The following is a 221,006-nucleotide window of genomic DNA, read 5'->3' on the forward strand; positions in this document are numbered from 1 at the left end:
GCGAAGATCGCTTGTTGACCGGACCCGAGGCCGGGATCACACGCGATGCAATCAGCCTGCGGATCGACTGGGCCGACCCCGAGGGTGAAAGCACGCCGATGCGGATCTTCGATACGGCGGGGATGCGCAAAAAAGCCAAGGTACAGGAAAAACTTGAGAAGCTTTCTGTATCGGATGGTTTGCGTGCAGTAAAATTTGCCGAGGTTGTGGTGGTGTTGCTGGATGCGGCGATTCCGTTTGAACAGCAGGATCTGCGCATCGCGGATCTGGCCGAACGCGAGGGCCGAGCCGTCGTTGTCGCCATTAACAAATGGGATATCGAAGAGGACAAGCAGGAAAAACTGCGCGATCTGAAAGAATCGTTCGAACGTCTTCTGCCGCAGTTGCGCGGCGCTCCACTGGTCACGGTTTCCGCCAAAACAGGGCGGGGGCTTGAGCGCCTGCGTGCTGCTATCCTACGCGCCCATGATATCTGGAACCGGCGTGTGCCGACTGCTGCTTTGAACCGTTGGTTGATCGCAATGCTGGAACAGCACCCGCCGCCAGCGCCGCAGGGTCGCCGGATCAAGCTGCGGTATATGACACAGGCCAAAACCCGCCCCCCTGGATTCGTGGTTATGTGTTCGCACCCCGACAAGATGCCTGAAAGCTATAACCGTTATCTGGTCAACGGCCTGCGTGAGAGTTTCGATATGCCCGGGACCCCCATCCGACTGACCTTGCGCGGACAGGGAGACAAGAACCCTTATAAGGGACGGCGTAAGAAAAACGCAGGTGCCTTGGCCAAACATTTGAAGGGACGCGCGTAACTGCGCCAATCTGTTGCATTTTTCATCTCGGGGCGTGACAGCCCTTTGATGGCGCGCTAGCATTCGTTGGCGCGCTTTCGTTTCCAAGCGTGTTGCTTGTTTGCGGGAAGACCGCACTCATTTTTAGAATCACATTGCAACGGGCCATTGTGGGGAGCCGACGGAATGGATTTGAGAGAATACACACGTCAATACGCGGTTCAGGACAATGGATTGGCCGCGATCAGCTACTTTGGGACTTTCGCGGTTTATTTCTCATCGTTGGCGTTAGCCATCATCTATGTGGACCGCTGGTACGTCATGATGCCTGCCGGGGTGGTTTTCGCGTTTTCCGCTGTTCGCCTTTACGTGCTGCAGCACGATTGCGGGCATCATTCGCTATTTGTAACGCGTGCACAGAATGAATGGGCAGGGCATGGGCTTTCCCCGTTCACTTTCGCTCCATTCGAAGTGATGAAGCAAAACCACAACCTGCATCATTCCGGCATCGGCAATCTGGAACATCGTGAGACCGGCGAAATTCATACCATGACCGTGCGGGAATGGAATGCGGCGAACTGGTGGTCGCGGCTGTATTATCGCCTATACCGCAACCCGTTTGTGCTGGTACCGGTCGGAGCACTGTTTACTTATTTCATTCGCTACCGCTGGCCCAAGAATACGGTGCGGTTCGGCGTCAAAGGCGTGCTGCTGCACAACCTGTCGATCCTGATATTCCTGGGCCTGCTGTATCTGATCGCCGGTGCGACCGGTATTTTGGTTTGGGTGGCCTTTTCCTTCCTTGGCGGGATGCTGGGAGTTTTCCTAGTCTATCTTCAGCATAATTTCGAAGACACATACTGGGACCGTCGCCCAGATCTGGATCCGAAATTGGCTGCGCTGCAGGGGTCGTCGGCGCTGGATTTCGGCTGGTGGTTTGACAATGCGGTGGCCTGCATCACATTGCACGATATACACCACTTCAACGCGCGCATCCCCTCTTACCGGCTGCGGGAATGCCACTATAACCTCCCGTCCGAGTATACGCCGCGCCGGATCAAATTCCCCGAGGCGGTAGCGGCTTTGAATCTGAAACTTTGGGATGAGGACAACAAACGGCTTGTACCTTTCCCTCCTAAGGATCAATCCCGGGGGCTGGCCCGTAGCAGCTAGCCGGTATTCCGGCCCGATGTGAGAAGGAAAGGAACTCTGATGACCGCAGTGACCGATGTAAAGGGTGTAGGCGAGGCGCTTGGGCAAGCGTTGATTGCCAATGGCTTCAAGACCGCAGAAGACCTTGCGAGCGCGAAACCCGCAGAGCTCGTCAAAGTTCCCCGCATTGGTGTGGCACGGGCACCGGTTCTTATTGCGGCGGCGAAAGCAGCCGTTTTAGCCAAAACCACGACTGCGCGCGCAGCAACCAAGCGCCCAGCTGCTCGGAAGGGCGTTACTGCTGCCTCCCGGAAGCGGGCTGAGGAAACCGCCCAGAAGGCTGCTGAAGAGAAAGCCGCTGCTGAAGCCAAAGCGCGAAAAAAGGCCAAGGCAAAAGCCAAGGCTGAGAAAGCTGCCAAAAAGCTGCTGGAAATGGAGGCCGCATTCTCAAAGGCAAAGGACAAGGTGAAAGCCAAAGCCAAAAAGGATAAAAAGTCCAAAAAGGACGACAAGAAAAAAGATCAAAAAAAACAGGACGCCAAAGAGAAAGTCGGCAAGAAGAAGAGTAAGAAAAAAGATAAGAAAAAGGCGAAGAAGTAGACCTCCTCCACCTTTTGATTTTCTCAGGACCGGCGCAGTTGGTTAGCGCCGGTTTTCTTATGCCAGCGTGCCGTCCCGCTGCAAGGTCAGTTTACCGCCAAGATAGGGGGCCAGAACCTTGGGCAAGGTCACAGTACCATCGGCGTTCTGACCATTTTCCAGCACGGCGATCAAGCAACGACCGACAGCCAGGCCGGAGCCGTTCAGTGTATGGACGTATTCCGGTTTGCCACCCGCTTCGGGGCGGAACCGCGCGTTCATGCGGCGGGCCTGAAAATCACCACAAGTCGAGACCGAGCTGATCTCGCGATAGGTATCCTGTCCGGGCAACCATGCCTCGATGTCATAGGTACGGCGCGCGCCAAAGCCCATGTCGCCCGTACACAGGATCACGGTGCGATAGGGTATGCCCAATTTTTCTAGAATACCTTCGGCGCAGCGTAACATGCGCTTTTGTTCCTTATCCGATTTGTCCGGATGGGTGATTGAGACCATCTCGACCTTTTCGAACTGGTGCTGGCGCAGCATCCCACGGGTGTCTCTGCCAGCGCTGCCAGCCTCGGACCGGAAGCACAGGGAATGCGCGGTATAGCGGCGAGGCAGATAGCTTTCGTCGATCAGCGTTTCATTGACGATATTGGTCAGCGACACTTCGGAGGTCGGGATCAGCCACCAGCCTTCACGGGTCTGATAGCTGTCCTCGCCAAACTTCGGCAGTTGCCCGGTGCCCTGCATCATTTCGGACAGAACCAGAACCGGGCCGTTGACCTCGGTTAGTTCGTTTTCGTTGATATGTGTGTCCAGCATGAACTGCGCCAATGCGCGGTGAATGCGGGCTACGCCACCGGACAGCAGCACAAAACGCGAGCCGGACAGTTTCGCGGCAGTCTCAAAATCCATACCGGTCTGGACGGCTTCGATCTCAAAATGCTCTTTGGGCGCAAAATCCAGCGTGGGCGGAGTGCCCCAGCGGTTGACTTCGACATTGTCGTTTTCATCCGCGCCTTCGGGCACATCTTCGGCGGGCAGGTTGGCGATGCGGATCAGTTGATCGGTCAGAAGGGCGTCCAGATCCTTGGCCTCGGTCTGCATCTGGGCAATCTCGGCCTTTTTCTCGGCGACCAGCGCGCGCAAGCGCTCGAACTCGACCTCATCGCCACGCCCCTTGGCCGCGCCCACCTCTTTAGAGGCTTTGTTCTGCTCGGCCTGAGCGGTTTCGGCGGCCAGAATCTTGGCACGGCGGCTTTCGTCCAGGCGCAACAGGTCCGACGACACCGGCGCGTCCCCACGGCGCGCAAGGGCGGCGTCGAAAGCGGCTGGGTTTTCGCGTATGGCGCGGATGTCGTGCATGGTTCAGGTCCTTAAATGCGTGAATCACTGAACCTGCTTATGCACCATATGAAAGGCAGGGTGTAGCACCGGTTACGACTTATCCGTTCCCTCGTGTGCTTCATGTGCCAGATGGCCATCCCAGCCTTCAGTGGGGATTTTCGGCTCGGGTGGATCGGCGATGTAAGACGGGGTCATAATCTGCACATTGTTCTCATTGAACACAGCCACAATATTGCGATGCAGGTCTGACCGAATTTTCGGGATGATGCTGCCCCGCGTAGTATAGCCGTTGATCTGATAATTGATCGCATAGTCGGCCAGAGCGGTCCACAAAACGAATGGTTCTGGCTTTGCCTTGATTGCCTTTGTTCGGCGCGCGGCTTCGATCAGCATCGCTTCGACCTTCTCCGTGGGCTCCTCATAGCCGATACCAACAGTCGTATGCAGCAACAGCCCGCTACCATCTGTTTTCTTTGAAAAATTGATCACATCCGAATTCATCAACTGCGCATTTGGGATCGAGATCAACTCGTTCTTGATAGACTTCAGGTGGGTCTCCATCAGCTTGATCCGTACAACGTCGCCGATGTGGTCGCCAATCTGGATGCGATCGCCGATCGAGGTTGAGCGGCGGTAGATCACAAACAGCCCAGCCAGCATGTTGGAGACCACCGAATTCGCGCCAAGCGATAGCATCGCACCCACCAGAATAGTCAGCCCCTGAAACGCGGCCGAGTCCGACCCCGGAATGTAGGGCACTGCAAACACCAGAGCGATCAGGATAACAACCACGCGGGCGATATTGAACGTTGGGTTCACCCAGTGCTTTTCGAAATCGCCAAGGTCAAAAGTTCCGGCCTCAACCGCGTCAAAGAACACACGCATACCCTTGATAATATACATTGTAACCCATGTGATCAGGCCCAGCATGATCAGGTTCGGGAAATAGCTGATGATTCCCTTAAAGATCAGAAGAACGGGTTCTGTCAGATAGGTTAGCAGCAGTTGCGCGAAATATCGGGTTTCAGCAAAGGAAAGTAGGACAAAGGACAGGTAGTAGTAAAAGCCCAGAAAGAAGATGATCAGCAGTATGAAGTTCAGGCCGTAACGGACCAGTGCCGCAATCGCTTCGGCCTGTACGCTTTTGGCTGTAGCGGTCTCAACATCTTTCAGGTGGCGCTTAACAAACTTCAAGGTCCGCCGTCGGATACTGCGATGCAACCACAAGATAACCACGACGAACACAACGAAACCAAGGGTCCAGCCCGCCGCTTCTATGGCGCCGGATACGCGGGCCTGATCGGTTCGGTTGGCTCGGTAGGCGATGATCGCCTCTTCGATGGCCTGGCCATGCAAATAGCTGAGAACATCCAGCTTTATTTGATCCAGCGCGGCGTCAGCCTCTGTGACGATGGTGACCTGTACGCCGTCGGCCCGAATGCTGGTCCCCAGCTCTGTGTCTTCAAAAGTAATCGAGACCTCTGTGCTTGTTGAGGCTTCGGCAACTTCGACGATGACCTCCTGCACCCGCTCGACACGTTCCGACGCCGGTAGCGCGCTGGACCCACGCAAGAAAAACAGCATCTCACCGTCGACAATAACCGGTGCTTTGAAGGTCTCGGACTGTTCATCATCCTCGCGGATGTCTTCCACGATATCCTGAGCTGATGCCGCGATTGGCAGGGCCAGTAGCAAGGCCGTCACGATCAGCCGGACAAACATGCCAAAGGATTGAATAAAATGCGTCATCGGACCTCCCTCATTACAACTATATCCGAGCGGGAGCATCTTCATAGAGGGTAACTGACCCGGCGCCCTTAATCCTTGGAAATGCAGAAAGACCGGCAAAGTTATCCATGTTTTTTAAAGAATAAATTCCAAGCGCCTCCTGTCCTTGCAAACAGGCATTTCAAAGAATAGGTTCTCGCCAAATTTGCGGAGCATTTTCGCAGTACCAAACCAAAAGGAATATCCCATGGAAGGTGGCGCAATCGCCCAGTTTCTCCCGCTGATCCTGATTTTTGCGATCATGTATTTCCTGCTGATCCGTCCACAGCAGAAGAAAATGAAGGAACATCAAGCCATGGTCGAGGCCGTGCGCCGGGGCGATCAGGTCGTTACCCAGGGTGGGCTGATTGGTAAAGTGGCCAAGGTCAAAGAAGGCGACAACGAGATCGAAGTCGAAATCGCCGAGGGAGTCAAAGTCCGCGTGGTTAAATCGACCATTTCGCAGGTTCTGAACAAGACTGAGCCGGCGAAGTAACTTCGCGATACAATCCCTTGAAAAGGCAGGGTAATGCTGCAAATTGATACCTGGAAGCGGGTTCTGATCTGGCTGGTCTGCGTGACTGGCTTGCTGATGGCCCTGCCGAATGCGTTTTATACGCGCGTTGAACAATCCAATGACGCCAAGGCGGCGATCGAGCTTGGCGTCGACACCCCTGAAATGCAGGCAGAGGCGGCGCAATGGCCGAACTGGCTGCCGTCGTCGCTGGTCAATCTAGGGCTGGATTTGCGTGGTGGCGCGCATCTTTTGGCCGAAGTTCGGGTGGGTGACGTCTACGAATCCCGCATGGATGCGATGTGGCCGGAAATCCGGGATGCGCTGCGGGATGAACGTGCCACTGTGGGCACCATCCGTCGCCAGGAAGCGGCGCCTGATGAGATTCGCCTTCGCATCAGTCAGCCCGAGGGCATGTCCCGCGCGCTGGAGGTTGTCCGCGGTCTGGCCCGTCAGGTGCAGACCCTCAGCGGTGTAGGGGCCACGGATATCGAGGCCCGCGCCGAAGGTGATACGATCATTGTACAACTTTCTGAGGCCGAGAAGCTGGCCTCAGACGACCGCACCGTGCGTCAATCGCTGGAAATCATTCGCCGCCGGATTGACGAGGTGGGCACCCGCGAGCCGACCATCCAAAGGCAAGGCACCGACCGTATTCTGATCCAGGTGCCAGGTATCGGCAGCGCAGGAGAGTTGAAAGAGATCATCGGCACGACCGCGCAACTGACCTTTAACCCCGTCGTTGGGCGCGGAACCGACCCCGATGCGATAGCGGGCGTTGGCGAAGAGGTGGTGCCGTCGATTGACGAAAATGGCGTCTATTACACGTTGGATGCCGCGCCGGTTGTAACGGGCGAGGAACTGGTCGATGCGCAGCCCGCGTTTGACCAGAATGGCCGCCCGGCGGTGAGTTTCCGCTTTAACACCTCTGGCGCGCGTAAATTTGGTGATTACACGCTGGAAAACATCGGGGCACCCTTCGCCATCGTCCTGGATGACGAGGTGATCTCGGCCCCGGTGATCCAAAGTCATATCCCCGGCGGGTCTGGTATCATCACCGGTAATTTCACCGTCGAGGAAAGTACAAATCTGGCTGTCCTGTTGCGCGCAGGGGCACTGCCCGCCGGGCTGGAGTTTCTGGAAGAAAGAACCATCGGCCCCGAGCTGGGCCAGGACAGTATCGACGCGGGTAAGGTGGCTACCATCGTGGCCTTTGTCGCGGTGCTGACATTCATGGCGCTCAGCTATGGCCTGTTTGGTTTCTTCGCCAATATTGCGCTGATCATCAACGTTGGCCTGTTGTTTGGTCTGCTTTCCCTGATTGGGGCGACGTTGACCCTGCCTGGGATCGCGGGGATCGTTCTGACGGTAGGTATGGCGGTGGATGCCAACGTACTGATCTTCGAGCGTATCCGAGAGGAACTGAAATCTGCCAAAGGTCCTGCCCGCGCGATTGAGCTGGGTTATGAAAAAGCGCTGTCGGCCATTCTGGACGCCAACGTGACCACCTTCATTACCGCTGTAATCCTGTTTGCCATGGGCAGCGGGCCAGTGCGCGGGTTCGCAATCACTTTGGGTCTGGGTATTCTGACCTCGGTCTTCACCGCGATCTTCGTGACGCGCCTGATGATCGTGATTTGGTTCGAACGCCGCCGTCCGAAAACGATCGAGGTTTGACATGAGACTGAAACTCGTACCCCAGAATACCTCGTTCGATTTCTTCAGTCGCTGGAAGATCTGGCTGGGTATCTCGGCCTTGATGATGATTGTCGCGTTTACGTCTTTTATGCTGCAGGGCCTGAATTTCGGCATTGATTTCCGTGGAGGGACCACCATTCGGACCCAAAGCGCGCAGGAAATCGATGTCGGCACATATCGTGACGCTATTGCGCCGCTTGGACTTGGCGACGTGACGATCACCGAGATTTTCGATCCGAGCTTCGGGCCAGATCAACATGTCGCGATGATCCGCATTCAGGCGCAGGATGATGCTGAGGCTGTCAATGCGGCCACGATTGAACAAATTGGCGAAGCTCTTGCCGCAGCGGACCCCGGCTTGAAACTGCCCTTCGAAAGCGTCGAATCTGTAGGACCCAAAGTCTCGGGAGAGCTTATCCAGACCGCCGTAATCGCGGTGGTGCTCGCCATTGGGGCGGTGCTTGTCTACATCTGGCTGCGGTTTGAATGGCAGTTTGCGCTGGGGGCTGTCGCTGCGCTGGTGCATGACGTCATCCTGACTATCGGCATCTTTTCCGAACTGCAGATCCGCTTTGATCTGGCGATCATCGCTGCGCTGCTGACCATCGTGGGCTATTCGTTGAATGATACGGTGGTCGTGTTCGACCGGGTGCGCGAGAACTTGCGGAAATACAAGAAAAAGGACCTAAAGGAGGTTCTGAACATTTCGATCAACGAAACGCTCAGCCGAACAGTCATGACCTCTGTCACCACCTTGCTGGCGTTGATTTCGCTCTATGTTCTGGGCGGGGATGTGATCCGCGGGTTTGTCTTTGCTATGATTTGGGGTGTGATCGTAGGTACCTATTCGTCCGTCTTTGTGGCCTCAACCATCCTGTTGTGGCTGGGCGTCAAGCGCGACTGGTCCAAGCCATCAAACACTTCTGGCAACCAGTTTGCCAACATCGATGCCTGAGTATTTTGGCCAGTCCCCCACAGGGCTGGCCATCATAGTTTTTGCTGCCTTTCTTGGCGGTGTAGTGCGCGGCTTTTCCGGATTTGGGACCGCCCTGATATTCCTGCCAATCGCAACCCCATTCCTTGATCCTTTCAAGGCGCTGACCTGCCTGACAATCATGGATATACTGGGCCCGCTGCCCAACCTTCGCCGGGCCTGGCGCGAGGTCGACAGGGGTGATCTGGTCCGTCTGGTGGGAGGGTGCGCACTCGCTCTGCCATTGGGGCTGTGGTTGCTGACCACGGTCGATCCACATGTATTTCGCTATACAGTTAGCCTGTTGGCGTTTCTTATGCTGGCTATTCTGGTGTTCGGTCTGCGCTATCACGGTCATGTCAGTCGCAAAATGGTTTTGGGAATAGGAGGCGCTGGTGGGTTTTTGGGCGGTGTCGCGGGCCTGCCTGGACCGGCCGTTATCTTGTTCTATATGTCTCGACCTCTGCCCGTGGCCGTGATCCGTGCGACGATCCTGTTATACCTGTTCGCCTTTGATTTTCTGCTGCTCGGGTACCTGACTGGCATGGACCGTATCACGCTGCCTGCTGTGATATTGGGTCTGGTTCTGGCGGTCCCCAACCTGGCTGGTAATTGGCTGGGTGGTTGGATGTTCCGGCCCGAGCGGGAAAAGCTGTATCGTGCCGCTGCGTATCTGGCGATAGCGCTTGCAGCCTTGTCAGGCTTACCGCTTTGGGGCTAGATGCCTCCTATGCGTATGAATGAAATCTCTTATGACAATGCGGCCCCTGTTGACGGATATGGTCCTGGGTTTTTCCGCATCGGTGGTCAGGTCTATGACGGGTCGGTACTGACCGGCCCGGCAGGATCAGCGAAATGGGGCGGGTACGACGACAGTGATGGTCTGTTGAAATTGGCGGGTCAGGTCGATGTGCTGTTTATTGGAACCGGCGCTGAGCTGGCCCATATTCCTTCTGATCTGCGCGCCGCCTTGGAAGATTCGGGGATCGGGGTTGAGATCATGAACTCTCCGTCCGCGTGCCGCACATACAATATCCTGTTATCCGAAGGGCGCCGTATTGCGCTGGCGCTGCTACCGGTCTGATCGGATTCTTTTCCTCTGTCCTTGCGCTTAGATGCCACCCAAATACGTTGCTGTCGGTATGCTGCGGCAAATCCCGCCTTTTGCCTCTGACGGCAATAGGATAAGCGGGATTCATGACATTGACCGTGACCGACCTGTCGATCGCCCGAGGGGGCGTTCCTGTGCTGGAAAATCTCAGCTTTTCGCTGGAGCCCGGAAAGGCGCTTATCCTACGCGGGCCGAACGGGATCGGTAAAACAACGCTGCTGCGAACGCTGGCAGGCCTGCAGCCTCCGCTTGAGGGGCAGATCGACGGGGCTGAGGACCGGATCGCCTATGCCTCACATTCCGACGGACTCAAGCCGACTCTGACCGTGGTGGAAAACCTGTCGTTCTGGGCGCAGGTCTTCGGCAGTCACAGCATTCAACCGGCCTTGGACGCGTTTGCTTTGACTGAGCTGTCGGATCGCCATGCCGGCAATCTGTCGGCAGGCCAGAAACGTCGATTGGGGTTGGCGCGGATGTTGGTCACCGAACGACCCATCTGGATGTTGGATGAGCCCACTGTGTCGCTGGATAAGAATGCAGTGCAGATGTTTGCTGACGCGGTGCGCGCGCATCTGGGGCAGGGTGGGTCTGCCTTGATTGCCACCCATATCGACCTTGGTCTGGACGGAGAGGTCCTGGATGTGGGGCCCTACAAGGCTAAACCGAAACCTGTCGATGATCTCGACGGAGGTTTCCTGTGATCGCCCTGCTTTTACGTGATTTGAAACTGGCCTTCCGTGCGGGCGGAGGGTTTGGCCTTGGCCTGGCGTTTTTTCTTATCGTCACCGTGCTGGTGCCTTTTTCAGTTGGCCCGCAATCCGCGTTGTTGTCCACGATTGCACCTGGCGTGCTATGGCTGGGGGCACTTTTGGCCTGCCTTCTGTCACTTGACCGGCTGCTTGCGCTGGATTGGGAGGACGGCTCGCTCGACCTATTGGCGACGGCGCCCCTGCCGTTAGAAGCGGTCGTAACGATCAAGTCTTTGGCGCATTGGCTGACCACGGGCTTGCCACTGGTTCTGGCCGCGCCTTTCCTGGGCGTTCTGCTTAATCTGCCTTTGCCCGGCTTTTTCTGGCTTGTCGTCTCACTTTTGATTGGCACGCCCGCGATGAGCGTCATCGGAACCTTTGGCGCCGCTCTTACGGTCGGCTTGAAACGCGGCGGATTGCTGCTGTCGCTTCTTGTGCTGCCTCTTTATGTACCGACGTTGATCTTCGGGGCCGAGGTCGCGCGCCGCGGCGCAACAGGAATGGAAACGCAGACACCCTTGTTGATGCTGGCTGGGATCACTGCGGCGACGATTGCCCTGTTACCTTTTGCCAGCGCCGCCGTGTTGCGCATTAACCTACGGTGACACAGTGTAACTTTGACGGATGTCAATTGAGAATGAACCCGACTCGGACTAGATAAGGCCCATGTCTATCGCAGCCAAAGCCAATACCCTCTGGGAATATGCCAATCCGCGCAAGTTTCTTGCCACCAGTGAACGGGTGATGCCGTTCTTCTGGGGCGCGGCTTTGGTTTGCATCGTCATTGGTCTGGTGTGGGGATTTTTCTTCACACCCGATGATTACAAGCAGGGATCGACCGTCAAGATCATTTACCTGCATGTGCCCGCCGCACTGATGGCGATTAACTGCTGGCTTATGATGCTGGCGACCTCTCTGGTTTGGCTGGTTCGCCGTCATCATGTCAGTGCGCTGGCTGCGCGCGCGGCCGCACCTGTGGGCATCGTGATGACATTGATTGCGTTGGCAACCGGGGCGATTTGGGGGCAGCCCATGTGGGGCACCTGGTGGGCCTGGGATCCACGTCTGACCTCATTCCTGATCCTGTTCCTCTTCTATTTGGGCTATGTCGCCTTGTGGGAGGCGATCGAAGACCCTGATACGGCTGCCGATCTGACCTCGATCCTGTGTCTGGTGGGGTCGGTCTTTGCTATCCTCAGCCGTTATGCGGTGAATTTCTGGAATCAGGGGCTGCATCAGGGCGCTTCTGTCCTGCGGGCTGGTGCCGTGACTGGAGCGGATACCGAAGAGAAGGTCAGCAATATCTATTTCTATCCTCTGCTGCTGTGCATTGTCGGGTTCGTGTTGTTGTTCATCGCCTTGGTACTTTACCGCACGGGTACTGAAATTCGCACGCGTCGGACCAAGACTCTGCTGGCGCGGGAAAGGGCAAACGGATGATCCCTGATCTTGGAAAATATGCCGATACGGTGCTCTGGTCCTATGTGGTTTCCATCGGGCTTTTGCTGGCGCTGGTTCTGGTCAGCGTGATGCGGGGCCGCAAGAGCCAGGCTGAATTGGAAAAAGTTGAACAGAGGATAAAGCGCAATGGCTAAGATCTCGCCCCTGATGATTGCGCCTCCGTTGATATTTGGTGCCTTTGCTGTACTTGCCGGTATTGGCATGTTCCGTGATGATCCAAACGCTTTGCCCTCGGCCCGTGAGGGCCAAACCGCGCCACCGGTTGTATTAACAGATTTTGCAGGCAAGCCACAATTTGACGACGCAACGCTGCGCGATGGACAGATCAAGCTTGTGAATTACTGGGCCAGTTGGTGCGCGCCCTGCCGGGTAGAGCACCCGAACCTGCAGGCCCTGTCGGATGAAGGCATTCCTGTCTACGGTATCAATTATAAGGACAAGCTGGAAAATGCCGAGGCATTCCTGAACGAACTTGGTGATCCCTATACGGGTATCGGCCGGGATGAACAGGGACGCATGGCGCTGGACTGGGGCGTTTACGGCGTACCGGAAACCTATGTGGTCGACGGCGACGGAACCATTATCCTGCGCTTTGCTGGGCCGATTACCCAGCGCGTCATCGAAGGAACTATTCGGCCCGCTTTGGAAAAGGCTAAGGCCGATTAACGCGGCAGGGTGAGGGAAGAAACACCAGTCTTCTGAATGATCTGGTCACAATCATCCATCTTGGTGCTGTCACCGTAGCCCCTCTGGTTGGGCAGAACCAAGTGGGAGGTCGGTGAAAAAGCCAGGCACAGCATCCTGGCGCAAATGGAACGTAAAAAGGGCGCCCGACCGGGCGCCCTTTTTAGTTTGCTCAGAGATCTTAGTCGGCCTTGGCCAGGTTCCGCAGCACGTAATGCAGCACGCCACCGTTTTCGATGTATTCGATTTCGGGCGCGGTATCGATGCGGCACTTAAGGGTTATGGTTTTCTCAGAACCGTCACCGTAGGCGATGGTGCAGGGCACCTCTTGCAGCGGCTGGATCGTATCCAGACCGTGGATCGAGACGGTTTCATCACCCTTCAAGCCCAGCGTTTTGCGCGAGTCGCCACCGGTGAATTCGAACGGTACAACTCCCATGCCAACCAGGTTCGAGCGGTGGATACGCTCAAAGCTTTCGGCGATCACCGCTTTGACACCCAGCAGAGCTGTGCCTTTGGCCGCCCAGTCGCGCGACGATCCGGCGCCGTATTGCTCGCCACCGAATACAACCAGCGGCGTGCCCTGTTCCTGATAGGCCATCGACGCGTCATAGATTGAAGTCTGCTCGCCATCGGGGCCTTTGGTGTAACCACCTTCGACGCTGTCCAGCATCTCGTTCTTGATGCGGATATTGGCAAAGGTGCCGCGCATCATGACCTCGTGGTTGCCACGGCGCGACCCGTAAGAGTTGAACTCGCGCGGTTGCACCTGACGGTCGGTCAGATACTTGCCAGCCGGTGTTGTCGTGGCAAACGAGCCTGCAGGCGAGATATGGTCAGTGGTGACCATATCGCCCAGAATGGCCAGAACCTTGGCGTCTTCGATGTTCGAAATTGTGCCCGGCTCGGTCCCCATGCCCTGGAAGTAGGGCGGGTTCTGGATATAGGTCGAGGCCGGTGGCCAGTCATAGGTTTCGGCATCGGTGGTATCGACCGCTTGCCATTTCTCGTCGCCTTTGAAGACGTCTGCATATTTCGACAGGAACGCCTCACGGGTGACCGTCTGTTCGACCAATTCCGCCACTTCTTGCTGGGTTGGCCAGATGTCTTTCATAAAGACATCATTGCCGTCCTTGTCCTGACCGATCGGTTCTGAGGTCAGGTCGATATCCATCGTACCGGCCAGCGCATAGACCACGACCAGTGGCGGTGAGGCCAGGTAGTTGGCGCGAACATCCGGACTGATACGGCCCTCGAAGTTGCGGTTGCCCGACAGGACAGACGTGGCGACCAGATCGCCTTCGGCAATCGCCTCAGACAGCTCTTTCTGGATCGGACCCGAGTTGCCGATACAGGTCGTGCAGCCATACCCAACAAGGTTAAACCCGATCTTATCCAGATCTTCCTGCAGGCCAGCGGCCTCAAGATAGGCAGATACAACCTGCGATCCCGGTGCCAGCGAGGTCTTGACCCAGGGCTGACGGTTCAGGCCCAAGGCCGCGGCTTTGCGGGCCACCAGACCAGCGCCGATCATCACATATGGGTTCGAGGTGTTGGTGCAGGAGGTGATCGATGCGATCACAACTTTACCGGATTCTAGGGTATAGTCTTCGCCTTTGACGGCGACTTCCTTGCCCATGGGTCGCTTGAACGTCTCGGACATTTCCCTGGTGAACGCCGCCTTGGCACCGGTCAGAGCAACATAATCCTGGGGGCGCTTCGGGCCCGAGATCGCGGGAACGATGGTGCGCATGTCCAGCGACAGGGTGTCGGTGTAGATCGGCGCGTAATCTGCGTCGCGCCAGAAGCCGTTTTCCTTGGCATAGGCTTCGACCAGCGCGATGCGATCTTCGTCACGGCCGGTGTTACGCAGATAGCGCAGCGTTTCACCGTCAATCGGGAAGAAACCACACGTCGCGCCATATTCCGGGGCCATGTTGGCGATGGTTGCCCGGTCGGCCAGCGGCAGACGGTCCAGACCTTCGCCGAAAAATTCGACGAATTTGCCCACAACACCCTTTGCGCGCAGCATTTCGACGACCTTCAGAACCAGATCGGTGCCGGTGGTGCCTTCAACCAGATCTCCGGTCAGCTCAAAGCCGACAACCTCGGGGATCAGCATCGAGATCGGCTGACCCAGCATAGCGGCTTCGGCCTCGATCCCGCCGACGCCCCAGCCCAGAACGGCCATACCGTTGACCATGGTGGTGTGACTGTCGGTGCCGACCAGCGTGTCGGGATAGGCAACCTCGTTGCCATCCTGATCCGTGTCGGTCCAAACGGTCTGCGCCAGATATTCCAGGTTCACCTGGTGACAGATCCCGGTTCCGGGGGGCACAACGCGGAAGTTGTTGAAGGCACCCTGACCCCATTTCAGGAACTGATACCGTTCCATGTTGCGTTCGTATTCGCGGTCAACGTTCATCTGGAACGCGCGCGGGTTGCCGAATTCGTCAATCATGACCGAGTGGTCGATGACCAGATCAACGGGGTTCAACGGGTTGATCTTCTGCGCGTCGCCGCCCAGAGCCTTGATACCATCGCGCATGGCGGCCAGATCGACCACTGCCGGAACACCGGTGAAATCCTGCATCAACACGCGGGCAGGGCGATAGGCGATCTCGCGGGGGTTCTTGCCACCTTTGGCGCCCCATTCGGCAAACGCCTTGATGTCGTCGACCGAGACGGAAAATCCGTCATCTTCGAACCGCAACATGTTTTCCAACACCACCTTCAGGGCGGCGGGCAGTTTCGAGAAATCACCCAGGCCGGCCTCTTGCGCGGCGGGGATCGAGTAAAACGAGATGGACTTGCCATTCACGCTCAGGCTGCGGCGTGTCTTGGCGGTATCCTGTCCGACTTTGATGGGCATCTGTGGCCTCCCTCTCAAATGACGTGGAATATGGGATTCGCTGAGGGCTATCTGCATCACCCAAGCGCGCGGTTCAAGGTCCAACAGACCGGGTGCGGCAATTTTTGTATACCATTGCACACATTTTTGCGAAAACCTTGTGTCACCGGTCTCAAGAAACCTTGATTGGTGCTTGATCAGCGTTCCGTCTAAACCAGTAATGCACCCCATGAAACCCGAGAGCAAACATGTTCAAATCTGCAACCGCAACCGCGTTGGCATCCCTGTTCCTGGCTACTTCGGCCATTGCAGAAAGCGGACCCGTAGTGGTGGAGCTGTTCACCTCGCAGGGATGTTCGTCCTGCCCCCCGGCTGACCGGATCATGCACGATCTGGCCAATCGGGATGACGTCATCGGGTTGGCGTTGCATGTAGATTATTGGGACTATATCGGATGGGAGGATGAATATGCCGACCCCACCCATACTGAGCGTCAGCGCAGCTATGCCGGAAATTCCGGGCGTACGGTGATCTATACGCCTCAGATGGTAGTTAATGGTCAGCAGGATATTGTAGGGGCAGATACGGCAAAGCTGGATTACCTGATCGGCGACCATTCCAAGGCCGCTCCGCTGGCGTCGGTTTCGGCCTCGCGTACAGGAGATAACGTAACTGTCGACGTTTCCTCGATCAGTTTGCCACCGGATCAGGTCTATGACATCCGGGTGGTGCAATACACGCCAATGCGCCATGCTTCGATCCGGCGCGGAGAGTTGGCCGGACAAGAACTGGATTATGCCAATGTGGTCGAGGCCTGGACAGTAGCCGGGCAATGGGACGGGACAGCGCCTAAGACCTATAAGGTATCTTTGACGTCAGGTTTGCCGGCCGTTGTGTTGGTGCAAGGGGTTGGCCATGGGCCGATTATTGCGGCAGCACGCGTTCGCTGATCAGGGCATGTCTTTGGCTTGGACGCCTAGCCCGTTCCAGGTTTTCCAGCGACGATGAATCCAGAACCACTGACCCATATGCTGTCGGACAATCGCCTCGAGGTCATCATTGGTGAACTGGGTCATCGTCTTTGGATCCGTATGTGGGACCGGTTCGTGCAGGATGATTTCGAAATCAACCCCATTGGGCTGACGCACCGCATAGCACGGAATCAGGACGGCTTTGTATTTCATTGCCAGTTCAGCATTCAAAACCGACGTCACGGCCGGTTTGCCGAAAAAAGTCAGCTCTTCCCCGCCATGTGCGTGCAGGTCTGACACAATAGCGATGATCCCGCCTTTTTTGAGTGTCCGCACCATTTCGACCATCCCGCGACGGCCTTGTTCGAACATCGGGGCGCCGGTTTTGTAGAACGCATCGACATACATGTCGTTGAAGTAGGGGTTCGCCATTCGACGGTAGAGGCAGCCAATAGGCTGACCGCTGCGTTCTTGAAGGGCTATACGCGCGGCCAGGTAATGGCCGAAATGCGCAGTGATCATCATCACAGGTCGCCCCTCTGCCAAGGCGGAATCAAAGGCAGCAAGGCCCGTACCCGTGACTTTGGCAAAGCGTTGGCGTTCTGTGAAATCCTCGGGCGAGAAGTGCTCCATGATCGCGCGTCCGGCGTTGTCAGGAACGGCCTTGCAGATGCGTTTCACTTCGGATTCAGTCAGGTCCGGGCAGGTGAGTTTCAGATTGCTGCGTACTCTTTTCGAGAACCCGACCAACGGTGCAAGGTTTCTCGCTATGGCGCCCATTGTGGCAATGCGTGCCTCATAGGGCAGCAACCGTAACGCTTTGATAACGCCTTTCAGGAACATGCCGGATACATAGTATTTGCCAAGCTCGGACCTGTTTAGTTCAGACTTTTCAACGGGCATCAGAAGGTCTCGGCGTCTGTTGTGAATTGCCGGGTCAGACATACAAGCCGATCGCGGTAACCACAAGCTTTCTGCTCGGCCAGAAATTTTGGCGCGCTTTCTCTCTTTATTCGTCGCCGTCATCATCCCGGAGCGTGATGGTTCCCTCATCGACAAGTGTCCGGATGGCGCCAATGATCTGGGTCATCGCCTCCTCTGCAGCGGGTTGTTTGATTTTTCCGACCTCATCCATTTCTTCGCGCAGGTTTTCGGCCATACGCGACGACATGTTGGACAACAGGTAGTCAACCGATGCCCTGTCTCCTTCCGTTTCTGCACCGGCGAGCGCTGTAACCAGGACGGGTTGTTCCACACCGCGTAGAATGGCCGGTACATCACGGGGCAGAATGCGGGACGGGATATGGGCGAAGGTGAAAATGGATTGGCGAACTATGGTGGCAAAATCGGCGTCCTCTTCTTCTAATGCACTCAGCAGGCCGTCCCGGGTCGAAGCAGCGGACTGATTCAGTATCGCGCCAACGCGGGCACCCGGTCCGTCGGCAAACGCTGTGGCCGGGCGCTGATCCATCTGAGCCGCCAGCGACCACCCGATCCGCTCGACGGACTCTGGGCTGACATTTGCAGTTTTCGAAACCGCATAGGTAATACGCCGAGCAACTGGGCCGGGAAGGTGCCCTAGCAGTTGCGCAGCTTTGGCGGTTTCAAGTTTCGATAGCATCACGGCCGCAATCTCGGTGCTTTCGGCCTGCGCCATTTCGGCCAGATCTTCTGTAGGGATCTCTCGCAATCGCTGCCAAGGATCGCCGATCTGGCGTATGCCGGCCACTTTACGCAAACGCGCCGCAGTGGCCGGGGCGATTTTGCCGTTCACCACATCCAAAGCGCCCGCCAGACCATGTGGAAAGGACAGGCCAACACTGTCCAGCGCATCTGCAAATTCACCGGCAACTGCGTCCAAGGTAACCCGGTCGACAAGGCCCATTTTGCCCAGTTGGTGGGTTAGCTTTTCCTGTAAATCGTCGGGGAGCTCTTCCAGCGGAATGTCCGCCCCATCATTCAGCAAGAGACGCACAACCACCGCCGCCTTTTGTCGGCTGCTGAGGCTGCGGGCCACCAAGCGAAGGTCGTCATCGTTTTCTTTGGCCAGCTGGGCAGAAGCCCCCGGGGCCACCTGTACCAATGTATTTGTGTTCTGCATCTGCCTGCGGTGCCAAAGTTCCTGTTCCACAGGCAGATTACAGAGAGTCGGGTAAAGAAAAGCTGAAGTTTAGTAGTTGTAGGTCAGTCCGGTGCGGATCGCCTCGCGCAGGGAAACTTCTGCCCAGGTTCCTTCGCCGCCACGTGCTTTGATTTCACGCCACTGCGCAATCGCCAGATCAGTTTTGCCCTCGGCGACAAAGCCTTGCGCCATATAGGAACGTGCCAGAATATTGTCGGGATTTGCGTTAATTGCACCTTCATAGAACAGGTTCGCCAGTTCCAGCTTGCCCATCTTCCGATAGGTAAAGCCCCAATAGGTCATGACGCGATCGTCATTCTGGTCCATCACGCGCAGCACGCCTTGGGCGTTTTTGAACTGCCCGTCATAGGCCAGTTCACGCACGGCGTGGTACAGTTGATCCTGAGTGAAATTGGTGTTGCTGGGCTTTACGCATTTGCCCGCGGCCTCATCATAGACCCGTCCGAACAGACATTTCTTGGTGGTGTTTGTTGTTTTTGGCGGCGTCGATCCCCCGCCGCCACCTGCGGCATGAACCATGGGGGCAAATGTAAGGGCCTGAATTGCAATAACCGAAGCTAGGATGAGGCGCATAATTGGTCTCCGTTCGTAGGGCTGCTCAGAATAAGCATAGCGCGTTCTATACAAAAGCTAACAACTGATCGCGCGAATTTATTCACAAGTTAGAAAGCGGGAATGATCCTGCCGTGATCAAGCAAAGAAAAACCCGCACAAAGATTTTGAGCGGGTCAGTATTGCAGAGTCTTTACGAAATTTTACTCGCCAAACACCCGGGCAAAGATCGTATCGACATGTTTGGTGTGATAGCCGAGGTCGAATTTCTCTTCGATCTCCTCCTTGCTCAACGCGGCGGTCACGTCAGTATCCGCCAGAAGTTCTTCTTTGAAGTCTGTGCGGTGTTCCCAGACCTTCAACGCGTTGCGTTGAACCATGGCATAAGCCTCTTCACGGCTGACCCCTGCCTGCGTCAGCGCCAGCAGAACCCGCTGGCTCATCACTAGACCGGGGAACTTGTTCATGTTCTCCATCATGTTCTCGGGGAAGATCAGCATTTTGTCGATCACGCCCGTCAGTCGAGCCAGAGCAAAATCCAGTGTGATCGTGGCGTCCGGCCCAATCATGCGTTCCACCGAGGAGTGTGAGATGTCGCGTTCGTGCCAGAGCGCCACATTCTCCATCGCCGGGATCACCGCCGCGCGCACCATGCGCGCCAGCCCGGTCAGGTTCTCGGTTAGTACAGGGTTCTTCTTGTGCGGCATCGCCGAAGACCCTTTCTGCCCCATCGAGAAGAACTCGGCCCCCTCAAGAACCTCGGTCCGCTGCATGTGACGAATTTCAATGGCAACGTTTTCGATGCTGCTGGCGATCACGCCCAACGTGGCAAAGAACGCGGCATGGCGGTCGCGGGGGATGACCTGCGTGCTGATCGGTTCGGGCACCAGTCCCAGCTTGTCGCAGACATGCTCTTCGACCTGAGGGTCGATATTGGCAAAGGTGCCGACCGCGCCGCTGATCGCACCTGTTGCAATCTCGGCCCGTGCGTCGCGCATGCGGGACAGGTTGCGATCCATCTCGGCATAGAAGCGCGCGAATGTCAGGCCCATTGTGGTGGGCTCGGCGTGGATGCCGTGGCTGCGGCCGATGCGGACAGTGTCCTTATGTTCGATCGCGCGGCGTTTCAGAGCGGCCAGCAAACTTTCGAGGTCGGCGATCAGGATGTCGGCAGCGCGGGTCAGTTGAACGTTGAAACAGGTATCCAGCACGTCCGAGCTGGTCATGCCCTGATGCACGAAACGCGCCTCATCACTTCCGACATGCTCGGCCAAGTGGGTCAGAAAAGCGATGACATCGTGTTTGGTGACGGCCTCAATCTCATCAATGCGGGCCACATCGAATTCCACATTCTTGGCCTTCCACACGGCCTCGGCGTTTTCACGCGGGATCACGCCCAGATCGGCCATGGCGTCACAGGCATGGGCCTCGATCTCGTACCAGATGCGGAACTTCGTCTCGGGCGACCAGATGGCGACCATGTCGGGGCGGGAATAACGTGGAATCATTGGCAGCGGCACCTTTTTATGATTTGGCAGAGGTCGTTGCGGCGCGGTTTAAACCCAGCCGCCCTACGGAACAAGGCGCGAGTGCGGTGATGAGACGGTTTGCCCTGATTTTGTCCCTTTGGCCTGGTGTTGCGGCAGCGACAGAGTTCTGCCCGCTGACGGGTGATGAAATTGCCGAAGCCTTGTCGGGCAAAAAACTAACTTATGGCGACGGCATCTGGCAAACATTCGACCAAAGCGGGGTGACCCATTATTTTTCGGGTCGTCCCAGCACCGGAAAGTGGGCCGTGCAGGGCGATCAGTATTGCTCGGTTTGGCCGCCTTCGGGTATCTGGGCGTGTTATGATGTTCTGCAAAGCGGTGTCATCATTCGATTTATTGACGACGCAGGCGAGATCACAGACGGGTATTATCCCGAATGACCTTTCCAAACGAACTGACCGACTTCGAAGGGGACTGGAGCCTGTCACGCACCATTCGGGATGCGTGGGCCGGGCAGGTGGTTTTGGCCGATGGCTCTGCGCGATTCACCAGGTCCAAAGACGGTCTGATCTATGACGAGACGGTAACTCTGCGCATTCCGGGCCAGCCCGAGATGATGGGAACGCGCCGATACCTGTGGCACGACAAGGGCGAAAGCGTTGCGGTGCATTTTGATGACGGGCGTTATTTCCACGCTCTCAAGCTGGGCCAGGCGCAGGCTGCGGATCACCATAATTGCCCGCCGGACAGCTATGACGCAGTCTATGATTTCTCGGGCTGGCCCTGCTGGAGGGTCCGTTGGACCGTGTCCGGCCCCCGGAAATCATACGAAATGAATACGGAATACATGCTGCGGTAGCGTAATCATCTTGCAGATGCGGCGCTGACAGGGCATTCCTGTTGCAGAATCTCGGTCCGTTTAGGGAGAAACAACATGAATGCGAACGTATTGGCCAATGCATTTGGCCCACGTGAAGGGACGGCGCTGCGCGTCAAACAGGTGGTTTTGGTTGCTTTGGGCATCGTTGCCTTGGCAGTCGCCGCCAAGATTAAAGTGCCGATGTGGCCAGTTCCAATCACCATGGGTACATTTGCGGTTCTGACCATCGGCACCGCCTATGGCGCACGGCTGGGTCTGGTAACCATGATGGGCTATCTGCTGATCGGCGCGCTGGGCTTTGACGTATTCGCGGGCTCTTCGGCTGAAAAATTCGGCCTTACTTACATGATGGGTGGCACAGGCGGCTACCTAGCCGGATATGTGCTGGCAACCCTGATGCTGGGTACGCTGGCCGCGCGCGGCTGGGACCGTTCGGTCGTGAAAATGGCGCTGGCGCTGGTACTGGCCAACGTTCTGATCTATGTCCCCGGCCTGCTGTGGCTGGGCCAGCTCTATGGCTGGGACCAGCCGATCCTGGCATGGGGCCTGACACCATTCCTGGTGGGTGATGCGATCAAGCTCGCGCTGGCCGCGCTGCTGATCCCCGGCCTGTGGAAGCTGGTGGGCGACGCCCGCACCTAAACCACAGTCAACCTGGTTGACATGAACCGCGCCCGGAGCGATCCCGGCGCGGTTTTTTGTTGCGCCAACAAGAGGCTGGACAAAACCGGTCGACACAGTTCAAGCTGTAGCAATAGAAACAACAGGTTATTCAGATATGCCTAATCTATTGAGGGCTGTAACCCTTTCCTGCGCGGTTGTTTGCGCCGGGGCAGGGAGTGCAAAAGCCGAAACACCGATCACCTATACTGATGAAGGGCGCGCCTTGTTCAGCTTTGCGGTACCAGATTTTTGGTCGGTTCGTACTGGCGGCCCGCGTGAGGTCGATGACACCGAGCTGAACGATCCCCGCGCGGTTGCCCGAGTCATGGGGATCAAACCGGTAACGGATGACAACGTATGGATTGGATTTGTCTCGCCATCTGGTGTGTCATCCATCGACGGTGGCCTGCGATACCTTCAGGATATCGACAAGTTTCTAGTCAAAGATCCGATCGTTTCGGAAACAGTCGCAACCCAGATCGGAGGTCTGCCAGCGCGGGTTATCCGCGGTACCGGCACCCGTGATCGGCGGGGGATAAATTTTACGGCCACAGTGATTGACTTGCCGCGTGATCGCGTGGCTGTCGCAGTGGCCGTATTAAGAGACGGCGCCGATCCTGGCTATGTGGACGACCTGAATGCCGTATTCGCGTCATTCCGGTCGCTTCAGTGAGGAGGTTTGGATGACTCGAAAGCTGATGAAACGGTCGATCGCCGCGCTGGTATTCGGTTTGACCAGTATCACCTTGTCTGCCTGCGACGGCGTGACGGTTGGTGTGGGATACGGATATGATCCGTTCTATGACTCGATGCTTTGGAACGACTACTATCACGACGTTGATGTGGACATTGATGTAAATCGTCCACCGCAGGGTAAGCCTCCGGTCAAACCCAAACCTCCGGTCACCAAGCCCCCGGCGCGCCCACGCCCCCCTGTCGCCAAGCCCCCCGCACGTCCACCGGTTGCCCGGCCACCAGTTGCCCGGCCGCCTATTCACCGCCCGTCACCGCGGCGGCGCTGATGCGGATCAGGACAGCAATTCCGTCGTGATTTTCGCTGTTCCTTCAAGTGTCCTGTGAACAGGGCACTTGTCGGCGATTTCAAGCAGACGTGCGCGCTGATCCTGATCCAAGGGGCCCTCGAGCCGGATTTTGCGGCGGAACAGATCGACCTTGTTGTCAGTGATCAGACCCGCATCCTGTGCGTGGACCTTGTTATGGCAAACATCGACAGTGATGCCTGTTAGTGGCCAGCCCTTGCGCCGCGCATACATCCGGATTGTCATCGAAGTACAGGCTCCCAGACCCGATGACACAAAGCCATAGGGCGACATACCGCGGTCGGTGCCTCCATATGAGGCCGGTTCGTCCGCAACAGCATGATGCTTGGGGCCGGACTGAATGTCTTGCTGGAATCCGTTGGGATCGGCCTCTGTCACCCGCACTACGCCTTCGGGCGCACCCGGTGGTGGGGCAGGCGGGCGCAGCACCACATAGCGCGTAACCCAAGCCGCTATTACATCTGCAGCATATTCCGCATCTGCCGCGCGTGTAATCAGGTGATCAGCGTCGTCCAGCGTCACAAAGCTTTTGGGATGTTTGGCTGCCAGAAAGATCGCGCTTGCATTGTCAATACTAACCGTTTCGTCGCGTGGCGCATGAAGTATCAGCAGCGCGGCCTTCAGATCCGCAATCGCAGGGGTTAGCGCGGATTGGGCGATATCTTCGACGAACGCTTTGCCAATACGGAACGGGCGACCACCCAAAGTGACCTCGGCCGATCCCTCTTGTTGGATTTCCGACAGTGCGGCGTCGAAATGGTGCGAGACATGCCCTGGATCGGCAGGCGCGCCCAGCGTCACAACGGCCTTAACACTCGAAATACCAGCTCGGGCGCGCAGAACCGCTGCCCCTCCGAGAGAATGCCCGATCAGCAGAGACGGGGACATGTTCCGTCCAGCCAGATACCGTGAGGCGGCGATCAGATCCTCAACATTCGAGGTGAAGGTGGTGTTTGCAAATTCGCCGTCTGAATGACCCAAGCCTGTGAAATCAAACCGTAACACCGCGATACCCATCGCTGCCAGACGGGCTGCGATCCTGCGCGCGGCCGGGATATCTTTTGAACAGGTAAAGCAATGGGCAAACAATGCCGTAGCAAGGACAGGCCCGTCTGGCAGGTCGAGGCGCGCAGCCAGTTGGTGGCCGTCGTGACCGGCAAAGGTGATGCGTTCGGTGGGCATGGCAGTTCCTTACGTCATGAGGTGCCTCAATATTGTGGCCGCCAGCGAGGGGTCTCAACCCCTATGTAAGAAGCGTCACGGGAAGGTGAGACTGGGTCAGGGGCCGGCGGAGTTCTGGTGCGATAGATTTCATCAACTTTTGTGATGCATTACCAGTCAAACATTCACTTTAATAAAGCGAACGCCACCCTCATCTTGAGCCTGTCGAACACAATCAGCCACGGAGGCAACAATGGTACATCTCACTTCTCAGCCACATGGCACAAATCTTCGCGTAGATTTACTGATCGTTATCGCCGTAACTGCGGTCATCAGTTTTGCCGCGGGTCAGAACTGGACACAGCCGACATCTTTTGCCAGCACCGAAATCGAGGACTGGCATGGGAACGTCAAACGGTCAAACTGGCCGAACTGAGGGGTCAGGCCAGCCCCATAAGCTGTGGGTCAAAGGGATAGGTGGACAGGTTTTCATACCCATCCTCAGTGATCAGAACCTGATCTTCGAGTTTGATTGAGAAATCTCCACCTACCTCGCCAACCGCAGCTTCGACGCATAGAACCATGCCCGGTTCCAGCGGATAATCATAAGCGCCGGCGACGGCCTTGTCCGGATAGGCGACCAGAGGCCACTCGTCACACAGGCCAACGCCGTGCATCAGGCAGCCGTATTTCTGGTCCTGAAACTTGCTATCCAACCTATGGCTGTTGGCGGTCAGTTCAGGGATCATAACGCCGGGTTTCAGCATCTCCATATTTGTCATGATATGCTCATGCGCGTGCTGCATGGCATAGACCATATCCGGGCGGGGTTTCTCGTCCCCGATCCACCAAGTGCGCGAGATATCGATGCAGATGCCGTAAGACCCGATCAAATCGGTATCGAAGGCGATGATTTCATTCTTTTGCGTGATCCGGGGACCACATTCCTGAAACCAAGGGTTGGTGCGCGGGCCTGACGCCAGCAGGCGGGTTTCGATCCACTCACCCCCTCGCCGGATGTTTTCGGCATGCAGAATGGCCCAAATGTCGTCTTCCGAGGTTCTTCCGTCTCCGACATTGGCGCGGGCAAATGCCTCCATCTCGGCCACCGCGGTCTCGCAGGCGTGATTGGCACAACGCATCGCCAGAATTTCGTCCGGGCCTTTCACGGCGCGGGACTTTTCAGTGACTTCCTCGCCTTCCATGATCTCGAACCCCTGGGCCTCAAGGGCGCGCAAACCGTGCAGCATGATCTTGTCCACGGCCAGCCGCTTGTTGCCGCCGCCATGCGCATCAATCAGCGCCCGCACTTCGTTCGAGAGCACATCCGCCGCAACATCGACCTTGTCGCCGCGATCGAAATAGAACAGGTCGGCGCCCGAACGTTGTTCCTTAACTAACGGGTTGAATTTGCTTAGAAAAGGTGAGTTTTTATAATCCCAGATCACCATATACCCGTCGGCACATAACAGCACCGCGCGGAAGGGGTTATGCGTGTTCCAGAGCTGCATGTTGGTGCTGTCTGTGGCGTATCGAATGTTCAGAGGATCAAACATCAACAAGCCACCATAGCCACGATCTACGATGGCCTTGGTCAGACGTTTCCACCTAAACTCACGCATCCTCTCAAGGTTCGGCAAGGACAGCCCGGCGGCTTCCCATTCGGCGAAGGCCAGCTGTGTGGGGCCGATCTCGATCCGGTCCAAATCATTGGGCGTGCCGTCCCCAAGCGCTGTGCCTTTGGTGGGGTCGATCTTGCGGATATCTCTATGGTGACGGTTCATAGTAGCCCTCCCTGCCTGTTTATCGAGCGTGAAGAAGCATTCTTTCAGCGTCTTGATAATTTGCGACCGCCATCCGTCGCTTTTTGACCGACAAGTCGAAGTGCCGATGTTAGGTCGGGCTCATGGCGACCATTTTGCAGACCTCTACACCCTATGATCCTTTGAAACCCCGCCCGCTGCCGGGTGTTCAGCCCGCCAGTATGGAAACTTGGTTGCATCAGGACGAAGCATTCGCGGCCCAGATGCAATATCGGGAAGCGTTGCTGAAAGAGCGTCGCGCCGATGTTCTTGCGCTGGCGCCCGAAGCCGAACCAGCCGCACAAGAAGTCTTGGACCTGGTGTTGCAATATGCGTACCCCGGATGCTCAGACCTCGTCACGAGAGCCGATGGGCAGAAGGTCCAGATTGATCGGCAGGTCCCAATGGAAACCCTTTGCAGACTGGTGCAGGAGGATATCTGTATCTTGCAAAAGCAAGGGGACGAACATGTTTTGACTGGCGCGGTTTTGTGTTTTCCAGCCAGTTGGCGACTGTCAGAAAAATTCATGCGTCCCCTGATCGACATCCATGTACCGGTCAACAGCTACGACGAAAGCATCGCGCGCCGTGTCCAGCGGTTGTTTGATGGGATTCAGCCCGATAAGCCGCTCTGGCGGTTTAATGCGCTGTGGTATGAGGATGCCGATCTGCATCAGCCTCGAAGCGCTACAGAACCGCGCCAGGTCAGTTCACCCGGAGCCGCACGCTATTTACGCAGCGAGAGGCAAACATTGTTGCGGCTGCCGAAAACGCGGGCTGTAGTTTTTTCGATCCACACCTATGTTCTTGAGGCTGGAAGCCTGCGCCAAAAAGAAAACCCCACCTGACGGCGGGGCTTCCTAGGAGGGTCTTATTGGAATTGGTCTACATGCCTAAAGCAGTAGCCACACCCGCAAAGGCACCGCTGGTGCTGAGCGCTGATATTGCAACCGAATAGGCAAGTACCTGAGTATTCAGGCGGAAATCTTCACCTCGGATCAGGTTGACGGCAGCCATCGAGGCCGCGATCGGGACCGACACGCTGGCCACGGCACCCGTAAGTCCCCAACTGGTAAGTCGCAGGATATCATTGGGTTTCTCGTGGTCGAGGGGGGGAGTGTCGGTCCGATCATCCGGTTTCTGCTCGATCGGTTCTGTCCGAAAAGCAATGCTAAGCAACTGCTCGTCTGACAGCTGGATTGGCCGCGCATGTGAGGTCTGCGTTTTGTTTCTTGGCTCATCCAGATCTTCTGTCTCCGTTAATTCAAGACCTGCAAACGGCCCGGAAACGGATTCGAAAATTTGTTTTCTGTCCCGCTGTTTAACGGGCGCCAGAGTGTCAAAAGCACTCATGAATTGTTCCATGGTCAGGACTGTATTCGGAGACAGCCATTCCACGCGCTGAGTCGCACAGATATCAACCATGCGATACAGGATCACAACAAGCATAAGCTCCGAGATCTCGCTGTCGTCCAGCAAGGCGGAAACAGGGGTAATTGTGACCGTCAACCGGTTTTCGGGCAGGGTCACCCGGGGTTTCGAGACGGTTCTCAAACCGGCCGCACGGTCCCGCCGTTCAAACCGGTCTTCTGTTTCAGCCAGTTGGGTATCCAGCGTAAGGCGCACGAGGTACTGACTTGAGACGATGCTCGCCTCGGTCGTGTTCAAGATCGTTTTGCGCTCAACAAGATGGCCGTAATCTTCCAGGGTTGCCGCCACGATGGCACCAAACCGCTCGATCGCGCCATTGGTCTTGCCTGTGAACTGCAGGCCGCCGTGATAGCTGTGCTTCGGAGTCACTGCGCATTCCTTTGTGCATTCCGTCAGATGACTCAAATTATCAACAGATAAGGGAAAGAATTGGGCGGAAATGGAAAAAAATGAGAAATCGGCAAGATTGATTACGCATTGGAAACCTAGGCATTTTAAGGGCTATTTAGCGTCTGTGGCGACAATGTGTCTGAATTGCGGTCGCCCTACATGACAGACCGACACAATCATCCGTCGATTCGAGCAGCCATGATTGCGATGGATTCTTGGTACACCGTCGCGGCATTCCACTGTTGAATGACCGCAAAATTCGGTTGGCCCGGTTGATATCCGCGTCCGGGCTTCCAGCCCTTTTTACGCAGGAAATTAGCGGTCGAGGCCAGCGCATCGGTCATGTTGTAGAAATCGACCTGACCGTCACCAGTGGCATCAACACCGTATTCCAAGGCATTGCCTGGCAGAAACTGTGTATGTCCCAGTTCACCGTGTTTGGCACCAACGGTGTTGGTCGTAATGCTGCCTTGATCAACCAGTTTCAGTGCTCCAATGGCGTGAGGGACAAAGAACTCGGATCGGCGACAATCGTAAGCCAAAGTAGTTATTGCTGACACAACCTGACTGTCGCCCATGAAATTCCCAAATCCTGTTTCCATTCCGTGGATAGCGATCAGGATGCCTGCTGGTACCCCATACTGACGCTCAAGCGTCGCATAGAACTGGGGGTTTCTGGCTTTGCGTTTGCGGCCTTGTGCAACGATGGTATCCGCGCCGCGGATCTGCATGAATTTATCCAGCGAATACCTAAAGCTCTTTTGGTTTCGGTCCGCGGCAATGGTTCTGGTGGCGTATTGGCTTTGGCTCAGCGCTTGCAGACCTTTCTTTTTCACACCAGCGCGCCGGGCCTGTTTGGCGAAATCCTGTTTCCAAGCCTCAAATCCGTTCCCGGTGTTGCCGCAGGGGGCCGCCGCCGCAAAACCCGGGAGAGAAAATGCCAGAATAAGAGCAAACCGAAACATCGTGTAATCCGATCCAATGAAATGACATAAGCAGCCTAGGCAGGTAAGCCGCGCCCGAAAAGGGGTTAATACAAGTCGAGTTCCCCGGTGCCCTTCAAGCTTTCGAACCACTCATCCGGCGTTTTGTCGATTTTAGCATGCTTGACCATCATAGCATTCATATTGGGGAGATCAGACGAATCCGGCCAGTTTTCAGGGTTCCACAGATCCGAGCGTATGACGCATTTGGGGCAATGTGCGAAAGCGGTCTCGACATGAATCAGAAGGGCCAGCTTAGGGGCGTGATCCTTCACCGCCAGACTGTTCAGCAGATCGGGGTCAGTACATATGCGTGCGGTTCCCCGGATGCGCAAAGTCTCCATCTTGCCGGGCACAAAGAAGATCACGCTGACGCGCGGGTCCAGGAGAATATTGTGAAACGTATCGGTCCGCTTGTTTCCGGGTCGGTCGGGAATGGCGATCAGATTATCCGAGACCACCCGGACAAACCCTTCGGGATCCCCCCGAGGAGAGATATCCAGATAGCCGCCGGGGTTGGCAGAGGCGATCAAGCAGAAGGTCGACTTGGCGATAAAGTCACGGCATATGCCGTCCAGCGCGGTCTGTTCCTTGGCGATGATCTGGGGAAGGGGCGCGCCAGTGATGCGTTCCAGCTCCTCTGTCGACGTGATGAAATCCGAAAATGGGGCGAATGCGGTTTCGGCTGACATGCGATCTCTCCTAACCGGGGTAACGGCAACTGTGAAAGATCGTGCCAAACGAAACAAGGGGCGCCCGGTGGACGCCCCTTTAGAATTTTCGACGAAAATTCTGGATCAGCAGCTGTAATACATGCCGTACTCAACCGGGTGCGGCGTGTGTTCGTAGGTTTCGACTTCGTCCATCTTCAGCGCGATGTAGCCGTCGATCTGGTCTTTGGTGAACACGTCGCCCTGCAGCAGGAAGTCGTGATCCGATGCCAGAGCTTCCAGAGCCTCACGCAGCGAGCCGCAAACGGTCGGGATGTCGGCCAGTTCTTCGGCAGGCAGATCGTAGAGGTTCTTGTCCATGGCTTCGCCCGGATCGATCTTGTTCTTGATGCCGTCCAGACCGGCCATCAGCAGAGCGGCAAACGCCAGATAGGGGTTCGCTGCCGGATCGGGGAAGCGGGCCTCGACGCGCTTGGCTTTCGGGCTTTCAGTCCACGGAATACGGACACAACCCGAACGGTTACGAGCCGAGTAAGCACGCAGGACGGGGGCTTCAAATCCGGGGATCAGTCGCTTGTAGCTGTTGGTCGCCGGGTTGGTGAAGGCATTCAATGTCTTGGCGTGCTTCAGGATACCACCGATGAAGAACAGTGCCTCGTCCGACAGATCAGCATACTTGTCGCCAGCAAACAGAGGCTTGCCGTCCTTCCAGATCGACATGTTCACATGCATGCCGGTACCGTTGTCGCCTGCGATTGGCTTCGGCATGAAGGTCGCCGATTTGCCGTATGCATGCGCCACGTTGTGGATGATGTATTTGAACTTCTGCAGCTCATCTGCCTGTTTGGTCAGGCTGTCAAAGATCAGGCCAAGCTCGTGCTGGCACGACGCAACCTCGTGGTGATGCTTGTCGACCTTCATGCCCAGACGCTTCATGGTCGACAGCATTTCCGAACGCAGATCCTGGGCTTCGTCGATCGGGTTGACCGGGAAGTAACCGCCCTTAACCCCCGGGCGGTGGCCCATGTTGCCCATCTCGTATTCGGTGTCGGTGTTCCAGGATGCATCAGTTGCATCAACTTCGTAGGATACTTTGTTGATGCTGTTGGAAAAACGCACATCGTCGAACAGGAAGAATTCTGCCTCTGGGCCCATATAGGCCACGTCGCCGATACCGGTTGCCTTCAAGTAGGCTTCGGCTTTCTGGGCGGTGCCGCGCGGGTCACGCTCATAAGCTTCGCCGGTGTCGGGCTCAACAACTGAGCAATGCACGCAGATGGTTTTCTCTGCGTAGAACGGATCGACATAGGCGCTGTTGGTATCGACCATCAGTTTCATGTCCGAGGCTTCGATGGACTTCCAGCCAGCGATGGAAGAGCCATCGAACATGAAGCCTTCTTCAAGGAAGTCTTCATCTACCTGATCGGCCACCAGGGTGACGTGCTGCAGTTTGCCGCGCGGGTCAGTGAAGCGGACGTCGACATACTCGGCGCCTTCGTCCTTGATTAGCTGAAGAACTGCGTCCTTGCTCATTCTCTTGATTCCTCTGAATTGAAGATTTGGTCTTGTTACAGTGCGTCCGAACCGGTTTCGCCGGTACGGATGCGAATTGCTTGTTCGACGGGTGAGACAAAGATCTTGCCGTCGCCGATCTTGTCGGTTTTGGCGGCGGAAACGATGGCTTCGATGGCGGCATCGACCAGATCGTCGTCCAGCACAACCTCGACCTTCACCTTGGGCAGAAAGTCGACCACATATTCCGCGCCGCGGTAAAGTTCAGTGTGACCTTTCTGACGGCCAAACCCCTTGACCTCGATCACGCTGAGGCCCTGGACTCCGACGTCCTGCAGCGCCTCTTTCACTTCGTCCAGTTTGAACGGCTTGATGATCGCTTCGATCTTCTTCATACCGGGCTCCCTTTAACTCTTGTCAGGATGGCACTGACCACGTCTAAGATCGGGCGGCAATGTGAATGAGAAAATGGCGATGCCGGGTTGCATGGAAATTGGATGGCCGGTGAAATTTTGAACAGATTGCACAAAAAATAGTCAAAATTGAATCGCACGAGGGTTCAGCATGACAGACTTACTGACTGCAGCACAGATGCGGGCGATCGAACAAGCGGCCATTGAGTCCGGTGAGGTGACCGGTCTTGAGCTGATGGAACGGGCTGGGCGGGGTGTTGTCGAGGCGATTTTCGAGGAGTGGCCAGAGTTGGACAAGCGAGGGGCCAGCCCCTCGCGTTCCCTGACGTATCCGCGGCCAGATGAAGAGGATCCGTTGCGGGCAGTTGTCTTGTGTGGGCCAGGAAACAACGGTGGGGACGGGTTCGTCGTGGCCAGGCTTTTGCGGGAGCAAGGGTGGGAAGTCGCGGTGTTTCTGTATGGCGACCTAGAGAAGCTGCCGCCGGATGCGCGGGTGAATTATGAGCGGTGGCTGGAGCTGGGTGAAGTTTCTAAGCTTACCCTGCCGACACCGACCAAACGTGAAGTTTCCAAGTTGGAGAAACACGCAGCCCGACCGTCAAGTTCGCAAGGCCCTGATTTGATATTGGATGCTTTGTTTGGAACAGGGCTAATACGTCCGATTGGTGGATTGAAACCTGCTCTTGCCAAGCTTCAGATAGGTTCAGAGGCGGATGCCGATCCGTGGTGGCCGCGCGTCGTTTCGGTCGACATTCCGTCTGGTCTTTGCGCTGATAGCGGTAGGATTCTGGGGGACGAAGGTGTAATTGTTGGCGCCCACCTAACAGTGACGTTTCATAGCAAAAAGCGTGGACATCTTCTGGACGTAGGGGCCCAGTTCTGTGGAAAGACAGTCATAGTTGACATTGGGCTGTCTTCACCAAGCGATCTCGGTTCGATCTCGCGCAAGTCTTTGGCTGATCTGCATAGCGAGCAACGTTTGAGGAGAGTGCTGTCTCGATTGGTAGATGAAAGTGGATTGCCACAGAATCTCAGCAAGGCTTCGTTTGAGCACAAATACTCGCACGGCCACGCCCTGATCATGACCGGAGGCCCCGGCAAAACCGGTGCTGCGCGGCTAGCAGCACGGGGGGCGCTGCGGACTGGGGTGGGGCTGGTGACTCTGGGCGTGCCTCCTGCGGCTCAGATGGAGGTTTCGGTGCAAGTGACGGCGGTCATGTTGCAGCGGGTCGAGAGCGCGGATGGTCTGTCGAAAATCCTAGAGGATGAGCGGCTGAATGCTCTGTGTCTCGGCCCCGGTCTAGGGCTGGACCGTGCGCGCGATCTGGTGCCGGTTGCGTTGGCTGCGGAGCGCGCAACGGTTCTGGATGCTGACGCACTGACGGCTTTCGCGGATGATCCTGCAGCCCTGTTTGGGATGCTGCATGAAAACTGTGTTCTCACCCCGCATGGCGGCGAGTTTGCGCTGTTGTTCCCGGACATTGCGGAAAAACTGAAGGCGGTTCCCATCAAGGGTCCGGCCTATTCCAAAGTGGACGCCACCCGAGAGGCTGCCGGGCGGGCAGGGTGCGTGGTTTTGTTCAAGGGACCCGATACCGTGATTGCGGATCCGAACGGGCAATGCTCAGTGAATTCGGCCGTTTATGAACGTGCGGCGCCCTGGTTGGCGACAGCCGGGGCCGGGGACGTGTTGGCGGGGTTTATCACCGGGTTGCTGGCGCGGCGGTTCTCGCCTTTGCAGGCCGCGGAAACTGCGGCATGGCTGCATGTGGAATGTGCGCGATCTTTCGGGCCGGGGTTGATCGCTGAAGATTTGCCCGAACAGTTGCCACGGGTTTTGCGGGAAGTGGGTTCTTAATCGCCTCGGCGAAAATCCGCCGCTGCAGTATTCGATGTCCCAAAATGAGCGTATGATGAAATTCAGGTCAGGCGTCAGTATTGCGGCAAGCGGTCTGGGTGACTTGGATGACATATATTCTATCGTTTTGAAGTAGATCAAATTAACACCCTTCAGCTGCGGTTATATTCGCACAAGATGCGCGAGCTGAATGGGCCCGAGACAGGGGATCATAGAGAAATCGCGCACAAGCGAGCAGTGCCCGTAAATGGATCCATTATGGTGAATGACTATGACCCAGAAAGTATCAATAAGCACGATTGCGACCTGCCTGACCGCTGCATCGGCCATCCCAGCAGCGGCAGAGCTTAGATATAACAATAACAGCGGCGGTTATGTTGAGCTATATGGCCAGTTTAACCCCGTCATTGTCTCGGTTGACGACGGCGATGAAACGGAAACCCGTTTGCTGGACAATGATCTGTCCAACAGCCGTGTAGGGCTGTTTTTGATGCAACCCTACGGTAGCAATGAGTTTACCTTCCGTTTCGAATCCGGTCTGGGCCTGCCGAGCACGGGGAGCGCCAACCAGGATGGGACAAATGCCGATGGTTGGAACCGTGAAGATATTCGGCACGTCGATTTTGCGTTGAAGGGCGGCTATGGTAAGTTTTCTGCCGGGCAGGGCAGCATGGCCTCGGATGGAGCGGCCGAATCCGATCTATCCTATGTTGGCACGGCGCTCTATTCGTTCACCAATGATGAGAATGGCGCCTTCTTTTATCGTGAGTCTGATGGAATGCTAAGCGGCATTACCGTTGGTGACACATCTGATAACTTCGATGGTTCAAGGCGCGGGCGCATTCGCTATGACACGCCGGATTTCAATGGGTTTTCAGCAGCCATAGCCTATGGTCAAAACATCCTGTCCAGCAGCGATGACGATGATTACTACGATGTGTCGGTGTCCTATGGAAATACCTTATCCAACGGGGTGGAGATTGCTGCATCCCTCGCCTACGCCGTGCGCGATTACGATAGCGGATCCGGGGAGAGAAAAGACACAATCGGGTCCGCCTCGGTTCTGCTGCCCAGTGGTTTCAGCGTAACCGCAGCTTTGGGTACAAGAGATGACACTTCCAGCGGTGCCAGTGACCCGAATTATTGGTATGCGAAGCTTGCGTATGAAGACGATTGGGTGTCATGGGGTAAGACTGGTATCGGCATCGACTATTTCGACGGATCTGATTTCTCGATCGACGGCTCAAGTACGAAGGCCTGGGGTATTGCTGTCGTACAGCGCATCGACAGTATCAATACCGATGCCTATTTGAAATACCGTAACCATGATTTCGATGACACCACGAGTTTCGATGACAACGAGGCTTGGGTGCTGGGTGCGCGCTGGAAGTTCTGATCCCGCGAACAATTCCTCAAGAACGCTCCGGTCAGGTCCGGGGCGTTTTTTTGGTCAAATCGGCGGCAAAACAAGGCTGATCCGGGCTTTGCCCCTTGCACGCGGGCGGCTGGGCAAATAGAAGGCCTCAAATTTGCCCGGCGCGCCGTTTTGCGCGCCCCGAATCCTATGGGGACTACCATAATGCAGGTTACCGAGACGCTGAACGAAGGTCTGAAACGCGGCTATAACATTGTCGTATCCGCAGCTGAGCTGGACGACAAAGTTAACGAGAAACTGGTCGAAGCACAGCCTGAAGTCGAGATGAAGGGCTTCCGCAAAGGCAAGGTACCGATGGCACTGTTGAAAAAGCAGTTCGGTCAGCGTCTGCTTGGCGAGGCGATGCAAGAAAGCATCGACGGTGCAATGAACCAGCATTTCGAAGACAGCGGTGAGCGTCCGGCACTTCAGCCTCAGGTGAAGATGACCAATGAGGATTGGAAAGAAGGCGACGACGTACATGTCGAGATGTCTTATGAGGCCCTGCCTGCCATCCCTGAGGTCGACCTGAAATCGGTTGAATTGGAAAAGCTGGTTGTCAAAGCCGATGACGCGGCCGTTGAAGAAGCGCTGGGCAACCTGGCCGAAACTGCGCAGGATTTCAAATCCCGCCGCAAAGGCTCGAAAGCCAAGGACGGCGACCAGATTGTGTTCGATTTTGTCGGCAAGGTTGATGGCGAAGAGTTCGAGGGCGGATCCGCTGAAGACTATCCGCTGGTTCTGGGTTCCAACAGCTTCATCCCCGGTTTTGAAGAGCAGCTGGTTGGCGTAAAGGCCGAGGAAGAAAAAGACGTAAACGTCACCTTCCCCGAAGAGTACGGTGCCGAGCATCTGGCCGGCAAAGACGCTGTGTTTACCTGCACCGTCAAGGATGTGAAAGAACCCGTCGCCGCCGAGATCAACGACGAGCTGGCCACCAAATTTGGTGCAGAAGACTTGGAAGCGCTGAAAGGCCAGATTTCAGAACGTCTGGAAGCGGAATATAGCGGTGCTTCGCGGGCGGTGATGAAGCGTGCTCTGTTGGACGCATTGGACGTGAAGGTTTCGTTTGATCTGCCACCGTCGCTGGTAGATGCCGAGGCCAAGCAGATCGCACACCAGCTGTGGCACGAAGAAAACCCGGAAGTGGAAGGCCACGACCACGATGAGATCGAGCCGACCGACGAGCACAACAAGCTGGCCGAACGCCGCGTGCGTCTTGGCCTGTTGCTGGCCGAGCTGGGCCAGAAGGCAGAAGTTGAAGTCACCGATGCCGAGATGACCCAAGCGATCATGAACCAAGCGCGCCAATACCCTGGTCAGGAACGCCAGTTCTTTGAGTTCGTGCAGCAGAACGCTCAGATGCAGCAGCAACTGCGCGCGCCGATCTTCGAAGACAAAGTCATCGACTATATCGTCGAGCTGGCCCAGGTTGCGGATAAAGAAGTCAGCAAAGACGACCTGCAGAAAGCCGTAGAGGCATTGGAAGAGGAGTAATCCTCTTCTGCCCATAGAATTCTTATGGGCACAAAAAACGGAGCCGTCTGAAAAAGACGGCTCCGTGTGGGTGGCTTTATGCTATGAGGTGAGGGGGTCAGGCCTCATGAGCAAAAGCACGGGGGGTCCTTAGTAGAGCAGTTTTCTGCTCTGGGGTGAACCGATCCGAAACTGCTTCGATCAGGTTCAATACAGCTTCGGCTTCGGCTTTTGTGGTTGCCGAATTCATCTGTTCGACAAAGTATTTTTCCATCTGGCTTAGTGGTTGGTGGTCGTAATTCGCCACACCTGTATCTGCCGGTGTTTTGTTTCTGGCATACAGATCTATTGCCTGCTCGTCCGTCAGGAATACATCGTGAGCGATGTTCGCATATTCCCGAATTCCGGAAATTCTCTCATCTGAGCAGTCCATCAAAGCGGCCATGGCTACGACTTTACCCATGGGCTTAGCACTGCCGAGGTAGTCATAAGGCGCGTTACCGGACCTTTGCAGAACGCGGTTCATAACTGGATCAATCACCGCGATCGAGTCAAGAACGCCAGCCGCTTTGGCATATTCGAAAGAGCCAATCATAACTTCGCTGGTCACATAGGATACAGAATTTTCACCGCGCCCTCGGCCCAGTTTTTTAGTATCGACACAGAACCGGGTGGCTTCCCAGACTTGCGCGCTCCGAATTGGAGGTTCTCCATCCAGGATCGAATGGAAAACATCGGACAGCATATGCGGTCCTTTGGTTTGCAGTAGTCTCATGCACCCGACAACGTCCCCCTCGTCGTCGATGCTGACTACATGTGCTGGATGCAGATCATCGAAGTGGTCGCGCTCGCGCCCATCCTCAATATTGACCTCCCAACCAAGGCGATCGCCGAAAACACGAGCGCGCAGTTTGAACATGTCATCCAAGACATCTTTGAACTTATGTTGATTAATACCATCAATAACGATGATCATTTCCATCCCCCTACAGTCTGGTTACCGTAGGGATTAGGTTAACCAAGAAATAAGCGCAGACTATTAGGGATTTCCCGTAGAAGTGCTTTTTTTTTGATTAACCAGGGGCAATTAGGCCCAGGCCGATCGCACGACCAATAGCCTGTGAGGTGGTCAGTGCGCCCAACTTTTCACGCCCGGACCGCATATGAACTTCGACGGTACGGTGTGAAATAGACAAAATATCACCGATATCTTGTTGCGACTTTCCGTCAGCTACCCATTGGAGGATTTCCTGTTCGCGTGTGGACAGCGTGGGCAGGTAAAGAGCTTTGGCCAGCAAGCCGGATTGCATAACAGTATCGTGGGCTTGAACGGCAGCAAGTTGCAGATCACCCATGACATGTTTCTTTAGCTTATCCCATTCGGAATCCGAACAGTCCCGGGTAACGTTTAACAGTCCGCATTCACCATAAGGTCCACGAACAGGAACTGTTAACCCTCTGGAACTAATGCCAAAATCATGGGCGTCACGGAACACCGCGTTGAACTTCTCGTCCTGATCAAAGCGTCCCCAATCAACGGGTGCAATGCTTAGGACAGATTGATAAAGCGTCGGATCGAAGTGATGAAAGCCCTGGCTGCCATAGTGGATTTTCCACTCATCAGGATAGTTTGCATAGCCCTGCACATCACCTTTCACAGGGTTAAAGGTGGCATAAGACGCATAGTCGAAGCCAAGCTCTTCGCAGACGGCGTTTATAACGTCAGCGGCCGACTTCTCTGTGTGGTCGACCGCGGCCAAATCTATAAGTTTCACCTGTCCAACCCTTGTGGCGGCATATCTCTCCCCCAAGACATGCCAGACTTGTCCTTAGGGGTATACGTTGCGTCAACCACAGGGCATTGTGCAAGCAAATTGTTCGCCTTGTGTAGTCATATTGCGATGTAATGGCAACAGAATGGTCCGAAACAGCATGTCTCAGATGATTCGTTTCGGGGTAAATCCGGTTATTCCGGACGTAGCCCTGTTTCGACCAGCATCCCACGTGCCTTGGCTTCGGGATAGAACCCTTTTGCGTAAAGGAATACGGCGCGTTGCTGGTCGCCGTCGGACAATAGCCAAGCGCCCCGCAGATATTTCCCGGCAAATTCGAGATTTGTGTCTGCATCCAAAAGGCCTTTGGCGTTTCCAGTATATCCCATTGAACGAGCTGTGGCTGGCAGGATTTGCAGCAAGCCATAATAGGGCCGATTCACAGCCCAAGGTCGGTGGGTGCTTTCGCGAATTGCTAGCTTGTGCACCAGTTCGCGCGGCACTTCGTAGTGGTCGGCCCATTTGTTTATGGAGGCCCGCAGTTCCGGTGTTTCGTTGGGATAGAGCGGAGGATCAAACGTGTTCTGGGTTGGGGTATCGGGCCCTCCGCACGCCGCAAAGGGTGCAATTAACAATAATGCCAATACACTGCGGCGCAGAAGAAATGTCATTGATCGTCTCCGAATAGTTATTATGCGATGATAGGAAACCTATTGATGACCGCAAGCAAAGGCCGGGGCCCAAGCTGGATTTCGCCGGGCGGAGGCATAAAAAAGGCCGCACAGATCGTGCGGCCTTTCTTGTTCAATTCGAAACCCGAGGATCAGGCTTTAGCTTCGTCTTCTTCGGCCGAAGCATCCTGAGCAACCAGATCGTCGTCGTCGGAAGCGGCGGACCCGATATCGTCGAACAGCTCGGCGATTTCGAATTCTGCGGCGGCTTCTTCTTCGGCGGCCAGTTCCTGAATCGATTTGCCAGATGCCTGTAGTTCGGCTTCTTCTTGCGAACGAGCAACGTTCATTTCGATTTTCACTTCAACCTCGGGGTGCAGTTTAACTGCGACTGTGTGCAGACCCAGGTCCTTGATCGGTGCGATCAAGGCAATCTGCTTCTTGTCGACAGTGAAACCTGCTTCGGTAGCGGCGTCTGCGGCGTCACGCGGGGTGACCGATCCGTACAGTGCGCCGGCATCCGAGGCCGAGCGAATCACGATGAATTGCTGTCCGTCCAGCTTTTCAGCCAGCGCTTCAGATTCTTTCTTGGATTCCAGGTTGCGGGCTTCAAGCTGCGCTTTCTGGGCTTCGAACGACGCGATGTTGGCGTCCGATGCGCTCAGCGCTTTGCCCTGAGGCAACAGGAAGTTGCGGGCATAACCGGACTTGACGTCAACGACGTCGCCCATCTGACCCAGTTTCGCAACGCGTTCCAGCAGGATAACTTGCATGTCAGTATCTCCTTACTTAACGGCGTAGGGCAGCAGGGCGAGGAAGCGGGCGCGCTTGATAGCACGGGCCAGTTCACGCTGCTTTTTCGCCGAAACGGCGGTGATGCGCGAAGGTACAATCTTGCCACGCTCAGAGATGTAACGCTGCAGCAGACGAGTGTCTTTATAGTCGATCTTCGGCGCGTTCTCACCCGAGAACGGGCAGACCTTGCGGCGGCGGAAAAATGGTTTTGCGGCCATGGTTTAGTGTCCTTTCTTCAGGCGTTAATCAACGGCGCTCGCGGCGGCCTTCGCGCTCGTCGCGCTTCTGCATCTGGACCGAAGGGCCCTCGTTGTGCTCGTCGACCTTGATGGTCAGAACGCGCATAACGTCGTCATGCAGGCGCATCAGGCGTTCCATTTCCTGAACGGCGCCAGCGGGAGCGTCGGTCTTGAGGAAGGAATAGTGACCCTTGCGGTTCTTGTTGATCTTGTAGGCCATCGTCTTGACGCCCCAGTACTCGCTGTCGATGACGTTGCCGCCATTGTCAGCCAGAACGGTGCCGAAATGTTCGACGAGGCTTTCTGCCTGCGCGTTGGACAAATCCTGACGCGCGATCATTACATGCTCATATAGTGGCATGTGCACTCCTGTTTCTATCAAGGCGCATTTCATAGGCGGGGCCGTTTCGTCCTTCGCGACCCTGCCACGAGAGGCTGCGCGATTCATATCGTTTGCGAAGGATGGCCCGATATACACGTTTGTACGCTGGGGGCAAGGCCTGCCACAGATGCCTTTGTGAAGTCGCGCTATTTCCTCTGCGCTGCCCAATTCCTGACGCTTTTCGGCTCAAAGTTGTTTTGTATACCGGAAATTAACCGGACTGACAAAAGTTGGAACGGCAACCTGAGAAACAGGGTACTGAAAATGACCGCGATTAACACAAATACCTTCGAGAAATCCGCCACAGGCGTAAGTTTTGAAAAGTCAGTGCCGGTGCTCATTAGCTTTGCACCAAATTGGAAAGCTCGGATGGTTCTGGCCCGTGTGGCTGGTGCGCTACTGATAGTTTCTGCCTTTTCCATGTGGTTGATGCCCAGCACGGCAATGGCCGCTGAAGTCTGGCCGATCAAATTGGCGGCTTCTCTGATGTTCCTTCTGGTAGGTGTCAGCCTTCTGACCATCGAAGTTCTGGACGCGCGTCCTGATGCGTATTTTGACCCGATCCGCCGCGAGGTCCGGGTATTGCAAAAGAATGAAAATGGCCGCCCGCAGACAGTTTTGCGCCGGAGCTATGACAGCCTGGGTGGTGCCCGTTTCATTGAAGACCAGATCGAGTTGTTCGATGTGGACGGCAGCTTGTTGATGAAATTGCCGCTTGAATCGGCGGATGTCAGCCGAGCGCTCAAAGGTCAACTTAGCGGAAGTGTAACAATTTTCGCCTGAGTTTTATTCTGTTCAATTAAGAACAGATATTGTGAAATAATATTACTTGTGTGCTGCCCTAGGGCAGCACATTTTCGTTGTCGAGCAACCCAAGAGGTTTGCATCTACAAAATTGCGGAGATTATCATGAAATCCACCCTTCTTGCAGCAGCGCTCGCGGTTTCGGCCACAACGGCATTTGCCGGCGCCGAAAAATACGTTCTGGACTCAAGCCACAGCCAGGTTCTTTTCAGCTATAACCACCTTGGCTTCTCGACCACCCATGGCATGTTCTCGGGGTTTGAAGGCGAGATCATGTTCGATCAGGAAAACCCGGCTGCATCCAGTGTTACAGTATCCATGCCAGTGGTTGAGATGATTACCGGTTGGAAGCCACGTGAAGACCACTTTATGTCCGAGGATTTCTTTGGTGTGACCGAAGGAGAAATGGTGACCTTTACCTCTACTAGTATCGAAGTCACGGGCGAAAACACTGCCAACATCACTGGCGATCTGACTATGAACGGCGTGACCAAATCGGTTGTTCTGGATGCCAAGCTGAACCAAGTGGGTGAACATCCTATGGCAGGAAAGCCCTGGGCCGGTTTCGACGCCACCACCACCTTGGTGCGTAGTGAGTTCGACCTTGGTCAGTTCGCGCCATTCGTAAGTGACGAAGTCGAACTTCAGATTTCAGTCGAAGCCCAGAAGGCCGACTAATACCATTGCAACGAGTTGAAACGAGGCCGCCGGAGTAACCCTTCGGCGGCCCATTTTTTTAGTTGCCACGTTTTGCTGTAAGATCAACTGATACTGTAACAGCAAAACCCAGCGAATCCTCGGTCGACTGCGAAGTGCCGATGTCGAAATCCAGCCGGTTCAGTTCAAGCTGTCCTGAAATAGCTGCGCTGTCATCCTGAAGGTCGAGAGTAAATGGCAACACTACGTCCACACTCTTGTCGCGAATGGTCAACGCGCCGCGCGCTTCGTACCCGTCCTCAGTTTTGAAGAGATCAGCTTTGAATTGAGCGGTTGGAAATTGCGCACTGTCGAAGAAATCAGCACCCATTGCCTGATCTGTGACTGTCCCGAGCTTGAGCGACGTTATCGCGATTGTGACATCTGCTGATCCTGCTAGGCCCGGCGTGGGCGGATCTTCGAAAGCGATTGCAGCGGTCCAATCGGAAAAGCTGCCGGTTACCGGGCTGCCCAGCTGGGTGATGGTAATGCTTAGATTGCCTTCCTGGACGTTCCAGTCGGACTGTACCTGGGTCAGTTCTGCGACCTCTGTGCTAGCTGTAGATTGGTGGTCAAACGCGCCGATTGACCATCCTCCGACCAGAACGGCACCCCAAATGGCCAAAGAGGCCAATGCGGGCGTCATTGAATGGCTTTGCTCTGGCGGTTCCGGTGCATCCGAGGCGCCCGGCATCATTCGACGCAGCGTGCTGTCTTTGTCGATAATGTGGTGTTTTAGCGCCCCGGCGACGTGCAGCGCGACTGACCCGGCCAGTGTCCAGACGAACAGCCAATGCAGGCTTCCGGTCAGCTCTGCCAGAAACTCGGATTTTGGTATAAGGGGTAGGTCCTGTCCGAAGGGCCACAAAATCGGAGCGAAACCTTCGGCGGCAGCGTGATGGGTCCAACCGGTCAGTGGGGCCAGAACCAAAGATGCGTAAAGCAGCCAATGCACGGTTTCAGCTGCAAAGGCCTCGGGCTTGTTCTCGGCGTTCAATAGGCCGGGTTTGGTCTGCGTTATCGCCCACAAGATACGCGCGAGCGCGACGAAGAAAACAGTGACCCCGACGGTTTTATGGAGAGAAAAGAGGCTGGCGGCGCGTGCAATGTCATCTTCGGTTGTGGCTATAGCAGGATCATAAATCGCATGAGCCAATCCGTTGGCGACCCACCCCAGAGGGAATGCGGTGAAGATAAGTAACGCGGTCAGCCAGTGAAAAGTTTTGGTTACGCTTCCATAGCTTGAGAAGGTGTTTGACGAAGGCATCTGAGGCTCCGGAAGGTGGATCGTATGCAACAACCTACCGCTACAAGCCTAGGACACAATAGCAAGGGATGCACAGAGCCGGTGCCAAAGTGCAGAGATCAGGCAAAGCTTGTGCCGCGCGGTCTGTCGGTTTACACCCCGCGGCAACCTAACGTCATCCAAGAGGTTGCAATGACACGAGCATTTGTTTTCCCGGGGCAAGGTGCCCAGACTATCGGTATGGGTAAGGCTCTGGCCGAGGCCTATCCGGCTGCACAGGCTGTATTCGACGAGGTGGACGAGGCGCTCGGGGAAAAGCTGAGCGATCTGATCTGGGAAGGTGATATTGCGGACCTGACCCTAACCCAGAACGCGCAGCCAGCGCTAATGGCGACCTCGATGGCTGCGATGCGAGCCCTGGAGGCCAATGGGATTTCGATTGCGGATGCTGGTTTTGTCGCTGGGCATTCGCTGGGGGAATACTCCGCGCTCGCTGCGGCAGGGGCATTGTCGGTCGCTGATACGGCGCGCCTTTTGCGCACCCGCGGGCAAGCGATGCAGAGTGCGGTTCCCGTTGGAGAGGGCGCAATGGCCGCTATTCTTGGATTGGATCTTGATGCTGTGCGCGCTGTTGCAGACCAAGCTGCCCAGGGTCAAGTTTGTCAGGCTGCCAATGACAATGATCCCACACAAGTCGTGGTATCAGGCGCAAAGGCTGCTGTGGAACGCGCCGCCGAAATCGCCAAAGAAAAAGGCGCCAAGCGCGCGGTCATGTTGCCCGTCAGCGCACCTTTCCACTGTGCATTGATGCAACCTGCAGCTGATGTCATGGCCGAAGCCCTGGCAAATGTCGAAATCAAAGCTCCTGCCGTGCCACTGGTTGCCAATGTGCGGGCCGAGGCTGTCACAGATCCCGATCTGATCCGTGGGTTGCTGATCGAGCAGGTCACAGGTTCGGTTCGCTGGCGCGAAAGCGTACTGTACATGGTTGCGCAAGGCGTGAGTGAAACTTGGGAAATCGGGGCGGGCAAAGCTCTGTCCGGTATGATTCGCAAAATTGACCGTGCGATCGTTGGTAAAGCTGTCGGTACGCCTGATGACGTGCAGAATGTGACTCAGGCCGAATCGTAAGACACCGAGCATCAAGAGGAAGACCGAATGTTTGATTTGACAGGTAAGAATGCACTGATCACCGGTGCATCGGGCGGGATCGGTGGCGAAATTGCGCGAAGTTTGCATGCAGCCGGTGCAACTGTGGCTTTGTCTGGAACGCGAGTTGAGCCGCTACAGGCTCTGGCCGAAGAATTGGGTGAACGCGCCCATGTTCTGCCCTGCAACCTGAGTGATGCCGAGGCGGTGACAGCCCTTCCGAAGCAGGCTGCTGAGGCAATGGGATCGGTTGATATTCTGGTGAATAATGCCGGGATCACGCGAGACAATCTGTTCATGCGCATGTCCGATGAGGAATGGCAGAGCGTGATCGACGTCAACCTGACATCTACTGCCCGGCTGTGCAAAGGCGTTTTGAGGGGCATGATGAAAGCGCGCTGGGGCCGGATCATTAATATCTCATCGGTGGTGGGTGCGACAGGGAACCCGGGACAGGCCAACTATGCTGCATCCAAAGCAGGCATGGTGGGCATGACCAAATCGTTGGCCTATGAGGTTGCCAGCCGTGGAATCACCGCCAATGCGGTGGCACCCGGTTTCATTACGACTGCGATGACCGACAAACTGACCGAGGATCAGAAATCTGGGATTTTGACGCAGGTTCCTGCCGGTCGTATGGGTGACCCCTCGGAAATTGCTGCGGCTGTGCTGTATCTTGCAAGTGCCGAAGCCGGATATGTTACCGGAACCACCTTGCATGTGAACGGCGGTATGGCCATGTTGTGAGCGCGGATCGAGGTGGGCGCGAAAGCGTTTGCCTCGGGCGTTGTCTGTGTTATAGGCGGCGCACATATGCAGGGGCTGGCCGGATGGTCAACCTTCTACTTACCCGGTAATCGGGGACCTAAACCGCCCAGAACGGGCACATCAAGGCCAGCCTGAGCGGGCAAGGGCAGAACCGGGCACTATGCCCTGAAATGAAATGAGGAATAGACATGAGCGACGTCGCAGATCGCGTTAAAAAGATCGTTGTTGAGCACTTGGGTGTTGAAGAAGATAAAGTGACCGAAAACGCGTCCTTCATCGACGATCTGGGTGCAGACAGCCTGGACACTGTTGAACTGGTTATGGCCTTCGAAGAAGAGTTCGGCATCGAGATTCCTGATGACGCAGCCGAAACCATCCAAACGTTTGGCGACGCCGTCAAATTCATCTCTGAAGCGTCTTAAGACCTTCTTTATCCGCTAAAACGGCGCTTCCGGGCAACGGAGGCGCCGTTTTTTTTGCCCAGCCGGAATTCGCGCTTGCCAGATAGCTATTGACCCGCAACCATTTACGCGAGGCAGGAAATTCTGAGCGGGCAGGGCATGCTACGATCCACCCCGATGATAAATACGGCACGTCTGATGCTTTGCGCTATGCGTCCCGACGACTTTAGTCGTTACGCTGAGATTTGGCGGAACCCTTGTGTTGTGCGCCATCTTGGCCGGGAACCGTTATCGCGGGGCGAAGCGTGGGAATCCTTTCTGAGGAATGCCGGCCACTGGCAGATGGCCGGTTTTGGCCAATGGGCCGTCTTTCGACAGTCGAATCGTCAGATGATAGGTCAAGCAGGCTTTTTCTATCGTAACCGAGGGTTAGGCGACGACTTCGACAGCTTTCCCGAGGCCGGATGGCTATTGGCACCAGAAGCCCAGGGGCAGGGATTTGGTCTTGAAGCGGCTCAGGCCGCACATGACTGGTTTGACAGAATAATGCCTGGACCACTGGTTTCCCTGATTGATGCTGAAAACCACGCGTCGCAGAATCTGGCGGCAAAGCTTGGTTATGAGCTCATGGCCGAGCGCGACTATATGGGAAGTCAGGTGAACCTGCTGAAAAGAAACGGGCCGCCCAAACTGGCTTAACCTTTCTCTTTGATCGTGCCGCAAATTGCCTTTGGTTTGCCGAAACTGGAAATTCTCGCCGATAGGGTTGAGGGTATGGTATCCTTTATTGACGTTGCGATTGAGCGGAGGAGCAAGCTCATGAGGATTTACCCTACGATGGAACTGCAGAACGGCCGCTGTGTCACACTGGACAAGGGTCGTCTGGATGAGGCCATGATTTGGCACGTGAATCCCGCAGAAACGGCACGCAGTTGGGCCGATGCTGGAGCCGAGTGGATGCACTTGACCGATTTTGACGCGATTGAAGGGCGCGATACCAATTCGGAGTTGGTTGAAGAGATCATCCGTTCTGCCGAAATCCCTGTGCAGTTGGCAGGTGGTATGAGATCGCGCGAGCAAGTCGAGCATTGGATCGACAAGGGCGCAGGCCGGATTGTTATCGGCACTATGGCTGCGTGGGATCCAAATCTGGTGAAAGAACTGGCCAAACTCTACCCGGACCAAATCGTTCTGGCCGTGGACGTATGGCAAGGCTCAGTGATGACCGACGGTTGGCGTAGTCAAAGTGCGTTTACACCAGAGGCCTTTATCGAAGCGTTTTCAGAAACGCCGTTTGCGGCAATTCTGGTCACTGATATCGATAGCGACATGGAAGACGTTGAGGCACAGCTGGGCCTGATCTCGGGGCTGGCAGAGACATCTCGCACACCGATCATCGCAAGCGGTGTGGTCCGCACGACAGATGATATCTCGCGGTTGGCTTATATCCCGAATATTTCGGGCGCCTTGGTTGGCCGCGCGCTGTTCAGAAAGACGCTCGAGCTTTCAGATGCGCTGAATGTTGCCAGCACAGCGCACGAACCGGTTGCGGCGTTTCAGTAAGATTTCTTCCAAAACAACAGGTTCCGCCCTTTCATGTCCAGTGAAAGGGCGGGCTTTCATCTGGCCAGGAGCCGCATTGCAAGAGTGTATACTGTAGATGTTCCGCTCAATCTGCTTGTGTGATGATTGCGCCTTGCTCTTGCCCCCGCACCCCGGCCCGGGGTATGAGCGTTTCTCAAACAGGAAGCAGGCAAGAGGCATTTTATGCGCAGAGTCGTTGTAACCGGTCTTGGGTTGGTCACTCCATTGGCCAGCGGGGTCGAGGAAACATGGTCGCGGTTGCTGGATGGGGAATCCGGTGCAGGCCCGATCACGCAATTTGATGCTGAGGCAAGTGGGGTCACCACAACGTATGCCTGCGAAGTTCCGCGAGGCGACGGCACCGACGGGACATTCAATCCTGACGACTGGATGCCGCCGAAAGAGCAGCGCAAGATCGAAGACTTCATTCTGTACTCGATTGCAGCAGCTGAAATGGCCTGCAAGGATTCCGACTGGCTGCCCGAGGATGAAGAGGCGCGCTTGCGCACTGGCGTTCTTATCGGTTCAGGTATCGGTGGGCTGGGCTCCATTGCAGCAACGGCTAACCTGATCCGCGACAAGGGCCCTCGACGGGTGTCGCCTTTCTTTATTCCAGGCGCGCTGATTAACCTGGCCTCGGGTCAGGTGTCGATCCGCCATGGATTCAAAGGCCCGAACCATTCGGTTGTGACTGCATGTTCGACCGGTGCTCACGCTATTGGGGACGCAAGCCGCATTATCCGTGCCGGTGACGCTGACGTAATGGTTGCCGGTGGTGGCGAAGGGTGCATTTGCGAAATAGGTATCGCTGGATTCAACGCTTGCAAGGCGCTGTCGACCAAATACGCGGATAACCCCAAAGCAGCCAGCCGCCCCTATGACGTCGACCGAGACGGTTTTGTCATGGGTGAAGGTTCGGGCATCGTTGTTCTGGAAGAGTACGAGCACGCAAAAGCGCGTGGCGCGAAAATCTATGCCGAAGTTCTGGGCTATGGCATGTCCGGTGATGCCTATCATATCACCGCACCCAGTGAGGACGGCGATGGCGCAGAGCGTTCTATGAACGCAGCGCTACGCAGCGCGGGGCTGGAGCCGAAGGACCTAGACTATATTAACGCGCATGGCACATCGACCATGGCCGATACCATTGAATTGGGTGCGGTCGAGCGTCTCCTGGGCGAGCATTCGGCGAATGTAACCATGAGTTCGACCAAATCGGCCACGGGCCATCTGTTGGGCGCTGCAGGCGCGATCGAAGCCATTTTCTCGATCCTCGCAATCCGCGATCAGGTTGCGCCACCGACGATCAATTTGGACAACCCAGCGGTCGAGACACCGATTGATCTGGCTCCGAATGCCAAGCGCGAGCGCAAGATTGATGTGGCGTTGTCAAACTCGTTTGGATTTGGCGGCACCAATGCAAGTGTGATCTTCGGAAAGGTCAGCTAAATGTGGCGCGCGATGGCCTCCAACATGCTGACCATCCTGGTGGTCGGCCTGTTTCTTGCCGGTGGACTGATTTTATGGGGGCAGGCGCGATACAAGAATGCGGGCCCTCTGGAAACTGCGATGTGTTTGCAGGTCGAACGTGGCTCGAACATGACGCAGGTCAGCCGACAGCTGGAGGATCAGGGCGCGATCAGCAGCGCTACTATATTCCGTATGGCGGCGGATTATACCGACAAGGCACCTCAGCTGAAGGCAGGCAGCTTTCTGGTCCGCGAGGGTGCTTCGATGGAGCAGATCATTGATGAGATTACGCGGAGCGGGGCCAGTACCTGCGGATCCGAGATTGAGTACCGGATCGGTGTAACCCGCATACAAACCCGTGTACGCGAATTGAACCCCGCAACATTGGACTTCGATGAAATCGCATCGTTCGATGTAGCGGAAGAAGAAATACCCGCGGCTTATACCCAAAAGCGCGAAGACTCAGACACACGGTACCGGGTCTCGATTGCTGAAGGTGTTACATCCTGGCAAGTGGTCGAGGGTCTTAAGCAGATCGACGCGTTGACGGGGGAAATCCCTGAAATACCGGCCGAAGGGGCGCTGGCACCGGACAGCTATGACATTGTGCGAGGTGCCGATCGGGCGGCAATCCTGCAGTCGATGCAGGATAAGCAGCAACTGCGCATTAACGCCGCCTGGGAAGGGCGGCAGGATGATTTGCCAATCAATACCCCCGAAGAGATGCTGATTTTGGCGTCAATCATCGAAAAGGAAACTGGTGTTCCGCATGAGCGTGGACAGGTCGCTAGCGTATTTGTAAACCGGCTTGAGCGAGGCATGAAGCTGCAGACGGACCCGACTGTAATCTATGGTGTCACCAAGGGGCAGGGCACGTTGGGCCGAGGCCTGCGCCGCAGCGAACTGCGCCGTGCAACGCCTTGGAACACTTATGTGATTGATGGGCTCCCGCCAACACCTATCGCAAATCCTGGTCTTGCAAGTCTTGAAGCCGCAGTTTCGCCCGAAGCGACTGATTTTGTTTTCTTTGTTGCAGATGGCACCGGCGGACATGCTTTTGCCGAGACACTGGATGAGCATAATCGAAACGTCGCCAAATGGCGTGAGATTGAGGCCGAGCGCCAAAGCACCGGAAACTAAAAAAGGCGCCGCGAATAGCGGCGCCTTTTAGATTTAGGCGGCGGAGGATCGACGCGGTCGCCGACGTTTTGGGCCTCCGGGATTGCCCGACTTGTTAGCTGCTTGCGGCTTTGGACCACGGCGACGGAACCCTCCGCCTTTCCGCGATTTTGCGGGTTCGGCGAACTCGGGCATTGTGCCGCTGGCGACCGGAACCTCAATTTTCATCAGTTTCTGAATCTGCTTCAGTTGATCCAGTTCATCCGGTGCACAGAAAGCGATCGCCTCGCCTTCGCGACCGGCACGGGCGGTTCGGCCAATGCGGTGGACGTAGTTATCCGGCACTTCGGGTAGGTCGTAGTTGATGACATAGGCAACGCCCGGGATGTCGATGCCGCGAGCGGCCACGTCTGTTGCCACCAAGACATTTATTTCGCCTGCGCGGAAAGCTTTGATCGCCCTGTCACGCTGTCCCTGACTTTTGTTGCCATGGATCGAGGCGGCGTTGAAGCCGTCGGCCACGAGACCCTTCATCAGCTTCTCGGCGCCATGTTTTGTACGCGAAAACACCAGCGTCAGAGCTTCTTTGTCCGCAGATAAAATCTCCCGCAGTTTGCTCGGTTTTTCCGCGCGGCTCAGGAAATGAACCGATTGGGTGATCTTGTCGGCGGCTTTACCCGGAGGGGACACTTGAATGCGTTGCGGGTTTGTCAGGTAGGCCTGGCTGAGTTCTTCCATCTGCTTGGGCATAGTGGCAGAGAACAGCATCGTTTGGCGGGGCGTGCCCAACTGCGGTGCAATCCGGCGCAGAGCATGAATAAAGCCCATGTCCAGCATCTGATCGGCTTCGTCCAGTACCAGATGACGTACCGAGCCGAGGTCGACTGCTCTGCGTTCCATCAGGTCGATCAAACGACCAGGGGTGGCAACCAGAATGTCTGTGCCGCGTGCCAGAAACGAAATCTGCCTGCTGATGGACTGACCGCCAACAACTGTCGCCACGCGCAGCTTCGTATTCGTGGTCAAATTGCGCAGGCTATCTGCGATTTGGTTGACCAGTTCACGGGTCGGAGCAAGGATCAGAGCCTTGGCGGTTTTCGGCGCAGGCTTGCCGGTCTGAGCCAGCAGGTGATCGATCAGAGGTAGGCCAAAAGCCAGTGTCTTGCCGGTGCCGGTCTGGGCAAGGCCCAGAATATCGTGCCCCTGCAATGCCATGGGGATTGCCTGGTTCTGAATCGGAGTGGGTTGTGAAAAATTGGCGCGTTTCAATGCGTCATTCAGGGCCGGGGCCAGGCCCAGCATATCAAAGTCGAACAAATATCATTCCTTTTTTGCCCCTGGCGACTGGATCACCACGGGCGACATAAATCAGCAGCGCAATATGCGATGCCAACAGGGTTACGCTAAGACTCTGGATGCACAGGCGTTTCCTGCGGCATCCGGCCGTCGCATTCAGAACCCTGCGTGAAGGGGAACTATGGGGTGAATCGAGCGCTGTGGAGCAGGTCGGACCTGCCAATGCTCACGCGTCAGCGCTTTGTTAAGGCGCTCATGCAGGTTGCGGGGCGGAATGTCAAGCTGTGCGTTATAGATCACATCCGGCGAAAAGGATCGTTGTGGGCTGTCTGCAACCTTTAAGCAGTGAGATTGACCGCTTGGTTGATCGCAAAACCTGTTCTTACAGCTCGATATGTAGGGAAGGGCATCCGTGCGGCAGTTTCAATGTCCCGTCGGATCCAGTCGAGCGCCTCTAGCTGTTGAAGGGACGACGACAGCGCCCGATCCGTGATCGATACCAAATCCGATTTGATGGCGGAAAAGCGGTGCGGAGTGCCGGTGAGTGCCAGGATCGGGACGGTCCAGGATTTACGGACGAGCTTGAACTTGGTGTCATCCGGAACGGCGTTTACGATTGCGCTGGCCATACTGGCGGCTTCGATCCCCGGCAGGGTTAATCGGAATTCAGGGCGCAATGGGTGCCCGTGGCCCGGATTCCTTTCGATCAGGTCAAGGCGTATGAGATGGTCCAGACTTGCCGCGAAGGCAGTTCTTCCTGCGCTGGTGGCAGCAAGCAGAGCGGCCTGCCTGCCAGGAGTGCCGGAATGCATGAGTGCCAGAATATTCAGCGACCAAGCTCGGGAGGTCAGCTTGACAAGCAAATTAATGTCCATAAAGTATAGTTAATATAAATTAGCTCAAAAGGAAAGATTGATGCCCCTTGTTTCTTTGAAAAACACGATCACCCTTGCGATTTCGGTTCGGGACCGCCATGCAAGCGCCGAATGGTTCAGCGACAAATTGGGGTTTGAACTTTCCCATCACATAGATGAGGCGGGTTGGAGTGAGATGCGCACCAATGTGGATGGCGTCACATTGGGTTTAGGAGAGCAGGCCGAGCCCTCACCGGGAAATTGTGTTCCAGTGTTTGAGGTCGCCGATATCTCCACCGCGCGCAGTGCGTTAGAGGATGCAGGGGTGGCATTCGACGGTGCGACGGAAACGATCGAAGGAATGGTCAGCACGGCCACGTTTTATGATCCGGATATGAATGCGCTGATGCTGGCACAGGATTTGACTGGCAGCAGCTAAAGACGCGCGCGGGGAAGAAATTGTTAACCTGCACCGAAAGTTCCCTGTTGCGTGGTTGTTGCGCAATTCATTGACTTTTCGAACTTAATTTGGTATGAACTGTGTCATGCTAGAAGAAGTGAGCAACGGCCTCGGGGTAACATCCGGCGGCCGTTTTTCGTTTCTCTCGTGCGGAGAAAACTCACGCATGAGGTCAATACGCAAACATGACATTGATTACCCCGGAAGAGCGGATTTCCCAAACGGCTGACTTGTTGCAGTCACTTGAGACATCCATTCGCGGTCTGCGCAAAGCAGCGGAAGAACTGCGCAGGCAGATCAGTGCCGGGGAGGATGCAGATATTGCTGGTGCAGGTAAGCAACTGGGACAGCTTGAGGGGCTGATCCGAAGTTGCCAAAAAGTGGAGACAAGCCTTGTCGAACAACATCACAGACAAGCCGGAGTTGCCCAAGGGGGCTATGCGCTCGACCTTGATCGGGCACGATCTGAGATCGGGTGCAGGCTGGCTCGCCTCCGCGCCTGTTGCGGTGCAGGACAGATTTCTGAGTGAGATCGGGGAGGGGGGGCTGTGCGCCCTCCCTTTCCTGTTTGAGTTCTGGGCGCTGCCGCATCAATTGCCGCCAGAAGGTGACTGGCGGTCCTGGGTGATCATGGGCGGGCGCGGAGCCGGTAAGACCCGGGCCGGGGCTGAATGGGTGCGGTCTATGGTCGAGGGGTCTTTGCCGTTGGACACGGGTAAGGCGCGCCGGGTGGCTCTGCTTGGCGAGACGTTTGATCAGGTGCGCGACGTGATGATCTTTGGCGATAGTGGGATATTGCAATGCTCACCACCAGATCGTCGACCAATTTGGAAGGCGTCAGAGCGAAAACTAGTCTGGCCCAACGGGGCCGAGGCGCAGGCGTTCTCGGCCCATGATCCTGAGGGATTGCGCGGGCCGCAATTCGATGCGGCCTGGGTGGATGAGCTGGCTAAGTGGAAAAAGGCGGGCGAGACCTGGGACATGTTGCAATTTGCGCTGCGGTTGGGGGATCAGCCCCGGGTCTGTGTTACAACCACGCCGCGCAATGTGAAAGTTTTGAAGGATCTGCTGGCGTCGCCGTCCACGGTGCAGACCCATGCGCCGACCGAGGCGAACCGGGCCAATTTAGCGGGGTCGTTTCTAGCCGAGGTGCGCGCGCGCTATGCCGGTACACGGCTGGGGCGGCAGGAGCTGGACGGCGTTTTGCTGTCGGATGCTGAGGGCGCGCTGTGGACGGGTTCTATGCTAGAGGCAGCGCGTTGTGCCCAGGTGCCCGAGTTGGATCGCATCGTGGTGGCGCTGGACCCGGCGGTGACGGCGGGGGCGGATGCGGATGCCTGTGGGATCGTGATCGTGGGCGTGCGGTTGCAGGGGCCGCCCGAGGACTGGCGCGCCTATGTGCTGGCCGACCGGACGGTGCAGGGGGTTGGCCCGGCGGGCTGGGCGCAGGCGGCGATTGACGCGATGGATGAGTTCGGGGCCGAGCGGCTGGTGGCCGAGGTCAATCAGGGCGGTCAACTGGTGGAAGAGGTCGTGCGGCAGGTGGATCCTCTGGTCCCGTTTCGGGCTGTGCGGGCCTCACGTGGCAAGGTGGCACGGGCCGAGCCTGTGGCAGCGTTGTATGAGCAGGGGCGGGTGTCGCATGTGGCCGGGCTGGACGCGCTGGAGGAGCAGATGTGTCAGATGACCGCGCGGGGGTATCAAGGGCAGGGCTCGCCCGACCGGGTCGACGCGCTGGTCTGGGCGCTGCATGAGTTGGTTGTAGGGCCTGCGGGGGCGTATCGGCGGCCTAGGGTGCGGAGTTTGTGAGGATAAAAAAAGGCGGAGAGCGGCGATTGAAGGACTGATCGCGGTCCGAAGTGACGTAGCCAGCGATTTATGCTAGGAATACACCCTTTGCGACCACAGGGTCGGGGAGGGATTTCGTAGTGTCTACAAGTGACAAAAACTTCACCGGCTCAATTCCAGACATTTATGATGAATTTCTGGTTCCATTGATTTTCGAATCTTATGCCGCAGACTTGGCAAAGAGAGTCGCTGATACCAAACCCAAAGCTGTTTTGGAGACCGCCGCGGGTAGCGGAGTAGTAACACGTGCGTTGGCCCCGCTGCTGAGCGACGAAATTCGTTATGTGGTTACTGATTTAAATCAACCGATGTTGGACAGAGCGTCAACGCAGCAACCGAAAGCCAATCGAATAGAATGGAAGCAGGCGGATGCGTTGGCGTTGCCCTTTGAGACAAATACATTTGACGTTGTCTGTTGCCAGTTTGGGGTGATGTTTTTTCCTGACAAAGTAGCTGGTTACAAGGAAGCCCTTCGTGTTTTGAAGGATGGCGGGTGTTTTATCTTCAATGTTTGGGACAGTATCGAAGAGAACGAGTTTGCGCATTGCGTGACGAAGACGGCATCTCGGTTTTTCCCGGAAGATCCCCCAGTGTTTTTAGCAAGAACACCCCATGGGCACGGCAATATTGATTCAATTGTCGATGATCTTAAGGAAGCTGGTTTTACGGATATCGAAACACTGACCATTTCCGAGCAAAGCCGAGCGAGCAATCCGCAAGCTCCGGCAGTGGCTTACTGCCAGGGGACACCGCTTAGAAATGAGTTGGAAGAACGTGCTGCGGGCTCATTGACTGAAATTACAGACGCCGCCGCCGCCGACATCGAAAAGCTGTTTGGTAAAGGGCCGGTGTCCGGCAAAATTCAGGGGCATGTTTTTCTTGCGAGACCGTAAACGCCAAATTGATTTTTCTACCCACTCTATTCGCTTCTGCGTTGTGAATTAGTAAGAATTCCAACCCGTTGCCCTACCCCCGTACGTTCTATTCCCGAGGCATAAACTTCTCTGCGTCATAACTCCTTTCAACAAGCCGGACACAGCGGCGACAGAAAGGAGCATCTGGACATGGTATTCGATTTCTTGCGTCGTGGAGCGGCAGAGGAAGCGCCCGAAGCAAAGGCAAGTGCAGCCGGACCCGTGGTTGCATGGCAAACCGGTGGGCGCGTGGCGTGGAGCCCTCGGGACACGGTATCGCTGACGCGGACGGGGTTTTCGGGGAACCCGGTGGGGTTTCGCTCGGTCAAGCTGATTGCCGAGGCGGCGGCGGCGTTACCTTTGGTGCTGCAGGATCAGGCGCAGCGGTATGAGACGCATCCGATCCTGTCCCTGATGCGGCGTCCTAATGCGGCGCAGGGACGGGCAGAGTTGATGGAGGCCTTGTTCGGGCAGTTGCTGCTGTCGGGCAATGCCTATGTTGAGGCTGTGCAGGTCGAGGAAAGACTGCCGGTTGAGCTGCATGTGCTGCGATCCGATCGGATGAGCGTGGTGCCGGGAGCGGATGGCTGGCCCAAGGCGTATGATTACGCTGTGGGCGGCAAGAAACACCGGTTTGCGGCGGAAAATATCTGTCATATCAAGTCGTTCCACCCGCAAGATGATCATTACGGGTTCTCGCCGATGCAAGCGGCGGCGATGGCGATTGATGTGCATAACAGCGCGTCGCGTTGGTCAAAATCGCTGCTGGACAATGCGGCGCGGCCTTCGGGGGCGCTGGTCTGGAAGGGCGGTGATGGCCATGGAGTTATGGCCGAGGACCAGTTCCGGCGTCTGTCCGATGAGATTGAGCAGAACTATCGCGGGGCGCGGAATGCTGGTCGTCCGATGGTTCTGGAAGGGGGGTTGGATTGGAAGCCGATGGGCTTTTCGCCCTCGGACATGGAGTTTCAGAAGACCAAGGAAGCCGCCGCCCGCGAGATCGCGCTGGCCTTTGGGGTCCCGCCGATGCTGCTGGGGATACAAGGCGACGCGACCTATTCGAACTATCAGGAGGCCAACCGGGCGTTCTATCGCCTGACCGTGCTGCCCCTGGTGACGCGGGTGGCGGCGGCGGTGTCGGAGTGGCTGGCGGGTTTTTCCGGTGAGGAATTGGTGCTGAAGCCCGATCTGGATCAGGTGCCTGCGCTGTCGGCGGAACGGGACGCGCAATGGGCGCGGGTCAATGGGGCCGAATTCCTGAGCGATGCCGAAAAGCGCGCCTTGCTGGGGCTGCCGGAGCGTGCAGATGGCTGAAGGATATCCGCCATTCGATTGCGCGCCAGGCTTGCGGCTGGCCGCGCATGAGCGGGTGGCCGAGATCCAGCATGAACATCTGTGCAGGCGGCTGGATCAGATCGAAGAGATGATGGAGCGGCTGGAGAGGCGGTTGTGGCTGACGGTGTATGGCGTGGCAGCGGTGATCCTGGCGCAGGCGTTTCAGTCATTCCTTTCAGTAACACCATGAATTCAGCAGGTTACATGGAGAAGATTATGGATTTGGAGCATAAGTTCGCACGGTTCGGAGAGGGCCTTTCGGTGACCGAGGACGCGGTGATCGAAGGTTATGCCAGCCTGTTTGGACAGGTGGATCAGGGCAGTGACGTGGTGCAGAAAGGTGCGTATCGCGGTTCCCTTGAGGGGCTGGCTACAGCGGGCCAAAGGGTCAAGATGCTGTGGCAGCACGATCCGGCGCAACCCATCGGGGTTTGGGACGAGGTGCGCGAGGACGACCGGGGCCTGTGGGTCAAGGGCCGTCTGCTGAAAAGCACGCAAAAGGGCCGCGAGGCGGCCGAGTTGATCCGGGCGGGCGCAATGGATGGCCTGTCGATTGGCTATCGTACCAAGCGCGCCGTGAAGAATGACAAGGGCCAGCGGGTCCTGACCGAACTGGAGCTGTGGGAGGTGTCGCTGGTGACGTTCCCGATGCTGCCCAGTGCGCGGGTGGCGGCAAAGGGGGTGGACCCCGAGGCCGAGAACACCTGGCGCAGTATTGCCGAGGTGTTTGATCACGCCCGGCAGGAACTGGCGCGAACCTAGCGCGCCGAAACCTCACCCCCAAAAAGGAAGTGCTGATGAGCAAGACCGAAACCCCGGCCTTGACCGGAGAGGGTGTGCCCCTGGTTCAGGAGGTGAAGCAGGCGATGACTGGCTTCGTGAACGAATTCAAGGGCCTCAAGGCTGAAGTTAAGACAAAATTGCAACAGACAGAAGAGCGACTGACCATGCTGGATCGTAAATCAACCATCGCGGCACGCCCGCATCTTGCGGCCTCAATCGAGGAAGGCGCACCGCATCAGAAGGCCTTTGATGCCTATGTGCGTTCGGGTGAGGATGACGGCCTGCGTGGTCTTGAGATGGAGGTGAAATCCCTCTCGAGCGCTGTGAACAGTGACGGTGGGTACCTGATTGACCCGCAAACCGCCGAGATCATCAAATCGGTGCTGAAATCTACGGCCTCTATCCGCTCGATTGCTTCGATCGTAAATGTCGAGGCGAACTCGTTCGATGTTTTGATCGACCACACGGATGTCGGTGCGGGCTGGGCAGATGAAAATGCTGCGGCGAGCGAAACCAGCACCCCGTCGATTGACCGAATCTCGATCCCGCTGCACGAGTTGAGCGCACTGCCCAAAGCCTCGCAGCGACTGCTGGATGACAGCGCGTTCGATGTCGAGGGTTGGCTGGCCGGCCGTATCGCGGACAAGTTTGCACGCGCCGAGGCCTCGGCCTTTATCAACGGCGACGGTGCGGACAAACCCAAGGGTATTCTGAACCACGCCAAGGTCGACAACGATGTTTGGGATTGGGGTAACATTGGTTATGTCCCCACCGGCATCGATGGCGGTGTCGAGGCGGATGCCATTGTGGACGTGGTTTATGCGCTGGGTGCGCAGTACCGGGTCAACGGAACCTTCGTGATGAACTCGAAAACTGCTGGTCTGATCCGCAAGCTGAAAGACAGCGATGGCCGCTTCTTGTGGTCGGACGGTCTGGCGGCGGGTGAGCCGGCACGTCTGATGGGCTATCCGGTGCTGATCGCCGAAGATATGCCGGATGCGGGAACCGACAGTTTCTCGATTGCCTTCGGTGACTTCCAGGCGGGCTATACCATCGCCGAGCGCCCGGACCTGCGCGTATTGCGCGATCCCTTCAGCGCCAAACCGCATGTTCTGTTCTATGCGACCAAGCGCGTCGGCGGTGATGTCAGCGACTTTGCTGCGATCAAACTCGTGAAATTCGGCACCGCCTAAAGCGGGCTGAATCCCGGGGGGCCTTCGCCCCTCGGGGCGGCGGGCGCGGGTCGGGGCGAGATCCCTGCGTTGTCTAGCTGCTCCCCTCCGTCCGAGCAACGTGGGGCGGCGCGTGCCCGTCAATTCCTGAAGTTACGGCCCCGGAAGGGTCCGAGATTGCGGAGTGAATGGATGATGTTGATCGAAGAAACCGCCATCGCGGATGCGGCGCTGCCGGTGGATCAGTTCAAGGCGCATTTGAGGCTGGGAACAGGCTTTACTGGTGCCAGCGTGCAGGATGAAGTGCTCAAGGGCTTCTTAAGGGCGGCGATTGCTGCGATTGAGGCGCGTACCGGGAAGGTACTTATCACGCGTGAGTTTTCCTGGAGCCTTAACAGTTGGCGTGACCCTGCGGGCGAAGTGCTGCCTGTGGCGCCGGTCTCGACCATCAATACGGTCAGTTTGACGGATGCAGCGGGTACTGAAACCGCCGTTTCGTCTGACAGATACAGATTGGATCGCGATAGCCAGCGCCCGCGGATACGCCCTGCCGGGGCTGTCTTGCCCGCTATTTCGACCGGCGGATCCGTGAAGATCGCGTTTATCGCCGGTATTGCCGGGGAATGGTCAAGGTTGCCGGCAGATCTCGGGCAGGCGGTTCTGCTGTTGGCCGCGCATTACTATGAATACCGGGATGAGACCACGTTGGGTGCCGGCTGTATGCCCTTTGGCGTGACCAGCCTGATCCAACGCTATCGTGTGGTTCGTTTTGGTGCAGGGGTGGCCCAATGAAGGCGCCTCGGCTGAATAGAAAACTGTTGCTTGAATCCTCTGTGCGCACCGCTGATGGCGCCGGTGGGTATCTGGAAACATGGGTCGCCTTGGGCTCGGTTTGGGCCGAAGTCACTGCGCGCAGCGGGTCAGAGCGAAATGTTGCAGGGTTGCCGGTTTCGCGTGTCGGCTACCGGATTGTGGTTCGTGGCGCGCCCGAAGGATCGACCATGCGCCCCTCGCCGGATCAGCGGTTTGCGGAAGGCACACGCCGTTTCGTTATCCGCGCCGTCGCCGAGCGAGACCCGCGCGGCCAGTACCTGATCTGCTTTGCGGATGAGGAGGTGGCGGTATGAGCTATGGCGTTTCAGCCGCGTTGCAAGCGGCAATCTACCAGAAATTGTCGGAAGACACACAGATCAGCACTCTTTCAGGTGGAGCGATCTATGACGCCGTTCCAGCGGGTTCAGTTCCGCAAACCTATGTGACGCTGGGCCCGGAAGAGGTGCGCGATGCCTCGGACCGATCGGGGACCGGTGCCGTCCATCGTTTCACGGTGTCCGTCGTGTCCGAAGCTGCCGGGTTCGGTGCAGCAAAAACGCTGGCGGGGGCGATTTGTGACGCCTTGGACAGTGCAGGGCTGACCCTGGATCGAGGCCGATTGGTCGGGCTGTGGTTCGAACGTGCCTCGGCCCGTCGGACCGGAACGGGCGGCGCGATCCGCCAGATCGACCTGAGATTCCGCGCCCGCGTGGAAGACGATTAAGTAATCAACGGAGAGAGCAAATGGCTGCCCAGAACGGAAAAGACCTGTTGGTCAAAGTGGATATGAACGGCTCAGGCCTGTTCGAGACCATTGCGGGGCTGCGTGCCACGCGGGTCAGTTTCAATGCGGAAAGTGTCGATGTCACCAGCCTGGAAAGCCAGGGTGGCTGGCGCGAGCTATTGTCGGGCGCGGGGGTCAAGTCGGCCTCGATCTCGGGCTCGGGCGTATTCAAGGACGCGGGAACGGATGAGCGCGCGCGACAGCTGTTCTTTGACGGTGAGACACCTGGTTTTCAGATCATCATCCCGGATTTCGGGATTGTTGAAGGTGCGTTCCAGGTGACCGGCATCGAATATGCGGGCTCTCACAATGGCGAAGCGACCTATGAAATGAGCATGGCAAGCGCCGGTGCTCTGACCTTTACGGCGCTGTAACGATGGCCAATCCGTGGACGGGAGAGGTGGCACTGACCATCGATGGAGAGCAACGGGTTCTGAAGCTGACGTTGGGCGCTTTGGCGGAACTGGAACGGGAGTTGGGCACAGGGACACTGGTTGAACTGGTGCAACGGTTCGAAGGCGGCGCCTATTCCAGCGGTGATGTTCTGGCGCTTATCGTCGCCGGGCTGCGGGGGGGCGGGGCCAATGTCACCCGCGCCGATCTGCTGAGTGCCGAGATTGAGGGCGGGCCAATGCACGGCGCACGTGCTGCGGCCGAGTTGTTGGCAAGGGCCTTCATGGTGCCGGGGCAGGCATGAGCGGGTTCGACTGGCCCGCATTGATGCGGGTCGGATACCTCAGCCTACGCCTGACACCGGATCAATTCTGGAGCCTTACCCCGGCCGAGTTGCGGCTGATGCTGGGGCATGGCGCGGGCATGCCTTCGATGAACAGAATGGGTCTGGACGCGTTGCTGGCGGCCTATCCGGACAAGACAAAAGGAGAGCGTGATGACGGATCGTAACGGGTTGGAAGACCTGCAGGAGCGGGGCGAGGCGCTTGGCGACTCGTTGGGTGATGCGGCATCGATGGCTGCGGCATTTGATGGGCAGATGAAGCGCATCAAAGCAGCCTTTGAGGAAACGGGCAAGGATGTTGCAACGCTGGAGCGTGGCATGTCCGGTGGCCTGCGACGGGCGTTCGATGGTGTCGTGATGGACGGAATGAACTTGTCCGATGCGCTGGACGTGTTGAAGAACTCGATGATCCGCACCGCTTATTCTGCTGCGATCAAACCGGTCACGGATCATTTCGGCGGCCTTCTAGCCAATGGGATCGGAGGTTTTGTGAAGGGCATTCTTCCTTTTGCTGACGGCGGCAGCTTCAGCCAAGGACGGGTGATGCCCTTTGCCAACGGTGGAGTGATCAGCGGTCCAACCACGTTTCCAATGCGTGGGGGCACCGGGCTGATGGGCGAGGCTGGCCCCGAGGCCATCATGCCGCTGGCCCGCGGTACCGATGGGAAATTAGGTGTGCGCATGTCTGGCGGCGGCTCTGCGGTGAACGTGGTGATGAACATCACGACCCCGGACGTGCAGGGTTTTCGTCGAAGCCAAAGCCAGATCGCGGCCCAGATGAGCCGCGCGCTGGGCCGTGGCAATCGCAATAGGTAGATCAGGGAGCAGACCATGAATTTCCACGAAGTGAGATTTCCGGCCAGCCTGAGTTTTGGTTCGGTCGGTGGGCCCGAGAGGCGCACGGATATTGTGACGCTGGCAAACGGGTTCGAAGAGCGCAATACCCCTTGGGCGCATTCGCGGCGTCGCTATGATGCCGGTCTGGGTATGCGATCCTTGGATGACATCGAAACGTTGGTCTCGTTCTTCGAGGCGAGGCAGGGGCAGATGTTTGGATTTCGCTGGAAAGACTGGTCCGATTTCAAATCCGGTGCGGCTACGGGCGAAGTTGCCCAAGGCGACCAGATCATTGCGGAAGGTGATGGCGTAGCGACAGAATTCCAGCTGGTAAAGACCTATTCCTCGGGTGGATTCAGTTATGTAAGGCCGGTCGTCAAACCCGTATTGGGAACCGTCCGCGTAGGCGTCGAGCAGGATGAGATGCGTGAAGGTGTCGACTTCGAGGTGGATCTGAACTCGGGGTTGGTCACGTTCTATTCGCCTCCGCCTGAACGGGTTGATATCACCGCCGGCTTTGAATTCGATGTGCCAGTGAGGTTTGACACCGACAAGATCCAAACAAGTGTCGCGAGTTTTCAGGCAGGGGACGTTCCGAACGTGCCAGTGGTCGAGGTGCGTGTCTGATGGCTGGTGACAAACAGGCCCTGCAGGCCCATCTGCAGAGCGGTCTGACAACGACCTGTCGGTGTTGGGCGATTAGGCGCACAGACGGTGTTCAGCTTGGCTTTACCGACCATGACCTGAAGCTGAGCTTTGAAGGCCTGGACTTCAATGCAAGTTCGGGTCTGACGGCGGCCGCGATCGAGCAGGCAACGGGGCTGTCCATTGATAACTCGGAAGCAATGGGTGCGTTATCGGATGTCGCAGTAACCGAAGAGGATATCGAATCCGGTCGCTTCGACGGGGCCGAGGTGCGGGCATGGCTTGTGAACTGGGCCGATCCATCGCAGCGAATGTTGCAGTTCCGCGGATCAATTGGTGAATTGCGACGGGCAGGTGGGGCTTTTCATGCCGAACTGCGGGGCCTGACAGATAAGTTGAACCGACCTTTGGGCCGGATTTACCAAAAGCCCTGCACAGCCGTGCTGGGCGACAAGGCGTGCGGGTTCAACACCGATGCCCCGGGATATTCTGACGAAGCCGAAATCGTCGGTTTGACGGAGGGCAGTATTTTGCAGCTGCGAGGGGCGGAAACTCACCTTGAGGCATGGTTTGAACGTGGACGACTTGATGTGGTGACAGGCCGTGCGGCTGGGCTGTGGCGGGCGGTCAAGAAGGACCAAAAGACTGACGATGGCCGTTCGATCATACTGTGGTCCGCAATCAGCGGAGGATTGGCCGAAGGCGACAGGGTGAGGCTGACCGCAGGTTGCGACAAGCGCATGACGACCTGTCGCGTGAAGTTCAATAATATCACTAATTTCCAAGGTTTTCCTGACCTGCCTTCCGAAGATTGGGTGATGGCCGTTCCCAAGAACAACGGGGCGAACCGCGGAGGCAGCAGACGATGATCCCGATAAAGCAAAGCATTGTTGATGAGGCCCGAAGCTGGCTTGGTACCCCCTATGTTCATCAAGCTTCTGTCAAAGGGGTCGGAACAGACTGTCTGGGCCTGCTGCGCGGCGTATGGCGGGCGGTGCTTGGGCACGAACCTGAGGCCGTCCCGATCTATAGCATGGATTGGTCTGAACCACAGGGCGAAGAGCGTATGTGGGCCGCAGCACGCCGCCATCTTATCGAGAAAGACCCGGCATGGTTTTCTGTCGGAGACGTGTTGCTGTTTCGTATGCGGGAAAGTGGCGTTGCCAAGCATTTGGGGATTGTCAGCACCTGTCGAGACATCCCTCGGTTCATTCACGCTTATTCCGGACATGGCGTTGTTGAAAGCGCCCTGAGCGACCCGTGGCGACGGCGGGTTGTTTCTTGTTTTGAGTTCCCCACGGAGGATATCTAGATGGCGACGATATTACTGTCTGCGGCGGGTGCCGCAGTTGGCGGAGCCATTGGCGGCACGGTTGCAGGGCTGTCTACGGCAGTTATCGGCCGTGCCATTGGTGCCACTCTTGGGCGTGTCATCGACCAGCGTTTGATGAGCCAGTCGGTCATGGGCAGCGGCAGCGAAGTTGTAGAAACAGGCCGATTGGACCGTTTTCGCCTTACTCAGACGGGCGAGGGCGCCGCTGTCGCCAACATCTTTGGTCGAATGCGTATCGGGGGGCAGGTTATCTGGGCTTCGGATTTTTTGGAAACCCGCAGCACCAGCTCTACCACGCAATCGGTTGGGGGTGGCAAGGGATCCCCCAAGCAGCCCGAGGTTACAACGACCACCAACAGCTACAGCTATTCAGTTTCATTAGCGGTCGCGTTGGGCGCGGGGCAAATATCTGACGTGCCGCGTGTCTGGGCGGATGGCGAAGAGATTGAGCGCAGCAGTTTGAATATGCGCGTCTATCCTGGCACCGACGATCAGCTGCCCGATCCGTTGATCGAAGCAATCGAAGGTACTGGAAATGTCCCGGCCTATCGTGGCACCGCCTATATTGTGATCGAGGATTTGAAGCTGGGCGCTTTTGGAAACCGCGTCCCGCAGTTCTCGTTCGAGGTCGTACGGCAAGAGCAGCCTGGTTTGCCTGATACCGAAAATTCCCTGTCACGTATTGTACGAGGCGTGGCGCTAATGCCTGGGACCGGTGAATATGCACTGGCGTCCCAGCAGGTGAATTACACAAAAGGCCGCGGCCGCAGTTGGGCGGCCAATGTGAATTCGACCTCTGGTTTGCCTGATCTCGTGACGTCCACACAAGCCTTGAAAAGTGAACTTCCGGACTGTGAAGCCGCCTCTTTGGTTGTGTCCTGGTTCGGAAGTGATCTGCGATGCGGTCAATGCAAGATACAACCAAAGGTTCTGCAAAATGGTATCGAAGGCAAAAATATGCCCTGGGGTGTCGCGGGGCTGACAAGGGCAACCGCCCAGATCGTTCGTCAGGAAAATAACGAGCCCGTCTATGGCGCGACACCAGCGGACGCGTCGGTTATTCAAGCGATCCAACACCTTAAGCAAGAGGGGAAGCGGGTCATGTTCTACCCGTTTATCCTGATGGATCAGATCGGTGGAAACGGATTGCCCGACCCGTGGTCTGATGCCAGCGATCAGCCGCACCTTCCCTGGCGCGGTCGCATCACTCTGAGCGTTGCGCCTGGGCGAGACGGGTCTCCCGACCAGATGGCTGAGGCCAATGTTCAGGTGTCCGATTTCTTTGGTCAGGCGCGAGCGGATGATTTTGTTATCGGAAACGGCACTGTTTCCTACTCTGGCCCGCAGGAATGGGGGTTGTGCCGATTTATTCTTCACTACGCTGCCTTGTGTAAGGCGGCAGGTGGGGTGGACTCCTTCTGTATCAGTTCGGAAATGCGTGGTCTTACCCAGATTCGTGGCCTAAACGGATTTCCGGCCGTTGAGCAGCTGCGCGTTTTGGCAGGGCAAGTGCGTAGTATTCTGGGGCCAGACACAAAGATCGGTTATGCGGCGGACTGGAGCGAGTATTTCGGCTACCAGCCAAATGATGGCAGTGGGAATCGCTACTTTCACCTCGATCCGCTTTGGGCGGATGACAACATAGATTTCGTCGGTATCGACAACTACATGCCTCTGTCCGACTGGCGGGACGGTGAAGATCACGTGGATGCGGATGCCGGCGCAAAATCCATCTACGATCTTTCCTATCTGCGTGGGAACATCGAAGGTGGCGAAGGCTATGACTGGTATTATGCCTCGCCCGAAGAAGAGGCGGCACAAATCCGTACGCCGATCGGAGATGGTTCACATAACGAGCCGTGGATCTGGCGTTATAAGGACGTTCGCAACTGGTGGTCACAACCGCATCACGAGCGAATCAATGGTGTGCGTAGCGATAACCCGACTCTTTGGTTGCCAGAGTCCAAGCCCATCTGGTTCACTGAGCTCGGTTGTGCGGCAGTAGACAAAGGCACCAACCAGCCCAACAAGTTTCTAGACCCTAAATCTTCAGAATCCGGGTTGCCGAAATATTCAAACGGGCTTCGGGACGACTTTCTGCAGACGCAATACCTCAGGGCGGTTCTTGGCTATTGGTCGGACGCAGATATCAATCCAGTTTCATCCAGCTATGGCGGCCCGATGGTGGACGTGTACAATGCCTATGTCTGGGCGTGGGATGCGCGGCCCTATCCGACCTTTCCAAACCTGCGCAGCCAGTGGAGCGATGGGGCCAACTATGCCCGCGGCCATTGGCTTAATGGGCGTTCCGGCTCACGAACGCTGGCCTCTGTTGTGACCGAGCTTTGCCATGCTGCCGGTGTTACCGAGATTGATGTCTCGGGCCTTTACGGTTCCGTTCAGGGCTATGCGGTTGAACAGGTTTCGGATGCCCGTTCGGCATTGCAACCGCTCATGCTGCGGTATTGTTTCGATGCGCTTGAACGCGAAGGAAAACTGATCTTTCAGATGCGGGATGGCGCACGTGCCCTGACCCTGAATGAAGAGCAGTTGGCCATCACTTCGGACATTGACGGACACGTGGAATATCGCCGCGAGGCTGAGGCGGAAATGTCCGGCCGTGTCAGGCTGCGCTTTGTTCAGTCTGATGCTGACCATGAAATAGCCTCGGAAGAGGCTGTGTTGCCTGATGATGAAACCCATTCGGTATCGGTAAATGAGATGCCGTTGTCCATGACGCGGGCCGAGGGGCGTCAAACGGTGGAACGCTGGCTGAGTGAGGCGCGTGTCTCGCGCGAAACGGCCAGATTTGCATTGCCGCCATCGCTTTTGAATGTCGGGGCAGGGGATGTTGTGCAGCTGGTCAGCGGTGGGCAGGATGCGCGCTATCGTATCGACAGACTGGAACAGGCTGAAATGCAACTGGCCGAGGCGGTCCGGATTGAGCCCGGCGTTTACACGCCCCCGGATGCCCCCGCTGATGAGGTTTCTGCGAAGCCATTCATCGCTCCGGTGCCGGTGCTGCCGGTATTCTTGGACCTGCCTCTGATCACCGGTTCCGAAGTGCCGCATGCGCCATATCTTGCGGTTGCAGCAGACCCCTGGCCAGGAAGCGTTGCGGTGTACGCCGCATCAAGCGATGAGGATTACGCGTTGCAACAGGTGATTACAGGGCAGGCCATAATAGGCTTCACCGAAAGCCCGATGCGAAGGGCCAGTGCCGGACTTTGGGACGAGGGCGATGCCTTGCAGGTCAATCTGGTAGATGGCCTGTTGGAATCTCGTCCACGGTCTGCCTTGTTAAGCGGGGCAAATCTTGCGGCGATTGGCGACGGAACGCCGGACAACTGGGAGGTGTTCCAATTCGCGGATGCGGCTTTGCAATCCACGGGCGTCTACAGCCTGTCCGGGCGGTTGCGCGGTCAGCTGGGGACAGATGCGATTATGCCCGATCTCTGGCCCGAAGGATCAATGTTCGTGTTGTTGGACGAACGTGTCTTCCAGACAGGGTTGTTGCGGTCGGAACGTGGCCTGACCAAACATTACCGCATTGGCCCCGCAACCAGAGGGTACGAAGATCCCTCTTACGAGCATCTGGTCGAGGCCTTTGAAGGCAATGGTTTGCGGCCCTATGCCCCCTCTCATCTTCGCGTGCAGCAATCCAGCTCGAGGGACGTGTTCTCATGGGGGCGGCGGACACGTCTGGATGGCGATGACTGGTCCGGGCTGGATGTGCCGTTGAATGAAGAAACCGAAGCCTACCTTGTTCAGGTCCGGCAGAATGGTAGCCTGATCCGCGAAGAGGTCGTTGCCCAGCCGGATTGGAATTACACGTCGTCCATGAAGGCCGGTGACGCTGCAACTGGGTCTTATGAGGTGTCGGTTTCGCAGATATCTGCGGCTTACGGACCTGGATTGCCTGTCAGGCTGCAGGTCGGATAGGCGCGGTGCGGCCCGTATTGCACGGAGATGTCAGCGCGGCGGCGCGTGTTTTGTTGAACGCGCCGCCCGATCAGCGTGAACGCTTATGCCGACGTATGATTGCCGAAGCTGAAACGGCTGATGGCCATGTAAGTAAACAGGGCGGCTACACCCGTTGTTCGGCAACGGTTCGTTAATGGCTGCGGCGCGAAACCGGCGCCTTGCCGCCGAACCCGCATTCGATGATCTGCAGTATTGCCGGTGTTTTGAGACGGTGCTGCGTCATTTGATCCGGTTCCGCATCAACCAGAAGCACAGCTGACACATCTGGTTGCGGCGAGGTCCAATTCAAGTCGGCCATTTGGAATCGGCTCGCCGCAATCTTCGCAGAATCCGTATTCTTGACTTTCAATCCGCTTCAACGCGGCCAAAAGGCGTCGGTATTCAAGGTCCCGATTGACTTGGTGCGCCTTGGCCATGGCCTGGTTCTGTAGCGCATCCATCCGGCTCAGACGACCGATAGATTGTTGATCCAGTTCAACAACAGATTGCGCATCTTTCCCGGCCTGCGACTGGCGCGCCAATTCGTCCAGCCTGGCACGGATTTTCTCGTTGATCTGCTTCAGGTCAGCCTCATTCATTTTCGTTGCTTTGCCGATCACGGGTTTGCGTTTGGCGTTTTAGCCACTAAATGGCATTCTAGGCGCAGCAAAGGATCAAAAGCCATGTTGGAAAAGCGCAGTCATGTCACACCTGTAGATCCCGTTTGGGATCGCATCACGACCGAGGCTCAGGCCGCGGTCGAGAATGAACCACTGATGGGTGGATTGGTGCACGCCTGTATTCTGCATCATCGCAGCCTGACCAGAGCATTGTCCTATCGCGTTTCCGCAAAACTATGTTCGAACGAAATGTCGATGATGGTTCTGCGCGAGATCGTGGACGAAGCTTATGCTGACGATCCCCATTTGATTGAGGCCGCCCGCGCAGACCTGATGGCGGTCTACGAGAGGGACCCGGCCTGCCACCGTCTTCTGCAACCGATTCTGTATTTCAAGGGTTATCAAGCGATGCAGGCCTACCGCGTCGCCCATTGGCTATGGCTCAAGGGGCGATATGATCTGGCCTATTTCTTCCAGATGCGGTCCTCCGAAATCTTCGGCATCGACATTCACCCGGCTGCCAAAATCGGTAAGGGGATCATGATCGACCATGCTCATTCCATCGTGATCGGTGAAACGGCCATCGTTGGCGACAATGTTTCGATGTTGCATTCGGTCACGCTGGGCGGGACCGGAAAAGAAGAGGAGCAACGTCACCCCAAGATTGGTGATGGCGTTTTGATCGGCGCCGGCGCCAAAGTCTTGGGCAATATCAAAGTGGGCCATTGTAGCCGGATTGCCGCCGGTTCGGTGGTGCTGCAAGAGGTGCCACCATGCAAAACTGTTGCCGGTATTCCGGCCAAGATCGTCGGTGAAGCAGGATGTGACCAGCCCTCGATCTCGATGGATCATATGCTGGGCAAAGATCACTAGATCTGAAGGTTCTTAAAGAAAAAGGCCGCCCAGTAGAGGGCGGCCTTTTTTTAGCCAGATATCAGGCCAGCATGACCATCGGGTTTTCCAGATTGTCGACGATCGCCTGCAGCAGCTGCGCACCGAGGGCACCGTCGATGACCCGGTGATCGACCGACATCGTAACCGACATGACTGTTGCAACCGTCAGTTCGCCATCGTCACCAACAACTGGTTTCTTTGCGCCAGTGCCGACGGCCAGAATGCCCGCATGCGGTGGGTTCACGATAGCGTCGAAATTGTCGATGCCGAACATGCCCAGGTTCGAGACCGCAAATGTGCCGCCCTGATACTCATGCGGGGCCAGCTTGCGTTCGCGGGCACGGGCAGCCAGGTCCTTCATCTCGGTTGAAAGCGCTGACAGCGACTTGGTGTCAGCGTCTTGCAGGACCGGCGTGAACAGGCCACCTTCGATCGCGACGGCAACGGCCACGTCCGAGGGTTTCAGCTGCAGAACCCGATCTCCCGCCCAGACGGCGTTGCATTCGGGCACCTGTTGCAGCGCATTGGCCAGGGCCTTGATGATGAAGTCATTGACGCTGAGTTTGACGCCGCGGGCCTCAAGTTGCTTATTCAACTGACCGCGGAATTTCAGCAGTGCATCCAGCTTGATATCCCGGCGTAGATAGAAATGCGGGATTGTTTGTTTGGCCTCGGTCAAGCGCGCGGCGATGGTTTTGCGCATCCCGTCCAGCTTAACCTCTTCGTAATCGCGGGATTCGTACATCCGCATGACCATATCCGTCGAGGGGCCGGTTGGCGCGGCTATGGAGGCTGGTGCTAATGCGGCCTGTACAGGGGCAGCCGCCACAGCAGGGGCTGCGGTTGCGCTTTCGACATCCGCCTTGACGATACGCCCATGTGGGCCGGATCCACTGATTTGCGCTAGGTCGAGACCTTTTTGCGCAGCGATGCGACGAGCCAGGGGCGAGGCGAAGATACGACCGCCATCTGCCTTGACCGGCGCTGCCGGGGCGGGGACGGGCGCTTCGGACGCCGCTGGAGCGGAGGCCTCGTTGCCCGTGGCGGCTGGCGCCGCCGCCGGAGCCGCTGCAGGCGTTGCACTGATATCATCAGCGCTTTCGCCTTCTTCCAGCAAAACCGCGATGGCGGTGTTGACCTTGACCCCTTCGGTTCCTTCAGGGATCAGGATTTTGCCGATTGTGCCTTCGTCAACGGCCTCGAACTCCATCGTGGCCTTGTCGGTTTCGATTTCGGCGAGCAGATCTCCGGAGGAGACTGTGTCGCCCTCTTTGACCAGCCATTTGGCAAGCGTGCCTTCCTCCATGGTCGGCGACAGGGCGGGCATCAGAATTTCGGTGGGCATCTGTCTGTTGCTCCCTTACCGGTAGGTCACTTGTTTGACGGCTGCGATCACCTCGTCGGTGGTCACCAGCGCCAGTTTTTCGAGGTTCGCTGCATAGGGCATCGGAACATCCTTGCCGGTGCAGTTGATGACAGGCGCGTCGAGGTAATCAAACGCTTCCTGCATCACCACCGATGAAATGTAGCTGCCGACCGAGCCTTGCGGCCAGCCTTCTTCGACGGTCACAAGACGGTTGGTTTTCATCACCGAATTGATGATTGCGCCTGTGTCCATCGGGCGGATGGTGCGCAGGTCGATCACTTCGGCGCTGATGCCGTCCTCGGCCAGTTTATCGGCGGCTTCCAGTGCGAACTGCATGCCGATCCCAAAGCTGACGATGGTCACGTCTGTGCCCTCGCGCCAGATGCGGGCCTTGCCCAACGGAATGCTCAGGTCATCCACCTGCGGCACTTCGAATGAGCGGCCATAGAGGATTTCGTTTTCCAGGAAGATCACCGGGTTCGGGTCACGGATCGCGGATTTCAGCAAGCCTTTGGCGTCGGCCGCTGAATAGGGCATGACGACCTTGAGGCCGGGGATCTGCATATACCAGGCTGCATAGTCCTGGCTGTGCTGGGCTGCCACGCGGGCGGCGGCACCGTTCGGACCCCGGAACACGATGGGACAGCCCATCTGACCGCCGGACATATAGAGCGTTTTCGCGGCCGAGTTGATGATCTGGTCAATCGCCTGCATGGCGAAGTTGAAGGTCATGAACTCGACAATCGGTTTCAACCCGCCAAAGGCCGAACCAACTGCGATCCCGGCAAAACCATGTTCGGTGATCGGGGTGTCGATTACGCGCTTGGCGCCAAATTCATCCAGCAAACCTTGCGAGATTTTATAAGCGCCCTGATACTCCGCGACTTCTTCACCCATGAGGTAGACGTCACCGTCATTGCGCATTTCTTCGGCCATGGCGTCGCGCAGGGCTTCACGCACGGTTTCGGACTTCATCTCGGCATCAGCTGGCCAATCTGGGGACAGATCTACCTTAGGTGCGGCTGGGGCAGAGACAGGAGTAGGGGCCTCAACCGCAGCAGGGGCGGCTTCGGTCGTCGCTGCTGCTGCGGGTGCAGCCGCGGGCAGGGCGGAGGCGTCTTCGCCTTCTTCGACGAGGATGGCGATAGGGGTATTTACTTTGACCCCTTCGGTGCCTTCAGCGATCAGGATCTTGCCCATGATCCCTTCATCAACGGCTTCAAACTCCATCGTGGCCTTATCTGTTTCGATTTCGGCCATGATATCGCCGCTTGATACGGTGTCGCCTTCCTTGACCAGCCATTTGGCCAGGGTGCCCTCTTCCATCGTGGGGGAAAGGGCGGGCATGAGAATTTCGGTTGCCATGTCTTAATCGTCCTCTCAGGCGTAGATATCTGTCCAAAGCTCGTCCAGCGACGGCTCGGGGCTTTCTTTCGAGAATTCAGCGGCTTGATTGACGATCTCTTTGATCTCTTTGTCGATCGCCTTCAGGTCATCCTCGGTCGCGTGTTTGCCGGAAAGCAGCAGCTCGCGGACATGTTCGATCGGGTCGCTTTGTTCGCGCACCTTCTGAACCTCTTCGCGGGTGCGGTACTTGGCCGGGTCGGACATCGAGTGTCCGCGATAGCGATAGGTTTTGATTTCCAGAATGTACGGACCTTTGCCCGCGCGGCAATGAGCGACAGCCTTTTCGCTGGCCTCTTTGACCGCTAGCACATCCATGCCGTTGACGATCTCGCCAGGGATGCCGAACGCCTCGCCCCGGTGGTAGATATCCTTGGTCGAAGTCGACCGCGCCTGGGATGTCCCCATCGCGTATTGGTTATTCTCGATCACGAAGATCACCGGCAGTTCCCAGATGGCGGCCATGTTGAAAGTCTCATAGACCTGACCCTGGTTGGCGGCACCGTCCCCGAAATAGGTGAAGGTGACGCGGCCGTTTTCCTGATACTTGTCGGCAAAGGCCAGCCCGGCACCCAGAGGAACCTGCGCCCCGACGATGCCGTGACCGCCATAGAAATGCTTCTCTTTCGAGAACATATGCATCGAACCGCCTTTGCCCTTGGACAATCCGCCCTCGCGCCCGGTCAGTTCTGCCATTACGCCGCCCGGATCCATGCCGCAGGCCAGCATATGCCCATGATCGCGATAAGAGGTGATCCGCTTGTCACCTTCTTCGGCGGCTGCTTCCAGTCCCACAACAACTGCCTCTTGACCGATATACAGGTGGCAGAAACCACCGATCAGACCCATGCCGTATAGCTGGCCAGCCTTTTCTTCGAATCGGCGGATCAGCAACATTTCACGGTAATAGGTCTTGAGTTCTTCCGCAGAAACGTTTGGTTTCTTTGTGGTTTTTCGCGCAGCCATTGTGGCGATCTCCCCCTCTCGGCAAGATAGTTTAGCGTTAAACTATCTAATAGAACATTTGAGGCTTTCTGGCGAGTGGAAATATTGCGCTGTGGTTTGACACGCGGAAAACCGTTCAGGTAGGGACGTATGCGTTACCACAGCAGGGATTTCCGACGAAGAATTTTGGCCCCGCTCAGCGGATGACAATCTCATCCGAGCGGATCATACCAAGGATCGAGCGCGCCTGCTGATCCAGTAAATCGAGGTCAAGATAGGTGTCTGAAAGCCTGCGGGTCAGATTTTCCATTTCGGCGATTTCGGTGCTCAACGCTGCAAGGTCGCGCGACAGAGCATCCCGTTCCGCTGCAATCTCGACCCGTCGAAACAGGCCATAGTCACCTTGGACGGCAGCAAAGGTGAAATACACACCCAGCATGAAAGCCACCGAGAAAAAAGCAACTGAGCCCAAACCGGGCCGATGGGAACGGGACACTCTGTTTACCGCCGTATGAAGTCTGCCTCAATGTCGTGCCATTATGCTTGGCATCTGACTGCACTATGTCACAGGTGATTCGGCTTGTGAATCCCCCGATTCGCAAAATTACCCGTGCAGCTGAATTTATTGTTCCAGCGCGGCGACGCCGGGAAGGGTTTTTCCTTCCATCCATTCCAGGAATGCGCCGCCTGCTGTCGAGATATAGGTGAAATCCCGCGCCGCGCCGGACGCGTTCAGGGCGGCTACGGTATCACCACCGCCCGCGACCGAGACCAACTGGCCCGAACGGCTGAGCGCGGCAGCTTTCAGTGCGGCCGCATTCGTTGCTGCATCGAACGGTTCCAGTTCAAAGGCGCCCAAAGGGCCGTTCCAGATCAGGGTTCGGCTTTGGCTGATGACTTCAGTGATAGCGGCGACACTCTCGGGGCCTGCATCCAGGATCATGCCGTCTTCGGGGCATTGGTCTGCGGGCAAAACCTGATGCGGCGCATTGGCCTGGAAGGTTTTTGCAACAACCACGTCACACGGCAGAACGATCTGGCAACCAGAGTTTTCCGCCTTGGCAAGAATCTCTGCGGCAGTGTCTTTCATCGCGGTTTCCGCCAGCGATTTGCCGACTCTGATACCTTGTGCCACTAGGAAGGTGTTGGCCATGCCACCGCCGATGATCAGGTGATCCACCTTGTCGATCAGGTTGCCCAGCAGCTCCAGCTTGGTTGACACTTTTGCCCCACCGACCACTGCTGTTACCGGACGCTCGGGCGCGCCAAGAGCGCTTTCAAGTGCTTGCAGCTCGGCCTGCATCAGCCGACCAGCGCAGGCAGGCAGCAGGCGAGCGATAGCTTCGGTTGAGCTGTGGGCGCGGTGCGCAGCGGAAAAGGCGTCGTTGCAATAGACCTCGCCCAGTTTGGCCATGCCAGCAGCCAGATCAGGATCATTCTTGGTTTCAGCAGCATGAAAACGGGTGTTTTCCAACAGCAATACTTGCCCGGCTTGCAGAGTGTCTGCGACAAGCTCGGCCTCGGTTCCGACGCAATCGGCTGCGAACAGAACTTGCGCGCCAAAGGCGCTTTCCAGTGTGGGAATAAGTTGTTTCAGCGACAGGCTTTCGCGCCGCTCTCCGCCCGGGCGTCCGAAATGGGCTAGAAGGATAGGCTTGCCACCTGCGGCGAGAATATCGCGTACTGTGGGTACGATGCGCTGAATCCGGGTAGCGTCGGTCACGACCCCATCCACCACGGGCACATTGATATCCACGCGCACCAGCACGCGTTTACCGTTCAGGTCCATATCGTCCAGTGTTTTCCAGCCCATCGCGCGATCCTCGTGTTTGGCAACCGATCTAGGCGGTTCTTTTCCTGCATTTTGCCCTCAGGTCAATGCGTCACTTGGCTTTCGCGTGCGTGGCGCATAGGTATTTGCGCAAGACAAACGACAGGAGGGCCACATGGCCGAGATCAAGGATCCCGAAAACACAATCATCATCGAGCTGAAGGGCGGCAATGTCGTCATCGAGCTGCTGCCAGATGTGGCCCCGCAGCATAGCGCTCGGATGAAGGAACTGGCGCGCAGCGGTGAATATGACAACGTGGCATTTCACCGTGTGATCGACGGTTTCATGGCGCAAACCGGTGACGTGCAGCACGGCGATATGGAAGACGGATTCAACCTGCGCAGTGCAGGCACAGGCGGGTCATCGCTGCCGAATGTTCCGGCAGAGTTTTCGAAACTGCCGCATGATCGCGGCACGTTGGGCGCGGCTCGGTCGCAGAATCCGGACTCGGCCAATTCGCAGTTTTTCATCAACTTTAGCGACAACCACTTCCTGAACGGCCAATACACGGTCTATGGCCGTGTCATCGACGGGATGGAGCATGTGGACGCCATCGTTCGGGGCGAGCCGCCCGCAAGCCCGGATCGTATGATCAGCGTCAAGGTGGCTGCCGATGTATAAGCTGGCCGCCGCATTTGTCCTGCTGGCCGGTCCTGCACTGGCCACGGGCCTTGAGATCGAGATTGAGGGCGAGGGGGCCAATGGCACCGTAACCGTTGATCTGTTTGACGATATTGCCCCCAAGCATGTTGAACAAATTAGCGCCCTTGCCGCTGCTGGTCAGTATGATGGCGTGGTGTTTCACCGCGTGATCGACGGCTTCATGGCTCAGACCGGTGACGTTGAACACGGTCGGGTGGGTGGCGATATGCGTCGTGCCGGTACTGGTGGTTCGGATCGGCCGGATCTGCCAGCTGAGTTCTCGGACTATAACTTTGATCGTGGTGTTATTGGCATGGCGCGGGCGCAGGATCCCGACAGTGCCAACTCGCAATTCTTCATAATGTTTGAACCTGGGCCGTTCCTGAACGGTCAGTATACGGTTGTCGGTCAGGTCACTGACGGTATGGACGTTGTTGATGCGATCAAGCGAGGCGAAGGCCCGAACGGAGCCGTAATCGGCCAGCCGGATGCGATGAAAAAGGTCACCGTGACCGAATAGATAAAAGGACCCCGGTGCCTGGTCAGGTGCCGGGGTCTTTTTGTAAGCGTGCGCTTGGGTCAGTCGTCAGACATGGCCTTCCAGATCAGCGCACCAATCGCGCCACCAATCAGCGGGGCAACCCAGAACAACCATAGCTGAGCCAGCGCCGGCCCATCGGCAAACAGGGCAACACCGGTTGACCGTGCCGGGTTGACAGATGTGTTGGTCACCGGGATCGAGATCAGGTGGATCAGCGTCAGCGCCAGACCGATGGCAATCGGCGCGAACCCTGCCGGAGCACCGCTTGAGGTCGCGCCCAGAATGATCAGGATGAAAAATGCCGTCAGCACGATCTCGATCACCAAGGCGGACATCATCGAATAGCCCATGGGTGAAGCCTCGCCATAGCCATTGGACGCAAAGCCTCCGACCCCGGCGAAATCTGGTGCGCCGCTGACGATCAGATACAGAACAGCCGCTGCTGCAATGGCTCCGATAACCTGAGCAATCCAATAGGGCAGCAGATCCTTAGCCGGGAACCGTCCGCCGATCATTAAACCCAGACTGACTGCCGGATTGAAATGCCCGCCTGAAATGTGGCCAACGGCAAATGCCATAGTCAGCACTGTTAGGCCAAAGGCGAAAGATACGCCCAACCAGCCGATACCGACATCCGCGACGCCAGCCGCTAAAACAGCGCTGCCGCAACCGCCAAGCACCAACCAGAATGTACCGAAAAATTCAGCCATGAGTTTTGTTGACATGAAAAGTCCTCCGAAAACCAACGGGCTGTAGTGTAATCCAAAACACAGAAATATCGAAGCTACTCATCACACATAGAAATTCGGCGGAGAATGAAGGGGTATTTGAGCGCGCTTGCCACGTCAAAAGTGGGCAGATAGACCTATGGGTGTGGCATGGAAATATGGGTTCAGCCTACGATGACGTCAAAGACGAATAAGCCGGTTAAGGCCAAGTTATTGCCGGATGATCCGTTCTTCCCGCTCATTCAGGATGCTTATCGCGTTTTTAAACGTCCAAAGCCAAGCAATATCGAGGTCTGCGAAGGGTGCTGCATGGAACCGGATATCGAGGCTGATTTCTTTCACCCGCCCATTCAGGAACTGCCGTTGCACTATCTTCAGGACTGGTTTTTTGCAGCGAGTGATCCGGAAGGGATTGCCAAGAATACCTGGGCCTATCTTTTGCCGCGTGTGCTAGAGGTCTTGGCCTGTGGCGAAGAGGTAAGCTCTGTCGGGATCGAAGTCAGCCTGAGCCGGTATCCGACGGGACAGGCCCGGAACTGGTCGTCGGAGGAGTGGCGTGTCCTGGACGATTTCCAGAAACGTTTTCTTCTGAAGGCGATCGAAGGGGGCTCAGAAGAATGTCTGGACGATACGCTATGCATGTTTCGCCTCGGGGGTTGGCCAATGGATGGCCTTTTGGCGCAAGTAGCCGCAGTTAAAACGGCGACTTTGGCAGAACGGTTCTGGCAGGACTGGTGTTACGTGTATGCACCCTCGGTTTGGATCACGGCCTTCTGGGAAAGCCCGGACGGCACGGCTGCATTTGATTTTTACACGTCTGAAGTCATGTATCGAAGAATGCAGCAGCTTGCCTTTGATGATGGCACGCCACCAGAATTGTCCGAAAAGGCGCTGATGGTCGCAGAAGTGATCGAGGCCAATGCGACCTGGAACCAACCTGATCAGTGAAAGCCTTTCGGTCAGAATTGCAAAAGAAAACGCCGCAGGCTGTCCCGCGGCGTTTGTTTCCTGTCAGTCTGTCAGGATTACTGTTTGACGTCAGCAGCCGGGTTAGCGCCCGGTTTTCCGCTGCGGCCAGGGTTCAGAGGATCGTCCTGACGCTGAACGGAGCCTTCGAAATGCGCGCCGCTTTCGATGGCGATTGTCTTGTGAATGATGTCGCCTTCGACCCGTGCGGTCGAGGTCAGGCGCACTTTCAGGCCACGCACGCGGCCAACGATACGGCCGTTGATGACAACGTCATCTGCAGTGACTTCGCCCTTGATGGTCGCCGTTTCACCGATGGTCAGCAGATGCGCACGAATGTCACCTTCCACCGTACCTTCGACCTGAATGTCACCCGAGGTTTTCAGGTTTCCGGTGATGTGCAGATCCGAAGACAGGACCGATGCGGGTGGCTTGGGTTTGGGCGCGGTGCTGGCCTTGGTTTCCGTCGGTGCAGGGGTTGCCGGAGTGGCCGGAGCGGCAGGCTTGGCGGCCTCTGGGGCATTGGTTCCGGGCTCGTTGATTTTGCTCTTAGAAAACATTTCTTGCAGCCTTGATGTAAGTCATTGGGTTAACAGGTTTTCCGTTTACGCGGACCTCATAGTGCAGGTGCGTTCCGGTCGACCGTCCGGTGTTACCCATATCAGCAATATGATCCCCGCGCGAGACCCTTTGGCCAACCTTAACCCGTAACTTGGTGTTATGAGCGTAAAGTGTCTCAATTCCGAAGGCGTGCCGGATTTTGACCAGACGCCCGAAACCCGATTGCCAGCCCGCATGGGTGACAACGCCGTCGGCGGTCGCAAAGATATCAGTTCCAAGTGCACCGGCGAAATCGGAACCGTTATGCATGCGGCGACCGCCCGTTTTTGGGTCACGGCGCGTGCCGAAGCCACTGGTAAAGCGGACAGCCGCTTTCACCGGGCTGGCAAACGGGGCCTTTTCTGCTGCGATACGATAGAGGTTCAGCTGGTCCATCTGTTGCAACAGAGTGTTCGCGCGGATCTCGTCGGGGGTCAGGTCCTCACCGCGCGTGCTGAAGGAAATTGGGGTGAGGGGGCCACCCATGCCGCTATAGCCACGCCGTACTTCTTCAATGATACGGTCAGTTGGCATACCTGCCTGTCGGAACATCTTGTCGAGCGGTTCGACCGAGATGATCATTGCTTCTTCTAGCTGACGGAAAATTTCGTCGCTGCGTTCCTGCATCAGCCGGATCTCAAGCTCGAGATCGTCCCGCTGATCCAGTGCGTTCCGGGCGTCGGCTGCGATCTGATCACGCTCTTGCGCGGTGCGGGTCAGAGCAACGGTCATAAATTCCATCTGTTCGGGGCTGGCAGTGTTTGCCAACGTGAGCCCATCATCGGAATCTGATTGTTGCAGCGCCGCAAGCTCCTGACGGGCAAATTCCCGTTGTTTCATGGTGGTGCGCAGGGTGGACTGGATTACCTCGATCCCCGTTTCCAATTCACGGCGGCTGTTTTCGGACGCCAGCAGCTCGGATTGCATCGCAGAGATCTGTTCAAGCGCAGCGTTGAACCGGTCCTGAGCCATCAGAGCCTCATGAGCGCGCACGTCACGCTCTGCTGACAGGATATTCAGCCGCTCCTGATATGTCGCCTGATCGCGCTTGGCCTGTTCCCGGAAGTTGCCTGATCCGATGCTGTCCATCAACAGGATTGCCGTAGTGACCGCAGTCCAGCCAACAAACAGGGCAACACCAGCAACTGCAAAGATTTGTGTCTCTGAGCTGAGCCGGATGAACCGTGTGTCATTGTCAGATTTCAGAAAGACCCGGCGTTCCGGGAAGTGCTGCTCAAGCAGCGAATGTAGTTTGATTGCCAGACGTGTTCGCACGCGCCTTACCTCTCGATCCCCAAATTCGGGATCGGTTGTGAGTGGTCTCCGTCCCTTGGGGCAACTGAATAGAGGGGACGTCCGATTTGGGCAAGTTTGTTAACTAGTTCACACAACAAACAGGGTTAATCCCGCCAATTCTCGGCGAGAAATTGCCGATTACATCAACTGGAGGATGTTTCAAAGACCGCTATGACCGTGCATGCCGACCTAGCAGGCAGAGCCGGGCGGCGGCAGGCCTTCGGTCAGCGGCCAATAGAAATCCGGCGGTAATCCGGCTTCGGCCCGCTTTTCTTCGTTGAAGGGCGGTTTAAGAACGCCATGAAAATAGCGCCGGACCAGATCGTGAAAGATACCCTTTGGGTCAGCGTTCTCGCGTCCGCAAAGGAAATGGAACCACTTGGACCCGTAAGCAACATGCCCGACTTCTTCGGCGTAGATCACCTCGAGCGCTGCAATGGCCTGTTCAGCCTTTGCCTTGCGGAAGATGTCAATCATGCCGGGGGTCACATCCAGACCCCGCGCCTCAAGCACCATTGGCACTACGGCCAAACGGCCCATCAAATCTTCTGCTGTATCTTCGGCCGCGCGCCACATACCCGCATGGGCGGGCAGGGCGCCGTAATGACTGCCCATCTGTTCCAGGCAATCGCAGACCATTTCGAAGTGGCGCGATTCCTCTTCGGCGCATTTGACCCAGTCGTCGTAGAAACCGATAGGCATAGGGACATGGCCAAATCGGGCGATTATATCCCAATGCAGATCAACTGCGTTCAGTTCGATATGGGCGACCGCGTGTAGCAGGGCAATGCGCCCAGCCTCGGAGCCGGGGCCGCGCCTTGGGACATCCCGGGGGGACAGCAAATCTGGTTTGTCCGGTCGGGCGGGATTCAACGGCGGTGTTGCGGTGCCCACTTCAATCGCAGGAGCGTCCCCTGATCGCGCCGCAAACCAAGCTGCGGCATGGCGCTTGGACAGGGCGGTCTTTTCGCGCCCGTCTGCTGTGGTCAGAACTTCGGTCGCCATTTGGGTCAGTGTTTTCGACACCGGGATATCTCCGCTTTCAAGATTTGTGCGGGTCATAATCCGGATGACGACCGCGGTGAAGGGGTTACAGCGCGCGCACGGCTTCCAGTACCTCTTCCACATGGCCGGGCACTTTGACCTTTCGCCAGATGCGAGCGATCTTACCGTCGGCGTCAATCAGAAAGGTCGAACGCTCGATCCCCATCGACTTGCGCCCGTACATGTTCTTCTCGACCCACACACCGTAATCCTCGCAAACGGTCGAGCCTTCGTCGGACAAAAGTGGCGTCGTAAGACCGTGTTTGGCGACGAATTTGTCATGCTTAGCCACCGTGTCGCGCGAGATGCCGAAAACCTGGGCGCCGGCATCAGCAAAGGCTTGAAGTTGTTCCGAGAAACCGATGGATTCCTTGGTGCAGCCCGGCGTATCATCACGGGGATAGAAAAACAAAACGACGGCGCTGCCTTGCAGGTCTGACAGCGTAACCTCACCACCGCCGTCGCGGGGCAAAGTGAAACCGGGGGCGATGTCTGTAACGTCGGGCATTGGAAACTCCGCTAAAGGTTTTTAAGTGCTGCCTGACATCATGGTTTGGTGCAAGCAGGTAATAGGGCGTGGGTCGGAATTTGGCGCGGCAAGAAGATACACAAGAAGGCCCGGACGGGAAGCCCCGCCGCCGTCGGTCACGCCGCCGCATCGCTGCGTGGGGGATCGTCGGAACCTTCCTGTTGCTTTGCCTGCTGGCCTTTGGCGGCTGGTTCTTTCTGATTGGCAAACAGCTGCACGCACCCGACTGGATGCGGGCCCAGGCCGAAAAACGGCTGGATCAAAGCCTTGGGGGGATCAAGATCCGCTTTGGCGATGCTAGCTTTATCGTCAACGAAAACTGGTTGCCACGTTTGCGACTGACGGATGTGACCATAAGCGACGCGGCGGGACAACAGATCGCGCAAGTGGCGGATATGCGCACACGGTTGTCGATGCGGTGGCTGCTACGGGGGAAAATCCGGCCGCGCACGATTACCCTGCGCGATGCCCAAATCGCATTGACCCGCGGATTGGACGGGGCGCTTTCGTTGACAGTCGGTTCTGGCAGTGCACCGGTTCAGCGGGCGCGGACATTGATCGAGTTGATCGAGGAATCTGACGATGTCTTTTTGTCACCGCTGCTGTCGGGCCTGCGGTCGGTCGAGCTTGAGTCGTTGACGCTGGACTATCAGGATTTGCGCCTGTCGCGCGCCTGGGTTTTCGACGGCGGACATATTTCGATCATCCGTACCGGTGACGAAATGCGCATGTCCACCGGGTTCTCTGTTCTGACAGGGCGCGATTATGCCAGTTCGATTGAGGTAAATTATACCAGCGTACTTGGAACGCCCCAGGCAAGCTTTGGCTTTGCCATAACCGACCTGCCTGCCGAGGATATTGCAAGTCAAAGCCTTGCCTTGTCATGGTTACAGGTCCTTGACGCTCCGATCTCGGGCGCGGTGCGCGGCAGTGTTGATGGCAACGCGGCGCTGGGGCCGTTATTTGCGACCCTGAACCTTGCGGCAGGCGCGGTGCAAGCCAACCAAGAGACAAAACCGATCCCGTTTGAATCCGCCAGGGCTTATTTCAGCTATGACCCAAGGCGGCAGGAGCTGGATTTCGACGAGGTTTCTGTAGTCTCCGCCTGGGGGTCCGTTCAGGCCGAGGGAAGGGCCTTTTTGAGAGGTATCGAGAATGGACTGCTGGAAAGCCTGACCTCTCAACTCCGTCTCAGCAGCATCGACATCAACCCGGCTGGGCTGTTTCCGGAACCCCTCAAGTTGGCGCGTGCCGACCTTGATCTGAAGATGAAGCTGGCCCCGTTCGAGTTGCGCCTCGGACAGATGACGGTTGAAGACGAAAACCTAACGCTGCGTGCTAGGGGTAATCTGAATGGTGAAGCTGAAGGTTGGTCGGGGTACCTCGAGGCTCATCTGGACGAGTTGGAGTCAGGCCAGTTGCTGAGATACTGGCCCCAATTACTTGCCGAGAAGCCGCGTAAATGGGTGTCCGACAATTTATTTGAAGGCCGGCTCTCGGATGTCGATTTTGCATTACGGTTGAAGCCGGACACCAAGCCGGACATTTACTTGGACTTCGGGTTCGACGACGCCAAAGTCCGCTTTGCCAAAACTTTACCTCCGGTCCAGGACGCTCAGGGGCAGGCCAGCCTGATCAACCAACGGTTTACCGTGACAGCCGAGAAAGCGGTTGTCATTGCCGATCAGGGCGGCCCGATAGACGGGTCAGGAACATCCTTCATTATTCCGGATACGTCGATCAAAAAGCTTTCGCCGGCGATTGTGCGCGTCAAGGCCAAGGGCTCGGCAACGGCCGCCTTGTCTTTGATGGATCGTCCCCCTCTGCAGCTGATGACAAAGGCAAATTTGCCCGTGGATGTGGCCTCTGGCGATGTGGAACTGTCAGGCACCTTATCTCTGCCGATGAAGAAGGGGCTGAAGTTCGATGAAACCCAGTTTCACTTTACTGGTAAGATTGGTGATGTGCACAGTGCTCGCTTGGTCAAAGGTTTTGTCGTCAGCGCGCCTCAGTTGACTATTTCAGGTGACCAATCCGCTGTCGAAGTCGGCGGCGACGGATATTTCGGCGACGTGCCCCTGCAGGCAACCTGGCGCCAGCCTATTGGGGGTCGAGAACCGAAACCCAGTGAACTGAAAGGGCAGATCGAGATTTCGCCCCGGCTGGTGACCGAGCTGCGTGCCGGGTTACCAAAGGGTATGCTGACCGGAAAAGGCGTGGCCGACATAACCTTGGGCATCGGTGCTGGCCGCCCCCCGAAACTGACGGCGACATCGAATCTGGAAGGCGTTGTGCTGTCCATCCCCGAGCTCGGGTGGCGCAAAGGCGCTGGTACCAAGGGGTCGATGGATGTCGAGGCAACGCTGGGCGATCAGATGCGCGTGGATACACTTCGGCTGGATGCGGGGGGGTTGCGAAGCCTGGCCTCCATTAATTTCAAAAATGGTGCTTTCGATCGTGTTGAGTTCAGCTCATTCGAACTGGGGAACTGGCTTGCGGTTCCGGCGGAGCTGATATCACGGGGGTCAGCCTTGCCCGATATCAGGGTTCTGGGGGGCGTGATGAATCTGGGGGGCGCGACCTTTGGATCCTCCGAAGGTGGTGGCGGTGGTTCCGGGCAGGGGCCCGAGCTGGATGTAGTGTTGGATCGCCTCCAGATTACAGAGACGATCGCCCTGACCGGGTTCAAAGGAAAATTTGCGACAACTAGCGGTGTCAGCGGCGCGTTCACGGCGAATGTAAACGGCGGTGCTGCTGTGCGCGGACAGGTGACCCCGCGCGGAGGGCGCAGTGCAGTCAATCTAATCTCTGGTGATGCAGGCGACGTTCTGAGATCGGCCAAAATGATAACCCAGGCGCGCGGTGGCAAACTGGACCTGCAACTGGAACCGGTCGGCGGGGCCGGGAACTTCGATGTCATCATGAAGATCGTGAACACCCGAATTCATGACGCCCCGGCCATGGCTGCCTTGCTGAACGCAATCAGCCTTGTTGGACTTGTGGATGAAATGGCTGGGCAAGGCATCTTTTTCTCGAGCATCGAAAGCCGAATGCGGATTACTCCGACCGAAATCAAGGTTCTCAGCGGCAGCGCCGTCGGTCCTTCGATGGGATTGTCCTTCGACGGGACAATCGACACGGTTAGCGAAATGCTGAACTTGCGTGGCGCGATTTCCCCAATCTATCTGGTGAATGCGATTGGAAGTGTCTTCACCAAAAAAGGTGAGGGTGTGATCGCGTTCAATTATACTCTGACCGGCCCTTTGAAATCACCCTCTGTCTCGGTCAACCCTCTGTCAGGGCTTGCGCCATTGTTCTTGCGCAACCTTCTAAGGGAGCCCGCGCCGAAGGTTCAGGATGGGCCAAATGCACAGAAAGCCAAGCCGGATGAGCCCAAGCGCACCTTTGGATCGCCGCCAAAAGACAACTGAACAGGGATATAGCCGAATCTGATACGACCCTGTAAGGCGCGCCCATGAAACTCAGCGATTTCGATTTCCACTTGCCCGAAAATTTGATTGCCACCCGGCCTGCCAACCCGCGGTCTTCCGCGCGTTTGCTTGTGGCCGAGGGCGATGCAATCTCGGATGCGCACGTCTTTGACCTGCCAGACTGGCTGCGACCCGGTGACCGGCTGGTGTTGAATGATACGCGGGTCATCCCGGCACGCCTCAGCGGGCGGCGTCATCGCGACAGTGCGCAAGGGCCGGTGTCTGCGTCGATCGAAGCGACGTTGCTTGATCCGCAGGCAGACGGCACCTGGGCCGCGTTGATCAAACCGCTCAAGAAGGTCAAGACAGGTGAGGTTATCCGGTTTTCGGATCAACTGAGCGCTGAGTTGGATAGGGTGGCGGACGGGCAGGCCTTTCTGCGGTTTAACCTTACGGGGCAGGATTTCGATGCTGCGCTGGAACAGGCCGGCGCGATGCCGCTGCCGCCTTATATTGCCGCCAAGCGTCCTGCCGATGCGCAGGACAAGACGGATTACCAGACGATCTGGGCGCGCAACTCCGGGGCCGTGGCCGCGCCCACCGCGTCGCTGCATTTTGACGAAGCGCTGATGGAGGCGCTTACCGCGCGCGGCGTTTCTGTTTCCTACGTTACGCTTCATGTCGGTGCCGGAACGTTTCTGCCAGTCAAGGTCGAGGATGTGACGACCCATAAGATGCATGCAGAATGGGGCAGGGTCAGTGCGGAAGCCGTCAGTGAAATTCGTGAAACCAAAGCCATAGGTGGCCGTGTCATTCCGGTGGGCACAACCGCGCTGCGATTGATCGAAAGCGCCGCCCGCAGTGGGCAGATCGTACCCTGGGAGGGCGATACCGACATCTTCATCTATCCGGGCTTTCAGTTTTACGTCACGGATGCGCTGATCACCAATTTCCATCTGCCGAAATCCACGCTGCTGATGTTGGTTTCAGCTTTGATGGGGCAGGATCGGATGCAAGAGGTTTATGAGCACGCGATTGCGCAGAACTATCGGTTCTTTTCATATGGGGATGGGTCGCTTTTGATCCCTTGAGCGGCGTGTTGTCGGGATCGTTGCGTTTCGATGTCGTAGACAAGCTGGTTCAAAGCCGTTTTTGATATAAAAACGAATCTCTAGTTCAGGTTAGCAATCTCGGAGGCCTCTATGCTTCAGGTCATTACCAGCGCGTGGTCACTTCTTCTTGGCATGGGCCTGCTTATGATTGGCAATGGTCTACAGGGCACAATCCTGGGCGTCCGAGGCGAGATCGAAGGGTTTTCGACCCTTCAGATGTCTGTTGTGATGTCAGCTTATTTCGTAGGTTTCCTCGGAGGTTCTCGCCTTGCACCGGAGATGATACGGCGGGTTGGACATGTGCGGGTCTTTGCTGCGCTCGCTTCTTTTATTTCGGCCGTGATGATCATGTATCCGATGTTGACCGAGCCAGTCGCGTGGGCTTTGGGGCGTGTCGTGATCGGGTTTTGTTTCTCGGGAGTGTATGTCACCGCCGAAAGCTGGCTGAACAACGCGGCCAATAACGAGAACCGGGGCCAGGCGCTTTCGCTTTATATGATCGTACAGATGACTGGGATCATCACCGCTCAGGGGCTTATGCTGGTTGGCGATCCTGCTGGTTACGAAACCTTTGTGATCGCATCCATTCTGGTTTCGGTTTCCTTTGCTCCGATTCTGCTGTCGATTTCACCGACACCGGCATTTGACACGACCAAGCCCATGACATTGCGTGAACTGATGGGGAAGTCGCCGTTGGGCTGCGTGGGCATGTTCCTGCTGGGCGGAGTGTTCTCGGCCCAGTTTGGTATGTCGGCGGTCTATGGCGCGCGCGCTGGGCTGACACTGGTTGAGATTTCGACCTTCGTGGCGGCTTTCTATGTCGGGGCAATACTGCTGCAATATCCGCTGGGTTGGTTCTCGGACCGGATGGATCGCCGGTTCCTGATCATGCTGGCGGGCATCATTGGTGCTTGCGGGGCGGCCACTGCGATGATGTTCGGGTCGACTTCATTTCCGTTCCTTCTGGCCTCGGCCTTTGTGATTGGCGGCATGTCTAACCCGCTGTATTCGCTGCTGATTGCGCATACGAATGACTTTCTGGAGCATGAGGATATGGCGGCGGCCTCTGGCGGTCTGGTCTTCATCAATGGACTGGGCGCCATTGCTGGCCCGCTGATTACCGGTTGGTTGATGGGCGATGACGTGTTCGGACCGTCGGGCTTTTTCCTGATCATCTTTGCACTGCTTGCAGCCACTGCTGTCTATGCGATGTATCGCATGACACAGCGTGCGGCGATTCCTGTGGATGAGACGGGCACCATGTCTCCGCTTTACCCAACGGCCTCGCCGGTGGCGTTCGAATTGGCGCAAGAGGTGGCTATCGAAGCCGCCGAAGCCGATCAGGAAACGCAAGATGTAGCCTAGGACACGAAATTATGTCGCAAGTGTTGCAAATTTTTACTGTCACAAATCTGTAAATCTGCCTTAAATGACGTTACGTCCCTGGGGAGGGCAAAACGACGGAGCAAGGCAATGGTAGGGCCTGAAGAAGTATTGAGTTTTTGGCTGGATCAAGTGGGTCCAGATGGTTGGTATATTGAGGATGAAGCGCTAGACGCAGAGATCCGCGAAAAATTTCTTTCCACATGGGAAATTGCTAATGAGGGAAAGTTCTCTCTCTGGCTGACATACCCCAGCGGGGCACTCGCCTATATTATTCTTATGGATCAATTCCCTAGGAACATGTTCCGCGGCAGCGGCAAGGCGTTCGCCACTGACAGGGCAGCCTTGTCTGCAGCGAAATGCGCCATCGACAAGGGTTGGGATATGAAGATTGACGAGCCCGCGCGGCAGTTCTTTTATCTTCCACTGATGCACTCAGAAAATCTGTGTGACCAAGAGCGTTGTGTACGCCTGATGTGCCAGAATATCGACGGAGCCAAGTCAACCAACCTGCTGCATGCAAGGGCGCATAGGGAGGTGATCCGAAAGTTCGGCCGTTTCCCCTATCGTAACGAAGCATTGTCGCGGCCCATGACCGAACATGAGGCCGCCTATGTAAACATGGGCGGGTACGGGTCCACCGTCCGAGAGCTTCAGGCCGCAGGTTAGCCTTCGACCGAACATCCTTTGATTGTGATAATACGGTCGGCCACAGTGTCGGCCGTTTTTTCTATTGCAGTGCTGATAAAGGCGTCAGGCGTTTCGGCAACCGCAACGATACGAGACTGCGCCACCTGTAGCGTATCTTCGATTTGGCTCAGGCGGTCGAGCGTTTGCGAGACCCGTTGGGCGGTGGCGGTGTCGGCAAGCCCGCCATTGACTTGTATAGTTGCGAGTTCAGTGCGAAGTGCTGCCAATTCACTGCGCACGCCTTGAACCTCTTCGCGCAAAGGGGCGACGATCTGAACCTTCTGTGAAAAATCAGACATCAGGGATTGCGCTGTTGTGGTCAGCTTCCAGCCCAAAAACAAACACAAGGCCACCAGGATAAGCGTGGCGTTGATTAGGGCGAGGACCAGATCTTTCAGCGTTTTAGCCATGTTATGCCTTTCGCGTAAATGGATTTAGAATGGAGCAACTGGGATACTTAGCTATCTTCTAGCGTTTTGAACGGGTGCGGTATAGGCTCGAACCTCTGCAATCCGTATGGGTTTACCCTGCGTAGCTTTTGTCGCGGGGACTAAGTGTTGAAGGGTGGCTGATATTAGTTTAATGGTAAACTAATTTGGAAATGACCTGCTCCGAGAGGGAAACATGGCAGCACAATCTTTTGATCTGATCGTAATCGGCGCTGGTCCTGGCGGGTATGTCGCAGCCATTCGCGCAGCACAGCTTGGTTTGAAAACCGCCGTGGTCGAGCGCGAACATCTCGGGGGGATATGTCTTAACTGGGGCTGCATCCCAACAAAGGCGCTGCTGCGGTCTTCAGAAGTGTTTCACCTGATGGAGCGCGCAAAGGATTTTGGGCTGAAGGCCGAGAAGATCGGATATGATCTGGATGCTGTGGTCAAGCGATCGCGCGGTGTCGCCGGGCAACTTTCGGGCGGTATCGGTCACCTGCTGAAAAAGAACAAAGTGACGGTTGTCATGGGCGAGGCGACGATCCCGGCCAAGGGCAAGGTCTCCGTCAAGACCGACAAGGGCAGCGAAGAGTTGACAGCCAAGAACATCGTTCTGGCAACCGGCGCGCGCGCCCGCGAGCTTCCCGGGCTGGAAGCGGATGGTGATCTGGTTTGGACTTACAAACACGCCCTGCAGCCGCCGCGGATGCCAAAGAAATTGCTGGTCATCGGGTCGGGTGCAATCGGGATCGAGTTCGCTAGCTTCTACAATACGCTCGGTGCAGATACGACGGTGGTTGAAGTCATGGACCGGGTTCTGCCCGTCGAGGATGCCGAGATCAGCGCCTTCGCCAAGAAAGCCTTTATCAAACAGGGCATGAAGATCATGGAAAAGGCGATGGTCAAGCAGTTGGACCGCGCTAAGGGTAAAGTCACCGCGCATATCGAGGTGAAGGGAAAGGTTGAAAAGCACGACTTTGACACTGTGATTTCTGCCGTGGGCATCGTCGGCAATATCGAAAATCTGGGGCTTGAGGCTTTGGGTGTCAAAATCGACCGGACCCATGTTGTGACTGACGAATTCTGTCGCACCGGTGTCGATGGCCTATACGCCATCGGTGACATTGCCGGAGCGCCATGGCTGGCGCATAAAGCAAGCCATGAGGGTGTCATGGTGGCCGATCTGATCGCCGGGAAACATGCCCATCCGGTCAAACCCGAAAGCATCGCGGGCTGCACCTATTGCCATCCGCAAGTTGCGTCTGTCGGCTATTCCGAGGCAAAGGCGAAGGAGCTGGGCTATGACGTCAAAGTCGGCCGCTTTCCATTTATCGGCAACGGCAAGGCAATCGCACTAGGAGAGCCCGAAGGTCTGGTTAAAACCGTCTTTGATGCCAAAACCGGAGAGCTGTTGGGCGCCCATATGATCGGTGCGGAAGTCACTGAATTGATTCAGGGATATGTGGTCGGGCGTCAGCTTGAAACCACCGAAGAGGATCTGATGAACACCGTGTTCCCGCATCCGACTTTGTCCGAGATGATGCATGAAAGCGTTTTGGACGCTTACGGGCGCGTGATCCATATGTAACTCAGGGCAGGGGGTGCCCCTGCCGATCTGCGGGACGTTACCAAAAGTATCTTTGGCCAGATGAAGCAGCGAGCCAAGCTTCATCTGGCCTTTTGATTCCCGGATTTGCTTATCGGGTCAGCGCGTCGAGAATGCGTGCCCAGGACCGGATGCCCTTGTGAAAGCTTTTGACGTCATATTTCTCATTCGGTGAGTGAATGGCGTCGTCATCATTGGCAAAGCCCACCAGCATGGAATCCATGCCCAGCTCCGTGTTGAAATAGCCGACCACAGGGATCGATCCGCCCATTCCGGTAAAGACAGCCTCGCGCCCCCATTCATCGGACAATGCGCCTCGGGCGGCTTCGAATTCGGGGCGGTTGATATTCATGACGGATGCGGGCGAGCCTTCAAGATCGTTGTCCCACTGTACTTTCGCGTCGGGTGACAGGCGGTCTTCTACATGCTTGCGAATCTGGTCGCGCAAGGCGTCAGGGTTCATGTCACCCACCAGACGGCAGGTGATCTTGCAATGCGCCTGTGAGGGAATGACCGTCTTCGAACCGGCGCCGTTATAACCGCCCCAAAGCCCGTTTACCTCAAGCGTCGGGCGCGCCCATTGTTGCTGCAATGTCGAATATCCTTTTTCGCCATGTGGCTGAGAATACCCCACCGAGTTCAGATAATCCGCCTCATCGAACCCGCAGTTTTCCCATTGGCGCAACTGTTCGGCCGGGACGTCATGAACCCCGTCATAAAAGCCTTCGACAGCGACGCGACCGGTTTCGTCGTCATAGAACGAGGCGACAATCTTGGAGAGCTCTCGCAGCGGGTTTAGCCCCGGTCCGCCGTAATGGCCCGAGTGCAGGTCGATCCGCGGACCGATGATGGTGAATTCGTCCTTGAGCATCCCGCGCAGCTGAGACGCGATTGAAGGCACCCCACGCGACACCATCGAAGTGTCGCATACCAATGCCAGATCCGCTTTCAACTCGGCCACGTTTTCACGCAGGAACGGGACCAGCGACGGCGAACCGGATTCTTCTTCGCCTTCGAAGAAGAAGGTGATGCGGCAGGGCAGGGTGCCATGGACGGCCTTCCATGCGCGGCACGCTTCGACGAAGGTCATCAACTGTCCCTTATCGTCCGAAGAGCCCCGACCCCGGATAACTGGCCCATTTTCGGTTTCTTCAATGGCCGGATCGAACGGATCCCGGTTCCACTGGTTCAGCGGGTCAACGGGTTGCACGTCATAATGGCCATAGAACAGAACATGGGGCGCGCTGTTGTCCTCACCTATATGCCCGACCACCATGGGATGTCCGGTGGTTTCACGTTTTTCAGCCTGAATTCCTATGTTTTTCAGGTCAGATACCAGCCAGTCAGCTGCCTGGTTGACCTGTTGGTCAAAGGCCGGATCGGTGGAAATTGACGGAATGCGGAGCAATTCCATCAGGCGGTCGATTGAGGTTGGCAAATCGGCGTCGATGCGGTTCAGAACAGCGTCCAGCGACATAAGAGGGCTCCTGCTTGATTTGGATTTTCCGGAACCCTATCAGCGCCACTTTTGCCGTCTAGCCCGCAAGGACAGGAATCTGGTATAATATCGGAAACCCGGATGAGATAATGTGCTGTGCCTGCGTCGTTTCCTCGCGTCCAGGGGGCGTAACTTTACTTGTCGGTCAGGGTCAGAGCGGATATTTGATGCAAATCAAATAAGCGTTCACTGTGCTTGCGGTATCAAGCAGGCAGTGGGAAATGCTCTGGTGCAGATTCGTATCCTGCGCAGAAGAAGACGTTCGGTCGCCGTAATATCGGTCGGGCAACTAAGGAGAAACCGGTGGATTATACTGCTCAGCTTGATTCAGCGATCGCAAGGCTGCATGACGAAGGACGGTACCGGACCTTCATTGATATCGAACGTCGCAATGGTCATTTCCCGCATGCGGTGCGCACGCGCCTCGATGGATCGCAGCAAGATATCACCGTCTGGTGCGGCAACGACTATCTTGGCATGGGGCAACACCCTGTGGTGCTGGAGGCGATGCACGAGGCCGTGGATGCCGCAGGCGCCGGATCAGGTGGAACCCGCAACATTTCGGGCACCACGGTTTACCACAAACGGCTTGAGGCCGAGCTGGCCGATCTGCACGGCAAAGAAGCTGCGTTGCTGTTCACCAGCGCCTATATCGCAAATGACGCGACACTCAGCACTTTGCCGAAACTGTTTCCTGGTCTGATCATTTATTCTGACGCATTGAACCATGCTTCGATGATCGAAGGGGTGCGCCGCAACGGCGGGTCCAAGCGCATCTTCCGCCACAATGACGTCGCCCATCTGCGCGAACTGCTTGAAGCGGATGATCCCGCAACGCCCAAACTGATCGCTTTTGAGTCGGTGTATTCGATGGACGGCGATTTTGGCCCTATTGAAGAGATATGTGATCTGGCCGATGAATTCGGTGCGCTGACCTATATTGATGAGGTCCACGCCGTTGGCATGTACGGACCGCGCGGCGGTGGCGTGACCGAGCGTGATCGTCTTGCCCATCGGATTGACATCATCAACGGCACATTGGCCAAAGCCTATGGCGTCATGGGGGGCTATATCGCGGCCAGCACTAAAATGTGCGACGCTGTGCGGTCTTATGCTCCGGGCTTCATCTTTACGACGTCCCTGCCACCTGCCGTTGCTGCGGGTGCCGCAGCTTCGGTTGCCTACCTCAAAACTGCGTCCGAATTGCGAGAGCAGCATCAGACGCAAGCAAAGATCCTCAAGCTTCGACTCAAGGGGATGGGCCTGCCACTGATTGATCACGGCAGCCACATTGTGCCCGTGATTGTCGGCAACCCCGTGCACACGAAGAAACTCAGCGATATGCTGCTGGATGACCATGGAATCTACGTTCAGCCCATCAATTTCCCCACTGTTCCGCGTGGAACAGAACGCCTGCGTTTCACACCGTCCCCGGTTCATGGACCTGACGAAATGAACCGTTTGATCCAGGCGATGGACGAACTTTGGTCACATTGTGCGCTAAATCGCGCCGAACTTGCCGGTTAACCTAACGCTAAAGTGTGCAATTCGTATGCCGCGTGCTAAAATTACGCTAACAAAACTACGGCGCGAATCATTCTTTTAATGATTCGACCACGGCGTGAAACACGCACAGGCAGAATGGGGCAGCAGGGATGATTGGGCGCAGATCACAGCGCGGATCCGAAGGCGACACTGACGTCAGGCCCAAGGGCTTTGACGACTATGAGGTGCGGCTGGGTGACATGATGCGTGGTGAACGCGCAACAATGGGCAAATCCCTACTGGATGTGCAGCGCGAACTGCGGATCAAAGCCAACTACATTGCAGCCATAGAAGATGCCGACCCGGACGCCTTCGATACGCCCGGATTTATCGCTGGGTATGTGCGCTCTTACGCCCGCTATCTGGGGATGAACCCCGACGAAACTTTCTTTGCGTTTTGTAAGGAAAGCGGGTTTGAGGTCGCGCATGGCATGTCGGCCGAGGCGTCAGTGGTTCGAAAGACCTCGGGCAGCTTGCCGGCTCGCGGTCCGATGGGGCGCGATCCGTTTATCTCGCCAAACACTCCCTATATTCCCGGACGGGAATCGTTGGTCAGCCAGATCGAGCCGCGTGCCATCGGGTCGTCTCTGGTTCTGTTGGCTGTGATCGGCGGTATTGGGTATGGCGGATGGTCCGTCCTGAACCGGATTCAGCAAGTGCAGGTAAGCCCGGTTGAACAGGCTCCGGTTGTCTTGTCTGATTTGGACCCGCTTGAGGCGGCGCGTGGCACCACCGAAGATCAAGTCGCGCTGATCGACACCCCCTCGGCTGAGGCTCTGGATAGGCTGTATCGCCCACAGGCCCTGGATTTGCCGGTGCTCGTTGCCCGTGATGCACCAATTTCTACACTGGACCCGCGTACCGTTGGCACCTTCCAGCCGCCTGAGCCGCCCAAGGTTGAGGTTGCCGAAGTCCATACGGTTCTTCGCCCGGCATTGCCGCAGGTGGTTGAACAGATTGATACGACCCTGAAAATCGTCGCCGTTGATCCGGCGTGGATGCGGGTCACCGCTGCGGATGGAAGTATCATCTTCGAGGGTACGCTTGGAACCGTCGAACAGGGCAGTACATTCGAGGTACCGCTGACAGAAGAACCGCCTAACCTACGTGCAGGTGCCGCCGGATCTGTCTATTTCTCGATGAATGGTGACCATTTCGGCCCGGTCGGAGCACCAGGAACTGTCGCCAAAGGTGTCGTTCTGTCCAAGGATGCGGTTTCCGAACGCTATACGGTAGCTGATCTTGAGGCCGAGCAAAACGTCGCCCTCAAGCAACTGGTGGCGGAACTTCAGGCGCAAAGCTCTGCCGCACCGACAGAATGATCTGACCATTGCAGTGGCCAGTTAGGCTGACTATTTAAAGATCAACTCAGACAGTCTTGGACCCGTCCACATGTCCCTTAATCACGTGCGCCCATGGCGCAATATCTACCGCCGCAAATCTCGTCAGATCATGGTTGGAAACGTCCCCGTCGGAGGTGACGCTCCGATTGCGGTGCAGACGATGACCAACACGCTGACGACGGATGTTGCGGCGACTGTGGCTCAGGTGCAGGCTGCCGCAGAGGCGGGTGCGGATATCGTGCGCGTTTCGGTCCCGGATGAGGCCTCGTCCAAGGCGCTGAAAGAGATCGTGCGCGAAAGTCCGGTACCTATCGTGGCGGATATCCACTTTCACTATCGCCGTGGGATCGAGGCCGCCGAGGCAGGCGCAGCATGCTTGCGGATCAACCCTGGCAACATTGGCAATGAAAGTCGGGTGAAAGAGGTCATTCAGGCTGCGCGTGACCATAATTGCTCGATCCGGATCGGGGTGAATGCGGGAAGCTTGGAAAAGCATCTGCTCGAGAAATACGGCGAGCCTTGCCCCGAAGCGATGGTTGAAAGCGGGCTAGAGCATATCCGTATTCTTCAGGACAACGATTTCCACGAATTCAAGATCAGCGTGAAAGCCAGCGATGTCTTCCTGTCGGCAGCTGCCTATCAGGGCATCGCCGAGGCCACGGACGCCCCCATCCATCTGGGTATTACCGAGGCCGGAGGACTGGTTTCGGGCACCATTAAATCGGCGATTGGTCTGGGCAATCTGCTGTGGATGGGCATTGGCGACACGATCCGCGTCAGCCTGTCCGCGGATCCTGTCGAAGAGGTCAAGGTAGGGTTCGAGATCCTGAAATCTCTGGGCCTGCGCCATCGCGGGGTTAATATCATCTCATGCCCCTCTTGTGCGCGGCAGGGGTTCGATGTGATCAAAACGGTCGAGGCGTTGGAACAGCGTCTTGAACATATCAAAACACCAATGAGCCTTTCGATCATCGGCTGTGTCGTGAACGGCCCGGGCGAAGCGCTGATGACCGATGTCGGCTTTACCGGCGGCGGTGCCGGATCGGGTATGGTGTATCTGGCGGGCAAGGCCAGCCACAAGATGTCCAACGATCAGATGGTCGACCACATTGTTGAAGAGGTCGAGAAGAAGGCCGCTGAATTGGACGCTGCGCAAGAAGCCGCTGAGTAATTTTCCAGCTTGATTGGCCGTTGAATGACCAGATCGGCGGGCATGCAGGGTCAATTCATAGGGCCTGCATGTTATTGGCCGCGTGTATCTGGTGGACCCCAATCCCAGACACCTCATTGAAAACGCGACGATGTTGGTCCACATTATTGTGAGGAATGAGATTTTCATTCCCGCTTAGATTTGTTGTTTTTGTTTCATGGGTTTCTTAGTCGTATGCCAGTAAGCGATCGTTTGAAGATTAGATTGTCTCCTGCCTCTTCGGCCCTCGGTCTTTGCGGTCCGGACTCTAACAGGGGGCTTATGCAATGCGCCGTAACTTGAAAGCCTTCGGCCTGGGTGCAGTGATCGCCGGGTGTTCGGGTTTCATGGTGGCAGATAGCGTAGTGGCCGATCAGCCCGCATTTCCCGGTGCGGTGGGATATGGGCAGAACGCTACGGGTTGGCGTGGCGGCGAAGTGTTTCATATCACAACCCTGGACGATACCGGCCCGGGCAGCCTGCGTGAGTGCGTCGAAAATGACGGCTCCGGACGGGTTTGCGTTTTCGATATTTCAGGGACGATCACTGTAGACACCCAGATGAAAGTGGCTTCGAACACCTATATCTCCGGACAGACCGCGCCGGGACAGGGGGTGCAGATCAAACTTGGCAAGGTTCTGGATTCACCCCTGATGATTTTTGAGGCGCAGGACGTTTTGCTGCGGAACCTCAAATTTCGGCCTGGACCCAGTTACAAGCCCTCGTCGAACGTGGACGGGCTTTCCATAGAGAGCAGTTCGAATATCTACGTTGACCGTGTCTCGATCCAATTTGCCACGGATGAGAATCTGGGCGTTGGAACGGAAAACCTGCCAAGCGAAGATATCACGATAGCCCGCAGCATCTCAGCCCTGGCTCTGGATAAGTCCACCCATACAAAGGGAAAGCATTCAAAAGGTGCTCTGCTGTGTTCCGATGATGGAACGGCAAGGCAATGTGGGCGGGTCACCCTGTATCAAAACCTGTTTGCCCATAACCGCGACAGAAATCCAGACATCCAGTCGTCACCATCTGGGCAAGTCGACATTATTAACAACGTGTTCTACGACGCGACCTCGCAATTCGGTGAGTTCTGGAACCATTACGGCGACACATGGATCGCCTATGTGGGAAACGTGGTCCTGCCGGGCCCCAGTACACGGAACAGGCCGCCCCCCGCCGCATTCGAGGTGTTCCCTTATGGCGCGGACAAAGGGTTCAGCATCTCGGTTTTCGAACAAGATAACCTGCATCTGGACAGCCGTATTGAGCTGCTATGCGACAGATCAGTGAAGGGCAAGATTGCGGATGATGCGGCGGTCGAATTCCTTGTGGCTGAACCTCACCAGCCGCTGTCGGTTGAACCTGCCGAGGTGAGCACGACATACGAAACCGTTCTTGGAACCGTGGGGGCCCGGCACGGGGATGACCAAGCTTTGGACAGTCTGGATGCGATGGTGATCGAAAACGTCCGTGGCTGTGATGGACATCGGATAAACGATCCGGGCGAGGTGGGCGGTTGGCCGGATTTGCCCATTGTTCACGCGGCAGTTGATACTGACCGGGACGGAATGTCTGATACTTGGGAAACAGGGCGGACTGGCCTGGACCCGAATGATCCCTCTGATGTCTGGGCGGACCGGGACGGCGATGGCTGGTCTAATCTAGAGGAATATCTAAGCCACCTTGCTGGCGACCCGATGCCCTGACGGAATGGCCGGCTCCTGTTGCGGAACCGGCCTGCCAAATCAGCCTTGCTCGGCGCGAACGGCATTCGCAATTTGCTGCATCTGATCTGCTTTCAGGTACCCGCGCAGCATTTCGGTGCCCAGCACAAACGAAGGCGTGCCCGAAATCTGCATCCGCTGCGCCAATTCACGGGTCTTTTGGATTTCCTCGGTGACCTGTTCGCTGTCCATTGCCGCCAGAATCGCGTCACTGTCTAAACCCAGCCCGTCCGAGATACGGCGCAAAGTAACCGGCGACGGTTCCCCGGTGAATTCGAGCAGGGCATCGTGAACATGTTTATAGGCATCGTCCCCGGCAACATGTTTGGCGGCAACGGCAAAGCGGGATGAGATCATCGACGCGTCTCCGAGGATCGGAAACTCTTTGATCACAAGCCGAATATTGCCATCTTCGGCCAGCAGGCTGGCCACTTCGGGAACCGCACGGCGGCAATATCCGCAGCGATAGTCCATGAATTCGACCAGAGTAATATCTCCGTCCGGATTGCCGCCCACCCAGCTGTACCCGTCGTTGAAAAGCTCATCAGCATTGCTGGCGACAAGCTCTTTATCCGCCTGCGCTTCTTCCACGGCGTTGCGTTGTTCCAGAATGTTGATCGCTTCGATGATGACTTCGGGGTTTTCCAGAAGGTATTCGCGTACCTGCTCTCCGAATTGTTGTTTTTCGGCGTCGGTCAGCTGGCTCAGGTCCAGGGCCTGCGCCGATCCTGCGATCAGGGAAAGCCCCAGAAGGGCTGGTGCAGCGTGTCTGAGGGTCATTTCCGTTTCCTTTTCGAATTACTCTTGTTTGCTTGTTCAAACGCAATCAACACATCTTGGGCCCGTTGCCAACCCGGTGATCCGACCGGCAACTGCGCAACCGCGCGTTTCGCGTGAATACCGGCGTCATCCAAACGGCCCTGCAGGGCATATCTTTCGGCAGTAACCGCCGATGCCATACCAGTATTGCCTGTTTTGGCATAAGCTGCACCCAGGTCTTGCATCAATCTTGCGTTACGAAAATCTCTGGCCCGTGCTTTTTCAAGAATGGGCAAGGCTTCCACTGTCTTACCTTGAACCAACAGGGACCGCCCGTATCCGGCCAGGATAAGTGGGTTATTCGGCGCCAATTCAACGGCTTTGCCATATGCTGCTACCGCATCAGCCACTTGACGGTTTTCAAGCATGATCTGGCCTTTGAGGTCATAGTAATAGGGGTCATTGGGCCGGATTGCCAAAGCACCATCAATCGCAGCGCGCGCTTTGGTTAGATCACGGTTTTGATGGTGGGCTGCTGCCTCGCGCATCAGTCGTATGTCCTGGGCGGTTTCTTCTTTGGCGCGCCGCATCGTCCATGTGGGCGAGCGGATGAAGGCCGATAGTTTACCTTTCGCCCTTGCGAACCAGTAATCGGCATTCTGGCTGGGTTTGGCTTTGTCGCCGAACTCTTCCAGAAACGCCTCGGCGGCGCGCAACCTCTCGCGGCTGGTGGGGTGTGATCGCATGTATGGGTCCTGGTTGCCCGTGTTTAACAGCTCTTGCCCCGCGAATTTACGGTGCAGAGACACCATGCCACTGGGCGAGATACCGGCCCAACGTAAATAGCTTGCTGCGCTGCGATCCGCCGAGGACTCTTCAGCGCGGGTGTGGCCAAGAAAGCTGCGCAGAGCTGCCGAATTAGTACCGGCCGCAATTCCGAAAGCGGCCTCGCCGCCGCCAGCAGCTGCAGCAATCAGTGCCAAAGCCGTCCCGAGCCCGGCTTTTTGCCGTGCGGCATTCAGGTTTTCGTAGCGGCGCGATAGATGCCCGTTGGCGATATGGGCCGCCTCATGTGCGATAACCGCCTGCAACATCTCGGGGCTTTCGACTGAAAGGATTAACCCATAGTTCAGATAGATCGCATTGTAATCCAGAACGAAGGCATTGAACGTGCTGTCATTGACCACCAGTATCTGGACCCGGTTGGTATTCAGACCGGCGGCGCGCAGAACGGGAAAGGCCAGCTCTCGCAGACCGTGTTCAATATCTGGATCACGGATCAGGCTTTGGGCCTGAACAGCGCCTACGAGCCAAGTCACTGCAAACAGCAACAGGGCTGGGATTGACGCCAGCCTGGATACGCGTTCAAAAGCCATGATTGCAACATGGGAGATGGCCATGCGAAACTCAACCCGGTCCGGGGTCGATCCGTTCATCGTGATGGACGTGATGGAGGCTGCCCGCAAAGCTGAAGAAGCCGGCCGTCACATCATCCACATGGAGGTCGGCCAGCCTGGAACCGGCGCACCCAAAGGGGCGACCGAGGCATTGGCTAAGGCAATGGAGCAAGGCCCGCTGGGATATACCGTTGCATTGGGTCTGCCAGCACTGCGCCGCCGGATCGCGCAGATGTATGGCGAGTGGTATAATGTCGATCTCAATCCCGAACGGGTGGTGGTAACCCCCGGTTCGTCAGGCGGATTTCTGCTGGCGTTCACCGCGCTGTTCGACAGCGGGGATCGCGTGGGTATTGGGGCCCCCGGCTATCCGTCATATCGGCAGATATTGCGGGCCCTGGGGCTGGTCGCGGTTGATCTGCCCACCGCTCCGGAACACCGCCTGCAGCCGGTGCCAGCCGATTTCGCAGGGCTAAATTTGCAGGGGCTGATGGTGGCCTCGCCCGCCAACCCGACAGGCACCATGCTGGATCGCTCCGCAATGGGGACGCTGATCGAGGCCGCTCAGGGCCAGGGTGCGTCTTTCATCAGTGATGAGATTTACCACGGTCTGGAATACGAAGCCAAAGCCGTCACCGCGCTGGAGCTGACAGATGAGTGCTATGTGATCAACTCATTCTCCAAGTATTTCTCTATGACAGGTTGGCGCGTTGGCTGGATGGTTGTGCCTGAGGATCATGTGCGCGTCGTCGAGCGGATTGCGCAGAACATGTTTATCTGCGCGCCTCACGCCAGCCAGGTGGCAGCGCTGGCGGCGATGGATTGTGATGAGGAATTGCAGGCCAATCTTAATGTCTATCGGCGGAACCGGGCGCTGATGCTGGACGGTCTGCCCAAAGCCGGTTTCACCAATATCGCGCCACCTGATGGGGCATTCTATGTCTACGCCGATGTGTCTGACCTGACCGACGACAGCCGTGCCTTTGCGGCTGAGATTTTGGATAAGGTCGGCGTGGCGGTCACTCCGGGGCTGGATTTCGATCCTCAGCGCGGGCACGGCACCATCCGTTTTTCCTATGCACGTTCGACTGGGGATATCGAAGAGGGGCTGCGGCGGCTTCAGCGTTTCATGGCTGATCGGGGCTTGATTTCTGCCCAAGCCTAAAGCGTTCACATCCAAGTGCGGGTCGGGTAGGCTGCGCTTCAACCGATCTCGGGAAAACTTGAGGCCATGAGCAGAATTATCTACGCCATCGCGCTGATCTGGGCGCTAGGCAGTACCGCCGTTGCGCAGGATTTCAGCGCACTCGCCCGTGTTTTGCCAGACCAAAGTTCGATTGTTGATGACGGGCGGTCCGGTGTAAGCATCCAGCTTGGGCTTAGCCAGGGGGTGCCTTATCGCGTTTTTACCCTGCGCGACCCGTATCGGATGATCCTGGATTTCCAGGAGGTAGACTGGACCGGTCTTGATCGTGACCGCTTTCTACAGACTGGCCGTATCAGCGGTGTGCAGTTCGGCTCTTATGTACCGGGCTGGTCCCGCATGGTACTCGAACTGGGCGCGCCTCTGGCGGTTGAGACGGCGGATATGCGAGTGGACTCTGCGACTGGGGCCGCGCATTTGACGCTTGGGCTGCAAGGGACAGATTTCGACAGTTTCGCAGCCAGCGCCGGAACGCCCCGGCAAACCGGCTGGGATTTGCCCGAACCAGCAGAGACATCGGTCGCTCCGGTGGGGCAGGGCAACGGAACTTTGCGTGTCATGTTGGACCCCGGGCATGGAGGAATTGATCCCGGCGCCGAAGTTGACGGTGATGATGAGAAAACGCTGATGCTGACCTTTGCCCGAGAGCTGCGCGAGATGCTATTGCGCACGGGCGGATACGAGGTTGAGATGACGCGGACCGATGATCAGTTCGTTTCTCTTGAACGTCGTATTGCATTGGCACACCGTGCAGGTGCAGATGTGTTCATCTCTTTACATGCCGACATTCTGACAGAAGGGCGGGCTCATGGCGCGGCCGTTTATACGCTGTCTCAAGATGCCTCGGATGTGGCAAGCCACAAACTGGCTGAGCGGCACGACCGCAGTGATTTGATTTCGGGCGTCGATCTGAGCGGTGCGGATGATCAGGTTGCAGATGTTCTGCTGGACCTTGCGCGTCAGGAAACCAGGCCGCGTACGGATGCGTTGGCACAAATGCTGGCGAATGGAATGACGCAACAGGGTGGTCCGATGAACAACAAGCCAATTCGCACAGCCTCATTTTCGGTTCTGAAGGCAGCGGATATTCCTTCCGTTCTGATTGAGCTTGGCTTCCTTTCCAGCCCTAGAGATTTGAAAAACATACGAAATCAGGAATGGCGCATGGGAATGGCGCGCGGTATTCGGGATGGGCTAGAGAAATGGCGCCAGGACGATATGGTAAAACGATCCCTGATTGGACAGTGACCCCGTGGCGCAAACCGGCTATTATTGGCCATGGTGTTTTGACCCTGCACAGGTGCGACACTATATAGGCGGCACCGCGAGCAAAAGGCAGTAACGTGATCCGTTTCATTCTTTCGATTTTCGGGGCGATATTCAGCCTCGTGACCTTGGGTATTTTTATGGCTGCGCTGGTTATCGGCGCGGTGTTCTGGATGTATGGGCGCGACCTGCCCAGTCACGAATCCCTGGCGCAGTACAAACCGCCCACGATCAGCCGGATTTATTCTGGCGAGGGTCAGCTGATCGACGAATTTGCGCAGGAACGCCGTCTGTTCACCCCGTCAGAAGAAATCCCCGAACTGGTTAAGCAGGCCTTTATTTCGGCCGAAGACAAGAATTTCTATAACCATAAGGGCTATGATCCGCGCGGGATTATTGCCGCTGGTGTCGAGGCAGTGAAATCCAAGGGCGAGAATGTACGGGGTGCATCGACGATCACACAGCAGGTAATGAAGAACTTCCTGTTGTCGGGGGACCGTCGGGCCGAGCGCAAGATCAAAGAGATCATCCTGGCCACACGGCTTGAGAATACGCTGGATAAGGAACAGATCCTAGAACTGTACATGAACGAGATTTTTCTGGGCCAGAACTCGTATGGTGTAACCGCAGCAGCGCAAACCTATTTCAACAAGACCCTTCAGGAATTGGCTCCGCATGAGGCCGCCACTTTGGCGGCTATGCCCAAGGCGCCGTCGGATTATCACCCGGTTCGGCAGAAAGAACGCCTTGTGAACCGGCGCAATTACGTGCTGCGCGAGATGAACCAAAACGGTTATATCGACACGGCGACCTATGAGGCCGAGGTCGAGATGCCTTTGCGGTCTGTCCAGAATGGTGATTTCGAAAGTTTCCGCACCGCCTTACCGCCGCGGGATTACTTCACCGACGAAATCCGCCGCCAGCTGAGCGAAGATTTCGGCGAGGGCGAGTTCTTTACAGGTGGTTTTACTGTCCGCGCCTCTGTGGACGAGGAAATGCAAGTCAAAGCCGCGCACGCCCTGCGCGAGGCGCTGCAGAAATACGACCGGTCTCGTGGAAAATGGCACGGGACCGACGAAGTGATCGCCGAAGAAATACTGGCGGATGAGGTGCAGTGGCGTGAGACCTTGGCGATTCTGGAAATCCCCCGTGATGTGGTTCTGCCTACGCAGTGGTATCCCGCCGTAGTACTGGATGTCGGTGAGCAGGCCCTGACCGTCGGCATTGAAAATGGTCCGGCTGACGGCATCATCCCGCGCTCGGACATCAAGTGGATGCAGGGCAGCTTCTTCGACAACTTCAAACGCGGTGACGTCATTCTGGTGATGGCCGGGGAAGAAGGCCAATGGTCCGCCCGTCAGGTCCCCGAGGTTCAGGGCGGCTTTGTTGCGATGGATGTGAACTCGGGCCGAGTTTTGGCGATGCAGGGCGGATTCTCGTATCAGGATTCTGTGTTCAACCGTGCCACGCAGGCGCAGCGTCAACCCGGGTCAAGCTTTAAGCCTTTCGTCTATGCCGCTGCGTTGGACAGCGGGTATAGCCCTGCGACCATTGTGGTCGACGCTCCGATCGAAGTGAACACACCGCAGGGCCTGTGGCGACCCAAGAATTCGACCAACAAATTCTACGGGCCGACGCCATTGCGTACCGGGATTGAACAGTCGCGGAACCTGATGACTATCCGTCTGGCGCAAGAAGTCACGATGCCCGTGGTTGCCGGATACGCGGAACGCTTTGGCGTTTATGACCGGATGGGTGCTTTCCTGGCCAACTCGCTGGGGTCCGAAGAGACGACGCTGTACAAGATGGTTGCGGCCTATGCGATGTTCGCAAATGGCGGCGAGCGGGTTGAACCCACTCTGGTTGACCGTATTCAGGATCGGTTCGGCAAGACAATCTATCGCCACGATGACCGCCAGTGCCTGGATTGTAATTCGGCCTGGCTGGAACCTGATGAATCCCCCACGATCGAGACAAACCGCAGTCAGGTCATGGATGCGATTACCGCCTATCAGCTGACGTCGATGATGAAAGGTGTCGTAGATCGCGGCACGGCATCCAGCGTTATCAATCTACCTGTGCCCACCGCTGGGAAGACCGGAACAACCAATGAATCCAAAGACGCCTGGTTCATCGGCTTTACCTCGAACATTGTTGCAGGCTGCTATATCGGCTATGACCGCCCCCGCCCGATGGGCCGGGGCGCGTATGGCGGCACTTTGTGTGGACCTGTGTTCCAAAGCTTCATGGAAACCGCAGTCGAGAAATACGGTGGAGGCCCGTTCGAGGTGCCCCCAGGTGGTCACTTTATCAAAATCGACCGGTTCAGCGGCGCGCGCTTGCCATCTGATGCGTCCGGAGACTTTGTCGTGGCCGAGTATTTCCGCGATGGCGCCGACGGCTTTATCGACCGCATCTATGACGGTGGTTTTGCGATGGGTTCCGACCTGCCGCTGTTTGAAGAGGTCAACAGCTCGGGTCGTCAGGTGACCACGTCGACCGGCGACACCATCACCGTTGGCCCAAATGCCAGCCAGGGCGATTTGCAGGGCGGCGGGCTTTACTGATCCGCCGCGCGCAACAATAGGTTCAAGAGCGTTGCCTCGGGCGCAGCTGAAACTGTCCCGTGGCCGCGCCACATTATGGATAGCGCACCTTTTGCAGCGGCCCATTGGGCAAGACGTTTCCGCGACACACCTAACGCTCCGGAGTAAAGCTGGAGGCAGCGTTCGATCTGGTCGCGGCTGCGAACCAGATCGGGCATACCTTTGGGATGCCGCAATGCGTTTGCAAGTTCAAAAGCAGGATCGCCCAGATACCCCTTTGCATCAATTACCCGTGCCCCTGAAGGCGTTTGAATTACGTTATCGGTGTGAAGGTCACCATGCAGCGGCACCACCTGCGGTTGGCTCGTCAGAAGGTTTGATGCCAGTTCCGTTGCGCGGATCACATCGCGTTGTAGTGCATCAGGGCAATCGCGGGCAAACGTGCAATCAAACAGTGGATTGAATACCTCGTGCAATGGTCGCAGCTCGTCGAACGCAACCGTGGGCTTTTGGTGAAGGCGGTGGGCCATCTCCGAGAAAACCTGCAGCGCGCTTTCAGCGTTTCCGTCACGCGCGATGTCACCCAGTGTCGGACCCTCCAACCACTCCATCAATACGGCTTTGCCCGCTTCGGCATAAATGGCAACCGCGCCACGATCCTGCCAAAGCGACAAAAGCCTGGTCGAAGCAGCTTCGTTCCCGCGATCTGCGCGGTGGTATAACTTTAGCGCGGCCGACCCATAATCCCGCGCGTGAACTTTCCAGACTAACGCATGCTGGGCTTCGGCGATCAGAGTGGCACGGCATAATCCCCAGCAATCCATGATATCACCCGGAACAATATGCATTCAGGTCTCCGCTGTCTTGTGGTGGCCCCACGCTCTTGCTATCACGCAGGCCTGATTGAGCAAGTTGGGACGTAACCATGCGCGCCGAAACCCAGAATACCGTGGCGGAAATTGAAAAGTCGCTAGAGCTGCTGGCGCAGCGCATGGACTATGAAACCGCACCCCATCGCCTTGAGGAATTCAATGCCCGGGTTGAGGATCCCAACCTGTGGGACAACCCCGAGAATGCGCAAAAACTGATGCGCGAGCGGCAGATGCTGGTCGATGCTATTGAAATCTATGAATCCATCAAAACCGACCTCAGCGACAATATGGAATTGATCGAACTGGGCGAGATGGAAGAGGACGAAGAGGTCGTCACCGACGCTGAAGAGGCGATCAGAAAGCTAAAAGCCAAAGCCGCCAAGAAAGAGCTTGAGGCGCTGCTGGACGGAGAGGCCGACGGCAACGACACCTTCCTCGAGATCAATTCGGGCGCAGGCGGCACCGAAAGCTGCGACTGGGCTTCGATGCTAGCGCGGATGTATGTCCGCTGGGCCGAGAAAAAGGGCTATACGGTCGAGCTGCAATCCGAGACCTCGGGCGAAGAGGCGGGTATTAAATCCGCGGCGTACAAAATTTCTGGCCACAACGCCTATGGCTGGCTGAAATCGGAAAGCGGCGTGCATCGGCTGGTGCGAATTTCACCTTATGACTCGGCGGCCAAACGGCATACCTCGTTCAGTTCGGTCTGGGTTTACCCGGTGGTGGACGACAATATCGAGATCGAGGTCAACCCGTCCGAGATTCGCATCGACACCTACCGGTCCTCGGGGGCAGGAGGCCAGCACGTGAACACCACGGACTCGGCCGTGCGGATCACGCATATCCCGACCGGGATCGTTGTTACATCATCCGTGAAATCCCAGCACCAGAACCGTGATATTGCGATGAAAGCACTGAAATCTCGCCTGTACCAGCAAGAGCTGGACCGCCGCAATGCTGACATCAACGCAGCCCACGAGGCCAAGGGCGATGCGGGCTGGGGCAACCAGATCCGGTCGTATGTTCTGCAGCCTTACCAAATGGTGAAGGACCTGAGGACCAACCATGAAACCTCGGATACCAAGGGGGTTTTGGATGGGGATCTTGACGGGTTCATGGCCGCCACGCTGGCCTTGAACGTGGCCGGAAAAAGCCGTTCCGAAGCGCAGGGCGAAGGCTGATAGCAGCGCGTTCGATGCCCATGATGAAGCTGATCAAAGGACATTGGCAACTGATTGCGCTTGTCGCTTTGGTGTTTGTGTTCTGGTCTACGCCGATTGTGGTGCCTCTGAAGATACTCATCGTTTTCCTGCACGAGCTGTCGCACGCGATAACCGTCGTCCTAACCGGTGGTTCGGTCGAGAGCTTCTCGATCTCACCGCAGCAGGGTGGTCTTGTCACAGCGCGCGGTGGGAACAGGTTCCTCAGTCTGTCTGCCGGTTATCTCGGGTCGCTGGCGCTAGGGATGGGATTGTTGCTGATTGCATTGCGCACGCATTGGGACCGGGCGGTGTTGGGTGGTTTTGGCGGCGTGATGCTGTTGGTAACAGCGCTTTATGTTCGCGATCCCTTTGCCATGGCGTTTTGTGCAGGTGTTGGGGCGGTACTGATCGGCATGGCGTTCTATCTAAGTCGGCCGATCTGTGATCTGGCTTTGCGGGTGATCGGGCTGACCAGCGTGATCTATGTGCCTTATGATATCTTTGATGACACGATCCGGCGCTCGGGTGTCCGCTCGGATGCCTACATGCTGGCCCAAGAATTTGGCGGCACGACCATGATGTGGGGCGGGAACTGGCTTGTGTTAAGCGTCCTTTCCATCCTTTTGTGCGTAAAACACTTTCTTGGGCACGACAGCAATTTGCATTTTGGGTCTCGACCCAAGTGACCTCGGGTTGTCTTTGGTGAAAAGATGCATTCAAACTGAGGGTTTAAATGAGGATACGCTCCGGCTAGGCTGACCAAAAAGGTGGAGCCCAGGGATGGATCTAGGCCAAATAACAGCAGCCGAATTGTTGAGTGCATTGTCCTCTGGGCGTTTATCGGCGGCTGAACTGATGCAACTGACGCTAGAGCGGATCGGCGCAGTGAACGAGCGCCTGAATGCAATCGTGGCGATGCGTGATCCTGATGATTTGATGGCCGAGGCCCGTGCTGTTGATGCCGGACCAAACCGTGGTCCGCTGCATGGTCTGCCGATTGCCGTCAAAGACTTGGTGAATGTTGCGGGCGTCGTTTCGTCCCAAGGATCACCAATCCTGAATGGGTTCATTCCGGAAACAGACGATCTGTTAGCCCAGCGGATGAAAGAGGCCGGGGCAATCCTGATCGGTAAAACCAATACCCCGGAATTCGGGTTGGGCTCACATACGTTCAACCCTGTATATGGCGTCACATGCAACCCATATGACCCCGAGCGTACCTGCGGCGGTTCATCCGGTGGGGCAGCAGTTGCGCTGGCGTCTGGCATGGTGGCGCTGGCCGATGGGTCTGACATGATGGGCAGCCTGCGCAACCCTGCGGCATGGAACAACGTCTATGGCTTCAGGCCCAGTTGGGGGCGGGTGCCAAACGAACCCGACGGTGACGGGTACTTGCACCAGCTTTCTACATTGGGCCCGATGGCGCGGAGCCCCGAAGATATTGCTCTATTGCTTGATGTGATCAGCGGCACTCATCCGTCTCAACCTTTGGCTCATCCGGGGGAAGCCGTGTCTCCGGTCCAACCCGCAGATCTGACCGGAATGCGTATCGGGTGGTTGGATGACTGGGGCGGAGCCTTTCCATTCGAACCTGGTATCCGCGAGATTTGCCGTGACGCGCTCGAGGTGTTCACTCAACTCGGGGCCAAGGTCGAACCCCTCACACCGCCCTTTGACGCAGACCAGATGTGGAATAGCTGGATTACATTGCGTTCGTGGAGCGTGGCCGCCGGTCTTGCGTCTCTGACAGAACACCGCGCGTCACTGAAGGACACTGCGCAATGGGAACTGGACCGCGGTCTGGCGCTGACAGCGATGCAGGTCCATCGTGCCAGTGTTGTGCGAACCGAGTGGTTCCGACGTGCGACCGAAGTTTTCCAGGACTATGATGCGCTTATCCTGCCGTCGGCCCAGGTCTGGCCATTCGACTTGCAGCTTGCATTTCCCACCGAAATCAACGGCACCCGGATGGATACCTATCACCGTTGGATGCAGGTCGTGGTGCCGGTCAGCCTGATCGGACTGCCTTGCCTCTCGGTTCCTGTTGGATTTGGATCCGAAGGCTTGCCGATGGGGATGCAGATCTTTGGGCCGCGCGGAGCGGATTCTCGCATTTTGTCCATCGGATCTGCATATCATTCTGCCACCAGTTGGCCGCAAAAACGACCCGCCTGAAAATCGACCGGATACGAAGGATAAAAGCCATGGACAAACAGTTTGGTGTTCCGAACATGGGGCGGGTAGATGTCGAAATGCTGCACGAGGCCCTAAGGCGAGGCTGGAGCGATTTTCGCCGCGCTCCGCTCTTTGGGCTGCTCTTTTCCGGGTTCTATGTTTTGATGGGTTGGCTGATGGTTTGGGTCACTCTCACGACCGGAACGACCTATTGGCTGATTTTGGCCGCAATCGGTTTCCCGATGCTGGGCCCCTTTGCCATGGTGGGGCTGTATGAGGTATCGCGGCGCATTCAAGAGGGTGAAGGTTTGGATTCTCGGGCCATATTTGGCGTAATCCTGGGTCAAAGCCGCCGTCAGTTGCCTTCGATCTGCGCCATCATCGTTGTGATGTTTCTGTTCTGGTTCTTTCTTGGCCACATGATCTTTGCCCTTTTTATGGGGCTATCGACCATGACCAATGTGTCTTCGTCCCTTGAGGTGTTCCTTACATCAAACGGGTTGACGATGTTGGCGGTTGGAACAGCTGTTGGCGCGATTTTTGTGACCATCCTCTACATGATCACGGTGCTTTCAATTCCGATGCTTTTGGACCGAGAGCTGGATTTTGTGACCGCAATGATTGCCAGCTATAGCTATGTGGCCGCAAACCGCAGATTGATGCTGGGGTGGGGCGCGCTGATTGCGGTTCTGACGTTTGCCGCAATGATCCCCTGGTTTTTCGGCTTGTTGATCGTACTGCCGCTATTGGGGCACGCCAGTTGGCACCTATACTGGCTGATCTCTCAGGGCGGGGAAATCGCGGGTTAACACGCCAGGATCGTTGTCAAGCGCGGGCCATGGCTTCTGGTCGGCGTGCAATGCGCGCGGCGGCCAGGACTGTCGAGGTGTCGTCCCCTAAATGTCTGAGCAATATCCGCCGTGTCGTCGTTGCGGTAGCTGTAGTTTTTGACAGGCAAATTGCGACACCGCGCCAACAGTTTGTTTGATTTTCAATTCCACGTGTCACCAGATAGATCCTGCTTTTCTGAGACGCACGACAGGACATGAGCATATAAATCTGCCGCCCGGCACAGGCCACGATACCCTGGACTTCGCGCTCTGCGACTGATGCTCCGGGTGTCTCGGAAATTGGTTCAAACCCTCTAACCAAAGTACATTGCGGTAACCTCCGGGCGTGAAAAAGCCTGTGTCTCAGGGGTTTTGTGCCATCAAGCTCTGTCTCGGTCGCATAATAGAATCCGCCGGGAAACAGTATTTCAGTCAGGGTGGCTGGGGTGGACCCCAGAAACTCGGTCAGGGCGACCGCAGCCGGGTGCTTGGACGGTTGGTCAATCTGATCCAAGGGATGGAGCAAAATCCGAGCATCAACATCAAAAAAGCGGCATATTCGGTCAAGGACATCGGGTCGGGGAAAGCTTTCACCGCCAAGATAGCGATTGAACTGAGTTCGGTTCACTCCAAGCTGGCGGCACAGCTCGGAAACTGAATTATATTGTCCAGCAAGAGTTCGCAGATTGGCGCCGAACATCCTGCGTAGGTCGTCGGGGCTGCGGCTGTCGTTCGTCATTTTCGTCCCGGTACTTGTGTGTATTCCGAATAACCGCGACACAACTGGCCAACAAACCAGGCGCTGTCTGAAATCGTACAGATGACCCAGCGGACGCATCCCAACGCCGCGCTACCCTTGAAGGCTAACGCGATGATGCACAGACGCAATAGGTTAATTCTGATTTAGCTTAAACTTTTTAGGAAAATGTGACGTTGATGTTCACGTTTGGCGTATTGTGATCTTGCAAATTGGGTATTGCCGATACCCCGCCGCCAACTGGATTCGCCGGCGGGGCAGTTTTGGTCAATCGCCGCGCAACAGGGCTGCAACGCCGGTCCGGGCGATTTCGATCAGACCCAGTGGGCGCATGAGATCGGCAAAGGCGTCGATCTTGTCAGGTGCGCCGGTGATCTCAAAAATGAATGAATTCAACGTGCTGTCCACGACATTGGCACGGAAAATATCGGCCAGACGCAGCGCCTCGACCCGCTTGTCGCCGTCGCCGACCACCTTGATGATGGCCAATTCCCGCTCGACCGACGCGCCTTCGACCGTCAGATCATGCACGTCGCGCACCGATACGATCCGGCCCAGCTGTGCCTTGATCTGTTCGATCACCTGCGGGGTGCCGGTGGTGACGATGGTGATGCGGCTGAGGTGGCCGGTATGGTCCACCTCGGCGACGGTCAGGCTTTCGATGTTATAACCACGGCCCGAGAACAGGCCGATGACGCGGGCTAGAACCCCCGGTTCATTCTCGACCAGAACTGCGATGGTATGGCGTTCCTGTACGTCGGAAAACGTGGGTCGTAGGTTATAGGCCGAATGGCGGGTGGAGCCTTTTTTGATATGTAGGGCAGACATGCTGAGCTAGTCCTCTTCGTAGCGAAGGTTCGATACACCTTCGGCATTCTCCAGAATTTTCCAAATTGCGCCACGCAATGCATCCACCTTGGGGGCTGCGTGGTATTTCTTGAACATCTTTCTCACATGCTCGGTCTTTGGTGAGAACTGAACCAGATGGCCATCACCATAGTTTGAGCAGCCGAAAACCAGGGCAAACGGCTCGTCATGATCAATTTCGTGATACCATCCCCAGTCCTCGGCACAGGCGAAGGAAACTTCAAACCCGGATGCGGCAAGCTCTTTACTCAGAAAGATGCTGAGTTCCTTGCCAAACACATCCGGATTGATGAAATCATCAGCTTCTTCGTTCAACTCGTCCGGGGTAGGCTGGAAGCGCGTTGCGTCAAAACTGATCATCTGCGCTGTCATACCAGAACCGAACCTTTGCTATCGATCACGCCCTGCGTCTCGGCCTCGCCCAGCAGCATCTCGTTATGGGCCTTGCCCGACGGGATCATGGGGAAGCAGTTCTCGTGCTTTTCGACCAGACAGTCGAAGATCACGGGGCCGTCATAGTTGATCATCTCCATGATCGCATCATCCAGATCGGCGGGGTCGGAACACAAGATACCCTTGGCGCCAAACGCCTCGGCGAGCTTGACGAAATCAGGCAGCGCTTCGGACCAGGAATGCGAATACCGTTCGCCATGCAGCAGTTCCTGCCACTGGCGCACCATGCCCAAGCGTTCGTTGTTCAGGATGAACTGTTTTACCGGCAGGCGATACTGCGTAGCAGTGCCCATTTCCTGCATGTTCATCAGCCACGAGGCCTCACCAGCCACGTTGATCACCAGCGCGTCGGGATGTGCCATCTGAACACCGATCGAGGCCGGGAATCCGTAACCCATCGTGCCCAGACCACCTGAGGTCATCCAGCGGTTGGGATCTTCGAAGCCAAGGTATTGAGCGGCCCACATCTGGTGTTGGCCAACCTCGGTCGTGATGTAACGGTCATGTTTTTTGGTCAGTTCTTCAAGGCGTTGCAGCGCGTATTGCGGTTTGATGGTCTTTTCGCTGTTGGTATAGGCAAGGCAGTTCACCTTGCGCCATTCGCCGATCTGTTCCTGCCATTTCGCAATAGCTGCGGTGTTGGTCTTGCGACCGCGCGATTTCCAGACCTTGAGGATGTCCTCAAGCACGTGGGCCACATCGCCAACAATCGGGATATCAACGCGGATCACCTTGTTGATCGAAGACGGGTCGATGTCGATATGCGCTTTTTTGGAATCGGGCGAGAACGCGTCGATCCGTCCAGTGATGCGGTCATCAAAACGAGCGCCGATATTGATCATCAGATCGCAATCATGCATCGCCAGATTGGCCTCATACAACCCGTGCATGCCCAGCATACCAAGCCAGTTTTTGCCCGACGCCGGATAGGCGCCCAGACCCATCAGGGTCGAAGTGATCGGGAAATCTGTTGCGTCTACCAGTTCCCGCAGCAACTGGCTGGCTGCCGGGCCCGAATTGATGACGCCGCCGCCGGTGTAAAAGACGGGTTTCTTGGCGGTCTCAATCGCAGCAACCAACTCGGTGATCTCTTCCAGATCGCCCTTCACTATCGGTTGGTAGTGCGAGGTCGAGGGCTTTGGGGCGCTATAGTCACCGGTTGCGAACTGAACGTCTTTGGGGATATCGACCAGAACCGGACCAGGGCGGCCCGAGGTGGCGACATGGAACGCCTCGTGCAGGGTATCGGACAGCGAATTCGTGTCCTTTACCAGCCAGTTATGTTTGGTGCAGGGGCGGGTGATGCCAATAGTATCAGCCTCCTGAAAGGCGTCCGAGCCGATCATGAAGGTTGGAACCTGTCCGGTCAGAACAACAATCGGGATCGAGTCCAGAAGCGCATCTGTCAGCCCGGTCACCGCATTGGTAGCGCCGGGGCCCGAGGTCACAAGTGCAACGCCGGGCTTGCCGGTCGAGCGGGCATAGCCTTCGGCGGCGTGAACCGCACCCTGTTCGTGACGCACCAGAATGTGGCGAATGTCGTTTTGCAGAAAGATCTCGTCATAGATCGGTAGCACGGCGCCACCGGGGTATCCGAATACCGTGTCCACGCCCTGATCCTTGAGGGCTTGAACTACCATCTTTGCGCCGGTCATCTCACGTGTCATCTGCTTTGCTCCGTTCGCGACATGTGTCTTGCGTTTCGCATAAAAAAAGCCCCCGAGATTTTCGGAGGCGCATGGGTTCGATTATGGTTTACCGTTACCGGCCCATGCGCGTGGTTCCTACGATTACGACTAGCGTTCTCATCGCCAGAGGCTCCTTTTTGCGTGGGTTGGACATTATGGGCGGTGGAAAGGGGCGTCAACAGGCAATTGCACCAATTTTCTAACTTCTGGGTGGTATTTTGCGACATTTTATTGCGCATTTTGACGCATGTTCGGAACTTTCGGGATTTTCGCCCCTTTGCAATGCTTGGCGAGTGGCACGGAAGTGTCGAAATGCGTCATGCCGATGTCCGAAACGGGCATGATCGTGATTTTAGGCTGAGTCACGCTTGACTTAATTGCAGTGGCGAGGGAGGCCGAACATGTTGCAGGATCTGGTTGATCTCGGGCGATACCCGATAGACCGCCCCGGTTCATGGGCATATGAGCAGCTGATAGGTGATCTGAGGCGCGAGCTGGATCGGGACGGCTGTGCTGTTCTTCCAGGTTTCGTACACGAGGATGGCGTGGCGCGTTTGCTGAAAGAAGCCGATAAGACTGCCGTTGGTGCACATAGGTCATTTAGCCGAACGAATCCGTATTTCACCAAAGACGACCCGGCATTGGCGCCAAGCCATCCGGTGCGTCGATTTTATGATCGGTCGAATGCCTTTGTGCCAGCGGACAGTTTTTCCAGATCCGGACCGCTGCGACGTATTTATGAGTTCGCTGGTTTTTTACCTTTCATTCGAACGGCATTGAACGAGTCCGAAGACCGGTTCTTTCGCTACGATGATCCTTTGGCTGATGTCATCATCAACGTGGTCGAAGAAGGGCAGGGGTTTCCCTGGCATTTTGACACCAACAACTACACCGTGACGCTGGCCATTCAGAATGGAGAATTCGGTGGTGAATTCGAATATGCCCCCAACCTGCGAAGCGCCGAGGATGAGAATTTCGCGGCTGTTTCTGCGGTTCTGGGCGGTGATCGGACACGGGTGCACCAGTTGGTGTTGAACCCAGGGGATCTGCAGATTTTCAAAGGGCGCTATTCCTTGCACCGGGTCGCTCCCGTGAAAGGAGAGCGCAGACGATATGTCGGGATCTTTTCTTTTGTCGAAACCGAAGGCATGTGCGGTGGGGTGGAACGGACCCGTCAGTTATATGGGCGTGTTCTTCAGCATCACCATGACAAGGAAGGAGTCCGGCGCGACGCCCTTCTGGATTGACGGTAACTAAGAGTGCTCTCGCCCGTTGCCCGCCTGCCTGCGGCGGCTAGGCCGAGCAGCGCGTGCCGCGCTACGGGATCAGAACCCTGGGCTGGTGCCCTGTAGAACGCCGTGCTCCAGCGCATAGCGGGTCAGGCCGGCAGTTGAGGATATGCCCAATTTTCGTTTGATGTTCTTGCGATGGGTTTCGACCGTTCGCACTGAGATATCAAGTGTTTGGGCGACTTCCTTGTTCGATTTCCCTTGTGCCAGCTCCAGCAAGATCGTCTGCTCGCGCCCGGTCAAAGCCTCGCGCGTTGTGTCGCCTTTGGGTTTGAGGGAACCGCTTGCGCCCGTGCACAAGTATTGTTCACCCCGCATGACGGCATCGATGGCCTTTTTGATTTCATCCGTTGGGACGTCCTTGAGCACGTACCCTTTTGCACCATGGCTGAGAGCAGTCGAAATATATTCGGGGCTGTCATGCATGGACAGGATCAGAATGCAGGTGTCCGGTATGCGTTCAAGGATGATCTCGGTTGCGCTCAGACCGCTTAGCCCGGGCATGTTCAGGTCCATCAGGATGACGTCAGGCTTCAGATCCGCAACCTGATCAACCGCTTTCTTTCCGCTGCTGAGTGTCCCGACCACGGTGATGTCGTCATAGCTTTCGAGGATCGACTGGATCCCCTCGGCCACCATTGGATGATCGTCGACAATCAGGACCCGGATCGTCTGGTCGCTCATGTACCGGCCTTTCGGTTCAGAGTTGCGTCTTCCTGTGGCGGCAACAGGTGGCTGAGTGGCAGGCTGACCTCGATCACTGTGCCGCTGCGGTGGCCGCGTGATGACAGAATACGCAGCGATCCGTCAAGTTGCTCGATCCGTTCCTGCATATTGCGCAACCCAATCCCGGTACTGCCCCGACCCGGAGAGTTGCGCAAACCGCGGCCATTGTCGGTTATTCGCATGGTTGCGCCTTTCTTGTGCCCGCGCAGATCGATGGTGACATGGGTGGCACCGGAATGGCGTTCGATATTGGTCAGGGCCTCTTGGGCAATGCGATAGAGGGCGATCTTGCTATCCTGATCCAGCCGGTTGCGGAAAACAACGGTCGAGAAATCGGTCTCAATCCCGGTTCTCTCGCGGAAATCATCTGTCAGAGCCTCAAGCGCGGGGCCGAGGCCCAAATCGTCCAGCACGCCGGGGCGCAAGTCGCGACTGATGCGGCGGACCTCGCTGATGGCGGTTCCCAGATGCTCGATCCCCTTGTCCAGTGGATCATGCGCGCCCACATCATCGCCGCGCGACAGGCGACGGCGGGCGTTGTCCAACGCAAAGCGCACGCCCACAAGGATCTGACTGATCCCGTCATGAAGCTCGCGTGCCACACGGCCGCGCTCTTCCTCTTGCGCGTCGAATACCCGCTGGGTCAGCTGTTTCAGTTTGGCATCGGCCAGACGTCTTTCGCGGATGTTGAGCAACATGCCTGAGGCAAAGACAATCAGAACAGCGGCCAGAACAATGGCACCGATATACATGAAGGTACGCTGCACGCGCGCTTCAACCTCGGCCCGTGCGCTGGCAACTGCGGCAACAATGTCATCGATGAATACCCCGGTGCCCACGACCCAGCGCCAATCCTGAAGGCCGACGACATAGGCGATCATCTGCGCTTCTTCCCCGGTCGAGGGCTTTTGCCACATAAAGCTGTGCCAACCCGCACCCTGACGAGCAAGGCGAATGAACTCATTCACCACCGGTGTGCCGTCGCTGTCGGTCAGACCCTCCCAATTTCGGTTGATGAACTCAGTCTGACGGGGGCTTACCAGATTGGTGCCGTCATAGTCATAGACGAAAAAGAACCCGTCCTGCCCATAGATCATGGCCGACAGGATTTGCGCGACCTGAGTTTTGGCGGCTGTGTCATCCGGAGCCGCGCGCCCGTAGATATAGGCAAACCCATTGCGCGCCTGAGTGACATAGTTGCGCAGCTCTTCCTTCTTGGCCTGAATCAAAGAGCGTTCCAGTGCTTCAATTTCGCGCTCGGCAGTGGCGCGCGCCTCATAGGCAACCATCACCGCAATCGCGGCCACCGCCACGACCAGCGGGATCGCCGCCACCAGCGACAGCTTTTGAGCATAGGTCAACGAGACCAGTTGTCGAAGTCTTTGCATGGACGAATCGATACGCAAGCCACAGCAAAATTGCAAAAAGATTGGGCGTCTGGCGGGAAAACGGCACCAAAAATCCCTGTTTTGCTATGATTGGACCGTTATTGCCTGTGCAATTCGCGCAGAAAGCCGCGTTTCTACGCAGTAGTAGGTATTCCCTTTCACTTCCTTGTGACTAGTCTTGCCGCTGTTGAATACGACAGGCCCGGACAATCCGGGTCATGATTATGAAGGGGAGGATCACTCATATGGACCGTCGTTCATTTCTGAAAACATCCGCACTGGGCGGCTCGGCTGCTGCAGCGACCACGCTGGCGGCACCGGCCTATGCACAGGGCAAGCGCACGCTGACCATGGTCACATCCTGGGGCCGTGGCCTTGCAGGTGTGTTCGACAGCGCGCAGCGTTGCGCCGACAGCATCACCACCATGTCGGACGGCAACCTGAACGTTGAGATCAAAGCAGCCGGTGAGCTGGTTGGCGCGTTCGAAGTGTTTGACGCGGTATCATCCGGTCAGGCCGATATGTACCACGCGGCAGACTATTATTTTGTGGGTCAGCATCCGGGCTATGCATTCTTTACCGCTGTTCCGTTTGGTATGACCGCCCAGGAGCTGGTGAACTGGTACTACCATGCCGGTGGTATGGAACTGCATGACGAGCTGGGCGAAATCTTTGGCCTGAAATCCTTCCTGGCTGGTAACACCGGTGCGCAGGCAGGTGGCTGGTACTCGAAAGAGATCAACAGCCCCGAAGATTTCAACGGCCTGAAGTTCCGCATGCCGGGGCTGGGCGGTAAAGCTCTGGGTAAACTGGGCGCATCCGTGCAGAACATTCCGGGCTCCGAAGTGTATCAGGCGCTGTCATCCGGCGCGATCGACGGAACCGAGTGGATCGGTCCGTGGGCTGACGAAAAAGCCGGTTTCCAGGAAATCACCAAGACATACTACACCGCGGGCTTCCATGAGCCGGGTGCGGGTCTTTCGCTGGCAACCAACCGCGAGGTCTATGACAGCCTGTCTGCCTCGCAGCAGAAGATCATCGAGATCGCCGCAGGTGAATGCCATCAGTGGAACCTGGCGCAATTCCTGGCCAACAACGGCGCGGCGCTGCAGCGTCTGCAGGCTGGTGGCGTCAAGGTCATGGAGTTCCCGGACAGCGTTTGGGACGCGTTTGGTGCCGCAAGCCAGGAAGTCCTGGACGAGAACATGGGCGACGAGCTGTTCAAGCGCATCCACGACAGCGCGATGGAATCCATGGCCGCGTCTTCGGCCTGGAACAATCTGTCGTCGGGTGTCTACACCTCGCAGCGCGACCGCGTTCGCGGCTAAGTCACTTCGATCTTTGAAATCGGTTCCCCCGCATGTCGGGGGAGCCATTCCCGTTGCGCATCTGACGGTCGGACAAACTGTAACTCTCAAATGTGCAACTGACGCGACCTGGGGACAACATGCAGGACGAAAACGGTATCTCGTTCTTCGGCGCCCTGTGGAATGGACTGATATGGTTCATTCAGAACATTGCCGAAGCCTTCATTAATTTCGGATACGCCATCACGCATCCGCAACTCTGGCTGGACTGGTCGGACAAAGAAGCAGTCATGCGCTTTGTCTATTACGGCGGGTCGGTCGAGTTCTTCTTTGTGGTTTTCACGCTGTTTCTGGTGTTGACGGCCATTGGTCTTTACTACCGCAACTTCATGTGGGCGATGGTGCGCGGGCTAGAAGGCTTTGCCAACACGACGGGGCGTTTCTTCGCCTGGGCAGGCCTTTTGATGGTGGTTCAGCAGATCATCATCGTGTTCATGCAGCGGGTCTTTACCCGCCCGGATATGTCCTTTGGGCTGGGTATCCCGTTTCAGATGGATATCAGCTGGTTCGCGGAAGAGCTGAAACTGTATAACGCCATGGTCGTGTGCCTGTGCTGCACCTACACCTTTGTACAGGGCGGCCATGTCCGCGTTGACCTGATCTATGCCGGCATCAGCCACCGCGCCAAACGTGTGGTCGACATGTGTGGTGCCATACTGTTCATGATGCCGATGGCGGTGCTGACCTGGATGTATGGCTGGTACTTCATGTGGCGGCATCTGATCGTGCCGAAGCCCTCGGCCAGTGATACTTTGGACCGGCTGGTGGCCAAGTCCCGCGCGCTGCGCTGGAACGTGGAAACCATCGGGTTCAGCCCCAACGGATTCAACGGCTATTTCCTGTTCAAGATCTTGCTGATCGCCTTCGCAGCGATGGTGTTCCTGCACGCGATTGCATTCCTGTACCGCTCGTATCTGGAATATGTGGAAGGCCCGGAAAGTGTTGGAAAATACCTCGACAAGGACAGCCTTGGCGAGGGTGAAGAAGCCTACGAAGGCGCGCATTAGGGACGGAGAACCAGACAATGCTATTCGGACTTGATGGCGTCGAGATAGGCCTCATTATCGTATTTTTCTGCCTCTTCGGAGGTATTCTATCCGGTTTTCCGGTGGCCTTCGCCATCGGCGGGGCAGGAGTGATCTCATTCGGCATCATCGCCGCATTGGACAGCGCAGGTTTGCTGATTCACCAGGCGATCGACACCGGCTCTGCGGCGTATCAGGATCTGGTCAGCACGGGGGTTAAACCCGATACCATATCAGTGTTCCGCTTCCCGGACTTACCAAGGATTGCCGAGCCTGTTTTTGTCTCGGGCTGGGAAACCGCTCTGGACCGCAACGTGTCGTTCATCGTGAACCGCATGAACGAGCGTGTTCTGGCCGGTCAGTCCATTGAAACCCTTCTGGCGGTTTTGATGTTCGTGCTGATGGGCATCACGCTTGAACGGTCGAAGATCGCCAATGATCTGCTGACCACAATGGCGCGCGTCTTTGGACCGTTGCCGGGTGGTCTGGCCGTCTCGATTGTGGTTGTGGGGGCGTTTCTTGCGGCCTCAACCGGGATCGTGGGCGCGACTGTGGTGACCATGGGCTTGCTGGCGCTGCCAACCATGCTGCGCAACAACTATTCGCCTGAATTGGCGACGGGTGTCATCGCGGCTTCGGGAACGCTGGGGCAGATCATTCCGCCCTCGATCGTGATTGTTTTGCTGGGAACTCTGGCCGGTGACTTGTATTCCACCGCGCAAGAGACGCGCGCGGTTGATGCCGGGTGTACAGACGCGCTGACCTATCTAGGTCAGCCTGCGGTCGTATCGGTTGGTACTTTGTTCCAGGCCGCCTTGCTGCCAGGGATCATGCTGGCGCTGCTATATGCGCTTTATGCCTTTGGCTATGCGCTGCTCAACCCGCATAAGGCGCCTGCGGTGCCCATGACCGGCGGCAGCGGAGAGCCCATTACCCGTTCAGAAGGTTTCACCTGGTTGCTGGGTGCACCTGTCGCGTTGATCGTGGGTACGGTTCTGCTGGGCAATCTAGGGGTCATCGGCAGCCAAAATGTCTCGGTCTCGGCCTTCTCCGATATCGGGCAGGGCGCATCGCTGCGGACCAACGTTTCCGAAACCTGCAAAGCCTCGATGATCGAGCTGCATGGTCAATCCGCTTGGGATCAGGCCGTGGCCGAGCAAACGGCCATTGATGACGCAGGTGGTGCCGCAGAATCAACTCGTCTGACCGAGGAAGAGCTTGCCACCGCGCAGCAGGAGAAGATTGCCAACGCCGCTCCGATTGGAACGGGTGTTGCGGTGATGGTTCTGTTGCTGGGTCTGACCATTGTGATGGGTCGGGGCATCGCGCCGTCTCGGTCGCCGCAGCCGCTGATCCTTGGGGCCATTGGTCTGATCCTGATGTTGCTTGTCGATATTCTGTTCGTGTCGCCAACAACGTCGTCAGGGTTGACCTTTGTGATGCTGGCGTTGCCCTTTGCCTTGGCCATCTATGGCTGCAAAGAGGCTGCGGCGCGCTGTGCCACCAATGATCTGATCCGGGTGGTCTTTCCACCGCTGGTTCTGATCATCGCGGTGCTGGGGTCGATCCTGGGTGGGGTGACCAACCCAACACCGGCGGCGGCTTTGGGCGCAGGTGGTGCGATCATGCTGGCGGCCTATCGCAAGCTGCAAGATCAGGAGCGGTCTGGCAAGGTCATCATCTGGGCCACCTTCGCCGTGGTCATTGCCCTGTTGATGGGGGTCAATTTTGATCTGCGCATCAATCAGAGCAGCGCCTCGGCCGAAACCTGGATTGCCTTCATCATAGCCTATGCGGCCTATCTGTATGCCCTGTTCGGTTTGCTGTTCGGCTGCTGGGTTCTGTATTCCAGCGGCGTGCTGACCCCGGTGGTGCGGGAAACCGCCAAGGTGACCTCAATGGTGTTCACCATTTTGATCGGGTCTCAGTTGCTGAACCTTGTGGTGATCTCGTTTGGCGGTGAGCATTATATCCAGCAGTTCCTCAAGAGCTTTGACAATGAATTCACGGTCTTCCTGATCGTGATGCTGGTGCTGTTCTTCCTTGGGTTCGTGCTGGATTTCCTGGAGATCATTTACATCGTGATCCCGATTGTAGGCCCGGTAATCTATGGCGGGTCTTTTGATCCGAAATGGGTGACGATCATGGTGGCGGTGAACCTGCAGACCTCGTTCCTGACACCACCTTTTGGATTTGCGCTGTTCTATCTGCGCGGGGTTGCGCCGAAAGAAGTGACCACCGGCCACATCTATCGTGGGATTGTACCATTTGTGCTGATCCAGGTGGTAGGTATCGGAATCCTTTGGTTCTTCCCTGCGATTGTGACCATCGTGCCGGATCTGATCCCGAATTGATCAAAGATCATGTGTTCAAATGAAAAGGGGGCCAGCTGGCCCCCTTTGCTTTGTTTGTAGGTAGAAGGGGCCAGCCCCTTCTTGGCCTGCGGTCAATTCAACCCCGAGGTATTTTTGGCCAGATGAAGATGCGGATCAGGTGAATTGGATCAGATCCCATCTGTTTCCGAACGGGTCCTGCCAGACTGCTACGGTTCCATATGGTTCATGGCGCGGGGCTTCTTCGAAATGGACGCCTTTGGCCAGCATGGCCTTATAGTCGCGGTCGAAATTGTCTGTTTCCAGAAAGAAGCCGACCCGACCACCTGTCTGGTTGCCGATTGCGGTTCTCTGATCTGCATCGGCGGCTCTGGCGAGAAGAAGTGAGCCCCCGGTGGATCCATGTGGGGTTACGCGGACCCATCTTTTTCCAGCGCCCAAGTCGATGTCCTGCGTCAGGGAAAAGCTGAGTGTATGCGTGAAAAAGGCGATGGCATCATCGTAATCCGGCACAACAAGCGTAACGGCGTGGAGGCTTTGTCGCATCAGGTTTCAGCCTTTGGTCGGGTGACGATCAGGCAGTTGGATGCTGGCAACCTGTTCGGCGATGGGGGCGGTGGACAGCGGGTGGTGGCCGTCATGTGCAATGTCACAGGGATCCTTGACCCGTTTCCATTCGCCCTGACTGTACACTTCCAGCCCTGCAAAGCGGGATTTGTATCCCATTTTCGGGCTGCCAGGCACCCAGTAGCCAAGATAAATATAGGGCAGACCCGCCTCGCGTGCGATGTCGATGTGATCCAGGATCATGTACGTGCCCAGTGAATTCTGGGGCTGATCCGGGCTATAGAATGAATAGACCATGCTCAGCCCGTCGTCCAAGACATCGGTCAAACTGACAGCGATCAGATTACCGGATTCCGGGTCTGAATATTCGACCACTCGGCTGCGTATGGGGGTCTCTTCGATCATGGCTGCAAATTCGAAGACGTCCATATCCGCCATGCCGCCATCCGCATGTCGGGTGTCAAGATAGGTGCGGAACAGGTCATACTGTTCGTCGGTAGCCCATGGGGAATTCGCCCGGCGTCGCAAATATGAGTTCCGCCTGACCGCGCGCTTCTGGCTTTTGCTGGGTTGAAAGGCCGAAACGTCAATCCGCGCGGACAAACACGCGGCGCAATCAGTGCAGGAAGGGCGGTATAGGACGTTCTGAGACCGTCGAAACCCTTGCTGGGAAAGGGAGTCATTCAGTTGATTCGCGCCTTCGCCTTGCAGGGCTGTGAACAGCTTACGCTCCATCTTGCCCTCAAGATAAGGGCAAGGCTGAGGGGCCGTAACGTAGAATTGCGGCGCGATTGGCAGCGTGTGTCGCATGAATGTCCTATGGTTCCTGAAACGGGATGATAACAACCGTTCCCGGAGCCGCCAAGTGATTCACGCGACAGTCTTTTAAGCGCGACGGTTAATCATAACCGTGCCGAGAAGGGTGTCAGTCAGGCCCTGGCCGCGCGCGCCGGTCAGCATCATGATGACTGAAATGATTTGCAGCACCGGAAATGCCATGCTGACAAAATAACCGGCTGTGTGTGCGACCGCTTTACCTGTGTCCATTCGTTCACCAAAAGCGTCGCGTAGTTCGACCCCCATGAAACGCATACCCAGAGTGGCCGAGCCGTTGGCGATTGTGACGACGCGATAGACAAAACTGACCACCGCATAAATCAGGGCGAGTATCAGTACGCCGAGCCCGAGGGTCAGGACGATGGCGACGGTACAAAGCAGCGAAATAAAGGCGATATCGAACAGCCAGGCCAGGAACCGTTTGGTCGTGACGGACTGGTAAAACTCGGGCTGTCGGTTCGGGTCTGGCAAGGAGTGCATACGGGTCATTCCGGTAGATGTTTCAAATACCCTGTCCCGATTGTCGGAACAGGGCAAGGTCGATCAGGCGTTATCGCCGGTTTCATCGCTTTCGCGGTTCTCGCGGACGCGTTCATCCATGAACTGGTCGAATTCGGCCTTGTCTTTCGCTTCGCGCAGGCGATGCAGGAACGCTTCGAATTCCTGTTGCTCACGCTCCAGCCGAGCCAGAGTGTCGGACTTGTAGGCGTCGAATGCGCTGTTGCCCGAGGGTTTCATTGCGCTCATGTGGCTGTGCCAGGATTTGCGACGGCTGCAGGATTTGTTGAACATACGTTTGCTCCAGATCATGTAGGCCAGAAGGGCCAGGCCGACGGGCCAGAAAAAGATAAAGCCAAGGACCATGGCAGCGATCCAGGCCCCTTTGCCTTTATCGTCAAGCCAGGCTTCTGCGCGGCTGAGCCATCCCGGGTTTTCAGGGACGGCGTGTTCGGTCAATGCGGTCATTGGTGCTCTCCGGGTTAGATGTAAATTGCTTTCACATTGAATAGATGGGGGCACCAAACCCAGTTACAAGAGGTCAATGTGAAAATGATTTACATTTCTGAATTTCGGATGGTTGACCTGAAATCTGAACAAGCGCAATTTCAGTCTAACGCACCACGGTTTCTTTCAAACATTGACTGGGTTGTCTGCTGCGGCGCTGTTTTGAGTTATGCGCCAGATTGTTGCAATGTCGGGTTAGAAATTTGGCCACAGAAATACTAAAACCACGTCTTCGGAGATGAAATGACAGGACTTCTTGCCGTCAACCGTGTACCGCGCGCCTTTGATCCTTCACTTGGTTCCGAAGCGCGCGAAGCAGTGGGTGGCATTACACCTGAGCAGGGGGAACTGATCGCAGGGGCTGCGGGCTCCAGCCCCTATCTCAAAGGCCTGATTGATCTGGAAGCCGACTGGCTACCGCAAGCTTTGGCACAACCGGACGCGATACTTGCATCCATTATGGAAACCGCAAGGACCTTGCCTTCGGATCAACTCAGGCCGGGGCTGAGGCAGGCCAAGAGGCGTTTGGCGCTGTTGACCGCCCTGGCGGATCTGGCAGGGGCGTGGCCGTTGGAAAAAGTTACAGGGGCACTAACCGATTTCGGGGCCATGGTAGCTGATGTTGCCGCCAAGGCCGAGATTGCAACCTTGATCCGGCGAGGTAAATTGCCGGGGATGACCGAAGATGATGTCGCCTCTGCCGCGGGAATGATCATATTGGCCATGGGCAAGATGGGTGCGCATGAGTTGAACTACAGCTCTGATATCGACCTGATCGTTTTGTTTGACGAAACGCGCTATGATCCGGACGATTTCTATGAAGCGCGGCAAGGGATGGTCCGGGCGACACGGAATTTCTGCGCCACACTCAGTGACAAGACAGCGGATGGATATGTATTTCGCACTGATCTAAGGCTGCGGCCTGACCCTGCGGTGACGCCAGTTTGTCTGGCTGCGGAAGCTGCCGAACGGTACTATGAAAGTCTGGGCCGCACTTGGGAGCGCGCCGCATATATCAAAGCGCGCCCCTGCGCTGGCGATATCGCTGCGGGGCAGCGTTTCCTGGATACGCTCCGCCCCTTCATCTGGCGAAGGCATCTGGACTTCGCCGCTATTCAGGATGCCCATGACATGCGCTTGCGTATCCGCGAAAACAAAGGGACAGGCGGTGCGCTCACCATTCCGGGTCATGATATGAAACTAGGGCAAGGCGGGATACGCGAGATTGAATTCTTCACTCAGACCCGACAGTTGATTGCCGGAGGTCGCGATACGGACCTGCGCGTGCGTGGCACTGTACCGGGTTTGGCGGCTTTGGCCGGCAAAGGGTGGGTGCCCGAGGACGTGGCTGAAAAGCTTACCGATCACTACCGCGCGCATCGCGAAGTCGAACACCGCATTCAGATGATCCATGATGCGCAGACCCATAAGATTCCGCAATCCTCGGACGGGATTGAGCGGATTGCATGCCTGATGGGGATTGATAGCGCCGATCTGACTGCGGATCTGAAACGGCGACTGACCGAGGTTCATGAGTTGACCGAAGGTTTTTTCGCCCCCGGCCCGACAGCCCGTGCACCTTTGCCAGAAGTTGAATTTGACGAAAGCATATTGGCGCGCTGGACGACCTACCCATCACTGCGTTCTCAGCGCGGGGCGCGGATTTTCGAACGGCTGAAACCCGAGCTGCTGACGCGTCTTGCCAAAACCGCCCAACCGGATGAGGCGCTGCTGGCACTGGACGGGTTCCTTCGCGGGTTGCCTGCGGGCGTGCAGCTGTTTTCTCTGTTCGAGGCCAACCCGCAGCTTATCGACCTGCTTGTCGATATAGTAGGCACGTCGCATGCATTGGCCGCGCATTTGTCGCACAACGCCTCGGTCTTTGATGCGGTGATTGGCGGCAGCTTCTTTGACGACTGGCCGGGCCAAGCCGTGCTCCAGGACGAACTGGAACAAGAGCTGTCGCAGGAACAAGACTACGAAAGCCAACTGGATCTGGCGCGGCGCTGGTGCAAGGAATGGCATTTCCGGATCGGCGTTCACCATCTGCGCGGGTTGATCGACGGCGTGCAGGCGGGGCAGCAATATGCCGAACTTGCAAGCGCGGTGATCGCTGCGATCCTGCCATGTGTTGTGGACCAGTTCACCAGCAAACACGGGCCCGCACCTGGTCGCGGTGCCGCTGTGTTGGGCATGGGATCCCTGGGGGCAGGGCGGATCAACTCGCAATCTGACCTTGATGTGATCGTGATCTACGACCCGCTGGATCAGGACATGTCCGAGGGCCCACGGCCTCTTGCCACGCGGACCTACTATGCCCGGTTCACGCAGGCACTGATCACGGCGCTGTCGGCCCCAATGTCGCAGGGGCGACTTTATGAGGTCGACATGCGGCTGCGCCCCTCGGGCAATCAGGGGCCGGTGGCAACCAGTTGGGCCAGCTTCACGAACTATCAGCAGAATGAGGCCTGGGTGTGGGAACACCTTGCTCTGACGCGCGCAAATCCCGTCGCCGGTGAGCCCTCACTGGCCGACGATATCGAGGGCTTTCGATCACAGCTTGTCTCGCGCCCCCGCGATCAGGCGCAGGTTTTGCGCGAAGTTGCCGAAATGCGCGCGCGTCTGGCAGCCGCGAAAACCCCCGCCGGTATTTGGGATGCCAAGAATGGGGCCGGACGCATGATGGACATAGAGCTGATGGCCGAAACAGGCGCTTTACTGTCCGGTGTTGCAAAGCGCGATGTACATGCCGGGTTGGACGGTGCAGTCGCAGCCGCGCTTTTGGATGTCGCTCAGGCGCAAACGTTGAAGGATTGCTACGATCTATGCTGGTCTGTGCAATGCGCAGCTCGACTGTTGTCAGGTAAGGTTATCGAGGCCGATAAAATCGGAGAGGGCGGTTCCGCCTTCCTGTGTCGGGCCACCGGGTATGAGCAGGTAGAACAGTTGCAGGCCGCGTTGCAGGAAAGCTACGATATCGCCGCCGAAATTATCGGCCGCGTGATTCAGGAGGATAAAGATGCCGCGCAATGACGATCCGAACGATCACAAAGGCCTGATCCGCGAGGCCTATCGCATCGATGGCATCACATTGCCCGAATGTCGCAGTATCTTTCTGGACTGGGCGTTAAGCCTTCCGGAGGGGCGTGATCAGAGGCAAGCCCTGTCTGACCTGCACGCCAGCTATGCCAAAGATGAGGTCGATCACCCAATGACACAGGTGCTGACCGAAGGGTTGCAATCAGCTCAGGCGCCGAAACGGCGCGGTGGTTGGCGGTCTCGCAACCGCTAGGGCTTTCCCCTCGGCGCGTTCGCGACTATGAGGTCGCCATGACCCAAACTGCAGACCGTCCCCGTATCCGCCTGAAACCCAAAGCCAATGCGCGCGGCCTGCGCCATGGCTTCCCGTGGGTTTATGCCAATGACATTGTCACCGACCGTCGCACGCGCAAAATCCCTGCTGGCGCGCTGGCCGTGCTCGAGGATGAAAATCGCGCGCCGATCGCGCTGGTGGCGGTCAATCCTGAATCGAAAATCATGTGCCGTGTGCTGGACCGCGATCCTGACGCCGAGCTGACGGCTGATTGGTTCGAAACCCGTCTGCGCCGCGCGCTTGATATGCGCGAACGCCTGTTTGACTCGCCCTTTTACCGCCTGATCCATGCCGAGGCGGATGGCTTTCCGGGTGTCATCATCGACCGGTTCGGTGAGGCGTGTGTGATCCAGCCCAACGCTGCCTGGGCCGAAGCGCATCTGGATATGTTGACCGATGCACTGACCGCCGTGACCGGCGTGACGACCGTGCTGAAAAACGCCTCGGGCCGGACACGCGGTCTGGAAGGGTTGGATGATGTCAACCTGACCTTGCGCGGCACTGTCCCAGATGCGCCTTTGCCCGTGTTGATGAACGGTGCAACCTATATGGCGGATTTGGCGGGCGGTCAGAAAACCGGCCTGTTCTATGACCAACGCCCCAATCACGCCTTTGCTGCGCAGCTGGTTCAACCCAAGGCACAGGTACTGGATGTCTTCAGCCATGTCGGAGGCTTCGGGTTGGCGATGCTGGCGGGTGGCGCCGGACAGGCGCTGTCGGTCGATGGGTCGGCCGCGGCATTGGAGTTGGCCGCAAAAGGGGCCGAGGCTTCTGGCTTTGCCGATCAATTCGACACGCGCCAAGGCGATGCCTTTGATGTGTTGGCTCAATTGAACGACGAAGGCGCTAAATTTGACGTCGTTATCTGTGATCCTCCCGCCTTTGCACCATCAAGGCAGGCGTTGGATGCAGGGCTGCGGGCCTATGAACGCATTGCGCGATTGGCCGCCACACTGGTCAAGCCGGGCGGATATCTGGGCTTATGCTCTTGCTCGCACGCTGCTGATCTGGGCCGCTTCCGCGACGCCTCATCCCGTGGTATCGGGCGCGCCGGGCGCTCAGCCCAACTGATCCATACGGGCTTTGCCGGGTCTGATCACCCGCAACTGCCGCAGCTGGCAGAAAGCGGTTACCTCAAGGCCGTGTTCTACCGGTTATGAAGGCTGTACTCGATACCTGCGTCATCTATCCAACGGTGATGCGTGAGATGCTGTTGGGCACCGCCCGACTAGGTCATTTCACCCCTATATGGTCGGCGCGCATCCTCGAGGAATGGGCCCGCGCCGCACGCAAGCTGGGCCCCGAGGGCGAGGCGCAGGCCCGTGCCGAGATTGCCCTGACGCAGGTCAAATGGCCCAAGGCAGAACGCCCAGCCAATGATGGCCTGCAGGCTCGGCTCTGGCTGCCGGACGCCGCTGATATCCACGTTTTGGCCACTGCAGTAGCCGCGTCAGCGGATACCATCGTCACGGTCAACGCCAAGGATTTCCCCAGAAATATTCTTGCAGAAGAAGGGCTTGAGCGGCGCGACCCTGACAGTCTGCTGCATGGTTTCTGGTATAACGACCCGCAAGGGCTGGACCAGCTTGCACAGCAGGTACTGGCCGAAGCAAACCGCCTGTCAGGCGATACATGGACTTTGCGTGGATTGATGAAAAAAGCCCGCCTGCCGCGTCTGGGCAAAGCGCTCGCCAGCTAATTGGGGTCCCTGCTTCATCTGACTAAAATTACCTCGGAGAGCGCGAGGGGCTGGCCTCTCGCCGCCGAGCCTCAGCCACGCGCCCAACGCTGCTCAAGCACTTCCAGTGCCGCAATCCGCTCATCCGTTTTGGGATGGCTCATCAACCAGGCGGGTACAACGCCCGCGCGTTGCTGCGTCAAATCCTCAAGCTTGTGAAACAGAGACTTTTGCGGGCCGATGCCGATTCCGGCTTTGGTCAGCAGGGCGGCGGCATATTCATCTGCTTCATATTCATCCCCACGTGACAGGCGCGACGCCAAAAGCGCAGTCAGCGCATTTGCAATCATCGCACCGATGAATGGGATGAACCGGCTCAGAAGCAGCATCAAGGCTGTCCGCAACGCATTCTGCCCAGAAAAATCAATCATGCGCCGCCGAGCATGACCCAAGGCCACATGCCCCAGTTCATGTGCGATGACGCTCGCCATCTCTTCGGCGGAAACCTCGCCATTGAGGAACTTGCGATAAAACCCGCGTGTGATGAATATTCGTCCATCCGGCGCCGCAAGCCCGTTCACCGGGTCGATTTCATATATATAGACCGGAACCCTCTCGATCCCCAGCGCCGCCGCCAGCCGGTCAGTCATACGCTTGAGGGCGGGATCGGCCAGTTCGGTCGATTTCAGGTCAAGCTCGCGATGGGTGCGCCAGACCGAGATCCGGTACATCACCACGGCATACAGAACCGCCAGAAGAATCGGAGTAATTCGGAGCATGGTTCTGATATGGGGATAAGCAGACACAAGGGCAAGGCATCAGCGTTTCCGTGGGCCTGAAAGGCTTCCTAGCTGCCATGACGCAGTGGAAACTGGGTTCTTTAGGATTCTAACTGTTGAAAAACGCCGCCTGCCGCCTTATCCGCACGGGAACTCGTCGGAGAACACACAATGTCCAACAATGACCACGAAGCCCGCCACCTGGAAACGCTTGACCGCGACCTTAGACGCTTTTCTCGGCTAGAAGTGGCAACCTCCCAGGTGGGTCGCCCATTTGTCGGGTCTGGCATCGCGCTTTCTTTTATCGTTGTCGCAGGTCTTGTGGCAGCCTTCCTGTTCGGACAAGGCAACAACACGCTGATCGTAGTACTTGCGGCAATGTTTGGGGCATATATGGCGCTGAATATCGGGGCCAATGATGTTGCCAACAATATGGGACCGGCGGTCGGGGCCAATGCGCTGACCATGGGGGGCGCCATCGCGATTGCTGCCATATTCGAAAGTGCAGGCGCGCTGATCGCTGGAGGTGACGTTGTTTCCACGATCGCGAAGGGCATTATCGCTCCTGAAAGCATGGGAACGCAGACTGTATTCATCTGGGCGATGATGGCGGCTTTGTTGTCTTCGGCGCTTTGGGTCAACCTGGCGACCTGGGTCGGAGCGCCCGTGTCCACGACCCACTCGGTTGTCGGAGGCGTCATGGGGGCGGGGATCGCCGCAGCCGGTTTTGGCGCAGTAAGCTGGGGGACGATGAGCAAGATCGCGGCCAGCTGGGTTATCTCGCCGATGCTTGGCGGTCTGGTGGCGGCTGGTTTTCTTTGGTTCATTAAGGCCAGGATCATCTATCAGGACGACAAGATCGCGGCGGCCCGGAAATGGGTTCCGATGCTGGTTGGTATCATGGCGGGGGCGTTTGCAAGCTACCTGGCGCTGAAGGGTATCAAGAAGATCGTCAAGATCGACCTGAGCACTGCTCTGCTGATCGGGGCAGTCTGCGGGGCGTTGGTCTGGGCCGTGATGATTCCGGTTATTCGGCGTCAATCCGAAGGGCTGGAGAACCGCAACAAGTCCCTCAAAATATTGTTTGGCATTCCGCTGATCGTGTCCGCTGCACTTCTCAGCTTTGCACATGGGGCCAATGATGTGGCCAATGCCGTTGGTCCTTTGGCGGCCATCGTGCAAGCCTCTGCCTCAGGTGATTTCACCCAGGCGATCAGTATTCCCTATTGGGTCATGATCATCGGCGCCTTTGGCATTTCGTTTGGCCTGTTCCTGTTTGGGCCAAAACTGATCCGAATGGTTGGCAGCCAAATAACCAAACTTAACCCGATGCGTGCCTATTGCGTTGCGCTGTCCGCAGCCATCACCGTTATCGTGGCCAGTTGGCTGGGTCTTCCCGTAAGCTCGACCCATATTGCAGTGGGTGCCGTCTTTGGCGTCGGCTTCTTCCGGGAATGGGATGCTGAAAGACGGCTGCGTAAAGCCCGCATTACAGTGCCTGAGCGGACGGTTCTGGCACCGGAAGAACGCCGCCGGCGCAAGCTGGTGCGCCGCTCGCACTTTATGACGATCATAGCAGCCTGGATTATTACCGTGCCCGCGGCGGCTGTGTTGTCGGGTGTTCTGTTTCTGGGCATTCAGGCCATCGCCGGGTAATCCCGGCCTCGGCAGAACCTGATCCGCGGGCTGGCGTTATCGCGTCAGCTCGCGCATTCCTTTTTCCAGCCCGGCCAGAGTCATCGGCACCATCCGATCCTGAAAAATCTCGCGGATCATTCCGATTGAGTGGGTATATTCCCAATACTTCTCAGACACTGGGTTGATCCACAGGTTCGATGCCCATTGGTCGCGTGCCCGCTGTAGCCAGATCTGGCCAGCCTCCTGGTTCCAATGTTCATTGGCACCGCCGGGATAGGCGACCTCATAAGGGCTCATCGAGGCGTCGCCGACGAAGATGCATTTGTAATCTGGACCATAGGTGCGCAGCACCTCATGGGTCGGCGTCTGCTGGTCCCAGCGGCGGATGTTGTCACGCCAGACACCTTCGTACAGGCAGTTGTGGAAGTAGTAATATTCCAGATGCTTGAATTCGGTTCTTGCGGCCGAGAACAGCTCTTCAACCACTTTGATATGTGGGTCCATTGAGCCTCCGACGTCCAGAAACAACAGCACCTTGACGGCATTGTGCCGTTCGGGCCGGGTTTTGACGTCTAGATATCCATGCTCGGCTGTGGCGCGGATGGTGCCGTCCAGATCAAGCTCTTCCGCCGCACCCTCGCGGGCCCAGCGGCGCAGGCGCTTCAACGCGACCTTGATGTTGCGCGTGCCCAGTTCGACCGTGTCGTCCAGGTTCTTGAATTCGCGCTTGTCCCAAACCTTGACCGCGCGCTGATGACGGCTTTCCTTCTGGCCGATCCGCACACCTTCCGGATTGTACCCGTAGGCTCCGAAGGGCGACGTTCCTGCCGTACCGATCCACTTGTTGCCACCTTGATGGCGGCCTTGCTGATCCTTGAGCCGCTCTTTCAGCGTCTCCATCAGCTTGTCGAACCCGCCAAGGGCCTCGATCTCGGCTTTTTCCTCTTCGCTGAGGTGCTTCTCCGCCATCTTCGCCAGCCAATCGGCAGGGATGTCGACGGCTTCGAGGACCTGTTCGAACCCGATCTGTTCCAGCCCTTCAAAGCTGGCGGCAAAAGCGCGGTCGAACTTGTCGATATTGCGTTCGTCCTTCACCATCGACACGCGGGCGAGGTAATAGAACGCCTCGACATCATAGGTTGCCAGCCCCTTTTTCATACCCTCCAGAAAGGTCAGATATTCCCGCAGGGATACGGGGATACCGGCTTTGCGAAGGTTTTCGAAAAAGTGAACAAACATGGGCTACACCACAAAGCGAACCAGAACCAAGGACAGGATTAGCCCGACCAGCGCAAAGGCGATTCCATATCCGGCTGCATATTGCGCGATATCGGCGCCGCTGCCGTTGCGTTTGCGCGCGGTCAACGCCCCAAGGAGCGCACCCAGCACCGCCAGTCCCAGAACCACTATCATGCGTTAATCGCCCCCGTTAATTGACTGGTCCTTCTGCGACGTCCTGCATAAGCGACCGGGCCACTACATCCGAGCCAAAGCCGTATCGTGCCCATCTCAGACTGTCCAGTCTGACGGAACGTGCCTCTGCGGAACGGCCGACTTCATTCAGGACCTCGGCTTTCAGCAACAATAACGTTGCAAGCTGCGAGGCGTTCTCAGCCCGTGTCATCACGTTAATAGCGTCGTCGATTTTGGGCAGGAACTCTGGCCCATTGCCTTGCGAAAGCGCAAAGGCGCCCAGTTGGGTCGTGATGTAGGATCGATGCAATTCCGTGCCCGGTGTAGCGCGCAGAAACTGCAGGGCAATATCATATTGGCGCAACGCTTCATGCGGATCATCGAACTGTTCCATGCGGCCCATCAGGTAATGAGGGTAAGCGCGCCGGTGATCGGTCCAACCTTGTTCCTTGCCAATTCGGGCTGCCTTGCGGGCCTGCCTCATGCGCGATTGCTGGCTGCGACTGGATTGCAAGGATTTCTGAATTGCTGAAATCCAGGCTCGTGGAGTTTCCGACATGGGCTGTACCGGCACCGCATCACCGCGCGGATTCAGACGCGAGAGAATTTCGGGTATGGCCGTTTCGACCTGTTCACGTGTCATACCGCTGTGCAGTTGGGATGAATATGCGGCCTTCAGGATCAACATGTCGAACCCGGTCAGGACCGTGTGGATATTGTCATCGTTGAATACCGAGTCCGGAAGGCGATACAGGTCATTCAGCGGGCCAAGCGCCTGTGCAATCTCTTCGTGCAGGCAGTCACGTTTTTCCTGCGGACTTGCATCTGCGGGAATGAAGATGCCCAGTCGCTCACGGCTGCTCAGTTTGGTCCAGCTGCTTTTCTGTTTGAACCGGTCCCGGCGGTACTCCTCAAGGCTTGAGGCATTGGGCACCACGAAACATGCAGCCTGAGGCAGGATGGCCTGAATCTCTTTTTGACTGACCGCCGCGATCGTGATGTTGGCCTGACCGTCCTTGATCTGTTTGATGTCTATCCCGGCCTCGGTGCGCAGACGGGTCAGCAGGCGGCCCAGATCCTTTTGAAGCGAGGCCGTCGCAGCCCCTGTCAACCGCACCGTGATCGGGGTTTCGAACCGGGTAAAAACAGGCAGTTCCGTACCCCCTTCCAGTGCGAAATGCAGAGAGATGAAATCCGCTGCCATGTTTTCATTCGACCGCGCCGGAGGCGAGGGATATGCACGCGTAAAGGACTTGGCGGGGGGCAGGGGTGGTTCGACGTCCACAATCTCGGGTGGGCTTTCGGCAGGCTCAATCGTGGCACATGCGGTCAGGACAAAGCTGATCAAGATTGCGACCCATCGCGTCATGGGCGCTGATACTTGATGAAAGGTGTCTGTTTGCCGATCCTGTCATAGAGCTTTCGCGCGGTATGGTTGAAATCCTGCGTCAGCCAATAGACAGACGGTGCACCTTGCCGGTCCGCTTCTTCGTAAACGGCCTGAATCAAAGCGCGACCGACCCCCATGCCGCGCGCCTCGGGGCGGGCGAATAGGTCCTGCAAGTAGCACACGCTTTCTTCCTTCCAGGCATGGCGGTGGAACAGAAAGTGGGTCAAACCCACAAGCCCTCCGTCGGCCTGCGCGACGAAACAAGAAAAATCGTTCGGATCATCGCCCAGCAGTCGCGAGAATGTGCTGTCATAGACGGAATCCGGAACCGTCGTTTCATAAAACGCCAGATAGTCCCGCCACATATCCGCCCAGTCCTCGCGATCAGTCGGATGCAAGGCTCGAATTGTTACTGTTTCTGGCATTGCTGAGTCCCGTTGGGTCTGATGGTAAATTGCCCGGACAAGCCGGGCAACCCGAGACCAATGCTTGCATCCGAGACTTGCTAAGGCAAGCGGCGATCACCGAGGGTTTACCGGCTCAGCGTTTGTTGCGGGCCATGAATGCCAGGCGTTCGAACAGGTGCACGTCTTGTTCATTCTTAAGCAGCGCACCGTGCAGTTTGGGCAGGGCATTGGCGCCATCGCGCTTGAGATCTTCGGCGGTCAGGTCCTCGGCCAGCAGCAGCTTGAGCCAGTCCAGCACCTCTGAGGTTGATGGCTTTTTCTTCAGGCCCTGAGTTTCGCGAATCTCATAGAACTGGGTCAGAGCCGTTGTCAAAAGCGCATCTTTGATGCCGGGATGATGGACCTCGACGATGCGGCGCATCGTAGCCTCATCAGGGAACCGGATATAGTGAAAGAAACACCGGCGCAGGAAGGCGTCGGGCAGTTCCTTTTCATTGTTCGATGTGATGATGACGATCGGACGGTTCTTGGCGCGGATCGTTTCGCTGGTCTCGTAAACGTGAAACTCCATCTTATCGAGCTCTTGCAGCAGATCGTTCGGAAACTCGATATCGGCCTTGTCGATCTCGTCGATCAACAACACGACCTTTTCATCGGTTTCAAAGGCCTGCCACAATTTACCCTTGCGGATATAGTTCGACACGTCGTGCACGCGCTCTTCACCCAACTGGCTGTCGCGCAGACGACTGACGGCATCGTATTCATACAGCCCCTGCTGCGCGCGGGTGGTGGATTTCACGTTCCACTCGATCATCCGCAGCCCCAACGCTCCGGCCACCTGCTTGGCCAACTCGGTCTTGCCAGTTCCCGGCTCACCTTTGACCAGCAAGGGACGTTCCAGCGTCACGGCGGCATTTACCGCAATGGTCAGATCGTCTGTGGCGACGTATTCGGCTGTTCCTTGGAAACGTGCGGTCATTGGCCCCTCATCAAGTGTCGCGCGAAATGCGCCCTTGGGGTTACCGCGCAGCAGAAATTTTGACAAGCCAGGTCGCTGCGTCGCATGAAGGGAAATTGCCAAGTAACTACAATGCTTTTGGTTGATTCGTGCGCTAACCTCCGGTGCCGTCTTTTTGGCGTTGCCCTGAAATGGTCAGTTAATTTTCACAGAAAAACAAGGTTTTGTTGTTTGGTTGGACGTATTTAGATCACGCGCAATGGCGCGGCGCCGGGGCGACGTTTGCATAGTGACAATTACTGCGCTGTCAGATAAACGCTCCGCAGAAGGGGATTGCCGCATGTCAGGTAATGAGAGAGTGACCGGCGTTGCAGGCCACACCGAGGGAGCAAAAATGAAGCAGGAAGTTTTTCTGCCTGAAGATTACCGTCCAGCTGAAGACGAACCATTTATGAATGACAGGCAGCTAGAGTATTTTCGTCGCAAGCTGCTGGATTGGAAAAACGAACTAATGGCTGGCAGCCGCGATACGATCGAAGGGCTGCAGGACAATACCCGTAACATTCCGGATGTCGCTGACCGCGCAAGCGAAGAAACCGATCGCGCGCTGGAACTGCGCACCCGCGATCGTCAGCGCAAACTGGTGGCCAAGATCGACTCGGCCCTGCGCCGGATTGATGAAGGCGAGTACGGCTATTGCGAGATGACCGGTGATCCGATTTCGCTGAAACGTTTGGATGCGCGCCCGATCGCGACCATGACGCTTGAGGCACAGGAACGGCATGAGCGTCGCGAAAAGGTCCACCGCGACGATTGATCGCTGGGAAAATCTGATAACATAGACGCCGGGGCCTTTTGCTCCGGCGTTTTTGCGTTAAGCCGGTGACATGAACATCAGCGGATCGAAATTCGGCATAGTCGGAGGTGGCATTGGCGGCCTCGCGGCTGCTTTGACCCTGCGACAGCGCGGCGCCGTGGTGACCGTGTTTGAGCAGGCACCAGAATTGACCGAGGTTGGCGCGGGCCTTCAGATCAGCGCCAACGGGATGGCTGTGCTGCGTGCGCTGAAGGTTGTTGCGGACACGCCCGAGGCTGGGCTTTTGTCCCATGGAACGGTCCTTCGTGATTACCGGGCAGGGCGGCTGGTTTGCAAAATTGCGCCACCCTCTGCCGGGCCTACCTATTATTACCATCGCGCTGACCTGCTTGATCTTCTCTACAAAGCGGCGGTTCAAAAAGGGGTAGAGTTTCACCTTGGTGCGCGTGTGGAACGGGTGCGAAAGCACCCGTCCGAGGCCGAAATTATCCTCGATACGGGGGCGAGATTTGGGGTTGATTGTGCAGTCGCGGCGGACGGTGGCCAAAGTGCAATTCGTGCTGACCTGACTGGCAGGGAAACACCAAAATTCACACATCAGGTTGCGTGGCGCGCGACGATTCCATGGGACCGGCGCAACAAGAACCCTTGCGCTGTGCTAACCATGGGGCCGGGACGGCATGTAGTGACGTATCCTTTGCGCGATCAGACCCTGATGAACATCGTGGCAATCGAAGAGAGGTCTGACTGGCAGGAAGAAGGCTGGCGTCTGCGCGGTGATCCAGAAGAGCTGAGGGCGCGATTTGCAGGTTTTGGCGGCTTGGTCAAAGAGATTTTGCAAGAGGTTCAGGACCCGAATATCTGGGCATTGTTCCTGCGCCCTGTTGCTGAATGCTGGCAGAATGGGCGTGTGGCGCTTTTGGGCGACGCAGCTCATCCAACGCTGCCTTTCATGGCCCAAGGTGCTTGCCTTGCACTAGAAGATGCCTGGACTCTGGGGCGGTCTTTCGAAGAACAATCCGGCGTTTCGCAAGCACTGGCCGCCTATGAAGCGACCCGTCGCCAGCGGGCAACTCGGGTGGTCGCTGCCGCTGGAGCCAACGCGCGCAACTTCCATCTACGTGGCCCTATGCGTGTCGGGGCGCAACTGGCGTTGATGGCAGTTGGATCGCGGTTGGGCCGAAAATATGATTGGATCTATGAGTTCGATGCCACGGCTTAGCCGATTACAGATCTAGATCTATCCAAACCGGAACATGATCTGAAGGTTTTTCGTGCCCCCGAATTTCGGAATCGATTTTGCAATCGCGCAAAAGGTCAGCGGCCTGAGGGGTCAGAAGGAAATGATCAATACGAATCCCGTCATTTCGGTTCCACGCACCCGCTTGATAATCCCAGAATGAATAATGTTCCGGACCTTGCGTGCCAGCGCGAAAGGCCTCGGTGAAGCCGAGATTCAGAATTTTCCGAAATGCGGCCCGGCTTTCAGGGCGAAACAATGCATCCTCGCGCCAGGCATCGGGACGCGCTGCGTCTTCGGCCTGGGGAATGATGTTGTAATCACCTGCCATCAGAGCGGGTTCTTCACTGTTCATCAGGTCGCGGGCCCGATGATAGAGTCGCTCCATCCAGGCAAGTTTGTAGTCGTATTTTGGCCCCGGGGTGGGGTTGCCGTTTGGCAGATAGAGCCCGCAGATACGCAGTGCCTGTTTGCCGACGACCGTGGCCTCGATCCAGCGGGCCTGTTCATCCTCATCATCACCGGGCAAACCCCGCGAGACGTCCTCGAGCGGTAGCTTCGACAGAATGGCAACGCCGTTAAAGCTTTTCTGCCCGTGCGTTTCCACGTTGTACCCGCGCGCCTCAAAGATCTCTCTGGGGAAGTTATCGTCGACTGACTTGATCTCTTGCAGCAGCACAACATCGGGCTGGGCATCATCCAGCCAACGCGGCAATGCTTCGGCCCGCGCCTTGATGCCGTTGATGTTGAATGTGGCGATTTTCATGCGCGGCCCTCCGACAGTCCTTGGCAACCTATCGCCCAGAACGGGCCCAACGGCAAGGCGGAGAACAGGTTTGCGAGGCGCTGCCTCGCGCTCCGAGGTATTTTTGGCCAGATGAAGAAACGGACCGTTAACCAGAATCTCCGAAAATCAGCTGGCGGTACAGGCGGAGGCGCCGATGACCGCGCCAGGTGAAGCTCTCCGGTCTAGAAATCGGAGAGCGGATCCTTGCTTCATCTGGCTAGAAATACCTTGGGGGTGTGGGGGTGAAGGGGGTGTGGGGGTGAAACCCCCACGGGTGATCACATTGAAAACGAAGTGCCGCAGCCGCAGGAGGAGGTGGCGTTTGGGTTTTCGATCACAAAGCGTGCGCCGATCAGTTCTTGTGTGAAATCAATCACCGCATTTTCAAGAAACGGCAGTGAGATTGCGTCGACAATGACCTTCTGCCCCTTACCCTCAAGAACCAAATCGTCGTCTTTGGGTTTGTCCAATGCAATTTCGTACTGAAAGCCCGAACACCCGCCGCCTTCGACAGCGACGCGCAGGGCTTGACCCTGATCGGCTGCGCCGATCTCGGCAAGGCGGTCAAAGGCGCGTTCTGTAACTGTCGGGGGCAGATTCATGCCAAACTCCAAAGGTTTATTTCTTAACCACTCTACCATATAGAAAGCCCAAGGACAGGCGACAAGGACAGACCGTTGGACAGAGCATGTTTTGCCTCGAATCCCGACCGCGCAAGAGGGCGGTTGGTGCCAGAGGAAGAAAGCAGTTTCCGGTCATGCTTTCAGCGCGACCGGGACCGGATCATTCATGCCAGCGCCTTTCGGCGGCTCAAGCACAAGACCCAAGTTTTTGTTGAGCACGAAGGGGATAGTTATCGAACGCGGTTGACCCATTCCATCGAGGTCGCGCAGGTGGCGCGGACGATTGCCGGGGCTTTGGGTTTGAATCCAGAACTGACCGAAGCGGTGGCTCTGGCCCATGATCTTGGCCACACGCCGTTCGGACATACTGGCGAGGATGCCTTGCATGAGATCATGCAGCCGTATGGCGGGTTCGATCATAACGCGCAGGCCATTCGGATCGTCACCCGGCTCGAGCGTCATTATGCCGAGTTCGATGGGTGCAACCTTACGTGGGAAACCCTGGAAGGCATTGCAAAACACAATGGACCGGTAGAAGGGGCTTTGCCTTGGGCGCTGGCGGAATGCAATGCGGCTTTTGATCTGGAACTGTACACGCACGCAAGCGCAGAGGCGCAGGTGGCGGCCTTGTCTGACGACATCGCCTATAACAATCATGACCTGTTGGACGGGCTGAGGGCGGAGTTGTTCAGCGACGAGGACATTCAGCAACTGCCGATCGTGGCCGACTGTTATTCGGAGGTGGATCGCAAGTACCCGGGCCTCGACCCCTATCGCCGTCGGCATGAGGCGTTGCGGCGGGTGTTTGGGGTTATGGTGTCGGACGTGATCGACACGTCTCGGGCTCTGATCGCAGGGTCCGGTGCCCAGAGCGTCGAAGAGATCCGGCATCTTGGCTATCCGGTCATTCAGTTCTCAACAGGCCTTTGGGCGCAACTGAAGGAAATTCGCGCTTTCCTGTTTTCGCGGATGTACAGGGCGCCGTCGGTGATGACGGTGCGCGCCGAGGTCAGCAAAGTGGTCGAGGATTTGTTTCCAATCTACCTTGGCGATCCGAAGCAAATGCCCGCGCGCTGGCACGCGGACATTGAAGAGGCTGAGGATGAGACTGCCTTAGCCCGGATCGTATCGGACTATATTGCCGGGATGACCGACAGGTTTGCGCTACAGGATCATGCCAGACTGACTGGCCACCCGATACCGGCGGATCACTCGACCCCGATATAGGCCAAAGCCCAGACTTGTTGGCCCGTCTGATCCTGCGCCGCCTCAGCGTCGTCGGTGGGTGGGAAGACGATCATCGTTGGGCCATACCCTCCGATCCCCATGGGGGCGCCGTCGGCGTGGGTGGCGAGGATAGGCTGATAGGTCGAGATACTATGCCAGGGAATTTCGGCTTGATACCCGTCCATTGCCATCGGTTTGGCCGTCTTACCTTCGGCACCGGCTATGACCATCACATCCGACAAAAGCGGGCCGCTAAAGGTGATGTCGCGCTGGTTGTCCTCGGTGCCGTAGGGAATTGTGATCTCGACCTGATCCAAACTATCCAGCAATGTCGCGTCAAAGCCAGCTGCCCCGTCATGGGTGACCTCCAGATATCCCAGCAAGCCGCCGTCCTCTGCACCGCGTGCGGGCAGGTTGGTTTTCTCAACCGAGCCGCCGAGCGTTATCAGCACATGGCCTTGCGGGGCGGGCATTTCTGCAAAAGCGGGCAGGGCGGTCGACAAGAGCAGGCACAGGGGCAGGGCAAGGCGCATAGGAATCTCCGTTTAGATAGATATGACCGACCTTAGCGGCGGCGGCTCTTATTCCAAGCGCATTCTGGCGCCGTCCATTGACCTTGCTGCACCGCGTGGTAAACCGCCGGGCAAGCAAAAGGACATTCGAAATGAACCTGTTTTCCGAGATCCGCAGCCTCGTGCTGGACGCGCTGGCACAGATGCAGTCCGAAGGCGCGCTGCCCGAAGGGCTGAGCTTTGACAACGTGGCCGTTGAACCGCCACGCGATGCGGCGCATGGCGACATGGCGACGAATGCGGCTATGGTGCTGGCAAAGCCCACCAAGATGAAACCGCGCGACATTGCCGATGCGCTGGCCGGAAAGCTGGCCGAGGATAACCGGATCACCAGTGCCGAGGTTGCCGGGCCGGGGTTCTTGAACCTGCGGTTGGCGCCATCGGTCTGGCAGAGTGTACTGGCTGCGGTGCTGCAACAGGGCACGGACTATGGCCGCTCGACCATGGGGCATGGGCAGAAGGTCAACGTGGAATACGTCTCGGCCAACCCGACCGGCCCCTTGCATGTGGGTCATACGCGGGGCGCGGTGTTCGGAGATGCGCTGGCAAGCCTGTTGGCCTATTCCGGCCATAACGTGACCCGTGAATACTACATCAATGATGGCGGCGCGCAGGTGGATGTTCTGGCACGCTCGGCTTACGAACGGTATCGCGAGGCAAACGGGCTGAGCCCCGAGATTGCCGAAGGCCTGTATCCTGGCGACTATCTGATCCCGATTGGTGAGGCGCTGAAAGAGAAATACGGTGACAGCCTGATCGACAAACCGGAAAGCGACTGGCTGGAAGAACTGCGCGAGTTTTCGACAGACGCGATGATGGACCTGATCCGCGCCGACCTGAAGGCGCTGGGCGTTGAGATGGATGTGTTCTTCTCGGAAAAGTCGCTCTATGGCACGGGTCGGATTGAAGCTGCGTTGCAATCCCTGACCGACAAGGGCCTGATCTATGAGGGCGTGCTGGAGCCGCCCAAGGGCAAAAAGCCCGAAGATTGGGAACCACGTGAGCAGACCCTGTTCAAATCGACCGAGCATGGCGACGACGTGGATCGCCCGGTCAAGAAATCGGACGGGAGCTGGACCTATTTTGCCCCGGATATCGCCTATCACTATGACAAAGTGACCCGTGGGTTTGACGCGTTGATCGATGTGTTCGGCGCTGACCACGGTGGCTATGTCAAACGGATGAAGGCCGCAGTATCGGCTCTGTCCGATGGCAAGGTACCGCTGGATATCAAGCTAACCCAGTTGGTGAAACTGTGGAAGAACGGCGAGCCGTTCAAGATGTCCAAGCGGGCAGGGAACTTCGTCACATTGCGTGATGTGGTCGATCAGGTTGGCCCGGATGTGACCCGCTTCGTGATGCTGACCCGCAAGAATGACGCTGCCCTGGATTTTGACTTTGACAAGGTGTTGGAACAAAGCCGCGAGAACCCCGTTTTCTACGTCCAATATGCCCATGCCCGCGTGATGAGTGTTCTGCGCCGTGCAGCTGAGGCCGGGATCGACGCGCAGGACCCAACGCTGAAAAGCGCCGATCTAGGCAAGATCGACCATGCCTCTGAGCTGACTGTTGCCAAGAAGCTGGCCGAATGGCCGCGTCTGGTTGAGATCGCCGCGCGTACCAATGAACCCCACCGCGTTGCCTTCTATCTGTATGAACTTGCAGGGGATTTCCACGCGCTTTGGAACAAGGGCAACGATGAAACCCAGCTGCGGTTTATTCAAGATGGCGATGTTGCCACAAGCCAGTCAAAAATCGCACTGGCCCGGTCCGTTTCTGTTGTGATTTCAGCAGGCTTGGGTATTCTTGGCGTTACTCCGGCGCAGGAGATGCGGTGAACAACACCGTCCGAACCGCCGGTACGAGGTAGGCAAGAAATGACCCGCGCGCCTTATTTTCGGCGCTAAACGGGCGGTGAGGCGGACATGGCAAGTTACGATTACCCGGGGCAAATGCGCCCCGAGCAGATGCATTATACGAATCAAGCTCATCCTCAGGATGGGTATGACTTCCCTAATGACTTGCACGGATATGACGAAATGCCCCATCCCGCGGGTTTGGGTCGTATTGTTAGTGCTCTGGGTGCCGTTGCATCATTGGCGCTGGTCGCTGGCATCGGTGTTTGGGGTTACAATTTGGTAATGCGCGATGTGAGTGGCGTGCCGGTTGTTCGGGCCTTAGATGGACCAATGCGTATTCAGCCGGATAGCCCGGGTGGCACCCCTGCGGATCATCAGGGTTTGGCCGTGAACACGGTTGCGGCAGTGGGCACAGCAGCGCCGCCTGCTGATCGGCTGATCCTTGCACCGCGCCCGGTTTCCCTGACAGATGAAGATACTCCGGTGGCACCGTTGCAACCAATACCTGCCGTACATGTGATCCAGGAAAACGTCTCTGACCGGACGGCCACACAGATGCGCCAGGGCGCGGTTGATACACTGGTTGCTGAACTGGCGGGAGAGGCGGAAAATTCCGATCAGGTTGGCGAGCAAAGTTTTCAGTTGGCCTCTTTGACCATCCCCGAGGAAGAGCCTGCTATTGATCCGGCTGATCTGGCTGCATCGCAACCGGACCCAGAACTGGCGGCTTTGCCTGGTGTGCGCCGGTCGCTGCGCCCGGTCCTGCGTCCCGCTGGCGGTGTGCGCAGCGCAATTACGTCAAACAGCACTACCGAAGACGCGATCAACGCGGCGGTCAAAGCTGCGGTCGGCTTGGATGTGGATCCTGAAACTCTGACCAAGGGCACCCGTATGGCCCAGCTTGGCGCCTATGAAAATTCGGACGTCGCGCGCTCGGAATGGGATCGCATGAATGGACGATTCGGGGATTATATGGATGGAAAACAGCGTGTTATACAGAAAACCTCAAGCGGTGGGCGAACCTTCTATCGTCTTCGGGTTCTGGGGTTTGACGATCTGAGCGACTCGCGTCAATTCTGTGCCGCTTTGCAGGCCGAAGGCGCTGATTGCATTCCGGTTGCCGCGCGGTGAATTTCGGCGCAGTCATTACGGACGCTGAAGGTCTGCGCCTGACGCCTGATGAGAAAAAACTGTTCCGAGAGATGAACCCATTCGGGTTCATTCTGTTTGCCCGTAATATCGAGTCTGCGGATCAGGTGCGCGCCCTATGCGACGATTTCCGCGAGGCTGTGGGGCGAAACTGCCCGATCACTGTTGATCAAGAGGGTGGACGCGTGCAACGACTGCGCACACCGCTGGCACGGGAATGGATGCCGCCGCTGGATCACGTGGCCCAGAGCGGAGAGCAGGCCGAACGTGCCATGTATCTGCGCTATCGTCTGATTGCGAATGAACTGTTCGAGCTTGGGATCGACAGCAACTGCGCCCCCATGGTGGATCTGGCCCGGAACGAGACGCATCCGTTCCTTAAAAACCGCTGCTATGGGTCTGATCCCAAAAGGGTTTCCCGGATCGGTCGTGCGGTTGCCGAGGGGCATTTGGATGGCGGTGTATTGCCGGTGCTCAAACACATGCCGGGTCATGGTTTGTCCACGCTGGACAGCCATCATGACCTGCCCCATGTCGATCTGACGCAAGAGGACCTGACCGAGGCCGATTTCGGCCCGTTTCGGGATTTGAACGATCTGCCGATGGGGATGACGGCGCATCTGGTCTATGACCGGATTGACCCTCAACCTGCTACGATTTCTCGGACCATGATCAGCCTGATCCGCAAAACGATCGGGTTTGGCGGGCTGATCATGACGGATGATATCTCGATGAAGGCCCTCAGCGGAAATCCAGAAGAGATTGCCAATCAGGCGCTAGCTGCAGGGTGCGATGTGGTTTTGTACTGCAACGGCTCTTTTGATGCCCGTGCTAAGGTGCTGAGCACCGCCGGAAAGATGTCCGAACAGGCACAGAAACGCGCTGAACGCGCGTTGGCGATGCGCAAAGCCCCGCAGGAACTTGACATCCAAGCCGCCGAAGCCGAACTTTCTCGCCTAATGGGCGGGCAGGTGTATGTCGGATAATCTTTTTAGCGAAGACCCCGTCTCGGTCGCGGATCGCCTTGCGGCAGAGGCATTGATCGTAGACGTCGACGGGTTTGAAGGCCCGCTCGATGTGCTGCTGATGCTGTCCCGCACGCAAAAGGTAGATCTGCGCAAAATATCGGTTCTGGCGCTGGCGCAGCAATACTTGTCCTTTGTTGAAAAGGCACGGGCGCTGCGGATCGAACTGGCCGCCGACTATCTGGTGATGGCGGCATGGCTGGCCTTTCTGAAATCGCGCTTGCTGCTGCCTCCGGATCCGAATGACGAAGGCCCCTCTGGCGAAGAACTGGCCGCGCATCTGGCATTTCAGCTCGAGCGGCTTCAGGCCATGCGTGATGCCGCCGCCCGTTTGATGGGGCGCGATCAGCTGGGGCGCGATTTCTTCAAACGCGGGCAGGGCGAGGATGTCACGCGCATCCGCACCGTGACCTATTCCGCCACTCTGCTGGACCTGATGCAGGGCTATGCCCGCATTCGCACCCGTGATGAATTCCGCCCCTTTGTCATGGACCGTGACGCCGTATTCACGATGGAACAGGCGCTGGAACGTATGCGCCCGCTGATCGGCTTTGCCGGGGCCTGGACGGATATGGAGACCTACCTGCCCGAGGGCTGGGATGCCGACCCGGTGCGCAGGCGGTCCGCGACGGCGGCTACTTTTGCGGCCTCACTTGAGTTGGTGAAAGAAGGACATATGGAAATTCAGCAGAGCGAAACTTTTGCTCCAATACAACTACGCAAGAGGACCCAATCCCGTGACTGACGCGCCTCAGGAAGAAGGTACCGGCACCCTGTTCGAAGCTCCGCCTATGGCCGAACAAGAACGCATGGTTGAGGCCGTGTTATTCGCCAGTGCCGAGCCGGTGACGATTGCCGATCTTGAAGTGCGGATGCCCCATGGCAGCGACGCGTCACAGGCGGTGGAAATGCTTAAGAAACGCTATGAAGGGCGTGGTGTTCGTGTGGTTCAGGTTGGTGAATCCTGGGCCATTCGCACTGCCCCAGACTTGGGTTTTCTGATGCAAAAAGAAACGGTTGAAACCCGCAAACTCAGCCGGGCCGCGATCGAAACGCTGGCGATCGTGGCATATCACCAACCCTGTACACGTGCCGAGATCGAAGAAATTCGCGGCGTATCGGTCTCGCGCGGGACCATCGACCAACTTTTGGAGATGGAGTGGATCAGACTGGGTCGTCGTCGCATGACGCCGGGCCGTCCGGTGACTTTCGTGGTGACTCCGCAGTTTCTGGATCACTTTGGGCTGGAGAACGCCAGGGATTTGCCGGGGTTGAAAGAATTGCGCGCTGCCGGTTTGCTGGAGAACAGACCGCCTCCGGGAACGATCCCACTGGGAGAGGGGCAGGAAGACGAAGATCAAACCGAACTGTTCGAGGAAGAGTGATCACGGGGCCCTTTTGTTGCCGCACAAATCGACTATTTAGAAGCCTGGAAATCGGAGTTGAGCAATGAATGCCAATCGTATCATTGACATGATTGTGCGACAGGTCATGCGGCGGCTTGTCACCAAAGGGGTGGACAAGGGGTTCGACATGGCCAGCCGCGTGGGCCAGAAGTCGGGGCAAGAGCAGCCGCCGCACGAGAGCTCAGGTGCCTCTGATCAGCTGCAGGCGGAGGGAAACCGCCAGCGTCAAAATATGCGTCAAGCCCAGCGAGTGGCCAATCAGATGCGCCGGTTTATCCGGTTCTGATCAGGTTACCGTTTTGAAATGCTTGGACAGTTTCAATCCTTGTCCCTGATAGTTCGAGGCGATGCCCGCACCATAAAGCTGCGTGGGCATTTCTGACATCCGCTCGTACACCAGCCGCCCGACGACTTGGCCGTGCTCCAACACAAATGGGGCCTCGTGACAGCGGACTTCCAACACTCCGCGTGATCCTTCGCCACCTGCGGCGGCATGGCCAAAACCGGGATCGAAGAAACCGGCATAATGCACCCGGAATTCCCCGACCATCGCCAGATAGGGGGCCATTTCAGCCGCATACATCGGCGGGATATGCACCGCCTCGCGGCTGACCAGAATGTAAAACGCACCGGGGTCGAGGATGATGCGCCCATCGGTGGTACGCACCTCTTCCCAATATTCCTGAGGGTCGTATTCGCCAATCCGGTCCAGATCAATGACACCGGTATGAGGCTTGGCGCGGTAGCCCACCAAATCGGTGTCGGGAAGCCGCAGGTCCACCGAGAACCCGAGCCCGTCCTGAATGACAGCGGGGCCATCGACCAGCGGGGATTCGGCGTGCAGGGCGCTTAGATCGGTATCGCTCAGCACGGCCTGTCCCTCCCGGAACCTGATCTGGTTAAGCCGCATTCCCGGACGCACCAGAACCGAGAATGAGCGGGGGCAGATCTCGGCATACAAAGGGCCGGTATAGCCTGCAGGCACCCGGTCAAACTCGGTCCCGCCATCGGTGATCGTGCGCGTCAGAAGATCCAGCCGCCCGGTCGAGCTTTTTGCATTGGCGGCCGCGCTCAGCCCCTGGGGCAGGGCCAGCGATTCCATCAACGGCACTAGATAGACACAGCCCTTTTCCAGCACGGCACCTTCAGAGATATCGATGCGGTGCATCTCAAATTCCGACAAACGTTCGGCTACGGTGCGACCTTCGCCTGCCAGAAACGAGGCACGTACCCGGTAAGCTACTGTACCTAAACGCAAATCAAGGCTGGCGGGTTGAATCTGGGCGGGGATGACCTCTGGGCTTGCGGTAATCTCACCGCGCGCGATCATCGCCTCTATCTGCTGGTTCGGGCATACGCCGGTCATTCCGATCCCCCCTGATGCCAGAGCGGGATCTGGCCTGTGTGCCATAAACGTCGGTGTGATTTGGTCGGGCTAGCAGGACTCGAACCTGCGACCTTCCGTCCCCCAGACGGACGCGCTACCAGGCTGCGCCATAGCCCGACGTTGAGGTGTTCATAAAGACTTTCCCGGCGGGGGCAAGAGGAAATCATCGCCTTTTTTCTTATCCCGCCGATCGGTTTTCTATTCGGTTCAACACGCTGCGCAGCTCTTGCGCGATGGGTGCTATCTGGCTGAGCAACTGGTCATCGAATGCGTCTCGGGTCCAGGCCAATGTCGCGATCCCACCCAACAAGGGCGAGGCGTCGGGATAAGACGGCTGGGCTTGGGCCGCAGGCTCAGCTTTTGGCGGAGCGGGGGCAGGGGTCGGTTCGGGTTTTTGCGCGTCGCCAAGATCCAGATGTATCTGCTCTTGCGGGGGGGCTGGCTTGGCCGTGAATGGCACAACGACATTTGCATCGGGTGAGGGTTCAAGATTCGCCATTTCATCCAGGCCCTGGGACACTGAAGAAACATGCGCCACGCCCTGTTCACGCAAGATGCGCTGTACGCCTTTGATGGTGATCCCATCCTCATGCAAAAGCTTCTTGATGCCGCCCAGCAGGCGCATATCGTTGGGGCGATAATATCGGCGCCCACCGGCCCGTTTTACCGGTTTCACCTGATTGAAGCGGCTTTCCCAGAATCGCAGAACATGCGGCTGCACACCCAACCAGTCCGCAACTTCACTGATGGTGCGAAAGGCGTCTGGGGACTTGCTCATATTCGTGCCGTCCTGATCTTATTTGCGGTTCCCTGCGGCGACGCGATCTTTCATCAGATGCGACGGGCGGAAGGTGAGAACACGGCGAGGCTGAATTGGAACTTCTTCGCCTGTCTTGGGATTGCGGCCGATACGAGCTGTCTTGTCCCGAACACTGAACGTTCCAAAAGACGAGATCTTCACCTGTTCACCGCGCACCAATGCGTCGGACATATGGTTCAGAACGCTCTCGACCAGTTGCGCGCTTTCATTGCGTGAAAGGCCAACTTCACGAAATACGGCCTCGCTCAGATCCATTCGGGTCAGTGTTTTGTCGCTCATGCCAATTCCCCTGTTGCTATCAGAGCATAGGGTCAGGGCAAATTCGCTGTCAATATCAATGAATTGCGGGCGAGTGTGTAAGCTGAATTGCGCTTGTTACCACCGCAAGAGGACTGAGCCCCAGGCCAATCCACCTCCGATTGCCTCTGTGACCAGCAGATCACCCTGTTTGAACTGCCCACGCTGTTTCGCAACAGACATTGCCAGGGGAATAGATGCGGCCGAGGTATTTCCGTGGTCTTGCAGGGTAACGACAACGTGTTCCATAGGAACGCCCAATTTCTTGGCTGTGCCCTGAATGATTCTAATGTTTGCCTGATGCGGTACGATCCAATCCACATCTTCATGGCTTAGCCCAGCCTTCTCGAGGCAGGTTTCTGCGGTAGAGGTCAGACGTTCAACTGCCTGCCGAAACAGCTGGTTTCCTTTCATCCGCAGATAGCCTGTGGACTGGGTCGAGACGCCTCCATCCACATAGAGCAGGTCCTTATAGCGCCCGTCCGAGTTCAGGTCGGTTGCCAGAATGCCCCGATCGTCCGAGGTTCCCGCGCCCTCATGCTGTTCAAGGATTATCGCTCCGGCGCCGTCGCCGAACAACACGCAGGTCGACCGGTCGGTCCAGTCCATGATACGAGAGAACGTCTCGGCGCCGATGACCAGCACGCGTTTGGCCTGGCCTGACACGATCAGCGCATTGGCATTGGTCATGGCATAGACGAATCCGGCGCAAACCGCCTGTACGTCAAAGGCGAAGCCTTTGGTCATGCCAAGCTGCGATTGAACCATTGTTGCGGCAGAGGGAAACGTCAGGTCAGCGGTCGATGTTGCAAGAATAATCGCATCAATATCATCTGCCTCCAGACCCGCATCGACCAGTGCGGCACTGGCAGCCTTTGTAGCCATAATCGAAGTGGTTTCGTCTTCCGCTGCAAAATGCCGGCGTTCGATCCCGGAACGTGTCCGTATCCACTCATCAGACGTATCGAGCGTTTCTTCGAACTCGGAATTCGGGACGATGCGCTCTGGCAAATAGTGCCCGACACCAACTATAATTGAACGGCCTGCCATGCTGGGGTACTGCCTTTTTTGTTATTCACCGGCCTTCGACGGCGTGTCTGCGGCATCTTGTGCAAGCTCGGCTGTCGATGCAACCCGTGCTGCCAATTTTTCGGCGAAGCCGGACTCGGCCAGGGTAAAGGCCAGCTTTACAGCGGCTGACACGCCGGTCGAGTCTGCACCACCATGTGATTTGACGACGGTTCCGTTCAGGCCAAGGAAAACCCCACCATTCACGCGCCGAGGATCAATTCGTTTCTTCAACCGCTGCAAAGATGTGATTGCAAGGATCGAGGCCAGTCGTGAGAGCGGAGAATATTTGAACGCCTCGCGCAGAAGATCTCCGATCAGGCTGGCTGTGCCTTCTCCGGTCTTGATGGCGACGTTGCCTGTAAACCCGTCTGTTATAATGACATCGGCTTTGTCTCCCGGGATGTCGCTGCCTTCGACAAAACCCACAAAGTCAAAGCTGGCCTGATCCGCAAAATCCGAGATCATGCCATGCGCTTCTTTTAGCTCGGCGCGCCCTTTATGTTCCTCGGTGCCCACATTCAAAAGGCCGATCCGTGGACGTTCCAACGCCATGCCGTTTCGGGCATAAGAGGCACCCATCAAAGCATATTGCAGCAGGTCCTTGGCGTCCGCGCGCACATCCGCGCCTACGTCCAGCATCACATTGAAACCCTGCGGATTGCGCGAGGGCCACAAAATAGCGATTGCCGGGCGGTTTACTCCCGGCAGCTTACGTAGACGCATCATCGACAGGGCCATCAATGCGCCGGTATTACCACAGGAGACCGCGCCATGGGCTTCACCCTGACGTACCGACTCCAGTGTGGACCACATCGAAGTTTGCTTGCCGTGCCGGACGACCTGGCTGGGCTTGTCCTCCATCGTGACCACATCGGGACAATCACGAAAAACGACGCGCCCGTTAAGGACACGCCGTTTTGCGACAAGTTTGCGCAACATGGCCTCAGGCCCGTGCAAGATGAACGCGATATCGGGGTTCTTATCCGCCGATTTAGCGATCCCCGCCACAACAGCGGCGGGCCCCGAATCTCCGCCCATTGCGTCAACCGAGATGGTAATCCGTCCGGCGTGCGTGGGCTGTTCTGTCATGCTTGGCCTGCGCTTTTAGGGCTTAGGCCGCGTCTTCGTCCAGGTCGATTTCGTCGGCCTGAGCGACGACTTCGCGGTCATCATAGTGGCCGCAGGACGCGCAGACGTGGTGCGGGCGCTTCAGCTCACCACAGTTGGCGCATTCGTTCGGGTTTGCAGCAACCAGAGCGTCGTGCGCGCGGCGGTTGTTGCGACGCGACTTGGAAACTTTGTTCTGTTGGACAGCCATGGTCTCAACCTTTGTCTACTAAGGGCCGGCAGATTCGCTGCGGGCCAGGTTTCATTCTTCGTTTTTCTCGTGGTTTGACGCGCGTTTAGGGGACGGGCCCCGCGATGTCCAACCCAAATTCCGATGAGCGCGCGAAAATACTGCGATTCTCAGCATGTTCAAGCGATTTTTCTGAGCGCTTGCTATGACAGGATTTCAGGCCCGTGTCACTCGTCTTTTTTCAGTGCATCGCGCAGCCCGGCCAAGCCCGCAAAGGGTTTGACATCTTCATCCGTTATTGCCTGTTTGCCGGGTTCGGTAAAGCCCGCCTGTTCCAATTCGGCACCTTCTTTCCGGGGATACTGGGGCAGGGCAAGCGCCAGCGCTTCGGACATGACCTCGGTCAGAGCGATTTCGGTCCCTAGCGGTTCAGATTCGTCACCCTCCGGGATTTCGAACTCTTCCTCGTCAGGGTTTGTCCAATCTGACAGAAACATCCGGGTCACCGGAATGTCGATCCGCGTGGTAACCGGTGTCAGCGTCACGACACAGGGTTGAATCACGGTTGCCCCCAGTTTTCCTGAAAGCGCCCAATCACGCTTTCCATGCGCACGCACCTCGCCGACAAAACTCAGCTTACGCAGCCCAAGCAGGCTCAACTCGTTCTTTAAGACATCCAACTCCTGTGCGTCAGGGCGAATTTCAAAGGGCGTCGGTGCGTTCTGAGGCAGGTCGGCGACCCGTAAAGATGTCTGGTTGCTCATACGTGGCCCTTTCGTGTGTTGAACCGGGGTGGCGGTTTGATGTAATCGGATAGGGGCCGCACGGTCCCAAGGCAAGAGGGTGTGAATGTTGAAAGTTATGAGCAGGTTGAAACCAGCGTCCAGAACGCTCGTATTTGCGGCCTGTCTGACCGCTGCTGGTGCGTGTGCTCCGGTCTTCAAGAAACACGGATATGTCCCCACAGCCGAGGACCTGGCCGAAATTCAGGTGGGTGTAGATACACGTGAAAGCGTACTCGAATCCGTTGGCGCGCCCAGTACTTCAGGCGTCGTTCGCGATTCCGGCTTTTATTATGTGACATCACGCGTTCGTCATTATGGTCCGAAACGACCGAAAATCGTCTCGCGCGAGCTTGTGGCGATCAGCTTCGATGACCGGGGTGTTGTGCGCAATATTGAACGCTTTGGCCTTGAGGATGGAACCGTCGTGACGTTGGATCGTCGTATTACCGAATCCTCAGTTCAGAACCGTGGGTTCCTGCGGCAGCTGCTTGGCAATATCGGCAACTTCAACCCGGCAAACATTCCTGGCGCGACCAACTAATTCTTAGTCACGTCTTGTCAACTTCACAGGGCGGTCACAAATCCTGTGTTATTGACCCTGCAAGACGAAACAGGTCAGCAACCCAGGAGGATGCGACCATGGCACTATTGCTCGGCAAGGGCCGGTACCGTGCGCGTCAGGCGCAAACACCGCAGGATGTTGCGGCGGCGCAGTGTCTTCGAACACTGGCTTTCGGGACTGATCAGCCTGATCAGGATGAGTTCGACAGCCGTTGTACGCATATTCTGGTCGAGGATATGCGTGCCAACGGTAAACTCGTGTGCTGCTTCCGCATGTTGATGATGGAGCGCGGGGCCGAGATTGGCCAAAGCTATTCCGCCCAGTTCTATGACCTCTCGGCACTTGAAGGGTTTAAGGGGCATATGGTCGAGATGGGGCGCTTTTGCGTGCATCCTGGTCAAAACGACCCAGACATTCTGCGTGTTGCCTGGGGGGCGATGACTGCATTTGTCGATCAGAATAATGTTGAGATGCTGTTTGGCTGCTCATCGTTTGCGGGTACAGAAACGGCGGAATATCTTGATGCTTTTGCGATGTTGAAACATCGCCATCTGGCCCCGAAACGCTGGTTGCCACGGGTCAAGGCCCCAGATGTTTTCCGGTTCGCCGCGAGATTGCGTCGGCGCCCGGATGCGAAAAAAGCCATGATGCGCATGCCCCCTTTGCTGCGTACTTACCTGATGATGGGCGGCTGGGTCAGTGACCACGCAGTCGTTGACCGTCACATGAACACTTTGCATGTCTTTACCGGCCTCGAAATCTGCGCCATTCCGCCCGCACGTAAACGTTTGCTGCGGGCCGTTGCCGGGTAATCGCCGTTGACGGCTCGACGCTGCGGGGTTAGCTGGCGGGCATGGCAAGAATTCCTTTATTGCAGATGTCCGGCATTTCCCTGACTTTCGGGGGCGATCCGGTTTTTTCAGACCTTGATCTGGTGGTTCAACCAGGCGACCGCGTCGCTCTGGTTGGGCGGAACGGATCCGGCAAGTCAACCTTGATGAAGGTGATGGCCGGTTTGGTAGAACCGGACAAGGGCGAGATTGTAATTCCCCCGGGTAAGTCAGTCGGTTACATGGAGCAAGACCCCGGAATGGAAGGGTTTGCTACGCTCGGCGACTATGCCTCCAGCGGGTTAGAACCGGGTGAGCTTTACAAAGTCGAACGCGCAGGCGAAGGGCTGAAATTCGACCCGGCGCGCGCTGTTGAGACGGCCTCGGGCGGTGAACGCCGCCGTGCCGCGCTGGCCAAGCTGATGGCCGAAGCCCCGGATTTGATGCTGCTGGACGAGCCGACCAACCATCTTGATATCGAAGCCATCGCCTGGCTCGAGCGTGAGCTAGGATCGACACGGACGGCCTATGTGCTGATCTCACACGACCGTGCCTTTCTGCGCGCCTTGACCCGCGCGACGCTGTGGATCGATCGTGGGGCGGTCCGACGGCAGGAGCAGGGGTTTACGGCATTCGAGGTTTGGCGCGACAAGATCTGGGAGGAAGAGGACCAGCAACGTCATAAGCTGAACCGACTGATCAAGTCCGAGGCGCGATGGGCCGTCGAGGGCATCAGCGCCCGTCGCAAGCGCAACCAGGGTCGGGTCCGCGCCTTGCAGGACCTTCGATCTGAAAAAGCCGCACAGATAAAACGTCAGGGTTCGGCCGCGATGACCCTTGAGGCTGGACCAAAATCAGGGCGAAAAGTGTTTGAAGCCAAAGGCCTATCCAAGTCTTTTGGTGATCATCAGATCGTGCGCAACTTTGACCTGTTGGTACAGCGGGGCGACCGCGTGGCCTTTGTTGGCCCAAACGGCGTCGGCAAGACAACATTGCTGAAAATGCTGTTGGGACAAGAGAACCCGGATGAGGGTTCGGTCACGCAGGGCACCAATCTTGAGATTGCGGTTTTCGACCAGACCCGCGCGCAGCTGGACCCCGAAATGAGCCTTTGGGACAGCCTGACTGGTGACCCCGAGATGCGTGTTTCCGGCAAGGCTGATCAGGTGATGGTGGGTGGCCAACCCAAGCATGTGGTCGGCTACCTCAAGGAGTTTCTGTTTGACGAGGGGCAGGCCAGAGCAGCCGTTAAGTCACTGTCCGGTGGGGAAAAAGCCCGTCTGCTGCTGGCAAAGCTGATGGCCAAACAGTCGAACCTGCTGGTATTGGACGAACCGACCAACGATCTGGATGTGGAAACACTGGATCTGTTGCAGGAACTGCTGGATGATTATGACGGTACCGTTTTGCTGGTCAGCCACGACCGCGATTTCTTGGACCGTGTGGCCGCAACGACCATCGCGATGGAGGGTAACGGCCGTGCAACCGTCTATGCCGGGGGGTGGTCGGACTACCTCGCTCAGCGCGGCGAGGTGGCTGATAAGAAAGAAGTAAAAACAAAAGCTTCTAAGCCAAAGGTAAAGCAAGAGGCGCAGCCGAAACTGGGGCTATCATTTTCAGAGAAACACCGTCTTGAGAAATTGCCTGCCGAGATTGAGCGGCTTGAGGCGGAAATCGGAAAGCTTGAAGAGCTGATGTCCGATCCCGAGCTTTTCAGCCGTGAACCTGTTAAGTTTCAGAAAGCGACCGAGGCTTTGGTCGAGCGGCAGGAAAAGCTGGCCGCAGCCGAGGAAGAGTGGCTGATCCTCGAGGAAAAGGCCGAGGGCGCCTAGATCAGCTTTCGCGCTGTGGCCGGCTATCCGACCACAGTTCATTTGAGCGAGCGGTTTTCATCGGTAGGTGATCAGCCACGCTCAGCGCATTCGCAGCGCGCCGTCGATACGGATGACCTCGCCGTTCAGATAACCCATTTCGACGATGAACCCGGCCAGTCGCCCGTATTCGCGGGGGTCGCCAAGGCGCACAGGGTTGGGAACGTCAGAGGCCAGTTGTTGCTGCACCTCTTCGGGCAGACCGGCCAGCATCGGAGTCATAAAGATTCCGGGTGCGATGGTCATCACGCGGATACCGGACGCGGCCAGATCCCGTGCCATGGGCAGTGTCATACCCACCACACCGCCTTTCGAAGCGGCATAGGCAGCCTGACCCTTTTGCCCATCAAAGGCGGCAATTGAAGCCGTGTTGATGATAACCCCACGCGCGCCATCCGGTTCTGGGTCGTTCTTTGCCATTTCCGCGGCTGCAAGGCGTGAAACGTTGAATGTACCCACAAGGTTGATGTCGATCGTGCGCTGAAATGCATCAAGCGGGTGCGGGCCATCCCTGCTTACGGTTTTCATGCCAACCGCGATCCCGGCGCAATTCACTGCCGCGTTGATCGCTCCCATCTTCTCGCGGGCATGGGAGATGGCTGCGGCCACGGATGTTTCATCGGTTACATCCGTCTGGGCGAAATGCCCGCCAATTTCTGTTGCGATCTGGCTGCCTCGGTCCGCATCCCGGTCCAGAATGGTTACCTGTGCATTGTTTTCTGCAAAAAAGCGGGCCGTTGCCTCACCCAGCCCCGAGGCGCCTCCGGTGACAATGGCTGCGGTGGTCGACAGGTGCATCTGGATCTCCTTCCAAAAGATATGAACATACGTTCATTTAATATCAGCAAAGGGACAGTGTCCATAGGGGGGCGTCGGGCAGGCGGCCCTTCCTCAAGGCTTTCTCAGGTCAGCTTCAGGCGTTCTTAATGTTGGGATCTCAAATCGACACTGAACGCAATCGAGCGTCTGGGTGGCGCATTTGAGGAGGACAAACTATGCGAATTGGAACCAAATCAGGGCTTTCCGCTTTGGTTGCCGCTCCGTTTCTGGGGATTATGGCGGCTGGAAGTGCGGCCGCTGCACCAGAGGTCTGCAACTGGAAAACGGCGCGGAATGCTGCAAACAGCGGCGATTATGCGACCATGTGTGAGTGCACGCAGGTAACCCCCAGCTTTCTGGAGCGCTTGCAGAAACGTGCGGATTTCGAAACCACATTGCGAAACACATCCGCTCAATGCCCGGGGTTGGCCGCCTTGTTGACCGACTTTCCGACAGCATCAATCGTAAGCGCGGCAAATGCGGGCGAAGACCGCAGTTCGGACCCAAGCCGTCCGGTCACGCCGGTTGGCGGCGGTGGAACAGGGTCCGGCGGGTCGGGCGGTAACGGTCCCGGCAACGGCGGTGGCGATGATCCGGGTGGCGATAACCCGGGCGATGATCCGGGTAACGGTGGTGGGGATGATCCCGGTGACGACAACCCAGGTGATGACCCCGGCAATGGAGGTGGCGATGGCCCCGGCAAACCTGGAAATGGCAATGGTCCCGGCAAAGGGGGCAATGGTCCGGGTAAAGGCGGTAACGGCCCCGGAAATGGCAATGGAAACGCTGGGAACCCCGGCAATGGCGGGGGCAATAATGGCGGCTCTGGCCCCGGCACCGGAAACGGTGGAGGTAACAACGGCCACGGCGGAGGCCACGGCAATGGCGGCAGCGGCCATGGAAACGGCGGAGGCAAAGGGGGCAAGCGATAAGCCTGCAAGTGACGGATTTGCTCATGCAAAACAGAAACGGCCACCCAATTAGGTGGCCGTTTTTCTTTCAGAGGTCTTAGTTAACCCAACTGAACCAGCGCGTGCCGTTTCTTGCCGGCGCTTAGTTTGATGGGCGAGGACAAGGCGCCTGCGTCGATCATCAATCCCGCGTCTGTTAAAGAAGCGTCGTCCAGTTTGGCGCCGTTTTCTGCAATCAGGCGCTTGGCCTCTTTGCCAGATTTCGCCAGGCCAGACTGTACGATCAGTTGCACGATGGATATCGGCAAGTCTGCTTCGCCGACCGTTAGGGTCGGCAGATCGTCCCCGACGCCACCTTTTTCGAACACTTCGCGAGCGGTGGCCTCGGCGTTTGCCGCAGCCTCGGCCCCGTGCAGCAAGGAGGTGACCTCGTTTGCCAGGCGGATCTTGGCCTCGTTGATCTCGGACCCCTGCAATGCGCCAAGGCGGTCACACTCATCCACAGGCAGTTCGGTGTACAGCTTAAGGAACCGCCCAACATCCGCGTCGGTGGTGTTGCGCCAAAACTGCCAGAACTCATAGGGTGAGCGCATCTCGGCATTCAGCCAGACCGCACCGTCTTGCGATTTGCCCATCTTCTTGCCATCGCTGGTGGTCAGCAGGGGTGAGGTCAGGCCATAGATCTCGTTATCCAACACGCGACGGGTCAGGTCGATACCGTTGACGATATTGCCCCACTGATCGCTACCGCCAAGCTGTAGGACACAGCCATAGCGACGGTTCAGTTCAAGGAAGTCATAGGCCTGCAGGATCATGTAATTGAATTCGAGGAAGGACAGCGATTGCTCGCGGTCCAGCCGGGATTTCACCGATTCAAAGGCCAACATCCGGTTGACCGAGAAATGCCGGCCGATGTCGCGCAGGAAGTCGAGGTAATTTAGGTCGTCCAGCCACTCTTCGTTGTTCAGCATCAGTGCTGCGTTTTCTGCGCCGCTATCATAGTCGATATAGGCGGCAAACACCTTTCTGATGCCTGCGATATTGGCGTTGATCTGGTCCGGGCCCAGCAGGGGGCGCTCATCTGACCGGAAGGACGGATCGCCCACCTTCGTGGTGCCGCCGCCCATCAGGGTGATCGGCTTATGACCTGTTTTCTGGAACCAGCGAAGCATCATGATCTGGATCAGGCTGCCCACATGTAGGGACTTTGCCGTTGCATCAAACCCGATATACGCCGACTGACACCCGCTGATCAGCGCCTCGTCAAGGCCCTGATAATCGGTGCAGTCAGCCAGAAAGCCGCGCTCGATCATCGTGGCGATGAAATCCGATTTGGGGTGGTAGGTCATATCGTGCCCTTTGGGTTAATGTTGCGGGGCAGTGTATAGGCGGTGGGGCTGACAAGGAAAAGGCACCTTGTCCAAGAAAAACACGCGGCTTATGTGATCTGGCTTGCCTTGGGTTTGCGTTAACGTGCAGGTTGTGGACAACGCGACGACAGAACGGGCGCGAACAGGCGAAAGAGGGCTGGCGTGGGTCGGGCAATTAGCAAATCAGGCGTATTGACTGCATTGGGTGCAATGTCGGGGACCTCGCTGGATGGCGTGGACGCGGCGGTGATCAAAACGGACGGTTACAGAATTCTTGGCTTTGGGCCCACCGGATACCGCGCCTATTCAGATGCGGAGCGGAAAACGCTTCGTGCTGCATTGGGACAGTGGCATGGCCCCGGGGTGGATGCCGCGGCGGAATTGGTTACGCTTGCCCATGCCGAAATACTGGCGGACTTCGACAAGATTGATCTGATCGGGCTTCATGGTCAGACCCTAGCGCATGAACCAAGCGGGCGCGGCACGTTGCAGGTGGGTGACGGCGATGGCCTGACGCAGGCCTTGGGTGTCCCCGTCGTTTGGGATTTCCGCAGCGATGATGTGGCGATGGGGGGCGAGGGCGCTCCGCTTGCGCCCTTTTTCCACTTTGCCTGTGCCAAGTGGATTGAGGCCAACCAACCGCTTTGTTTTCTGAACCTGGGTGGGGTCGGGAACCTGACCTATGTAGATCCCAGGTTTGATGGCCCTGAAATACCAGGTGCGCTCTTGGCTTTTGACACCGGTCCGGCCAACGCACCGGTTGATGATCTGATGCAGGAACGTCTGGGTCTGCCCATGGATCGCGACGGCGCGGTTGCGCGCGGCGGTAGGGTCGAGGCCGGAGCACTTGAACTGTTTCTGGCAGAGCCTTTCTTTAACAGGATGCCGCCGAAATCGCTGGACCGGAACGACTTTGCCGAGATGATCCGCCTGGTTCAGGAATTATCAGATGCTGATGCAGTTGCCACGCTTACCGGCATGTGCGCGGCCGGAGTTGCGCAAGGGATCGAGCATTGCCCGGAACCGCCGTCGCGTGTGTTGGTGACAGGAGGGGGACGGCATAACCCGGTCCTGATGGAGATGCTGCGCGTTTCGCTGGATTGTCCGGTGGAGCCGGTCGAAGCGGTTGGTCTGGATGGGGATATGCTGGAAGCACAGGCCTTTGCCTATCTTGCTGTCCGTGTCGCGCGCGGGCTGCCGACCTCTTGCCCCGGCACCACAGGGGTCAAGGCACTGGTCGGGGGCGGGATGGTCAGCGTTCCATCGAGCGAACGTAGTCTGACGTAAATTCTGAATACCCCTCAGAGGTCGATTTCAAATGTGCCTTGGTCCAGTCATGCAGCGTCGGCAGCTGGTGAAAGGGAACGTTTGGAAAGGCGTGGTGTTCGGCGTGATAGGGCATGTTCCAGGCCAGAAATCGGACCAATCGGTTGGTGAACGTAGTGCGCGAGTTTTCAAGCATATTCGCCACCGGCGGGCAGAGGCCGTGTTCCGCAAGCAGGTACAGCCGAAGAACGGGCTGTGCCACCAAGACCGGCAACAGCCATAAGCTGACCACCAAAGGAGACACCAGCAGGCTTGCCCCTGCAAGCGCGTAAATGGCCAGCAGGACACGGGCCTCAATCCGCATGGCCTTATGTTGGCGATGCGGCAAATAGGGCGCCTCGATCCGGCCCATTGCGTTACTGATCAGAACGCTCGTCATCCCAGACCAATAAGGCCAACCACTCAGAGAGATCAGCAGGCTGGGCCAGCTGTCGGGCCGCGGTTTGCCACCCAGCTCGGGGTCTTTGTCCGGGTGGTTGGTCCATTTGTGATGCGCAAGGTGGAAGTACCGAAACCAGGTAAAGGGCAGGGCGATTGGGATTGAGACAAGATGCCCAACCGCATCATTCATCCAGCCAGTCCGAAACGGCGTTTTGTGGGTGCATTCATGGCTGAGGGTGAACAGAAACACCAGCAGCACGCCTTGCGGCAGGATCAGCAGCGGCCAGAGCGGGATTTGCACGGCGATGCCTGTACTCGTTGCGCTCAGCACCAATAGATACAGCACCAAGTGCCTCAGACCCGCCGCGTCAGACCGCATCTGCAGCCGGTCTTTGGCCTCGGCCGGGAGTGATGCGATGAGGGCGCGGTGATCCATCGGTCAGCCTCGGGGGATGTCGAACCCTGGAGCGGCGAGTTCGAACCCGTCGAATTCAAACCCCGGGGACACGGTGCAAGAGACCAGCGTGTAGGCCCCCTTGCTGCGCGCGGCCTGCCAGTGATCCTTGGGCACGATCAGTTGTGGTGCGCCTTGCGACAGGTCCGGGGTCAGCATGTGGTCGGTCGCCGGGCCAGTTTCGGTTGCGCTGAGCGACAGCACCAAGGGTGACCCCGCGTGATACAGCCAGATCTCGGTCGCATCGACGCGGTGCCAATGGCTGGCCTCGCCCTGGGCCAGCAGAAAATAGATACAGGTCCCGGTGGCGCGGCCGTGGTTATCAGCGCGCCAGGTTTCACGGAACCAGCCGCCTTCGGGGTGGCGTTGCAGATTCAGATGTTGAATGATCTCTTGTGCGGTCATGGGGCCTCGGTCGTTTCAGGGCGATTATGCACGGGATTGGACGATCCGCTATGGTATTCGTCCCGATCAGGAATATGTTTGGAACATGACTCTGATGATCCCCTTCGACAACAGTTACGCCCGTTTGCCAAACAGCTTTTATGCGCGGCAAGCGCCGGTGCCGGTCCGTGCGCCTCGCTTGATTGCTTTCAACTCCGATCTTGCGCAGATTCTGAGAATCACGCCCGGCGAGGTGCATGAAATGGCCGAGGCCTTTTCCGGCAACACCCTGCCAGAAGGGGCAGAACCGATTGCACAGCTCTATTCAGGGCATCAGTTCGGGAATTATAACCCCCAGCTTGGGGACGGGCGCGCGGTTTTGCTGGGCGAGACAGTTGGGACGGATGGCGTCCGACGGGATATCCAGTTGAAGGGATCAGGCCCGACGCCGTTTTCCCGACAGGGTGACGGACGTGCATGGCTGGGTCCAGTGCTGCGCGAGTATGTGGTGTCCGAGGCGATGCACGCGCTGGGCATCCCGACCACAAGGGCGCTGGCCGCCGTTGAGACTGGCGAGGCCATTTTTCGAGAAGGTCCAATGCCTGGTGCGATCCTGACCCGTGTCGCACAAAGCCACCTGCGCGTAGGTAGCTTTCAGATCTTCGCCGCGCGTGGACAGTTGGACAGTCTGCGTCGACTGACAGATTATGCCATCCAGCGCCATTACCCGCAGGCCGACGGCCCGATGGGTCTTTTGCGCGCTGTTGTCGACGCACAATCGCAGTTGATTGCCGCATGGATGAGTGTGGGATTCATCCATGGGGTGATGAATACTGACAACTGCTCGATCTCAGGCGAAACCATTGATTACGGCCCTTGCGCCTTCATGGATAACTATCATCCCAATACCGTCTACAGCTCGATCGACCGCATGGGTCGCTATGCCTATTCCAACCAGCCCGAAATCGCCGTTTGGAATGCAGCGCAGCTGGCGACCGCGCTGATCCAGCAGTTCGAGGATAAAGAGGCCGCCGTTGCTGAGGCTACCGAGATCGTCCATGCGATGCCCGACCTGATACAGCAGCACTGGCTTACAAAGTTCCGTGCCAAGATCGGTCTTGTGACGCAGGAAGACGGCGATCTTGAGATGATCTCGGACTTGCTGAATTGCATGGCGCAGAACCAGGCGGATTTCACCAATACCTTCCGGGCGCTGGGCGGCGATCAGGCGCGGGATCAATTCACCGATCCGCAGGCCTTTGACCAATGGGCTAGGGGTTGGCGGTCGCGGCTGTCTCGTGAAAAAAAACCTGCTGAGGTGATTAACAAGGCCAATCCGGCCTTTATCCCGCGCAACCACCGGGTCGAACAGATGATCCAGGCGGCGGTGCAGGGGGATTTTGACCCATTCCACCGGCTGAACAATGTGCTGTCCCGGCCCTATGAGGATCAACCCGGCGCTTTGGATCTGACACGGCCACCGGCACAGGATGAGGTTGTTCAGGCGACCTTCTGCGGTACATGAGTTCCTCACACCTGTTTTCGCAGTCAGCTACGTCGGTGTTTCGCCATGCGCTTGCTTTGGTTAAGCCGGCTTGCAATCAACGATGAGCAGCGCAATCCTGCGATCTCAAACGGACTTTCAGGAACCCATGTCTCAGACCGCAATCCTGCGCATCGCCAGCTATAATATTCAGAAATGTGTCGGACTGGATCTGCGTCGACAGCCCCAGAGGATTCTTCAGGTCATCGAAAGCCTGCAGGCCGATATTGTCGTCTTGCAAGAGGCCGACAAACGATTGCCTCCGCGCCCTGCGGCCCTGCCGCATTTCATGCTGGACGAAGCGGGATGGCAGATCGTTGATTTGGGTGGGGCTGGCAGCTTGGGGTGGCATGGGAATGCAGTGATCTGGCGGGGTGATGCGATCCGTGTCCGGCAGACCGGGCATCACGAATTACCGGGGCTGGAACCGCGTGGGGCTGTCAGGGTCGAGTTTGACACACCAATCGGTCCGCTTCGGGTGATGGGCATGCATCTGGGGCTCTTGCCCGCCTCACGCCGTCAGCAAATCACCCACCTCAGACGGTGCGATGCGAATCTAGAGGATTTGCCAACTGTCTGGGCGGGGGATTTCAATGAATGGTCCCGACAGCCGGTTCTGGATCACCTGGCCCCGGACATGCGCTTTCTGCCGCCGTTCCCCAGTTTTCCTGCGGCGCAGCCCTTGGGCGCGCTGGATCGGATCGCGCTCGGCGCGGGGCTTGAGGCTGTTTTGCATGGCGTGCATTCGGTGCGACCAGCGCATATCGCCTCGGATCACTTGCCAATCTGGGCCGATCTACGGCTTGTAGCTTAGCCGGTAAATCCCCTGTAGCGCCGATCACGCATACGGTTTAATACAGAGAACCGAATATATGCCGAGGGTTCCTATGTCCGACACGATCATCGCCCGTTGCGAAGCCAAAGGCCTGCGTATGACAGGACAGCGCCGCACGATTGCACAGGTGCTGCAACAAAGCGATGATCATCCCGATGTCGAAGAGCTCTATTCGCGCGCCTCGCAAGTTGATTCTGGTATTTCCATCGCCACCGTCTATCGGACCGTCAAACTGTTCGAAGAGGCCGGGATTTTGGAGCGTCTGGAATTCGGTGATGGTCGCGCGCGGTACGAGGATGCCGAACGGGACCATCATGATCACTTGATCGACATGCAGTCAGGTGAAGTCATCGAATTTGTAGACCCTGAGATCGAAGCGCTACAGGAAAAGATTGCAGCTAAGCTGGGCTACAAGCTGAAAGGGCACCGGCTGGAACTGTATGGCGTTCCGCTGGACCACGACTGATCCATCACAAAAAACGAACGGCCTGCGCACGGGAATTCATGATTCCCAGGCGGATATTGCTTGCCTGACCGCCCGGCATCGGCTTTTGCTTGGATAGGGTCGGTTGAACGCGCCGCAATATTCTACGGACAAAACTATGAACAACGTGAACGGCATTTTGCTGGTCGTCGGCGCAATGGCGGCATTTGCACTTGAAGATATGTTCATCAAACACCTGTCGGTCACAGTGCCAACAGGACAGATCATGGTTCTTTTGGGCCTTTCCTGTGGTCTGGTCTTTGTTGGTATGGCGGTGTTCACCCGCAAACGCATCTTTGATGCTGCCGCGTGGCAGACTTTGCCCCTGATACGCGCGCTCTGCGAGGGGTTCGGGGCCGTGGCTTTTGTGACCGCGCTGTCTCTGGTCGATTTGTCAACGGTTGCCGCGGTGTTTCAGGCAATGCCTTTGGTCGTTACAATGGGGGCGGCGTTGTTCCTGGGCGAGCAGGTTGGATGGCGGCGATGGAGCGCAATCGGCGTCGGTTTCATCGGTGTTCTCTTGATCATCCGACCGGGGCTGGACGGGTTCCAGCCAGAAACCCTTTTTGTCGTGGCCAGCGTTGTGGCTATAGCCGCCCGCGATCTGATCACACGCAGGCTGGATGTGCGTGTGGCCTCGGCAGTAGTTGCGATGCAGGCCTATGGGGCGGTTACCATTGCCGGTCTAGTGCTGATCTCAATGGCCGGCCAGCCGGTCGTTGCACTGAACCAAGCGCAATTCGGGCCGTTCCTGGGCGCGATTGGATTTGGTGTTCTGGGGTACTACGGGATTGTCAGTGCAATGCGGATTGGCGATGCCTCGGCCCTGACCCCGTTCCGATACACCCGGCTGGTGTTTTCTATCGCGGCCGGAATGCTGATGTTCGGGGAACGCCCGGATATGATGACGGTTGCCGGTGCCTCGCTGATCCTGGGGTCGGGGCTCTATACCTTCCTGCGCGAACGGCGTCTGGCGCGGTCACTGGCTGTCGCGGCCTGACGGATCGTCGCAGGTTTGCGCAAACAGGCTCTCAGACCTGTGTTAGCGATAACATGAGTGGTTTACTTTTTGCCCTATACTGATATGAGGCTGGCAACTGATTGCAGCCACAGGGACGGGCCTCATGAGCACCATCATCGACATCCATGCACGCGAAATTCTGGACAGCCGGGGCAACCCGACCGTCGAAGTGGACGTGATCCTGGAAGACGGCACCATGGGCCGTGCCGCCGTCCCGTCGGGTGCCTCGACCGGCGCCTATGAGGCGGTCGAAAAGCGTGATGGTGACAAATCGCGCTATATGGGCAAGGGCGTGCTCGAAGCGGTTGCCGCCGTAAATGGTGAGATCGCCGAAGAACTGGTTGGGTTCGACGCGACCGAGCAGGTGGCGATCGACCAGACTATGATCGAACTGGACGGCACCGAGAACAAAGGCCGTCTGGGCGCAAACGCCATCCTGGGCGTTTCGCTGGCAACGGCCAAGGCGGCAGCGGATTTCACCACACAGCCGCTGTTTCGTTATGTCGGCGGCACCTCGGCCCGTATCCTGCCCGTGCCGATGATGAATATCATCAACGGTGGCGAACATGCCGACAACCCGATCGACATTCAGGAATTTATGATCATGCCGACCTCGGCCGCGAATATCCGCGACGCGGTGCGCATGGGGTCCGAGGTGTTCCATACTCTGAAGAAAGAGCTGTCGTCGGCAGGTCTTGCCACAGGTGTCGGCGACGAGGGCGGCTTTGCCCCCAACATCGCCAGCACGCGCGAGGCACTGGATTTCATTCTGAAATCCATCGAAAAGGCGGGCTACAAGCCGGGTGAGGAAATCCATCTGGCTTTGGATTGCGCCGCGACCGAGTATTACAAAGACGGCAAATACATCCTGTCCGGTGAGGGCAAGAGCCTGACCTCGGAAGAAAATGCCGACTATCTGGCGGCGCTGGTCAACGACTATCCGATCATCTCAATCGAAGACGGTATGTCCGAGGATGATTGGAATGGCTGGAAGGCCCTGACCGACGCCATCGGCGACAAGGTGCAACTGGTGGGCGACGATCTGTTCGTCACCAACCCCACGCGACTGGCGGAAGGGATTGAACGCGGTTGTGCCAACTCGATGCTGGTCAAGGTGAACCAGATCGGAACGCTGACCGAGACGCTGCGCGCCGTCGATATGGCCCATCGCGCACGCTATACCAATGTGATGTCGCACCGCTCGGGCGAGACCGAAGATGCCACGATTGCCGATCTGGCAGTGGCCACGAATTGCGGTCAGATCAAAACCGGATCACTGGCGCGGTCAGATCGGTTAGCCAAGTATAATCAACTGATCCGTATCGAAGAATCTCTGGGTGAGATTGCCGAATACGCAGGGGCCTCAATCCTCAAGCGCTGAAACCTGTAAGCCTGAATCTTGATTGCCTGGCCTGTGGAAATGGGCCGGGCTTTTTTGTGTTGGATTGTAGGTTTTGCCCATGTCTAAATCTCAAACCGGCACTTTAGCATGATTGGGTCAGAAGAAACTTGGGAGGTTATGAATAGTATTATCTAGATATATTAATGACTTATATAGGGGTCCTGCGCCGGCGGTCCTTATGTGTGAACTTTTTCCTTTTTGTTCTGTAGTGCGCATTCGTATCATATTGAAATAACAGATAAGGGGAACACTATGAATGGTTCGAAACTTCTTCTGGTAGCGTCTGCACTCAGCACTGTATTTCTGGTTGCTTGCTCAGAGCCTGGAACATATCCGATCACCGGTACGGCAGTGTCCCCTGACGATCCGGTGGCAAACCTTGAAGCTCCGGTTTACATCCGTCGCGGTGAGGCCCGGTAGGGTCTGTCAATCTTTCGCGGGTGGCCTTGTTGTTCAGCCACACAGAAATGGATCAAAGGGTTTTGCTCATCAGCATATAGCGGTCACGAGGCTTGAAACCTGTGCGTAGATACAGTTTCTGTGCCGTCTCGTTCGTACGATCGACTTCAAGATGCAAGGCTGTGAGCCCCGCGCTCGCCAACGCCTTGGGCAAATCCAGCAAGACTTCAGACGCAATTCCGCGCCCTCGCACGGCAGGACGAATATAGATCTCATCCACGAATCCATCCATGCCGCCGAATTCAACAGACCACCCAAAGGTCAGGATAACATAGCCCAAGGGTGCGCGACCGGGGCCAATCAGGTAGATGCACCCAAAAGGTATTCCCTCGAGAAGAGGGGCAAGCGCATTGCGCGTCTGATCGGCATCCTGGGTAATGCCTTCTTCGGCGTGAAAGGCGGCGACCAGACCAACCAGACGTTCCAGATCCTCGGGGCGGGCAAGGCGGAGTGCTGCGCTCATAGTCGGGCCAGCCGATCCGTGAGCAGTTCAAAAAACCCGCCAGCGTCAATTTCTCCGATAAACAGGGCGTTGGGTTTTCTGTCGGTAACACCCCACCAATCGGCAACTGTCATGCCCAAGGTCAGCTTTGATTGGGTCTCGACCTCGACATTCACCAGCCGCCCGGTAAACAGTTCGGGTTTGATAAGATAGGCTGTCACGCAAGGGTCGTGTAGCGGAGCACCTTCCGAGCCGTATTTGTTCTTGTCGAACCTTTCAAAGAAATCGGTCATCTCGGCCACCGCGACACCGGCCTTGTTTCCAATTCTACGGAAGGCATCGTTGCGCGTCTTGGTCACCAGAGCTTTATGCGTGACATCAAGCGACATCACCACAATGGGACGTCCAGATTTGAACACAATATCAGCGGCTTCTGGATCGACGTAAATGTTAAATTCGGCGGTTGGGGTGATGTTTCCAACTTCGAAATATGCCCCTCCCATCAAAACGATCTCTTGAACCCGGTCAACGATGTCAGGCGCTTTGCGGAACGCTGTGGCGATGTTGGTCAATGGCCCAAGGGGACAGAGCGTAACGGAGCCTGGTTCATGCGCGCGCAACGTGTCGATGATGAAATCGACGGCATGTCCTTCGGACAGCGGCATCTGCGGATCCGGCAGAACCGGCCCATCCAAGCCAGTTTTGCCATGCACATGCTCCGCTGTGATCAGGGGGCGCTCTAACGGGCGGTCGCATCCGGCATAGACGGGGGTCTGGGTATGGCCAGCCAGTTCACAGACAATACGCGCGTTTTTGGCGGTCAGCTCTAAGGGTACGTTGCCAGCGACTGCGGTAATGCCCAAAACCTCAATTTCGTCGGGGCTGGCAAGCGCCAGCAGAATGGCGACGGCATCGTCCTGTCCCGGATCGGTGTCTATAATGATTTTGCGAGCGGGCATGATCGTCTCCGGAGGTCGTGAAGGTGGGACACTCGCAAGTGTCCGAGAGCTTGTCTAGCGGTTTTACATTCCGGCCTCGGCCTTTGCCGGCGGGAGTTTGCCATTGGCCCGATGTTCCTCGATCTTCACCTCGTCCCAAAGCGCGTCCATCTCTTCCAGCGTGCTTTCTGTTGGGGTTTTTCCCCGTGCAGCCAGACGCGACTCGACCTGCTCGAACCGGCGGGTGAACTTGGCGTTGGTCCGACGCAGGGCGGTTTCGGGCTCGACCCCAAGATGGCGGCCCAGATTGACCATAACGAATAGCAGATCGCCGAACTCATCCTCTAACGCATCCGCATCCATGCGGTCGCGTGCCTCTTCCAGCTCGGCAGCCTCTTCGGTAATCTTGGCCAGCACATGGCTGGCATCGGGCCAGTCGAATCCAACACGAGCGGCACGTTTCTGCAATTTGAGAGCACGCAGCAGGGCGGGCAGGTTGGCGGCGACACCGTCCAACGCGCCTTGTTGTTCTTTACCAGCACGTTCGACTGCTTTGATGGCTTCCCAGTCCAGTGTTTGCTGCTCTGCCGATTTGTCGCGGGATTCGTCGCCAAAGACATGCGGGTGCCGGGCGACCATCTTGTCCGACATGGTGCGCACCACGTCCTGAAAGGTGAAATGCCCGGCTTCTTCGGCCATTTGTGCATGAAAGACAGACTGGAACAGCAGATCCCCAAGTTCGCCCTTCAGCTCATCATAAGCCTCACGTTCGATGGCATCAGCGACCTCATAAGCCTCTTCGATCGTATAAGGAGCGACCGTGCCGAAATCCTGCTCAATATCCCATGGGCAGCCAGTTTGAGGGTCGCGCAGTCGGCGCATGATCTCTAACAAGCGTTCGATGCCAGCATCGCTGTCATGGATCAGAGGATTTTCGGCCATTGCGAACCCTTTCGTTCCGGTGTCAGATGCATCCATTCCGCAGTCACGATCAGGAGTCCACCCCAGATGCCCGTCGTCAACCGAATTGCCGATTTCTCTGCCGATATGGCCGCATGGCGCCAGCATCTGCATACGATCCCCGAGCTTGCATTCGAATGCCACGAAACCGCGGCCTTTGTCGCTGATCGACTCCGTGAGTTCGATGTGGATGAGGTGCACCAAGGGATCGCCACTACTGGGATCGTTGCGATCATCAATGGCCAGGGTGAGGGGCCGACGATAGGTCTGCGCGCTGATATGGACGCTTTGCCTATCCCCGAGGAAACAGGGGTCGCGTACCAATCAACCAAGCCCGGAAACATGCATGCCTGCGGTCATGACGGGCACACCACGATGTTGTTGGGCGCGGCGCGCTATTTGGCGGAAACCCGAAATTTCCGTGGACGCGTGGCGCTGATCTTTCAACCGGCCGAAGAAGAGGGTGGTGGCGCGGGCGTCATGGTCGAAGAGGGGATCATGGACCGGTTCGACATTTCCCAAATCTATGCATTGCACAATGCGCCTGGAATTCCCGAAGGATCCTTTCAGACAACCCCCGGGCCGATCATGGCTGCTGTTGATACGTTCGAAGTTCACATTCAGGGCCTTGGTGGCCATGGTGCCATGCCGCATGAAACCCGGGATCCGGTGATGGCGGCCTGCGGTATCGCCCAGGCGATTCAGACCATCGTCAGTCGTAACAACTATGCTTTGGACAGTCTGGTGATCTCGGTCACGCAAATCCATACCGGCACCGTGAACAACGTGATCCCCGATACCGCCTTTATCAACGGCACTGTGCGCACTTTTGATCCGACTGTGCAGAAAATGGTGATGGAGCGGATGGAACAGATCGTACAAGGACAAGCCCAATCCTATGGTGTCGAAGCGCGGCTGGACTATGAGGTCAACTATCCTGCAACAATCAATGACGCCGACAAGACTGGTTTTGCCGCAGAAATCGCGCGTGATGTTGCCGGTGCAGATCGCGTGATGACCAATGTCGACGCGATGATGGGGGCCGAGGATTTTTCATACATGCTGCAGTCGCGCCCCGGCGCTTACCTGTTTCTGGGGCAAGGCGAGGGGGCCGGATTGCATCATCCGAAATACAACTTCAACGACGACATCGCGCCGGTTGGGGCGTCTTTCTTTGCGCGGATCGTCGAAAAGGCCCAGCCTTTGGGCTGACAGGAGAAAGACATGGCACTGGAAGATTCAAAGAATTTCGTCGATGAGGCGTTTACCAATCCTGAACTGAAAGGCGTCTCGTACGAGAATACTTTCGGGGGGGCGATGTCATTTTTGCGCCGCTTGTATACCAAGGATCTGACCGGGATCGATATCGCCGTAACCGGCGTGCCATTTGATCAGGCGGTGACGAACCGCCCCGGTACGCGTCTTGGGCCACGCGCCATCCGCGAGGCCAGCACGTTGCAATCCCCGGATGAGCCTTATGGCTGGCCGTTTGATGCGCTAAGCGAATTGGCAATCGTGGATTATGGGGACATGGCTTATGACTACGCCAATATACCTGCCTTTCCGGACACATTGACGGACCACATTCGCACAATTCTCAACGCTGACGTGGCCTCGGTGACGCTTGGTGGGGACCACTATATCAGCTTTCCGATCCTGAAGGCCTATGCCGAGAAATACGGGCCAATGTCCTTGCTGCAATTTGATGCGCATACGGATACATGGGCTGACGACGACATGTCCCGCGTGGATCATGGGACCATGTTCTACAAGGCGGTCAAATCAGGGATAGTGGACCCCAAGCGTTCCGTTCAGGTGGGTATTCGTACGACGAACGAAGATACTTTGGGGGTCAACATCATTGACGCTCGGGAGGTGTACGAGTCCGGTCCCGCCGCCGTGGCGCAAAAGATCAAAGGCATTCTTGGTGACAACCCGGTTTACCTGAGCTTCGATATCGACGGTCTGGACCCGGCCTTTGCGCCTGGCACGGGAACGCCGGTCTGGGGTGGACTGAGTTCGATTCAGGCTCAGATCATCCTGCGCGACATTGCTGGGATTAACATCAAAGGCGGGGACGTGGTCGAGGTTTCGCCGCCCTATGACACCTCAGGTGCGACAGCGATTGCAGGCGCACATGTGGCGACGCAAATCATTTGCCTGCTGGGATGGAACAAGCTGAATCCTTAACCTTTGGTTAGCCATCTTTCCGGTATCAGGTTAGCAGCAGGGCAGGACGGAAGACATAACGGCATGACACAATTCAACCAACCAATCAGCGGTAACGATCTGGCGCGTTTTTCCGGCCCAAACACGTTTATGCGCCTGCCGCAGGCGGATACGTTGGCCGGATTGGATGTGGCCGTAATAGGCATCCCGATGGACATTGGCACCTCTTGGCGGTCGGGGACACGGTTCGGACCGAAACAGATCCGCAGCGAAAGTGCGATGCTGCGGCCTTACAATATGGCCACCTTTGCGGCCCCCTTCGACAGCCTGCAAATCGCCGACATCGGCGATCTGGCGATCAACACCTTTTCGCTGTCCGACAGCCTGAGGATCATCAAGGAAAGCTATGACGCGATTCTGGCGCAGGGTGTGACACCTGTGGCGATGGGGGGCGATCACTCGATCACCTTGCCGATCCTGCGGGCCATAGCCGCGAAACACGGGCCTGTGGCGCTTGTCCATGTGGATGCCCATGCGGATGTGAATGATGAGATGTTTGGCGAAAAGGAAACCCACGGCACCGTTTTCCGGCGCGCCTATGAAGAAGGGCTGATCGTGCCGGACAAAACCTTTCAGATCGGGATCCGAGGCTCTGGCTATGCGGCATCGGACTTTACCGAGGCCAAAGGGTGGGGCTTTCGCCAATACCCCGCATGGGAGCTTTGGCAGCAGAACCTGACGGTCATGGGCGCGCAGATACGCAATGAGATCGGGGATCATCCGGTCTATATCACCTATGACATCGACAGTCTGGACCCGTCCTTCGCCCCCGGAACCGGCACGCCCGAGATTGCCGGGTTAACCACACCGCAAGCGTTGCAACTGATCCATGCCCTGGGCGGGGCTAATGTGGTTGGGTGTGATCTGGTCGAGGTTTCTCCGCCGTACGATCCCTCTGGCAATACGGCGCTGACCGCTGCCAATCTGCTGTTTGAACTGCTGTGCATATTGCCAGGCGTGACGTCACGGTAGGGATCGCGGCAATCTCTTGTTTGCCATGCGGAACTGCATATGGTTCCGCAATCTAACAGAGTGGAAAAGATGAAAATGGCGCTGTGGCTGATTGCGGGTCTGATTGTCCTTGTGGGGGGGTATATACGGCTTGCGCCATCTGATCCCGCCATCTGGCACAATACCCCCGTCGGCGACGCGAACAGAGACCTCCGTGGTGGCGTCGTGCGAGTACTTGAAACGGGGCCGGACGGGTTGGCGCAGTTGAACGAAATCGCAATGGCCTCACCACGTACAAAGGTTCTGGCCGGGTCAGTTGATGACGGGATGGTCACCTATATCACCCGTACCAAAGTGATAGGTTTTCCAGATTACACAACCGTCCAGCAGAACGGCGACACACTGCGCATCTATGGCAGGTTGCGCTTTGGACGCTCAGATTTTGGGGTAAACCGAAACCGCGTTGATGGCTGGCTCGCGCGGATGCAGCCCTGAGGACAGGCATCCTTCCTGTACCTCGCGCCACATCGGAACGTTCAGTGACATCTGACATTGTGCAGTGAAAATGCGACCGTCGACCTGCAGGCAGATCATCTCACCCAATTCAACGCGTGACCCGGATTTGTCAGTGCAATAGCAGTCCTGTACCTTGCCGCCGGGACCGACGACATCGGCCATCGCGGGCGTCGCAAAAAGCGATAGAACCAGAACCAACCGTCTCATGCGGGGCAGCTTAGCATACGGACAGCCCTTGACCATAGCCCCGGATTAAGAGACACCGCCCGGATGATCCCCGAAGAACGCCTTGAACAGATAACTCAGCGATTCCAATACCTCGAAGCAGCCATGGCAGATGGTGCTTTGGGCGGCGATATTGCTGTGCTGGCCAAGGAATATTCGGACCTCAAGCCGGTGGTCGATCAGATCATGGCATGGCGCCAGCTGGTCACTGACCTTGCCGAGGCCGAGGCGATGCTGGCCGATCCTGATATGAGGGAGCTGGCCGAAGAGGAAATCCCCAACCTGCAGGCCCAAATTCCCGGTGCCGAAAACGCCCTGCAACTGGCCTTGTTGCCTAGGGATGCCGCTGATGCGCGCCCGGCCATGTTGGAAATTCGCCCTGGAACCGGCGGTGATGAGGCCGCGCTTTTTGCGGGAGACCTGCTGCGCATGTATCAGCGGTATTCCGAAGCGCGCGGCTGGAAATTCGAGATTATCGAGGAGCAGGCGTCGGATCTAGGCGGCATCAAAGAGGTGGTTGCCCATATCAAAGGCGACAACGTCTTTGCCCGTTTGAAATACGAATCTGGCGTTCACCGGGTGCAGCGGGTGCCGGAGACCGAAAGTGGCGGGCGCATTCATACCTCGGCGGCGACGGTGGCGGTTCTGCCCGAGGCCGAGGATGTCGATATTCAGATCGACGCCAATGATATCCGTATCGACACGATGCGCAGCTCGGGTGCGGGTGGGCAGCACGTGAACACCACCGATTCGGCCGTGCGGATTACACACTTGCCCACCGGGCTTGTGGTGACCAGCTCCGAGAAATCTCAACACCGCAATCGCGAAATCGCGATGCAGGTTCTGAAGACTCGACTTTATGATCAGGAGCGTCAGCGGATTGACAGCGAACGCTCGGCAGATCGGGCGAACCAGGTCGGGTCTGGCGACCGGTCGGAACGGATCAGGACCTATAATTTCCCGCAAGGCCGCATGACGGACCACAGGATCAATCTGACGCTGTACAAGTTGGATCAGGTGATGCAGGGCGATCTGGATGAGGTAGTCGACGCATTGACCGCGGATGATCAGGCGCGTCTCCTGGCCGAGATGGCGCAATGACCGGCGGCCAGACAGCGGCTCAGGCCATGGTGGCCGCTACGGCAAGATTGCGTGCGGCTGGTGTGGCTGATCCGGCGCGGGATGCGCGGGTTCTACTCGCCCACGCCGCCCGGATCGAAGCAAGTCGCGTGACACTGATTACACCCGAAGAGCTTTTACCGGATATTGCTGAGCGATACGAGCAACTGATCTCGCTTCGGGCCATTCGTGTGCCCGTTTCTCATCTGTTGGGGGAACGTGAGTTTTACGGCCGTCGGTTCAAAGTTAGCCGGGACGTGCTGGATCCACGCCCGGAAACAGAGGTTCTGATCGAGGCCGCGCTGAGCGAACCCTTTGACTATGTCCTCGATCTGGGGGTTGGATCGGGGTGCATCCTGATCACATTGCTGTCCGAACGCACCAGTGCATCGGGTATTGGTGTGGATCTGAGTGAGGCGGCCTGCCTACAGGCCAGTGCAAATGCCGTGCAACACGATGTTCAGAACCGGATCGAAATTAAGCAATCCGATTGGTTTGGAGACATTGAAGCTAAATTTGACCTGATTGTTTCAAACCCGCCCTATATTTCCCTTCCGGAAATGGACACCCTGGCACCTGAAGTGCGGGACCATGAGCCGCGGATGGCATTGACAGACGAAGGTGACGGCTTGGGGGCCTACCGCAGGATTGCTGCCGCCGCCCCGGATTTTCTATTGCCCCATGGTCGGTTACTTGTCGAAATCGGACCCGAGCAAGGGCAAAGCGTCGCATCTTTGTTCGACGCAGCAGGATTGACAGACGTACGGATCATTCCCGATCTGGATGGTCGCGACCGCGTCGTTTTCGCCAGAATGCCTTCATGACGGAACGTTCTGAGGCCGAAATGCGCCGATTGATATAAAAAAGGTACAAAAATTGGGACAAACCTCTTGTCTGCACGCTCTGGACGTGTTTACTCAGGTGTAGTCAGAGAGGTTGACGCTGTTACAGCGGGCCCCTGACGCCAAGCCCAAAAAAGCCGACATCGTGTCATAGCTAAGCCCTTGAGCAGTGCAAGACGCGAACTGATCGGCAGCGAACGACAAGGCTGACTAAAGTAGATGAGATCTTCCAAATCCCGCTCTCGGGCAAAGAATAACCGCAATCGTCCTTCTGGCGGCAACGTCGTAAACCGAGTTTTCGACAGTTCGGGCCCAGAGGGCAAAGTGCGTGGCACGCCGCAACAGATTATTGATAAATATAATCAGCTTGCACGCGATGCTCAGTTGTCTAACGACCGTGTAGCTGCCGAAAACTTTCAGCAGCACGCCGAACATTACCTGCGTTTGCTTAGCGAAGCTCAGCGTGAAATGGATGCACGCCGTGAGGAGCAAGAGCGTCAGAATCGCGAACGCCAGGCTGAACGAGATCGTGAGCGTGCCGAGCGTCAGGAACGCGAAACCGTCCGCCAGTCGGATCCCGCTGAGGCACCTCAACCTGATGTGATGGGGTTTGCCGCTGACGCAGCTGCTCCGGAATCCGGGCTTGTAGAAACGCCTGAAAGCAAAAGCCCTGAAGAGGGTGAGAAAAAAGAAAAACCGGCCCGTCGGCCTCGGGCACGCAAGCCCAAAGCCGCACCTGCTGCGGCTGAGGACGCGCCCTCTGGCAACGGTGATACGCCTGAAGCGGCAGAGTAAATCAGCCAGTATAGAAAAGAAAAACCCTGCGGTCTGTTAGGCCGCAGGGTTTTTTGTTTCAGGATCTTTTGACTTCGCGGGCCAATGCGCAGAACGCTTCTATAGGCACTTGTTCCGCACGTTCGGTGGGTTTGATCCCGGCTGTTATCAGGCGGTCTTCGATATCGGGTGCGACGCCTTTCAGTGAAGCCCGCAGCATCTTGCGGCGCTGATTAAATGCGGCGGCAACCACGCGGGACAGGGTGGCAGGGTCAGCCGGATATCGTGGTTGAGGCAGGGCGGTCAGGTGGACCACAGCGCTTGAAACCTTGGGGGGCGGGGTGAACGCGCCGGGTGGCAGTGACATGGCGATGCGCGCGTCGGCCCGCCATTGGGCAAGGATGGCTAGGCGGCCATAGGCTTTGCCGCCGGGTTGGGCGACGATCCGTTCCGCCACTTCGCGCTGAAACATCAGGGTCAGGCTTTGCCAGAACGGAGGCCATTGCGGCGGAGTCAACCAGCGGACCAGCAATTCGGTGCCGACGTTATAGGGCAGGTTCGCTGCCACACGGATCGGTGGTGTGAGATGCACAAGCGGATCAATCTCAAGCGCGTCACCGTTGATGACCTCAAGCCTACCGGGATAGGCGGCGGCGATGTCGTTTAGGGCAGCGATACAGCGTGTGTCTTTTTCAACTGCAACAACCTTGCGCGCACCTTCTGAAAGTAGCCCACGGGTCAGCCCGCCGGGGCCGGGGCCGATTTCCAGAACATCGCATTCCGCAAGATCTCCGGCCTGCCGCGCGATCTTGGCGGTCAGGTTCAGATCCAACAAAAAGTTCTGGCCTAGCGACTTGCGAGCCGAGAGTTGATGCGAGGCGATAACCTCGCGCAGAGGGGGAAGGTTGTCGATAGTGCTCATGATCCGATCACCGTGGCGCGGTTTGATAGGAGAGCGCCAGAGAATTTTTACCTCTGGCCGGGATATTTACAGCCCGCTGAAGGATCAAGAGCTTTGTGCCATCTGCTGGGCAAGTTTCAGCGCTTCGATCAGGCTGGTCGGGTTTGCAAGGCCTTGCCCCGCAATGTCCAGTGCAGTCCCGTGATCGGGTGAGGTTCGGATAAATGGAAGGCCTAGTGTGACGTTCACACCGCGATCGAAATCCAGCGTCTTGATCGGAATCAGAGCCTGATCGTGATACATGGCGATGGCGGCGTCATAGCGCGCGCGCGCTGCGGCGTGGAACAATGTATCCGCGGGGTGCGGGCCGGTTACGGTATACTCTTTGCGGGGCAGCTCTGTGATCAGCGGCGCAATCCAGTCCAGTTCTTCTTGCCCCATCTTGCCGCCTTCACCGGCATGCGGGTTGAGGCCCGCGACGGCTATCCGCGGGGTGGCAATACCGAACTGTGATTGTAGTCCCTGGGCGGTGATTTCGATGGTTTCCCGCAAAAGCTCGGGCGTAAGCTCGCAAGGAACGCGTGAGAGCGGGATGTGGATGGTTGCTGGTACAACGCGCAGCTGGTCGCTGGCCAGCATCATCACAACACGTTGGGACCCAGCCAAGGCGCCCAGAAATTCCGTATGGCCGGGGAATGAGAAACCTGCCCCGTCGATAAGTGCTTTCTTGTGGATCGGTGCGGTACATAGCGCCGATGCAGAACCGGACTGAACCAGCGCTACGCCGGTTTCAATGGCAGTGACAACTGATATGGCGTTGGCTGGATTAGGGTGCCCAGGCCGGTTGGGGGCTGGAAAGTCCAGTTGCAGTACGGGCAGGGCAGAGCCACAGATCTCGACCGCCTGAGAGGCGTCGCTGATCTGTACCGACGGTGTCTCGGGCGGCAAATGCGCGGCATCGCCAATATAGAAGAAAGGGCAGGTGGTTCTAAGGCCGGCCCAAGCTTTTGCGGCGATCTCGGGCCCAATTCCGGCCGGATCGCCGCAGCTGAGCGCGATTGGCTTCATTGTTCAACAATAGTTGCGTCGGCACGCATTTGCCCCAACAGGCTTTCTGCAAGTGTTTGCAGCCTTTGCTGGGTCAGAGCATTGGCGACATCTGCACGCGTTGTCTCTTCGCCAAGGTTGCGGGTACGTGTGCACAACATCACAAAAGCCAGTGTTTGGCCGTTGTTGCGGGTCAACGTGGTTGAAACTTCGTTCAGGTCCAGTTTGGCCAGTTCCAATGCGATATCGCGCGGGATTTCCGACGGTTTGCTGACATTCCGCTCTAAGACTTCTGCTGGCTTGTTTTGCACGATACCGTACAGATCATCGCAAGTGTCTATTTCTTCTTTCAGCTTTTCGGCTGCGGCCAGTGTTTCCGCACTACGACCACCGGGCATGTAATAGACAGCATAGTCGATCTCGGAATAGGTGGGCGTACTCGCAGCGGTCTCACGCAAACCGCGCATCTGAAACAGTGCAACGGCATTGGGCAGAGGAATGGGCTGGGTGACGTCACCATTTTTGAGCCCGATGATGACCGGCTGCAGCGCCGGGGGCAGATCGGTCAAGTTCAACCAGTCGAGGCGCCCCCCATTGGTGCGAGTTCCGGCCGCCGAGTACTGTGTTGCGGCGGTTGAAAAGGAATCATAGCCCTCGATCAAGGCGATCTCTTCGGCCAGCAGTTGAACCTGTGGCAGGTTTTGTTGGTTCACAGGAATAATGATTTCCGAAAGAAGGACTTGCAGGCCGCCACTTCCAGATTGTCCAAGTGCGCGATTGATCTCGTCTTCCGATGGTCTCGCCTGCGACAGAAAACGCGCGCTGACGAATTCACGCCAGGAAATCTGATCCTTGATGAAATCCCGAACCGTCTCACGGTCAACACCGGCATCCGCCAGAAGCTGCAGGAATTCGTCGCTCGAAAGCTGACCGCGGGCTGCAAATTGGTCTATTCCAACCTGAACGTCTTCGGGGGCGACCACGATTCCAGCGTCGCGCATCGCCTGTTTGCGCAGGCGGTCGTCTATCAGAGCTTTGCGCACGTCTTCCTCGGTTGCGCCGGGAACACCCAGAATCGAGAGGAATTGCAGGCGCTGTTCCAGCTCATACCAGGTCACGATGTCTTGATTGACCTTTATGGCAGGTGAGAACAGGTTCTGCGCCACTGCCTTTACAGGTGCTATGGCAATCGAAACTGCAACCAGTGCCGGAGCAACCAGCCCGATATGGCTGGAACGAAAGAAACGTGAAAAACCTGTTATCAACTGCATCTTCTCTTGTACTGTTTGCCGCCACCTTCGACAGAATATCCTGTCAGAGCTACGGTAAAGCCGAATTCGGTCGAAGGCTCAATACTTGATGACGAGGTATAGCGCCTGCTGACCGACATGTTAACCTGAACACACTCGTTCCGGTACGTGATACCCAACCCATATCTGATCGGTTCAGATTCGCTCAGGTCATACCGCGCCTGAGCACGGGTTTGCCAGTTCTGATCGATGTCGTACCGCCCGCGCAACCAGATCTCAGAAATCTCATCGTCGACATTTTCTGCGGGATCGGGTTCTTGCCAGACATAGCTTCCGCTGAGGGCCGTTGTTTCCTTTTGCCATGCTGCACGCAGCTCGGCCTTGGCAAAGCTGAAATCTCCGTTCACCAAACCTCGCCCGGCCAGAGACCACCCGTTGGGCGTTTCAAGTTGTCCGGCGATCAACACATCGGACGATGTGCCCTGAAGGCCCGATGTAAGGTTAAAGTCGGGATCAGCATCCGCACGAAAGACCTGACCGATCGTGGCACGCGCTTGCCAGCCCCTGGAGCCATAACGCGCCCAATTCATCCCAACAACGCCGCTGACCCCATCTTCGCGCCTGTCCTCGGCAGGGAATCGGGACAGGGATAACAGGTTACCCTGGTCAAACTCCTGAAACGTACTTTCGTCGATAGGAACATCATTGTCGGAGACATGCGTCCACCCGATCTGCGCGATGGGTTCCAGCAACTGGGTTGCGCCCGACGCCTCGCGGCGGGTCATTGGCAGGCGCAGCGTCAGTGCGGCGCGCGGGGTCGTGCGGGTCACCTGATCGGGATAGGCGCTGTCGTGGCGGATATTGAACGTGTCGATTGACGCGCCTACTTGGGCATCTGCACGCAGCCCCCAGCCCAGTATCCAGCTGCGCAGCCATTCGGTATCGAAGGTCGCTCGGGCAACATCGCGCCCGATAACGTCCTCATTGCTCGTTCTTTCATGGGCATGGCCGATGAAAGCCATCCGCACCTCTCCTCCGACAGCTGCCGGGAAGAAGCGTTTGCGATAGTTCAGGTCGAAGATGCGAGAAGGAATCTGATCCTGATCCTCGCTATCTCGCAAGGTTTTATAGTGGTTTAGGCTGGTCCGGAAAGCGGTATCGCGCTTGATCCTTTCCAGGGCAATTTCGCTGCGCAGACGGTCAAAGTCGGGCAGGCCGTAATCAGCCAGATAGGAATCGTCGGACGTGGTTCGAATGTTGAAGGTCAGGCGATAGTCGTCCGGCAGATCAAACCAGCCGTTGGTAAAGAAATATCCGCGCGCCTCGTCCCGTTGAAGGTCATCGCGAGTATGCGCGCCTTCGATTGTGAGCCGTCCGTTCTTAAAGGCCTGACGATAGCGATAGCCCAGAGTTCTGGTCTTACCGGAAAGGTAAGGTGTCAACGTGAGGTCCTTGTGATCTCCAAGCTTGAAGAAATAGGGAACCTTTATGCCTGTGCCCAACTGCGAGGTGGTGCGGACCGATGGGACCAGAAAACCAGTCGCCCGGTCCAGCGTTGGATCGGGGAGACGCAGGTAAGGGAAATAGAAGACCGGCACATCCAGCACCCGGAATTGCGCACCTTCGAAATAGAGCTGTCGTTCCAACTGATCATGGGTCACCTTGCGGGCACGGATTTGCCAGAGCGGTGGCCGCCCATCCGTGCAGACATGGCAAGACGTCGCCGAGACTTTGCTGAACTGGGTGTATCTGCCGCCAGCACGTGTCGCCTGCACCGAGGCAATTTGCACCTGTTGGTCGAACACCATTCGGGCGCCGATCAAAAGGCCGTTGAGCAAACCCCGGTCGAGTTCTGCGGAATCCGCCAAAACTGTAGTTCGATTGCCCTGATCAATCCGGATCGGTCCTTCCAGTGTAAGCTCACCGCTTTCGCGGTCGTACAAAATCCGGCTGGCCGTCATTTTGACGTCACCCTGAAACGCTTCGACATTGCCCTCTGCGATCAGCACACGCTCTGGGGTAATGAAAATCTTGTCGGCGACAAGTAAGGCTGGTGGCTCTTGCTGGGACGCGTTCGTCGTTTGATCCTGTTCCGGCAAAGTCTGGGCCAGGACATCCAAAGGCAAAGACAATGCAACCGCACCCGAGAGCAATAGCAGAGCGAATTTGCGCATTAGCCATCCTCCGCATGCAACAGCAGGCCAAGAGAAAGAAGGATGGCCGCAAATGGCGGGGCCCAGGCTGCAACGAAGATAGGCAACTGACCGTTTTCTCCCAATATTTGCGCGAAATTACGGACGAAATAGATGGCGAAGCCCAGTAACACGGCCGTCAGCACCGCTATTCCGGTGCCGCCGAACCGGACATGCCGCATGGTAAAGGCCGCGCCAATCAAGACCATTGCGACCAGAAACAGAGGTCTTGCCAGTTGGACCTGAAACCAGACCTCGTATTGCTTGGTCGAAAAGCCCGCCTCGCGCAGGTCTCGGATCAACTGGGGCAAATCGTAGACAGACATCGAATCCTGGTTGGCCAGCCTGTCCAGAATGCGCTGACGTGTCAGGGTGGTCGGAATCTCCAGACGATCATGCTCTTTCGAGCCAGCTTCGGGATTGATGCCGTTCATAAGCGGCCAGATCTTGGCATCCCGTAAAACCCAAAAACCGTCTTCCAACTTGGCCTGTTTGGCAGAGATTTGGCGTGTCGGCTGACCAATCGCGTCGAATGTTATTATGGTGACGTCCTTCAACAGCAGGGTGTTACCGTTGGACGTTCGGCGCGCGTGGACAACCGATTGGCCCTCTTCTGTAGCTTGCCGTAACCACAAACCCTCACTGCTGATCGAAAGAGCTGAGCTGGTGCGGTTACGGTAGGAATCGGAAAGCCGTTGGAATTCTTCGGAAGTTGCGGCAGCAAACGGGTTAAGCACCGCAACCGCCAAGGCTCCGATCAACAGGGCCAAAGTTACAGGTGCAAGCAGGACGCGAATTCCAGATCGCCCGATCGAGCGCGTCACCACCAATTCCGAGCTGCGCGCCAATCCGATGAACAACGCAATCGTGGACAGGATGATCAGCAGGGGCAGCATCTCACCGATGGCGGCGGGCGTATTCAATAGGGTCAGATACAAAAGCCGGCCAAATGACAGATCGACCTCATCAAAGCGCCGTACCTGTTCAATCAGATCGATCAGAATCATCAGCGTCAAAAAGATACAGCCAATGACCAGAAAGCTCTGGGTGAACCGGCGGGCAAAATATCGATCCAGGATCACAAACGCGCCCCCGGCATCACCGCGTTGCCTGCAGCGGGGGCCTTGAAGTTAAGAGAATCAGCGGTACATGCGCCAGCGCGCAACGGCCTATGCCTGCCCCGATTTGCCAATTCGCCCTCCCGCTCTCCGACCTTGCCGGAACTTTTTCCGCGACTGTAATGCAAATGCCCGGCGGGGAAAACTGCTATCTGGTCAATGCGGTCGCCGCGGGCTAGGTCTTGGGAAACAGATTTTCAGGAGTTCCCAATGAGCAGTCTTGTTCCAATTCAGTTTAAGGCTTTTGACGTGGACGTGATGGCGCAGACCAAAGGGCGCGTCGTGATTATTGTCTCGGATGAAGGCAAGATGAACCCAGCCGCACGCCGCGCCAACCGTCTGACCCGGGGCGCAGTCGCGCGACTTGTCGAAAGCGACCGGTTCGAAAAGGTGAAATCCGGCGATGTAGTCTCTCTTGCCTGGCCAGGCGGAATGGCCGCTGAAGCGCTTGATATTCTCGTGCTGTCGCGCCGTGCCGATGCTGCAGAGGCACGCAAGGCCGGGGCGAAGCTGGCCAAATTGTCTGATCACCAGCCCTTGTTGGTCATGGCCGGAAATCAAGCCCGGACCGAAGAACTGGCATTGGGGATCGTTTTGCGCAGCTATGATTTCGATGCCCATAAAACCCGAGATTCGGATGAAGCCGGATCAGTAACAATCAGTCATCAGAAACATGATGAAGTCGAAGCCGCATTCGCACCGCTGTATGCGATTGCCGATGGTGTCCGGATGACTCGGGATCTGACCAATGAACCCGCCAATGTGCTGACGACGACCGAATTCGCAGATCGTTTGTCCGAAATGAAGGCGCTTGGCCTGGACGTCGAAGTGCTCGACGAAGACAAACTGGCCGAATTGGGTATGCGCACCTTGTTAAGCGTCGGGCAGGGCTCGGTCAGCCCGTCGAAGGTTGTGGTGATGCAGTGGAATGGGGGCGACAAGGATGATGCGCCGCTGGCGCTGGTGGGTAAGGGCGTCGTGTTTGACACCGGCGGCATTTCCTTGAAACCCGCTGCAGGCATGGAAGACATGACTATGGACATGGGTGGGGCAGGTGTGGTCGCCGGCACCATGCGGGCGCTGGCCAAGCGCAAGGCCAAAGCCAATGTCGTGGGCCTTGTCGGGCTAGTGGAAAACATGCCTTCGGGCAATGCCACGCGCCCCGGCGATGTCGTCAAGTCGATGAAGGGCGACACGGTCGAGGTCATCAATACCGACGCCGAGGGCCGTTTGGTCCTGTGTGATGTGATGTGGTACGCGCAAGAGCGGTTTGCCCCCGTGGGCATGATCGACCTGGCAACATTGACCGGCGCGATCATCATTGGGCTTGGGCATGAGAATGCCGGTGTCTTTTCGAACAATGACACGTTCTGCAACGCCTTCCTAAAGGCTGCCGGGGCCGAGGATGAGGGCGCATGGCGGATGCCGCTGGGCAAAGCCTATGACGAGCAGCTGAAATCGCGCATCGCCGATATGAAGAATGTCGGTGGACGACCTGCCGGATCCATCACTGCTGCGCAGTTCCTGCAGCGGTTCGTGAAGGACGAAACCCCCTGGATCCATCTGGACATTGCTGGGGTGGCTTCGATTGCAACCGAGACATCCTATGCGCCCAAAGGGGCCACCGGTTGGGGTGTCCGCGCACTGAGCCGGTTCGTGCAGGACAATTTCGAATAATCCAATGGGCGCCGTTTATTTCTATCACCTGACCCGCCAACCGCTGGAAAACACCTTGCCCGTGTTGCTGGACAAGGCGCGGCAGGCCGGGTGGAAGATAGCCGTGCGGGGAACTGATCCCGCACGGATGGATTGGTTGGACGAAAAGCTGTGGCAGGGCCCCGAGGAAGGGTTCCTGCCACATGGCCGCACCGGGGGGCCGCATGACAGGGACCAGCCCATATTGCTGACGACAGGGGCCGAGGCCGCAAATGATCCGGCTTGCGTGATGGCTGTTGATGGTGCCGCGGTTGAACCCGAGGAAGTGAACGCGCTGGAACGCGTGTGCATCCTGTTCGATGGGAATGATGATCAGGCTCTCCAACATGCCCGCGGGCAATGGAAAACACTGACCGGGGCGGGCTGTTCGGCGCAATATTGGTCCGAGGAATCGGGCCGGTGGGAAAAAAAAGCCGAGGCATAGGGCCTCCGCAGATTTCAGGAGAATGAGCGATGGAAATGAAGCCCCTGGGCCGTACTGGAATCATGGTGACAGACCTGTGTCTGGGTACGATGACATTTGGTACGCAGACATCCGAGGCCGACGCGCATACTCAGATGGACATGGCACTTGATGGGGGCATTAATTTTGTCGATGCCGCCGAGATGTATCCGGTGAATCCCATCTCGAAAGAGACGGTGGGCCGGACCGAAGAAATTCTGGGCAACTGGAACGCCGCCAACCCGTCACGGCGTGGTGAATATGTTCTGGCAACCAAGCATTCTGGGGCAGGGTTCGCACATGCGCGCGATGGCGCACCGATTTCACCGCAGACAATCCCCGAGGCGGTCGAAGGTTCCCTGCGCCGACTGCAAACGGATTGCATCGACCTTTATCAGTTTCACTGGCCGAACCGCGGCAGCTATATGTTCCGGCAAAACTGGACCTATGCGCCTTCGGGGCACAATACCGATGAGGTTCTGGACAATATGCACGAGTGCCTTGTTGCCCTGAAGGAACAGGTCAACAAAGGAAATATCCGAGCGTTTGGCCTTTCGAACGAAAGCGCTTGGGGCACCGCTCAGTGGTTGCGGATCGCCGAAGCCACCGGCACGCCCCGCGTGGCATCGGTTCAGAATGAGTATTCTTTGATGTGCCGGCATTTCGACACCGATATGGCCGAGCTGAGCGCGCATGAGGATGTGGGGCTGATGGCCTTTTCACCGCTTGCCGCCGGATTTTTGACCGGGAAATACCAAAACGGCATGGTGCCCGAGGGTTCGCGGATGTCATTGGTGCCTGAGGTGGGAGGACGTCATTGCAGACGGGCATTTGAGGCGGTTGCGGCCTATCTAGAGATCGCTGACCGCCACGATCTGGACCCGGTCCATATGGCGCTGGCCTGGTGCCGGACGCGGCCCTTCATGATGTCGGCCATTTTCGGCGCGACAACGGTGGCGCAGCTTGGGCATATTCTCGACGGTAAGGAACTTCGCCTTTCTGGGGAAATTCTGACTGAAATCACCGAAGCGCATCGCGCGCATCCTATGCCGTTTTAGGGACGCTGGCCTCATCTCCGCAGGCGGAGCCTCCCCCGAGGTATTTCAGCCAGATGAAGCAGATCCGCTTAGTGATGGCTGGGTTGTGTCCTGTCTTGCCTCAGGTCCCGGGCCGAAAGGCCGTGCGCTGTGCGAAAGGCGCGGGAAAAGCTGGATTGCGAGGCGAAACCCGTCGCCAGAGCCACATCCATCAGTGACATATCGGTGTCCGTCACCAATCTGCGCGCCTCGGCCAGTCGGAGCTGCAGGTAATGGTCCTGCGGCGTGGTGTTCAGGCGCAGGCGGAATTGCTGTTGCAGGGTGCGTGAACTGGTGCCCAGGGTTTCGGCGATATCTGCCAATGGCATAGGGTCGTCCAGTGCGGATTGCATCAGCGTATTGGCTTTGGCGGTCAAAGCTGTGTGGCGGTGCGGCGCACCGGTGCGGCTTTGTGGTTTTGTGGGATCAGGCGCACCGTCATAGAGGAACAGACCCGAGACGCGGGCGGCAAATCCGGCGCCATGGCGGGCGGCGATGATATGCAGCATCATCTCGACCGCTGGGATCGCCCCGCCCGAGGTCAGGCGGCCTTCAGAAACGGTAAACCGGTCAGGGCGCACGTCCACTTCGGGGAAGCGGGCAGAGAAGTTCTCCAAATCTTCCCAATGGGTGGTGGCGGCGTGGCCGTCCAGCAGGCCTGCCTCGGCCAGCAACCAGGGGCCGCCGTCAATACCTGCCATTGTGGCGCCGGTCTTGGCGATGCGGCGTAGGCCGGCCAGCAGGCTGGGTGTGGCATGGCGGGCCAGTTGGAACCCGGCAACGACAATCATCAGATCGCAGGATTGCAGCCGGGCCAAAGGTACACCCGGAACCGAAAGCGCACTGGTCAGCATGGCCGGTTCAGCGGTGGCTGTCACATAATCCCAGTCAAAGGCCGGACGATCCGCCAACCGATTGGCGGCGCGCATTGGATCAACGGCCGACGCAAAGCTGAGCGTGTTGCATTCGTCCAGCACCAGCACAGCCGTTTTCAGGGCACGATGTTCGGGCTGCAATATGTTTTTTGCGGATTTCATCAAGTTCGATTCGCATTCTGACAAGTGTTTGACCAAAGCTGCGCCAAACTCGGGGGCGAAAGCAAATCGGAATCCGTGGAGAAGCCTGGGGAAAACTCAGGGTTAACCGGGTATAAGCTGGGGAGAACGCCATGCCTTTGGAAATGAACCGCGAAGTCTTCATTACGTGCGCCGTCACAGGCTCGGGTGGGACGCAGGATCGCAGCCCGCATGTGCCGCGTTCGCCAAAGCAGATCGCCGACAGCGCGATAGCTGCAGCCAAGGCAGGGGCGGCGGTGGTGCATTGCCATGTGCGCGACCCTGAGACCGGAGCGCCTTCGCGTGATCTGGCACTGTATCGTGAGGTCACAGATCGCATTCGCGATGCCGAGGTCGACGCCGTGCTGAACCTGACTGCTGGCATGGGCGGCGACATGGTGTTTGGCGGTATCGAAAACCCGCTGCCGCTGGCCGAGGCGGGAACTGATTTGGTTGGCGCGACCGAGCGTGTGGCCCATGTGGCCGAATGCCTGCCGGAAATCTGCACCCTCGACTGCGGCACCATGAATTTTGCCGAGGCCGATTATGTGATGACCAACACGCCGGGTGCGTTGCGCGCGATGGGCCAGATGATGACCGATCTGGGGGTAAAGCCCGAGATTGAGGCCTTTGATACCGGTCATCTGTGGTTCGCCAAGCAGTTGGTGAAAGAGGGCGTTCTGGAGCCGAACGCTCTGGTTCAGCTGTGCATGGGCGTTCCATGGGGTGCGCCGGATGATCTGAACACCTTCATGGCGATGGTGAACAACGTGCCGGATGACTGGACCTTCAGCGCGTTCTCATTGGGCCGGAATGAGATGGCCTATGTGGCCGCTGCGGTTCTGGCGGGCGGCAACGTGCGCGTCGGGCTGGAGGACAACCTGTGGCTGGACAAAGGCGTGCTGGCCGAGAACTGGCAACTGGTTGAACGCGCGGGCAGCATCATCGAGAACATGGGTGCGCGCGTGATTGGCCCCGCAGAAGTGCGTGAGAAGCTGGGCTTGGTGAAGCGGGCGCCGAAAAGCTAGGCGCGCCATGTTCCGCCGAGTTCTTTCATGGGTAGTTGGATGCTTGCTCGTTGGATTGATTCCAACGTGTGGCTTGGTAGACAATGAGGGCTTTCGAGCACGTCAATTTAATATTCAACCCGTCGAAGCGGTGAACTGGTCGATCTTTGACGAACCGTATTTTGAGGTTGCTGCGTCCAGACGCAAAAGCAAGGGCAAGCAGCGGCTTTTTGTGAGGCTTGAGGGACAGCCATACCCTAGCTATCAATTGCGTGACCCGGACCGGACCGAATGTTTTGGGTACATCGCAGGAGCAAGTGATTGCTTTGAAAACCACCTGAGCGTGCCTACCCGGCGATCCGAGTCTGCACTTGAATATGACATCACTGCCGCAAGCCCCACAAAGTTTCACATCATCTACGTGGGTGACGGGGAGCAGATGGTTGTATTGGCCCGCCCAGATAGGTCGTTTGCAGTTGTACTGAGCAGAGATTTAACGATCACACAAAATCAACTGACGATTGCGCGTGACGTACTGAGCGAAAATGGGTTTGACCCTCAAGAGTTGAAAGTAGTGAAGTGATGACAAAAACAGCAGCAATCATTGGCGGCGGAGTTATCGGCGGCGGATGGGCCGCGCGGTTCCTGCTGAACGGTTGGAACGTTCGGGTATTCGACCCGGACCCGGAAGCCGAGCGTAAGATCGGAGAAGTTTTGGACAATGCGCGCCGCTCGCTACCGGGGCTGAGCGACGTCCCGTTGCCGCCTGAAGGTGCGTTGTCATTCCATAACGATATGGCCGATGCAGTGCAGGGTGCTGCTTGGATTCAGGAAAGCGTGCCGGAACGGCTGGACCTGAAGTTGAAGGTTTACAAGGGCTTGCAAGAGGCTTGTGATCCGGGAGCGATCATCGGGTCCTCAACCAGCGGGTTCAAGCCGTCAGAGTTACAGGAGGGCGCGCTGCGCCCCGAACAGATCGTGGTGACGCACCCGTTCAACCCGGTCTACCTGCTGCCGCTGATCGAACTGGTGCCAACTGGTGCGAACCCGCAGGAGATGATCGAACGGGCGCAAGAGGTCCTGAAATCGGTCGGGTTCTTCCCGCTGCACGTCAAGAAAGAGATCGACGCACATATCGCTGATCGGTTCCTTGAGGCCGTCTGGCGCGAGGCGCTGTGGCTTGTCAAGGACGGCGTCGCCACGACCGAGGAAATCGACGAGGCGATCCGTATGGGGTTTGGCATCCGTTGGGGGCAGATGGGTCTGTTCGAAACCTATCGTGTCGCCGGCGGCGAGGCTGGGATGCGGCATTTCATGGCGCAGTTCGGCCCGGCACTGAAATGGCCCTGGACCAAGCTGATGGATGTGCCCGAATTCACTGACGAGCTTGTAGACCTGATTGCGGATCAGTCGGATGCGCAATCCGGCATGCATTCGATCCGTGAGCTGGAGCGTATCCGCGACAATAACCTTGTGGGCATGATGCGCGCGCTCAAGGCGCAGAACTGGGGCGCGGGGGCGGTGCTGAACCAACATGATGCTGCGCTGAAACCCGGTGCGCTGCCATCGCTGGATCAGGCTGATCTGAGCCAGCCGATCCTGACCCTGTCGCGCGCGGTGCCTTTGGACTGGACCGATTACAACGGTCATATGAACGAAGCCAAATATCTTGAGGCCTTCGCCGCCGCCACCGACCGGTTCATGGAGATCATCGGCTGCGATATGGAATATATCTCGTCCGGGGGCAGCTATTTCACAGCGGAAAACCACATTCGTTACATGAATGAGGTCCATGCGGGCGCAAAGATTGAGGTGCGCACCCAGATGCTGTTGGGGCAGGGCAAGAAACTGCACGTGTTCCACAGCATGTATAGCGGTGAGACGCTGCTGGCGACCGGGGAGAGCTTTTTGCTGCATGTCAGCCTGGACACCCGTCGCCCCAGCCCGCCATCGCCCAGCATTGAGGCCGCGATGGCCCGCATCGCCGAAGCGCAGGCCGGATTGCCTTATCCCGAAGGGGCCGGGGTTGCGATCAGGAAACCCTCATGACCTGCCGGGTGTTGGTGACGGCTGGCGCTTCGGGTGTTGGTCGGGCTATGGCAGAGGCGTTTGATGCGGCCGGGTATGATGTCTGGATCACAGATATTGATCGGGCGGCGCTAGATGGCGTGCCGGATCATTGGACAGCCCACCATGCTGACGTGTCGGATGAGGGTGATATGCATGCCGTGTTCGCCGCGATTTCTGATGCGGGTGGTCTGGATTCGCTCTGCGCCAATGCGGGAATTGCCGGGCCAACCAGCGCAATCGAGGATATCGACCTGAATGATTGGCGTAGCTGCGTAGCGGTCAATCTGGAGGGGGCGTTTCTGGCTGCCAAATACGCCGCGCCGCTGATGAAATCCGCCCGGGCGGGCAGCATCATCCTGACCTCATCCACTGCGGGGCAATATGGCTATCCCTTTCGTGCGCCCTATGCCGCGGCCAAATGGGCGGTGATCGGATTGATGAAAACACTGGCGATGGAGCTTGGCCCTCACGGCGTCCGCGCCAATGCGATTTGTCCCGGCGCGGTGGAGGGCCCAAGGATGGAAGGCGTTCTGGCACGCGAGGCGGCGACCAAAGGCATGAGCCGGGACGAGGTCTATCAGGGCTATGCCTCGGGCACGTCCATGGGTCGTTTCGTCGAAGCGCAGGACATCGCCAATATGGCTGTCTTTCTGGCCTCTGGCGCGGCGCGGTTGGTGTCGGGTCAGGTGATCGCGGTGGATGGTCACACGGTCAATCCCGACCCGAAACTGTAACCTAGCCCTGGTTGGGGCCTCGGATCTGGCGGATGGTCTGACGAACGGCTTGCCAATCGCGGGCTTGCTGAGCGTTCCCGGCAGCCTCGCATTCGCGCATTTTCATTGCGGCTTCTGCCTCGGCCTGGTCACCGTGCGCCGTGTACAAAGCCCGTGCATATTGGGCTGTTTTCAGTGCGTCCATTCCTGTGGTCCTCCGTCTGTGGTCGGAATGCCCGAAAGTTCGCGCCCGGTGACGATACCACAGGTTGTACGGGGATGCATCACATGTCGCGGGAAATCGCTGCTCTGAGCTGTTGCAGGTGCTCTGGAAAGTCCCGCGCGGTCACGACCGCCTCGCGAACCAGAGTGTCGAAATGGCGGCTGAAAATTTCAATCCGGTCGCGATCGCGAAAGGCCATGTAATGGCTTCCTGCGTAAAACACGCAAAGAAGGGGACCGAAAATCGTTACGGGAGCCGAATACAGCCGTTTGGCATCAAACAGATAGATGCGCAGCCGTGGGTAGAGCTGTTCACACAACTCCAAAAGGTGGTCAATCTGATCCAGCCGCTTGCGAAGGCTAAGACCTTGATAATAGCCGGTTGCATGCGCAAAGCTGTCGATTTCGTACATCGGCATTGCGATCTCGTAATCGGACTGGGCGCTGCGCATCCAGGTCAGTCGATCTTCGGACGCACCTATGGCCTGATCTGCCGTGCGCCCCAGATGCGGTGCGTATTCCCATTCCAGAACGGTGCGGGTCTTGAGCATGTCGGGCAAGGTCGCAGGAACATATCTGATTTTGTAACCCGCTGCCTCTTGGTGCCACTCGAATATGCGCTCATCTACCAGGGCGCGGGGGGCCTCAGTCATGCTCAGCGACAAAGCCAGCAACTCGGCCGCGCTTTCCGGCCGGTCAGACAGGCTCAGCAACCAGTCCGCCGAAACACCCAATGCCGTCGCGCAGCTTCCGACAACATGGGCATTCGGCAACCGTGCCCCGTGATCGGTCAACAGTTGCGATACGGTTGAGCGGTCAACACCGATCTGGCGCGCGAAGGCGCTTCGGCTGATTTGGCGTTCTTCCATTGCGCGGGCCAGGCGCAAACGGAATTGAGCGGCGCGGTCGCGTTTGTCGATTTTATCCTGCATGTGGTGATAAATATCATGTTTGATGAGTTTTGTTAATCATATTCAGAATGTTCAACCTAATCGATGGGCCGTAATTCTTAAGCCATAACAATATTATGGGTGACGGAATGGAAACACGGCGCAGATCGGTCGTGAAAGCGGTTGTGTGGAACATGATGGGCCTGATCATCATGTCGGTGATCGGGTTGATCGCCACAGGATCCGCCGCGATTGGCGGAACACTGGCCGTGGTGAACACAGCAATCGGTCTGACGCTCTATGTGATTTATGAGAGGGTCTGGGCGGGCATTTCCTGGGGCCGCAATGCTTGAGCGTCCGGGCCCGGAATGGGGCACTTTCACGCTGATGCTGGCCTGTTATGCTGCCTGGTTGGCCGTGATCTTCTTCCTGCCCATCTGGTTAGCGGTTCCAGTGATGGGCGCGGTGGCCGCGTTACATTCATCATTAACGCATGAGGCGCTGCACGGGCATCCTTTTCGCACCAGATGGATGAATGAGGCGCTGATGGCGCTGCCTTTGAGCTTGTTCATCCCATATCAGCGGTTCCGAGACCTACATCTGGCCCATCATCGGGATGCAACGCTGACCGATCCCTATGATGATCCTGAATCAAACTATCTGGACCCAAAAGTTTGGTCGGGGCTAGGCCATTGGCACAGGCGGTTGTTATCGGTGAACAATACTCTGCTGGGGCGGATCGTTTTGGGCCCTGCAATCGGACAGGTTGCCTTTGTCAGGGACGAGTTGCGAGGGGCCGCGCGTGGCGAATGGGACATATTGCGCGCATGGGCTTTGCATATGGCGGGCGTGGTTGCGGTTATCTGGATCGTGACCTTGTCGCCTTTGCCGGTCTGGGCCTATGTCCTGTCCGCGTATTTGGGGCTTGGCCTTGTCAAAATACGCACTTTTCTGGAACACCGTGCGCATGAAGATGTGGGGGCAAGAACCGTTATCATCGAAGATCGCGGGATACTGTCTTTTCTGTTTTTGAACAACAATTTACATGTAGTTCATCATCTGAACCCGCGTACCCCCTGGTATCAACTTCCGAAGATCTACCAGCAGGGTAAAGAGGGCTATCTGGCCACGAACAAGGCCTATGTATACCCTTCATATGCCGATGTTTTCCGGGCGTATTTCTGGAAGGTAAAAGACCCGGTGGCGCATCCGCTCTGGCCAAAGGGTTGATTTGCGGCCACAAAAGGCGGCATGAGCCTCTGGATACCTGTCACTATCGCCGCCGCAACGTTTCAGACGGTGCGGTTCATGCTGCAAAAATCGCTGAGCAGTGTAAAGCTGACGGCCGCCGGGGCGACATTTGCCCGGTTTGCCTATTCAATCCCGCTGGTTCTAATCGCTCTGATCGTGGCGCTGCAGTTGACGGGGTATTCCTTGCCGCCGTTGACCGCCCGGTTCTGGGTGTTTGCCACCATTGGAGGAACGGCTCAGATCCTTGCCACGATCTGTGTCGTCGCCTTGTTCAAACAGCGCAATTTTGCTGTCGGCATAACTTTTAAGAAAACCGAAGTAATCCAGACCGCCATCGTTGGTTTTCTGGTCCTGGGCGATCAGGTCTCGTCCTGGGCGCTTGGTGCGATCTTTCTGGGGCTGACGGCTGTGTTGCTGCTGTCGAAAAGTCCCGGAGGAGACGGGGCGTGGTGGCGACATCTGACGAACCGGGCCTCGCGGCTTGGCCTGGGATCAGGTGTGCTGTTTGCGTTTTCCTCGGTCAGTTATCGGGGTGCCTCGCTTGAACTGGGCGAGATTGATGCGTGGTTTCGGGCACTTGTGACGCTGGCAGTCGTTGTCTCGCTCCAGTTCGTCAGCATGGGCCTGTGGCTGTTGTGGCGAGACAGGGCCGAGCTGCGCGCCGTGTGGCAGACACGCCGAACAGGCGTATTTGTCGGGCTGACCAGCCTGTGCGGATCGTTCTGCTGGTTCTTGGCATTCACCTTGCAAAACGCCGCCTACGTCAAGGCTCTGGGGCAGGTCGAGCTGATCCTCAGCCTGTTCGCGTCGATCTTGTTTTTCCGCGAAACCATCACCCGGCGCGAGATCGCCGGGATGACGTTATTGGGCGCATCAATTCTGGCGCTGGTTTTGTCTATTTAACCTGTGCGGCGTTCGTCGAAGCTGAGCGCGATAAAGCTGGGCAGGTGATCGCCCATTCCCACGACCGAAGGACCGTTGTCAGCGCGCCGTCCACGGCCTCTGACTTCTTTATCCTTCTTGCGATCTTCTCTTTTATCGTCGATTTTGGGGGCCTCTGTTGGCCGGGCTTCTGCTGGCCGGGCCTTTTTCTCGGGCTTTGGCCTCTCGGGTTTCGGCTCTTCCTTTACCGGATTGTCCAAGCGAGGAATTTCTTTTTGAATCAGCTTCTCGATCGCGGCCAGTGCTTTTTCATCGCGACCCGAACAGATCGTGATCGCTTTGCCTTCGCGTCCGGCGCGACCTGTACGACCGATCCGGTGCACATAATCCTCGGGGTGGCCGGGGACGTCGAAATTGATCACATGACTGACCGAGGGCACATCCAATCCGCGCGCGGCAACGTCCGAGGCGACAAGCAGGCGTAGTGTTCCGTCACGGAAACCGTCCAGTGTTTTCGTCCGTTGTGACTGATCGAGATCGCCATGGATCGCGGCAGCATCATAGCCGTATTTCTTCAGTGATTTCGCACAGATATCCACATCGGTCTTACGATTGCAGAAGATGATCGCGTTGGTGCATTTTTCGCCCTCGGAGTCGATCAGCGAACGCAGGACCTGGCGCTTGGCACTGGCCTCGCGGTCACGGCGGCCACCTTTGAACATGACCACACTTTGCTCGATGGTTTCCGAGGCCGTTGCCTGACGGGCAACTTCGATCCGGGTTGGGGCCGACAGGAATGTATCGGTGATCCGCTCAATCTCGGGCGCCATGGTGGCTGAGAAGAACAGCGTTTGGCGTGTGAATGGCGTCAGCGAAAAAATGCGTTCGATATCGGGGATAAAGCCCATATCCAGCATTCGGTCGGCCTCATCCACCACCATGATCTGGACGCCGGTCAACAGCAGTTTGCCGCGTTCGAAATGGTCCAGCAGACGACCCGGTGTAGCGATCAGAACGTCGACGCCACGGTCGATCAGCGCATCTTGCTCCTTAAAGCTGACGCCGCCGATCAACAGCGCTTTAGTCAGTTTCAAGTGCTTTGAGTAGGTATCGAAATTCTCGGCCACCTGCGCGGCCAGTTCCCGCGTCGGGCACAGCACCAGCGACCGCGGCATGCGCGCACGTGCGCGGCCACGGGCCAGCAATGTGATCATCGGTAGCGTGAAGCTGGCGGTTTTGCCTGTACCGGTCTGGGCGATACCCAGAACGTCCTTGCCCTCAAGCGCGGGTGGGATTGCGCCTTCCTGGATCGGTGTTGGCGTTTCGTATCCGGCTTCCTCAATGGCTTTGAGGACCTTCGGGTTCAGGTTCAGTTCGTTAAACTTTGTCATGTATGTCCGGTTGTTGCGGACACTAAAACCTGGCCCGCGCGTAAAGAATGTGCCGGGCCCGGATGGCCATGCGATGTTTTGTGCATTTCGGCTTGGCGGGACATAACAAAATCACGGGGCAGGGTCAAATGAAGTCACTTTTACGCTGCAACACCGGCTGACCATGCGGATTTATCGCAACAATTCAGGTACTTCCGGGGAAATGTTTCGCGACTTTTCCATCCAAATCCAACGGACGGTGCTTAATCAGCCCAAACTTTTCGAGGCGGGTGCGAACTTCTTGGTCGGCGCCACTGATTTCATCATAGAAAGCCCGCAGGCCGTGAGCCCCATCTTCTTCTTCGATCCAGCTCAGCAATTCATTCATGTTCATCCCGCCTTGTTCGCGCGGAACATTGGGTGACATGCCTGGCTGATACGAGCCCTTTTCGAACCGGAACCGATAATGGGCTAGCCAATGATCCCAGTCAGGTGCATGACGGTGGCATAGATCAACCTGGGGCAGCTCGACCTTGGTCGGGAGGATTTCGCCATCCTGAAACAGATTGTGAATCCGGAAATTGATCCGAGGTAAGCCTTTGCGAACAAAAAGTTTACCCTGAACATGGCTGAGGAATCCAGCCAGAACAAATCCGCCAAAATTCGGAAATAATGCCTGAACGATCCCATCACGGCCCTGACCAGCGGGGATATAGGCTTTGTACAGGTCTTCGGTTCCGCCCACGGGCTCGATCGGACGAACGCGCACCGCTGGGATACGTTGCGGAATCTCCGCTAATATCGCGCCAAGGTCGGATTGCGGCCAGAGGAACTCGTCCAGATCAATATGGGCAAGCCAGTCGACCTCAGCCTTTCTGTAAGTAAAGCTGGCATTTGCGGTTTGCCGGACCTGATGTTTGTCGGGCCTCTCGCGCTTTCGGTTCGACCAGTACCCTTCGTCGCAGTTGCGTATTTCGATCCGTGGGTGGCGGTTCAGGGCGTTGAACGCAGCCGGGCAGGGCTCGTCCAGATACAGATACATCCGGTCGGCCCCGAGATCGAGGTGATAGGCCGCAAACCGAAGTATGTCCGGGGCCGAGCCCCGGATCGTTGATACAATGCCCCAGCTTGGGACATTATCCGGCATATGAAGCTCGTGACCCTGTCACGCCATCATCTCTTTGGTGGCGGTCAGGTTCAGGTCGGGATAGTCCCGCACGACCCGGTCGATGTCCCACTGCAGGCGAGTCAAATAGACGATGTCGCCGTCATGATCATGAGCGATGTGCTGCTTGTTGGCATTGACGAATTTCTCGACCTCAACCTTTTCACCACTGACCCAGCGGGCGGAGGTGAACTGAGACGCCTCGAACCGTACCGGCAGGCCGTATTCCATCTCAATCCGGCTGGCCAGAACCTCGAATTGCAGCGCGCCAACGACGCCGACGATAAAGCCCGATCCGATCGACGGTTTGAACACCTTGGCCGCGCCTTCCTCGGCGAATTGCATCAGGGCTTTTTCCAGATGCTTGGCTTTCATCGGATCGCCTGGTCGCACGGTTTGCAGCAGTTCCGGCGCAAAGGAAGGGATGCCGGTTACCCGGATCGCTTCGCCCTCGGTCAGCGTGTCGCCGATGCGCAGCTGGCCGTGGTTTGGGATGCCGATGATGTCTCCGGCCCAGGCCTCTTCGGCCAGTTCCCGGTCGGATGCAAGAAACAGCACAGGGTTCGAGATTGCCATCGGCTTTTTCGATCGAACATGGGTCAGCTTCATGCCGCGTTTGAAATGGCCCGAGGCCATGCGCACAAATGCCACCCGGTCGCGGTGCTTGGGGTCCATATTGGCCTGAACCTTGAAGACGAACCCAGAGACTTTCTTTTCTTCTGGCGCGATCTGACGGGGTTCCGCGGACTGTACCTGCGGCTGTGGACCATAGGCGCCGATGCCTTCCATCAGTTCCTTGACGCCGAACGAATTGATCGCCGAGCCGAACCAGATCGGGGTCATGTGGCCTTCCAATACCGCTTGGGGGTCAAGCGCGGGCAGCAATTCGCGCGCCATCTCGACCTCTTCCAGGAACTTTTCCAACAGGTGCTCGGGCACGTGTTCGGCCAGTTTCGGGTCGTCCAGCCCATTGATTTCGATGCTTTCGGCCACCTTGTTGCGGTCGGCGCGGTCCATCAGTTCCAACCGATCGCGCAGCATGTCATAGCAGCCGATGAAATCGCGGCCCACGCCGATGGGCCACGCAGCAGGGGTGACGTCGATCGCCAGCATTTCCTGAATTTCGTCGATGATCTCGAACGTATCGCGGCTTTCGCGGTCCATCTTGTTACAGAATGTCAGGATCGGCAGATCACGCAGGCGGCAGACCTCGAAAAGCTTCTGCGTCTGGCTTTCCACGCCTTTCGCGCCGTCGATTACCATCACGGCGGCGTCCACTGCGGTCAGCGTGCGATAGGTATCTTCCGAGAAATCGCTGTGGCCGGGCGTGTCCACCAGATTGAACCGGAAGTTTCCATAGTCGAAGGACATGGCCGAGGCCGAGACCGAGATCCCGCGATCCTTCTCCATCTGCATGAAATCCGAACGTGTCCGCCGTGCCTCACCCTTGGCGCGTACCTGACCGGCCATCTGGATGGCGCCGCCATACAGCAGGAACTTTTCCGTCAGGGTCGTCTTGCCCGCATCCGGGTGCGAGATGATGGCAAATGTCCGGCGCCGGGCGATCTCGGGCGGCAAGGTGGGTTGGTTCGTGGCGGTATCAAGCATAGTCGCGCGTATAGGCGGGGAATTCTGCCGAAGCAAGACAAAGAGGCTGGTTCGAATCGTCTGCCTGTGGCAATAAGAACATATAGTGAACAAATAATGGAGAGGATCAATGAATTTGAAAGAAATCGCCGATGAGCTGGTGGCGGGATGCCGGGAAAACCGGGCCAAGGCCAATCTGGATAAGCTGTATGCGGTGGATGCCATTTCGGTTGAGGCCGTCGATGCATCCGGTATGGGACGCGAGGCGCATGGGCGCGACGCGATCCGTGGCAAGCACGATTGGTGGGAGAGTTCGACCGAAGTGACGGGCGGAAACGTCAGTGACCCGATGGTGCATGGCGAAGACCGTTTTGCCGTGATCTTTGAGGTGCAGGGCAAGTTCAAGGAAAGCGGTGAGAGCTTCGATATGTGCGAAGTTGCGCTGTATCACGTCGCGGATGGCAAGATCGTCCGGGAAGAGTTCTTCTACTAACCCCTTGTCATCAATCTGTCTTCCCTGTCTGCTGGGTGCAAGACATGCGGATAATCACAGATGGGGAGGAACAGATGGATCTGGGAATAGGTGGAAAGCGCGCGCTGGTCTGTGCCAGCAGCAAAGGTTTGGGTCTGGGCTGCGCCGAGGCTCTGGCAGCGGCTGGTGTGGACCTGGTGATGAACGCACGCGGCGTCGAGGCGTTGGAGGCTGAAGCCGCGCGCTTGCGTTCGGAATATGGTGTCGATGTGCAGAGCGTTGCCTGTGATGTGACCTCGGAAGAGGGGCAGGCGCAGGTGATTGCCGCAGCACAGGGCGTTGATATCCTTGTGACAAATGCCGGTGGCCCACCTCCGGGCATGTGGTCGGATTGGCAGCGTGACGACTTCATCAAGGCATTGGACGCCAACATGCTGACCCCGATTGCCTTCATGAAGGCCTTGTTGCCCGGCATGATGGATAAGGGCTGGGGCCGGGTGGTCAACATCACCTCACAATCCGTACGCGCGCCGATCGCAGTGCTGGGCCTGTCGAACGCGGCGCGGACCGGGTTGACCGGCTATGTGGCCGGAACCTCGCGGCAGGTCGCGCCGCATGGGGTGACAATCAACAACCTGTTGCCGGGGATACATGCCACGGATCGGGCGGATTCCCTGGACGGAGGCGTGGCCGCGCAGCAGGGCATTTCCATTGATGAGGCGCGCGCGCAGCGTGAGGCAACTATCCCCACGCGCCGCTATGGCTCGCGGGAAGAATTCGGCGCAACTTGCGCGTTCCTGTGCTCGCAACATGCGGGCTTTATCGTCGGCCAGAACATCCTGTTGGATGGTGGCGCGACCAATCTGACGATGTGACCATGGCGCAAGGGTTTTCACTGAAGGATCAGTTGTTTAATGCAGAAAAGACCGGCTATCTGGCGGGGCTTTTTGCCGAGGCTGATCCAGGGTTCGATGCACAGGCGTTTCAAACGCAGGTGATGTCACGCCTTCTCGAGCTTGAGTTGAAAGAGCGGATGGCGTGGATCGCCGAATGCCTGCAGCAACAGGTTCCGGGTGAGCTGCCAACTGTCGCTCCGACCCTTTTACGGGCCTTGCCGTCGCCGCTGGATCCGAACAAGACCGACGACGATTTTGGCGATTTCATTTTTGCGCCGCTGGGGGATTGGGTCGTGAATGTCGGCCTTGATCACCCCGACCTCGCGCTGGACGTGCTGGCTGAACTGACGCAGAGGTTTTCGATGGAATGGGCCATTCGCCCCTTTCTCAATCGCCACCCCGAACACGTCATGGAGCGGCTGGAGGATTGGTGCGGACATGACAGCTATCACGTGCGGCGTCTGGTGTCCGAAGGAACCCGCCCGCGTTTGCCATGGGGGCAGGCGGTGGGGCTGGAATTGACCGATCCGCTGCCTCTGCTGGATCGGCTGCATCAGGACCAAACGCGCTATGTGACGCGGTCGGTGGCCAACCATCTGAACGACATCTCCAAAAAAGACCCGGATCTGGTACTGGACCGCCTGCTGGACTGGTCTCGTTTACAGCGTCAGGAAACGGACGAGCTGCGGTGGATGACCTCTCATACCCTGCGCGGACTGATTAAGGCCGGGCATCCGCGCGCGATGAAGATGCTGGGCTATGACCCTGATGCGGACATACAGGTCTCAGTGATGATAAATGGTCAGGCGCGGATTGGCAGGGCGCTTGAGTTTGACGTTTCTTTGGCTGGCGCTGCAGATCATCCGGTTCTGGTTGATTATATCATTCATTTCCAAAGACCTGGAGGAAAAACCTCAGCTAAAGTTCACAAACTGAAACAGGCCGCCTTGCGGAATGGGGTTTTGACGCTGAGCAAGAAGCACAAGCTCAAAGGCGATGCGACGACGTTCAGGCTTGTTCCAGGCGCGCATCGTTTGGAGATACAGGTGAACGGCCGGGTGCGCGCGGATCAGGATTTTGAACTACTGGGCTAACTCAACCTTTCGTCAGAATGCTCGGCTTTTGATTGCACGGCACGCAGCGCTGCGTTAGCTGAGCAACAGTCAGGCGAGGGGATGACAGCGATGAAACATGAATCGGTGCAGAACTACTATGGCGAGGTCCTGCAAAGCAGCGCGGACCTGCAGACCAATGCGTGCTGTACGCCCGACGATATGCCGGATCATCTGAAGAGGATTCTCGCAAATATTCACGATGAAGTACTGACCCGGTATTATGGATGCGGTCTGATCGCGCCGCTGGATCTTGAGGGGATGAGCATCCTCGATCTAGGCTGTGGCGCGGGTCGGGATGTATACGCCCTGTCTGCCATGGTGGGCGAGAAAGGGCGCGTGGTCGGCGTGGATATGACGCCCGAACAGTTGGATATCGCCCGCGCGCATCAGGATTATCACGCCGAAACCTTTGGATATGCCCAAAGCAACGTGGAATTCCATCACGGCTACATCGAAAAGCTGGATGAACTGGACTTAAAGGCGGGGTCTTTCGATATCATCGTTTCGAACTGCGTGATCAACCTGGCCACCGATAAGGAGGCAGTTCTGTGCGGCGCGCACCGCCTGCTTAAGGACGGCGGAGAGATGTATTTCTCGGACGTTTATGCGGATCGTCGCGTACCGCAGGCAATGGCCGAGGATGAGGTTCTGTATGGCGAGTGTCTGTCCGGTGCGCTGTACTGGAATGACTTTCTGTCGATGTCTCGCAAAGCCGGTTTCGGCGACCCGCGTCGAGTCACGCACCGCCCCTTGACCATCGAAAACCCGGTTCTTGAGGACCGCGTGGCACCGCTCAAATTCCTGTCAGCCACCTATCGTCTGTTCAAGTTACCTGCGTTGGAACCCGCCTGCGAAGATTATGGTCAGGCCGTGATCTATAAGGGCACTGTGCCCAATGCCGCGCACATATTTGAGCTGGATGACCACCACGCAATCGCGACGGATAAGGTGTTTCCGGTGTGCGGCAACACATGGATGATGCTCAAAGACACGCGGTTTGCGCGGCACTTTGAGTTCATCGGTGATTTCTCAACCCATTTCGGCATCTTCGAAGGCTGCGGTGGTGAAAGCCCATTTGAGGTGACCGGGCAGGCCGAAACGGGCGGCTGCTGCTGATCCCTTGCACCCAAAGGGAGGGGTTGCTATCCCCGCCCAAGCCCGATTGATTTGATCGGGTAAGGCTACGGGGTTCATCGGTGACAGTAAACGCAACTCCTCCGCGTCTGGAAATTCGCAATCTGGTCGCCCGGTACGAAGGTCGGGTGGTGGTTGATGACGTCTCGCTGACCGTGCAAGCGGGGCAGGTGACATGCCTGTTGGGGCCGTCAGGGTGCGGCAAGTCGACGACGCTGCGGATGATTGCCGGTGTCGAGATGCAAGAGACAGGCCAGATCTATGTCGATGGCAAGCTGATCTGCGATACGGTGTTCCGTGTCCCGCCTGAGCGGCGCGAGATTGGCCTGATGTTTCAGGACTTTGCCCTGTTCCCGCATCTTAGCGTAGCTGACAATGTTGCCTTTGGCCTGAAGGGTAGCAAAGATGAAAAACGCGCACGCGTGGATGAGTTGCTGGCCAAAGTCGACCTGATGCGTTTCGCAGACAGCTTTCCACATCACTTGTCGGGCGGTGAGCAACAGCGGGTGGCTCTGGCGCGCGCATTGGCCCCACGCCCCCGGATCATGTTGATGGATGAGCCGTTTTCGGGGCTCGATAACCGGTTACGCGATGGAATTCGGGACGAAACTCTGGCGATCCTCAAGGAAGAGGACGCCGCTGTGCTGTTGGTTACCCATGAACCCGAAGAAGCAATGCGTATGGCCGATGAGATCGCCCTGATGCGCCGTGGCAGAATCGTTCAACAGGGTGCGCCTTACAACGTCTACACCCGTCCTGCGGACAAAGCTGCAGTTGCATTCTTTAGCGATATAAATGTGTTAGGCGCGCAAGTTAACGGAGCTTTGGCCGATACGCCATTTGGTCAGTTTCTTGCTCCGGGTGTGCCGGATGGAACGAATGTTGAGATTGTATTTCGGCCTCAGCACGTCCGTTTGGATTTTGATCGCAATGGCAAAGGTCCACTGCCGACACCGACGGACGGTGTAGCCGCGCGTGGTGTGGTCGAACGGGCGCGTTTTCTGGGCAACGAAAGCTTGATTGAATTCCGTATGGACTATGATGATTCAATCTTGAAAGCGACCGTTCCCAACGTGTTTGTCCCGCAAGCGGGGCGGGTCATGTGGCTGACCATTCGCCGCGATCGGTGCTTTGTATTCCCCAAATAGGGTCCAAAACTGCAGTTTAGGCGCAAGTGGTGCGTGAAAGCCTCAGATTGCACCTGCGGGTTGCTTGCCGCAGTGCGGGGCTGGGTCTATCAAGGAAAAAACGCTGCGGTGGATGGGGCATATGCGTATTCTTCTAACCAATGATGACGGTATCAATGCGCCGGGACTTATCGCACTCGAGGCGATTGCTGCCGATCTGGCCGGACCGGATGGTGAAGTCTGGGTCGTTGCGCCCGCTTTCGAGCAATCCGGCGTGGGGCATTGCATCAGCTACACGCACCCGATGATGGTTGCCAAGCTGGGAGAACGCCGTTTTGCTGCGGAAGGATCACCAGCTGATTGTGTCTTGGCCGGTTTGCACGATGTGATGAAGGACGCGCCACCCGACCTGATATTATCTGGTGTGAATCGTGGGAACAACTCGGCCGAGAATACGCTGTATTCTGGCACAGTCGGGGGCGCGATGGAGGCGGCCCTGCAGGGGGTTCCGGCTATTGCCCTGTCTCAATATTTCGGTCCGCGCAATTTGGGGCTGGATGACCCGTTCGAATCCGCGACCCGATTTGGTGCCGAGCTGGTTCGTAAGATACTGGGGGCGACGCCGGCAGAACAAGGCGATTACCGTTTGTTTTACAACGTCAATTTCCCCCCAGTGCCTGCGGATGAAGTACAGGGCACCCGGATCGCCCCTCAGGGTTATCGGCGTGACACACATTTCTCGGTCGAGCCGCACAGCTCACCTTCGGGGCGGCGGTTTCTGTGGATCAAGGGCGGGTATCAACACAACCCGACTGCACCTGGGACGGATGCTGCCGTCAATCTGGCAGGCTATATCTCGGTCACACCAATGCGTGCGGATCTGACGGCGCATGACGCGCTGGAAGCGTTAAAGTCGATCGAATGAGCGGACTGGACCCTGAAACAACCATGCAGTTCCTGTTTGCCCTGCGCTCGCGCGGGGTGACGGATGCACGCGTGCTGGCAGCCATGGAGCAGATAGATCGCGGCAGTTTTGTCAAAGGCCTGTTTGCAGAACGCGCCTATGAGGATACGCCGCTGCCGATTGCGTGCGGCCAGACGATCAGCCAACCGTCTGTCGTTGGGCTGATGACGCAGGCGCTGGAAGTACGTCCGCGTGATACCGTGCTCGAGATCGGGACCGGATCGGGCTATCAGGCCGCGATCCTGTCGAAACTGGCACGCCGGGTATACACGGTCGAGCGTCATAAGCGACTTGTGCGCGAAACCGGCCAGTTGTTCCGTGATTTGGGGCTGACAAATGTGACGGCAATGTTGTCGGATGGTTCGTTTGGTTTGCCCGAGCAAGCCCCGTTTGATCGTATCATCGTGACTGCAGCTGCCGAGGACCCGCCCGGGCCGCTCTTGGCGCAGCTCAAAATCGGCGGTATCATGGTTTTGCCGGTGGGGCAGTCGGATACGGTCCAGACGTTGATCAGGGTCCGGCGCACCGAATCCGGTTTGGACTATGACGAATTGTTGCCTGTCCGTTTTGTGCCCTTGTTAGAAGGGCTTGGGAAGGATGGAGCTTAAAGGAATATTCTGCAAAATGCGCCGGAACCCCGATGAACAGGGGCAGGTGTCGAGGACAATAAAATGAGAGCAGTTTCCAAATCAGCAATGCGCCGCTGTGCGTTAGGAGTGGCTAGCCTTGCAATCCTGGCTGGGTGCGAAGGGCCGCTGGACTATGATCTTCGCGGACAGGTAGGCGGTTTTTCCACCGCCGAAGCAGCACAGTCGGCGACGACCAACCGGCCCGCACCGGATGCCAGGGGTGTCATCACATATCCGACCTATCAAGTGGCGATTGCTCGCCGCGGTGACACTGTCAGAGACTTGGCCGCAAGGGTTGGTTTGCCTGAAGGAGAGCTGGCGCGTTTCAATGGTCTAATGCCTACCGATTCCTTGCGCGAGGGCGAAGTTGTGGCACTGCCCCAGACGGTCGGTTCCGCAAGCTCTGTCGATATTGCGACGATAGCTGGTACGGCAATCGACGAAGTCCCCGCAAATGGCTCGGTCCGTACATCAACGCTTGAACCCGCAAAACCTGCGGCGGCACCGGCACCAACCGGTCCCGAACCGATCCGCCACAAGGTGAAACGTGGTGAAACGGCATTTACAATTTCACGCCTCTATGACGTTCCCGTTGAGGCGCTGTCAGACTGGAATGGATTGGATTCCGATTTTACCGTCCGCGAAGGCCAGTTCCTTCTGATCCCGGTGAAAAGCCAATCCGCACCGCGCAAAGCTGCAGTGCCTGCAACGAATGTGACTCAGCCCGGTCAGGGGTCTCCGACACCGACGCCGCCCAGTGCTACGCAGCCCTTGCCCGACGAAACCATTTCCCCGGCCACTCCGGCACCTGATGTGACCGCCGAGGCACCAACAAATCAAAGCAATTCGGCGCTTGGGCTTCCTGTGAACGGTACGATTATCCGCACCTATCAAAAGGGAAAGAACGAGGGGATCGACATCGCAGCGGCCGCAGGATCGCCTGTAATGGCGGCAGAGGCGGGAACTGTTGCGGCGATCACTGCTGATGCAGATCAGGTTCCGATCATCGTTGTTAAACACAACAGTGATCTGCTGACCGTCTATGCCAATGTGGCAGATATCACGGTCAAGAAAGGGGATCGCGTGCGACGAGGGCAGAAGATTGCCTCGCTGCGGAGCGGGGACAACGCCTATGTCCATTTCGAAGTGCGCAAAGGCTTCGAATCTGTAGATCCAGAGCCCTATCTGAAATGATAAGAATGGCCCCGTCGGGGCCATGCCGCTGGCAGGGATAATCCCAACCCGATGACGGCAGGGTTAAGCGTATGGGTCGTAATCGCTCAGACGCTTTCCCGGCTCGTCTGCAAAAATCTCGGGCAGGGGAAGGACGGTTTCGATAAGGTCAATTCGGAAGACCCGGAAACCATCGCGGAGTTCACACCAAGAAGTCAGCGTCCAGACTCGTCCCCAATACTCCATATGCAATGGCCGAATGGTGCGCTCGGTCAGCACGCCGTCGATCCTGCGGTAACTCAGACGTAATTTTTGTCGTGATTTGATGGCGGCGCGGATCGGGGCCATATGCGCCAGCCCGCGTGCGGCATCGGCAAAGGGGTAGACCGCAAATTTCCAGCTGTCAGCCTCGGAAATCACCTGTGTAGGCAGCACGGCGTCGATCTTTTCAGCCAAAGACTCGGCGGCGGTTTTCAAGTCGGGGTCGGCGGCCTCGGCCACGATTGCCATGCCAAGGTTCAGCGCTTCCAGTTCGGCCGGGGTCAGATTCAGCGGGGGCAGGGTGATCTGCTCACGCACCATATAACCTACGCCGCGCTCACCTTCGACCGGAACGCCCGAGGCGGCCAGCGTATCCATGTCGCGATAGATCGTGCGGACCGACACCTCCAGCCGATCCGCGATGTCCTGCGCACGGTGCAAGCCACCATCGCGCAGGATCTGAATAATGTCGAACAGACGATCAGTACGGCGCATGACACGCCGCTCTGACCGGGGTTATGCGGTCATGTTCCATAGCACGTTCTCGTGGCGCATCTGCATGCCTTCGGGGTTGATCGCTGCGATCAGTGCGGGCGCAAAACCCTGCTGCGGGAACTGCGCAGCTGCGTCCTGTGCGGCCTTCATATCGGTCCAGATCACGTAGTCAGTCCAGCGCCCGTCTTCGCCTTGACTGAGTTGACGATGGGCAAACCCCGGAGCTGCGCGTACAAAGGCTTCGGACGCTTGGCTGAGTTTTACGAACTCTTCCGGGGTTGTCCCGTTGGCGAGGGTGAAGGTGACGATTTCTGCAACATGGGTCATGTGAATCTCCGTTGACCAGGTTTCGATACCGCCTACCTAGTCTCTATCAACTGACACAAACCTGTCAGTTGATCAATCCGAGGCCGTAAAAAACATCGGATCGGATCAAATTTGAAGGCAGATTTGAACCAACTCACTTTTGCAGGCGGGCCAGCGGGCGTAGACACGGACACAGATCACATTTCCGGCGTACGGCGCCGACGTTATAGGAGAAGAGAGATGCTCAACAATATTGGCCTTCCCGGCATTCTGCTGATCGCAGTTGTGGTTCTGGTGCTATTCGGCCGTGGCAAAATCAGCTCGTTGATGGGCGAAGTGGGCAAAGGCATTACGTCATTCAAGAAGGGCGTCAAAGAAGGCGCAGAGGAACTGGATCAGGACGCATCCGAGCTGGCCAAGGACGTCACGCCCGAGACCGACAAAGACAAGGTCTGATCCGGTATGTTTGATCTGGGCTGGACCGAGCTTCTGGTCATCGGCGTCGTTGCCCTGATCGTTGTGGGGCCAAAGGATCTGCCGGTTTTGTTCCGTAATGTCGGTCGTTTTGTCGGCAAGGCCCGTGGCATGGCGCGCGAATTCAGCAGTGCCATGAACGATGCGGCGGATCAGGCCGGTGTGAATGACATCAAAAAAGGTCTCAACGCGGCCACCAACCCTGTAGGCAGCGCCATGGATGGTGTGAAAGAGGCCGCGCAGGACCTGGCCAAAAGTATCGACCCCACCAAGTTCGACCCCGATAGCGAGACCGGTAAGCTGGCTGCCGAACGGGCCGAGCAGGCCAAGAAGATTCAGGCCTCGACCGCACGCGCTGCGGCCGAGCGGAAGGCGAAAGAAGCCGCCGAAGCGATGGCCAAGGCTGAAGAGGCCGAAGCCGCGCTGAGAACCGAAGGCAAATCATGACCGACACAGACGAGATCGAAGACAGCTCGGCCCCATTGATCGAGCATCTGGCGGAACTGCGCACCCGGCTGATCCGCGCGGTCATTGCCTTTGTAATAGGCATTGTCCTGGCCTTTACGGTCGCGGAACCGATCCTGCAATTCCTGGTTCAACCAATCGAGGCAACGCTGCGCGATCTGGGCGATCCGTCTCCGACTTTGCAATATACCTCGCCACAGGAATATCTGTTTACGCTGTTCCGAATTTCGATGGTCTTTGGCTTCGCGCTGGCTTTCCCGGTGATCTCCTATCAACTCTGGCGCTTTGTGGCGCCTGGTCTGTACCGGTCTGAGAAGGGCGCTTTCCTGCCATTCCTGGTCGCCTCACCGTTCATGTTCCTGCTGGGGGCATCTTTTGCACAATTCGTGGTAACGCCGCTGGCCATGCAGTTCTTTTTGGGCTTTGCGGATGTCAGTTCGATTTTTGCCAATCTGTTGTCGGCGACTACCGGAGATGTTCCGGAAGAGATCGTGGTTGTGCCCGAAACCACCGAGGGCGTGAAGATCACGTTCTTCGGCAAGGTGAATGAATCGCTGGATATCACGCTGAAATTCATCCTTGCCTTTGGTCTGTGTTTCCAACTGCCTGTGCTGCTGACCTTGATGGGTAAGGCCGGACTTGTCAGCGCCGAGGGTTTGGGCAGTGTCCGAAAATACGCCATGGTAGGTATTCTGGTGCTTGCTGCCCTTGTGACACCGCCAGACGTGATCACTCAGATCATCCTGTTTGTCGTGGTCTATGGCCTCTATGAGGTGTCGATTTTCCTTGTCGCCCGAGTTGAGAGAAAGCGCGAGGCCGAGCTGCGCGCAGAAGGATACTATGACGACGAAGAAGAGGCTGATGCCGATATCATCCACGAAGAAGACGGCAAATAAAGCTGCGATCAAGCAATGAACAGGCGCGCCCAGCCCGGCGCGCCTTTTTCATGCGCCGCTCTTGTCGCGCCGGGCGGAACATGGTTTGAGACCCTCCAAACACGACCGGAGGCCCCAATGGATACACAAGCCCTGAACCGTATTGCCGACGCGCTGGATCGTATGGCCCCGGCGCCTTTGGCCGCGCCCGATTTTGCCGCAGCTCCGGCTTTTGTCTGGCATGTCGAACCCGACCGCCTGGAACCGGTTAAGCAGGTCAATCGGGTCGATTTGGATCTCTTGGTGGGTATCAACCGGTCTCGCGATACACTTTTGGACAATACACGCCGCTTTGCCGCTGGATTTGAGGCCAACAATGCACTGCTCTGGGGTGCGCGCGGTATGGGCAAATCCAGCCTTGTCAAAGCGGTCCACGGCACCCTGCAGAACGAACATCCCGATCTGAAACTGGTTGAGCTGCAGCGCGAGGATATGGGCTCGGTCGCGCGTCTGCTGAACCATCTACGCGCCGCGCCGCATCGGTTCATCCTGTATTGTGATGACCTGTCCTTCAGCCACGATGATCAGCACTACAAATCGCTCAAGGCAGTGCTGGACGGTGGCATCGAAGGTCGCCCGGAAAATGTGGTGTTCTACGCCACCTCAAACCGCCGCCACCTGATGCCGCGGGATATGATCGAAAATGAACGTTCCAGCGCCATCAACCCGTCTGAGGCCGTAGAAGAGAAGGTCTCACTGTCGGACCGGTTCGGGCTATGGCTGGGTTTCCATCCTTGCGATCAGGACGAATACCTTGCCATGATCGACCGCTATTGTGCTTCTTACGGCGTCTCGGTCGACGCAAACACCCTGCGCGCCGAAGCGATCGAATGGCAGGCCACACGTGGTGCGCGCTCGGGCCGTGTGGCATGGCAATTCTTCGTCGATCTGGCCGGAAGAAACGGTGTTCACATCGCGTAATCCGCCGGCTTCATCTGGCTAAAAATACCTCCGCCGGAGGCATGGCCCAATGGGCCATTCCTATAACAGAGCCAGAATGCGCGCCGCTTCATCTGCGGTGCTGGTCAATGCCTCCCGATCCTCACCGGGATGAAACCGGGCACGCACGGCAGTTGGCATAGCAGCCGGTTCCATGATGCTTACACGCGGCCCGGTGCGCTCTGTTTCCAGCGCCCAGCTACGGGCCAGAGCCATCTGCGCCGCCTTGGTGGCACCGTAGATGCCATAGAATTTCTCGCCCGCCTTCGGATCATCGAAAAATACCGCATGGCCGGCCTCACCCAGCAAAGGCGCAACATAGGGGATCAGGACCGACGTGGCGGTTGCGTTGGTGTTGATGGCTTTGGTCCATTCCTTGGGGTCAATGAAATGGGTCGGCGTCAGGGCCGAAGTGTGAACCGCAGTATGCAGCCACAGGTCCACCTTGCCCCAGCGATCATGGATGCCACGACACAGTGTCGCCATCGCATTCGGATCGGCAATATCCATCGGAGCCAGGGTGGCTGAACCGCCCTTTACTTTGATGCGGTCGTCCAGTTCTTCCAACCCGCCGGTGGTGCGGGCGACAGCGACGATGTGGTACTCTGGTGCCAGCGCCTCGGCCAGGGCAGCGCCCAGCCCGCGAGAGGCCCCGGTGATGAGGGCGATTTTAGTCTGATCGGTCATGACTGCGGTTTGAACCCAAGCGCGCAGCGCGTCAAGACAGGATTAGCTGCCTGGGATCGCTATGCGCGTCGTCTGACCGCTTTGTCGCAGCATGATGCCCTCGGCATCAATGGCCACAATAGTACCTGAAGACACACGGCTGCCCAGCTTGACCTCTTTGACCCGGCCAGAAGACATCCGCATCAGCGCGCGCATATCGGCTTTTGGCCCAAACACCCCAAGCAGGGTGATAGAGTTTTTGCTAAGCGCGCCCTGTTGCGTGGCCGCGCTTGTGACGGTTTTGTTTGACATAGAGTGCGGTTGCGGCACGCGGCCCCAACCCCTTTTGATGAGTGGTTGGAGGCGGACTATCAAACGCAACAAGGGAACAAAAGGTCTGGTGAATTGTCCGTTCCGTCACTTTCAAAAGGCAATCGGTGAACCCATTGCGATTGCATTTCCTTCGCCAAAAAGTTGTGCGCGGAAACTAAGCGAATTTACACCGATGCAGGTCGGAAACCGCCCGGCTTGGACCGGGCAGAGAGCTACCGATTCGCCGGAAACTTATCCCGAAGCCAGCTTCGCCGCATTCCAGGATCCGCCGGGCACTTGCATGTCTTCACGTTTCTTACTAACGCGTGAGCTGCTTTCGAGCGTATCCAGATAGTCTTTGCTGACGCTTCCGGTGATGTATTTTCCGTCAAAACACGAACAGTCGAACGCTTCGATTTCTGGATTTCCTTCCTTGGCGGCCCAGATCAGATCGTCCAGATGCTGATAGATCAGGGCGTCTGCACCGAGCTCTTGCCGGATTTCCTCGACCTCTTTGCCATGGGCAATCAGCTCATGTTTGGTGGGCATGTCGATGCCATAGACATTGGGGTATTTCACCGGCGGTGAGGCGCTGGCAATGTAGACCTTCTTGGCTCCAGCCTCGCGGCACATTTGCACAATCTTCTTGATCGTGTTCCCGCGGACGATGGAATCGTCGATCAACAGAACATTGTGTCCGTCAAACTCCAGCGGAACCGCATTCAGTTTGCGGCGCACGGATTTCTGACGTTCGGCCTGACCGGGCATGATGAACGTTCGTCCGACATAGCGGTTCTTTACCAGACCTTCGCGATAGGGAATGCCGGTGATCTTGGCCGCCTCAAGCGCGACCGGGCGGGCGCTGTCTGGGACCGGGATGATCCGATCAATCTCAAGCCCTGATTCCTGGATCTGTTTGGCCAGCGTCTGCCCCATACGCATCTGCGTTTTATAGACAGAGACGCCGTCCAACAGAGAATCCGGACGCGCCAGATAGACATATTCAAAGATACAGGGTGTCAGCTTGCCTTCGACCGCCTGGAATTCGTGCATGTTGCCGTCCAGGTCGATCAGAATCGCTTCGCCAGGGCGTAGGTCGCGCATCTTGTTGAAGCCGTTGATGCCAAAGGCCACATCTTCCGAGGCAAACGCAAAGTCGTCGCCACCGTTTTCGGTTTCGCGGATGGCCACCGAGAGCGGGCGAATTCCGTGCGGGTCGCGGAAGGCCAGCATTCCGACACCTGCAATCAGGCAGATTACCGAATAGGCGCCCTGCACCCGTTCCATCGTCATCTTCACACCGGCAAAGATATTCCGAATGGGCTCGGCGTTGCCATTGACCTTGATTGCGTCAGCGACCTTGTCCGCCAGAACGTTCAGCAGAATTTCCGAATCTGACGTTGTGCGCAGGTGGCGGCTGTATTTTCCAGTGACCTTCTCACGCTGTGCGGCGGTGTTAGTGATATTGCCGTTATGAACCAGGTAGATGCCATACGGGGCATTCACGAAGAATGGCTGCGCCTCGGCCGCGCTGAGCGACCCGGCGGTCGGATAGCGCACATGGCCAATGCCGACCTTTCCAAGCAGGGTATCGGCGTCCTGAGCGTTAAACACATCCTTGACCAGCCCGTTGGCTTTCTTTTCGCGGAAGAACTCTCCGGTATAAGTGACGATACCCGATGCATCCTGACCCCGGTGCTGTAGCATCAGAAGCCCGTCATAGATTTCCGCAAACACATCATGTGTTCTGCTTGCGATCCCCAAAATCCCACACATGTACGGGCTCCAAATTACTATGACGATTTAAGTTGTGGCGGTGTTCGGAACATCAGCATGGCGGTGTCTTTGCCTGATACTTCCCATAGATCTTGGGATGCAGACGCGCCCTGGTCGCAAGCGGCAGGCGCGAAAGAAAACAGATACAGCAAGATCGGCAGCTCCGATTCCATGTCAGTTCGGACTTCACATAAAGCCTTACGGAGGCTGTGTCATCAAAGGATCACATTTGCGATTTGACGCAGGTGGAATTTGCCACAATGGCCGAACAAAAGGTGACAGGTTTCGCAGCTTGTGCTGTCATAGAGGAAACAATCCGAAACAATAGTTTCTTCAAGCCAAGCGGATTTCAGACATGTGGCAAAACAATCAAGGTCAGAAAAAGCAAGAACCGGTAAAACGCCGGTGCCACCGATGCCGTGGAATGGGGCGCGCACCCTGTCAGATTTGCGGAGGCGCAGGTGAAGTGATCAAAAGTCGGGACATTTTTGGCAAGCCCGTCATGTCCCGTTGCGAAGGGTGCTTTGGGCTGAAAAACATCAGATGCACCGTTTGCGCAGGAGAAGGGTTTGTCTAAGTCGAATTGAAAAAGCCCGGCTTTGACCGGGCTTTTGCTTTATTCCGCTGCAGGTGCTTCAGGGGCGGCAGGTGCGTCGGATGGATCGGCGCTTTCACCACAGCTGGCTACCAGTTCTTCATATTGGGATGTTACCCACCCCAGCGCGGCTTCGGGGTTTTGCTCTTCGATTTTGTCGCTGAATTGTTCGAACACTTTGGCTGACCGGCTTTCGTCGACGATGGTGTAGGATTGACCCGTCATGACTGTGTCATAGACGAAGAAGGCAATCGCCACCAAAAGGATGCCGCGCGCGATTCCAAAGAAAAACCCAAGTGCCTGATCCAAGCCGCCCAGTGCAGACCGTTGCACAAGAGATGAGAACAGTGGGGTAAATATACTAACCACGATCAGGGCAATGGCAAACACGCCAGCGAACCCGGTGATTACCGACAATTCACAACTGTCGCGCAGGAAATCTCCGACAACGGGGATTTCTTTGACCAGTGGAACGGCCTGTGGTGCGAAAATGAATGCCAAAACTGCCGCCGCAACCCATCCCGCGATCGCGAGAATTTCCCGCAACAGGCCACGGGAATAGGCCAGCAGACCCGATATAACGATGATCAGGGCAACTACCCCGTCAATTATTGTAAAACCTTCCATGGCCCTCGCCCGTAATTTTTTCTGCCCCTCAAGGCGTTACCTTAACCTGCTCCGAAGGTTTCGCCAACAAACCCTACCAAATCAGAGGGCCGGGTGAGTGTCAGACCTGCCACAGTACCGGTTTTCCCGCCTGCCGGAGCTATGGCGGATGTGAAACCAAGTTTTTGGGCTTCTTTCAACCTGTTTTCTGTCTGAGGGGCTGGTCTAAGTGCCCCGGACAACGAGATTTCTCCGAAAACGACGGTGTCCGTTGGCAGGGCTGTGTCCTCGCGCGCGCTGAGTAGCGCGGCAGCAACGGCAAGGTCCGCGGCTGGCTCGGTGATTTTAAGCCCGCCTGCGACGTTGAGATAGACATCAAGCCCGGCAAAGGGGATGCCACAACGGGCTTCGAGCACGGCAAGGATCATTGCCAGCCGTCCGCTGTCCCAGCCGACGACGGTTCGGCGAGGCTGAGAGTGGGGGGATGGGGCAACCAGCGCCTGAAGCTCGACCAGAACCGGCCGTGTCCCTTCGATACCAGCAAATACGGCCGATCCGGGGCTGGGCTTGCCGCGTTCAGATAGAAACAGGGCCGACGGGTTTGTGACTTGTGCCAGACCCTTGCCTGTCATCTCGAACACTCCAATCTCATCGGCTGGACCAAACCGGTTCTTGACCGCGCGCAGAATGCGGAACTGATGCCCGCGTTCGCCTTCGAAATAAAGAACGGTATCAACCATGTGTTCAACCACGCGGGGGCCAGCGATCTGACCTTCTTTGGTGACATGGCCAACCATGATGATTGAAACTCCGTGTCGTTTCGCAAACGTGGTCAATTCATGTGCTGCGGCGCGGACTTGTGACACTGAACCCGGTGCGCTGTCGACGTTGTCGGCCCACATGGTTTGAATTGAGTCGATGATTGCGAGACCGGGTTTCTCGGCTTCCAGCGTGGTGAGGATGTTACGCAGGTTGGTTTCGGCGGCCAGTTGCACGGGCGCATCTTCAAGCCCTAACCGGCGCGCGCGCATCCTAACCTGCGCGCTGGCTTCCTCGCCCGAGACGTAAATGGTTTTCACACCTGCACGCGAGAACCGGGCCGCGGCCTGCAGCAAAAGGGTGGATTTGCCGATGCCCGGATCCCCACCTACCAGCAAGGCCGAGGCGGGGACGAGTCCGCCTCCCAACACGCGATCCAACTCCTCGACCCCGCAGAGCGTGCGGGGAGGGGGAGTTTCCTCGGTCGACAGGTCCGTGAGTGTGATAGACTGGCCGCGCTTACCACCGAGGGATTTTTTGGCCGGGCCAGCCGAAAGGGGTACGTCTTGCGTGATGGAATTCCATTCACCGCAGCCGTCACAGCGCCCGGACCACCGTGAATGAGTGGCACCGCAGGCCGAGCATGAAAAAGTTGTCTTTGCCATGGCGCCCTTGGTGCCCGAGGAATGGCGGTTCTTCAAGCCCTCGTGGGCCTTCATCTCCACCGGTAGCGCGCCATATCCTCAGGCCCGTTTGGGCCATCGTCCATGGCGGGCGCTGTCGCGCCTATTCGGCGGCGCGAGGTGGCGACATAGCTATGACGCTCGACGGCTTCGATGCACCGTCCTTGGGCTGCTGCAGTTGCGCTGACAATTCCGGCAACAGTTCGAAAAGTTCGTCGCGCAGGCGGGTTAGCTGAGAACGAGCGATGGATTCTTCGATTTCAACATCATGGGTCCACTGGCGCAGCTCGTGCTGAATGGTTTGCGCCTCTTCCAGCCGTTGCTGAAACAGTTCGATCTCTTCCTGGCGTTGCTGCAGGAATGTGCGGGCACGGGCGATGCGGGTATCCCCGTAAGTTTCGGCCAGTTCTTGGCTGATCTGGCTCATCTGCGCGGCCAGCTCCAGAATCTCTGGTTCGAGCGATTGTAGGTTGGGATGTTGGCGCAGGAAGGCCATCCGCTCTTTGACCGCATCAAATTCGGACGACAGGATAAATGCCCCGCTGCGGTCCTGCGCATGGGCCAGCTGATAGGCATGGGCGATGTCGTGCATGTTCAGCGCAAATTTACGGTGCGCGTTTTCCAGGGCCATCATCCGGGCATTCGCAGGAAGGTAGAAGGCCAGCATCAGGATCAGAGCGGTCAGGCCAATCTGAACATAGATCCCGGCGTCTATGATGGTGCCGCCCGCCAGTCCGGCTTGCATAGAGAGCCAGGGCAGTACGCCCAGGGCGGATAGCATAGTGGTTGCGACGGCCAGAAAAGCCGCGGAACAAATCAGAAAAAATGTCAGTCGTAAAAATGCGTTTTGAAACTGTAATGTTAACGTGTGGAGTGCGGTCATGTTCGACGATCTCCTTCTCAAACCGATACATATCGGGCCGAAGCGGACAAAGGTTGAACATATTTTTTGATCCGCTACGGACCGATCACTACAAGAAACTGGCTGCTCGAAATATTAAGATGATACTCAGATAAGTGTTTTCAATCAATTAGGTCTGATGATTTCGTGATCTGGATGTCATCTCGGTAATAATACCTAGGGCGATTGAGGCCAGAATACAGGCCGTAAACAGGTAAAGCCCCCATGCGGTTTCGATGGTCGCGTAAGAGATGCCTTTGGCCAGAGTGATATAGAGCGCGATCAGGAAAATGTCGGCCATCGCCAGCTTGCCGAGGATGTTCAGCGCCGGCTGAACGCGCGCATCCAGCAGGTCCCATTGGATCAGGGCGGTGCCGATGGTTTTCAGATAGGGGGCAAAAAGGGCAAAGACGGTGACGATCAGCGCGAGGAAGATATCGGACTTCCAAAGGGACTGGAGCCCGGTGATGACGCTGATTTCGCTGAGGCCGAAGATGGGCAGAAATCCCGCGCGCATCAGCGGAGCGAACCACGCGATGGGGTAGAGGATCAGCAGAGAGAGGGTGACGAGGCGGAGGGTCATTATAGATACTCTTCGGAACTTTTCGATGAGGTGAATATTTAACCTCAGTCTGTATTGTGCCTATACCGATATCCGAAACGCTATTGATACACATCACTTTGTTTACGAAAAAATTTATATGGCTGAACCTGTTATAAAAATTGTCGAAGGCCCGTCCCCAACCCAGAAGGGGGTTAGCGAGGCTATAACTGTTGGCCTCGCGGGGGTTCTTTCAGCGGGAAGTGTCGCTGCAGACATTATGCCATTTGATCGCGAACAGTTGTTTGGCGTAATGCATTTTCGCCTCCAGGAAGCGCTGCAGGCGCAACGCAGGGCGCGTTGGTTCGGTGGAAAAATTTACAATCGATTTTCAGGGCAAGATCCCAATTACGTTCTGTTTTCGGGAACTCATCTGGGTCAAACATTGGCGCTTGCCCGGATTCAGACGCCAGATTTTGTGGTCCCGCGTGGGAAATATTTGCTGCGGCTAGATTATGTAAAAGAAGCCTACGAGAACTTGAAACAAGAAAGGAAAGGTGCGCCTGTCTAACGCACCGCCTCTATCGGCCCCTCAGCACTCCCGCTGATGAACTGTTCCACATAGGGGTCGCCCGAGGCGTCCATCTGCCCGACGGGGCCGGTCCATTGGATCACGCCTCCGTGCAGCATGGCGACGTTATCGGCAATCGCGCGGACCGAGCTCATGTCGTGGGTGATGGTCATCGCGGTGGCGCCCATTTCGGTCACGATCTCGCGGATCAGGTCGTTGATGACGCCGGACATGATGGGATCAAGGCCGGTGGTGGGCTCGTCGAAGAAAATTATCTCGGGCTCGGCGGCGATGGCACGGGCCAGACCCACGCGTTTTTGCATGCCGCCCGACAGCTCGGCCGGGAAACGATCGGCCACATCCGCTTTCAGACCCACGCGGCGCAGTTTCTCGATGGCGATCGCGCGCGCCTCGTCCACGGGGCGTTTGAGCGAGCCGCGCAGCAGGCGGAAGGCGACGTTTTGCCAGACGGGCAGCGAGTCGAACAGCGCTCCGCCCTGAAACAGCATTCCAAACCGGGCCAAAAAGGCATCGCGGTCGCCTTTGGTGGCATCTTTGCCGTCCACATAGATCGTGCCGCTGTCAGGTTTGATCAGGCCAAGAACGCATTTCAGAGCCACCGATTTGCCGGTGCCCGACCCGCCGATGATGACCATCGAGGTGCCCTTGGGGATCTCGATATTGACGCCTTTGAGGACCTGATTGGACCCAAAGGCTTTATGTACATTCTCCATCCGGATCATATCGAGAAGAACACCCCTGTGAGAACGAAGTTTGCAGCCAGAATCATGATTGCGGCAGCCTCGACCGAAGATTTGGTCGCAGCGCCTACGCCCTGCGCGCCCCGGCCCGAGTTCATGCCGTAGTAACAGCCCATGGTCGCCGTGATCAGGCCAAAGGCCGCGCCCTTGGTAAGCGAAGAGACGATGTCATGAAATTCGAGGAAATTCATGGTGTTTTGCAGGTAGGCCGCGGCGTTGAAGCCCAGGCTTTGGGTCGCCACGATATATCCGCCCGCAATGCCGATCACATCGCCAACCGCAACCAGAATCGGCACTGTGATGACGGCGGCCAGCACCCGCGGCGCGGTGAGGTATTTCATCGGATGGGTGGACAAAGTTACCAGCGCGTCGATCTGCTCGGTCACTTTCATGGTCGCAATTTCCGCAGCGATGGACGATGTGACCCGCGCTGCAATCATCAGACCACCCAGAACAGGCCCAAGCTCGCGCACCATGCCAATCGCTACGATTTGTGGCACCACAGCTTCGGCATTGAAACGCGCACCACCTGCATAGATCTGAAGCGCCAATGCACCGCCGGTAAATATCGCCGTCAGGCCAACCACCGGCAGGGACATCCAACCGATATTCATAAGAGCGACCGCAAATTCGCGCGGATAATAGGGGGGGCGGAAAATATGTGAAATCGCGTCTACAAAGAACAGAGCGACCTTGCCGAAATTTGCAAGCAAAGACAGGGCTGTACGTCCCAACCCGCCCAGCATTGAAAGAGGGTTCATTCGATATAGCCCCGAGAGTAGCGCGCGCCTAGAGATGTCATAATTTCATACCCGATGGTGCCGGCGGCCTCGGCCAGATCATCTACTGTCTGGTGGCCGTTGAGAATACGCAGGCGTTCCGGATCCTCGGGCAGATCCGTTACGTCGATGGTGATCAGATCCATTGAGATCCGGCCAACGACAGGGCAGGGCCTGTCCGCCACAAAGGCATCAATGCCGCCTCCGATAGCGCGGTGAAGCCCGTCCGCATACCCGGCCGCAACCGTGGCAATACGGGATTTGCGCCGCGCGACCCAGCTGTTGCCGTATCCCACGCTTTCGCCGGGCTCGACCTCGCGCACCTGAATGACCGGAAGGTCGACGGTGACGACGGGTTTCGCATCGGCAAAGGGTTGTCCGCCATACATCCCGATACCGGGACGGCAAAGGTCGAAGTGATAATCGCTGCCCAGAAGGATACCGCCGGTGGCCGCAAGCGATCTGGGGGCCGCACTTCCATCGGTCAATTCGTGGAACACCCGCAGTTGGTGGCGATTCATCGGGTTGTCAGGTTCATCCGCACAGGCGAGATGCGACATCACCAGCGACGGATTAAGCGGCTCGATCTCTGTGCGCAACGCGGCCCAGTCCGCAGGCTCAATCCCCAAGCGATTCATGCCGGTATCCAACTGGATTCCAAAGGCGTGTTCAGGCAAGGCTTGACGATGGCGGCGGAACTGTTCGGACGAATTCAGCAATGGCGTCAAATTGTGTTGGAGCAGTAGGTCGCTGTCGCCTTCCATATGCCCGGAAAAAACACTTATCGTTGCGTCGGGCCCGACAGCCTCGCGCACGGCGGCACCTTCTTCGGCAGCCGCGACAAAGAAATTTCTGACACCTTCTTCAGCAAGTGCGGCAGAGACAGGACCAGCGCCCAGGCCATAGGCGTCGGCCTTGACCACAGCACCCGTTTCACAGGACGTCTTTGCATCAAGCGCCTGCCAGTTGCTGGCCAGTGTATAAAGATTGATCGTTAAGCGTGCAGTACTCATGCGTCTGTTCATGACATTGGATCGCGTCAGGTCAAGGGGGGTCGCAGCGATAATTGACCTGTACGTTGCGCATAACGGCACCTTGAGGCCGGGAAGCGGGTTGAAACAGCGTAAATCTGCGTATTGAACATCTGAGGGCGCCAAATCACTATTGTGCGCACATCGTGGTCAACCATGATCGGGTCAAGGTGATCGTTCACTAATACCCAAGGGGGCCTGTTGGGATGAAAACATGATTGAACTCTCGTTTGGGTACAAAAACCAGAGCAGTAGGTTGCCTGATTTCTTTTATGATGTGTTCTCTGCTTCAGAGGGGGCCGAGGAAGGACGGGCCATTCAATCTTTGATCAGGGAATTGCTGAAAACCGAGCCCGATCAGGATCTGCAGGGATGTGTTGCGACTGATGGGGGCGATCTTCTGGGATGTATCATATTCTCGCGCCTGACCTTTGATCAGGATCCGCGGCGGGTGTTTCTGATGTCGCCCGTGGCCGTGCGGACGGATCGTCAACAGGGTGGGATCGGGCAGAAGCTGATCACCTTTGGTCTGGACCAACTGCGGGCCAAAGGCGTCGATTTTGCAATAACCTACGGAGATCCGTCATATTACGGCAAAACCGGTTTCCTGCCCATTTCTGAGGCATTCGCGCAGCCGCCAATGCCGCTTAGCCAGCCGATCGGATGGCTAGGGCAATCTCTGTCTGGTTCACAGGCTGATCCGATAGTGGGGCCGTCACGCTGTGTCAGCGCGTTTGACCGACCTGACCTTTGGTGACGGTCAGTAGCCTTCGATCTGACCGTCCTGCTGCCAGGGTTTGACGAGGTTCCCAAAGCGGGTGAACTGTGCTTCGAAGGACAGCTCGACCGTACCGATGGGGCCGTGGCGCTGTTTGCCAACGATAACTTCGGCCTTGGCGTGCAGGCGTTCCATGGCCTGCTTCCACTCTTCCATCTTCTCCAACTCATGATCGCCGGGCTTTTCACGTTCTTTGTAGTATTCCTCGCGGAACACGAACATCACCACGTCAGCATCCTGTTCGATCGAGCCTGATTCCCGCAGGTCGGACAGTTGAGGGCGCTTGTCGTCTCGGTTTTCAACCTGCCGGGATAGCTGAGACAATGCGATGACCGGGATGTTCAGTTCCTTGGCAATGGCTTTCATACCCATCGAAATCTCAGCGATTTCGTTGACGCGGTTTTCGGCCATGCCGCGGCACAACTGCAGATAGTCGATCACCAGCAGGTCCAGACCGTGAGTCCGCTTCAACCGCCGTGCACGCGCGGCGAGCTGTGAAATCGGTAGTGCCGGGGTGTCGTCAATGAACAGCGGGCAGGCTTCCAACTCCTTGGCCGCATCAACAAAGCGGCGAAACTCACCCTCGGTCATGTCACCCTGGCGGATCTTGTGGCTCGAGATTTCCGAGGCTTCGGCCAGAACCCGACCCGCCAACTGCTCGGCGCTCATTTCCAATGAGAAGAACCCGACAACGCCGCCGTCAATCGCGCCTTCGGTGCCGTCGGGTTTCAGCCCGCGCTTGTACGCTTTGGCCACGTTGAACGCCACGTTTGTCGCCAATGAGGTTTTCCCCATCGACGGACGCCCGGCCAGAATGATCAGGTCGGACGGGTGCAAGCCACCCAACTGCTTGTCCAAATCGGTCAGACCGGTGGAAATCCCGGCCATTCCACCACCGCGCTGATAGGCCTCGTTGGTGACGTTGACAGCCTCGGTGACCGCCTTGAGGAAGGATTGAAACCCCTGTTCTGTCTGGCCTTGTTCAGACAGCTGATACAACTGCTGTTCAGCCTCGACGATCTGTTCCTTGGGCTCGCTCGCCACATCGACCCGCGCCGCCTTGTCCGAGATATCGCGGCCAAGCCGGATCAACTCGCGCCGGATGGCAAGATCATAGATCATCTGGGCATAGTCATGCACCGCAAAGGCGCTGATCGAGGCCCCGGCCAGCTTGACCAGATAGGCCGGACCGCCCAGTTCCTTCAGGCCTTCATCCTCGGCCATGAAAGATTTCAGCGTGACGGGCGAGGCCAGCGCGTTCTTGGCGATACGGGTCGCGGCGACCTCGTAAATACGCGCATGGACCGGATCATAGAAATGCTCGGCCCCGATGATCGAGGCGACCCGGTCATACAGATCATTATTGGTCAGGATCGCACCCAGAAGCTGTTGTTCAGCCTCAATTGAATGCGGCATGGTATCGGCGTTTTGGATCTGTGCCGCTGCCTGCTCGATGCTGCTTATCTCGTTCATTTTGTCCCCGCTGCCCGTCCCGAGGTTCTATACGCGAAACGCCATTGCAAGCTATCTGGAAATACCTGTGGCTAACTGGGGGTAAGGCCTAGGGATAACTTTCCAGACAGTTTGGACGCTGTGGTGTGCTTGGCCTATTATGTAGGAAAGCGGGGAAAAGTCACCAGATATCGTATATGCTCAGCCGATTCTTTGGCGCTTATCCCCAATCCATCCACAACAGGTTTAGGAGGGTTTATTGGCCTCTTGCCAGCCGCGCGGGTCGTTCAGGAAGGCTTCGACACCGTCAAGTGTTTCCGTATCAAAGGCTTTCTGCGCTTTGGCCTCGGCCAGAACATCCCACCAGGTGCACAGCGAATGCAGCTTCACCCCATGATCGCCCAGAGTTTTCTCGGTTTCCGGAAAGATGCCATAATAGAAGATCACCGCCGTATGCCCGCAGGTCGCGCCGGTT

229 protein-coding genes, 1 tRNA gene and 1 pseudogene (2 of these 231 cut by a window edge) are annotated in these 221,006 nt (G+C 57.2%); 132 read left to right on the forward strand and 99 right to left on the reverse strand.

The genetic code is table 11. The features are described 5' to 3' along the window. The 3 genes from der to AC2FHW_RS03870 form a co-directional block, all read left to right on the forward strand. Nucleotides 1-809, forward strand: the 3' portion of a protein-coding gene (der, locus tag AC2FHW_RS03860) for a ribosome biogenesis GTPase Der (RefSeq protein ID WP_142633070.1). The gene continues 655 nt to the left of window position 1, outside the view; only the last 809 of its 1,464 coding nucleotides appear in the window; the start codon falls outside the window, past its left edge; the stop codon is at nt 807-809. Between the two features lie 165 nt (nt 810-974). Continuing rightward, complete coding sequence (locus tag AC2FHW_RS03865; RefSeq protein WP_496821452.1) at nt 975-1,961, forward strand: fatty acid desaturase; 987 nt, start codon at nt 975-977, stop codon at nt 1,959-1,961. Between the two features lie 39 nt (nt 1,962-2,000). Further along, nucleotides 2,001-2,540 carry a helix-hairpin-helix domain-containing protein gene (locus tag AC2FHW_RS03870; RefSeq protein ID WP_496819994.1) on the forward strand — a complete coding sequence of 180 codons (540 nt, stop codon included), beginning with the start codon at nt 2,001-2,003 and terminating at the stop codon, nt 2,538-2,540. A 57-nt stretch (nt 2,541-2,597) separates the two neighbouring features. Here the strand turns inward: AC2FHW_RS03870 and serS are convergent, their stop codons facing one another. Next, nucleotides 2,598-3,890, reverse strand: a complete 1,293-nt coding sequence (serS, locus tag AC2FHW_RS03875; RefSeq protein ID WP_496679900.1) for a serine--tRNA ligase — start codon at nt 3,888-3,890, stop codon at nt 2,598-2,600. 72 nt (nt 3,891-3,962) lie between these two features. Beyond that, nucleotides 3,963-5,621, reverse strand: coding sequence for a mechanosensitive ion channel family protein (locus tag AC2FHW_RS03880; protein WP_496821454.1), 1,659 nt, complete (start codon nt 5,619-5,621; stop codon nt 3,963-3,965). Nucleotides 5,622-5,847: 226 nt separating this feature from the next. Here AC2FHW_RS03880 and yajC point away from each other — a divergent pair, with 226 nt between their 5' ends. The 10 genes from yajC to AC2FHW_RS03930 all read left to right on the forward strand — a co-directional run bounded on the left by yajC (nt 5,848) and on the right by AC2FHW_RS03930 (nt 12,811). Then, nucleotides 5,848-6,135 carry a preprotein translocase subunit YajC gene (gene yajC / locus AC2FHW_RS03885; RefSeq protein WP_142633080.1) on the forward strand — a complete coding sequence of 96 codons (288 nt, stop codon included), beginning with the start codon at nt 5,848-5,850 and terminating at the stop codon, nt 6,133-6,135. A 33-nt stretch (nt 6,136-6,168) separates the two neighbouring features. Continuing rightward, nucleotides 6,169-7,830 carry a protein translocase subunit SecD gene (secD, locus tag AC2FHW_RS03890; RefSeq protein WP_282027340.1) on the forward strand — a complete coding sequence of 554 codons (1,662 nt, stop codon included), beginning with the start codon at nt 6,169-6,171 and terminating at the stop codon, nt 7,828-7,830. A gap of 1 nt (nt 7,831) precedes the next feature. Further along, on the forward strand, nt 7,832-8,806 hold the full coding sequence (gene secF / locus AC2FHW_RS03895) for a protein translocase subunit SecF (RefSeq protein WP_142633084.1): 975 nt from the start codon (nt 7,832-7,834) through the stop codon (nt 8,804-8,806). Further along, nucleotides 8,799-9,545, forward strand: a complete 747-nt coding sequence (locus AC2FHW_RS03900) for a sulfite exporter TauE/SafE family protein (RefSeq protein WP_271947703.1) — start codon at nt 8,799-8,801, stop codon at nt 9,543-9,545. The genes secF and AC2FHW_RS03900 overlap by 8 nt, the downstream gene beginning before the upstream one ends. A 9-nt stretch (nt 9,546-9,554) precedes the next feature. Next, nucleotides 9,555-9,908, forward strand: coding sequence for an Mth938-like domain-containing protein (locus tag AC2FHW_RS03905; RefSeq protein WP_271947701.1), 354 nt, complete (start codon nt 9,555-9,557; stop codon nt 9,906-9,908). Nucleotides 9,909-10,021: 113 nt separating this feature from the next. Next, complete coding sequence (gene ccmA, locus AC2FHW_RS03910) at nt 10,022-10,636, forward strand: heme ABC exporter ATP-binding protein CcmA (protein WP_142633088.1); 615 nt, start codon at nt 10,022-10,024, stop codon at nt 10,634-10,636. Continuing rightward, nucleotides 10,633-11,289, forward strand: a complete 657-nt coding sequence (ccmB, locus tag AC2FHW_RS03915) for a heme exporter protein CcmB (protein ID WP_282021834.1) — start codon at nt 10,633-10,635, stop codon at nt 11,287-11,289. The genes ccmA and ccmB overlap by 4 nt, the downstream gene beginning before the upstream one ends. 61 nt (nt 11,290-11,350) lie before the next feature. Beyond that, entirely contained in the window at nt 11,351-12,124 is a 774-nt protein-coding gene (locus AC2FHW_RS03920) for a heme ABC transporter permease (protein WP_142633092.1), read from the forward strand. Beyond that, nucleotides 12,121-12,279, forward strand: a complete 159-nt coding sequence (gene ccmD / locus AC2FHW_RS03925; protein ID WP_185956600.1) for a heme exporter protein CcmD — start codon at nt 12,121-12,123, stop codon at nt 12,277-12,279. Before AC2FHW_RS03920 ends, ccmD begins: the two co-directional genes overlap by 4 nt. Next, the gene (locus tag AC2FHW_RS03930) at nt 12,272-12,811 is read left to right on the forward strand and encodes a DsbE family thiol:disulfide interchange protein (protein ID WP_142633094.1); all 540 of its coding nucleotides are present in this window, start codon (nt 12,272-12,274) and stop codon (nt 12,809-12,811) included. Before ccmD ends, AC2FHW_RS03930 begins: the two co-directional genes overlap by 8 nt. A 199-nt stretch (nt 12,812-13,010) precedes the next feature. On the opposite strand, the gene acnA is transcribed toward AC2FHW_RS03930, so the two are convergent. Further along, nucleotides 13,011-15,701 carry an aconitate hydratase AcnA gene (acnA, locus tag AC2FHW_RS03935; protein WP_496821457.1) on the reverse strand — a complete coding sequence of 897 codons (2,691 nt, stop codon included), beginning with the start codon at nt 15,699-15,701 and terminating at the stop codon, nt 13,011-13,013. A gap of 227 nt (nt 15,702-15,928) precedes the next feature. Here acnA and AC2FHW_RS03940 point away from each other — a divergent pair, with 227 nt between their 5' ends. Further along, nucleotides 15,929-16,630 carry a DUF1223 domain-containing protein gene (locus tag AC2FHW_RS03940; RefSeq protein WP_281971901.1) on the forward strand — a complete coding sequence of 234 codons (702 nt, stop codon included), beginning with the start codon at nt 15,929-15,931 and terminating at the stop codon, nt 16,628-16,630. On the opposite strand, the gene AC2FHW_RS03945 is transcribed toward AC2FHW_RS03940, so the two are convergent. The 4 genes from AC2FHW_RS03945 to purB all read right to left on the reverse strand — a co-directional run bounded on the left by AC2FHW_RS03945 (nt 16,631) and on the right by purB (nt 20,854). Then, nucleotides 16,631-17,554: a lysophospholipid acyltransferase family protein gene (locus AC2FHW_RS03945; protein WP_271947683.1), complete on the reverse strand. Its 924-nt coding sequence runs from the start codon at nt 17,552-17,554 to the stop codon at nt 16,631-16,633. It abuts the gene before it with no gap. Between the two features lie 106 nt (nt 17,555-17,660). Beyond that, entirely contained in the window at nt 17,661-18,752 is a 1,092-nt protein-coding gene (locus AC2FHW_RS03950) for a flagellar motor switch protein FliG (RefSeq protein WP_271947681.1), read from the reverse strand. Between the two features lie 69 nt (nt 18,753-18,821). After that, on the reverse strand, nt 18,822-19,367 hold the full coding sequence (locus tag AC2FHW_RS03955) for a tetratricopeptide repeat protein (RefSeq protein WP_142633104.1): 546 nt from the start codon (nt 19,365-19,367) through the stop codon (nt 18,822-18,824). Between the two features lie 182 nt (nt 19,368-19,549). After that, nucleotides 19,550-20,854, reverse strand: coding sequence for an adenylosuccinate lyase (gene purB, locus AC2FHW_RS03960; protein ID WP_271947679.1), 1,305 nt, complete (start codon nt 20,852-20,854; stop codon nt 19,550-19,552). Here purB and AC2FHW_RS03965 point away from each other — a divergent pair. From AC2FHW_RS03965 to AC2FHW_RS03985, 5 genes are all read left to right on the forward strand, one after another. Next, nucleotides 20,845-21,276: a hypothetical protein gene (locus AC2FHW_RS03965; RefSeq protein ID WP_496707911.1), complete on the forward strand. Its 432-nt coding sequence runs from the start codon at nt 20,845-20,847 to the stop codon at nt 21,274-21,276. The two genes, purB and AC2FHW_RS03965, sit on opposite strands and share 10 nt — an antisense overlap. After that, the gene (locus tag AC2FHW_RS03970) at nt 21,273-21,695 is read left to right on the forward strand and encodes a DUF6314 family protein (protein ID WP_271947675.1); all 423 of its coding nucleotides are present in this window, start codon (nt 21,273-21,275) and stop codon (nt 21,693-21,695) included. The genes AC2FHW_RS03965 and AC2FHW_RS03970 overlap by 4 nt, the downstream gene beginning before the upstream one ends. A 75-nt stretch (nt 21,696-21,770) precedes the next feature. Beyond that, nucleotides 21,771-22,358 (forward strand): biotin transporter BioY, encoded by a 588-nt coding sequence (locus AC2FHW_RS03975; RefSeq protein ID WP_496821459.1) that lies wholly within the window; start codon nt 21,771-21,773, stop codon nt 22,356-22,358. A 136-nt stretch (nt 22,359-22,494) separates the two neighbouring features. After that, nucleotides 22,495-23,052, forward strand: a complete 558-nt coding sequence (locus tag AC2FHW_RS03980) for a hypothetical protein (protein ID WP_271947673.1) — start codon at nt 22,495-22,497, stop codon at nt 23,050-23,052. 10 nt (nt 23,053-23,062) lie between these two features. Beyond that, nucleotides 23,063-23,401, forward strand: a complete 339-nt coding sequence (locus tag AC2FHW_RS03985; protein WP_271947672.1) for a hypothetical protein — start codon at nt 23,063-23,065, stop codon at nt 23,399-23,401. 6 nt (nt 23,402-23,407) lie between these two features. Here AC2FHW_RS03985 and AC2FHW_RS03990 read toward each other — a convergent pair whose 3' ends face one another. Continuing rightward, a complete protein-coding gene (locus tag AC2FHW_RS03990; protein WP_142633114.1) occupies nt 23,408-24,622 on the reverse strand; it encodes a bifunctional alpha/beta hydrolase/OsmC family protein in 1,215 nt (404 codons plus the stop codon). Nucleotides 24,623-24,854: 232 nt separating this feature from the next. Here AC2FHW_RS03990 and AC2FHW_RS03995 point away from each other — a divergent pair, with 232 nt between their 5' ends. Further along, nucleotides 24,855-25,037: a hypothetical protein gene (locus AC2FHW_RS03995; RefSeq protein ID WP_496688461.1), complete on the forward strand. Its 183-nt coding sequence runs from the start codon at nt 24,855-24,857 to the stop codon at nt 25,035-25,037. A 4-nt stretch (nt 25,038-25,041) separates the two neighbouring features. On the opposite strand, the gene dddP is transcribed toward AC2FHW_RS03995, so the two are convergent. Further along, nucleotides 25,042-26,385, reverse strand: a complete 1,344-nt coding sequence (gene dddP / locus AC2FHW_RS04000; protein ID WP_496821462.1) for a dimethylsulfonioproprionate lyase DddP — start codon at nt 26,383-26,385, stop codon at nt 25,042-25,044. A gap of 122 nt (nt 26,386-26,507) precedes the next feature. On the opposite strand from dddP, the gene AC2FHW_RS04005 reads away from it, so the two are divergent. Further along, entirely contained in the window at nt 26,508-27,251 is a 744-nt protein-coding gene (locus AC2FHW_RS04005) for a heme-dependent oxidative N-demethylase family protein (protein ID WP_282021830.1), read from the forward strand. 37 nt (nt 27,252-27,288) lie between these two features. Here AC2FHW_RS04005 and AC2FHW_RS04010 read toward each other — a convergent pair whose 3' ends face one another. From AC2FHW_RS04010 to AC2FHW_RS04030, 5 genes are all read right to left on the reverse strand, one after another. Beyond that, nucleotides 27,289-28,203 (reverse strand): hypothetical protein, encoded by a 915-nt coding sequence (locus tag AC2FHW_RS04010; protein ID WP_246097123.1) that lies wholly within the window; start codon nt 28,201-28,203, stop codon nt 27,289-27,291. A gap of 197 nt (nt 28,204-28,400) precedes the next feature. Then, on the reverse strand, nt 28,401-29,189 hold the full coding sequence (locus AC2FHW_RS04015; RefSeq protein ID WP_271947660.1) for a lytic murein transglycosylase: 789 nt from the start codon (nt 29,187-29,189) through the stop codon (nt 28,401-28,403). Between the two features lie 65 nt (nt 29,190-29,254). Beyond that, complete coding sequence (locus tag AC2FHW_RS04020; protein ID WP_496676162.1) at nt 29,255-29,899, reverse strand: MSMEG_1061 family FMN-dependent PPOX-type flavoprotein; 645 nt, start codon at nt 29,897-29,899, stop codon at nt 29,255-29,257. 105 nt (nt 29,900-30,004) lie between these two features. Next, nucleotides 30,005-31,411 carry a type I glutamate--ammonia ligase gene (gene glnA / locus AC2FHW_RS04025; RefSeq protein ID WP_142633127.1) on the reverse strand — a complete coding sequence of 469 codons (1,407 nt, stop codon included), beginning with the start codon at nt 31,409-31,411 and terminating at the stop codon, nt 30,005-30,007. Nucleotides 31,412-31,446: 35 nt separating this feature from the next. Further along, entirely contained in the window at nt 31,447-31,785 is a 339-nt protein-coding gene (locus tag AC2FHW_RS04030; RefSeq protein ID WP_142633129.1) for a P-II family nitrogen regulator, read from the reverse strand. A gap of 169 nt (nt 31,786-31,954) precedes the next feature. On the opposite strand from AC2FHW_RS04030, the gene AC2FHW_RS04035 reads away from it, so the two are divergent. The 3 genes from AC2FHW_RS04035 to tig all read left to right on the forward strand — a co-directional run bounded on the left by AC2FHW_RS04035 (nt 31,955) and on the right by tig (nt 36,572). Further along, complete coding sequence (locus AC2FHW_RS04035; RefSeq protein WP_496821463.1) at nt 31,955-33,661, forward strand: NAD(P)H-hydrate dehydratase; 1,707 nt, start codon at nt 31,955-31,957, stop codon at nt 33,659-33,661. A gap of 271 nt (nt 33,662-33,932) precedes the next feature. Beyond that, nucleotides 33,933-35,057, forward strand: a complete 1,125-nt coding sequence (locus tag AC2FHW_RS04040; protein ID WP_496676156.1) for a porin — start codon at nt 33,933-33,935, stop codon at nt 35,055-35,057. Between the two features lie 183 nt (nt 35,058-35,240). After that, nucleotides 35,241-36,572 (forward strand): trigger factor, encoded by a 1,332-nt coding sequence (gene tig / locus AC2FHW_RS04045; protein ID WP_271948081.1) that lies wholly within the window; start codon nt 35,241-35,243, stop codon nt 36,570-36,572. Between the two features lie 97 nt (nt 36,573-36,669). On the opposite strand, the gene AC2FHW_RS04050 is transcribed toward tig, so the two are convergent. From AC2FHW_RS04050 to rpsF, 6 genes are all read right to left on the reverse strand, one after another. Continuing rightward, nucleotides 36,670-37,527, reverse strand: a complete 858-nt coding sequence (locus AC2FHW_RS04050) for an acyl-homoserine-lactone synthase (RefSeq protein ID WP_142633135.1) — start codon at nt 37,525-37,527, stop codon at nt 36,670-36,672. A 97-nt stretch (nt 37,528-37,624) separates the two neighbouring features. After that, nucleotides 37,625-38,326, reverse strand: coding sequence for a helix-turn-helix transcriptional regulator (locus tag AC2FHW_RS04055; RefSeq protein ID WP_185956601.1), 702 nt, complete (start codon nt 38,324-38,326; stop codon nt 37,625-37,627). Nucleotides 38,327-38,517: 191 nt separating this feature from the next. After that, nucleotides 38,518-38,994: a transglycosylase SLT domain-containing protein gene (locus AC2FHW_RS04060; RefSeq protein ID WP_271947649.1), complete on the reverse strand. Its 477-nt coding sequence runs from the start codon at nt 38,992-38,994 to the stop codon at nt 38,518-38,520. A 152-nt stretch (nt 38,995-39,146) separates the two neighbouring features. Then, nucleotides 39,147-39,767: a 50S ribosomal protein L9 gene (gene rplI, locus AC2FHW_RS04065; RefSeq protein WP_142633139.1), complete on the reverse strand. Its 621-nt coding sequence runs from the start codon at nt 39,765-39,767 to the stop codon at nt 39,147-39,149. Between the two features lie 12 nt (nt 39,768-39,779). Further along, complete coding sequence (gene rpsR, locus AC2FHW_RS04070; RefSeq protein WP_005608650.1) at nt 39,780-40,007, reverse strand: 30S ribosomal protein S18; 228 nt, start codon at nt 40,005-40,007, stop codon at nt 39,780-39,782. A 28-nt stretch (nt 40,008-40,035) separates the two neighbouring features. Further along, entirely contained in the window at nt 40,036-40,389 is a 354-nt protein-coding gene (rpsF, locus tag AC2FHW_RS04075) for a 30S ribosomal protein S6 (protein ID WP_142633142.1), read from the reverse strand. A 285-nt stretch (nt 40,390-40,674) separates the two neighbouring features. Here rpsF and AC2FHW_RS04080 point away from each other — a divergent pair, with 285 nt between their 5' ends. Together AC2FHW_RS04080 and AC2FHW_RS04085 are read left to right on the forward strand one after the other, a co-directional pair. Beyond that, nucleotides 40,675-41,193, forward strand: a complete 519-nt coding sequence (locus tag AC2FHW_RS04080) for a hypothetical protein (RefSeq protein ID WP_142633144.1) — start codon at nt 40,675-40,677, stop codon at nt 41,191-41,193. 126 nt (nt 41,194-41,319) lie between these two features. Then, entirely contained in the window at nt 41,320-41,892 is a 573-nt protein-coding gene (locus AC2FHW_RS04085) for a YceI family protein (protein ID WP_271947636.1), read from the forward strand. 58 nt (nt 41,893-41,950) lie between these two features. Here the strand turns inward: AC2FHW_RS04085 and AC2FHW_RS04090 are convergent, their stop codons facing one another. Then, on the reverse strand, nt 41,951-43,177 hold the full coding sequence (locus tag AC2FHW_RS04090) for a cytochrome b/b6 domain-containing protein (RefSeq protein WP_271947633.1): 1,227 nt from the start codon (nt 43,175-43,177) through the stop codon (nt 41,951-41,953). 171 nt (nt 43,178-43,348) lie between these two features. Here AC2FHW_RS04090 and fabD point away from each other — a divergent pair, with 171 nt between their 5' ends. From fabD to mltG, 7 genes are all read left to right on the forward strand, one after another. Further along, on the forward strand, nt 43,349-44,287 hold the full coding sequence (fabD, locus tag AC2FHW_RS04095) for an ACP S-malonyltransferase (RefSeq protein WP_271947631.1): 939 nt from the start codon (nt 43,349-43,351) through the stop codon (nt 44,285-44,287). A gap of 27 nt (nt 44,288-44,314) precedes the next feature. Beyond that, nucleotides 44,315-45,052, forward strand: coding sequence for a 3-oxoacyl-[acyl-carrier-protein] reductase (gene fabG, locus AC2FHW_RS04100; RefSeq protein WP_281971918.1), 738 nt, complete (start codon nt 44,315-44,317; stop codon nt 45,050-45,052). Nucleotides 45,053-45,261: 209 nt separating this feature from the next. Then, nucleotides 45,262-45,495, forward strand: coding sequence for an acyl carrier protein (locus AC2FHW_RS04105; RefSeq protein WP_005982462.1), 234 nt, complete (start codon nt 45,262-45,264; stop codon nt 45,493-45,495). A 177-nt stretch (nt 45,496-45,672) separates the two neighbouring features. Continuing rightward, nucleotides 45,673-46,173, forward strand: a complete 501-nt coding sequence (locus AC2FHW_RS04110) for a GNAT family N-acetyltransferase (protein WP_342781993.1) — start codon at nt 45,673-45,675, stop codon at nt 46,171-46,173. 120 nt (nt 46,174-46,293) lie between these two features. Further along, a complete protein-coding gene (locus AC2FHW_RS04115; RefSeq protein ID WP_271947626.1) occupies nt 46,294-47,037 on the forward strand; it encodes a 1-(5-phosphoribosyl)-5-[(5-phosphoribosylamino)methylideneamino]imidazole-4-carboxamide isomerase in 744 nt (247 codons plus the stop codon). Between the two features lie 204 nt (nt 47,038-47,241). Continuing rightward, complete coding sequence (gene fabF, locus AC2FHW_RS04120; RefSeq protein WP_142633158.1) at nt 47,242-48,507, forward strand: beta-ketoacyl-ACP synthase II; 1,266 nt, start codon at nt 47,242-47,244, stop codon at nt 48,505-48,507. Continuing rightward, nucleotides 48,508-49,668, forward strand: a complete 1,161-nt coding sequence (gene mltG, locus AC2FHW_RS04125; protein ID WP_271947623.1) for an endolytic transglycosylase MltG — start codon at nt 48,508-48,510, stop codon at nt 49,666-49,668. It begins immediately after the preceding gene. A 33-nt stretch (nt 49,669-49,701) separates the two neighbouring features. Here the strand turns inward: mltG and AC2FHW_RS04130 are convergent, their stop codons facing one another. Together AC2FHW_RS04130 and AC2FHW_RS04135 are read right to left on the reverse strand one after the other, a co-directional pair. After that, nucleotides 49,702-50,964 carry a DEAD/DEAH box helicase gene (locus AC2FHW_RS04130; RefSeq protein WP_142633162.1) on the reverse strand — a complete coding sequence of 421 codons (1,263 nt, stop codon included), beginning with the start codon at nt 50,962-50,964 and terminating at the stop codon, nt 49,702-49,704. A gap of 317 nt (nt 50,965-51,281) precedes the next feature. Continuing rightward, nucleotides 51,282-51,818, reverse strand: coding sequence for a winged helix-turn-helix transcriptional regulator (locus tag AC2FHW_RS04135; RefSeq protein WP_142633164.1), 537 nt, complete (start codon nt 51,816-51,818; stop codon nt 51,282-51,284). 40 nt (nt 51,819-51,858) lie between these two features. Between AC2FHW_RS04135 and AC2FHW_RS04140 the strand changes: the two genes are divergently transcribed. From AC2FHW_RS04140 to AC2FHW_RS04230, 19 genes and pseudogenes are all read left to right on the forward strand, one after another. Continuing rightward, nucleotides 51,859-52,236 carry a VOC family protein gene (locus AC2FHW_RS04140; RefSeq protein ID WP_271947618.1) on the forward strand — a complete coding sequence of 126 codons (378 nt, stop codon included), beginning with the start codon at nt 51,859-51,861 and terminating at the stop codon, nt 52,234-52,236. A 459-nt stretch (nt 52,237-52,695) separates the two neighbouring features. Beyond that, complete coding sequence (locus AC2FHW_RS04145; RefSeq protein WP_465160600.1) at nt 52,696-54,066, forward strand: DNA-packaging protein; 1,371 nt, start codon at nt 52,696-52,698, stop codon at nt 54,064-54,066. 119 nt (nt 54,067-54,185) lie between these two features. After that, the gene (locus AC2FHW_RS04150) at nt 54,186-54,998 is read left to right on the forward strand and encodes a class I SAM-dependent methyltransferase (RefSeq protein ID WP_271947611.1); all 813 of its coding nucleotides are present in this window, start codon (nt 54,186-54,188) and stop codon (nt 54,996-54,998) included. 171 nt (nt 54,999-55,169) lie between these two features. Further along, the gene (locus AC2FHW_RS04155) at nt 55,170-56,333 is read left to right on the forward strand and encodes a phage portal protein (RefSeq protein WP_271947609.1); all 1,164 of its coding nucleotides are present in this window, start codon (nt 55,170-55,172) and stop codon (nt 56,331-56,333) included. After that, nucleotides 56,326-56,544 carry a GTA head formation protein, RCAP_rcc01685 family gene (locus tag AC2FHW_RS04160; protein WP_142633175.1) on the forward strand — a complete coding sequence of 73 codons (219 nt, stop codon included), beginning with the start codon at nt 56,326-56,328 and terminating at the stop codon, nt 56,542-56,544. The genes AC2FHW_RS04155 and AC2FHW_RS04160 overlap by 8 nt, the downstream gene beginning before the upstream one ends. Before the next feature lie 14 nt (nt 56,545-56,558). Beyond that, nucleotides 56,559-57,116 (forward strand): HK97 family phage prohead protease, encoded by a 558-nt coding sequence (locus AC2FHW_RS04165; protein ID WP_142633177.1) that lies wholly within the window; start codon nt 56,559-56,561, stop codon nt 57,114-57,116. A gap of 35 nt (nt 57,117-57,151) precedes the next feature. After that, a complete protein-coding gene (locus AC2FHW_RS04170; RefSeq protein ID WP_271947605.1) occupies nt 57,152-58,330 on the forward strand; it encodes a phage major capsid protein in 1,179 nt (392 codons plus the stop codon). Between the two features lie 171 nt (nt 58,331-58,501). Beyond that, nucleotides 58,502-59,101: a head-tail connector protein gene (locus tag AC2FHW_RS04175; RefSeq protein WP_496700535.1), complete on the forward strand. Its 600-nt coding sequence runs from the start codon at nt 58,502-58,504 to the stop codon at nt 59,099-59,101. Then, a complete protein-coding gene (locus AC2FHW_RS04180) occupies nt 59,098-59,436 on the forward strand; it encodes a phage head closure protein (RefSeq protein WP_496705933.1) in 339 nt (112 codons plus the stop codon). Before AC2FHW_RS04175 ends, AC2FHW_RS04180 begins: the two co-directional genes overlap by 4 nt. Beyond that, on the forward strand, nt 59,433-59,846 hold the full coding sequence (locus tag AC2FHW_RS04185; RefSeq protein ID WP_281994461.1) for a DUF3168 domain-containing protein: 414 nt from the start codon (nt 59,433-59,435) through the stop codon (nt 59,844-59,846). The genes AC2FHW_RS04180 and AC2FHW_RS04185 overlap by 4 nt, the downstream gene beginning before the upstream one ends. Nucleotides 59,847-59,866: 20 nt before the next feature. Next, nucleotides 59,867-60,280 carry a phage major tail protein, TP901-1 family gene (locus AC2FHW_RS04190; protein WP_142633188.1) on the forward strand — a complete coding sequence of 138 codons (414 nt, stop codon included), beginning with the start codon at nt 59,867-59,869 and terminating at the stop codon, nt 60,278-60,280. 2 nt (nt 60,281-60,282) lie between these two features. Continuing rightward, entirely contained in the window at nt 60,283-60,603 is a 321-nt protein-coding gene (locus AC2FHW_RS04195; RefSeq protein ID WP_271947598.1) for a gene transfer agent family protein, read from the forward strand. Then, nucleotides 60,600-60,809, forward strand: coding sequence for a rcc01693 family protein (locus AC2FHW_RS04200; protein WP_271947596.1), 210 nt, complete (start codon nt 60,600-60,602; stop codon nt 60,807-60,809). Before AC2FHW_RS04195 ends, AC2FHW_RS04200 begins: the two co-directional genes overlap by 4 nt. Further along, nucleotides 60,796-61,458 carry an RcGTA-type gene transfer agent tail tape measure protein gene (locus AC2FHW_RS04205; protein ID WP_271947594.1) on the forward strand — a complete coding sequence of 221 codons (663 nt, stop codon included), beginning with the start codon at nt 60,796-60,798 and terminating at the stop codon, nt 61,456-61,458. The genes AC2FHW_RS04200 and AC2FHW_RS04205 overlap by 14 nt, the downstream gene beginning before the upstream one ends. 15 nt (nt 61,459-61,473) lie before the next feature. Continuing rightward, nucleotides 61,474-62,106: a DUF2460 domain-containing protein gene (locus AC2FHW_RS04210; RefSeq protein ID WP_271947592.1), complete on the forward strand. Its 633-nt coding sequence runs from the start codon at nt 61,474-61,476 to the stop codon at nt 62,104-62,106. Next, the gene (locus AC2FHW_RS04215; protein WP_271947591.1) at nt 62,106-62,993 is read left to right on the forward strand and encodes a phage/gene transfer agent baseplate hub protein; all 888 of its coding nucleotides are present in this window, start codon (nt 62,106-62,108) and stop codon (nt 62,991-62,993) included. Before AC2FHW_RS04210 ends, AC2FHW_RS04215 begins: the two co-directional genes overlap by 1 nt. After that, nucleotides 62,990-63,436, forward strand: a complete 447-nt coding sequence (locus AC2FHW_RS04220) for a C40 family peptidase (RefSeq protein ID WP_271947589.1) — start codon at nt 62,990-62,992, stop codon at nt 63,434-63,436. The genes AC2FHW_RS04215 and AC2FHW_RS04220 overlap by 4 nt, the downstream gene beginning before the upstream one ends. Next, complete coding sequence (locus AC2FHW_RS04225; RefSeq protein WP_496821466.1) at nt 63,437-67,399, forward strand: baseplate multidomain protein megatron; 3,963 nt, start codon at nt 63,437-63,439, stop codon at nt 67,397-67,399. Between the two features lie 5 nt (nt 67,400-67,404). Next, nucleotides 67,405-67,700: pseudogene (locus tag AC2FHW_RS04230) on the forward strand (DUF7742 family protein). Here AC2FHW_RS04230 and AC2FHW_RS04235 read toward each other — a convergent pair. Beyond that, entirely contained in the window at nt 67,681-68,019 is a 339-nt protein-coding gene (locus AC2FHW_RS04235; RefSeq protein WP_271948079.1) for a TraR/DksA C4-type zinc finger protein, read from the reverse strand. The pseudogene AC2FHW_RS04230 and the gene AC2FHW_RS04235 overlap by 20 nt on opposite strands. A gap of 84 nt (nt 68,020-68,103) precedes the next feature. Between AC2FHW_RS04235 and cysE the strand changes: the two genes are divergently transcribed. Continuing rightward, on the forward strand, nt 68,104-68,913 hold the full coding sequence (gene cysE / locus AC2FHW_RS04240; RefSeq protein ID WP_142633207.1) for a serine O-acetyltransferase: 810 nt from the start codon (nt 68,104-68,106) through the stop codon (nt 68,911-68,913). Between the two features lie 61 nt (nt 68,914-68,974). On the opposite strand, the gene AC2FHW_RS04245 is transcribed toward cysE, so the two are convergent. The 5 genes from AC2FHW_RS04245 to AC2FHW_RS04265 form a co-directional block, all read right to left on the reverse strand. After that, nucleotides 68,975-70,279 carry a pyruvate dehydrogenase complex dihydrolipoamide acetyltransferase gene (locus AC2FHW_RS04245; protein WP_271947585.1) on the reverse strand — a complete coding sequence of 435 codons (1,305 nt, stop codon included), beginning with the start codon at nt 70,277-70,279 and terminating at the stop codon, nt 68,975-68,977. Between the two features lie 15 nt (nt 70,280-70,294). After that, entirely contained in the window at nt 70,295-71,665 is a 1,371-nt protein-coding gene (locus AC2FHW_RS04250) for a pyruvate dehydrogenase complex E1 component subunit beta (protein ID WP_271947583.1), read from the reverse strand. A 15-nt stretch (nt 71,666-71,680) separates the two neighbouring features. Further along, nucleotides 71,681-72,670 carry a pyruvate dehydrogenase (acetyl-transferring) E1 component subunit alpha gene (pdhA, locus tag AC2FHW_RS04255; protein WP_142633213.1) on the reverse strand — a complete coding sequence of 330 codons (990 nt, stop codon included), beginning with the start codon at nt 72,668-72,670 and terminating at the stop codon, nt 71,681-71,683. Between the two features lie 175 nt (nt 72,671-72,845). Further along, a complete protein-coding gene (locus AC2FHW_RS04260) occupies nt 72,846-73,145 on the reverse strand; it encodes an FtsB family cell division protein (RefSeq protein ID WP_185956602.1) in 300 nt (99 codons plus the stop codon). A gap of 126 nt (nt 73,146-73,271) precedes the next feature. Next, nucleotides 73,272-74,462: a phosphoglycerate kinase gene (locus AC2FHW_RS04265; RefSeq protein WP_496676106.1), complete on the reverse strand. Its 1,191-nt coding sequence runs from the start codon at nt 74,460-74,462 to the stop codon at nt 73,272-73,274. Nucleotides 74,463-74,595: 133 nt separating this feature from the next. Between AC2FHW_RS04265 and AC2FHW_RS04270 the strand changes: the two genes are divergently transcribed. Together AC2FHW_RS04270 and AC2FHW_RS04275 are read left to right on the forward strand one after the other, a co-directional pair. Beyond that, nucleotides 74,596-75,102 carry a peptidylprolyl isomerase gene (locus tag AC2FHW_RS04270; protein WP_271947577.1) on the forward strand — a complete coding sequence of 169 codons (507 nt, stop codon included), beginning with the start codon at nt 74,596-74,598 and terminating at the stop codon, nt 75,100-75,102. After that, entirely contained in the window at nt 75,095-75,643 is a 549-nt protein-coding gene (locus tag AC2FHW_RS04275; protein ID WP_142633219.1) for a peptidylprolyl isomerase, read from the forward strand. The genes AC2FHW_RS04270 and AC2FHW_RS04275 overlap by 8 nt, the downstream gene beginning before the upstream one ends. A 59-nt stretch (nt 75,644-75,702) precedes the next feature. Here AC2FHW_RS04275 and aqpZ read toward each other — a convergent pair whose 3' ends face one another. After that, complete coding sequence (aqpZ, locus tag AC2FHW_RS04280; RefSeq protein ID WP_271947574.1) at nt 75,703-76,389, reverse strand: aquaporin Z; 687 nt, start codon at nt 76,387-76,389, stop codon at nt 75,703-75,705. A 153-nt stretch (nt 76,390-76,542) separates the two neighbouring features. Between aqpZ and AC2FHW_RS04285 the strand changes: the two genes are divergently transcribed. After that, nucleotides 76,543-77,340, forward strand: a complete 798-nt coding sequence (locus tag AC2FHW_RS04285) for a hypothetical protein (protein WP_496821468.1) — start codon at nt 76,543-76,545, stop codon at nt 77,338-77,340. A 77-nt stretch (nt 77,341-77,417) separates the two neighbouring features. Here AC2FHW_RS04285 and AC2FHW_RS04290 read toward each other — a convergent pair whose 3' ends face one another. From AC2FHW_RS04290 to AC2FHW_RS04305, 4 genes are all read right to left on the reverse strand, one after another. After that, nucleotides 77,418-77,918 (reverse strand): bactofilin family protein, encoded by a 501-nt coding sequence (locus AC2FHW_RS04290; protein WP_271947570.1) that lies wholly within the window; start codon nt 77,916-77,918, stop codon nt 77,418-77,420. Continuing rightward, nucleotides 77,908-79,233 (reverse strand): DUF5930 domain-containing protein, encoded by a 1,326-nt coding sequence (locus tag AC2FHW_RS04295; protein WP_496821470.1) that lies wholly within the window; start codon nt 79,231-79,233, stop codon nt 77,908-77,910. Before AC2FHW_RS04295 ends, AC2FHW_RS04290 begins: the two co-directional genes overlap by 11 nt. Before the next feature lie 210 nt (nt 79,234-79,443). After that, nucleotides 79,444-80,316 carry a ferritin-like domain-containing protein gene (locus AC2FHW_RS04300; RefSeq protein WP_496821471.1) on the reverse strand — a complete coding sequence of 291 codons (873 nt, stop codon included), beginning with the start codon at nt 80,314-80,316 and terminating at the stop codon, nt 79,444-79,446. Nucleotides 80,317-80,344: 28 nt separating this feature from the next. Continuing rightward, nucleotides 80,345-80,806, reverse strand: a complete 462-nt coding sequence (locus AC2FHW_RS04305; RefSeq protein WP_496705946.1) for a peroxiredoxin — start codon at nt 80,804-80,806, stop codon at nt 80,345-80,347. A 68-nt stretch (nt 80,807-80,874) separates the two neighbouring features. On the opposite strand from AC2FHW_RS04305, the gene AC2FHW_RS04310 reads away from it, so the two are divergent. The 4 genes from AC2FHW_RS04310 to AC2FHW_RS04325 all read left to right on the forward strand — a co-directional run bounded on the left by AC2FHW_RS04310 (nt 80,875) and on the right by AC2FHW_RS04325 (nt 87,422). Further along, complete coding sequence (locus tag AC2FHW_RS04310; protein ID WP_496821473.1) at nt 80,875-84,258, forward strand: YhdP family protein; 3,384 nt, start codon at nt 80,875-80,877, stop codon at nt 84,256-84,258. Nucleotides 84,259-84,302: 44 nt separating this feature from the next. Beyond that, the gene (gene queA, locus AC2FHW_RS04315; protein WP_271947564.1) at nt 84,303-85,349 is read left to right on the forward strand and encodes a tRNA preQ1(34) S-adenosylmethionine ribosyltransferase-isomerase QueA; all 1,047 of its coding nucleotides are present in this window, start codon (nt 84,303-84,305) and stop codon (nt 85,347-85,349) included. Nucleotides 85,350-85,460: 111 nt separating this feature from the next. Further along, nucleotides 85,461-86,735, forward strand: a complete 1,275-nt coding sequence (locus tag AC2FHW_RS04320) for an MFS transporter (protein ID WP_271947562.1) — start codon at nt 85,461-85,463, stop codon at nt 86,733-86,735. Between the two features lie 108 nt (nt 86,736-86,843). Further along, nucleotides 86,844-87,422 (forward strand): DUF924 family protein, encoded by a 579-nt coding sequence (locus tag AC2FHW_RS04325; RefSeq protein ID WP_271947560.1) that lies wholly within the window; start codon nt 86,844-86,846, stop codon nt 87,420-87,422. Here the strand turns inward: AC2FHW_RS04325 and AC2FHW_RS04330 are convergent. Continuing rightward, nucleotides 87,419-87,853 carry a hypothetical protein gene (locus AC2FHW_RS04330; protein ID WP_271947558.1) on the reverse strand — a complete coding sequence of 145 codons (435 nt, stop codon included), beginning with the start codon at nt 87,851-87,853 and terminating at the stop codon, nt 87,419-87,421. The genes AC2FHW_RS04325 and AC2FHW_RS04330 overlap by 4 nt on opposite strands. A 214-nt stretch (nt 87,854-88,067) precedes the next feature. Here AC2FHW_RS04330 and lpdA point away from each other — a divergent pair, with 214 nt between their 5' ends. Further along, complete coding sequence (lpdA, locus tag AC2FHW_RS04335; RefSeq protein ID WP_142633246.1) at nt 88,068-89,462, forward strand: dihydrolipoyl dehydrogenase; 1,395 nt, start codon at nt 88,068-88,070, stop codon at nt 89,460-89,462. 109 nt (nt 89,463-89,571) lie between these two features. Here lpdA and AC2FHW_RS04340 read toward each other — a convergent pair whose 3' ends face one another. Beyond that, entirely contained in the window at nt 89,572-90,957 is a 1,386-nt protein-coding gene (locus tag AC2FHW_RS04340; RefSeq protein WP_496821475.1) for a M20/M25/M40 family metallo-hydrolase, read from the reverse strand. Between the two features lie 324 nt (nt 90,958-91,281). On the opposite strand from AC2FHW_RS04340, the gene hemA reads away from it, so the two are divergent. From hemA to AC2FHW_RS04360, 4 genes are all read left to right on the forward strand, one after another. Next, nucleotides 91,282-92,505, forward strand: coding sequence for a 5-aminolevulinate synthase (gene hemA, locus AC2FHW_RS04345; RefSeq protein WP_271947553.1), 1,224 nt, complete (start codon nt 91,282-91,284; stop codon nt 92,503-92,505). A gap of 128 nt (nt 92,506-92,633) precedes the next feature. Then, nucleotides 92,634-93,845 (forward strand): helix-turn-helix domain-containing protein, encoded by a 1,212-nt coding sequence (locus tag AC2FHW_RS04350; RefSeq protein ID WP_142633252.1) that lies wholly within the window; start codon nt 92,634-92,636, stop codon nt 93,843-93,845. A gap of 70 nt (nt 93,846-93,915) precedes the next feature. After that, entirely contained in the window at nt 93,916-95,037 is a 1,122-nt protein-coding gene (ispG, locus tag AC2FHW_RS04355; RefSeq protein WP_142633254.1) for a flavodoxin-dependent (E)-4-hydroxy-3-methylbut-2-enyl-diphosphate synthase, read from the forward strand. A 305-nt stretch (nt 95,038-95,342) separates the two neighbouring features. Next, nucleotides 95,343-96,764: a pectate lyase family protein gene (locus AC2FHW_RS04360; RefSeq protein WP_142633256.1), complete on the forward strand. Its 1,422-nt coding sequence runs from the start codon at nt 95,343-95,345 to the stop codon at nt 96,762-96,764. A 39-nt stretch (nt 96,765-96,803) separates the two neighbouring features. Here the strand turns inward: AC2FHW_RS04360 and AC2FHW_RS04365 are convergent, their stop codons facing one another. Then, on the reverse strand, nt 96,804-97,562 hold the full coding sequence (locus AC2FHW_RS04365) for a DsbA family protein (RefSeq protein ID WP_281971942.1): 759 nt from the start codon (nt 97,560-97,562) through the stop codon (nt 96,804-96,806). Beyond that, a complete protein-coding gene (locus AC2FHW_RS04370; RefSeq protein WP_271948077.1) occupies nt 97,559-98,941 on the reverse strand; it encodes a M48 family metalloprotease in 1,383 nt (460 codons plus the stop codon). The genes AC2FHW_RS04365 and AC2FHW_RS04370 overlap by 4 nt, the downstream gene beginning before the upstream one ends. On the opposite strand from AC2FHW_RS04370, the gene AC2FHW_RS04375 reads away from it, so the two are divergent. The 3 genes from AC2FHW_RS04375 (at nt 98,940) to AC2FHW_RS04385 (ending at nt 103,975) form a co-directional block, all read left to right on the forward strand. Beyond that, entirely contained in the window at nt 98,940-100,103 is a 1,164-nt protein-coding gene (locus AC2FHW_RS04375) for a pyridoxal phosphate-dependent aminotransferase (protein WP_271947547.1), read from the forward strand. The genes AC2FHW_RS04370 and AC2FHW_RS04375 overlap by 2 nt on opposite strands. 66 nt (nt 100,104-100,169) lie before the next feature. Beyond that, nucleotides 100,170-101,390 (forward strand): N-acetylmuramoyl-L-alanine amidase, encoded by a 1,221-nt coding sequence (locus AC2FHW_RS04380; protein WP_496676059.1) that lies wholly within the window; start codon nt 100,170-100,172, stop codon nt 101,388-101,390. Between the two features lie 95 nt (nt 101,391-101,485). Further along, nucleotides 101,486-103,975, forward strand: a complete 2,490-nt coding sequence (locus AC2FHW_RS04385) for a penicillin-binding protein 1A (RefSeq protein WP_281971944.1) — start codon at nt 101,486-101,488, stop codon at nt 103,973-103,975. Here AC2FHW_RS04385 and AC2FHW_RS04390 read toward each other — a convergent pair. Beyond that, nucleotides 103,969-104,802: an aminoglycoside phosphotransferase family protein gene (locus AC2FHW_RS04390; protein WP_496707923.1), complete on the reverse strand. Its 834-nt coding sequence runs from the start codon at nt 104,800-104,802 to the stop codon at nt 103,969-103,971. The genes AC2FHW_RS04385 and AC2FHW_RS04390 overlap by 7 nt on opposite strands. A gap of 77 nt (nt 104,803-104,879) precedes the next feature. Here AC2FHW_RS04390 and prfB point away from each other — a divergent pair, with 77 nt between their 5' ends. The 4 genes from prfB (at nt 104,880) to AC2FHW_RS04410 (ending at nt 109,012) form a co-directional block, all read left to right on the forward strand. Beyond that, nucleotides 104,880-106,007 carry a peptide chain release factor 2 gene (gene prfB / locus AC2FHW_RS04395; protein ID WP_142633271.1) on the forward strand — a complete coding sequence of 376 codons (1,128 nt, stop codon included), beginning with the start codon at nt 104,880-104,882 and terminating at the stop codon, nt 106,005-106,007. A gap of 14 nt (nt 106,008-106,021) precedes the next feature. Next, the gene (locus AC2FHW_RS04400) at nt 106,022-106,714 is read left to right on the forward strand and encodes a M50 family metallopeptidase (protein ID WP_271947540.1); all 693 of its coding nucleotides are present in this window, start codon (nt 106,022-106,024) and stop codon (nt 106,712-106,714) included. A gap of 94 nt (nt 106,715-106,808) precedes the next feature. Continuing rightward, on the forward strand, nt 106,809-108,203 hold the full coding sequence (locus AC2FHW_RS04405; RefSeq protein WP_496821477.1) for an amidase: 1,395 nt from the start codon (nt 106,809-106,811) through the stop codon (nt 108,201-108,203). A gap of 29 nt (nt 108,204-108,232) precedes the next feature. Then, complete coding sequence (locus tag AC2FHW_RS04410; RefSeq protein WP_281971948.1) at nt 108,233-109,012, forward strand: DUF2189 domain-containing protein; 780 nt, start codon at nt 108,233-108,235, stop codon at nt 109,010-109,012. 16 nt (nt 109,013-109,028) lie between these two features. Here AC2FHW_RS04410 and AC2FHW_RS04415 read toward each other — a convergent pair whose 3' ends face one another. From AC2FHW_RS04415 to AC2FHW_RS04430, 4 genes are all read right to left on the reverse strand, one after another. Beyond that, the gene (locus AC2FHW_RS04415; RefSeq protein ID WP_496691086.1) at nt 109,029-109,871 is read right to left on the reverse strand and encodes a helix-turn-helix domain-containing protein; all 843 of its coding nucleotides are present in this window, start codon (nt 109,869-109,871) and stop codon (nt 109,029-109,031) included. A gap of 186 nt (nt 109,872-110,057) precedes the next feature. Further along, nucleotides 110,058-110,618: an acetolactate synthase small subunit gene (gene ilvN, locus AC2FHW_RS04420; RefSeq protein WP_142633282.1), complete on the reverse strand. Its 561-nt coding sequence runs from the start codon at nt 110,616-110,618 to the stop codon at nt 110,058-110,060. 6 nt (nt 110,619-110,624) lie between these two features. Beyond that, on the reverse strand, nt 110,625-111,017 hold the full coding sequence (locus AC2FHW_RS04425; RefSeq protein ID WP_496691088.1) for a hypothetical protein: 393 nt from the start codon (nt 111,015-111,017) through the stop codon (nt 110,625-110,627). An 8-nt stretch (nt 111,018-111,025) separates the two neighbouring features. After that, nucleotides 111,026-112,777, reverse strand: a complete 1,752-nt coding sequence (locus AC2FHW_RS04430; RefSeq protein ID WP_271947532.1) for an acetolactate synthase 3 large subunit — start codon at nt 112,775-112,777, stop codon at nt 111,026-111,028. A gap of 422 nt (nt 112,778-113,199) precedes the next feature. On the opposite strand from AC2FHW_RS04430, the gene AC2FHW_RS04435 reads away from it, so the two are divergent. After that, nucleotides 113,200-114,045: a HalD/BesD family halogenase gene (locus tag AC2FHW_RS04435; protein ID WP_271947530.1), complete on the forward strand. Its 846-nt coding sequence runs from the start codon at nt 113,200-113,202 to the stop codon at nt 114,043-114,045. A gap of 78 nt (nt 114,046-114,123) precedes the next feature. On the opposite strand, the gene AC2FHW_RS04440 is transcribed toward AC2FHW_RS04435, so the two are convergent. Next, nucleotides 114,124-114,771 carry a response regulator transcription factor gene (locus tag AC2FHW_RS04440; RefSeq protein WP_142633290.1) on the reverse strand — a complete coding sequence of 216 codons (648 nt, stop codon included), beginning with the start codon at nt 114,769-114,771 and terminating at the stop codon, nt 114,124-114,126. Beyond that, nucleotides 114,768-116,201 carry a cache domain-containing protein gene (locus AC2FHW_RS04445; protein WP_271947528.1) on the reverse strand — a complete coding sequence of 478 codons (1,434 nt, stop codon included), beginning with the start codon at nt 116,199-116,201 and terminating at the stop codon, nt 114,768-114,770. Before AC2FHW_RS04445 ends, AC2FHW_RS04440 begins: the two co-directional genes overlap by 4 nt. 245 nt (nt 116,202-116,446) lie before the next feature. On the opposite strand from AC2FHW_RS04445, the gene AC2FHW_RS04450 reads away from it, so the two are divergent. From AC2FHW_RS04450 to AC2FHW_RS04460, 3 genes are all read left to right on the forward strand, one after another. Further along, a complete protein-coding gene (locus AC2FHW_RS04450) occupies nt 116,447-117,529 on the forward strand; it encodes a TRAP transporter substrate-binding protein (protein WP_142633295.1) in 1,083 nt (360 codons plus the stop codon). 119 nt (nt 117,530-117,648) lie between these two features. Continuing rightward, complete coding sequence (locus tag AC2FHW_RS04455) at nt 117,649-118,575, forward strand: TRAP transporter small permease subunit (RefSeq protein ID WP_271947526.1); 927 nt, start codon at nt 117,649-117,651, stop codon at nt 118,573-118,575. A gap of 17 nt (nt 118,576-118,592) precedes the next feature. Beyond that, a complete protein-coding gene (locus AC2FHW_RS04460; protein WP_271947524.1) occupies nt 118,593-120,947 on the forward strand; it encodes a TRAP transporter large permease in 2,355 nt (784 codons plus the stop codon). Between the two features lie 135 nt (nt 120,948-121,082). Here the strand turns inward: AC2FHW_RS04460 and AC2FHW_RS04465 are convergent, their stop codons facing one another. From AC2FHW_RS04465 to AC2FHW_RS04480, 4 genes are all read right to left on the reverse strand, one after another. After that, a complete protein-coding gene (locus AC2FHW_RS04465; protein ID WP_271947522.1) occupies nt 121,083-121,472 on the reverse strand; it encodes a VOC family protein in 390 nt (129 codons plus the stop codon). 6 nt (nt 121,473-121,478) lie between these two features. After that, entirely contained in the window at nt 121,479-122,303 is an 825-nt protein-coding gene (locus AC2FHW_RS04470; protein ID WP_281971951.1) for an arginyltransferase, read from the reverse strand. A gap of 75 nt (nt 122,304-122,378) precedes the next feature. After that, nucleotides 122,379-122,810 (reverse strand): RDD family protein, encoded by a 432-nt coding sequence (locus tag AC2FHW_RS04475; protein ID WP_142635100.1) that lies wholly within the window; start codon nt 122,808-122,810, stop codon nt 122,379-122,381. 63 nt (nt 122,811-122,873) lie between these two features. Further along, nucleotides 122,874-123,296 carry a DUF2852 domain-containing protein gene (locus AC2FHW_RS04480; RefSeq protein ID WP_142633305.1) on the reverse strand — a complete coding sequence of 141 codons (423 nt, stop codon included), beginning with the start codon at nt 123,294-123,296 and terminating at the stop codon, nt 122,874-122,876. A 282-nt stretch (nt 123,297-123,578) separates the two neighbouring features. Between AC2FHW_RS04480 and AC2FHW_RS04485 the strand changes: the two genes are divergently transcribed. From AC2FHW_RS04485 to AC2FHW_RS04500, 4 genes are read left to right on the forward strand one after another with little or no spacing between them, the layout of a single operon-like run. Next, complete coding sequence (locus tag AC2FHW_RS04485) at nt 123,579-126,368, forward strand: [protein-PII] uridylyltransferase family protein (protein ID WP_142633307.1); 2,790 nt, start codon at nt 123,579-123,581, stop codon at nt 126,366-126,368. Further along, complete coding sequence (locus tag AC2FHW_RS04490) at nt 126,355-126,627, forward strand: hypothetical protein (RefSeq protein ID WP_142633309.1); 273 nt, start codon at nt 126,355-126,357, stop codon at nt 126,625-126,627. Before AC2FHW_RS04485 ends, AC2FHW_RS04490 begins: the two co-directional genes overlap by 14 nt. Before the next feature lie 38 nt (nt 126,628-126,665). Then, nucleotides 126,666-127,868, forward strand: coding sequence for an RSP_2647 family RNA methyltransferase (locus AC2FHW_RS04495; protein WP_271947512.1), 1,203 nt, complete (start codon nt 126,666-126,668; stop codon nt 127,866-127,868). Beyond that, complete coding sequence (locus AC2FHW_RS04500; RefSeq protein WP_271947510.1) at nt 127,865-128,407, forward strand: RSP_2648 family PIN domain-containing protein; 543 nt, start codon at nt 127,865-127,867, stop codon at nt 128,405-128,407. Before AC2FHW_RS04495 ends, AC2FHW_RS04500 begins: the two co-directional genes overlap by 4 nt. Nucleotides 128,408-128,478: 71 nt before the next feature. Here AC2FHW_RS04500 and AC2FHW_RS04505 read toward each other — a convergent pair whose 3' ends face one another. Next, on the reverse strand, nt 128,479-129,165 hold the full coding sequence (locus AC2FHW_RS04505; RefSeq protein ID WP_142633315.1) for a M48 family metallopeptidase: 687 nt from the start codon (nt 129,163-129,165) through the stop codon (nt 128,479-128,481). A 171-nt stretch (nt 129,166-129,336) separates the two neighbouring features. Here AC2FHW_RS04505 and AC2FHW_RS04510 point away from each other — a divergent pair, with 171 nt between their 5' ends. Beyond that, a complete protein-coding gene (locus AC2FHW_RS04510; RefSeq protein ID WP_142633316.1) occupies nt 129,337-130,821 on the forward strand; it encodes an inorganic phosphate transporter in 1,485 nt (494 codons plus the stop codon). Nucleotides 130,822-130,857: 36 nt separating this feature from the next. On the opposite strand, the gene AC2FHW_RS04515 is transcribed toward AC2FHW_RS04510, so the two are convergent. The 5 genes from AC2FHW_RS04515 to AC2FHW_RS04535 all read right to left on the reverse strand — a co-directional run bounded on the left by AC2FHW_RS04515 (nt 130,858) and on the right by AC2FHW_RS04535 (nt 134,992). Beyond that, nucleotides 130,858-132,042, reverse strand: coding sequence for a vWA domain-containing protein (locus tag AC2FHW_RS04515; protein WP_271947506.1), 1,185 nt, complete (start codon nt 132,040-132,042; stop codon nt 130,858-130,860). 3 nt (nt 132,043-132,045) lie between these two features. Further along, the gene (locus AC2FHW_RS04520) at nt 132,046-132,216 is read right to left on the reverse strand and encodes a hypothetical protein (protein WP_185956603.1); all 171 of its coding nucleotides are present in this window, start codon (nt 132,214-132,216) and stop codon (nt 132,046-132,048) included. Nucleotides 132,217-132,232: 16 nt separating this feature from the next. Then, on the reverse strand, nt 132,233-133,585 hold the full coding sequence (locus AC2FHW_RS04525) for a DUF2927 domain-containing protein (RefSeq protein ID WP_271947504.1): 1,353 nt from the start codon (nt 133,583-133,585) through the stop codon (nt 132,233-132,235). Then, complete coding sequence (locus AC2FHW_RS04530; RefSeq protein WP_271947502.1) at nt 133,582-134,031, reverse strand: GNAT family N-acetyltransferase; 450 nt, start codon at nt 134,029-134,031, stop codon at nt 133,582-133,584. Before AC2FHW_RS04530 ends, AC2FHW_RS04525 begins: the two co-directional genes overlap by 4 nt. A gap of 115 nt (nt 134,032-134,146) precedes the next feature. Next, entirely contained in the window at nt 134,147-134,992 is an 846-nt protein-coding gene (locus tag AC2FHW_RS04535; RefSeq protein ID WP_271948074.1) for an AAA family ATPase, read from the reverse strand. Between the two features lie 373 nt (nt 134,993-135,365). On the opposite strand from AC2FHW_RS04535, the gene dksA reads away from it, so the two are divergent. Continuing rightward, nucleotides 135,366-135,788 carry an RNA polymerase-binding protein DksA gene (gene dksA, locus AC2FHW_RS04540; RefSeq protein ID WP_271947500.1) on the forward strand — a complete coding sequence of 141 codons (423 nt, stop codon included), beginning with the start codon at nt 135,366-135,368 and terminating at the stop codon, nt 135,786-135,788. Between the two features lie 70 nt (nt 135,789-135,858). Next, nucleotides 135,859-137,010, forward strand: a complete 1,152-nt coding sequence (locus AC2FHW_RS04545) for an FAD-dependent monooxygenase (protein ID WP_496821482.1) — start codon at nt 135,859-135,861, stop codon at nt 137,008-137,010. A 4-nt stretch (nt 137,011-137,014) separates the two neighbouring features. On the opposite strand, the gene xth is transcribed toward AC2FHW_RS04545, so the two are convergent. After that, the gene (xth, locus tag AC2FHW_RS04550) at nt 137,015-137,794 is read right to left on the reverse strand and encodes an exodeoxyribonuclease III (RefSeq protein WP_271947496.1); all 780 of its coding nucleotides are present in this window, start codon (nt 137,792-137,794) and stop codon (nt 137,015-137,017) included. 299 nt (nt 137,795-138,093) lie between these two features. Further along, a complete protein-coding gene (locus AC2FHW_RS04555) occupies nt 138,094-138,417 on the reverse strand; it encodes a HesB/IscA family protein (protein ID WP_142633331.1) in 324 nt (107 codons plus the stop codon). A 75-nt stretch (nt 138,418-138,492) separates the two neighbouring features. Here AC2FHW_RS04555 and AC2FHW_RS04560 point away from each other — a divergent pair, with 75 nt between their 5' ends. Continuing rightward, entirely contained in the window at nt 138,493-139,665 is a 1,173-nt protein-coding gene (locus AC2FHW_RS04560; protein ID WP_496821484.1) for a deoxyguanosinetriphosphate triphosphohydrolase, read from the forward strand. On the opposite strand, the gene AC2FHW_RS04565 is transcribed toward AC2FHW_RS04560, so the two are convergent. Next, on the reverse strand, nt 139,647-140,198 hold the full coding sequence (locus AC2FHW_RS04565; protein WP_271947491.1) for a putative pterin-binding protein: 552 nt from the start codon (nt 140,196-140,198) through the stop codon (nt 139,647-139,649). The genes AC2FHW_RS04560 and AC2FHW_RS04565 overlap by 19 nt on opposite strands. A gap of 131 nt (nt 140,199-140,329) precedes the next feature. Between AC2FHW_RS04565 and argS the strand changes: the two genes are divergently transcribed. The 6 genes from argS (at nt 140,330) to AC2FHW_RS04595 (ending at nt 145,962) form a co-directional block, all read left to right on the forward strand. Continuing rightward, entirely contained in the window at nt 140,330-142,075 is a 1,746-nt protein-coding gene (gene argS / locus AC2FHW_RS04570; protein ID WP_142633337.1) for an arginine--tRNA ligase, read from the forward strand. An 87-nt stretch (nt 142,076-142,162) separates the two neighbouring features. Then, nucleotides 142,163-143,227: an SPOR domain-containing protein gene (locus tag AC2FHW_RS04575; protein ID WP_142633339.1), complete on the forward strand. Its 1,065-nt coding sequence runs from the start codon at nt 142,163-142,165 to the stop codon at nt 143,225-143,227. Continuing rightward, a complete protein-coding gene (gene nagZ / locus AC2FHW_RS04580; protein WP_271947488.1) occupies nt 143,224-144,231 on the forward strand; it encodes a beta-N-acetylhexosaminidase in 1,008 nt (335 codons plus the stop codon). The genes AC2FHW_RS04575 and nagZ overlap by 4 nt, the downstream gene beginning before the upstream one ends. Further along, entirely contained in the window at nt 144,221-145,015 is a 795-nt protein-coding gene (locus AC2FHW_RS04585) for a segregation and condensation protein A (RefSeq protein WP_142633343.1), read from the forward strand. The genes nagZ and AC2FHW_RS04585 overlap by 11 nt, the downstream gene beginning before the upstream one ends. Continuing rightward, nucleotides 145,008-145,655, forward strand: coding sequence for an SMC-Scp complex subunit ScpB (gene scpB / locus AC2FHW_RS04590; protein ID WP_281994496.1), 648 nt, complete (start codon nt 145,008-145,010; stop codon nt 145,653-145,655). The genes AC2FHW_RS04585 and scpB overlap by 8 nt, the downstream gene beginning before the upstream one ends. Nucleotides 145,656-145,719: 64 nt before the next feature. After that, entirely contained in the window at nt 145,720-145,962 is a 243-nt protein-coding gene (locus AC2FHW_RS04595; protein ID WP_271947484.1) for a hypothetical protein, read from the forward strand. Here the strand turns inward: AC2FHW_RS04595 and AC2FHW_RS04600 are convergent, their stop codons facing one another. The 8 genes from AC2FHW_RS04600 to AC2FHW_RS04635 all read right to left on the reverse strand — a co-directional run bounded on the left by AC2FHW_RS04600 (nt 145,963) and on the right by AC2FHW_RS04635 (nt 151,312). Further along, the gene (locus AC2FHW_RS04600; RefSeq protein ID WP_271947481.1) at nt 145,963-147,042 is read right to left on the reverse strand and encodes a 2'-deoxycytidine 5'-triphosphate deaminase; all 1,080 of its coding nucleotides are present in this window, start codon (nt 147,040-147,042) and stop codon (nt 145,963-145,965) included. Between the two features lie 61 nt (nt 147,043-147,103). Beyond that, nucleotides 147,104-147,180 (reverse strand) — tRNA-Pro (locus tag AC2FHW_RS04605). Between the two features lie 61 nt (nt 147,181-147,241). Further along, complete coding sequence (locus AC2FHW_RS04610) at nt 147,242-147,841, reverse strand: MerR family transcriptional regulator (protein ID WP_496675986.1); 600 nt, start codon at nt 147,839-147,841, stop codon at nt 147,242-147,244. An 18-nt stretch (nt 147,842-147,859) separates the two neighbouring features. Further along, nucleotides 147,860-148,162: an integration host factor subunit alpha gene (gene ihfA, locus AC2FHW_RS04615; RefSeq protein WP_037316145.1), complete on the reverse strand. Its 303-nt coding sequence runs from the start codon at nt 148,160-148,162 to the stop codon at nt 147,860-147,862. Between the two features lie 96 nt (nt 148,163-148,258). Continuing rightward, a complete protein-coding gene (locus AC2FHW_RS04620; protein ID WP_281994500.1) occupies nt 148,259-149,230 on the reverse strand; it encodes a beta-ketoacyl-ACP synthase III in 972 nt (323 codons plus the stop codon). A gap of 21 nt (nt 149,231-149,251) precedes the next feature. After that, nucleotides 149,252-150,340, reverse strand: coding sequence for a phosphate acyltransferase PlsX (gene plsX, locus AC2FHW_RS04625; protein ID WP_142633356.1), 1,089 nt, complete (start codon nt 150,338-150,340; stop codon nt 149,252-149,254). 22 nt (nt 150,341-150,362) lie between these two features. After that, a complete protein-coding gene (gene rpmF, locus AC2FHW_RS04630) occupies nt 150,363-150,569 on the reverse strand; it encodes a 50S ribosomal protein L32 (protein ID WP_037316137.1) in 207 nt (68 codons plus the stop codon). A 206-nt stretch (nt 150,570-150,775) separates the two neighbouring features. Continuing rightward, on the reverse strand, nt 150,776-151,312 hold the full coding sequence (locus tag AC2FHW_RS04635) for a YceD family protein (RefSeq protein ID WP_271947473.1): 537 nt from the start codon (nt 151,310-151,312) through the stop codon (nt 150,776-150,778). Nucleotides 151,313-151,397: 85 nt separating this feature from the next. Here AC2FHW_RS04635 and AC2FHW_RS04640 point away from each other — a divergent pair, with 85 nt between their 5' ends. The 3 genes from AC2FHW_RS04640 to AC2FHW_RS04650 all read left to right on the forward strand — a co-directional run bounded on the left by AC2FHW_RS04640 (nt 151,398) and on the right by AC2FHW_RS04650 (nt 154,557). Further along, a complete protein-coding gene (locus AC2FHW_RS04640) occupies nt 151,398-151,874 on the forward strand; it encodes an outer membrane protein assembly factor BamE (RefSeq protein ID WP_271947471.1) in 477 nt (158 codons plus the stop codon). Nucleotides 151,875-151,972: 98 nt separating this feature from the next. Beyond that, a complete protein-coding gene (locus AC2FHW_RS04645) occupies nt 151,973-152,707 on the forward strand; it encodes a GNAT family N-acetyltransferase (RefSeq protein ID WP_271947469.1) in 735 nt (244 codons plus the stop codon). 41 nt (nt 152,708-152,748) lie between these two features. Further along, nucleotides 152,749-154,557 carry an ABC-F family ATP-binding cassette domain-containing protein gene (locus tag AC2FHW_RS04650; RefSeq protein ID WP_271947467.1) on the forward strand — a complete coding sequence of 603 codons (1,809 nt, stop codon included), beginning with the start codon at nt 152,749-152,751 and terminating at the stop codon, nt 154,555-154,557. Between the two features lie 81 nt (nt 154,558-154,638). On the opposite strand, the gene AC2FHW_RS04655 is transcribed toward AC2FHW_RS04650, so the two are convergent. After that, nucleotides 154,639-155,394, reverse strand: a complete 756-nt coding sequence (locus AC2FHW_RS04655) for a 3-hydroxyacyl-CoA dehydrogenase (protein WP_496821486.1) — start codon at nt 155,392-155,394, stop codon at nt 154,639-154,641. Nucleotides 155,395-155,591: 197 nt separating this feature from the next. Here AC2FHW_RS04655 and AC2FHW_RS04660 point away from each other — a divergent pair, with 197 nt between their 5' ends. Beyond that, a complete protein-coding gene (locus AC2FHW_RS04660) occupies nt 155,592-156,347 on the forward strand; it encodes a hypothetical protein (RefSeq protein WP_496813437.1) in 756 nt (251 codons plus the stop codon). A gap of 80 nt (nt 156,348-156,427) precedes the next feature. On the opposite strand, the gene tyrS is transcribed toward AC2FHW_RS04660, so the two are convergent. Then, nucleotides 156,428-157,675, reverse strand: coding sequence for a tyrosine--tRNA ligase (gene tyrS / locus AC2FHW_RS04665; protein ID WP_142633369.1), 1,248 nt, complete (start codon nt 157,673-157,675; stop codon nt 156,428-156,430). 183 nt (nt 157,676-157,858) lie between these two features. Between tyrS and AC2FHW_RS04670 the strand changes: the two genes are divergently transcribed. After that, entirely contained in the window at nt 157,859-158,983 is a 1,125-nt protein-coding gene (locus AC2FHW_RS04670) for an anhydro-N-acetylmuramic acid kinase (protein ID WP_496688326.1), read from the forward strand. Here AC2FHW_RS04670 and AC2FHW_RS04675 read toward each other — a convergent pair. Both AC2FHW_RS04675 and AC2FHW_RS04680 read right to left on the reverse strand, forming a co-directional pair. Next, nucleotides 158,949-159,839 (reverse strand): fatty acid desaturase, encoded by an 891-nt coding sequence (locus AC2FHW_RS04675; protein ID WP_271947459.1) that lies wholly within the window; start codon nt 159,837-159,839, stop codon nt 158,949-158,951. The genes AC2FHW_RS04670 and AC2FHW_RS04675 overlap by 35 nt on opposite strands. Before the next feature lie 3 nt (nt 159,840-159,842). Further along, nucleotides 159,843-160,262: a cupin domain-containing protein gene (locus AC2FHW_RS04680; protein WP_271947457.1), complete on the reverse strand. Its 420-nt coding sequence runs from the start codon at nt 160,260-160,262 to the stop codon at nt 159,843-159,845. Nucleotides 160,263-160,347: 85 nt separating this feature from the next. On the opposite strand from AC2FHW_RS04680, the gene AC2FHW_RS04685 reads away from it, so the two are divergent. The 6 genes from AC2FHW_RS04685 (at nt 160,348) to AC2FHW_RS04710 (ending at nt 165,946) form a co-directional block, all read left to right on the forward strand. Beyond that, on the forward strand, nt 160,348-161,766 hold the full coding sequence (locus AC2FHW_RS04685) for a protein adenylyltransferase SelO (RefSeq protein ID WP_496821536.1): 1,419 nt from the start codon (nt 160,348-160,350) through the stop codon (nt 161,764-161,766). Nucleotides 161,767-161,893: 127 nt separating this feature from the next. Next, nucleotides 161,894-162,598: an endonuclease/exonuclease/phosphatase family protein gene (locus tag AC2FHW_RS04690; RefSeq protein WP_496691341.1), complete on the forward strand. Its 705-nt coding sequence runs from the start codon at nt 161,894-161,896 to the stop codon at nt 162,596-162,598. Nucleotides 162,599-162,671: 73 nt separating this feature from the next. Further along, nucleotides 162,672-163,085 (forward strand): Fur family transcriptional regulator, encoded by a 414-nt coding sequence (locus AC2FHW_RS04695; protein WP_142633379.1) that lies wholly within the window; start codon nt 162,672-162,674, stop codon nt 163,083-163,085. Between the two features lie 136 nt (nt 163,086-163,221). Next, a complete protein-coding gene (locus AC2FHW_RS04700) occupies nt 163,222-164,103 on the forward strand; it encodes a DMT family transporter (protein WP_496691116.1) in 882 nt (293 codons plus the stop codon). 124 nt (nt 164,104-164,227) lie between these two features. Beyond that, nucleotides 164,228-165,505 (forward strand): phosphopyruvate hydratase, encoded by a 1,278-nt coding sequence (eno, locus tag AC2FHW_RS04705; protein WP_496691117.1) that lies wholly within the window; start codon nt 164,228-164,230, stop codon nt 165,503-165,505. A 273-nt stretch (nt 165,506-165,778) separates the two neighbouring features. Beyond that, nucleotides 165,779-165,946, forward strand: coding sequence for a hypothetical protein (locus AC2FHW_RS04710; protein WP_185956604.1), 168 nt, complete (start codon nt 165,779-165,781; stop codon nt 165,944-165,946). A 52-nt stretch (nt 165,947-165,998) separates the two neighbouring features. Here AC2FHW_RS04710 and AC2FHW_RS04715 read toward each other — a convergent pair whose 3' ends face one another. The 3 genes from AC2FHW_RS04715 to mazG form a co-directional block, all read right to left on the reverse strand. Further along, the gene (locus tag AC2FHW_RS04715) at nt 165,999-166,448 is read right to left on the reverse strand and encodes a GNAT family N-acetyltransferase (protein WP_142633385.1); all 450 of its coding nucleotides are present in this window, start codon (nt 166,446-166,448) and stop codon (nt 165,999-166,001) included. Continuing rightward, complete coding sequence (locus AC2FHW_RS04720; protein ID WP_271947450.1) at nt 166,445-167,386, reverse strand: nucleoside hydrolase; 942 nt, start codon at nt 167,384-167,386, stop codon at nt 166,445-166,447. The genes AC2FHW_RS04715 and AC2FHW_RS04720 overlap by 4 nt, the downstream gene beginning before the upstream one ends. 63 nt (nt 167,387-167,449) lie before the next feature. Then, nucleotides 167,450-168,307: a nucleoside triphosphate pyrophosphohydrolase gene (mazG, locus tag AC2FHW_RS04725; protein ID WP_271948070.1), complete on the reverse strand. Its 858-nt coding sequence runs from the start codon at nt 168,305-168,307 to the stop codon at nt 167,450-167,452. A gap of 66 nt (nt 168,308-168,373) precedes the next feature. Here mazG and AC2FHW_RS04730 point away from each other — a divergent pair, with 66 nt between their 5' ends. The 4 genes from AC2FHW_RS04730 to AC2FHW_RS04745 all read left to right on the forward strand — a co-directional run bounded on the left by AC2FHW_RS04730 (nt 168,374) and on the right by AC2FHW_RS04745 (nt 172,000). Further along, nucleotides 168,374-169,537 (forward strand): M20 aminoacylase family protein, encoded by a 1,164-nt coding sequence (locus tag AC2FHW_RS04730; RefSeq protein WP_142633389.1) that lies wholly within the window; start codon nt 168,374-168,376, stop codon nt 169,535-169,537. Nucleotides 169,538-169,549: 12 nt separating this feature from the next. Continuing rightward, nucleotides 169,550-170,515 (forward strand): agmatinase, encoded by a 966-nt coding sequence (gene speB / locus AC2FHW_RS04735; protein ID WP_271947448.1) that lies wholly within the window; start codon nt 169,550-169,552, stop codon nt 170,513-170,515. A gap of 63 nt (nt 170,516-170,578) precedes the next feature. Next, a complete protein-coding gene (speB, locus tag AC2FHW_RS04740; RefSeq protein WP_142633393.1) occupies nt 170,579-171,526 on the forward strand; it encodes an agmatinase in 948 nt (315 codons plus the stop codon). Between the two features lie 69 nt (nt 171,527-171,595). Beyond that, complete coding sequence (locus AC2FHW_RS04745) at nt 171,596-172,000, forward strand: DUF1499 domain-containing protein (protein ID WP_496676216.1); 405 nt, start codon at nt 171,596-171,598, stop codon at nt 171,998-172,000. Here AC2FHW_RS04745 and AC2FHW_RS04750 read toward each other — a convergent pair. Continuing rightward, nucleotides 171,941-172,228 carry a hypothetical protein gene (locus AC2FHW_RS04750; protein ID WP_271947446.1) on the reverse strand — a complete coding sequence of 96 codons (288 nt, stop codon included), beginning with the start codon at nt 172,226-172,228 and terminating at the stop codon, nt 171,941-171,943. The genes AC2FHW_RS04745 and AC2FHW_RS04750 overlap by 60 nt on opposite strands. 63 nt (nt 172,229-172,291) lie before the next feature. Here AC2FHW_RS04750 and prfA point away from each other — a divergent pair, with 63 nt between their 5' ends. The 3 genes from prfA to AC2FHW_RS04765 all read left to right on the forward strand — a co-directional run bounded on the left by prfA (nt 172,292) and on the right by AC2FHW_RS04765 (nt 175,002). After that, nucleotides 172,292-173,347: a peptide chain release factor 1 gene (gene prfA / locus AC2FHW_RS04755; protein WP_496821489.1), complete on the forward strand. Its 1,056-nt coding sequence runs from the start codon at nt 172,292-172,294 to the stop codon at nt 173,345-173,347. Continuing rightward, nucleotides 173,344-174,189 (forward strand): peptide chain release factor N(5)-glutamine methyltransferase, encoded by an 846-nt coding sequence (prmC, locus tag AC2FHW_RS04760; protein ID WP_496675942.1) that lies wholly within the window; start codon nt 173,344-173,346, stop codon nt 174,187-174,189. The genes prfA and prmC overlap by 4 nt, the downstream gene beginning before the upstream one ends. Nucleotides 174,190-174,426: 237 nt before the next feature. Next, complete coding sequence (locus AC2FHW_RS04765) at nt 174,427-175,002, forward strand: DUF4167 domain-containing protein (RefSeq protein ID WP_271947440.1); 576 nt, start codon at nt 174,427-174,429, stop codon at nt 175,000-175,002. 58 nt (nt 175,003-175,060) lie between these two features. On the opposite strand, the gene rsmA is transcribed toward AC2FHW_RS04765, so the two are convergent. The 5 genes from rsmA to lptG all read right to left on the reverse strand — a co-directional run bounded on the left by rsmA (nt 175,061) and on the right by lptG (nt 181,453). Beyond that, a complete protein-coding gene (rsmA, locus tag AC2FHW_RS04770) occupies nt 175,061-175,903 on the reverse strand; it encodes a 16S rRNA (adenine(1518)-N(6)/adenine(1519)-N(6))-dimethyltransferase RsmA (protein WP_496821491.1) in 843 nt (280 codons plus the stop codon). 84 nt (nt 175,904-175,987) lie between these two features. Beyond that, nucleotides 175,988-176,950: a 4-hydroxythreonine-4-phosphate dehydrogenase PdxA gene (gene pdxA / locus AC2FHW_RS04775; protein ID WP_281971984.1), complete on the reverse strand. Its 963-nt coding sequence runs from the start codon at nt 176,948-176,950 to the stop codon at nt 175,988-175,990. Continuing rightward, nucleotides 176,947-178,200, reverse strand: coding sequence for a peptidylprolyl isomerase (locus tag AC2FHW_RS04780; RefSeq protein WP_281971985.1), 1,254 nt, complete (start codon nt 178,198-178,200; stop codon nt 176,947-176,949). The genes pdxA and AC2FHW_RS04780 overlap by 4 nt, the downstream gene beginning before the upstream one ends. Next, a complete protein-coding gene (locus AC2FHW_RS04785) occupies nt 178,191-180,353 on the reverse strand; it encodes an LPS-assembly protein LptD (RefSeq protein ID WP_496821494.1) in 2,163 nt (720 codons plus the stop codon). Before AC2FHW_RS04785 ends, AC2FHW_RS04780 begins: the two co-directional genes overlap by 10 nt. Then, nucleotides 180,353-181,453 (reverse strand): LPS export ABC transporter permease LptG, encoded by a 1,101-nt coding sequence (lptG, locus tag AC2FHW_RS04790; protein ID WP_496675932.1) that lies wholly within the window; start codon nt 181,451-181,453, stop codon nt 180,353-180,355. Before lptG ends, AC2FHW_RS04785 begins: the two co-directional genes overlap by 1 nt. Nucleotides 181,454-181,699: 246 nt before the next feature. Here lptG and AC2FHW_RS04795 point away from each other — a divergent pair, with 246 nt between their 5' ends. Genes AC2FHW_RS04795 through AC2FHW_RS04805 form a run of 3 tightly spaced genes read left to right on the forward strand, consistent with a single transcriptional unit; the run spans nt 181,700 to nt 184,705 of the window. Beyond that, entirely contained in the window at nt 181,700-183,166 is a 1,467-nt protein-coding gene (locus tag AC2FHW_RS04795) for a leucyl aminopeptidase (protein ID WP_271947431.1), read from the forward strand. A gap of 4 nt (nt 183,167-183,170) precedes the next feature. Next, entirely contained in the window at nt 183,171-183,629 is a 459-nt protein-coding gene (locus tag AC2FHW_RS04800) for a DNA polymerase III subunit chi (protein WP_271947429.1), read from the forward strand. Nucleotides 183,630-183,658: 29 nt separating this feature from the next. Then, entirely contained in the window at nt 183,659-184,705 is a 1,047-nt protein-coding gene (locus AC2FHW_RS04805; RefSeq protein ID WP_271947427.1) for an aldo/keto reductase, read from the forward strand. 68 nt (nt 184,706-184,773) lie between these two features. Here the strand turns inward: AC2FHW_RS04805 and AC2FHW_RS04810 are convergent, their stop codons facing one another. Further along, the gene (locus AC2FHW_RS04810) at nt 184,774-185,760 is read right to left on the reverse strand and encodes a GlxA family transcriptional regulator (protein ID WP_142633426.1); all 987 of its coding nucleotides are present in this window, start codon (nt 185,758-185,760) and stop codon (nt 184,774-184,776) included. Between the two features lie 131 nt (nt 185,761-185,891). Here AC2FHW_RS04810 and bcoG point away from each other — a divergent pair, with 131 nt between their 5' ends. From bcoG to AC2FHW_RS04830, 4 genes are all read left to right on the forward strand, one after another. Further along, nucleotides 185,892-186,806 (forward strand): 3-dehydrocarnitine:acetyl-CoA trimethylamine transferase BcoG, encoded by a 915-nt coding sequence (gene bcoG / locus AC2FHW_RS04815; protein WP_271947424.1) that lies wholly within the window; start codon nt 185,892-185,894, stop codon nt 186,804-186,806. A gap of 73 nt (nt 186,807-186,879) precedes the next feature. Further along, entirely contained in the window at nt 186,880-187,368 is a 489-nt protein-coding gene (locus AC2FHW_RS04820) for a lipocalin/fatty acid-binding family protein (RefSeq protein WP_185956605.1), read from the forward strand. Then, the gene (locus tag AC2FHW_RS04825; protein WP_271947421.1) at nt 187,368-188,834 is read left to right on the forward strand and encodes a carnitine 3-dehydrogenase; all 1,467 of its coding nucleotides are present in this window, start codon (nt 187,368-187,370) and stop codon (nt 188,832-188,834) included. The genes AC2FHW_RS04820 and AC2FHW_RS04825 overlap by 1 nt, the downstream gene beginning before the upstream one ends. Continuing rightward, nucleotides 188,831-189,589 (forward strand): SDR family oxidoreductase, encoded by a 759-nt coding sequence (locus AC2FHW_RS04830; protein WP_496675922.1) that lies wholly within the window; start codon nt 188,831-188,833, stop codon nt 189,587-189,589. Before AC2FHW_RS04825 ends, AC2FHW_RS04830 begins: the two co-directional genes overlap by 4 nt. A 1-nt stretch (nt 189,590) precedes the next feature. Here AC2FHW_RS04830 and AC2FHW_RS04835 read toward each other — a convergent pair whose 3' ends face one another. Continuing rightward, on the reverse strand, nt 189,591-189,773 hold the full coding sequence (locus tag AC2FHW_RS04835; RefSeq protein WP_142633436.1) for a hypothetical protein: 183 nt from the start codon (nt 189,771-189,773) through the stop codon (nt 189,591-189,593). A 79-nt stretch (nt 189,774-189,852) separates the two neighbouring features. Further along, a complete protein-coding gene (locus AC2FHW_RS04840) occupies nt 189,853-190,722 on the reverse strand; it encodes a helix-turn-helix domain-containing protein (protein WP_271947415.1) in 870 nt (289 codons plus the stop codon). Nucleotides 190,723-190,829: 107 nt separating this feature from the next. Between AC2FHW_RS04840 and AC2FHW_RS04845 the strand changes: the two genes are divergently transcribed. Genes AC2FHW_RS04845 through AC2FHW_RS04855 form a run of 3 tightly spaced genes read left to right on the forward strand, consistent with a single transcriptional unit; the run spans nt 190,830 to nt 192,834 of the window. Continuing rightward, a complete protein-coding gene (locus AC2FHW_RS04845; protein WP_271947413.1) occupies nt 190,830-191,033 on the forward strand; it encodes a DUF2061 domain-containing protein in 204 nt (67 codons plus the stop codon). Further along, nucleotides 191,026-191,910, forward strand: a complete 885-nt coding sequence (locus AC2FHW_RS04850; protein WP_271947411.1) for a fatty acid desaturase — start codon at nt 191,026-191,028, stop codon at nt 191,908-191,910. The genes AC2FHW_RS04845 and AC2FHW_RS04850 overlap by 8 nt, the downstream gene beginning before the upstream one ends. Before the next feature lie 21 nt (nt 191,911-191,931). Then, the gene (locus AC2FHW_RS04855; RefSeq protein WP_271947409.1) at nt 191,932-192,834 is read left to right on the forward strand and encodes an EamA family transporter; all 903 of its coding nucleotides are present in this window, start codon (nt 191,932-191,934) and stop codon (nt 192,832-192,834) included. Here AC2FHW_RS04855 and AC2FHW_RS04860 read toward each other — a convergent pair. From AC2FHW_RS04860 to AC2FHW_RS04870, 3 genes are all read right to left on the reverse strand, one after another. Beyond that, complete coding sequence (locus tag AC2FHW_RS04860; protein WP_271947407.1) at nt 192,831-194,204, reverse strand: DEAD/DEAH box helicase; 1,374 nt, start codon at nt 194,202-194,204, stop codon at nt 192,831-192,833. The two genes, AC2FHW_RS04855 and AC2FHW_RS04860, sit on opposite strands and share 4 nt — an antisense overlap. 184 nt (nt 194,205-194,388) lie before the next feature. Continuing rightward, entirely contained in the window at nt 194,389-195,330 is a 942-nt protein-coding gene (locus AC2FHW_RS04865; protein WP_496710288.1) for a glycosyltransferase family 2 protein, read from the reverse strand. Nucleotides 195,331-195,348: 18 nt separating this feature from the next. Further along, on the reverse strand, nt 195,349-196,956 hold the full coding sequence (locus AC2FHW_RS04870) for a peptide chain release factor 3 (RefSeq protein ID WP_142633448.1): 1,608 nt from the start codon (nt 196,954-196,956) through the stop codon (nt 195,349-195,351). A gap of 109 nt (nt 196,957-197,065) precedes the next feature. Between AC2FHW_RS04870 and AC2FHW_RS04875 the strand changes: the two genes are divergently transcribed. From AC2FHW_RS04875 to AC2FHW_RS04910, 8 genes are all read left to right on the forward strand, one after another. Then, nucleotides 197,066-197,428 (forward strand): SnoaL-like domain-containing protein, encoded by a 363-nt coding sequence (locus tag AC2FHW_RS04875; RefSeq protein ID WP_496821497.1) that lies wholly within the window; start codon nt 197,066-197,068, stop codon nt 197,426-197,428. Nucleotides 197,429-197,502: 74 nt separating this feature from the next. After that, entirely contained in the window at nt 197,503-198,282 is a 780-nt protein-coding gene (locus AC2FHW_RS04880; RefSeq protein ID WP_496821538.1) for an SDR family oxidoreductase, read from the forward strand. A 2-nt stretch (nt 198,283-198,284) separates the two neighbouring features. Beyond that, nucleotides 198,285-199,397, forward strand: a complete 1,113-nt coding sequence (locus tag AC2FHW_RS04885; protein ID WP_496821499.1) for a YhaZ family DNA alkylation repair protein — start codon at nt 198,285-198,287, stop codon at nt 199,395-199,397. Nucleotides 199,398-199,487: 90 nt separating this feature from the next. After that, the gene (locus tag AC2FHW_RS04890) at nt 199,488-200,534 is read left to right on the forward strand and encodes a methyltransferase domain-containing protein (RefSeq protein WP_496821501.1); all 1,047 of its coding nucleotides are present in this window, start codon (nt 199,488-199,490) and stop codon (nt 200,532-200,534) included. An 80-nt stretch (nt 200,535-200,614) separates the two neighbouring features. Continuing rightward, complete coding sequence (locus AC2FHW_RS04895) at nt 200,615-201,700, forward strand: ABC transporter ATP-binding protein (protein ID WP_185956606.1); 1,086 nt, start codon at nt 200,615-200,617, stop codon at nt 201,698-201,700. 121 nt (nt 201,701-201,821) lie between these two features. After that, nucleotides 201,822-202,604: a 5'/3'-nucleotidase SurE gene (gene surE, locus AC2FHW_RS04900; protein ID WP_282021908.1), complete on the forward strand. Its 783-nt coding sequence runs from the start codon at nt 201,822-201,824 to the stop codon at nt 202,602-202,604. Then, entirely contained in the window at nt 202,601-203,251 is a 651-nt protein-coding gene (locus AC2FHW_RS04905) for a protein-L-isoaspartate(D-aspartate) O-methyltransferase (protein WP_496821503.1), read from the forward strand. The genes surE and AC2FHW_RS04905 overlap by 4 nt, the downstream gene beginning before the upstream one ends. A gap of 63 nt (nt 203,252-203,314) precedes the next feature. Continuing rightward, the gene (locus AC2FHW_RS04910; RefSeq protein WP_496706028.1) at nt 203,315-204,466 is read left to right on the forward strand and encodes a peptidoglycan DD-metalloendopeptidase family protein; all 1,152 of its coding nucleotides are present in this window, start codon (nt 203,315-203,317) and stop codon (nt 204,464-204,466) included. Between the two features lie 63 nt (nt 204,467-204,529). Here AC2FHW_RS04910 and AC2FHW_RS04915 read toward each other — a convergent pair whose 3' ends face one another. Both AC2FHW_RS04915 and AC2FHW_RS04920 read right to left on the reverse strand, forming a co-directional pair. Beyond that, nucleotides 204,530-205,201 (reverse strand): helix-turn-helix transcriptional regulator, encoded by a 672-nt coding sequence (locus AC2FHW_RS04915; protein WP_496708519.1) that lies wholly within the window; start codon nt 205,199-205,201, stop codon nt 204,530-204,532. Nucleotides 205,202-205,222: 21 nt separating this feature from the next. Next, nucleotides 205,223-205,528 carry a hypothetical protein gene (locus tag AC2FHW_RS04920; RefSeq protein ID WP_142633465.1) on the reverse strand — a complete coding sequence of 102 codons (306 nt, stop codon included), beginning with the start codon at nt 205,526-205,528 and terminating at the stop codon, nt 205,223-205,225. 219 nt (nt 205,529-205,747) lie between these two features. Between AC2FHW_RS04920 and AC2FHW_RS04925 the strand changes: the two genes are divergently transcribed. From AC2FHW_RS04925 to AC2FHW_RS04940, 4 genes are all read left to right on the forward strand, one after another. After that, nucleotides 205,748-205,963, forward strand: a complete 216-nt coding sequence (locus AC2FHW_RS04925; RefSeq protein WP_142633467.1) for a twin-arginine translocase TatA/TatE family subunit — start codon at nt 205,748-205,750, stop codon at nt 205,961-205,963. Nucleotides 205,964-205,969: 6 nt separating this feature from the next. Beyond that, complete coding sequence (tatB, locus tag AC2FHW_RS04930) at nt 205,970-206,428, forward strand: Sec-independent protein translocase protein TatB (RefSeq protein ID WP_271947386.1); 459 nt, start codon at nt 205,970-205,972, stop codon at nt 206,426-206,428. Beyond that, nucleotides 206,425-207,342, forward strand: coding sequence for a twin-arginine translocase subunit TatC (tatC, locus tag AC2FHW_RS04935; RefSeq protein ID WP_142633471.1), 918 nt, complete (start codon nt 206,425-206,427; stop codon nt 207,340-207,342). Before tatB ends, tatC begins: the two co-directional genes overlap by 4 nt. Before the next feature lie 117 nt (nt 207,343-207,459). After that, nucleotides 207,460-208,302, forward strand: a complete 843-nt coding sequence (locus AC2FHW_RS04940; protein WP_496821505.1) for an ATP-binding protein — start codon at nt 207,460-207,462, stop codon at nt 208,300-208,302. A 60-nt stretch (nt 208,303-208,362) separates the two neighbouring features. Here the strand turns inward: AC2FHW_RS04940 and AC2FHW_RS04945 are convergent, their stop codons facing one another. The 7 genes from AC2FHW_RS04945 to AC2FHW_RS04975 all read right to left on the reverse strand — a co-directional run bounded on the left by AC2FHW_RS04945 (nt 208,363) and on the right by AC2FHW_RS04975 (nt 215,201). Further along, nucleotides 208,363-209,007, reverse strand: coding sequence for an SDR family NAD(P)-dependent oxidoreductase (locus AC2FHW_RS04945; RefSeq protein WP_142633476.1), 645 nt, complete (start codon nt 209,005-209,007; stop codon nt 208,363-208,365). Between the two features lie 42 nt (nt 209,008-209,049). Further along, nucleotides 209,050-209,298: a hypothetical protein gene (locus tag AC2FHW_RS04950; RefSeq protein ID WP_142633478.1), complete on the reverse strand. Its 249-nt coding sequence runs from the start codon at nt 209,296-209,298 to the stop codon at nt 209,050-209,052. Nucleotides 209,299-209,550: 252 nt separating this feature from the next. After that, on the reverse strand, nt 209,551-211,074 hold the full coding sequence (gene purF, locus AC2FHW_RS04955; protein WP_142633480.1) for an amidophosphoribosyltransferase: 1,524 nt from the start codon (nt 211,072-211,074) through the stop codon (nt 209,551-209,553). A 616-nt stretch (nt 211,075-211,690) separates the two neighbouring features. Beyond that, nucleotides 211,691-212,296: a CvpA family protein gene (locus tag AC2FHW_RS04960; RefSeq protein WP_142633482.1), complete on the reverse strand. Its 606-nt coding sequence runs from the start codon at nt 212,294-212,296 to the stop codon at nt 211,691-211,693. Nucleotides 212,297-212,337: 41 nt separating this feature from the next. Then, on the reverse strand, nt 212,338-213,699 hold the full coding sequence (gene radA / locus AC2FHW_RS04965) for a DNA repair protein RadA (RefSeq protein ID WP_496821507.1): 1,362 nt from the start codon (nt 213,697-213,699) through the stop codon (nt 212,338-212,340). Nucleotides 213,700-213,820: 121 nt separating this feature from the next. Continuing rightward, nucleotides 213,821-214,600, reverse strand: coding sequence for a DNA repair protein (locus tag AC2FHW_RS04970; RefSeq protein ID WP_142633486.1), 780 nt, complete (start codon nt 214,598-214,600; stop codon nt 213,821-213,823). 148 nt (nt 214,601-214,748) lie between these two features. After that, a complete protein-coding gene (locus tag AC2FHW_RS04975) occupies nt 214,749-215,201 on the reverse strand; it encodes a paraquat-inducible protein A (protein WP_271947376.1) in 453 nt (150 codons plus the stop codon). Between the two features lie 118 nt (nt 215,202-215,319). Here AC2FHW_RS04975 and AC2FHW_RS04980 point away from each other — a divergent pair, with 118 nt between their 5' ends. Next, nucleotides 215,320-215,730 carry a hypothetical protein gene (locus AC2FHW_RS04980; protein WP_281994537.1) on the forward strand — a complete coding sequence of 137 codons (411 nt, stop codon included), beginning with the start codon at nt 215,320-215,322 and terminating at the stop codon, nt 215,728-215,730. On the opposite strand, the gene AC2FHW_RS04985 is transcribed toward AC2FHW_RS04980, so the two are convergent. From AC2FHW_RS04985 to alr, 3 genes are read right to left on the reverse strand one after another with little or no spacing between them, the layout of a single operon-like run. Beyond that, nucleotides 215,727-216,473 carry an ABC transporter ATP-binding protein gene (locus AC2FHW_RS04985; protein WP_496821509.1) on the reverse strand — a complete coding sequence of 249 codons (747 nt, stop codon included), beginning with the start codon at nt 216,471-216,473 and terminating at the stop codon, nt 215,727-215,729. The genes AC2FHW_RS04980 and AC2FHW_RS04985 overlap by 4 nt on opposite strands. Next, nucleotides 216,470-217,252, reverse strand: coding sequence for an MlaE family ABC transporter permease (locus AC2FHW_RS04990; RefSeq protein ID WP_142633494.1), 783 nt, complete (start codon nt 217,250-217,252; stop codon nt 216,470-216,472). The genes AC2FHW_RS04985 and AC2FHW_RS04990 overlap by 4 nt, the downstream gene beginning before the upstream one ends. Continuing rightward, a complete protein-coding gene (gene alr, locus AC2FHW_RS04995; RefSeq protein ID WP_496821510.1) occupies nt 217,249-218,283 on the reverse strand; it encodes an alanine racemase in 1,035 nt (344 codons plus the stop codon). The genes AC2FHW_RS04990 and alr overlap by 4 nt, the downstream gene beginning before the upstream one ends. A gap of 232 nt (nt 218,284-218,515) precedes the next feature. Here alr and AC2FHW_RS05000 point away from each other — a divergent pair, with 232 nt between their 5' ends. Next, nucleotides 218,516-219,058: a GNAT family N-acetyltransferase gene (locus AC2FHW_RS05000; protein ID WP_281972004.1), complete on the forward strand. Its 543-nt coding sequence runs from the start codon at nt 218,516-218,518 to the stop codon at nt 219,056-219,058. A 3-nt stretch (nt 219,059-219,061) separates the two neighbouring features. On the opposite strand, the gene AC2FHW_RS05005 is transcribed toward AC2FHW_RS05000, so the two are convergent. Beyond that, nucleotides 219,062-220,552, reverse strand: a complete 1,491-nt coding sequence (locus tag AC2FHW_RS05005) for a replicative DNA helicase (protein WP_142633499.1) — start codon at nt 220,550-220,552, stop codon at nt 219,062-219,064. Between the two features lie 225 nt (nt 220,553-220,777). Then, nucleotides 220,778-221,006, reverse strand: partial view of an orotate phosphoribosyltransferase gene (locus AC2FHW_RS05010; protein WP_142633501.1) — the final stretch only. The gene runs 452 nt beyond the window's last position; 229 of the gene's 681 nt are visible here — the last part of the coding sequence; its start codon lies off the right edge, out of view — the gene reads right to left on this strand; the stop codon is at nt 220,778-220,780.

Source organism: Ruegeria sp. YTSA108, assembly GCF_059610185.1.

What these genes read in the sequence shown, in the direction of transcription:
- AC2FHW_RS03865 (WP_496821452.1), top strand. Translation starts at nt 975, where the DNA reads ATGGATTTGAGAGAATACACACGTCAATACGCGGTTCAGGACAATGGA.
- AC2FHW_RS03870 (WP_496819994.1), top strand. Translation starts at nt 2,001, where the DNA reads ATGACCGCAGTGACCGATGTAAAGGGTGTAGGCGAGGCGCTTGGGCAA.
- serS (WP_496679900.1), bottom strand. Translation starts at nt 3,890, where the DNA reads ATGCACGACATCCGCGCCATACGCGAAAACCCAGCCGCTTTCGACGCC.
- AC2FHW_RS03880 (WP_496821454.1), bottom strand. Translation starts at nt 5,621, where the DNA reads ATGACGCATTTTATTCAATCCTTTGGCATGTTTGTCCGGCTGATCGTG.
- yajC (WP_142633080.1), top strand. Translation starts at nt 5,848, where the DNA reads ATGGAAGGTGGCGCAATCGCCCAGTTTCTCCCGCTGATCCTGATTTTT.
- secD (WP_282027340.1), top strand. Translation starts at nt 6,169, where the DNA reads ATGCTGCAAATTGATACCTGGAAGCGGGTTCTGATCTGGCTGGTCTGC.
- secF (WP_142633084.1), top strand. Translation starts at nt 7,832, where the DNA reads ATGAGACTGAAACTCGTACCCCAGAATACCTCGTTCGATTTCTTCAGT.
- AC2FHW_RS03900 (WP_271947703.1), top strand. Translation starts at nt 8,799, where the DNA reads ATGCCTGAGTATTTTGGCCAGTCCCCCACAGGGCTGGCCATCATAGTT.
- AC2FHW_RS03905 (WP_271947701.1), top strand. Translation starts at nt 9,555, where the DNA reads ATGCGTATGAATGAAATCTCTTATGACAATGCGGCCCCTGTTGACGGA.
- ccmA (WP_142633088.1), top strand. Translation starts at nt 10,022, where the DNA reads ATGACATTGACCGTGACCGACCTGTCGATCGCCCGAGGGGGCGTTCCT.
- AC2FHW_RS03920 (WP_142633092.1), top strand. Translation starts at nt 11,351, where the DNA reads ATGTCTATCGCAGCCAAAGCCAATACCCTCTGGGAATATGCCAATCCG.
- ccmD (WP_185956600.1), top strand. Translation starts at nt 12,121, where the DNA reads ATGATCCCTGATCTTGGAAAATATGCCGATACGGTGCTCTGGTCCTAT.
- AC2FHW_RS03930 (WP_142633094.1), top strand. Translation starts at nt 12,272, where the DNA reads ATGGCTAAGATCTCGCCCCTGATGATTGCGCCTCCGTTGATATTTGGT.
- acnA (WP_496821457.1), bottom strand. Translation starts at nt 15,701, where the DNA reads ATGCCCATCAAAGTCGGACAGGATACCGCCAAGACACGCCGCAGCCTG.
- AC2FHW_RS03940 (WP_281971901.1), top strand. Translation starts at nt 15,929, where the DNA reads ATGTTCAAATCTGCAACCGCAACCGCGTTGGCATCCCTGTTCCTGGCT.
- AC2FHW_RS03945 (WP_271947683.1), bottom strand. Translation starts at nt 17,554, where the DNA reads ATGCCCGTTGAAAAGTCTGAACTAAACAGGTCCGAGCTTGGCAAATAC.
- AC2FHW_RS03950 (WP_271947681.1), bottom strand. Translation starts at nt 18,752, where the DNA reads ATGCAGAACACAAATACATTGGTACAGGTGGCCCCGGGGGCTTCTGCC.
- AC2FHW_RS03955 (WP_142633104.1), bottom strand. Translation starts at nt 19,367, where the DNA reads ATGCGCCTCATCCTAGCTTCGGTTATTGCAATTCAGGCCCTTACATTT.
- purB (WP_271947679.1), bottom strand. Translation starts at nt 20,854, where the DNA reads ATGATTCCACGTTATTCCCGCCCCGACATGGTCGCCATCTGGTCGCCC.
- AC2FHW_RS03970 (WP_271947675.1), top strand. Translation starts at nt 21,273, where the DNA reads ATGACCTTTCCAAACGAACTGACCGACTTCGAAGGGGACTGGAGCCTG.
- AC2FHW_RS03975 (WP_496821459.1), top strand. Translation starts at nt 21,771, where the DNA reads ATGAATGCGAACGTATTGGCCAATGCATTTGGCCCACGTGAAGGGACG.
- AC2FHW_RS03980 (WP_271947673.1), top strand. Translation starts at nt 22,495, where the DNA reads ATGCCTAATCTATTGAGGGCTGTAACCCTTTCCTGCGCGGTTGTTTGC.
- AC2FHW_RS03985 (WP_271947672.1), top strand. Translation starts at nt 23,063, where the DNA reads ATGACTCGAAAGCTGATGAAACGGTCGATCGCCGCGCTGGTATTCGGT.
- AC2FHW_RS03990 (WP_142633114.1), bottom strand. Translation starts at nt 24,622, where the DNA reads ATGCCCACCGAACGCATCACCTTTGCCGGTCACGACGGCCACCAACTG.
- AC2FHW_RS03995 (WP_496688461.1), top strand. Translation starts at nt 24,855, where the DNA reads ATGGTACATCTCACTTCTCAGCCACATGGCACAAATCTTCGCGTAGAT.
- dddP (WP_496821462.1), bottom strand. Translation starts at nt 26,385, where the DNA reads ATGAACCGTCACCATAGAGATATCCGCAAGATCGACCCCACCAAAGGC.
- AC2FHW_RS04005 (WP_282021830.1), top strand. Translation starts at nt 26,508, where the DNA reads ATGGCGACCATTTTGCAGACCTCTACACCCTATGATCCTTTGAAACCC.
- AC2FHW_RS04015 (WP_271947660.1), bottom strand. Translation starts at nt 29,189, where the DNA reads ATGTTTCGGTTTGCTCTTATTCTGGCATTTTCTCTCCCGGGTTTTGCG.
- AC2FHW_RS04020 (WP_496676162.1), bottom strand. Translation starts at nt 29,899, where the DNA reads ATGTCAGCCGAAACCGCATTCGCCCCATTTTCGGATTTCATCACGTCG.
- glnA (WP_142633127.1), bottom strand. Translation starts at nt 31,411, where the DNA reads ATGAGCAAGGACGCAGTTCTTCAGCTAATCAAGGACGAAGGCGCCGAG.
- AC2FHW_RS04030 (WP_142633129.1), bottom strand. Translation starts at nt 31,785, where the DNA reads ATGAAGAAGATCGAAGCGATCATCAAGCCGTTCAAACTGGACGAAGTG.
- AC2FHW_RS04035 (WP_496821463.1), top strand. Translation starts at nt 31,955, where the DNA reads ATGACAGACTTACTGACTGCAGCACAGATGCGGGCGATCGAACAAGCG.
- AC2FHW_RS04040 (WP_496676156.1), top strand. Translation starts at nt 33,933, where the DNA reads ATGACCCAGAAAGTATCAATAAGCACGATTGCGACCTGCCTGACCGCT.
- tig (WP_271948081.1), top strand. Translation starts at nt 35,241, where the DNA reads ATGCAGGTTACCGAGACGCTGAACGAAGGTCTGAAACGCGGCTATAAC.
- AC2FHW_RS04050 (WP_142633135.1), bottom strand. Translation starts at nt 37,527, where the DNA reads ATGATCATCGTTATTGATGGTATTAATCAACATAAGTTCAAAGATGTC.
- AC2FHW_RS04060 (WP_271947649.1), bottom strand. Translation starts at nt 38,994, where the DNA reads ATGACATTTCTTCTGCGCCGCAGTGTATTGGCATTATTGTTAATTGCA.
- rplI (WP_142633139.1), bottom strand. Translation starts at nt 39,767, where the DNA reads ATGCAAGTTATCCTGCTGGAACGCGTTGCGAAACTGGGTCAGATGGGC.
- rpsR (WP_005608650.1), bottom strand. Translation starts at nt 40,007, where the DNA reads ATGGCCGCAAAACCATTTTTCCGCCGCCGCAAGGTCTGCCCGTTCTCG.
- rpsF (WP_142633142.1), bottom strand. Translation starts at nt 40,389, where the DNA reads ATGCCACTATATGAGCATGTAATGATCGCGCGTCAGGATTTGTCCAAC.
- AC2FHW_RS04080 (WP_142633144.1), top strand. Translation starts at nt 40,675, where the DNA reads ATGACCGCGATTAACACAAATACCTTCGAGAAATCCGCCACAGGCGTA.
- AC2FHW_RS04085 (WP_271947636.1), top strand. Translation starts at nt 41,320, where the DNA reads ATGAAATCCACCCTTCTTGCAGCAGCGCTCGCGGTTTCGGCCACAACG.
- AC2FHW_RS04090 (WP_271947633.1), bottom strand. Translation starts at nt 43,177, where the DNA reads ATGCCTTCGTCAAACACCTTCTCAAGCTATGGAAGCGTAACCAAAACT.
- fabD (WP_271947631.1), top strand. Translation starts at nt 43,349, where the DNA reads ATGACACGAGCATTTGTTTTCCCGGGGCAAGGTGCCCAGACTATCGGT.
- fabG (WP_281971918.1), top strand. Translation starts at nt 44,315, where the DNA reads ATGTTTGATTTGACAGGTAAGAATGCACTGATCACCGGTGCATCGGGC.
- AC2FHW_RS04105 (WP_005982462.1), top strand. Translation starts at nt 45,262, where the DNA reads ATGAGCGACGTCGCAGATCGCGTTAAAAAGATCGTTGTTGAGCACTTG.
- AC2FHW_RS04110 (WP_342781993.1), top strand. Translation starts at nt 45,673, where the DNA reads ATGCTTTGCGCTATGCGTCCCGACGACTTTAGTCGTTACGCTGAGATT.
- AC2FHW_RS04115 (WP_271947626.1), top strand. Translation starts at nt 46,294, where the DNA reads ATGAGGATTTACCCTACGATGGAACTGCAGAACGGCCGCTGTGTCACA.
- fabF (WP_142633158.1), top strand. Translation starts at nt 47,242, where the DNA reads ATGCGCAGAGTCGTTGTAACCGGTCTTGGGTTGGTCACTCCATTGGCC.
- mltG (WP_271947623.1), top strand. Translation starts at nt 48,508, where the DNA reads ATGTGGCGCGCGATGGCCTCCAACATGCTGACCATCCTGGTGGTCGGC.
- AC2FHW_RS04135 (WP_142633164.1), bottom strand. Translation starts at nt 51,818, where the DNA reads ATGGACATTAATTTGCTTGTCAAGCTGACCTCCCGAGCTTGGTCGCTG.
- AC2FHW_RS04140 (WP_271947618.1), top strand. Translation starts at nt 51,859, where the DNA reads ATGCCCCTTGTTTCTTTGAAAAACACGATCACCCTTGCGATTTCGGTT.
- AC2FHW_RS04145 (WP_465160600.1), top strand. Translation starts at nt 52,696, where the DNA reads ATGCGCTCGACCTTGATCGGGCACGATCTGAGATCGGGTGCAGGCTGG.
- AC2FHW_RS04155 (WP_271947609.1), top strand. Translation starts at nt 55,170, where the DNA reads ATGGTATTCGATTTCTTGCGTCGTGGAGCGGCAGAGGAAGCGCCCGAA.
- AC2FHW_RS04160 (WP_142633175.1), top strand. Translation starts at nt 56,326, where the DNA reads ATGGCTGAAGGATATCCGCCATTCGATTGCGCGCCAGGCTTGCGGCTG.
- AC2FHW_RS04165 (WP_142633177.1), top strand. Translation starts at nt 56,559, where the DNA reads ATGGAGAAGATTATGGATTTGGAGCATAAGTTCGCACGGTTCGGAGAG.
- AC2FHW_RS04170 (WP_271947605.1), top strand. Translation starts at nt 57,152, where the DNA reads ATGAGCAAGACCGAAACCCCGGCCTTGACCGGAGAGGGTGTGCCCCTG.
- AC2FHW_RS04175 (WP_496700535.1), top strand. Translation starts at nt 58,502, where the DNA reads ATGATGTTGATCGAAGAAACCGCCATCGCGGATGCGGCGCTGCCGGTG.
- AC2FHW_RS04180 (WP_496705933.1), top strand. Translation starts at nt 59,098, where the DNA reads ATGAAGGCGCCTCGGCTGAATAGAAAACTGTTGCTTGAATCCTCTGTG.
- AC2FHW_RS04185 (WP_281994461.1), top strand. Translation starts at nt 59,433, where the DNA reads ATGAGCTATGGCGTTTCAGCCGCGTTGCAAGCGGCAATCTACCAGAAA.
- AC2FHW_RS04190 (WP_142633188.1), top strand. Translation starts at nt 59,867, where the DNA reads ATGGCTGCCCAGAACGGAAAAGACCTGTTGGTCAAAGTGGATATGAAC.
- AC2FHW_RS04195 (WP_271947598.1), top strand. Translation starts at nt 60,283, where the DNA reads ATGGCCAATCCGTGGACGGGAGAGGTGGCACTGACCATCGATGGAGAG.
- AC2FHW_RS04200 (WP_271947596.1), top strand. Translation starts at nt 60,600, where the DNA reads ATGAGCGGGTTCGACTGGCCCGCATTGATGCGGGTCGGATACCTCAGC.
- AC2FHW_RS04205 (WP_271947594.1), top strand. Translation starts at nt 60,796, where the DNA reads ATGACGGATCGTAACGGGTTGGAAGACCTGCAGGAGCGGGGCGAGGCG.
- AC2FHW_RS04210 (WP_271947592.1), top strand. Translation starts at nt 61,474, where the DNA reads ATGAATTTCCACGAAGTGAGATTTCCGGCCAGCCTGAGTTTTGGTTCG.
- AC2FHW_RS04215 (WP_271947591.1), top strand. Translation starts at nt 62,106, where the DNA reads ATGGCTGGTGACAAACAGGCCCTGCAGGCCCATCTGCAGAGCGGTCTG.
- AC2FHW_RS04220 (WP_271947589.1), top strand. Translation starts at nt 62,990, where the DNA reads ATGATCCCGATAAAGCAAAGCATTGTTGATGAGGCCCGAAGCTGGCTT.
- AC2FHW_RS04225 (WP_496821466.1), top strand. Translation starts at nt 63,437, where the DNA reads ATGGCGACGATATTACTGTCTGCGGCGGGTGCCGCAGTTGGCGGAGCC.
- AC2FHW_RS04235 (WP_271948079.1), bottom strand. Translation starts at nt 68,019, where the DNA reads ATGAATGAGGCTGACCTGAAGCAGATCAACGAGAAAATCCGTGCCAGG.
- cysE (WP_142633207.1), top strand. Translation starts at nt 68,104, where the DNA reads ATGTTGGAAAAGCGCAGTCATGTCACACCTGTAGATCCCGTTTGGGAT.
- AC2FHW_RS04245 (WP_271947585.1), bottom strand. Translation starts at nt 70,279, where the DNA reads ATGCCCACCGAAATTCTGATGCCCGCCCTGTCGCCGACCATGGAGGAA.
- AC2FHW_RS04250 (WP_271947583.1), bottom strand. Translation starts at nt 71,665, where the DNA reads ATGGCAACCGAAATTCTCATGCCCGCCCTTTCCCCCACGATGGAAGAG.
- pdhA (WP_142633213.1), bottom strand. Translation starts at nt 72,670, where the DNA reads ATGGCTGCGCGAAAAACCACAAAGAAACCAAACGTTTCTGCGGAAGAA.
- AC2FHW_RS04265 (WP_496676106.1), bottom strand. Translation starts at nt 74,462, where the DNA reads ATGGGCTGGAAAACACTGGACGATATGGACCTGAACGGTAAACGCGTG.
- AC2FHW_RS04270 (WP_271947577.1), top strand. Translation starts at nt 74,596, where the DNA reads ATGGCCGAGATCAAGGATCCCGAAAACACAATCATCATCGAGCTGAAG.
- AC2FHW_RS04275 (WP_142633219.1), top strand. Translation starts at nt 75,095, where the DNA reads ATGTATAAGCTGGCCGCCGCATTTGTCCTGCTGGCCGGTCCTGCACTG.
- aqpZ (WP_271947574.1), bottom strand. Translation starts at nt 76,389, where the DNA reads ATGTCAACAAAACTCATGGCTGAATTTTTCGGTACATTCTGGTTGGTG.
- AC2FHW_RS04285 (WP_496821468.1), top strand. Translation starts at nt 76,543, where the DNA reads ATGGAAATATGGGTTCAGCCTACGATGACGTCAAAGACGAATAAGCCG.
- AC2FHW_RS04290 (WP_271947570.1), bottom strand. Translation starts at nt 77,918, where the DNA reads ATGTTTTCTAAGAGCAAAATCAACGAGCCCGGAACCAATGCCCCAGAG.
- AC2FHW_RS04300 (WP_496821471.1), bottom strand. Translation starts at nt 80,316, where the DNA reads ATGACCCGCACAAATCTTGAAAGCGGAGATATCCCGGTGTCGAAAACA.
- AC2FHW_RS04305 (WP_496705946.1), bottom strand. Translation starts at nt 80,806, where the DNA reads ATGCCCGACGTTACAGACATCGCCCCCGGTTTCACTTTGCCCCGCGAC.
- queA (WP_271947564.1), top strand. Translation starts at nt 84,303, where the DNA reads ATGAAACTCAGCGATTTCGATTTCCACTTGCCCGAAAATTTGATTGCC.
- AC2FHW_RS04320 (WP_271947562.1), top strand. Translation starts at nt 85,461, where the DNA reads ATGCTTCAGGTCATTACCAGCGCGTGGTCACTTCTTCTTGGCATGGGC.
- AC2FHW_RS04325 (WP_271947560.1), top strand. Translation starts at nt 86,844, where the DNA reads ATGGTAGGGCCTGAAGAAGTATTGAGTTTTTGGCTGGATCAAGTGGGT.
- AC2FHW_RS04330 (WP_271947558.1), bottom strand. Translation starts at nt 87,853, where the DNA reads ATGGCTAAAACGCTGAAAGATCTGGTCCTCGCCCTAATCAACGCCACG.
- lpdA (WP_142633246.1), top strand. Translation starts at nt 88,068, where the DNA reads ATGGCAGCACAATCTTTTGATCTGATCGTAATCGGCGCTGGTCCTGGC.
- AC2FHW_RS04340 (WP_496821475.1), bottom strand. Translation starts at nt 90,957, where the DNA reads ATGTCGCTGGACGCTGTTCTGAACCGCATCGACGCCGATTTGCCAACC.
- AC2FHW_RS04350 (WP_142633252.1), top strand. Translation starts at nt 92,634, where the DNA reads ATGATTGGGCGCAGATCACAGCGCGGATCCGAAGGCGACACTGACGTC.
- ispG (WP_142633254.1), top strand. Translation starts at nt 93,916, where the DNA reads ATGTCCCTTAATCACGTGCGCCCATGGCGCAATATCTACCGCCGCAAA.
- AC2FHW_RS04360 (WP_142633256.1), top strand. Translation starts at nt 95,343, where the DNA reads ATGCGCCGTAACTTGAAAGCCTTCGGCCTGGGTGCAGTGATCGCCGGG.
- AC2FHW_RS04365 (WP_281971942.1), bottom strand. Translation starts at nt 97,562, where the DNA reads ATGACCCTCAGACACGCTGCACCAGCCCTTCTGGGGCTTTCCCTGATC.
- AC2FHW_RS04375 (WP_271947547.1), top strand. Translation starts at nt 98,940, where the DNA reads ATGCGAAACTCAACCCGGTCCGGGGTCGATCCGTTCATCGTGATGGAC.
- AC2FHW_RS04370 (WP_271948077.1), bottom strand. Translation starts at nt 98,941, where the DNA reads ATGGCCATCTCCCATGTTGCAATCATGGCTTTTGAACGCGTATCCAGG.
- AC2FHW_RS04380 (WP_496676059.1), top strand. Translation starts at nt 100,170, where the DNA reads ATGAGCAGAATTATCTACGCCATCGCGCTGATCTGGGCGCTAGGCAGT.
- AC2FHW_RS04390 (WP_496707923.1), bottom strand. Translation starts at nt 104,802, where the DNA reads ATGCATATTGTTCCGGGTGATATCATGGATTGCTGGGGATTATGCCGT.
- prfB (WP_142633271.1), top strand. Translation starts at nt 104,880, where the DNA reads ATGCGCGCCGAAACCCAGAATACCGTGGCGGAAATTGAAAAGTCGCTA.
- AC2FHW_RS04400 (WP_271947540.1), top strand. Translation starts at nt 106,022, where the DNA reads ATGCCCATGATGAAGCTGATCAAAGGACATTGGCAACTGATTGCGCTT.
- AC2FHW_RS04405 (WP_496821477.1), top strand. Translation starts at nt 106,809, where the DNA reads ATGGATCTAGGCCAAATAACAGCAGCCGAATTGTTGAGTGCATTGTCC.
- AC2FHW_RS04410 (WP_281971948.1), top strand. Translation starts at nt 108,233, where the DNA reads ATGGACAAACAGTTTGGTGTTCCGAACATGGGGCGGGTAGATGTCGAA.
- AC2FHW_RS04415 (WP_496691086.1), bottom strand. Translation starts at nt 109,871, where the DNA reads ATGCGTCCGCTGGGTCATCTGTACGATTTCAGACAGCGCCTGGTTTGT.
- ilvN (WP_142633282.1), bottom strand. Translation starts at nt 110,618, where the DNA reads ATGTCTGCCCTACATATCAAAAAAGGCTCCACCCGCCATTCGGCCTAT.
- AC2FHW_RS04425 (WP_496691088.1), bottom strand. Translation starts at nt 111,017, where the DNA reads ATGATCAGTTTTGACGCAACGCGCTTCCAGCCTACCCCGGACGAGTTG.
- AC2FHW_RS04430 (WP_271947532.1), bottom strand. Translation starts at nt 112,777, where the DNA reads ATGACACGTGAGATGACCGGCGCAAAGATGGTAGTTCAAGCCCTCAAG.
- AC2FHW_RS04435 (WP_271947530.1), top strand. Translation starts at nt 113,200, where the DNA reads ATGTTGCAGGATCTGGTTGATCTCGGGCGATACCCGATAGACCGCCCC.
- AC2FHW_RS04440 (WP_142633290.1), bottom strand. Translation starts at nt 114,771, where the DNA reads ATGAGCGACCAGACGATCCGGGTCCTGATTGTCGACGATCATCCAATG.
- AC2FHW_RS04445 (WP_271947528.1), bottom strand. Translation starts at nt 116,201, where the DNA reads ATGCAAAGACTTCGACAACTGGTCTCGTTGACCTATGCTCAAAAGCTG.
- AC2FHW_RS04450 (WP_142633295.1), top strand. Translation starts at nt 116,447, where the DNA reads ATGGACCGTCGTTCATTTCTGAAAACATCCGCACTGGGCGGCTCGGCT.
- AC2FHW_RS04455 (WP_271947526.1), top strand. Translation starts at nt 117,649, where the DNA reads ATGCAGGACGAAAACGGTATCTCGTTCTTCGGCGCCCTGTGGAATGGA.
- AC2FHW_RS04460 (WP_271947524.1), top strand. Translation starts at nt 118,593, where the DNA reads ATGCTATTCGGACTTGATGGCGTCGAGATAGGCCTCATTATCGTATTT.
- AC2FHW_RS04465 (WP_271947522.1), bottom strand. Translation starts at nt 121,472, where the DNA reads ATGCGACAAAGCCTCCACGCCGTTACGCTTGTTGTGCCGGATTACGAT.
- AC2FHW_RS04470 (WP_281971951.1), bottom strand. Translation starts at nt 122,303, where the DNA reads ATGCGACACACGCTGCCAATCGCGCCGCAATTCTACGTTACGGCCCCT.
- AC2FHW_RS04475 (WP_142635100.1), bottom strand. Translation starts at nt 122,810, where the DNA reads ATGCACTCCTTGCCAGACCCGAACCGACAGCCCGAGTTTTACCAGTCC.
- AC2FHW_RS04480 (WP_142633305.1), bottom strand. Translation starts at nt 123,296, where the DNA reads ATGACCGCATTGACCGAACACGCCGTCCCTGAAAACCCGGGATGGCTC.
- AC2FHW_RS04485 (WP_142633307.1), top strand. Translation starts at nt 123,579, where the DNA reads ATGACAGGACTTCTTGCCGTCAACCGTGTACCGCGCGCCTTTGATCCT.
- AC2FHW_RS04490 (WP_142633309.1), top strand. Translation starts at nt 126,355, where the DNA reads ATGCCGCGCAATGACGATCCGAACGATCACAAAGGCCTGATCCGCGAG.
- AC2FHW_RS04495 (WP_271947512.1), top strand. Translation starts at nt 126,666, where the DNA reads ATGACCCAAACTGCAGACCGTCCCCGTATCCGCCTGAAACCCAAAGCC.
- AC2FHW_RS04500 (WP_271947510.1), top strand. Translation starts at nt 127,865, where the DNA reads ATGAAGGCTGTACTCGATACCTGCGTCATCTATCCAACGGTGATGCGT.
- AC2FHW_RS04505 (WP_142633315.1), bottom strand. Translation starts at nt 129,165, where the DNA reads ATGCTCCGAATTACTCCGATTCTTCTGGCGGTTCTGTATGCCGTGGTG.
- AC2FHW_RS04510 (WP_142633316.1), top strand. Translation starts at nt 129,337, where the DNA reads ATGTCCAACAATGACCACGAAGCCCGCCACCTGGAAACGCTTGACCGC.
- AC2FHW_RS04515 (WP_271947506.1), bottom strand. Translation starts at nt 132,042, where the DNA reads ATGTTTGTTCACTTTTTCGAAAACCTTCGCAAAGCCGGTATCCCCGTA.
- AC2FHW_RS04520 (WP_185956603.1), bottom strand. Translation starts at nt 132,216, where the DNA reads ATGATAGTGGTTCTGGGACTGGCGGTGCTGGGTGCGCTCCTTGGGGCG.
- AC2FHW_RS04525 (WP_271947504.1), bottom strand. Translation starts at nt 133,585, where the DNA reads ATGACGCGATGGGTCGCAATCTTGATCAGCTTTGTCCTGACCGCATGT.
- AC2FHW_RS04530 (WP_271947502.1), bottom strand. Translation starts at nt 134,031, where the DNA reads ATGCCAGAAACAGTAACAATTCGAGCCTTGCATCCGACTGATCGCGAG.
- AC2FHW_RS04535 (WP_271948074.1), bottom strand. Translation starts at nt 134,992, where the DNA reads ATGACCGCACGTTTCCAAGGAACAGCCGAATACGTCGCCACAGACGAT.
- dksA (WP_271947500.1), top strand. Translation starts at nt 135,366, where the DNA reads ATGAAGCAGGAAGTTTTTCTGCCTGAAGATTACCGTCCAGCTGAAGAC.
- AC2FHW_RS04545 (WP_496821482.1), top strand. Translation starts at nt 135,859, where the DNA reads ATGAACATCAGCGGATCGAAATTCGGCATAGTCGGAGGTGGCATTGGC.
- xth (WP_271947496.1), bottom strand. Translation starts at nt 137,794, where the DNA reads ATGAAAATCGCCACATTCAACATCAACGGCATCAAGGCGCGGGCCGAA.
- AC2FHW_RS04555 (WP_142633331.1), bottom strand. Translation starts at nt 138,417, where the DNA reads ATGAATCTGCCCCCGACAGTTACAGAACGCGCCTTTGACCGCCTTGCC.
- AC2FHW_RS04565 (WP_271947491.1), bottom strand. Translation starts at nt 140,198, where the DNA reads ATGCGCCTTGCCCTGCCCCTGTGCCTGCTCTTGTCGACCGCCCTGCCC.
- argS (WP_142633337.1), top strand. Translation starts at nt 140,330, where the DNA reads ATGAACCTGTTTTCCGAGATCCGCAGCCTCGTGCTGGACGCGCTGGCA.
- AC2FHW_RS04575 (WP_142633339.1), top strand. Translation starts at nt 142,163, where the DNA reads ATGGCAAGTTACGATTACCCGGGGCAAATGCGCCCCGAGCAGATGCAT.
- AC2FHW_RS04585 (WP_142633343.1), top strand. Translation starts at nt 144,221, where the DNA reads ATGTCGGATAATCTTTTTAGCGAAGACCCCGTCTCGGTCGCGGATCGC.
- AC2FHW_RS04595 (WP_271947484.1), top strand. Translation starts at nt 145,720, where the DNA reads ATGAATGCCAATCGTATCATTGACATGATTGTGCGACAGGTCATGCGG.
- AC2FHW_RS04600 (WP_271947481.1), bottom strand. Translation starts at nt 147,042, where the DNA reads ATGACCGGCGTATGCCCGAACCAGCAGATAGAGGCGATGATCGCGCGC.
- AC2FHW_RS04610 (WP_496675986.1), bottom strand. Translation starts at nt 147,841, where the DNA reads ATGAGCAAGTCCCCAGACGCCTTTCGCACCATCAGTGAAGTTGCGGAC.
- ihfA (WP_037316145.1), bottom strand. Translation starts at nt 148,162, where the DNA reads ATGAGCGACAAAACACTGACCCGAATGGATCTGAGCGAGGCCGTATTT.
- AC2FHW_RS04620 (WP_281994500.1), bottom strand. Translation starts at nt 149,230, where the DNA reads ATGGCAGGCCGTTCAATTATAGTTGGTGTCGGGCACTATTTGCCAGAG.
- plsX (WP_142633356.1), bottom strand. Translation starts at nt 150,340, where the DNA reads ATGACAGAACAGCCCACGCACGCCGGACGGATTACCATCTCGGTTGAC.
- rpmF (WP_037316137.1), bottom strand. Translation starts at nt 150,569, where the DNA reads ATGGCTGTCCAACAGAACAAAGTTTCCAAGTCGCGTCGCAACAACCGC.
- AC2FHW_RS04635 (WP_271947473.1), bottom strand. Translation starts at nt 151,312, where the DNA reads ATGAGCAACCAGACATCTTTACGGGTCGCCGACCTGCCTCAGAACGCA.
- AC2FHW_RS04640 (WP_271947471.1), top strand. Translation starts at nt 151,398, where the DNA reads ATGTTGAAAGTTATGAGCAGGTTGAAACCAGCGTCCAGAACGCTCGTA.
- AC2FHW_RS04645 (WP_271947469.1), top strand. Translation starts at nt 151,973, where the DNA reads ATGGCACTATTGCTCGGCAAGGGCCGGTACCGTGCGCGTCAGGCGCAA.
- AC2FHW_RS04650 (WP_271947467.1), top strand. Translation starts at nt 152,749, where the DNA reads ATGGCAAGAATTCCTTTATTGCAGATGTCCGGCATTTCCCTGACTTTC.
- AC2FHW_RS04655 (WP_496821486.1), bottom strand. Translation starts at nt 155,394, where the DNA reads ATGCACCTGTCGACCACCGCAGCCATTGTCACCGGAGGCGCCTCGGGG.
- AC2FHW_RS04660 (WP_496813437.1), top strand. Translation starts at nt 155,592, where the DNA reads ATGCGAATTGGAACCAAATCAGGGCTTTCCGCTTTGGTTGCCGCTCCG.
- tyrS (WP_142633369.1), bottom strand. Translation starts at nt 157,675, where the DNA reads ATGACCTACCACCCCAAATCGGATTTCATCGCCACGATGATCGAGCGC.
- AC2FHW_RS04675 (WP_271947459.1), bottom strand. Translation starts at nt 159,839, where the DNA reads ATGGATCACCGCGCCCTCATCGCATCACTCCCGGCCGAGGCCAAAGAC.
- AC2FHW_RS04680 (WP_271947457.1), bottom strand. Translation starts at nt 160,262, where the DNA reads ATGACCGCACAAGAGATCATTCAACATCTGAATCTGCAACGCCACCCC.
- AC2FHW_RS04685 (WP_496821536.1), top strand. Translation starts at nt 160,348, where the DNA reads ATGACTCTGATGATCCCCTTCGACAACAGTTACGCCCGTTTGCCAAAC.
- AC2FHW_RS04690 (WP_496691341.1), top strand. Translation starts at nt 161,894, where the DNA reads ATGTCTCAGACCGCAATCCTGCGCATCGCCAGCTATAATATTCAGAAA.
- AC2FHW_RS04695 (WP_142633379.1), top strand. Translation starts at nt 162,672, where the DNA reads ATGTCCGACACGATCATCGCCCGTTGCGAAGCCAAAGGCCTGCGTATG.
- AC2FHW_RS04700 (WP_496691116.1), top strand. Translation starts at nt 163,222, where the DNA reads ATGAACAACGTGAACGGCATTTTGCTGGTCGTCGGCGCAATGGCGGCA.
- eno (WP_496691117.1), top strand. Translation starts at nt 164,228, where the DNA reads ATGAGCACCATCATCGACATCCATGCACGCGAAATTCTGGACAGCCGG.
- AC2FHW_RS04710 (WP_185956604.1), top strand. Translation starts at nt 165,779, where the DNA reads ATGAATGGTTCGAAACTTCTTCTGGTAGCGTCTGCACTCAGCACTGTA.
- AC2FHW_RS04715 (WP_142633385.1), bottom strand. Translation starts at nt 166,448, where the DNA reads ATGAGCGCAGCACTCCGCCTTGCCCGCCCCGAGGATCTGGAACGTCTG.
- AC2FHW_RS04720 (WP_271947450.1), bottom strand. Translation starts at nt 167,386, where the DNA reads ATGCCCGCTCGCAAAATCATTATAGACACCGATCCGGGACAGGACGAT.
- mazG (WP_271948070.1), bottom strand. Translation starts at nt 168,307, where the DNA reads ATGGCCGAAAATCCTCTGATCCATGACAGCGATGCTGGCATCGAACGC.
- AC2FHW_RS04730 (WP_142633389.1), top strand. Translation starts at nt 168,374, where the DNA reads ATGCCCGTCGTCAACCGAATTGCCGATTTCTCTGCCGATATGGCCGCA.
- speB (WP_271947448.1), top strand. Translation starts at nt 169,550, where the DNA reads ATGGCACTGGAAGATTCAAAGAATTTCGTCGATGAGGCGTTTACCAAT.
- speB (WP_142633393.1), top strand. Translation starts at nt 170,579, where the DNA reads ATGACACAATTCAACCAACCAATCAGCGGTAACGATCTGGCGCGTTTT.
- AC2FHW_RS04745 (WP_496676216.1), top strand. Translation starts at nt 171,596, where the DNA reads ATGAAAATGGCGCTGTGGCTGATTGCGGGTCTGATTGTCCTTGTGGGG.
- AC2FHW_RS04750 (WP_271947446.1), bottom strand. Translation starts at nt 172,228, where the DNA reads ATGAGACGGTTGGTTCTGGTTCTATCGCTTTTTGCGACGCCCGCGATG.
- prfA (WP_496821489.1), top strand. Translation starts at nt 172,292, where the DNA reads ATGATCCCCGAAGAACGCCTTGAACAGATAACTCAGCGATTCCAATAC.
- prmC (WP_496675942.1), top strand. Translation starts at nt 173,344, where the DNA reads ATGACCGGCGGCCAGACAGCGGCTCAGGCCATGGTGGCCGCTACGGCA.
- AC2FHW_RS04765 (WP_271947440.1), top strand. Translation starts at nt 174,427, where the DNA reads ATGAGATCTTCCAAATCCCGCTCTCGGGCAAAGAATAACCGCAATCGT.
- rsmA (WP_496821491.1), bottom strand. Translation starts at nt 175,903, where the DNA reads ATGAGCACTATCGACAACCTTCCCCCTCTGCGCGAGGTTATCGCCTCG.
- pdxA (WP_281971984.1), bottom strand. Translation starts at nt 176,950, where the DNA reads ATGAAGCCAATCGCGCTCAGCTGCGGCGATCCGGCCGGAATTGGGCCC.
- AC2FHW_RS04780 (WP_281971985.1), bottom strand. Translation starts at nt 178,200, where the DNA reads ATGCAGTTGATAACAGGTTTTTCACGTTTCTTTCGTTCCAGCCATATC.
- AC2FHW_RS04785 (WP_496821494.1), bottom strand. Translation starts at nt 180,353, where the DNA reads ATGCGCAAATTCGCTCTGCTATTGCTCTCGGGTGCGGTTGCATTGTCT.
- AC2FHW_RS04795 (WP_271947431.1), top strand. Translation starts at nt 181,700, where the DNA reads ATGAGCAGTCTTGTTCCAATTCAGTTTAAGGCTTTTGACGTGGACGTG.
- AC2FHW_RS04800 (WP_271947429.1), top strand. Translation starts at nt 183,171, where the DNA reads ATGGGCGCCGTTTATTTCTATCACCTGACCCGCCAACCGCTGGAAAAC.
- AC2FHW_RS04805 (WP_271947427.1), top strand. Translation starts at nt 183,659, where the DNA reads ATGGAAATGAAGCCCCTGGGCCGTACTGGAATCATGGTGACAGACCTG.
- AC2FHW_RS04810 (WP_142633426.1), bottom strand. Translation starts at nt 185,760, where the DNA reads ATGAAATCCGCAAAAAACATATTGCAGCCCGAACATCGTGCCCTGAAA.
- bcoG (WP_271947424.1), top strand. Translation starts at nt 185,892, where the DNA reads ATGCCTTTGGAAATGAACCGCGAAGTCTTCATTACGTGCGCCGTCACA.
- AC2FHW_RS04825 (WP_271947421.1), top strand. Translation starts at nt 187,368, where the DNA reads ATGACAAAAACAGCAGCAATCATTGGCGGCGGAGTTATCGGCGGCGGA.
- AC2FHW_RS04830 (WP_496675922.1), top strand. Translation starts at nt 188,831, where the DNA reads ATGACCTGCCGGGTGTTGGTGACGGCTGGCGCTTCGGGTGTTGGTCGG.
- AC2FHW_RS04835 (WP_142633436.1), bottom strand. Translation starts at nt 189,773, where the DNA reads ATGGACGCACTGAAAACAGCCCAATATGCACGGGCTTTGTACACGGCG.
- AC2FHW_RS04840 (WP_271947415.1), bottom strand. Translation starts at nt 190,722, where the DNA reads ATGCAGGATAAAATCGACAAACGCGACCGCGCCGCTCAATTCCGTTTG.
- AC2FHW_RS04845 (WP_271947413.1), top strand. Translation starts at nt 190,830, where the DNA reads ATGGAAACACGGCGCAGATCGGTCGTGAAAGCGGTTGTGTGGAACATG.
- AC2FHW_RS04850 (WP_271947411.1), top strand. Translation starts at nt 191,026, where the DNA reads ATGCTTGAGCGTCCGGGCCCGGAATGGGGCACTTTCACGCTGATGCTG.
- AC2FHW_RS04855 (WP_271947409.1), top strand. Translation starts at nt 191,932, where the DNA reads ATGAGCCTCTGGATACCTGTCACTATCGCCGCCGCAACGTTTCAGACG.
- AC2FHW_RS04860 (WP_271947407.1), bottom strand. Translation starts at nt 194,204, where the DNA reads ATGACAAAGTTTAACGAACTGAACCTGAACCCGAAGGTCCTCAAAGCC.
- AC2FHW_RS04865 (WP_496710288.1), bottom strand. Translation starts at nt 195,330, where the DNA reads ATGCCGGATAATGTCCCAAGCTGGGGCATTGTATCAACGATCCGGGGC.
- AC2FHW_RS04870 (WP_142633448.1), bottom strand. Translation starts at nt 196,956, where the DNA reads ATGCTTGATACCGCCACGAACCAACCCACCTTGCCGCCCGAGATCGCC.
- AC2FHW_RS04875 (WP_496821497.1), top strand. Translation starts at nt 197,066, where the DNA reads ATGAATTTGAAAGAAATCGCCGATGAGCTGGTGGCGGGATGCCGGGAA.
- AC2FHW_RS04880 (WP_496821538.1), top strand. Translation starts at nt 197,503, where the DNA reads ATGGATCTGGGAATAGGTGGAAAGCGCGCGCTGGTCTGTGCCAGCAGC.
- AC2FHW_RS04885 (WP_496821499.1), top strand. Translation starts at nt 198,285, where the DNA reads ATGGCGCAAGGGTTTTCACTGAAGGATCAGTTGTTTAATGCAGAAAAG.
- AC2FHW_RS04890 (WP_496821501.1), top strand. Translation starts at nt 199,488, where the DNA reads ATGAAACATGAATCGGTGCAGAACTACTATGGCGAGGTCCTGCAAAGC.
- surE (WP_282021908.1), top strand. Translation starts at nt 201,822, where the DNA reads ATGCGTATTCTTCTAACCAATGATGACGGTATCAATGCGCCGGGACTT.
- AC2FHW_RS04905 (WP_496821503.1), top strand. Translation starts at nt 202,601, where the DNA reads ATGAGCGGACTGGACCCTGAAACAACCATGCAGTTCCTGTTTGCCCTG.
- AC2FHW_RS04910 (WP_496706028.1), top strand. Translation starts at nt 203,315, where the DNA reads ATGAGAGCAGTTTCCAAATCAGCAATGCGCCGCTGTGCGTTAGGAGTG.
- AC2FHW_RS04915 (WP_496708519.1), bottom strand. Translation starts at nt 205,201, where the DNA reads ATGCGCCGTACTGATCGTCTGTTCGACATTATTCAGATCCTGCGCGAT.
- AC2FHW_RS04920 (WP_142633465.1), bottom strand. Translation starts at nt 205,528, where the DNA reads ATGACCCATGTTGCAGAAATCGTCACCTTCACCCTCGCCAACGGGACA.
- AC2FHW_RS04925 (WP_142633467.1), top strand. Translation starts at nt 205,748, where the DNA reads ATGCTCAACAATATTGGCCTTCCCGGCATTCTGCTGATCGCAGTTGTG.
- tatB (WP_271947386.1), top strand. Translation starts at nt 205,970, where the DNA reads ATGTTTGATCTGGGCTGGACCGAGCTTCTGGTCATCGGCGTCGTTGCC.
- tatC (WP_142633471.1), top strand. Translation starts at nt 206,425, where the DNA reads ATGACCGACACAGACGAGATCGAAGACAGCTCGGCCCCATTGATCGAG.
- AC2FHW_RS04940 (WP_496821505.1), top strand. Translation starts at nt 207,460, where the DNA reads ATGGATACACAAGCCCTGAACCGTATTGCCGACGCGCTGGATCGTATG.
- AC2FHW_RS04945 (WP_142633476.1), bottom strand. Translation starts at nt 209,007, where the DNA reads ATGACCGATCAGACTAAAATCGCCCTCATCACCGGGGCCTCTCGCGGG.
- AC2FHW_RS04950 (WP_142633478.1), bottom strand. Translation starts at nt 209,298, where the DNA reads ATGTCAAACAAAACCGTCACAAGCGCGGCCACGCAACAGGGCGCGCTT.
- purF (WP_142633480.1), bottom strand. Translation starts at nt 211,074, where the DNA reads ATGTGTGGGATTTTGGGGATCGCAAGCAGAACACATGATGTGTTTGCG.
- AC2FHW_RS04960 (WP_142633482.1), bottom strand. Translation starts at nt 212,296, where the DNA reads ATGGAAGGTTTTACAATAATTGACGGGGTAGTTGCCCTGATCATCGTT.
- radA (WP_496821507.1), bottom strand. Translation starts at nt 213,699, where the DNA reads ATGGCAAAGACAACTTTTTCATGCTCGGCCTGCGGTGCCACTCATTCA.
- AC2FHW_RS04970 (WP_142633486.1), bottom strand. Translation starts at nt 214,600, where the DNA reads ATGACCGCACTCCACACGTTAACATTACAGTTTCAAAACGCATTTTTA.
- AC2FHW_RS04975 (WP_271947376.1), bottom strand. Translation starts at nt 215,201, where the DNA reads ATGACCCTCCGCCTCGTCACCCTCTCTCTGCTGATCCTCTACCCCATC.
- AC2FHW_RS04980 (WP_281994537.1), top strand. Translation starts at nt 215,320, where the DNA reads ATGGCTGAACCTGTTATAAAAATTGTCGAAGGCCCGTCCCCAACCCAG.
- AC2FHW_RS04985 (WP_496821509.1), bottom strand. Translation starts at nt 216,473, where the DNA reads ATGATCCGGATGGAGAATGTACATAAAGCCTTTGGGTCCAATCAGGTC.
- AC2FHW_RS04990 (WP_142633494.1), bottom strand. Translation starts at nt 217,252, where the DNA reads ATGAACCCTCTTTCAATGCTGGGCGGGTTGGGACGTACAGCCCTGTCT.
- alr (WP_496821510.1), bottom strand. Translation starts at nt 218,283, where the DNA reads ATGAGTACTGCACGCTTAACGATCAATCTTTATACACTGGCCAGCAAC.
- AC2FHW_RS05000 (WP_281972004.1), top strand. Translation starts at nt 218,516, where the DNA reads ATGATTGAACTCTCGTTTGGGTACAAAAACCAGAGCAGTAGGTTGCCT.
- AC2FHW_RS05005 (WP_142633499.1), bottom strand. Translation starts at nt 220,552, where the DNA reads ATGAACGAGATAAGCAGCATCGAGCAGGCAGCGGCACAGATCCAAAAC.